This is a genomic window from Nitratireductor alexandrii, from assembly GCF_004000215.1.
GTDB lineage: Bacteria > Pseudomonadota > Alphaproteobacteria > Rhizobiales > Rhizobiaceae > Mangrovimarina > Mangrovimarina alexandrii.
Window position 1 is genome coordinate 1 of record NZ_RBVY01000003.1, and the last position, 225522, is coordinate 225522.

A 225522-nucleotide genomic window follows, 5' to 3' on the forward strand; every position below is an offset into this window, starting at 1 on the left:
TACGGCCTCGTCCAAGACCTCTTCACAGCAATCCCAGAGCTTCAGAAAGCGCTCTGAGACCAAAGCGCGCAGCGGCGGCGGCAGGAAAAGGCCGGGGTGGACGAAATCCACCCCGGCTTCTATTTTTCGCGACTGCACAATTTGGGCGCAACCGCTTTCCATGGGTAGAGCAAGATGACAATCCAGACCGTCGGCATCATCGGCGCCGGACAGATGGGAGGCGGCATCGCGCATGTCTGCGCCCTCGCCGGCTACCAGGTGCTTTTGTACGATCTCTCCGAGGAGCAGGTCGAAAACGGCATCGCGACGATCAACGGCCACATGGCGCGGCAGGTCTCGTCCGGAAAATTCGACGACAAGGTGCGCGCCGACGCGCTCGCCCGCATCTCGGGCGCGGCCACGCTTGAGGATCTCGCCGGCGCCGACCTCGTGATCGAGGCGGCGACCGAGGACGAAACCATCAAGCGCAAGATTTTCGCCCAGCTTTGCCCGCTTCTCAACCCCGAGGCGCTGCTGGCCACCAACACCTCTTCGATCTCGATCACCCGCCTGGCCGCCCAGACGGACAGGCCGGAGCGTTTCATCGGCATTCACTTCATGAACCCGGTCCCGGTGATGAAGCTGGTCGAGCTGGTTCGCGGCATCGCCACCGAGGACAGCACCTTCGAGACGGCGAAAGCCTTCGTGAGCAGCCTCGACAAGACGATCACCGTCGCCGAGGATTTTCCCGCCTTCATCGTCAACCGCATTCTGCTGCCGATGATCAACGAGGCGATCTACACGCTTTACGAGGGCGTCGGCTCGGTGGAAGCGATCGACACGGCCATGAAACTCGGCGCCAACCACCCGATGGGTCCGCTGCAGCTCGCCGATTTCATCGGCCTCGACACCTGTCTGTCGATCATGCAGGTGCTTTATGACGGGCTGGCCGATTCGAAATACCGGCCCTGCCCGCTGCTGGTCAAATATGTCGAGGCGGGATGGCTGGGGCGCAAGGCCGGGCGCGGTTTCTACGACTATCGCGGCGACCACCCCGTTCCCACCCGCTGAGGCGGGCGGACCGCGCCGCGCCAACGCCGGGCCGGCGCGCGCCTGCCGGCCGGTGATCAGTGCACGGCCGCCAGGTCGTTGATGCCGTAGGCCTGGATATGGGTGAGTTCGATCCGGTTGCGGCCGCCGTTCTTGGCCTGGTAGAGCCGCCGGTCCGCGATCCGGAACAAGTCCGCGAAGCCGAGCTGATCCTCGAAGCTGACGCCGCCGACGCTGACGGTCAAACGATGCGGCTTGCCCATCGGCCGGAACGACACTTCGCTGATGCTGCGACGAATGCGCTCGGCCACGCCGACCGCGTTCTCCTGTGAGGCGCCCGGCAAGAAAACCCCGAACTCCTCACCGCCGAGCCGGCCCACGAGATCGTCCTTGCGCACCTGGCCGCGGATCGCCGCGGCGATCGTCCTGAGGGCCTCGTCGCCGAGATCGTGGCCGTAACTGTCGTTGATCGACTTGAAATGGTCGGCGTCGATCACCAGCAAGGCGCCTTTGATACGCTGGTTGCCGCGTCCGGCATCGGTCAGGCTTTCGTCGACCCGTGTCGAAAACGCCCCGCGGTTGAGGCAGGCCGTCAGGCTGTCGGTCGAAGCGACCAGACCCAGTTTCCGGTTGGCGCGCCCCAATTCGCGCAGCCTGTAGCCGAGAAACAACAAAACCGGCCCCGCCAGCACGAGCAGCAGCAGCGCCGCGACAGGCAAGCCGCTGCGAAACGCCTCCTCGCCGATCCCGGCCGCCGCGACGGCATTGTAGCCCAGCGAGACGAACAGGCACCACGCCGTGCCCACCAACGTCCACCGCAAGAGACCGGACCGGCCCAACCGGGACACAGCCCGACCAAAATGCCGCCTCAACGCATCAGCCATTGATGACCCCCCCTCATCACGACACGAGAAGGTAGCCCGCGGCTCTTAAAGACCGGGTTAGGAAAATCGGCGGCATTCGCCGCCCAACGCATACCCAACGTTTACGATGATGTCGCAACCGCGTCCGACGGCGCCCGGTCGAACGGCGTCAGTCGCGGCTGTAGATGCGCCAGCCCTTGGCGGATTTCATGTCGGGCAGTTCCGAAAACCGGGTACAGCGATTGCGCCCGTTCGCCTTCGAGACGTAAAGGGCGCGGTCGGCCTTGACGTAGAGATCGTCGGCGCTTTCGGCCTGCGTGGCCATGCAAATTCCCACCGACACGGTGATCGAGCCGCTGGCAAGCCCCGCCCCGTTATTGGTCGCGGCCAGTTTTTCGACCATTTTGCGCACGCTCTCGCCGACCTCGGCCGCCTGGTCCTCGCCCATGCCCTCCACGATCGCGGCGAATTCCTCGCCGCCCGTGCGCGCAACCATGATGCCCTCCGGCACGGCCGAGCGAACCACGCTGGCGATGTGCTGGATGATCTTGTCGCCGACCGGATGGCCGAAACGGTCGTTGATCTGCTTGAACCGGTCGATGTCGACGATCACCAGGCAACTGTAGAGCACCCGTTTCTTGTCGTCGTAGATCTGCGCCATCGCCCTGTCGAAGGCGCGGCGGTTGAAAAGCTGGGTCAGCGGGTCGGTGTCGGCAAGCTTCTTGTATTCTTCGAGCTTCGACTTCACGTCCTCCAGCTCGGCGGACTTGTCCTCGATCGACGAGACGATCTGCTTGCCCTGCTCGATCTTGGTGTCGGTGGCGGCCGACATGATGCTCGAGATACGGTGCAGGATTTCCTGGGTGACCAGATTGCGCTTGTGCAGCCCGTCCGAGGTCTGGTTGAGGATCGAACCGTAGCGCTCGAGCTGCACCCGCTCCTTCTCGAACAGCTTCATCACCTCCTCGACCTTGTCGGAGAGATGGTTGCGAATATCCTCAACGAAAAGCTGATTGTTCGCCTGGGCGAAATATTTGACGCTGAGGCGATCGAGGTCGTCCTGGCGCGGCCGGTTGCCGAGCTTGCCCAGATCCGCGTTGAGTTCGGGGTTGGCGCCGGCGAACACCTCGTAGAAAATTTCGTAGTTGCGCGGCAACCCCACCACCCCCATCGCGCGCATGGCCAAGGCGATCTTGGCGGCGACGTCGCCGGCCGGTCCGGCCGGAGTGTTGCCGCTACCCGTAGTGTTCGAAAGCTGCATGTTCATACGCACCCCCCCGTCGGCCGCGGTCGAACTTTGTGGCCGAAACGCTCCACGACCGGCGCACCGCAATCACCCCTGAACGCTATCGACCCGTCGCCCTTCAATGGAAGTCCCACCCATATCTGAGATCAGCCTGACGTACAGGTAAGCCAATCGCGCTAATTGTCCGTTAAACCCGGACAATTCGTCACAAATTGATGCAAGTTCGGAAACGGGCCTAGACTTTGACCGGCTTGGCAACGCGCCCGGTCTCGCCGAACAGCGTAAGATAGCGCTGGATCTCTTCGGGCGCGCCGGTGGCTTTTTCGGGGTTGTCCGACAGCTTGACTGCTGGCCGGCCATTGGCATGGCTGACCTTGCAGACGATCGAGATCGCGTTGAGACTGTCGATCTCGACCGGCGCGCAGCCCTCGAAATCGTTGGTCAGGTTGGTGCCCCAGCCGAACGCCATGCGCACCCGGCCGTGAAAATGATGATAGGCCTTCTCGATCGTGTCGACGTCGAGGCCGTCGGAAAAGATCAGCAGCTTCTCGCGCGGGTCGCGGCCGCGCGCCTTCCACCACGAAATGATCTTTTCGCCGCCCTCGATCGCCGGCGCGCTGTCCGGTCGGAAACCGGTCCAGTCCGCCACCCAGTCCGGCGCGCCGCGCAGGAAGGATTCGGTTCCGAACGTGTCGGGCAGCACGATCAGCAGGTTGCCGCCATAATACTGGTTCCAGTCGCGCAGCACCTGATAGGGCGCCTCCAAAAGGGCCTCGTCGTCGGGCGCCAGCGCGGCCAGCACCATCGGCAGCTCGTGCGCGTTGGTGCCGAGCGCCTCCAGATCGGTATCCATGGCCAGCTTGACGTTGCTGGTGCCCGTCAGCGCATCGCCCAGCCCCTCCTTCAGCGCCTCGACGCACCAGCGCTGCCACAGGAAGGAATGCCGGCGCCGGGTTCCGAAGTCGGAGATGCGCAGATCCGGCAGCTTGCGCAGCCGCTCGACCTTGGACCACACCTTGGCCTTCGCCCGCGCATACAGAACGTCGAGCGAAAACGGTCCCATCGACCGCATCGTGGCGCGCGAGCGTAATTCGTTGATGATCGCCAGCGCGGGGATTTCCCACATGCTGGTTTCCGTCCAGCGGCCGTGAAAGCGCAGCTCGAAGCGTCCGTCGCGGCGCGCCAGCTCGTATTCGGGCAATTGAAACGTGCTCAGCCATGCCAGAAAGTCGGGCCTGAATATCTGCTTGCTGCCATAGAAGGTGTTGCCGGCAAGCCAGATCATCTCCTTCTTGGAAAACCGCAGGCTGCGCGCATGGTCGAGCTGGTCGCGCAATTCGGCGATGTCGATTTCGTCGGCGAGCCGCACCGCCTTGGTCCGGTTGATCAGCGAAAAGGTGGCGTCGACCTGCGGATAGAGCCCCCAGATCATCTGCAGCATCAACAGCTTGTAGAAATCCGTGTCGAGCAGGCTGCGGATGACGGGATCGAGCTTCCACGTATGATCGTAGACGCGCTTGGCAATGTCGGTCTTGGTCATCGTGCCCTTCCCGTTTCGCCCCGGCCGTCGCCGGCAACGGCGCGGTGGTCTAGGATGAAATTATCGCGCGCGGCAAGCAAACCGCCGGGTCGGCCTGAAACCGGTCCGCCGCGCTCAGCCGAGATGCTCGCGCACCTTCTCGCGGATCTGGGACAGCGTGAACGGCTTCTGCACCACGTCGACGATCACCTTGTCCAGGCCCGCCGCCCGTTCGCGCTGGTCCGCGTAGCCCGTCACGAGCATGATCTTGAGCCCGGGATAGTCCTGCACCGCGGCTTGGGCCATGGCGATCCCGTCCATGCCCGGCATGCGGATGTCGGACACGACCAGGTCGAAACCGCCGCCAGCTTCGCGGATCAGCGCCAGGCCCGCCTCGCCGTCCTCGGCCGTCTCCACGCTGTGGCCATCGCGCGCCAGCGCCCGCGCCGCCAGGGCGCGCACCGGTTCGTCATCTTCGACAATCAGGATTCTAGCCATTCGCCCGATAATGCCCGGTCTCGTTCCGGTTTTCTGCAAAACCGCCTCAACCGGCCGCATCCCCTTTCACAACGCCCACGAAAGGCAGCTCACGGAAGGCGTGCGCGACATCCATGCCGTATCCGACGACGAAATAGTCCGGACATTCGAACCCGACATAGTCGGCGTTGAGCTCGGTCTGCCGGCGGGTGTGCTTGTCCAGAAGAACCGCGATCGAGACGCTGCGCGCGCCGCGCGAGACCATCAGGTCGCGCGTGAATTTCAGCGTCTTGCCCGATTCCAGAATGTCGTCGATCAGCAGGATGTCGCGGCCGCTAACATCGTTGTCGATATCGCGCAGCACCTTGACCTCGCCGCTGACGGTGCCGGCACCGTAGCTGGAGATGAAGATGAACTCGACCTCGGGCGAACTGCCCGCGTCATGCATCGCCCGAATGAGATCGGCGGCGAAGATGAAGGAGCCCTTCAGGATCGAGATGACCAAAAGGTCTTTATAATCGCGCCCCGCGATCTCTTTGGCCAGTTCGAGATTGCGCCGCGCGATCGTCGATGCGCTGAACAGAACCTCGATTTCCTTGCCGCGTACAACCGGCATCAGCCGCCATCCCCCTTGATCATGCTCACCGACACGCCGGCAACGCCGCCCTGGGGCGCGTTGACGCGGCTGGAAAAGGGAAACCGTGTCCCGGGTCCGATCCGGGCCTGTCCCGGATCGAGTATGTAGCGGGTGAGGGCGCCGCCGTCACCCCTGACCTCGATGGCCAGGCGCGGAACCTGTTCGACAGAGGCGCCGTTATTGGCAACGGCGCCGTCGACATGCACGATCCCGCGCACGCCGCTTGTGTCGACATGCGAGCGCAGCGCCACCAACCGCATGGCCTCGACCGCGTTCACCGGCGTGGCGGGAAGCAGGGCACCGCGCAGCGCATGTCCGCCCGAGATCCAGAACGCCGCCAGCGCGGCCACGGATCCGAGCACCCAAAACAACGGGCCGGCGCGTTGGCCTTTCGGACCGGACGGGCGCGGGCCATTGCTCTTGAGCATATCCATGCCCGACATCGCCGCCGAGCCGGGCGCGGCCCTCGGCGTGGGACGAGAGAGATCGGATGACGTGGACGCACGGCCGAGCGTGATATAGTCGGCATCAACGATCTCGCCACCGAAATCGGTCCGTGCCGCCTTGGAGCGCCCGCCCGCCATGATTTCGCCCGAGACCGGGCGGACGTTCGCTGCATCGACCATGGAAGGGCGCCGTCCTTTTGCAAAACCCTGACACGGGGTAAAGGGAATTGGTTAATGATTTGCTGCCGGATGGCACAGAGGCGGCGTGACAGGGTCGGAAGTTTACCGTCCGTTAACCATGGAAAACCAAGGTCCGCCGCAATCGACGGATATCGAAGCAGCCGGGGCCGCTTAGGACAGTGATTCATTTCGAAAATGTTGGCTTGCGTTATGGGATGGGGCCGGAAATCCTGCGCGACATCTCCTTTCAGATCCCCAAGCGCTCGTTCCAGTTTCTCAGCGGACCGTCGGGGGCCGGCAAGACCACCTTGTTGCGCCTGCTTTTCTTGTCGCTGGCGCCGACCCGCGGCCTGATCAAGGTGTTCGGCAAGGATCGGGCACTGATTCGGCGCGACGAGCTGCCGCATATCCGCCGCAAGATCGGCGTCGTCTTCCAGGATTTTCGCCTTCTGGAGCACATGACGACCTATGAGAACGTCGCCCTGCCGCTGCGCGTGCGCGGCCGTGAGGAGGCGAGCTATCGCGGCGACGTGACCGAACTGCTCAAATGGGTCGGTCTGGGCGAGCGCCTGAATGCGCACCCGCCGATCCTGTCGGGCGGCGAAAAGCAGCGCGCCGCGATCGCCCGTGCGCTGATCGAGCAGCCCGACATCCTGCTCGCCGACGAGCCGACCGGCAATGTCGACCCGCCACTCGCCCGGCGGCTGCTGCGCCTGTTCATCGAGCTCAACCGGTCCGGAACCGCCGTCCTCATCGCCACGCACGACCTGTCCTTGATGGACCAGGTCGACGCGCGCCGCCTGGTGCTCGCCGACGGCAGGCTGGCGGTCCATGACTGACTCCACGCTCAAATCCCTGGTCCGCCCGGGCAGCGGCAGGCGCCGCCGCATGGCGCCGATCGTGCCCGCCCAGACCGTTGCCGGGCACGCCCTGATCGCCGTGATCGCAATCATGACCTTTTTGGCCTGCCTCACCGTGGGCGCGGTCACGCTGGTGCGCGACACGGCCAGCGTCTGGCAAAGCCAGATCGCCCGCGAGGCGACGATCCAGATCCGTCCCCGCGACGATCTCGACATGGAGGCCGCACTCGATGCCGCCAGGACGATCGCAGAAACCTTCGCCGGCGTGCGCGCGGCAACCGTCGTCGACAGCGCCGCCACCGCGCGCCTGCTCGAACCCTGGCTCGGCACCGGGCTCGACCTCGACGAACTGCCGGTACCGCGCCTGGTCATTGTGACGATCGACGAGGCCGCGCCGCCCGATTTCGTCGCCATGCGCGAGGCGATCCGCAAACAGGTGCCCAACGCCAGCCTCGACGACCATCGCAATTGGGTCGACCGCCTGGTCTCGATGGCCAGAACCACCGTGACGATCGGTTTCACGGTCCTGATCCTGATGTTGTCGGCAACGGTCCTGACCGTGATTTTCGCCACCCGCGGCGCGATGGCCGGCAACGGACACGTCATCGAGGTGCTGCATTATGTCGGCGCCGAGGCCCGCTTCATCGCCTCCCAGTTCCGTCGGCATTTCCTGTTGACCGGCATCAAGGGTGCCGCCGCCGGCGGCCTCGCCGCGATCGTCGTCTTCATCCTGTTCGGCTGGTGGTCGGGACGCAACATGGCCACGCCCGAGGCCGACCAGGCGACTGCGCTGTTCGGGAATTTTGCCATCGGCATGACCGGCTATCTCGGAGTTGGGGTGGTGGTTATCCTGGTCGCCGCGTTGACGGCGGCAACCTCCCACGCGACCGTGGTCGCCCATCTCAACGGGGTAGACGTTGGCACCACCGACCATTTGTGAGCGCAAGACCCACTGGCGGCCGGGTCCCGGCACGCGACGGCGCGGAATGAAAAGTGTCGCAGCACCGGCGCCGCATCTACCGCCTGCCGCAATTCGGCGCTAAGCAACCATAATGGCAGATGCGCCCCGCGAAACCGAACCGCATTCCGCGCGCGACAGGCACACGGAAGGGCGTGGCCGCGCCGGCCGCGCCGGCATGGCCGCGGGCGTGCTCGTCGCGCTGGTCTTCATCGGCGGTTTCGCCTGGTTCGCCAATCAGGTGAGCCTGATGACGACGCCGGCCGATCCGCCGGACGCCGACGCGATCGTCGTCCTGACCGGCGGCCATTTCCGCCTCAACGCGGCGGTCGACCTTCTCAAGGCGGGCAAGGGACAACGCCTGTTGATCTCCGGCGTCAACCCGGTCGCGCGCGCCGGCGATCTGCGACGTGCCACCGGCGCCGAGGAAGCGCTGTTTTCGTGCTGCGTCGATATCGACCGGCTGGCGCTCGACACCGTCGGCAATGCCGCCGAGAGCGCCAAGTGGATCCGCGCCCACGCCTATAAGACGGTCATCGTGGTCACCAACAATTACCACATGCCCCGCAGCCTGCTGGAAATGCGCCGCCTGCTGGCCGAAACGGCGCTGCTTCCCTATCCGGTGATCGCCGGCAACGCCAAGGACGGCGTTCTGCTGACCAAGCCGGACGCCTTGCGGGTGCTTTTTACCGAATATGTCAAATATCTCGGCGCTCTGGCCCGCGGCGCCTGGCCGTATGGCAATGGCGGCGACGCAGCGACGTCACCAAGCGACCTCGCCCGGCGCTGAGCAAACGGCCGCCACGGCGTTCGGACGCGCAATCCGCGGTTTTCCTGTGCGATGGCCGATGATACCTAGAAGGCAAGACCCACAACCGGGATCGCCACGGGACGCCGGACACGCTTCATGACAGTGATTCGCTCGCTGACGTTCAACGTCGCCTTTTATGCCAATCTGATCGTCCAGATGATCGTCTGGACCCCGTTTTACTTTCTGGCGCCGCGCCATCTGGCCTGGTTCGTGCCGAAATTCTGGTCGCGCACCAGCCTGTGGCTCTACAACGCCATCGCCGGCACGCGCAGCGAGATCGCCGGGGTGGAGAACCTGCCCGAGGGCTCCTTCATCCTGGCGCCGAAACACCAGTCCTTCTGGGACACGATCGCCTTCTTTCCCTATCTGCGCGATCCGCTCTACATTCTGAAGCGCGAGCTGACCTGGATCCCGTTCTTCGGCTGGTACATCCTGAAGATGCGCATGATCCCGGTCGACCGGGGCAGCCGCTCCAAGGCGCTCAAATCGGTGATCCGGCTGACCAAGGCCGAACTGGCACGCAATCCGCGCCAATTGATCATCTATCCCGAAGGCACCCGCCGCGCGCCCGGTGACGACCCGGCCTACAAATGGGGCATCGTCGAGCTTTATACCGAACTGGGCCTGCCGGTCGTCCCGGTCGCCCATGTCGCCGGCCTTTATTGGCCGCGGCGCAAGTTCCTGCGCTATCCCGGCACGATCAAGGCGCGCTTCCTCGAGCCGATCCCCACCGGCCTGAGCAAGGAGGAGTTCATGCGGCGCCTGGTTTCGGCGACCGAGCAGGCCGTCGACGACTTGCTGGTGGAGGCCGCCAGCGCGCCCGACGCGCCACCCTTGCCCGAGACCGCCCGCAAGCGGCTGGAGCGGCTGGGGGTCGAGCTGCCCTCCTCCGTGCCGGCCTGACGGCGCCGCCATCGTCGCCGAAATCGGCTGATCCACCTGGGAGCCCGGCAGAACCCGCGCCGGCTTCACCGGATCCGCCGCGCGACCTCCTCCAGCCAATGATCGCGAATGCCGAGCGCTTCCAGATGCTCGACCGTGTTGAGGACGTAATCCTCGTTCGGGCCCGACTGGCCGACGGCGCCGCACACCGCCGCGGCCGCGTGCGCGGCGTCGAGCCGCCCGGCATATTGATCGTGCGCGCGGTCGACGACGTAACACAGCGCCTCGCCGCGCGCGCCGGAGGCAAAAGTGACCGGCAGCACGCGCTCCAGATAGACATGGGTGACGAGTTCGCGAGCGCGCAAATAGTCGAGCACCTCCTGGCGCAGGTCGCCCGGCACCCGAAAGGCGAGCCCGATACACGATCCGCCGCGGTCGAGCCCCAGCACCAGCCCCGGCCGCGCCGGCGTGCCGCGATGCACGAAAGACCGCACGCACAGCGCCCGACGGTAGCCGTGCAGGCGCGCGCGCTGGGTTTCCACATGGGCAAATCCGGGCCGCCACATCAGCGAACCGTAGCCAAACACCCAAAAATCGCCCATATCGCCAAGCCAATCTGAAGAAATGCGCCGGGAACGACCGGCGGCACGATGGGTAGCGAGGCCGAAGGCGTGACGTCAAGTAAACGCAAAGGCGGGAGCAGTCGCCGGTTCGTCTGGCTCGCAACGGCGATCGTCGCCGCGCTCGCGCTCTACACGGGCGGCTGGTATTACGCCGCCGGCACGCTGGAGCAGGCAACCGACACCTGGCTTGAGCGCATGAGCGCGCGCGGCGCGGAAGCGAGCTGCGAACGGCGCCAGGCACGCGGCTATCCGTTCCGCATCGGGCTGTTCTGCACCGAAGCCGCCATCGCGGACGCCGAGGGCCGTTTCGCCGTCAGCGCCGCCGGGCTGCGCTCGGCCGCGCAGGTCTACGATCCCGCCCAGGTCGTCGGCGAACTGGACACGGTCCGCCTCGATCTTTTCGGCGCGCCCAATCCCCTCGGCGCCAGCGCCCGCGATATCCGTTTCAGCGCGAGGCTTGCCGAGCCCGTGCCGGCGCGCGCCTCGGTGACCGCCCGCCAGGTCGAACTCGACGCGACGCCGGAAAACCGCATCGCCTCGATCCTGTTCGAGGCCGCCCGCGCCGAGGCCCATACGCGCCGCAATGGCGCCGATCTGGATCTTGCAGTCAGCGCCGAGACGATCTCGGCCTTTCCGCCGCAACTCGGCCGCGAGATACGCGCGGATCGGTTCCAGGCCGATTTCACCATCGCCGACGGCGTGCGGCTCGCCATGGAGCGGCCGCAAAGCCTGCGCGGCATCAGCCTCGTCATTCGCGATCTCGCCATTACCCTGGCAGATCAGGCCGGTTTCGCGCTTTCCGGCCCATTTTCTGTCGATATGGACGGATTTATTGACGCAAAATTGCAGCTTTCAGCGCAAAATCCGCAAAAAATTGCCACGCTTTTGGCAGAAATCATGCCGGAAAACGGCAATCAGATCCGCTCGGTGGCGGCCGGGCTCGCCGCTCTCGGCGACAATCCCAGCCTGCCGCTGACCGTCACGAAGGGACAGGCGCGGATCGCCTTCATCACGCTCGGCCGGGTGCCGCCGCTCAACTAGAGCCCGAGTTTTCCGGCTCCTTGGCATCGCGGGTCGGATGGGCGACGACGTGGCGGCCGAAATCGGGCACGTCGATGTCCTGGCCGGCCTCGATGATCGAGCGCCGCACCGCCCGCGTATGGGTGAACAGGTCGAACAGCTTGTCGCCGTCGCCCCAACGGATCGCCCGCTGCAATGCCGACAGATCTTCGGAAAACCGCGCCAGCATCTCCAAAATGGCCTCGCGATTGTGCAGGCACACGTCGCGCCACATGGTCGGGTCGGACGCGGCCAGGCGGGTGAAATCGCGAAAACCGGACGCCGAATATTTGATCACCTCCGACTTGGTCACCGCTTCCAGGTCGTCGGCGGTGCCGACGATGTTGTAGGCGATGATATGCGGCAGGTGCGAGACGATGGCGAGCACCATGTCGTGATGGGCGGGGTCCATCACGTCCACCTTCGAGCCGCACGCCTCCCAGAAACCGGATAGCCGCGCGAGCGCGTCGGGATCGGTGTTTGGCAGTGGCGTGAGGATGCACCAGCGCCCGTCGAACAGGTCGGCGAAACCGGCATCCGGCCCCGACCGTTCCGTGCCGGCGATCGGATGGCCGGGGATGAAATGGACCGAGGACGGCAATTCCGGCGCCATCTGGCTGACGACCGACCCCTTGGTCGAGCCGACATCGGTGACGATCGCCCCGGCCTTGAGCGCGGGCGCGATCGCGCCCGCCACCGCGCCGGACGCGCCGACCGGCACCGACACGATGACGAGATCGGCATTTTCGACCGCCTTTGCCGGGTCGCCTTCATAGGCGTCCCCCAGGCCGAGTTCCTCGGCCCGTTCGAGGGTCGCCGCAGAGCGTGTCGAGACCACGACCGTGCCCGCAAGCCCTTCGCGGCGGATCACATGGGCAAGCGACGAGCCAATCAGGCCGATGCCCACCAGGGCAACGCGATCGAACATCGGATCGGACATGGTTCAGTCTTTCAGGAAATCCGAGAGCGCGGCGACCACACCCCGGTTGGCTTCTTCCGTGCCGATCGTCATTCTGAGCGCATTCGGGAATCCATAACCGGCGACACGGCGCAATATATAACCGCGCGCCGTCAGATACTCGTCGGCCAACGCCGCCGAGCGGCGCTCGTCGGGGAAATGGATCAGGATGAAATTGCCGATGCTCGGCGTGACCCTGAGGCCGAGCCCTGTCAGTTCCTCCGTCAGCCAAGGCAGCCACCGGTCGTTATGCGCGACCGATTTTTCGACATGGTCGCGGTCGCGGATCGCCGCCACGCCGGCCTCGATCGCCACCGCGTTGACGTTGAACGGGCCGCGAATGCGGTTGAGCGCGGCAATCACATGCGCTGGCGCGTAGAGCCAGCCGATACGCGCCCCGCCGAGCCCGTACGCCTTGGAGAAGGTGCGGGTCATGACCACGTTGTCGCACGAGGACACGAGTTCGATGCCGGTCTCGTAGTCGTTGCGGCGCACATATTCGGCATAGGCCGCGTCGAGCACCAGAAGCACGTTTTTCGGCAGCCCCGCATGCAGGCGCCGTACCTCCTCGAACGGCACATAGGTGCCGGTCGGATTGTTGGGATTGGCCAGAAAGACGATCCGGGTCCTGTCGGTCACCGCGGCCAGGATCGCATCGACATCGGCCGCCTCGTCGGTTTCCTTCACCACCACCGGCACGGCACCGGCCGCCTGGATGTAGATCCGGTAGACGAGAAAGCCATGCTCGGTGAAAATACCTTCGTCGCCCGGCTGCAGATAGGCCTGCGCCAACAGGCCGAGCGCCTCGTCGGAGCCGTTGGTGCACAGGATGTTGTCCGGGTTGAGCCCGTGCACCTCCGCGATCGCCTCGCGCAGCCTGCTCGCCGCGCCGTCAGGATAGAACTCGAGCGAGGCGGCGACCGAGCGCACGGCCTCGACCGCCCTGGGCGATGCGCCGAGCGGGTTTTCGTTCGACGACAGCTTGTGCACCTTCGCTACCCCGGCCGGCGCCGCGCTTTTGCCGGGCACATAGGCGGCGATATCCATGATGCCGGGCTTCGGCTCTGGGCGGACGGGCAGGCTCATGGCGGGATTCCTTCGCGGATGATCGCCTTCCGACTAGCAAAGCTTTGCCGTTGACGCAAAGGCTAGCGCAAGATTATAACCGGCTTCCCGTGGTGATTTGGCCGGTCGGCTTGCAGCCACGTAAAACAAGTCGCTAAAGGGCCGTTTGCATCAGGTAACCGGCTTTGCGAGCGCGCAATGCCGGTTTTTTTGTGCTTCCCAGCCAGGCCGGCCGCATGAGGTGATGTGGATGGCGGCACGGCGTGCCCGAAAGCTGAAGGCAACCAACGAGGCGACCGACCCGTCGAGCCGCGTGGTCCGCTTCGGCCCCGACAGGCCGTTGTCGCTCGATTCAGGCAAGATATTATCGCCGTTCCAGATCGCCTACGAGACCTACGGCGCGCTCAACCCGGCCCGCAGCAACGCCATCCTGATCTGCCACGCGCTGACCGGCGACCAGTACGTGGCCAGCCGCAATCCCATCACCGGCAAGCCGGGCTGGTGGGAAAGCCTGGTCGGCCCGGGCAAGGTGATCGACACCGACCGCTTCTTCGTGATCTGCTCCAACGTCATCGGCGGCTGCCTGGGCTCCACCGGTCCCGCCTCGCTCAACCCCGAAACCGGCCGCGCCTACGGCCTCGACCTGCCGATCATCACCATCGGCGACATGGTGCGCGCCCAGACGATGCTGGTCGACGAACTCGGCATCGACCGGCTGTTCTCCGTCATCGGCGGCTCGATGGGAGGCATGCAGGTTCTGGAATGGGCGGCGAGCTATCCCGAGCGGGTGTTCACCGCGCTGCCGATCGCGGCCGGCGCGCGCCATTCCGCCCAGAACATCGCCTTTCACGAGGTCGGCCGCCAGGCGGTCATGGCCGATCCCGAATGGTGCGGCGGACGGTATATCGAAGAGGGGCGCCGGCCGGAAAAGGGCCTCGCCGTGGCGCGCATGGCCGCCCACATCACCTATCTGTCGGAAGCCGCCCTGCACCGCAAATTCGGCCGCAACCTGCAGGACCGCGAGACCCTGACCTTCGGCTTCGACGCCGACTTCCAGATCGAGAGCTATCTGCGCCACCAGGGCATGACCTTCGTCGACCGCTTCGACGCCAATTCCTATCTCTACATGACCCGGGCGATGGACTATTTCGATCTCGCCGCCGATCGCGGCGGTCGGCTGGCCGACGCCTTCCGCAAGACCGAAACCCGTTTCTGCCTGGTTTCCTTCACCTCGGATTGGCTGTTTCCGACCGCGGAAAGCCGTGCCGTCGTGCGCGCGCTCAACGCCGCCGGCGCCTCGGTCTCCTTCGTCGAGATCGAGACCGATCGCGGCCACGACGCATTCCTGCTCGAGGAGCCGGAGTTTTTCGCAGCGGTCGGCGGCTTCCTGGATTCGGCCGCGCGCGCACGCGGGCTGGAGAACGCATCGTGAGCGTGAACCACGACGCACGGGTCGATTTTGCAATGGTCGCCGGCCTGATCGAACCGCGCGCCCGCGTGCTCGACATTGGATGCGGCGACGGCGCGCTGCTCGACCTTTTGATCACCGACAAGCAGATCGACGGTCGCGGCATCGAGATATCACAGCGCGGCGTCAACGAATGCGTCGCCCGCGGCCTTTCGGTCATCCAGGGCGATGCCGATACCGACCTGAGCTACTATCCCGACCAGGGTTTCGACTACGTCATCCTGTCGCAGACCCTGCAGGCCACGCGCAATCCCAAGGAGGTGCTGGAGCAGTTGCTGCGGATCGGACGGCGTGCCATCGTCTCGTTTCCCAATTTCGGCCATTGGCGCGTGCGCCTGTCGCTGCTCTTGCGCGGACGCATGCCGGTCACCCGCGACCTGGCCTATAGCTGGTACGACACGCCCAACATCCATTTCTGCACGATCCGCGACTTCGTCAATCTGTGCGAGGAGATCGGTGCCACCGTGGAGAGCGCCACCGCGCTCAACGACAACGGCCAGAAGATCGGCGTCTCGATGCCATGGTGGTTCTGGAATTTCTTCGGTCAGCAGGCGGTCTTCCTGCTGAGGAAATAACGCTCACACCAGCAAGGCGGTCGCGTACATGACCAGCAGGCCGGCGGCGACGCCGCCGGCATAATTCAAGCCGCCCAGCGCGACGAAGCCGCTCTTTCTCACCGTCAGCGCCGTCACCTCGACCATTACCTGGAAGATCGCGCCGGCCCCGACGCCGAAACACAAAGCCAGCCAATAGGGACTTGGGGCCTGCGTTCCGGCCCAAACGCCGGCGACCGCGGGCAGGCCGGCGAGCCCGGCAAGCAGGACGAACAACGACAAGGGCGGCGTTGCGCGCACGAGCGGAGCCGCGATGCCGATGCCCTCAGTCACGTTGTGAATGATGAAGCCGACGACGAGGAAGGTCGCCAAGGCGCCGGCGCCGGCCGAAAGCGCGCCGCCCACCGCCAGGCCTTCGCCCAGATTGTGCAGCCCGATGCCCAGCGCGATGAAACCGGCGAGCGCGGCGCCCTGCGGCGCGGCGCCGCGCCAGCGCCCGGCCACGAACAGGCCCAGCGCCGTCAACGCCGCCGCCACCCACACCGCCGTCTGGCCGCGCAGACGCTCCAGCGAGGCCGAACCGGCCTCCAGCCCCTCGCCCAGCGTGTCGAGGAAAAGATAGGCCAACAGCCCGACGGTCAGCGCCAGCAGGAAATCGAACGTGCCGGCGGACAATCCGCGCATGGCGGGAAAGGCCAGCATGCCGGTTGCCACCGGCGCCACACCGAGCAGGAGCCCGATCACGGCAAGCTGCCACAGCGAGCCGGCATCGAGCTCCGGCGTGGCCTGGGCGACCTCGACCGTGTGCTCGAACGTCGCCCCGGTCGAGGTCACCAGCACGACATGATGCGCCTCGCCCCCGATCCATGGATAGGGAATCGTGACCCGGGCGCCGTCAAGACGTCCGACAGGTCCGGCCGGCTTGATGTCGAAGGCGCGATAGGCCCTGTCGACCTGGACCTGGGCGATGACGATCGGCTGCGACCCGTCGGCGCGAATGCCGAGTTCGATCACGCCAGGGCGCAGGCGCGTGCCTTCCACCACGACCTGTTCGACAGGCGGCGCGGCGGCGCCGATCCGGTCGAGCGGACGCGCGCCCAGCACATAGGCAACGATCGCGGCAAGGATCAGAAGCGGAAGCGCCAGCCAGACGAAACGGACCATCACACCACCTCGAAATGGCTCATCCAGCCGAGCTCCGCAAACTCGGTCTGATGGGCATGGAACATGTAGAGGCCGGGTTCGTGATTGGCGAAGCTGAGCTCGACGATACCGCGCTGCGCCTGGCACTGCATGACGGTATCGATCCGGCGATGGGTCGGCGTCAGCGTGGTGCCGTGATCGTAATAGTCGAAAAAATTCGCATGCACGTGCAGCGAATTGATCGGATCGAATTCGGTGATGTTGATCAGATAGATGCGGATCGGTCTCGATCTGTCGATCCGGATCGGCCTGTCGAAATAGGCAAACGGAATGGTGTTGACGGCGTAGAATTCGTTCTCGTCGTCGAAATTGGTGTCGAAGCCGTTCATCACCATCACCAGCTCCTGCCAGGATGCGTTCTGTGGCGTGCCCAGCCTTCGCGACGCGGCGTCCTCGCGCGCTAGCGGGTGCCGGTCCGGGTCGGGATCGACGATGAAGGCGCCGTAAAGCCCCTTGTGGATGTGGCGTTTGAGCGGGATCGAGTGGCAGTGGTAGAGATGGCAGCCGAACGGTTCGGCCGCGAATTCATAGGTGAACGCCTCGCCCGGCCTGATCTCGCCCGCACCGGGCACGCCGTCCATGCGCGCCGAATGGATGCCATGGAAATGCATGGTGTGCGGGTGCGAGCCGGCGTTGAGGAAGCGGATGCGCAGACGCTCGCCCTCCGTGCAGCGAAGGGTCGGCCCCGGGATCCGGCCATTATAGGTCCATGCGGGAAAGAACACGCCGGGCGCGATCTCCACCTCGCGGTCGACGGCGGTGATCGTCCACTCGCGCACCTGCCGCCCGTCAGGCTCGGTGGTGATGATACCGGTATCGAACTCGGTCAGGAAATCCATCGGATCGAAGCCGTTGCGGTCGGCGTCCACCGTTCCGACGACGCGATTGCGACCATGCCGGCCGGCCATGTCGTGCCCCGCGGCGGACGCATCATCGCCGCCGCGGCCGCCCGCCGCCGAACGCTCGACCCCGAAGGCCATCCCCGCCAGCATGGCCCCGCCCCGCAGCAGGCCTCGTCTGGGAATGCGTGCGAACGGCCCCAAACCCATGCCTGATCCTTTTTGCAAATGCTTCGCATTACTGATAACACGCGCCGTGCGAGGGCGCAAGCGGATCGGACGCGCGGCTGGCGGGGACGCGCCGCGGGGCCGCAACGCGTCGCGCCCGTATCGTCCCGCGGTCGAAAACATGCATGAAGAAAGCGGCCCGGTACGGCAGGCCCGGCGGCCGGTCAGCGCGCGCGGGCGCCTTGCGCCAGGAGCGCCTGCGCCGCAGCGCCAAGCCACCGGGTCAGCTCGCCGGCCGGCATGACCCGGCCGAGTGCTGCGGCCTGGCCGGCCCACAAAGGCGAGAAGTCGCGCGAACCGGCCTTTTCCGCCCGCGCCCGCAACGGCCCGACGGCCGCGCTCGCCAGCGGAAAGGCGGGCGCCTCGGCGCTGAGCGGCCCGACCTCGCGCACGATCCGGTTGACCAGCCCGCGCGCCGGCCGGCCGGTGAACACGTTGGTCAGCACGGTCTCATCGTCGCGCGCCGCCGCGAGCGCGGCCCGATGGCCCGGCGCCGTCAACGCCTCGGGGCATTGCAGGTAGCCGGTTCCGATCTGCACCGCCGCCGCCCCCAGCATGAAGGCGGCCGCGACGCCGCGCGGATCGGCGATCCCGCCGGCGGCGATCACCGGCACCGCAACGGCATCGACCACCTGCGGCACCAGCGCCATCGTGCCGGGCTGGGCGGCGACGTCGTCGGTTAAGAAAAGGCCGCGATGGCCGCCCGCCTCCGCGCCCTGGGCGATGATCGCGTCGCAGCCACGGCCTTCCAGCCAGCGGGCTTCGGCGACCGTTGTGGCGGAGGCGATGATGCGGGCGCCGGTTTTTTTCACCCGCTCCACGAGCGCCGGCTCGGGCAGGCCGAAATGAAAGCTGACCACCTGCGGACGGCACTCTTCCACGAGCGCGCACCCCGCCTCGTCGAAGGGGACGCGCCCGCCTCCCGGTGGGACCTGGTCGGGATCGAGATCGAGTTCCGCATAATAGGCCGCAAGCCGCGCGCGCCAGCCCGCTTCACGCGCCGCGTCGGGCGCGGGTGTGGCATGGCAGAAGAAATTGAGGTTCACTGGCCGATCGGTTTGCTGCCGGAATGCGCCGTATTCGGCGCGGATCCGTTCGGGCCCGAGCAGGGCGCAGGGCAGCGACCCGAGCCCGCCCGCGGTGCTGACCGCGATGGCGAGTTCGGCGCCGGACGAGCCGGCCATCGGCGCCTGCAGGATCGGCACCTCGATGCCGATAAGCTCAAGAACGCGATTGTCGGACCACATCGGCCTACCCCTCCTCCACTCCCTCGCGCCGGACGCCGCGCATCCTTGTCTGCGCCATGGTGCGGGTGGCGCCCTGCGGGGACAGCACCGGCACGAAGACGCGCCGCGAGCTGCGCTGCGCGACCGGCAGTCCCTGATAGAGACGCTTCTGCGCCTCCACGATCGTCACGCCGGAAAAGATCGGCGACAGCCGCCGCCCGGTCTGCTCGATCAGGCGATGGAACCTGAGCATCCAGCGCCGGCGCGACGGCGGAAAGAACAGCGCCTCGCTCCACTGCCCCGGCGTGAAATTGGTCTCGCGCAACAGGCTGGTCAGCTGGCCGCGCGACCAGGGCCGCCCGGTGCCGAAGGGCGTGTGCTCGAAGCGCGCCCACACCCCGCGCCGATTGGGAACCACGATGACCAGCCGCCCGCCGGGCGCCAATACCCGCCACAGCTCCATCAGCGTCTCGCGCGGGTTTTCCGCATGTTCCAGCGAATGCACCATCAAGACGCGATCGATGGAGGAATCGAACAGCGGCAACTCCTCGTCGAACACCAGCGCCGTCGCGGACGGGCCGTTGGGCGGCCAGGTCACCGCCCCCTGCGTTGCCGGCATGAAGGCGAACACCCGTTCCGCGTCGGCCCCGAACCGCTCCAGCCAGGGCACGGCATAACCGAGACCGACCAGGCGCTCATTGGGGATGTTGGCCCACACGCTCGACAACGCCATGGCGATCGAGCGCTCGGCCAAGCGCCCGAGCACCGATGCGTAGAAAGACCTGAGATCGACGATGTCCGAATACATGGCCGGACGGTATCCGCGCCCGGCCGGCACGGCAAGAAATCCGTGCGACGGGGTGACAGCTCCATGCCGTCCGGCTTATCGTCCGGCCGCAGAAAGCGAGGATGCCCATGGCCCTGGAAATCGAACAGTTCATGTGCCGCAGCGACAATTTCGGCGTGCTCGCGCACGACCCCGCAAGCGGCGAGACCGCCATCATCGATGCGCCCGAGACCGTGCCGATCCTGGAGGCGGTCGACCGCACGGGCTGGACACCGACCGTGCTGCTGGTCACGCATCACCACGGCGATCACGTCGCCGGCAATCTCGATCTCAAGAAGCGTTTCGGCCTGAAGATCGTCGGGCCCCGGTCCGAGGCGGACAGGATTCCGGGCATCGACGAGACCGTGGGGGACGGCGACCGCTTCGCCTTCGGCACGGACGAGGTCGACGTGATCTCGACGCCGGGCCATACCGCCGGCCATGTCTGCTACCACTTCACCCGATCGGGCGTCGTCTTCACCGGCGACACGCTGTTTGCGCTCGGCTGCGGGCGGCTGTTCGAATGCAAGCCGCCCGACATGTTCGCCTCCCTGAAGAAACTCGCGGCCCTGCCGCTGGAAACGGTGATCTACTGCGGCCACGAATATACCGAAGCCAATGCGCGCTTCGCGCTTTCGGTCGATCCGAGCAATTCCGCGCTCAAGGAACGCGCCGCCCTCATCCAGTCCAGGCGCGCCGCCAACCAGGCGACATTACCCACGACCCTGATCGAGGAGATGGCGACCAATCCGTTCCTGCGCGCGCACGATCCCGTCATCCGCCGCAATCTCGGCATGGAGACCGCCAGCGACGAAGCCGTCTTCGCCGAAATCCGCAAGCGCAAAGATATCTTCTGATCGGACGGGTCAGGCGAGCAGCACGCCGAGTACGATCGCGAGCTGGCCTGCATAATAAAGCACCCAGACGGCCGGCCTGCTCCAAAGCCGGTGGGCGGACGCCTCGGCAAGCAGGAAACGTTCCGCCCCCAGGATGGCGTCGGACGCCATGAACAACACCGCGCCGACGATCACCAGCGGCGCGGGCAGAAACAGCGCCGCGACCCCCATCGCCAGGATCGCAAGGACATAGACGGCGACCGGCACCACCAGTGCGGCCGGCAGGACCGGGTGCAGGCGTTTGTAGAACAGACCCGCGAACGCCGCCAGGCCGAGCGCCACCAGCGGCCGCCAGGGCTCTCCGGCGAACAGCGCCGCACTGCCCGCGCCGGCAAACAGCACCGCATAGGCCAGGTGCACGCCCAGAAACGAGGCCAGGCCGGCCATGAAGGCGCCTTCGCCCTCCCGCGCCAGGCAGGCGTCGCCGAGCGCGCTCAGCACCAGGGCGAGCGTGAGAAGCCACGGCCCGCCGACGGCCAGGGACAGCACCGCCAGCAGCGCCACGCCGGCCGTCTTGGCGGCCAGGCGCCGCCAGGACGCCGGCCGCGCCGTCGTCGGCAGATAGAGCGCGGCCGCCGCAACCGACAGGACGAGCGTGCCGTTGGCCGTGCCGACCAATCCACCATCGAACGGCATCATCTTGCGCCGCCTCCCGCGGCAACCGCCCCGTCCATGCGGCGCAAGAAGAGATTTTTGGCCGCAAGCGCCGCACCGGCGGTGATCAGCAGGCAGGCGGCGGCGATACGCCAGGTCGGGTCGGCAAAACAGAACATGATCAACACCAGGGTCGACAAGAGCGGAGCAGCATAACGCGCCGCGCCCAGAACCTGAATATTGCCGCGTTTAACCCCGTGATCCCAGGCGTAGAACGCGCCGCCGACCGGCATCAGGCCGAGACCGGCGACGGCCAGCCACTTTACCGCGCTTTCGGGCCATACCGTCCGCTCGAGCGCCGGCAGCGCCCGCATCACCTCGGCCGAAAATCCGATCAGGGTCGCCCGCCCCATTGCCTGTCTCCTCCCGCACGCCGCGACGCCAGCGCCGCGCCGGCGGGACCGGACCTATCCGTCTCCGCCCGCCAATGGCAAGCCCAGATCGCCATCCTCGCTAGTCCAGGAGCTCGAAGCGCTTCGTTTCCAGCGTGAGTGTGCCGACCTTGGTCTTGGCCGTGACGCCGACGGGCGCGTAGACGCCGGTGGCGCCGATCTGCGCGAAGGCGATGCGGATCTGGCTCTTGTCGCGAATATAGCGCAGCGAGCGGTTGTCGCGGCGATAACCCGAAACCGGGACGAACTGCGCCCGGCACACCACGGTGCCGCCCTCGTAGCCTTGCGCCGACAGCGTGCCCCGCCCGGCAGGCGACAGGCGCAGGTCGGCCCGCAGCGCGCCGTCGAAGACGCTGATGGTGCGGTTGCACACATCGGCCTCGCGGTCCGCCGGCACGAGCGTGGCCGACAGCGGATCGGCGACGTCGACCAGGGCCGTCGCACCGTGCGGAACCCAGTCGTCGCGCTTCGTGTCGACCGGCGGCGCGTTCACCGCCTTGTGGACCCGCCCGTCGGCGAACGAAATCTGGGTGCGTTTCTTCTTCTTGCCGCTTTCATAATCGGCCACGTACCCCTTCGGACGCGCCCTGTCGTTGTCGAAATGCCCCATCGCGGTGACGCTACCCCGGGTGTCGTCGAACACCCGGGCCAGCCCGGCGCTCGACACGCGCCCTTCTACCTTGAAGCTGTCCCGGCTGACCGAGGACGAAAAACTCGAACGCGCGATCACCACGCCGTAGATCGTCACGATCTGCTCGACACGCATCGAATGCGCTTTTTCCGCGCGCGCAGGGGCCGCGCACGAAAGGGCGGCGGCAAGGATCGGCAACAAAAAGATCTTGGGACGCAAATCACACACTCCGCAACTCGACCAAGACGAACGGCCCGCATCCCCCTATATGTCCAAACATCACGAATCGGGCCTATCTGTGAATGGCCGCGTGGGTTTTGGGTAAACGGAGCGGTAATCGCACCACACGCGCGCCAACGCTTGACGATCCGTGCAAATGCCACTATGGGAGGCCGACTTTTCCGAGAGGCCGCCCTGAAACGTCCGCGCGCCATGATGATGGTGCGGTTTGGATTTTGGCCGGTGTCGAACCGAAGGTACGAATTATGTCCCGCGCTTGCGAACTGACCACCAAGTCCGTGCTCTACGGCAACAATGTAAGCCACGCCAACAACAAGACGCGTCGCCGTTTCCTGCCCAATCTCGTCAACGTGACGCTGATGTCGGAAGCGCTGAACCGCAACGTGCGCCTGCGCGTGTCGGCGAGTGCGCTGCGCACAGTCGAGCATCGCGGCGGGCTGGACGCCTTCCTGCTCAAGGCCGACACCACCGAACTGTCGCCCAAGGCGCGCCTGCTGAAGAAGCAGATCGTCAAGAAGCTCGACGAGGCGCCGGCATCGGCCTGAGCTAATTTTTCCAGGCGGGGGACAACCGCCTTACTTGGGCGCCGTGACGCAAGCCGCCACGGCGCCCACTGGTTCCATCACCCAGGCTAAAAAAATGACCCGCATGACCTCCATTGCCCCTTTCGTGCTCGCGATGACCGCTGTCGTCGCCGCCTCCAACTATCTGGTTCAGTTTCCCTTCGCCCATTTCGGGCTCGAGGAGATTCTCACCTGGGGCGCCTTCACCTATCCCGTCGCCTTTCTGGTCAACGATCTGACCAACCGACGCTTCGGCCCGCTCGCCGCCCGCAAGGTGGTGCTTGCGGGCTTCGTGCTCGCCGTCGCGCTGTCGATCTGGCTCGCGACGCCGCGCATCGCGATCGCGTCGGGCAGCGCCTTCCTGGCCGCCCAGTTCTTCGACGTCGCGGTCTTCGACCGGCTGCGCAAGAACGCCTGGTGGCAGGCGCCGTTCGTCTCAACCGTGCTCGGCTCGATGCTCGACACGGTGCTGTTCTTCTCGATCGCCTTTGCCGGGGCTTTCGCAGGCCTCGACGCCCTGTTCGGCATGGAGGACGGGTCGCTTGCCTTTCCCGTCGCCTTTCTGGGCTGGCAGGTGCCGCTATGGGTGTCGCTGGCGGTAGGCGATTTCGCCGTCAAGATCGGCGTCGGGCTTGTCATGCTGGCGCCTTACGGCGCGCTGCTTTCGGTGCTGAAGCCCGTCCCAGCGGCCAGATAGGCCGACACGGGGCACGCGCGCGCGAAACGCGCCGCCCGTCACTCCTCGTGCAGGCGGAATTCCAGGTAGAGATTGCGCTGCAGGATGGAGTGGTTGTCGTCGGAAATCAGCGACACCATGACGGCGCCGTCGGCGCGCCGCCACACGTCGAGCCCTTCCATATTGTCGATCTGGTAGCCCATATCGGCTTCGAGCAGCACGGGGCCGTCGGCCACCTTGCCCTTGCCGATGCTGTCGCCCTCGATGCGTTTCAGCCGGATCGCCACACCTTTGGCGACCGAGTAGCTGCGCTCCAACAGCAACAGATCGCCGTCCGGCAGGAAGGCGCCGTCGGTGATGTCGAAATCGCCGCTGCGCCGGACAGTGAAAATACCCTTGGTCGGTCCTTCGAGGATCGCGCCGAAGATGTCGCCTTTCCTGTCGAGGCTCTTTTCGGAAATGACGATGCGCGCGCCCTCATGCCGCCCCTCGGCCGGCGCATAGAGCACGGTTTCGAAACCGCGATTGCGCCGCAGCTCGTGGGCCGGCACCAGAAAGTCGAGATCGCGCAGCGGGCCCTTCATGTCCTTCGGCGTCAGCCGGAACACCGAGATGCGGTGCGCGCGCTCGAAGCCGACCGTCGCCTCGTCGCCGTTTACGGCCAGCCCCTCGGCGTCGGTGGTCCATTTGCGGCCGATGACATCGCCCTGGTCGTCCACCATCTGCTGCAGGGTGAAATCGGCGAAACCGGAGGGACGGCCCGCCTCATCCCGAACGAGGCGGCCGAAATACCAGAAGCCGGTATCGGTCACACCGACGAAACGCTGGCCCGGGTCGAGGAAACGGATCGCCGACATGGCGCCGAAATTCCAGGAGCCCGAGCCGAGCTCCAGCCCGCCGACGAATTCGAGCGAACCGAAACGGGTTTCGCCGGAACCGAGCTTGAATTGATGGATCGGCCGCGCACTGATCTCGGCCCGCTCCACCGGCGCCGGCTGCGCCCGCACGTCGACGGGAAACGCCAAGCCGACGATCGCGAGACCGGCCGCGAACCGGACCGCCCGAAGCCCGCGCCTGGCCAAGACCGTCAGCCCGCCCGCCGCATCGCGGCCCCGCCACGGCGATCGCCCTGACCGTTTTCCTCCTCGAACAGCGCGGCAAGCTGCTCGGTCATGGCGCCGGCAAGTTCCTCGGCGTCGACGATGGTGACGGCGCGGCGGTAATAGCGCGTCACGTCGTGCCCGATGCCGATCGCGATCAGTTCGACCGGCGAGCGCGTCTCGATCATCTCGATCACGGCGCGCAGGTGCCGTTCGAGATAATTGCCCGGATTGACCGACAAGGTGGAATCGTCGACCGGCGCGCCGTCGGAAATCATCATCAGGATGCGACGCTGCTCGCGCCGGCCGATCAGGCGGTTATGCGCCCACAAGAGCGCCTCGCCGTCGATGTTTTCCTTCAGCAGCCCCTCGCGCATCATCAGGCCGAGATTGCGGCGCGCGCGCCGCCATGGCGCGTCGGCGGATTTGTAGACGATGTGGCGCAGATCGTTGAGCCGGCCCGGATTGGCGGGCTTGCCGTCCTTCAGCCATTTCTCGCGCGCCTGCCCGCCTTTCCAGGCCCGCGTGGTGAAGCCGAGGATTTCGACCGAAACGCCGCACCGCTCGAGCGTGCGCGCGAGAATGTCGGCGCAGGTCGCCGCCACCGTGATCGGGCGCCCGCGCATGGAGCCGGAATTGTCCAGCACCAGCGTGACCACCGTGTCGCGGAAATTGGTGTCGCGCTCCTGCTTGAACGACAGCGGCTGCATCGGATCGATCACCACGCGCATCAGCCGCGCCGTGTCGAGATAGCCTTCCTCCAGGTCGAAATCCCAGGACCGGTTCTGCTGCGCCATCAGCCGGCGCTGCAGGCGGTTGGCGAGCCGGCCGACCACGCCCTGCAGATTGGCGAGTTGCTTGTCGAGGAAGGCGCGCAGCCGCTCAAGCTCCTCCTCCTCGCACAGCTCCTCCGCGCCGATCGTCTCGTCGAAGGACGTGGTGAACACCTTGTAGTCGAAATCCGGCGGAAGCGACGTGTAGGGCAGGTCCGGACGCTTCGCCTCGCCGGGCGTCTCGGCGTCGTCGACATCCTCATCGGACAGGTCTTCGGAGGTGGCGTCGGTCGCTTCGCTTTCGCCCGCCTCCTGGTCCTCGTCTGAGGCCTCGCTGTCGTCGGACTGCGAATCCTCGCTGCCCTGATCCTGGTCGTCGCCTTCCTCGCTCTGGTCCTCGCCCTCGGGCGGTTCCTCGTTGTCCTCGCTCTCCTGGGTTTCCTCCTCGTCGCCCAGTTCCTCGGCCATTTCCATCGACACCAGCATGTCGCGCACCGTGCGGGCGAATGCCGTCTGGTCTTCCAGGTCGCCGGCAAGCCGCTCGATATCGGCGCCGGCCTTGTCCTCGATCCAGTCGCGCCACAGATCGACCAGCCGTTCGCCGCTGCGCGGTGCCGCCCGGCCGGTCAGTTTCTCGCGCACCATCAGCGCGATCGCCTCCTCGATCGGCGCATCGGCCTGCTCGGCCACGGCCCCCAGATTGGCCTTGGAATATTTGTCCTCCAGCATCAGCGCCAGATTGTCGCCGACGCCGGTCATCGCGCGCGCGCCGATCGCCTCGACCCGGGCCTGCTCGACGGCGTCGAACACGGCGCGCGCCTGCTTGCCTTCGGGCGCCAGCCGGGTGTGCACGGCATTGTCGTGGCAGGCGCGCCGAAGCGCCATCGAATCGCCGATACCCCGCGTTACCGACAGCTCGTTCGCCGTCGGTCGCTTGGTCAGGTCGGGCAGGCGCGCCCGGTGGCCGGCGAGCGCCGGCTTGTCCTTTGCGAACGCGACCTCGAGCTCACCGTCCCCCGAAATGGCGCGCATGCACACCGACACGGCGCGCTTGAAGGCTTCCGCCTCGCCCGCCGTCCTGGGTTTGCCGCTGCGCTGATTGTCGCCTGGACCCGCCATGCGTGTTCCGTATCACCCCAAAACCACGTTGGCGGCCGATTCCTTCAGCTCCTCGCCGAAGGCGCGCTGGTAGAACTCGGCCACGAGAGCCCGCTCCAGCTCGTCGCACTTGTTGAGGAAGGTGAGCCGGAAGGCATGGCCGACATCGCCGAAGATCTCGGCGTTTTCGGCCCAGGTGATCACCGTGCGCGGGCTCATCACCGTCGCCAGGTCGCCGTTCATGAAGGCCGAGCGTGTCATGTCGGCCACCCGCACCATCTTGTTGACGATGTCGCGGCCCTTGTCGTTGCGATAGTGCTTGGCCTTGGCCAGCACGATCTCGACCTCGTTGTCGTGCGGCAGATAGTTGAGCGTTGTGACGATCGACCAGCGGTCCATCTGCGCCTGGTTGATCTGCTGCGTGCCGTGATAGAGCCCGGTCGTATCGCCGAGGCCGACCGTGTTGGCGGTCGCGAACAGGCGAAAGGCCGGATGCGGCCGGATGACGCGGCTCTGGTCGAGCAGGGTCAGGCGCCCCGACGATTCCAGCACGCGCTGGATGACGAACATCACGTCCGGGCGGCCGGCGTCGTATTCGTCGAAACACAGGGCGACATTGTGCTGGTAGGCCCAAGGCAGGATGCCGTCGCGGAACTCCGTCACCTGCTTGCCGTCCTTGAGCACGATCGCGTCCTTGCCGACGAGATCGATACGGCTGACATGGCTGTCGAGATTGACGCGCACGCACGGCCAGTTGAGGCGGGCCGCGACCTGCTCGATATGGGTCGACTTGCCGGTGCCGTGATAGCCCGAGATCATGACGCGGCGGTTGAAGGCGAAGCCGGCCAGGATGGCGAGCGTGGTGTCCCGGTCGAAGAGATAGTCGGGATCCACGTCGGGGACGTGCTGATCGGCGGCCGAATAGGCGGGCACGACCATGTCCGAGGAAAAGCCGAACGTGTCCTTCACCGAGATGGTCGTATCGGGAAGATTGGCGATGTCGCGATCGATCTTGTTCATCATGCCTCCAGCGCGCCGCAAGCCTTCGGGCGTCGCCGTTTGTTTCTCACGAATTCGGGGGCAGTGCTTACCAGACCTTGGCTTCAACAGAAACCGGATTGTTTGAGCACCCGGTAGGCCTGGATCACGTCGCGGAACCGGTCTTCCGAACCCCGGTCGCCGCCATTCGCATCCGGATGGTGGCGCTTTACGAGTTCTTTATAGCGCGCCTTGATGTCCGCGCCAGTCGCTTTCTCGTCAAGCCCAAGCGTTTCCAGCGCCTTGGCCTCAAGCGGCTTGGCCTTGCGCACGCGCGGCCGCGACGGCTCGGCATCGCCGAAAAGGTTGAACGGATCGCGCACCCGCCGATAGTAACCGGCCCGACCGGACCGCTTGTCGGCGATATCGGGGCTCGACCGGGAGGCGGATTTCGCGCCCATCGCCCAGGTCGGGCGGTGGCCGGTCAGCGCCTCTTTCTGATAGCGCGCGACTTCGCTGTCGGCGAGGCCGGAGAAATAATTGTAGCCCTTGTTGTACTGGCGCACGTGATCCAGGCAGAAACAGAAATACTCGCCCTCGCGCAGACGCCCGACCGGCGCGCGGTGCAGGCCGGCCTCGCCACAGCCGTCCCACTGACAGCGCGGCGCAGCCGACTTCACCTCCGCCTCGGGATCGGGGCGGACGCGAATGCGGTCAAAGAGTTTCGAATCCAGTTTCATACCTGCCCGATTATGGTGGCTTCGGCCCCGGAAACAAGAATTGACATTTGCGCAAGGTTGCCCCTACCCCGGTGATTTGCGCATTCCGGCCCGAAACCGGCCGCACAGGAGACCCCGCATGAGCCTTCAATCAGCGATCGAGACCAAGCTGCGCGCACGGTTTTCGCCCGAAAGCCTGGACGTCCTCAACGAAAGCCATCTTCATGCCGGCCATCACCATCTCGACGGCGGCCACGAGGCCGTCTTCGACGGCAGCGGCGAAACCCATTTCCGCATCCGCATCGTGTCGGAAGTTTTCGCCGGCATGAGCCGGGTCGAGCGCCACCGCGCCGTCAACGAGGCGCTGGCCGAGGAACTGCGCGCCGGCCTGCACGCGCTCGCCATCGAGCCGACCGCGCCGGGAGAAAAGACCCGGCGCTGACGCAACGAGCGCTATTTCTCGGCCTCGCGCACCCGCAGCTTCACGATCCGGTTCTTGTTGCGCTTCATGACGATGAAGCGTTTGCCGTGGAAGGTGAAGGCCTGTTTTTCCTCAGGGATCGACTGCGCCTCGTGGATCACCAGCCCGGCGATCGTCGTCGCCTCCTCGTCCGGCAGGTTCCAGTCGAGCGCGCGGTTCAGGTCGCGGATCGGCACCGACCCGTCGACCACGACCGAGCCGTCCGCCTCCTGCTTGACGCCCTGAACGTCGACATCGTGCTCGTCGGCGATCTCGCCGACGATCTCCTCGATGATGTCCTCCAGCGTCACCAGCCCCTCGACCTCGCCATATTCGTCGACCACGATCGCCACATGCGCCTTCTTGCGCAGGAAGGCGTTGAGCTGGTCGTGCAGCGTCGTGGTGTCCGGAACGAACCAGGGTTTGCTCGCCACTTTGAGGATGTCGACACGCCGCGGGTCGTTGTCGACATCGTGCAGGGCGCGCAGGAGATCCTTGGCGTGGACCACGCCGACGATGTTGTCGGTCGACTGCCGGTAGACCGGAATGCGCGTGTAGGGGCTTTGCAGGATCTCGCGCACCACCACGTCCGGCGGATCGTCGGCATTGACGAGCCGCATGCCGGTGCGATGGATCATCACGTCGGAGACTTCGAGCTCGGCGAGATCCAGCAGCCCGCCGACCCGGTCGCGCTCCTGCTTGATGAAGGCGCCCTCGCGATGCAGCACCTCGACCGTGCCGCGCAATTCGTCGTGCGCCGACACCATCGGCGCGTCCCGGGCCAGGTTGATGCCGAAAAGCACCAGGATGCCGCGCACGACGACATTGGCCGCGGAGGACACCGGGCCGAACACGAAAACCACGGCGCGCGCGAACGGCGACACCGTCAGCGCGAATTGCTCGGGCCGGAACAGCGCCAGCGATTTCGGCAGGATTTCCGCGAAGATCACCAGCATCGCCGTCATGATCAGCGTGGCGTAGACCACGCCGGCCTCGCCGAACAGCCTGAGAAAAAGGCTGGTCGTCAGCGCCGAGGCCAGGATGTTGACCAGATTGTTGCCGATCAGCAGCGCGCCCACCAGGCGGTCCTTGCGCTCGATCAGCTTTTCGACGATCCCGGCGCGGACATGGCCTCCGGCCGCGAGCGAATGCAGCCGCGCCTTCGAGGCCGCCGTCATGCCGGTTTCGCTGCCCGAAAACAAAAAGGACAGCATGATCAGGAAAAGGATGACGGCACCAGTCACCCACAATTCGGATGTCATCCCGGATGGTTCTCCCTGAGAAAGGACAGCACTTCCGCAGCCGGCACGTCCTTGGCGATGTAGGACTGGCCGATGCCGCGGGTCAGGACGAAGGTCAGCGCGCCGCGCGAGACCTTCTTGTCCTGCATAATATAGGCGAGCAATGTCTCGGCGTCCGGAAGCTGCCCGGAAATATCGGCCATGCGCGTCGGCAGGCCGACGGCCGCCAGATGCGCCTCCACCCTGGCGGCGGCGTCGGCGCTGCACTGGTTGAGCCGTACCGAGAAGCGATGCGCCAGCGTCATGCCGATCGCGACGCCCTCGCCGTGCACCAGTCTTTCGCCGTCATACCCGGTGGCGGCCTCGAGCGCGTGACCGAACGTGTGGCCGAGATTGAGCAGCGCGCGCTCGCCCGCCTCGGTCTCGTCGCGGGCCACGATCGCCGCCTTGGCCCGGCACGATTCCGCGATCGCCTCGGCCCGCGCCGCACCGCCCGAAAACACCGCGCGCCAGTTTTCTTCCAGCCAGTCGAAAAAGCCTGGCCGGTCGATCAGCCCGTATTTGACCATCTCGGCATAGCCGGCACGGAATTCGCGCGCCGGCAGCGTGTCGAGCACGGCCGTGTCGGCAAGCACCAGGCGCGGCTGGTGGAACACGCCGACCAGGTTCTTGCCGCGGGCGGTGTTGATGCCCGTTTTGCCGCCGACGGAGGAATCGACCTGCGCCAGCAGCGAGGTCGGCACCTGGACAAAGCCCATCCCGCGCCGCACGACGCCGGCGGCGAAGCCGGCCAGGTCGCCGATCACGCCGCCGCCGAGCGCGATCACCAGGTCGCCGCGCTCGAGGCGGGCCTCCAGCAAGGCGTCGACGACCTGCTCGAACGGTCCGAAACTCTTGGTTTTCTCGCCTGGATCGAGCGTGATGACGCTCTGGTCTATCCCGGCTCGGGCAAGGCTGTCGGCAAGCGCATCGAGATGGACGGCGGCGACGTTTTTGTCGGTAACCACCGCGCAGCGCACGCCGGCCGTCCGGCGCGCGATCTCGTCACCGGCCCGCGCGACCAGCCCGGGGCCGATCAGAATGTCGTAGGCGCGCGCGCCGAGACCGACCTCGACGCGCGTAACCGGCATGTTCGCGGCGTCCTGCATCATTGCGCGCCCTCCTTGTCCTTTCCGGCTTCCAGATGCCGCAGCAGCGCGACAAGCGCTTCCTGCGCGATCACATCCTTCGGTTCGTCGCGCGACTGGACGGTGACGTCGGCCAAGGCATAGACCGGGTAGCGCTCCGCCATCAGTCGGTCCATCACGGCCCTCGGATCGGCGTTTTTCAGCAGCGGACGGTGCCGGTTTTTCATGACCCGTTCCATCAACACGTCCAGATCCGCCTTGAGCCAGATCGACACCGCGCGCTCCGCGATCGCCTGTCGTGTCTGCGCGTTCATGAAAGCGCCGCCGCCCGTTGACACGACGCGCCCGCCCTCGTCGAGCAGCCGTGCGATCACCCTGCGTTCGAGTGAGCGGAATTCGCTTTCGCCATAAAGCGCGAACAGATCGGCCACCGACAGGCGCGACACGGCCTCGATCTCGTGATCGCTGTCGATGAACGGCAGATCGAGCATCTGCGCGACCTTTCGCCCGATAGCCGTCTTGCCCGCGCCCATCAGCCCTGTGAAAACAATCGTCTTCTTGCCGAGCAGCTCTCGCAGCCTGGTTTCGACGGCATTCGGCGCGGTCGTCATGAAACAGTTCCTTCGCCGCGCGTATGCACATGAAAACCGTGAAGGCGTCAAGCGGTTGTGCGCATCTGCGCCGGGGTTGAATTCGCCCCCTTGCCAAAGCATAAGTAGGCGGGCGGGCACAGTATTGGGGAATTTCTGGGCGAATGCCGACCCTTTTTCGGTTCTTGGTGACCATAGCGGTCCTGGTTGGCATCGCATATGGAGCGATGTTCGCGCTGGCCACATTCGTGGAACCCAGGAAGGGCGAGATGTCGGTCAGGATTCCGCCTGAGAAGCTCAACCCCTAGGGTCAGGCCCCGGCGACCTTCCGGAACGGGACGCGATGAACAGCCAGGCCGCGATCGAAGCCTTTCTGGAAATGATGAGCGCCGAGCGCGGCGCCAGCGCCAACACGCTTGACGCCTATCGGCGCGACCTCCAGGAAGCCCATGGCGACATGACCGGCGGCCTTGCCGATGCCGATGCCGCCGCCATCCACGCCTATCTGGAATCGGTCGCGGCCCGGGGGTTCGCGCCCTCGACCCAGGCCCGTAAACTGTCCGCCCTGCGTCAGTTTTTCCGCTTTCTCTATGGCGAGGGATGGCGCACGGACGACCCGACCGGAACCGCGAGCGCACCGCGCAGGACAGCGGCCTTGCCCAAAATTCTCAGCGAAGCCGAGACCGGGCGGCTGCTCGATCTGGCGGCGGCCGAGGCGGCAAACCCGCCGCCGGGCGTGGCGCCTGTCGCGGCCATCCGCCTGCATGCGCTTGTCGAGACGCTCTACGCGACCGGCCTGCGGGTTTCGGAACTGGTCGCGCTGCCGCTCAGCGTGGCGCTGCGCGACGACCGGTTCTTCGTGGTTCGCGGCAAGGGCGGCAAGCAGCGCATGGTGCCGCTGACGGACGGCGCGCGCCGGGCGATGAAAACATGGCTCGACGCCCGCGCCGCCGGCAAAAGCACCGCCGACAGTGCGTTTTTGTTTCCCGCCGCCTCGGCGAGCGGATATCTGCCCCGGCAGGCATTCGCCCGCGAGTTGAAAGCACTGGCCGCGCGGGCCGGCATCGCATCGTCGAAAATATCACCGCACGTGATCCGTCACGCCTTTGCCAGCCATTTGCTGCAAAACGGTGCCGATCTGCGCGCGGTTCAGCAATTGCTCGGCCACGCCGACATTTCGACGACGCAGATCTACACCCATGTGCTGGAAGAACGCCTGGTGCGGCTGGTCAACGACCATCATCCGCTTGCCGATTAGACCCGCGAACGTTATGTGAGGGCCAGTCCGGCGCCGGAACCGGTCGACAACGACCGGTTGAGCGCCTTTTTCGCGTATCGTGAGCACGGCTGATCCACAGCGAATGTACAATTATCTCGACTTCGAAAAACCCGTCGCGGATCTTGAGGGCAAGATCCTCGAATTGAAGAAGCTCAACGAAAGCGGTGAAGCCGTTGACGTGGCCGACGAGATCGCACGCCTGGAAAAACGCGCCGCCGATGCCTTGAAAGAAGCCTACCGGGCGCTGACGCCCTGGCAAAAGACCCAGGTCGCGCGCCATCCCGACCGGCCGCATTGCCTCGACTACGTCAAGCACCTGTTCACCGATTTCACCGCGCTGGCCGGCGACCGCAGTTTCGGCGAGGACAACGCCATCATCGGCGGGTTCGCCCGCTTCAACGGCCAGCCAGTGGCGGTTCTCGGCCAGGAAAAGGGCGCCGATACCAAAAGCCGGCTGAAACACAATTTCGGCTCGGCCAGGCCCGAGGGCTATCGCAAGGCCGTCCGCATCATGAACCTCGCCGACCGCTTCGACGTGCCCCTGGTGACGCTGGTCGACACGGCCGGCGCCTATCCGGGCGTGGGCGCGGAGGAGCGCGGCCAGGCCGAGGCGATCGCACGCTCGATTTCCGCCTCGCTGGCCCTGCGGGTGCCGGTCGTGTCGGTGGTGATCGGCGAAGGCGGCTCCGGCGGCGCGATCGCGATCGCCACGGCCAACAAGGTCTACATGCTGGAACATTCGATCTATTCGGTGATCTCGCCGGAAGGCGCGGCCTCGATCCTGTGGCATGATTCCACGCGCGCCAAGGACGCCGCCACCTCGATGAAGATCACCGCGCAGAACCTGCTCGAGATGAAGATCATCGACGGCATCATCCAGGAGCCGGTGGGCGGCGCCCATCGCGGCCCCGAAAGCGTGATCGAGGCGGCCGGCAAGCAGATTGCGACCGCCCTGGAGGAACTGGCCGGCGCCGATATGGACTGTCGCGAGCACCGGCGCGAAAAGTTCCTCGCCATCGGCCGATCGATCTGATCCGCCTCGGCCGCGGCGAGTTTGCGCTGTCGACGGGCAGGACAACGGTCGCCGCGAACCGCAAACGACGCGATTTGGCCCCGCTTCGCCACAAAATCGCCAAGTCTTGGCCGTCAATGACAAGCGCGTGAGGCACGCGGGACGGACCTTGTGGTAAGGTTTTTTCAAGGTTAACGACCTTAACGTGCGCCGAATGCGTGGCCGCGCCAGACGCGGCCGCACCCGAAGCGATGCTTGTAGGTAGCCAAACACCGATGATCTTGAGCCTGACACGTGGAGGATTGCTTGTCGCGGCGCTGGCATTGGCGCTAGCCGGGTGCACGGAATCAACCCTGCAATCGGCCAACGGCAAAGCCGAAAGGCCGGTGCCGGCGCGTCTCATTTCGGAGATGAAGGCCAAGGGAATGAACCGCAATTCGCCGGTCATGGCCCGTGTCTTCAAGGAGGAAGGCGAGCTCGAAGTCTGGAAGCAGAAGGCCAACGGCCGCTACGACCTGCTTGCCACCTACGAGATCTGCAAATGGTCCGGCAAGCTGGGGCCCAAATTCACCGAGGGCGACCGGCAGGCGCCGGAAGGGTTCTACACCGTCAAGCCGGCGCAGATGAACCCGCGTTCGAACTACCATCTCGCCTTCAACATCGGGTATCCGAACACCTATGACCGCGCCAATGGCCGCACCGGGTCGCATCTGATGGTGCACGGCGCCTGTTCGTCGGCGGGCTGCTATTCCATGAACGACAAGGAGATGGAGGAGATCTACGCGCTCGCCAGGGACGCCTTTCGCGGCGGGCAGCGCGAGTTTCAGATCCAGGCCTTCCCGTTCCGCATGACGGCGCGCAACATGGCGCGTTATCGCAACGACCCGAATTACACGTTCTGGACGATGCTGAAGGAAGGCTACGACCATTTCGAGATCACCAAGGTGCCGCCCAAGGTCGACGTGTGCGAGAAGCGTTATGTGTTCAATCGCACCACCGAAGGCGGCGCCGCCTTTTCGCCCACCGGCGCATGCCCGCCGAGCGTTCAGCCCGAAGCGCTGATGACGGCCTTTCAAAGCTATCGTTCGAACTACGAGGCGGCCTTCGCCACCCATACCGCTCGGGGCGGCGGCGAGGCGCCGAAAGCTTCGATCGCCGGTCTCAAGGAAGCCGATCTGGTTGCCGACTGGACCCGTCGCCGCGCCCGCGGCGAGCGCGTGCCGGTCGAGCCGCCGTCGCTGTCGCCGGACGGCACCGTGGTCACCACCTCGGTGATGGGACGCATCGATTCGCCCGCCGGCCGCCGCCAGGCCGCAATCGACGCCGAAAAGGCGGCCAAGCGCAAGGCCGAGGAGGAAAAGGCCGCAGCCGTGCGCCGCGCCGCCGAGGCCAAGGCTGCCGCCGAAGCCGCCGAGAAGGAAGAGGCCGAAGCGGCCGAGCGCGCCGCCGCGGCCCCTGCCGAGGCCGCCCCGCAGGACGATCCGGGCATGCTCGGCTCGGTACGCAAGCGCTTTACCAATCTTTTCGGAAGCTGACGCCGCGGCCATGTCCGCTGCCACGGATGTCTACGATCTGAGAGGGCTGCAATGCCCGCTGCCCGTCCTGCGGACCCGCAAACGGCTGGAGGGCATGCAGGCCGGCGCATGGCTGTGGGTGGAAACCACCGATCCGCTCGCGGTGATCGACATTCCCGCCTTTTGCGCCGAGGCCGGGCACCGGCTGATGTCGAGCGAGGCCGCACAAGGCGGCGGCCACCGCTTCCTGATCGAACGGGGCGGGTAGCGCCCTCACCGGCGGCGCACCGCCTCCTTCAGGGCCGGTATCCGCCGATCGCGAGCGGATTGTCCTCCAGCGCGCGGCGATCGGGGGTATCGATCCCCGGCCGCTCCGCGAAGGCGTCGAACAGGCGGCGTACATAATCCTGCGGCACATCCTTGGTGATCAGCACCAGCCGTGTCCCGCGCCTGTCGTCGGGCCAGGCGGCAAGCCGCACCGGCGGATGCAGGAAGCGCCGCACGCCGTGAATGACCAACGGCCGCTCCGGCTCCTCGACCGTCTCGACGATGCCCTTCATGCGCAGCAGGCCTTCGCCATGCGTGGAACGCAGGAGGTCGAGGAAATTGGCCACCGCCGCGAAGGCGATCGGCCGGTCCAGCGTGAGCGAAAACGTCTCGAAACGATGATCGTGCGCATGGTGGTGATCGTGCCCGTCGTCGGCGTGGTCGTGGTGATGATCATCGGCCGCGACCGCGCGCAGCCATCGTTCGACATCGACGCTCTTGGTCGAGGGGTCGTAGAGCCCGCAATCGAACAAGGATCCGACATCCGCCTCGCCGCCGGCCGCATCGAGCACCGGCGCGCCGGGATTGAGCCGCGCCAGCCGCGCGCGCAAGGACGCCACCGCTTCGGCGGAAGCCAGGTCCGACTTGGTCAGCACGATCCGGTCGGCCACCGCGACCTGGCGCACCGCCTCCTCATGCGCGTCGAGCGTGGCCTCACCGTTGAGGGCGTCGGCGACCGCGATCACGCCGTCGAGCCGATAGGCGGCCAACAGCGCCGGATGCGCCATGATCGACTGCAGCACCGGGCAGGGGTCGGCGAGCCCGGTGGTCTCGACGACGACGCGCGCGAGCGGGGCCAGCCGACCGGTCTGCACCCGGTCGGCGAGATCGGCCAGCGTGTCGACCAGTTCCCCGCGCACGGTGCAGCACAGGCAGCCGTCGGACAGTTCGATGATGCCGTCGGAGGCCTGCTCGACCAGGAGATGGTCGATCGGCACGTCGCCGAACTCGTTGATGATGACCGCGGTTCCGGCCATGTCCGGCGCCTTCAGGAGCCGGTTGAGCAACGTCGTCTTGCCCGCACCGAGAAATCCGGTGAGCACGCTGACGGGAACGGGCTGGCGGGGAGCGTTCTGCGGGTCCATGTCCAAGCCGCTATTGCACCGCCGTTTGCGTTGCCGGCTTGTAGTCGGGACGCGGCGTGGGAATGGGCACGTTGGCGTATTCGACCGCCGCCGCCGGCGATTTCGGACCCGTCGCGCCGCCGAGACCGACGGCGACCAGGCGCGGCTCGCGATCAAGATCGCGGATATAGGGCGAGCGGATGATCATGCTGCCGTCCTCGTCGCGGTTTTCGGCTCGCTGCTTGCGCGCTTCCTCGGTGCAGATCACCGGGCGCATGTTCGTCGCCTCGGCGAGCATGCCGCCGCCGACCGGCAGCGCGGCCAGCGACGAGGCGAAGGATTGGTTGCGTTTGAACCCGTCCTCCAGCAACTGCGCCGCCTTCTCGGCCCGTTGCGAGACCGACGCTTCGCCGACCAGCACGGCGATGATCGTGCGCCCCTCGCGAGTCGCCGAGGCCACGAGATTGAAGCCGGCCGGACAGGTAAAGCCGGTCTTCATGCCGTCGGCACCGTCGAACCGGCCGATCAGCGTGTTGTGGTTGGGCAGCTTCACCTTGCCGGCCGCCAGCCCCTCGATCGCGAAATAGCCGACATTTTCGGGAAATTCCCGACGGATCGCCAAGGCCAGCAACGCCATGTCGCGTGCCGTCGTGTATTGTTCGTCGTCGTGCAGCCCGTGCGCATTGACCCAGTGCGAACCGCTCATGCCCAAACGGCGCGATTCCGCATTCATGCGCGTGGCGAAGGCCTTTTCGGACCCGGCGATGCTTTCGGCGATCGCCGTGGCGACGTCATTGGCCGACTTGACCATGATGATCTTGATTGCGTTGTCCAGGGTCAGCACCGAGCCGGGCTTGTAGCCCATCTTGCTCGGCGGTTCCTTGGCCGCGTTCTTGGAGATCGTCACCGGCGATTTCAGCGTCACCTCGCCGGCCTTGATGGCGCGAAAGGCGACATAGGCCGTCATCAGCTTCGACAGCGAGGCCGGATACCAGCGCCGGAACGCCTCCTCCTGGGCCAGTACCTTGCCCGACTTCAAGTCGACGACGATCGAAGGCCCCGCCTGTGCCGGCGATGCCGTCCACACCATGGAAGCCGCCAGCAGCCACGCGGGATTTACGAGACGCCTCGCCCAATTCCGTGTCGATTTCACTATGGCCTCTCCAGGGATTTGCGCTACCTTCGCCCGGTCCCGATAGGCCCGCAAGGCGGAACGGGACGCCTGGCCGAGCGTCGGCGGGTCTTATTTAGCGCATGTGACGCCATGATGGCAAAGCCGGCCGGGACCGGCGCGACGGGGCGGATTTGCGCCTTGATGTGGAGTGGGAGCCTAAGGAATGCCAATACTCAACCGCGCGGCCGAGCTTCAGGAGGAAGTCAGTGGATGGCGGCGCCAGCTGCACCGCAGGCCGGAGCTGAATTTCGACCTGTTCGAAACCTCGACCTTCGTGGCCGACAAGCTGCGCGAGTTCGGGTGCGACGAGGTCGCCACCGGGATCGCCAAGACCGGCGTCGTCGGCCTCATCCGCGGGCGCCTGGGCGACGGGCCGACGATCGGGCTGCGCTCCGACATGGACGCGCTGCCGATCAACGAGGCGAGCGGCGTTCCGCACGCCTCCGAAACCCCCGGCAAGATGCACGCCTGCGGCCATGACGGCCATACCGCCATGTTGCTCGGCGCGGCCAAATACCTGACCGAGACCCGCAATTTCCACGGCACGGTGGCGGTCATCTTCCAGCCGGCGGAGGAAGGCGGCGGCGGCGGCCGCGTCATGGTCAAGGAAGGGCTGATGGAGCGCTTCGGCATCGAGCGCGTCTTCGGCATGCACAATGCGCCGGGCCTGCCCGTCGGCCAGTTCGCCACCCGGCCCGGACCGATCATGGCCTCGACCGCGGAATTCACCATCACCATCAAGGGCAAGGGCGGGCACGCCGCCTTTCCGCACCAGACGGTGGACCCGATCGTCGTCACCAGCCGGATCGTCGGCGCCATGCAGTCGATCGCCTCGCGCAGCGCCGACCCCGTCGACGCGCTGGTCGTCTCGGTGACGAAATTCCACGCCGGCGACGCCTACAACGTCATTCCCGAAACGGCCGAGATCGCCGGCACGGTGCGCACGCTGCGTCGCGAGACCGCCGACCTGGCCGAAGAGCGCATCCGCGCGCTGGTGACCGGCATCGCGGTGGCGAGCGGGGCGGAGGCGAATATCCACTACGACCGCAACTATCCCGTCACCTTCAACCATGCCGAAGAGACCGATTTCGCCGTCGACGTGGCGCGCGACGTCGCCGGCGACGCCAAGGTCGACCCGCAGATGCCCGCGATGATGGGCGGCGAGGATTTTTCCTACATGCTGGAAGCTCGGCCCGGCTCGTTCATCTTCGTCGGCAATGGCGACACCGCCAATCTCCACCACCCCGCCTACGACTTCAACGACGAGGCGATCCCGCACGGTATTTCCTATTGGGTGCGGCTGACGGAAAAGGCGCTCGCGGCCTGAAGCGGGGCCTGCGCCGGTTGGCGCGGGCTGCCGCTGACGCCACAGCGGATGTTCGAGCTCCATCGCAGAACCGGAAGCACGGCGGCGGCGATGCTATGGCCGATACCGGCATGGCCAAAACGCGGTTGGCGAAGCGGCGCGAAACCGCTATGAGGGCGGCGGGGTCCCGTAGCTCAGCAGGATAGAGCATCAGATTCCTAATCTGAGGGTCGCAGGTTCGAATCCTGCCGGGATCACCAGTTTCTCAAGGTCAATTCCGGACGCGGGGCGGCGTCCCGAGCCGCTGGGGACGCGATTACGCGGCGCCGCAGATTTCAGAGAAGGGTCGCGGTCAGTTGATCGTCATGACGACGGCGTCATCGTCGTCATTCCGCGCCGGCGCCACCGGACCGAGCTCCAGATGCCATGCCGCCGGAAGTCGCTTCTCTTCCAAAAAGCGCTTGATCTCGCCCGGGCATTCGCAAGCCGCCTTGGCGGCCAGAAAGGCGCTGTAGGGAATATTCCGGGACTGGGTCTGCATCGCAACCTCCTCCTTGCCCGGCATTGAAGCCGCAGAAATTGGCCGAAATCTGACAGACACTAATTTTTCGTGAACGCGGTGTCCGGCGGCGCGACAGGCGCTTTTCCGGCGCAAACGGTCCGCCGGACCGACTGTGGATTTCATCGCGTTGCAACAAAACCGTAGCCGGACTGTCATGCGCTGCCGATAGGCGATTGGCTGAAAGTGCTGGAACTTTCGCCAACCCAATTCAGGGAGAGCCTCATGAAGCCCTTTGGTATCGCCGCGGGTCTCGCGGCCGGACTGTCGCTCCTTTCCGCCAGTTCCGCCTTTGCCGTCACCGAGATTTCCTGGTGGCACGCGATGGGCGGCGCGCTCGGAGAGACCGTCAACGAGATCGCCACCAATTTCAACGCCTCGCAGGACGAGGTCGTTCTGACCCCCGTGTTCAAGGGCACCTACGAAGAGGCGCTGACCGCCGGCATCGCCGCCTTCCGCGCCGGCGAACAGCCCAACATCCTCCAGGTCTTCGACGCCGGCGCGGCCACCGTCATCGGCGCCAAGGGCGCGGTGAAGCCGGTCCAGGATCTGCTCGAGGGCGCCGGCGCGTCCTTCGATATCGAGGACTACATCTCCGGCGTGCGCTATTTCTACGCCGACAGCGACGGCAAGATGATCGGCATGCCGTTCAATTCGTCCGCGCCGATCATGTATTACAACACCGAGGCCCTGGAAAAGGCCGGCGTCGAGGCCCCCAAGACCTGGGAAGAGTTCGAGCAGATCGCGCCCAAGCTCAAGCAAGCCGGCTACATCCCGCTGGTGCAGTCGCATCTGCCGTGGGAATTCACCGAGAATTTCTTCTCCCGCCACAACCTGCCCTTCGCCACCAACAACAACGGTTATGACGGCGCCGAGGGCACCAAGCTGCTGGTCAACACCGACGGGCTGAAGATGATGTTCGCCAAGCTCGCCGCGTGGAAAGAGGACGGCCATTTCGAATGGTACGGCACCGGCTGGGGCGACAACCAGACCCCCTTCGAGCAGGGCAAGGTCGCGCTGTGGGTCGGTTCGTCGGGTTCCTTCGGCGGCCTGACCAAATCGGCCGCCATGCCGTTCGGCGCCGTGCCGCTGCCCTATTGGGAAGCGATCGCCGGCGAGGAGGGCTACCAGACCTTCATCGGCGGCGCGGCGCTGTTTGCCATGGCCGGCAAATCCGAGGAAGAGAACAAGGCGACCGCCAAGTTCTTCGAATACCTGACCTCTCCCGAGGTGCAGCTGATGTGGCACAAGAGCACCGGCTACGTGCCGATCACCAACGCCGCCTATGAGCGCGCCAAGCAGCAGGGTTATTACGACGAGGTGCCGCAGGCCGAAATCGGCATCCAGCAGCTCAACATGAAGGCCGGCGAGTGGACCAAGGGCTACCGCATGGGTTTCTACGTCCAGATCCGCGACGTGATGAACCGCGAATACGGCAAGCTGTTCACCGGCGAGACCACCGTGGACGAGGCGTTCAAGACGATCGAGGCCGAAGGCAACCAGCTTCTCGAGCGTTTCGCCAAGACCGGTAGCTAAACAACGGCTCCCTTCCCGATAGCGGGGCGCATCCGGCAGCGGCTGCGCCCCTTCCTTTCCCGGCAACGGAGTCCCGCGCCATGGACAAGGTCCGGTTCGGCCATTCGATCGTGCCCTATCTGTTCCTGCTGCCGCAGATGGTCGTCGTTGCGGTGTTTTTCTACCTGCCCGCCGGCGAGGCGGTGCGCTCGTCCTTCTTTCTCGAGGATCCTTTCGGCTTCAGCGCGACCTTCGTCGGCCTCGACAACTATGCCGATGTGCTGTCGAGCGCGGAATATCGCCGCGTGGCGAGCTTCACCGTCTGGTTCACCGCGCTCGTCGCCTTCTTTGCGCTCGCCATCGCGCTGCTGCTCGCCGTCAAGGCCGACGCGGTGCTGCGCGGCGCCAAAACCTACCGCACGCTCCTGATGTGGGTCTACGCCATAGCGCCCCCGGTCGCCGGCCTGCTCGGCATTTTGTTGTTCGACCAGCATGTCGGCCCGTTCGTCGCCATCGCGTCCTGGTTCGGCTGGAACCTGCGCATCGGGGTCAATTACTACGACACCGCCTTTGCCATGATCGCGACCGCGGTCTGGTACCAGGTGGCGGTCAACTTCATCTTCTTTCTGTCCGGCCTGCAGTCGATCCCGCGCGCGGTGCGCGAGGCAGCCCTGATCGACTGTCGGTCTGGCCTGCGGCGGTTTTTCACCGTGACGCTGCCGCTGCTGACCCCGACCGCCTTTTTCCTGCTGGTGATCAACATCACCTACGCGCTGTTCGACACGTTCGGGCTGATCGACCTGATGACCAAGAACGAACCGGGCAACAACCCCGTCACGCTGGTCTACAAGGTTTTCCTCGACGGGTTCCGCGGCAACGATCTCGGCGGCTCCTCGGCGCAGTCGGTCATTTTGATGATCGTCGTCTTCGCACTCACCGTCGTGCAGTTCCGCTTCATGGAACGCCGCGTGCATTATGCGTGAGGCCCAGATGAGCGACGCCGTTTCCACCGCCCGGCCGCTTGCGCCTGCAAGCCACAGGCCGGCCTTCAAATGGGGCCCGGTCTTCGACCACGCCATCCTGATCGCCGGCGCGGCCTTCATGCTCGTGCCGGTCTTCCTCGCCTTCATGACCTCGACCCACGACGCCGTCACGATCCACACCGGCGGCGTTCAGGCGCTGCCCGGCACCAGCCTGGTCGACAATTACGCGACCGTGATGTTCGACGGTCTCGGCTTTTCCGGCGCGGTCAACGGCACCACGATGATGCTCAATTCGATGATCCTCGGCCTGGGTTTCGCCGTCGGCAAGATCGTGCTTTCGATGATGGCCGCCTACGCGATCGTCTATTTCCGCTTTCCCCTGGCCGAATTCGCCTTCTGGGCGATCTTCGTCACCCTGCTCCTGCCGCTCGAGGTGCGTATCCTGCCCTCCTACGAGATCGTGCAGTCGATGGGACTGATCAACACCTATACCGGCCTGATCGTGCCGCTGGTGGCCTCGGCGACAGGAACGTTCTTCTTCCGCCAGTTCTTCAAATCCGTGCCCGACGAGCTGATCGAGGCGGCGCGCATCGACGGCGCGGGGCCGCTGAAATTCTTCCGCGACATTCTGCTTCCGCTCAGCCGCACGATGATCGCCGCCATCTTCATCATCATGTTCGTCTACGGCTGGAACCAATATCTGTGGCCGACCCTGATCACCACCAACGAGGATTATTTCACCCTCGTGCGCGGCATCAAGCAGATCATCCAGGTCTGGGTCGGATCGCAAATTCCCGAATACGGTCAGGCGATGGCGCTCGCCGTCCTCGCCATGCTGCCACCCGTCATCGTCGTGGTGGTGTTCCAGAGCTGGTTCATCAAGGGCCTGACCGAGAGCGACAAATAGGAGCAACATTCATGGCCCGGCTGCATATCGACCAGGTTTCCAAGATCTATACCGGCACCCAGCGTGCCGTCGACACGGTGTCGATCGACATCGACGACGGCGAATTCCTCGTGCTCGTCGGTCCGTCCGGCTGCGGAAAGTCGACGCTTTTGCGCATGATCGCCGGGCTCGAGGCGATTACCGAAGGGGCGATCACCATCGGCGAGCGCGTCGTCAACGATCTCGACCCGGCCGAGCGCGACATCGCCATGGTGTTCCAGAACTATGCGCTCTATCCGCATATGAAGGTCTACGACAACATGGCCTACGGCCTGCGCAACCGCGGCATCGCCAGGGACGAGATCGACAGGCGCGTGCGCGAAGCCGCGACCACGCTCGAACTGGGCCCGCTTCTGGAGCGCAAGCCGCGCGAACTGTCGGGCGGCCAGCGCCAACGCGTGGCCATGGGCCGGGCGATCGTGCGCAACCCGGCCGCCTTCCTGTTCGACGAGCCGCTGTCCAATCTCGACGCCAAGCTGCGCAGCCATATGCGCGTGGAGATCAAGCACCTGCAACGCTCGCTCGGCATCACCTCGGTCTACGTGACCCACGACCAGCTCGAGGCCATGACGCTGGCCGACAAGCTGGTGGTCATGAACGCCGGCAAGGTCGAGCAGATCGGCGCGCCGCTCGACGTCTACGAACGACCGGCAAGCACGTTCGTGGCAAGCTTCATCGGCGCGCCGGCCATGAACCTCATCCCCTTCTCGGCCCTCGGCGACGACGGCCGGCTGGGCCTGCGCGACGCGGCGGTGGCCACGATCGGCTTCAGGCCGCAGGACGTTATCGAGGTCGCCAACGACAATGAGGACGGCGACGGCCTGTCGTTGCGCTTTGTCGTCGATGCCGTCGAGCCGGTCGGCTCCGAAAGCTTTTTGCACGGCAAGGTCGGCGCCGAACGCGTTGTGGTGCGCATCGACGGGCGGGCGCCGCATCGCGAGGGCGACAGGGTCGGCATCGCGGTGCCGTCCGAACGGCTGCATGCCTTCGACGCCGACGGCCGGCGGCTGGACGATTGGCGCGCGCCGATCGGCACCGACACCGCCAAGCCCAAAATCCGCGCGCGCTGATTGGGGGTCGCGGAAGCGGCGCACATGCGGTAGGAAACGGAAGGATCCGTCAGACTCCTTCCGTTTCGAGACCGCCATGCCCAACCCACTCTACGATGCCCTCTTTCGCCCGCATGAGGGCAGCGACCGGCCGTTCCTGATCCTCAAGACCGGAGAGCGGCTGAGCTACGGCGATTTTCTGGCGATGACGGCCCGCTTCGCCCATGCGCTGCGCGCAGCCGGCGTCGAGGTCGGCGACCGCGTCGCGCTGCAGGTGGCGAAATCGCCGCAGGCGCTCGCGATCTATGCCGCCTGCGTGGCTTCCGGCGCGGTGTTCCTGCCGCTCAACACCGCCTACACGGCGGCCGAGGTGGAGTATTTCGTCACCGACGCGCAGGCAAGGCTCCTGATCTGCGACCCGGCGGCCGCGGCAACGCTGGCGCCGGTCGCGGAAGCCGCCGGCGCGGCACTGGCGACGCTCGACGCCGATGGCGGAGGCAGTTTCGCGGCCGCCGCCGACGGCAAGCCCGAGCGCTTCGAGCCGGCGGGGCGCGAGCCCGACGATCTGGCCGCCTTTCTCTATACGTCAGGCACCACCGGTCGCTCCAAGGGCGCGATGCTGACCCAGGACAATTTGCTGTCCAATGCGCGGGTGCTGGTCGACTATTGGCGCTTTTCGGCCGACGACGTGCTGTTGCACGCTTTGCCGATCTTTCACACGCACGGCCTGTTCGTCGCCACCAACGTCATGCTTCTTTCGGGCGGCGCGATGATCTTTTTGCCCCGGCTCGACGTCGACGACCTGATCGCCGGCCTGCCGCAAGCGACGGCGATGATGGGTGTGCCGACATTCTACACCCGCCTGCTCGCCGATCCGCGGCTGACGCGGGATCTGGTCGCCCATATGCGGCTGTTCATCTCCGGCAGCGCGCCACTCCTCGCCGAAACCCACACCGCCTTCGAGGCCCGCACCGGCAAGCGCATCCTCGAACGCTACGGCATGACCGAAATCAATATGGGCACCTCCAACCCGTATGAGGGCGAGCGCCGCGCCGGCACGGTCGGCTTTCCCCTGCCCGGCACGCGACTGCGCATCTGCGATCCGGAAACCGGCAAGGCGCTGGCGCAAGGCGAGATCGGCGTCATCGAGGTGCACGGGCCCAACGTCTTCAAGGGCTATTGGAACATGCCGGAAAAAACCCGCGCGGAGTTCCGCGCCGACGGCTTCTTCATCACCGGCGATCTCGGCACGATCGACGCCGACGGCTACGTCACCATTGTCGGGCGCGCCAAGGACCTGATCATCTCCGGCGGCTACAACATTTATCCCAAGGAGATCGAGCTTGCACTCGACGAACAGGAGGCCGTGGCCGAATCGGCCGTGATCGGCGTGCCGCATCCCGATCTCGGCGAGGGTGTCGTCGGTGTCGTCACCGCCAAGCCGGGTACCGCCGTCGACGCGCAGGCCCTGCTTGACGGCCTGGGCGACAGGCTGGCGCGCTTCAAGAAGCCGCGCCGGATCGTCGTCGTCGACGACCTACCGCGCAACACCATGGGCAAGGTTCAAAAGAACGTGCTGCGCGAGCGTTACGCGACGATTTTCGCGGCCTGATCCGGGTCCGAAACCGCCCGCCCTGCGTCTGCGTCACCGGGCCAGAACGTCGTCCCAGTCGGGATGATGGCGCTTGAATTCGTCGGCAACGAACCAGCAGCGCGGCACGATCGTCCTGCCCGCCGCCCGCGCGTCGGCGACCAGCCGTTCGACCAGCGCCTCGGCGATGCCCTGCGCGCGATAGGGAACCGGGACGAACGTGTGGTCGGCCTCGATCACTCCCTCGCCGAGATGACGCCAGGTCAGGCGCGAATCCTCGCCATTGGGCATGGCGACGACATAGTGCCCGCCGGCCTGCGTTTCCGCCGCGTGGATGGGCAGTTGGGTATGGTCCATCACGTCGCCTTTTTCAAAACATCCGCCCATTCGGGATGCCGGCGGAACTGCGAGGCCGCGAACGGGCACAACGGAATGACCGTCTTGCCTGCGGCGCGCGCGTCCTCGACCGCCCGCGCAACGAGCCGCGCGCCCACGCCCTGGCCGCGAAAACTGTCGGGAACGCCGGTATGATCGATGATGATCTGGCGTGTTCCGATCTTGGAAAAGGTCAGTTCCGCCTCGTCCCCGCTCTCACCGCGCAGAACATAGCGTCCTTTCGAGTCCGTCTCCTGGAGTTCGATGTCTTGCGACGGCTCGGTCATGACCGGGGCTCCCTGGCAACGAATGGGCTGATCAACAGGCTTTCTGATCTCGAACTGCGAAGGATGGATCGTATCCGTCCTCGCGACGATACATGGTGGCATCACCGCGGGCCGTCTGCAAACGGCTTTCCGACCGGTTGATCCGCAACCGGCCGACAGAGCGGGTCGGAACGTCGAAACGGATCGAATCGCCTTGACATGCGTTTGCCGTTCTCTTCTCTGGTTCTAGCGGCATCGGAAGATCATGCGCATAATCGCCCTCTTGAATCGCGGCGGCGGCACGCTCCGCACCACCGACCTCGACGCCCTGGAAGCGCATTTGCGCGAGGCGATGCGGGTGGGCGGCCACACGATCGAGCTTCGCTACATCGAGGGCGAGGAAGTCGGCCGCGAACTCGAGGCGGCCGCCGGGAGCCCGGATCATGACGCTGTGCTGGCAGGCGGCGGGGATGGCACGATCTCGGCCGCGGCCGCGGCGCTGATGGGCTCTGGCAAGACGCTGCTGGTGTTGCCGGCCGGAACGATGAATCTCTTCGCCCGCGCGCTCGGCCTGCCGATGGACCTGCACAAGGCCGTCGACGCGCTGGCAAAAGGCGTCGCGCGCGACGTCGATATCGCCACCGCCGACGGCCGACCGTTCGTGCACCAGTTCTCGGTCGGTCTGCATGCGCGCATGGTGTTGATGCGTTCGCGCTTGGAATATGCCTCGCGACTGGGAAAGATGCTCGCCTCGCTGCGCGCGGCATTCGCCGCCCTCGCCAAACCCTCGACCATAGAGGCCGAACTGGTCATGGGCGAGACGGTGGTCCGCGCCAGAACGCCGGGCATCGGCATTTCCAACAACCTGTTCGGGGACGGTCCGCTGCCGATCGCCGAAAAGCCGGATGGCGGGCTGCTCGGCATCTATATTTTCCGCACCGCGCGGCGTCTGGAGATCGCCCTTCTGTTCGTCGCCATGATGCTCGGTCGCTGGAAGGAGATCGAAACCGTCGACATCCACCAGTCGGAAGAGGTTGTGCTGCGCGTCCGCTCGCGGCGCCGCAATCAGACCTGCTTGATCGACGGCGAACTGGTTCCCGCCAGCAACGAAACCAGGCTGCGCATTCACCCGAAAGCGTTGCGCGTCTTGGTTCCCGCCGACAACGAGCCCTAGCAAACGCAGCCGCGCGCATCAATCGCAGGCGGATCGCTCAAAGCTCAGCCGACATGTTCGACCCGCGCGCCGGTGTCGGCATCGTAGGCCTCGCCCCACCACTCCACGCCGACCCAGGCCACGCTGGCAAGGATCAGAGCGACGATTAGAACGATCAGCACGCGAAGGCCGCGACGGCCTTGACGGGCGTTTTCTGGATCAAGCGGAGTTGGCATGGGTCCTGTCTTTGTCCTCCTGGAACCTTTCGTGGGCGGCAGCGATCGCCGCGGCACGCCACGACTTCGCTCCCGATCCTAGAAACGGTTCGGGCGCGGTATCGTTCCAAGACGGGTCAGGACGGTCTCACCGAACCTCTAAATCTCGTCGTCGGAAAACGGCTCGTCGTCATCGTCATCGATGTTTTCGCGATAGATCGCATAGGCCGCGATCGCGGCAAGCGGAATGGCGACCTGCCCGACGAGACTGCGCGAACGGATTATCGACGGCAGCGCCGCAAGCGCCGCCGTCATGGCGAAGGACTTGATCTGCTCGGCTCGTTTTTCCTCCGCGCGGCGGCGCATCTGCAGGCCGACGATCATGCGGTGCACGATCAGGATCAGGCCGGCGAGCACGATGAAACCGACGCCGAAGCCGGCCGTGGTGTAGAGCGCCCCGTAACGTTCGGACACGAAGATGAAGGCGGCGGCGAGCAAAAAGCCCAAGCCGAGCAGCAGCGCCGCACCGGCAAGCGCAAAATCGATCAAGGCCCGACGGAACCGCCGCGCCGCCCGCTTGGCATCGAGACCGGCGAGCATTTCGATGGCCGATTTGAGCATGGGGTGCAGCCCGAGCCTCAGCGCCGCGCGATCAGGGCAAACAGGAACCCGACACCGGCGGCGATCGCCAGCGAGGTGACCGGCTTGCGACGCACATTGTCCACCAGCTGGGTTTCGATATCCCTGGCACTGGCGCGCAAATCGTCGAGTGCGGCCTCGCCCTGCTCGCGCAGATGGTCGCGCCCGCTGGCCGCCGCCTTGCGCGCCGCTTTCGCCGAACGTTCGCCCGAACCCGCGAGTTGCGCCTTGACGGCCGCCAATTCCTCTTTCAACGCCTCGATCTGCGCTTCGAATTCCGCCTGTGCGTCGGTCTTGCCGGCGGCCGCCGATTTGGCGCTTGCGGTCCGTGCAGCGTTCATGTCTGTCTCCCTGTCTGGTTCATGCGTGGCCTGGACCGAACGCATACAGCCGACGGTCGTTCCCGAAAATCGTCTCGGCCATGAAAATGGGTTTCATCGACCGAGTCCAGCCGCAATCTTATCCCATGCCCGATCGACGCGCGCCCGCGTCATGCGGCCCGAACGGGCCGTCATATTGTGCCGGCGTGAGTGCGCTATTTGACATAGGGCGGAACCGAAGGGCGCTAACATCGTTTTCCAGGCACGAAAGGAACGCGCCATGGAACACATTGCCGCCTTACTTCTCGTTATCGGATGTTCCGGTAACCTCGGCGATTGCCGCGAGATTCCAGTCGACGTCCCGATTTTTGAAACGCGGGAGGAATGCCGTGACGCCTTGCGCGAAGTCCCCGAAACGGGCAATCAGGAAACGCCCCGGATCATGGCGACATGCGTCAATGTCGATCCTGCCCTGGTTTACGATGACGCCGAGCTGGTCTGGCATGTCGATGCCGACGGCCGTCTCGAAGCCGCGCTGGAGCAAACCGACGTCCTAACGGCGTTCAATACCCATCGCGCGAGCGAGGGGCTTGCAATCACGCAGGATTTCTGAAGCTATCACGTTGGCATCACACTGATGCAGGGGCGAGGATCCGAAGGGACATCAGCGTAGAATGGAGAGAATGGAATGAAGAAATTCTTGCTAGTCGCGGCGGCGGTGGTGGCACTAGCCGGCTGCACCACCACTGAGCGCGACGCAGCGCTGGGCGGCGCTGCCGGTGCCGCGATCGGCGGGCTGGCAACGGGCACGGCGTCGGGCGCCGTCATCGGCGGTGTCGCCGGCGCGGCGACGGGCGTCTTGGTTAGCAAGGCGACGCGGCGCGGATGGTGCGTGTACCGTGATCGTCGCGGCCGTCTCTACGAAGCCCGTTGCCGCGGCCTTTAAGGCTTGCCCGGCACGACACTCGCGAATCGGCCGCGTGGTAACGCGCGGCCGGTTTTTTCGTGCATAAACCGCCTTTCGACACCATAGTCCGCCCGGTTCAGGCCACCGCGCTCAGCGCGCCGGGTCCCGGCGTGGCGCCGGCCGGGCATTTTCCCAGAATGATCATGCCCAGCACCTCGTCCTTGGTGACGTCGTCCGTGCTGGCCGTCCCCACCACCTGCCCGTTCTTCATCACGCATACCCGGTCGGCGAGGTCGAACACGTCGTGGATGTCGTGGCTGATCAGAAAGATGCCGATCCCCTCGGATTTGAGCTGCTTGACCAGGTCGGCGACCTGGGCCGTTTCCTGCGGGCCGAGTGCTGCCGTCGGCTCGTCCATGATCAGGATGCGCGCGTTGAACAGGATCGCCCGCGCGATCGCCACCGACTGGCGTTGACCGCCCGAAAGCGCCTTGACCGGATCCTTGAAACGTTCGAAACGCGGATTGAGCCGTCCCATCACCTTGCGCGCCTCCGCCTCCATGGCGACGTCGTCGAGCGTGCCCCAGGGCGTCAGGCGTTCGCGGCCGAGGAACAGGTTGGCGGCGGCGTCGACATTGTCGGCAAGCGCCAGCGTCTGGTAGATCGTTTCGATACCGTAATGCTTTGCGTCGCGCGGGTTGTTGATCGCCACCGGCTTGCCGTCGACGCGGATCTCGCCGGCGTCGCGCTTATAGGCCCCCGACAGAATCTTGATCAGCGTCGACTTGCCCGCGCCATTGTGGCCGAGCAGCGCCATCACCTCGCCCCGATGCAGATCGACGGACGCGTCGTCCACGGCGCGGATGCCGCCGAAGGCGATCGAAATATTGGTCAGTTCGACCAGCGGGGTTTGCGTTGCGCTCATCGTCCCCTCCTACTGAACCCGGCGCCGATAAAGCGTATCGAGCCATACCGCCACCACCAGCACGAGCCCGACCACGATGTTTTGCAACGGCGTGTCGACGCCGAGCAGCACCATGCCGGACTGGAGCGACTGCATCAAAACGGCGCCCAGCATGGCGCCGGCCACGGTACCGGCGCCGCCGGCGAGCGACGTCCCGCCGATCACCGCGGCAGCGATCACCAGAAGTTCGTCGAGCGTGCCCTGGGCGTTGGTGGCGGCATTGAGGCGCGCGGTCGAGATCGCCGATCCGATCGCGGCCAGCGCGCCCATCAGCATGAAGATCTTCATCACCACCCAACGCGTGTTGATGCCGGCCAGCTCCGCGGCCTCGGGATTGCCGCCGATCGCGAAAACGTAGCGGCCGAAGCGGGTCCGCGTGGCGACGAAGGTCATCACCACGCCGGCGCCGAGCGCGATCAGCACCGGAATCGCGATCCCGTGGGCTATGAACACGTCTTCGGGCACCGGCAGGCCCTGGCCCTCGAAATGCCGGCGCACGATGCCGATCGGCCAGGGATAGGAATTGACCACCCAGACGGCGCCGAGGATCAGCGCCGCGCCGACGGCGCCGAGAAAGATTTCGGCCCAGACCGGCCGCAGCGGAAACGCGAAGCGTTTGCGCTGGATACGGCCGTTGACCAGCACCAGCATCAGCGCAACACAACCGGCAAGTCCGATGATCCAGCTCCATGTCGCGCCGATCGAACCGGCCGGACCGCCGCCCATCAGCCGGAACGTTGCATCCATCGGCGCAACGGTGCGCCCGCTCGTGACCCACCAGGCCGCGCCGCGCCAGACAAGCAGACCACCGAGCGTGACGATGAAGGCGGGCACGCCCAGATAGGCGATGACGAAGCCCTGCAGGCCGCCGATCAGCGCGCCGACGCCGATGCCCACCGCGAGCGCGATCACCCAGATCCAGGGATTGCCGAAATCGAGGCTTTGCGGCAGCAGCTCCGCCTGCACGACGCCCATCACCATGCCGACGAAGCCCAGGATCGAACCGACCGAAAGGTCGATATTGCGGGTGACGATCACCAGCACCATCCCGGTCGCCATGACCGCGATCGACGAGGATTGCACCGACAGGTTCCAAAGATTGCGCGGCGTCAGGAACAGGCCGCCCGACAGGAAATGGAAACCGACCCAGATCAGCACCAGCGCACCAATCATGCCGAGCATGCGCGTATCGAGTTCGGTCGCCTTCAAGAAGCCGGCCACGGGACCGGCCTCGGTCGTGCGGGCTCGGTCGGCCGATGCCGCCGAAGTCGCTTCGGACATCGTTTCCTCCCCATTGTCCTCGGGGCCGTCACCGTCTGCGCGGCGTTATGTTGGGAAGACTAGAGCAAAGCCGGATCGGATTGAACCGCTGCGGTCGATCCCGCCCTGCTTCGAGGCGTGCCGCGATGCCCCTCGCATCGCGGCACGCAAGCCAGCCGGCGTATCAGCCGCAGACCTCGAGCTGGCCGGCGGGAACGCCCTGGCAGACCACGTCCTTTTCCACCCAGCCCGCGTCGATGACGACGTCGAGATTGTCTCTGGTGATCGGGATCGGCGCCAGGAAGACGGCGTTCATCTCCACGCCGTTCGGCCCGCCGGACCATTTTTGCGCGTCGGGAATGTCGGCCATCGCCGTGCCTTCCGCCATCATCGAGGCGATTTCGGCCGCAGCCTTGCCGAGTTCGCGCGCATCCTTCCAAACCGAAACGGTCTGCGTGCCCAGGGCCACGCGGTTCAGAGCGGCATGGTCGCCGTCCTGGCCGGAAACGGGTACCGAACCGGCCAGCCCCTGCGCATCGAGCGCGGCGACGACACCGCCGGCCGTCCCGTCATTGGAAGCCACGACCGCGTCGACCGCGTTGTCGTTGGCCGTCAGGATCTGCTCCATGTTCTTCTGCGCGTTGGCCGGCAGCCAGCCATCCGTATAGGCCTCGCCGACATTCTTGATCTTGCCGGCATCGATCGCCTCTTTCAGCACTTCCATCTGGCCGGAAAACAGGAAATCCGCATTCGGGTCGGCCGACGAGCCCTTGATGAAGGCGTAGTTGCCTTCCGGCTTCACTTCGAAGACCGCGCGGGCCTGCATGCGGCCGACTTCCTTGTTGTCGAAGGTCAGGTAAAAGGCCTCCGGATTTTCGATCAGGCGATCATAACCCACCACCGGGATGCCTTCCGCGACCGCCTTTTCGACCGCCGGGCCGATGGCTGAGGCGTCCTGCGCCAAGATGATCAGCGCGTTGGCGCCCTGCGCGATCAGCGCCTCGACATCGGTCAGCTGCTTGGCGGCAGACGATTGCGCGTCGGCCGAGATATAGGTGTCGCCGGCGGCCTCGATCGCCGCCTTCATGGCCGCTTCGTCGGTTTTCCAGCGTTCTTCCTGAAAGTTCGACCAGGACACGCCGATGGTCTTGTCCTTGGCCAAGGCCGCGCCGGAAATCGGCAGGGCGAAGGCGGCGCAGCTCAGCGCCAGAGCCAGTCTGTTCATGTTTTCCTCCCGGGTGCATCGTGCACGTTATTGGCCGGAACGGTGCGAGCGGCCCGGCCGCCACCTCTATTAATTCGAGGCTCGAAAAAAATAGTGACCCACCCGGAAAGCTGTGTCAAGATGATTTTCGGGCGCCTAACGTGTTGCAATGCAACATGGATTTCCTGCAAAGCTGTCGGGACGCCCAAGGGAGGAAGACGCCGCATGACGGCGATCGCACGTTCGGACGATGTGCGCCGGCAGAACCGGCGCCTGGTGCTTTCGGTGCTCCGGCGCAGCGAAAAGCTTTCGCGCACCGAGATCACCGCCCGCACCGGCCTGAGCCCGTCCACCGTTTCCGCCATCACCTCCGACCTGCTGTCGGACGGCATCCTGTGCAAGCTTCGCGACGGCGACGCGACAGCCACGCGGCGAGGCCGTCCCCAGGTCGCCCTCGGCCTCAACCCCGACGCGGCGGCCGTGATCGCCGTCGTCTTGTCGCTCAACGCGCTGTCGGCCGCCCTGATCGACTATGCCGGCGACGTCATCGTCAGCGAACAGGCGCGGCTCGACACGCTGGCGATGTCGGGCGAGGAGATCGTCGCCAGTGTGCGCGCCATGGTCGGCACGCTGGTCGACGAGGCCACCTATCGCGACATGCACGTGCCGCGGATCGCCGTCGCCTTCCAGGGCATCACCGATGCCGGCGCACGCACGCTGCTGTGGTCGCCGATCACGCGCGAGATCGACATCCCGCTCGGCGACGCGCTCGAGAACGCATTCGGCATTCCCGTCACCGTGGAAAACGACTGCAACATGATCGCGGTCGCGCTCAACGCGAAGGACCCCGGGCACTATGGCGACAATTTCATCGCCATCCTGCTGTCGCACGGCCTCGGCATGGGGATGATGGTACGCGGCGAACTGTTCATCGGCACCAAGTCCTCGGGCGGCGAATTCGGTCACATGAACCATGTCCCCGACGGAGCGCTGTGCCGGTGCGGGCGACGCGGATGCATCGAGGCCTATGCCGGCAATTACGCCATCTGGCGCGCGGCCCGCGCTCTGGGCGACGACACGCCGCCGGCCGCCGATATCGCCGACGCCGACATGGCCGCGCTGGCGGCCGCCGCGCGCGCCGCCGACGGACCGGAGCGCCGCGCCTTCGATGCGGCCGGCCGGGCGATCGGCTTCGGCCTCGGCAGCCTGTTCGCCATCCTCGACCCGGCACCGGTGGCAATCGTCGGTCAGGGCGCGCTGGCCTTCGACCTGATCCGCACGCCGATGCTGGAGGCGCTGGCCAAGACGGCCGGCGGCCAGCACCACTCCATTCCGAGCTTCTACACCGACCCCGACGAAATGCCATTGATCCGCGCCGGCTGCGCCATGCGCGCCCTGACCTTCGTCGACCGGGAAATCTTCGCGCGCGGCGCGGCTTCGCCCGCGGCCGGCGTCGGGCGGGCGGTCGCATGACACGCGGCGGCCTCACGCGCCTCGTCTTTGCCGCCCTCGCCGGCCTTCTTGCCGCACGCCCGGCGACCGGGACGGAACCCTGGGCCGAGCGCGTCGTCACCCGTCACGTCGAGCAGGCGTCACTTGCCGGGCGGCTCGAGCGCGACGCGCTTGCCCGCCTGCGCGCGGCGGGCGCGCATCTCTTCACCGGACGCTTCACCGCACTCGACGGCGTCGGCCGCCCGCTCGCCACCCAGGCCATCATTCCCACCAAGCGCAAGCGGCCGCCCGAAACCGCGTTCAGCCGGACGTCGGGCATGGATTCCAATGCCTGTTCGTCTTGCCACAACCAGCCGGTTACGGGCGGCGCCGGCGATTTCGTCGCCAACGTGTTCGTCTCGGAAGGGTTCGAGAGTTTCGATTTCGATTCCACCGATCCGCAGTTTTCCAACGAGCGCGGCACCAATCACCTGTTCGGCGCCGGGCTGATCGAGCTCCTGGCGCGCGAGATCACCGCCGAACTGAAGGCGATCCGCGGGGACGCTCTCGCCGAGGCGCGTGCGACCGGCGCGCCGGCGACCCGTGCGCTTGCCGCCAAGGGCATCGATTACGGCACGATCACCGCGCATCCCGACGGCATGCTCGACCTGACGGGCATCGAGGGCGTCGACGCCGATCTGACGGTCAGGCCGTTCAGCCAGAAGGGCGTCATGACGTCGCTGCGCCAGTTCACCGTCAACGCGCTCAACCATCATCACGGCATGCAGCCGCAAGAGCGTTTCGGCACGCGCTGGACCGGCGAGCGCGACCATGACGGCGACGGTCATGACGACGAGATCAGCGTCGGCGACGTGTCCGCGCTCGTCGCCTGGCAGGCCGGCCTGCCGGCACCGGTGCGCGCCGTGCCCGAAGAGGCCGCCTGGCGCGCGGCCGCCGCCCGCGGCGAAACGACTTTCGCCGCCATCGGCTGCGAGACCTGCCACAAGCCGTTCCTGCCGCTGGCCTCGCTCGATTTCGCCGATCCCGGCCCCGACGACATGGCCGGCACGCTGCGCACCGGCGATGTCGAGAAAGGCGCGATCTACGACCTTGCCCTGCTCGAATGGACCAAACGCCTGCCGCGCAACGACAAGGGCGAGATCATGGTCCCGCTGTTCGGCGACCTGAAGCGCCATCGGATCGCCGACCGCCAGGTCGCCGTGCTCGGCAACGAGCTGCTCGCCCAGCGTTTCGTGGAACGCAACGTCTTCATGACGGCCGAATTATGGGGCGTCGGCTCGACCGATCCCTACGGCCATCGCAACGACCTGCCCTCGCTCGATGTCGTGATCCGCGCCCATGGCGGCGACGCGCGCGCGGCGCGCGACAATTACCTCGCGCTTGGCGAAACCGAGCGCAGCGCCCTGATCGCCTTTTTGAAGACCCTGGTGATCGAGCCGGCGCGGGTCACGCCATGACCGCCCGGTCGCACCCCATTCTGCGTCTCGCGCGCCGGGCCGCGATCGCCGCGGCGTTTTGGCCGGCGCCGCTTTCCGCCGACGAGGCCCTGCGCGACCCGACGGGCGACGTGCCGGTGATGGAGGAGCAGGCACGCGCGGCAGGGCTCGTCCACGCCTATCGCGGTCCGTGGGAATTCTTCGTCGGCGGCGGCGCGGCGGCACTCGACTGCGATGGCGACCGCCTGCCCGATTTGTTCGTGGCCGGCGGCCGCGAACCGGCCCGGCTCTACCGCAACCGCAGCACGGCCGGCGGCGCGCTGCGTTTCGACGAGACCCCGCTCGGCCTCGATCCGGACGACCTCGACAAGGTGCTCGGCGCCTATCCGCTCGATATCGACGATGACGGCCACCAGGACCTCGTCGTCCTGCGGCTCGGCGAAAACCTGATCCTGAAGGGCCGACCGGACTGCGCCTTCGAAAAGGCCAATCGCGCCTTCGCCTTCGACGGCGGGCGGGCCTGGACGACGGCCTTCGCGGCGAGCTGGGAGGAGGGCCGGCGCTTTCCCACGCTCGCCTTCGGCAATTATGTCGACCGCAACGCGCCCGGATCGCCCTGGGGCACCTGTCACGACAACCGGCTCCACCGGCCCGGCGCCGGCCCCCGGCCCGACTATGCCGCCGCCAGCGCGCTCAGGCCCGGCTATTGCGCGCTGTCGATGCTGTTCACCGACTGGAACCGCTCGGGAACGCCGGCGCTGCGCATCACCAATGACCGGCATTATTATCGCGGCGGCCAGGAACAGCTCTGGCGCGTCGAGCCCGACCGACCGCCGCGCGCCTATCGCAAATCGGAAGGCTGGCAGCACCTGACGATCTGGGGCATGGGCATCGCCGAGGGCGACCTCGACGGCGACGGCTTCCCCGAATACGCGCTGACCTCGATGGGCGACACCAAGCTGCAAAAGCTCTCCGAAGAGGCAGACGAGGACGAGCCCGCCTATGTCGACATCGCCTTCGAAAAGGGCGCGACCGCTCACCGCCCCTACGCCAGCGACGATTTGAAACCGTCCACCGGCTGGCATTCCGAATTCGCCGATCTCAACAATGACGGCCTGCTCGACCTCTTTATCGCCAAAGGCAATGTCGAGCGCATGCCCGACTTCGCCGCGGTCGATCCCGACAATTTGCTATTGGGCCAATGGGACGGCACCTTCGTGGAGGCCGGCCACCTGGCCGGCATCGACCGGCCGACCAAGGGGCGCGGCGCGGTCGTGACCGATTTCAACGCAGACGGCATGCTGGACTTGGCCGTCGTCAACCGCGAGCAGAACCTGTCGCTGTTCCGCAATCGCGGCGCCAGGACGGCGTTCGGCACAAGGCCGATGGGCAATTTCCTGGCCGTGGAGCTCAGCCAGCCGGCCCCCAACCGCCACGCCGTCGGCGCGCTCATCTCGGTCAAGGCCGGCAACAACACCTATAGTCGCACGGTACAAGTCGGCGGCGGCCACGCCTCCGGCCATGCCGGCTTCGTCCATGTCGGGCTCGGCACCGCCGAACGGGCCCAGGTGCGCATCAAGTGGCCGGACGGCGAATGGAGCGCGCCCTACCGGGTGTTCGCCAACAATTTCGTGCTGATTGCGCGCGAGGCCGACGCGGCGCGCTACTGGTATCCGCCCGAGGCACCGCACGCCGACACGGCTCGGCGCAAGGACGGCGACAGCTGGAAGGCCGGCAGCGCGCGGTGACACCGCCGCCCGGCGCTAACCATCCTTGATCGCGTAGCCCGCCCCGCGAATGGTGCGGATGACATCGGGAAGCCGGCCGACATTGACAGCCTTGCGCAACCGACCGACATGCACGTCGACGGTGCGCTCGTCGATATAGATCGTCTCGCCCCACACATTGTCGAGCAACTGGCTGCGCGAGAACACGCGGCCTGGATGCTGCATCAGGAATTCCAAAAGCCGGAACTCCGTAGGGCCGAGCCGGATCTCGCTCTTGCCGCGATAGACGCGGTGCGCCTCGCGGTCGAGCACGATGTCGCCGACCTTCAAGACGCTCGACAACACCTCCGGCTTGGCGCGTCGCAGCAGCGCGCGCACGCGCGCGATGAACTCCGGCGTCGAGAACGGCTTGACCAGATAGTCGTCGGCACCGGTCGACAGGCCGCGCACGCGGTCGCTCTCCTCGCCGCGCGCCGTCAGCATGATCACCGGCAGGCGCTCGGTCTCGGGTCGCATGCGCAGCCGCCGGCACAATTCGATCCCAGACACGGCCGGGATCATCCAGTCGAGCACCAGAAGGTCGGGCACGCTTTCCTGCAGGCGGATTTCGGCCTCGTCGCCGCGCGTGATGACCTCGACCTGATAACCCTCGGCCTCGAGGTTGTACTTGAGCAGCACGCAAAGCGGCTCCTCGTCCTCCACGACCATGATCTTTGCCGCATTCATAGCCAAGTCGGCACTCCGTCAGGCTTCGGACGCCGCGCTCGAAACGGCTGTTTCGTCGAGCTTCGGCCGGTTGATGGGGAGTTGTTCGCCGGTCATCACATAATAGGCGTTCTCGGCGATATTGGTCGCGTGATCGCCGATGCGCTCGAGGTTCTTGGCACAGAACAACAGATGCGTGCAGGCGGTGATGTTGCGCGGGTCTTCCATCATATAGGTCAGCAATTCGCGGAAGATGGCGGTGTATTTGATGTCGATCTTCTCGTCGCCGGCACGAAGCGACTTGAGCGCCGCGGCATCGCGCGCGACATAGCGGTCGACGATGCCGGAGGCTTGGGCATGCACCATCTCCGCCATCGATTCGATCGACTGCGACAGGCTTTTGGGCGTGGTCGTCTGGCCGACGGCGCCGACACGCTTGGCGATGTTTTTGGCAAGGTCGCCGATCCGTTCCAGATCGCCCGCCATGCGGATCGCGCCGATCACCGCGCGCAGGTCCTGCGCCATCGGCTGGCGCCGTGCGATCAGCGTGATCGCCCGGTCATCGAGCTCGCGCTGCTTGGCATCCATGATCGCATCGTCAGACACGACGCGCTGCGCCAGCGGATTGTCCGACGACAACAGCGCCCGCGTGGCGTCGGCGACCATCGTCCCCGCCAAATCGCCCATCTCGCGGATCAGGCGGTCGACGCCTTCCAACTCCTCGCCGAAAGAAGTGACGATATGTTCGCCCATCGGTTCATCCTTGCATTCGAAAAAACGCGCAAACGCCCGGTCAGCCGAACCGGCCGGTGATGTAGTCCTGCGTGCGCTTGTCGTCGGGATTCGTGAACATCTTGTCGGTGGCCCCTTCCTCGACCAGATAGCCGAGATGGAACATCGCCGTGCGCTGCGAAACGCGGGCGGCCTGCTGCATGGAGTGGGTCACGATCACGATCGTGTAGTTCTGCCTGAGCTCGTCGATCAGCTCCTCGACCTTGGCCGTGGCGATCGGATCCAGCGCCGAGCACGGCTCGTCCATCAAGATGACTTCCGGCGACACGGCGATCGCCCGCGCAATGCACAGGCGCTGCTGTTGGCCGCCGGAAAGCCCGGTGCCCGGCTCCTGCAGCCTGTCTTTGACCTCGTCCCACAAGGCGGCCTTGCGCAGGCTCGATTCCACCACCGCATCGAGCTCGGCCTTGTTTTTGGTCAGGCCGTGAATGCGCGGACCATAGGCGATGTTCTCGTAGATCGACTTGGGGAACGGGTTCGGCTTCTGGAACACCATGCCGACGCGCGCACGCAGTTCGACGACGTCGATCTTGGGGTCGTAGATGTCTTCGCCGTCCAGTGTGATATCGCCGCCGACGCGGCAGATCGGGATCGTGTCGTTCATGCGGTTGAGACAGCGCAGGAAGGTGGACTTGCCGCAGCCGGACGGGCCGATCAACGCCGTCACCTGCTTTTCGGGCACATCGAGATCGACCCCGAAAAGGGCCTGCTTGTCGCCGTAATGAACGGTCACGCCCTTGCCACGCATCTTGATGGCCGGGGTGTTCCCCTGGTCGGCGAGTTGCTGTTCAACACCGGCTTCGGTCAGCATGTTCATCGTCCTCACTCCGTTACCACCGCCGCTCGAAGCGCTTGCGCAGCACGACGGCGATGGCGTTCATGATCACAAGAAATCCGAGCAGGATCAAAATCGCGGCGGACGTCTTTTGCTGAAAGGCGGGTTCCGGAAAATCGGCCCACATGAAAATCTGCACCGGCAGGACGGTGGCGGCGTCGGTGAAGCCGCCGGGTATATCGACGATGAAGGCGACCATGCCGATCATCAGGAGCGGCGCCGTCTCGCCCAGCGCCTGGGCCATGCCGATGATCGTCCCGGTCATGATGCCGGGCATGGCCAGCGGCAAGACGTGGTGGAAGACGGTCTGGACCTTGGACGCCCCGATGCCCAGCGCGGCCTCGCGGATCGACGGCGGCACCGCCCGCAGCGCCGCGCGCGCGGCGATGATGATCGTGGGCAGCGTCATCAGCGCAAGCACCATGCCGCCGACAAGCGGGGCCGATCGCGGCAGGCTGAACCAGTTGAGAAAGACCGCCAGACCGAGCAGGCCGAAGACGATCGACGGAACGGCGGCAAGGTTGTTGATATTGACCTCGATGAGATTGGTAAGCCGGTTCTTGGTTGCGAACTCCTCGAGATAGATCGCCGCGGCGACCCCGATCGGAAAGGACAGCGCCAAGGTGACGACCATCGTCAGTGCCGAGCCGACCACCGCCCCCCAGATACCGGCGAGTTCCGGTTCGCGGCTGGCGCCGGTGAAGAAAAACAGCGTATTCCAACGGTTCTCGATCTTTCCAGCCCCGGCGAGCCGGTCGAGCCAGACGATCTCGCGATCCGTGATCTTGCGATTGGCTTCCGCGGTCTCGATGGTGCGCAACATAGCGTCGTCCGGCATGTCGGACGCGCTTGCCAAGGGCTCCAGAACCGTCGCCTTGCCAATGGCGCCGCCGGCCTCTCCCGTCGACAATTCGGTGATTTTCAGCGTGCCGCCGGCGATCTCGAGCAAAAGCGATTGCGATCCGCTGGTCAGGCGCAGGCCGCCGTCCTCGCCGTCCACCGCACCCGCGCCGCGCGCCATCGCCAGGATGGCGTCGTCGGGAAAGCCGACCGCGACCTCGTCGCCCGCACCCGAAACCGTGACCCCCGCGATCCGGCACGACGGCCCGGACTTCGCCAGCAGGCCTTTCAGATAAAGATCGGCGAAATCGTCGAGCGGCACGGCGATCCGGCGCGTCCCCCCGAGCATGGTCGGGTCCGCCTCGATCGCTTCGCGCAGCATCACGCCCGCCCCCGTCGAGACCAGGCCGCGCAGGAGCCGGCGTTCCTGCCGCCCGGAGACCTGCGGAAACTCGCCGGCCATCCCGTCATGGACAAGCCCGAGAAAATTCGCCGCGCCCGGATCGGCCGGATCGATCTTGTCCGCCGACAGATCGACCTCGAGCGCGACATAGTTCTGATGGAAGGCGGGCAGCGCCTTGGTCACGATTGTGGAAAGCAACAGCAGCAGGAAGAACCCTGCCAGTGCCACCGCGCCGGCGCCCAGCCATTTGAAGCGTGCCTCGGCGGCGTAGCGCGCGCGCAGGCGTGCCTTCGCGGCATCGCCGGTGTGAAGGCTGTCGGGCGAGGCAGGCCCGGTCGATAGGGTGGTATCAGTCATATTGCTCACGATATTTCTGGACCACACGCAGCGCGATCACATTGAGAGCCAGCGTGATGACGAACAAGAGCAGGCCGAGCGCGAAAGCCGCACGCGTCTTGGCGCTGTCGAATTCCTGGTCGCCGACCAGCAGCGTCACGATCTGAACCGTCACCGTCGTCACCGCCTCCAGCGGATTGAAGGTGAGATTCGCCGCCAGGCCGGCCGCCATCACCACGATCATGGTTTCGCCGACCGCGCGGCTGACGGCCAAAAGCAGGGCCGACACGATGCCCGGCAGCGCCGCCGGCAGCACCACGCGCCGGATCGTCTCCGAGCGGGTCGCGCCCAGCCCGGCCGAGCCGTCGCGCAAGGATTGCGGCACCGCGTTGATGACATCGTCCGACAAGGACGACACGAACGGGATGATCATGATGCCCATGACCACGCCGGCGGCGAGCGCGGATTCGGAGGCGACGTCAAGGCCGATGCTCTCGCCGACGCCGCGAAAGAAGGGGGCGACCGTCAATGCGGCGAAGAAACCGTAGACGACGGTGGGAATGCCGGCGAGGATCTCCAGCACCGGTTTCGCAACCGCCCGCACACGCTGGGTGGCGTAGTCGGACAGGTAGATCGCCGCCATCAGCCCGACCGGGGCCGCGATCAGCATGGCGATGAAAGTGATCAGCAACGTGCCCGCCAGCAGCGGCACGGCGCCGAAGATTTCGGTGTTGACGTCGCCCGCATCGCCGCCGGCGCCGGTAAAGGCGCTTTGCGGCGACCAATGCAGGCCGAACAGGAAATTGAAGATCGGAATTTCCGAGAAAAACAGGATCGATTCGAAGATCAGCGACAACACGATCCCGATCGTCGTCAGGATGGCGATCATCGAGCACAGAATAAGAAACCACTTCACCACGCGTTCGACGACGTGGCGCGCGCGATAGGCCGGCGCGATCCGGGAATAGCCGAAAAAGCTGCCGCCAGCCGCGAGAATGAGCGCGACCGCGGTGATCAGCCAGATGCTGGTCTGGTGGAGCGAACGGAAGACCACGGCCGCGGCTTCCTTGGTTTCGTCGGGGAACGAGACGATGCCGCCGAAGGCGATCGCGCGCGCATCGCGCAGAAAGGCCTGGAGCTGCGGCACGCCGAATTCGGCCAGTTCCGCCGCGAAGCGCGACTGCACGATCGAATCTTCGATACCCGGCGTGGCGATGCGCCAGATCAGGACGGCCAGCAGCGCCGGTCCGGCGGCGATCATGGCCAGAAACAGGCCGTGCTGGCCGGGAAGCGAGTGAAGCCGCGACACCTCGCCACCGACGGATGCGACAGCCCGCGAGCGCCCGACGAAATAGGCCGCGACACCCAGGACAAGCAGCAACAGGACGAGATAACTAACCATCGGCGACGTCCCACCCGGAACAGTGTCTCAAACTCTCAGGCGCTCGAACGCACCGGTCTTGCGGGGATCGCATGGCGCGGCCGGCCGACAGCCGGTCGCGCCATGCTTTATAGTGTCAGGAGCCCATGCCCTTGAGCGCCTTGGCTTCCTCGGCCTGCGTCGCACGGGCGGCCTCCGGCAGCGGGATCAGACCCTTGTCGGCGAGATAACCATCGGGGCCCCAGGCCGCCTCGGACGTGTATTCGGCAATGAACTCTTCCATGCCCGGAATGACGCCGACATGCTCCTTCTTGGCGTAGATGAAGAGCGAGCGGGACACGCCATAGTCGCCCGAGGCGATGTTTTCGAAGGTCGGCTCGACGCCCTCGACCGTCGCGCCCTGCAGCTTGTCGGCGTTCTGGTCCAAGAAGGAGAAACCGAATATGCCGAACGCCTTCGGGTTGGCCTCCAGCTTCTGCACGATCAGATTGTCGTTCTCGCCGGCTTCCACATAGGCGCCGTCCTCGCGGATTTCCGTGCAGGCCTTTTCATTGGCCGCCTCGACCGCTTCCTGGCAGGCCTCTTCCATCACCAGCTCGACGAACGCGTCGCGCGTGCCGGAGGTGGGCGGCGGGCCGAGCACCTCGATCTTATCGGCCGGCAGGGCCGAATCGACATCGGCCCAGGTCATGTACGGGTTGGCGACCACCTTGCCGTCGACTTCGACATTCTTGGCCAGAGCCTTGAAGATCTGCTCCTTGGTCAGCTCCACCGCCGTGCCGGCCTTGGAATTGGCGAGCACGATGCCATCGAAACCGACCTTGATCTGCACCGGTGTTACGCCGGCTTCCTTGCAGCTCGCCAGTTCCGTGTCCTTGATGGCGCGCGAGGCGTTGGTGAAATCGGGCGTGCCTTCACCGACGCCGGCGCAAAACAGCTTCATGCCGCCGCCAGTGCCCGTCGATTCCACGACCGGCGTCTTGAACGCGCCGCTCTGGCCGAGCTTCTCGGCGACGGCGGTGGTGAACGGAAACACCGTCGACGAGCCGACGATCTGGATCTGGTCGCGCGCCGCCGCAACACCGGCGGACGCCGCAACGGCGAGGGCAGCCGCCGACGCCGTGAGGAGAACTTTCTTCATGAGGCCTACTCCTGTTCGGAATTCTTCTTCGCCGCGCTCCAGCGGCGACGGGCCCCGATTAGCCGGCCTGTGTTACAGTTCGATGACGGTTTTGTGTCGCGCCTATTACGCCGTCAACGGGCGCTGCGCGGCCGCAATGCCGGCGAGGCGGCGGCGTCGCCGATAATCCGCACATATCAGGGACTTGGTTTCGCGCCTCTTTCCGGCTCGCACCGGCCAGGCGTCAAGAGATTTTTCCGGCGCGCCCGGTCTTTGAAGGCTTCGGAATAAAAAGCCGGGCAGGTGAGCGTTGCGTGCATCGTCTGGAGCACATGCGGCAGACTTGGTGGGAACCGGATCGGTTGGAGCTTGCGATTGCCGTGTTCGATCCGCCGCCGCTCATCCTGCCCGGAAACGATATCCGGCTGAATATGGGGATGATGGTACCGGTTAACCATAGGGGGTGCGCTATGGCGTGATCGCACCATGGTTTCATTTATCGGCAAAGGAACGCGAAAAGGCGTCAAACGCCCTGATCGCGGCGCGGGGCCGCGGTTTCATGCCACTTGTAGACCTTCGCCAACAGCGCGTTCGGGCTGATCGGCTTGGGCAGATAGTCGTCCATGCCGGCTGCCGTGCAACGCGCGCGATCGCCCTTGAGCGCATGCGCGGTCACGCCGATGATCGGCGTGTGGACCCCACGTCCCGCCTCCACGCGACGGATCGCCTCGGTGGCCTCGAAACCGTTCATGTCCGGCATCGAGACATCCATCAGGATCATGGCCGGCTGCATCTCGGCATGCGCCTCCACGGCGAGTCGGCCGTTGCGAACGATCTCGTAGGTGAACGGCGTTTCGCCCAGGATCTGCGCGAACACGAGCTGGTTGACCTCGTTGTCCTCGGCCACGAGGATATCGAGCCGCGCTGCCCGGCGCGGCGGTCGCGCCTGGGCGCCGTCGTCGTGCGAAACGTTGCCGCCCGAGGGTCCGACCACCGCGTTGGACTGCGAGGAGTCCTGGCTGAAACCGGAGACGGCCGGCGTCGCGCTTTTGTCCGGGTCTTCAGCCGGCGCACTATCGGTCGCGGGCAAGCCACCAAGCCGGCCGCGCCGATGCTGTATCTGTTCGACCACCACATCCAGCAAGGCGCAGGAGCGCACCGGTTTGGTGAGCTGGGCGTCGATACCGTATTCGGCGAATTCCGCGCTTGTCAGGGCGTGGTCGACCGAGGTCAGAAGAACGATCGCGGTCCCGGCGAGACCGGCAGTGTTGCGGATCGCGCCAGCAACCTCGAGCCCGCTCATACCCGGCATCTGGTAGTCCAGCACCACGCACTCGACCTCGAGCCCCAGTGCTGCCGCCGCCTGCAGGACCGCCAGCCCCTCGCCGCCGTTTTCGGCCGCGCATGCGTCGAAATCCCAGGAACGCATCTGTTCGAGCAGGATGGCGCGATTGACCTGGTTGTCGTCCACCACGAGCACCCGCGCGCCGGAGACGTCGACGGCGACAGGGTTGTCGCGCGCGCCCTCCTCCGCGACCGGCAGCTCGACCGTAAACCAGAAGGTCGAGCCCTTGCCCACCGTGCTTTCGGCGCCGATCTTGCCGCCCATAAGCGCGACGAGACGCGCGGTGATCGCCAGGCCCAATCCGGTCCCCTCGTGCCGGCGGGTCGCGCTGGTGTCGGCCTGGCTGAATTTCTCAAAGACCGTCGGCAGCTTTTCCGACGCAATCCCGATGCCGGTATCGGTTATCTCGAAGCGCAGTGAAACCCGTCCCGCGTCGACAGCGCCCGATACGTCGGCCAGCACATGCCCGGAATCCGTGAACTTCACCGCATTGCCGACCAGATTGGTGAGGATCTGGCGCAACCGACCGACATCGCCGGTCACCATGCGCGGCAGATCGGGGTCGACACGCACGACCAGTTCCAGGTCCTTTTCCTTCGCCCTGGTCGACATCAGCGTGGCCACGTCCTCGACGGCCTCGGCCAGATTGAAGGGCACCGGATCAAGAACGAGCTGGCCGGCGTCTATCTTGGAAAAGTCGAGAATGTCGTTGATGATCGTCAGCAGCGCATTGCCCGATTTCAAGATGATCTCGGTGAAGGTTTTCTGCTTCTGATCGAGGTCGCTTTTCGCCAAAAGTTCGGCCATGCCCAGCACGCCGTTCATCGGCGTGCGGATCTCGTGGCTCATATTGGCCAGGAATTCCGACTTTGCGCGGTCGGCGAGCACCGCGCGCTGCTCGGCGGCGCGCAGCTCCTCCTCGCGTTGCTTGAGTTCGGTGACGTCCGTGGTCGAGCCGATCAGATATAAGGACCCGTCGGAGGCGATCATCGTGCTCTTGCGGGCGATCCGATAGTTGGGGGCGCCGTCGGCGTCGGTACCGGTTTCCTCGATGACCCGCATCTCGCCGGTCTTCAGGACCGCGCGGTCGGCCTCCATATAGGCTTCGCCGTCGGCCCCGAACACCTCCACATCGGTACGGCCGATCGCGGTATCCTTGGCGAAACCGGTCAGATCGCACCAGCCCTGATTGACATAGGCAATGCGCAGATCCGGATGCTTGGCGTAGATGGCGACCGGCACATTGTCGATCAGCGTACGGAAGAGCTCGTTCTCACGCGTGGTTTCCTGCAGCGACGCCTCGCGTTGCTTCATGTCGGTAATGTCGACACGAACTCCGACGAAAAGGCCGTCTTCGGTGCGCGTGTCGTAGACCCGGAGCCAGCGGCCGTCCGGATTGCGGCGTTCCGACACCGACTGCCGCACGTGATAGCGCTCGAGCGTCCGCTCGATCCACGCCTCGCGATCTGCGTCGAACAGCGCGTCCAGCTCCGGATCGCCGGAGTGACGGAAATAGCCGGCGTCGTGCGCGGTCTCGATCGCAACGCGCAACGTTTGCCCGGGCTCGGTGAACGGCCTCAGCGCCGGCAACAAATCCTTGATGCGCTGGTTGGAAAGCACCAGCCGGTCTTGTTTGTCGTAGATGATCACGCCGGCCGGCAGCGTCTCGATGACCCGCGCCAGCAGCGTGCGCGCCTCGTCGGCTTCGCGCTCGCGCCGCCTGATGTCGCTGATATCGAAAACGAAGCCGGCGACATAAGCGGTGCCGGTCGCGGTCTCGAGGCGGGTTTTGCGCACCAGATGCGACCGCGCGACGCCGGCATGGTCGAAATCCTCCTCGATCTCGTAGGCCTCGCCGCTGGCCAGCACCGCGCGCTCGCTGTCCTCGAACCGGACGGCGTCGGCGGGCGCCACGATATCGGCGGCGCGCTTGCCCAATATGGCGGCGACGGTTGTGCCGTTCAGCCGCGCGAAGGCTTCGTTGGCGAACACGAACCGCAATTGGCAATCCTTGACGAACACCGCGTCCTCGACGCTGTTGATCGCCGCATCGGCCAGTTGCGACCGCTCGAGCGCCTCGGCGAGCTCCGCCTCGCGTTGCTTCAACGGCGTGATGTCGGTGCAGACGCCCATCCGTCCGCCGTCCGCCGTCGGCAGTTCGCGGTGCATCAGCCAGCGCCCGTCCGAAAGCCGCAGCGTCACCGCGGCGTCCGGCTCCCGCGCGCGCCGTTCGAAATAGGCTTCGCGCCATGCGGCCGCGTCGAGCCCGTCCGTCGACCAGATCCCGCGCTCGAGCCCGGTATCGATGAATTCGCCGACCGGCAGTCCCGGCCGGATCACGTCCTCCATGCCGCGATAAAGCGTAAACAGGGCATCGTTGTACAAAACGATGCGATCCTCGGCATCATAATAGACGAACGCGTCCTGCATGACGTTGAGCGCCGCCATCAGACGTTCCGCGTTGGTCCGGCCGGCTTCGGGCACCGGCTCCGCGACGGCAGCGGCGCTCGGCGCAACTGTTTCGATCAATTTGGTCACGTCGCGCGCGGTGCCGCGATAGCCGGCAAAAGCGCCACCCGCGTCGCGTTTCGGCATGCCCGACAGCGACACCCAGCGGCATGACGCGCCAGGCGCGGGTACACGCTGCAGGAAATCTCGGAAGGGACGCCGCGCCGCAAGCGTTTGGCGATGGCTGGCAGCGGCTTCGGCGGACGCCGCGTCGCGGTCGAGCGTGGCGAGCCGCGAATGGCCGATAATGCCCGATCGCTTGATCCCGGTCAGGGCGGAGCAATCCTCGCCAATATCGGTGTAGCGATGCTCAGCGTCGGTTTCCCAGGTCCAGTCGCAGGTCAGGGCCAGGAGTTCGGCGGTGGCCGACAGATCGGCTCTTGCGGACACGTCGAGCCGCTCCGGGTCGCGCCTGACAGCGCGCGGCTTTGCTTTCTTCCGGCCTTTACCGGGACTGTTGTCGCCTCGCTCCACCCTCGCGGCGTCCTTTCGGCACCTCTTGCCGATCAAGGATGCGCGACAACGCTTAACGTTCCGCTAACCCTGTTGCCCGTCAGGAGCGAGTCCGGTCCGCGCCGGCCTCAGGCGAACGCGCCGTGGCAATGCTTGAACTTCTTGCCGGACCCGCACGGACAGGCCTCGTTGCGGCCCACCTTGCCCCAGGTCGACGGATCCTGCGGATCGCGATCCTCCGGCGCAACCGTGCGCGAGGACTGCAGCAAGGCGAGCGCGCCGTCGCCGTCGTCGAAATCGTCCTCGCCGGTGCTGGCGTCGAGATGATGGCCTTCCGCCTCCGGCGCTTCCGGCATCGGTGCGTCCGCGGCCTCGCGCACCAGCTCAACACGCATGAGTTGTGCCGTCACCGCCTGGCGCAGATTGCCGAGCATGCCCTGGAAGAGTTCGAACGCTTCGGATTTGTATTCGTTGAGCGGATCGCGTTGCGCGTAGCCGCGGAAGCCGATCACCGAACGCAGATGGTCGAGATTGACCAGGTGCTCGCGCCACAGATGGTCGACCGTCTGCAGCAGGATCGATTTTTCGACATAGGTCATGACTTCCGGGCCGAAGCGTTCCGCGCGTTCGGCGGCCGCCTTTTGCGTGGCCTCGGTGAGACGCTCGCGGATGGCCTCCTCGTCGATCCCCTCTTCCATGGCCCACTCCTCGACCGGCAGATCGAGGTTGAGATAGGCCGCAACGCCCTGTTTGAGGCCGTCGACGTCCCACTGCTCGGCATAGGCGTTTTCAGGGATATGCTTGGCGACCAGGTCGTCGATCACGTCCTGGCGCATTTCGGCGACGGTGTCGGACAGGTTCTCCCCGTCCATCAATTCGAGCCGCTGCTCGAACACGACCTTGCGCTGGTCGTTCATCACATCGTCGAACTTCAACAGGTTTTTGCGGATGTCGAAATTGCGCGCCTCGACCTTCTTCTGGGCCTTCTCCAACGCCTTGTTGATCCAAGGATGGATGATCGCCTCGTCTTCCTTCAGGCCAAGCTTCTTGAGCATGCCGTCCATGCGCTCGGACCCGAAGATGCGCATCAGATCGTCTTGCAGCGACAGGAAGAATTTGGAGCGCCCCGGATCGCCCTGACGGCCGGAGCGGCCGCGCAGCTGGTTGTCGATGCGCCGGCTTTCATGGCGCTCGGTGGCCAGCACGTAGAGCCCGCCGGCGGCCAGCGCCTCGCCCTTCAGCCGCAACACGTCCTCGCGGATTGCCTTTTCCCGCGCTTCGCGCTCGGGGCCGTCCGGCATGTCGCCCAGTTCGTCCTGAATCCGCAATTCGGCGTTGCCGCCAAGCTGGATATCGGTGCCGCGACCGGCCATGTTGGTGGCGATCGTGATCGCACCCGGCTTGCCGGCCTGGGCAATGATCTGCGCCTCGCGCTCGTGATGGCGGGCATTCAGGACCTCGAAGCCCGGCAGACCTTCCTTGCGCATCAGCTCGGCCAGATATTCCGATTTCTCGATCGAGGTCGTGCCGACCAGGATCGGCTGGCTGCGCGCGTTGGCGTCGCGGATCTCGCGCACGATGGCGCGGAATTTTTCCTCCGCGGTGCGGTAGACCTCGTCGTCCTCGTCCAGGCGCGCGACCGGCAGATTGGTCGGGATTTCCGAAACGCCCAGGCCGTAAATATTGCCGAATTCCTCGGCCTCGGTCGAGGCCGTACCGGTCATGCCGGCGAGCTTGTCGTACATGCGGAAATAGTTCTGGAAGGTAATGGAGGCCAGCGTCTGGTTTTCGGGTTGGACCTGGACGTGCTCCTTGGCCTCGAGCGCCTGGTGCAGCCCCTCCGAAAAGCGACGGCCCGGCATCATCCGGCCGGTGAATTCGTCGATGATGACGACTTCGCCATCGCGCACGATATAGTCCTTGTCGCGCTGGAACAGGCGATGCGCCTTCAGCGCGTTGTTGATGTGGTGCACGACGGCGACGTTTTCCACGTCGTAGAGCGACTCGCCCTTCAACATGCCCGCGTCGCGCAGCAGGTTTTCGACCTTTTCCGTGCCCTGCTCGGTGAAGGTCGCGGTGCGCTGCTTCTCGTCGATCTCGTAATCGGCCTCGTCCAGGCCCGGAATGAACGTGTCGACCTGGTTGTAGAGTTCGGAGCGGTCGTCGAGCGGGCCGGAGATGATCAGCGGCGTGCGCGCCTCGTCGATCAGAATGGAATCGACCTCGTCGACGATCGCGTAATTGTGACCGCGCTGCACCATCTGGGCGCGCTCATATTTCATATTGTCGCGCAGATAGTCGAAGCCGAGCTCGTTATTGGTGCCGTATGTGACGTCGCAACCATAGGCCTCACGCCGCTCGTCGTCCGAAAGACCGTGCACGATGACGCCGGTGGTCAGGCCGAGGAAGCCGTAGACCTTGCTCATCCACTCCGCGTCGCGGCGGGCGAGATAGTCGTTGACCGTCACCACGTGAACGCCCTTGCCCTCGAGCGCGTTCAGATAGACCGGCAGCGTGGCGACAAGCGTCTTGCCCTCGCCGGTTTTCATCTCCGCGATCGAGCCGTCGTGCAGCACCATGCCGCCGATGAGCTGCACGTCGAAGGGCCGCAGCCCGAGTGCGCGCTTGGCGGCTTCGCGCACGGTGGCGAAGGCCGGCACCAGCAGGTCGTCGAGCGAGGCTCCGGCGGCGACCTTGTCGCGAAACTCAGCCGTCTTGGCCTGGAGCTGAGCGTCCGTCAGCGCCTCCATTTCGGGCTCGAGCGCGTTGATCGCCTCGACACGCGGCCGAAGCCCCTTGATGCGGCGGTCGTTGGACGAACCGAATATCTTGCGGGCGAGGACACCGAGGCTGACCATCAGATGGTCCTTTCGATCAATTATTTTCCGGCTGAACCGGCCGAAACGTGCTTACGATCGCGATTTGAGCGGATCAAGGATATAAAATGCGTCCGGAAAACGGTTCTGGACGCGAAGCCGAAGGACAGATAAGAGGGGGCCACCGTGATGTCAACTTGACGCCGGGGAGCGGTGACACGCGGATTTTCGCCGTATTGACGCCCATATTGGCGCCATTCTGCGCGCTGTTTTCTGGAGACATTTGATGCCCGTGTCCTACGCCTTCCGCCCCCTGCTTGCCTGCGGAGCAGCATTGGCGTTCTCGATCTGCGCCGCCACGGCCGGTTTCGCGGCCGAAACGGACGTGGTCGCGACCGTCAACGGCGCACCGATCACCGAGGGCGACCTCGCCATCGCCGAGAGCGATCTTGATCCGCAATTCAATCAGCTGCCGCCGGAAAAGCGCCGTGCGGCGGCGCTTTCCGCCATCATTGAGATCCGGCTTCTTGCCGCCGCCGCCGAGGCCGGCGGACTGGCCGACGATGACGCGTTCAAGCGCCGCATGGCGTTTTTGCGCGACCGGGCTCTGCACAGTGCCTTCGTCGAGCAAAACGTCGCCGCCAAGGTCGGCGAGGAAGCGGTGCGCGAACGCTACGACCGGGAAATCGCCGACACGCCGCCCGCCAATGAAATCCGCGCCCGCCATATCCTGGTCAAGACCAAGGAAGAAGCCGAGGCGATCATCGCCCAGCTCGAGGCCGGCGAGGATTTCGAGGCGCTCGCCAAGGAGAAATCGACCGATGGAGCTGCCGCGCAGGGCGGCGACCTCGGTTATTTCGGCCCGGGCCAGATGGTTCCCGCCTTCGAAAAGGCTGCCTTCGCGATCGAGGTCGGGGCGTTTTCGAAACAACCGGTCGAAACCCAGTTCGGCTTCCACGTGATCAAGGTCGAGGACAAGCGCGCGCAGCAGCCGCCGGCCTTCGAACAGGTTCAGGAGCAGTTGCGCTCGCTGCTTCTGCGCGAGGCCTATTTCGGCGCGGTCAAGGATCTGCGCGAAAAGGCTGAAATCGAGATTGCCGATCCGGCCCTCAAGGAGACGGTCGACTCGCTCGACCGAAGCGAATAGAGACCGCTTCGTCGAGGCAAGCCAATGTCGACCGCCATTTCTCCGCTGGCCCCGAAAAAGGCCCCTATATTGCCGGCGCTCGACGGGGCGCGGATCGCCACCGCCGCCGCCGGCATCAAGTATAAGGACCGCACCGACCTGATGGTCATGCTGTTCGAGCCGGGCACGCAGGTGGCCGGCGTTTTCACGCGCTCGAAATGCCCGTCGGCGCCGGTCGATTTCTGCCGTGCCAATCTGTCGGCGGGTGCGGCCCGCATCCTGGTTGTCAATTCCGGCAACGCCAACGCCTTCACCGGGCGCAAGGGCGAGGAGGCGACGCGGTTGACCGCCGAGGCGGCCGCGCGCGCGGCCGGCTGCGAAACCGGAGCGGTTTTCCTGGCATCGACAGGCGTCATCGGCGAGCCGCTTGAAACCGGCCGCTTCACCCCTCTGCTCGACCGCCTCGTCGCCGAAGCCGAACCCGATCGCTGGGCCGACGCGGGCAAGGCGATCATGACGACCGACACCTATCCCAAATACGCCACCGCCACGGTGAAGCTCGACGGCGTCGAGGTGACGGTCAACGGCATCGCCAAAGGGGCGGGCATGGTCGCGCCCGACATGGCCACCATGCTGTCCTTCGTCGTTACCGACGCGCCGATCGAGGCGCCAGTCCTGCAGACGCTGCTGCGCCAGGGCGTCGGCCGGTCGTTCAATTCGATCACCGTCGACAGCGACACCTCGACCAGCGATACGCTGATGCTGTTTGCCACCGGCGCCGCCGAACGGCGCGGCGCACCGCGCATAAAGGACGCCGCCGACCGGCGGCTGGTGCCGTTTCGGCGCGCCCTGAACCGGATTTTGAAGTCTCTCGCTCTCCAGGTCGTGCGCGACGGCGAGGGCGCGCGCAAGGAAATCGAAATCACCGTCTCGGGCGCGCGCTCGGCCCGTTCGGCCAAGCGCATCGCGCTGTCGATCGCCAATTCGCCGCTGGTCAAGACCGCCGTCGCCGGCGAGGACGCCAATTGGGGCCGTGTCGTCATGGCCGTCGGCAAGGCCGGCGAGCCGGCCGAGCGCGACCGTCTGGCGATCAGCTTCGGCGAGTACCGGGTCGCCGTCGATGGCGAGCGCGACCCGTCCTACTCGGAGGATGCCGTGTCGCGCTACATGCAGGGCGAGCGCATCGCGATCGGCGTCGACATCGGCATCGGCCGCGGCCGGGCCACCGTGTGGACCTGCGATCTGACGAAGGACTATGTCGCCATCAACGGCGATTACCGCAGCTAGGCGGGGACGAGACGTGCGGACCAACGCCGAAAACAGGATCGACCTGGCCAAGGTCCGGCGCTACGAGGCGGCCGGCTTTCGCGCCTGGCCGGCGAATTTCGTCGTTTACGACGGCACCTGGCTGGTCCGGCTGACGGCCGGCCTGCCGGCGAAACGGCTCAACTCTGTCAACCCGCTCGACCCGCGCGACGACGGCAGGCTCGAGGAGCGACTAGCCCGCGTGCGCCGGCGTTTCGACGGTTATGGCCGCCCTTTGACCTTTCGCATGTCGCCGCTGGCCGGCCAGACCCTTGCCCGTCATCTCGATCGCGAAGGCTGGAGCCGCTTCGGCGAATCGATTGTCATGCACGCGCCCCTGGAAGAGGCGGGGCTCGAGGGCGTCATCGACCAGATCCCGCTGCAGGACGTGGGACGTTTCGTCGGCGCGGCCCTCGACATTCATGCCCTCGATGCGGCCCTGCGCCCGGGCCTGTCGGAGGTGATCGGGTCGATCGAGCCCGAGACCGGCCTGTTCGTCCTCGAGGGCGACAACCAGCCGGTGGCGACCGCGATCTGCGTTCTCGACAGCGACCTGGCCGGCCTGTTCGAAGTCGCCACGCTGTTGCAACAGCGCGGCCGCGGCCACGGCCGGCGCGTCGTGCAGACCGCCTTGAAATGGGCCCACCAGCGCGGCGCGCGCGAGGCCTGGCTGCAGGTCGAGGCCGACAATGTCCACGCGCTCGGCCTTTATCGCGCGCTCGGCTTTCGCGAGGCCTATCGCTACCATTATCGGCGCCCGCCCGGCTCATGACCTCTCGCCAGCCTGCCAAACCGGTTGTTCTGGTCGCCGCCTGCGCGCTGGTCGACGCGGACGGGCGCGTTCTGATCGCGCAACGGCCGGCGGGCAAGGCGCTGGCCGGGCTGTGGGAATTTCCCGGCGGCAAGGTCGAGGCCGGCGAGACGCCGGAAACGGCGTTGATCCGCGAATTGGAGGAAGAGCTCGGCCTCACCACCTGGGCCTCGTGCCTGGCGCCGCTGACCTTCGCCAGCCACGGCTACGAGACCTTCCACCTGCTGATGCCGCTCTTCGTGTGCCGCAGGTTCGACGGCACGGCGGCCGGGCGCGAGGGGCAGGCGATCAAATGGGTGCGCCCGCGCGCGCTGCGCGACTATCCCATGCCGCCGGCCGACGAACCGCTGATTGCCCATCTGATCGACCTGTTGTGATCTGCCGCCCGGCACGCCATTCGCGCAAACAGCGTTAATGGATCGTTTAGCCGCACGTGGCAATTTCAGCCGGAGCGGCCGGCCGATGCCGGCACGGCGAGGCGCCTGCCGGAGATGGACCGATGCGATCAGAACACGAATGGCGAGCAGATGACACGGAGGCTGCCTCCGTCCCGAACGGCACCGGCTTGAGCGCGGTGCGGCTGGCGCTTCTGTTCGGGGCGGGCGCGGTCGTGCTCGGCCTCGTCGTGGCGCCGCTCGCCGAAAAACGCCTTTCCGGCGGCGTGGTTGCCGCCGACGGCTTCTACGGCGTGGACATGACCAGCACCGGCTCGATCGGCTCGGGCAAAACCTACACGGTGCGCAAGAGCGTGCTGCAAACCGTTCCCGGCGCGGCTTGCATCATCAACGGCGACGGCCGCCGGATCGGCGATTGCTGAACGCCGTCCCGGCGCTTCCCCGTCGGGATCGACGCGACCGCCGGCACCGACCGGCCGGCAAGGAGCGGTTAACCGTCCGCGTTAAGCTTTTTTCACCGCTTTGCGACTAGTTTTACAGCAAAGGAAGGGTGCCCGAGCATGCTTGTGCGTTTCTGGAACGACCGATCGGGCGCCACCCTCATCGAATACGGCGTGCTTTTGACCGTGTTGTCGTTGGTGATCGTGGCGGCTATCGCCAATGTCGCCGACAAGATCGAATTCCTGTTCTCCGATCCCGCCAGCAAACTGCAACAAGGGCTCGACTAGGCGATAAGCCTGAAAGCCCAAGACCGGTTTTCAGGGCTCATCGCGGCAACGAGGCAATTTGACCGCACTGATAGATCGCTGGACCACACATCCCGTACGGCAGACTTGGAGAAATATCCCGTAGAACGGCCGGGCGGATGTCCACAAAGAAACCGCGTTTCACCAGATCAGCGCCCATGAACCCGCCGCCGCGAAGACGGTGGCGAAAGTGCCTACCCGGTGGCCCCGCCACCGGATGCAGAGGCGTGAACGACTTTGCCGCCCACCACCGTCAGCTCGGCCTTGATATCGCGTAGATCATCTTCCGGGCAGGTCAGCGGGTCGCTTGACAGCACGGCCAGGTTCGCCAGTTTTTGTGGCTCGAGAGATCCTCTGTTCCGCTCCTCCTGTGCCAGATATGCGCCACCCATTGTCATGCAACGCAACGCTTGGGGCCGGGTGAGCGCCTACTGCGCGCCAATAACGCGGACGGTGCTGCGCTCCCGACGAGCCACGGCATGCCAAAACGAATGAAAAAGGCTGGGCGGCAGGTTGTCGGAACCAAACGATACCGGCACCCCTGCATCCACGAGCGCGCGCAAGGGCACGATTTCATCTTCCCACTCGGGCCCCAACCGCTCGAGCAGCGCAAGGCCGCCTTTGTACAGAAAGCTGCTGGTATGTGTCGTGATCACCAGACCGAGATCGCGAATTGCGGCGATGTCGTCTGCCGTCAGGTTGGCAATGTGGCCGAACACCCAGCGCTGGCCTGAAATCGGCGCTTCAACATCCACGTCGCGGAACAGATCCAGCATAAGGGGGAATATCCCGGTAACGCGGATGCCGTAACGGGCGCATTCGACAAGAAGCGGCTTGAGCTTCTCGTGCGGCAACGACGTATCGAAATTGAAACCCGCCCAGCCGGCCTGAGGCGATCCGGCGGCGCGAAGGGTACGCTCACGCTCGCCGCAACAATTGTCTTCTGGCTATGAGCAAAGAGGCATGAGCCTAGCGTGTGGACAGCGCCTGTCCGCTCCGCAGGAGCCGGTCACGAAGGACTGCCGTCTGATCGTCGGACAGGTCGATCGGCAGCACCAAGCAGATCGTGGCTTCCACCTGATCCTCGGCATTGTAGATTGGCGCCGCAAGGCATTGCGTATACGCGTCGACCAATCCTTTCGTCAGGCAATAGCCGTCTTGCCGGGCCTGTGCGATGGCGTCGATGAAATCGTCGATCATGATCCGGCGCCCGTCGGGGAGCACCAGATCCTCCGGCACGATCAGTGCCTCGATCTCCGCGCGGCTATGTCCGGCAAGCAAAAGCCTTCCCGACGCCGTCCAAGGAATCGGAATTTGCAGGCCGACGGCGGAACTGATGCGGAAGGGCCGGGTGCCCGGGCACATGTGCATAATTGTATAGCGGCCGGTCTGCAGCATGCAGAATTCGCTGGTCTCGCCGGTTTCCTTCGCCAGCCGATCGACTTCCGCGCGCGCGCGCTTGGCGAGCGAATTCTCGCGGATATAGTTCAGACCGTAGAGATACATCCGCTTGCCGAAAAAGATGCGCCCGTCGTCCGAGGATACTTCTAGGAGCCCGGCATCGGTCAGGTCATTGACGACGGTGTAGATCGACGAGCGTGGCGCATCCAAGGCCTTTGCCAGGGCCCCGATACGGATGCCCTCGCCGTGACCATGCAGAAACTCCAGAATCTGCACGATGCGATCGACGCTGCGTTCTCGTCGAGCCGCGGGTTTCGCGCGCGACGCCCGACCTTCGGCATCAATCCCCACGTCCTGCTCCACTTGCGTATTTCTCCGTCAATGCTATTCTGTCTTTAACACAAGACAATTGTCCTGTATATAGGACAAATTTCATCACGAGCGACGCGCAATCCGCCGCCTTCCGACAAGGGGCGAGCGTTGCCGACAAGGGGATTTCGGTGAGGTTGGGATGAGTGGCTTGCCTGGGATCCATGAGCGCATCCGCCAATCGATCGCGACGCTGCCGCGCCTCGATATCGCGCTCAAGAAAACGCCGCTCGAGGAAGCCGGAAACCTTTCCCGCGTGCTCGGCGGTCCGCGCATCTTCGTCAAGCGCGACGATCTGACCGGTGTGGCGCTCGGCGGCAACAAGCTGCGCAACCTCGAGTTCCGGCTCGCCCACGCGATGAAGGACGAGCCCGACACCGTCATCGTCGGTCTCGACCTGCAATCGAATTCGGCACGCCAGACCGTCGGCGCCTGCAACAAGCTGGGCCTGCGAACCGTCCTCGTGCTGGAAGGGCGTCGGCCCGACACGATCCAGGGCAATCTTCTGGTCGACTATCTTTTGGGCGCCGAGGTTCATTTCGCCGCCGACGTCCACGAACAGCGCACGATGCTCGACCGTCTGGCCGCGGCTGTTCGTGCCGGCGGCGGACGCCCGCACATCCTCAACGACAACCCGATGTTCGACGTCGCCTCCGCCGTTGCCTATCTGGAAGTGACGCTGGAGATCGTCGAGCAGCTTGACGCACTCGGAAAGACGCCCGATTGCATTTACATGTCGTCAAGCGGCAAGGGGCAGGCGGGCATGATTCTGGCCCAAAAACTGCTCGACCTGCGCTTCGCCATGCATGGCGTGACCGCCACGGACGAGTTCCACATTCCCTCGCGCACCGCAACCATCGCCAACCAGACCAGCACGGCCATCGGACTGGACGTAACCGTCGACGAAAAGGACGTGGTCAATTTCGACGATTTCGTCGGCGAGGGTTACGGCATCCCGAGCGAGGCCGGCAACGAGGCCGTGCGCCTGTTCGCCCGAACCGAGGGTATCATTCTCGACCCTATCTATACCGGCAAGGCGGCCGCCGGCCTTGTCGCGCATGTGCGCGAGGGCCGCTTCGCAAGCGACGACGTGGTGGTGTTTGTCCATACCGGCGGCACACCGGCGATCTTCACCTGGAACGAATTATGGCTCTGACGCGCGACGCGCAAAGTCCGCACCCGGCAATGTCAACGAAGAAAAGGGGAATAGTCATGCAACGCAGAACACTTCTCACCGGCGCGGCAGGCGCCATGCTCCTGTCGGCACTGCCGGCAACGACGCTCCGGGCTTTCGCCCAAACAAGCCAGGGTGTGATCACCTTCGGCCAAAGCACCGCCGTGCTGACGCTCGATCCGGCGCACGGGGCGTTCACGGGCTATCCCGGCGGCTACGAGGCGGCGCTCGTGCTTTTCGACCGGCTGCTGGACTTCGATGCCGACATGACGATCGTGCCGCAGCTCGCCGAATCCTACCGCATGAGCGACGATCTCAAGTCCTGCGAGTTGAAGCTGCGCAGCGGTGTTACCTTCCATGACGGAACCCCCTGCGACGCGGCAGCCGTCAAGTTCAACATCGAGCGGATGATGAACAAGGAGATCAACACCACCAACAGGCCGCTCTGGGACCCGATCTCGGGTGTCGACATGGTCGATGACACCACGATCGTCATCCGCATGTCGGCGCCTTTTGCACAACTGCCGAACACGCTCGCCCATGGCTCCGGGGCGATCGTCTCGCCGGCGGCGATCGAGAAGTTCGGCGAGGACGGCTTTGCCCAGAACCCGGTCGGTGCGGGCCCCTATAGGCTGGACTCCTTCAACGCCGGACAGGAACTGGTGCTCAAGGCCTATGACGGATACTGGGGCGGCGCGCCGGGCGCGACTGGAATCGTCTTCCGCTTCATCGCCGAACCGGCAACGCGCATCAACGCGTTGACCACCGGAGCGGTCGACGTCATCGACGCCGTACCGGTGCATCTGGTCGGTCAGCTCTCCGGCAATGCCGACATCGAGATCGCACGCCGCCCGGGTCTGCGCCCGATCGGTCTCGCCTTCAATCTCACCCGGCCCGCTTTGCAGGACGTGAAGCTGCGCAAGGCGCTCAATCTCGCCGTTCCCGTGGCGACGATCGCCGAGCGGGTCTTCTTCGGCTTCGCCAAGGCGCCCGATTCGCCGCTGGCCTTCGACGCCATCGGCCACAGGACGGTGGGCGAAACCGTGTTCGATCAGGCCAAGGCCAAAGCCCTGCTCGCCGAGGCCGGCTATAGCGCGGGCGCCGACGGCATCCTGGAAAAGGACGGCGAGAAGCTCAGCCTGTCCTTCTTCGCGCCGGACGGTCTGTTCCCGGGCGACGTCGCAGTGGCGGAAATCGTCGCGGCCTCGCTGCGACAGGTCGGCGTCGACGCCGCGATCAACAAGATCGAGAAGGGCGCCTACTGGGATCACCTGCGCCAGGACAAGGCCAACCTCGCCTGGGACATGGCGATGTTCGGGTTCAATCCTTCCAACGCGTCCGGCACCTATCACCTGGCCTCGCTGTTCAAGTCGAACGCCGACGATAACGGCAAGCCGGATGTCTGGAATATCGCCCGCTACCGCAACGAAAAGGTCGACGCGCTTCTGGAGACGGCCAGCAGCGCGCCCGAGGAATCCGCGCGCCTCGACGCGCTCGGCGAGGCCCAGGCGCTGATTTGGGAAGACGCGCCCTATCTGTGGCTGCAGATCAACGAGAACGTGTCGGCGGCCGGCAAGTCCGTCTCCGGTCTGGGCGTGCTGCCAATCGTCTTTACGACATTGCGCAACGCCTCCAAGGCATAACGACCGGCGGCAGATGTTCAGGTTCCTCGTCAAGCGTTTTGCGATGATTCCCCTGGTGGTGCTGGGAGTCGTGACGATCCTGTTCATCATCTTCAAGTCGGTGCCCGGCGACGAAGCGGCCTTCGTCGCCGGAGCCACCGCAACCCAGGAAGAGATCGAGGCGGTGCGCATCCGGCTCGGCCTCGACCGCCCCCTGGCGGAACAATATCTCAAGCATCTCGCGGGCCTCGCCGTCGGGGATTTCGGCTATTCCACCACCTTCCGCGGCAATCCGCTTCCCCATATCGTCGACAGACTGCCGGCCACGGTCGCCCTGACGGTATCGGCCATCGTGCTGACCATCCTTGCGGGCATACCCGCCGGCATCGTCGCCGCCGCCTTCCGCAATCGATGGCCGGACTACCTGATCTCCTTCACCGTCGTGGGCCTGCTCGCGGTGCCGAATTTCTGGCTCGGCATGCTGCTGATCGCCTTCCTGTCGGTCAATCTCGGACTGCTGCCCAGTTTCGGCGCAGCGGGACCGGCATCGCTGGTCATTCCAACGCTCGCGCTCGCCGCACGGCTGATCGCGTTGGTGGCCAGGATGACGCGGGGCGTCGTGATTGAGGAACTGCGCAAGGACTATGTACGCACCGCGCGCGCCAAGGGTCTTTCCCATGACGGCGTGTTGCGTGGACACGTGTTGCGCAATGTGATGATCCCGACGGTTACCGTGATCGGCCTTCAAACGGGATATCTGCTCGGCGGGTCGGTGGTCATCGAAAGGCTCTGCGCATGGCCGGGCATCGGCGACCTGATGCTGACGGCGGTCTCGGTGCGCGACTACACGCTCGTTCAGGCGATCGCGCTGATCTTCGTCGTATCCTTCCTCGTCATCAACATCGCCGTCGAGATCATCTATCGCTTCGTCAATCCGAGGTTGCGCTATGCATGAGGTCACGCCGGCACGGCCGGCAAGGCGGCGACGAGGCGTCAACGTGTTCCTGTGGCTGGGCGTGAGCCTGCTGGCAGTCTTCGCACTGTTGGCACTTTTCGGCGAGGTCGTGGCGCCACACGATCCCAACGCCCAGGACCTTTTCGCGATGCTCGAGCCGCCCTCGGCGGCCCATCTTCTCGGCACCGACAATGTCGGGCGCGACATCCTTTCGCGCATCATCGTCGGCACGCGTTATACGCTATCGATTGCACTCGCTTCGGTCCTTTTCGCCGGCATTGGCGGGGTCGCGCTGGGCGCCATTGCCGGTTATTTCGGCGGCGTAACCGACCGCGTGGTCACCGGGATCATCGATCTCCTGCTGACCGTGCCCAACATCGTGCTTGCGATCGCCATCGCCTCGGTTGCCGGCTCCAGCGCAACCGGGCTCACCATCGCCATCACGGCGAGCTTCATCCCGCCGCTGGCACGGCTTGTCCGGGGCCGGGTGATCGAACTCGCACAGGAAGATTTCGTCGCCGCCTCAATCACCGTGGGCATGAGCCATACGCGCATCCTCCTGCGCCACATCCTGCCCAACGCGGCGACTGTCATCATCATCGAGCTCAGCCTCAATGCGGGCCAGGCGGTGCTGATCGGCTCGGCGCTGGGTTTCCTCGGGCTCGGTGTCCAGCCACCCGCGCCCGAATGGGGAACCATGCTCGGCGCCAGCCGGGAATATCTGACCATGGCCCCGCACCTCGTGATCGCCCCGGGCATCGCGATCTCCCTCCTCGTTCTCGCCTTCAACGCCTTCGGCGACGGTCTGCGCGACGTGTTCGATCCAGGTTCAAGCTCATGACGGTGTCCACAATGGATTTCGGCATCATCGACTGCCACGCCCACATCTTCCCCCCGGCCGCCGGTGCTGCCGGTTTTCCCGACGTGGAAACGCACCGGCTGCACCAGCAGCGCGCCATGCACATGCATGGAAACCAACCCTACCGCCGAACCCGCGACGGCTCCCTGGTCACCGAGCGCATGCTGTGGAACCAGACCGACCCGTCACCTGCGGGCCGGCGCGACTGCGCCTTCCGGGCCGGGCGGTTCGGCCGCTTCGAATGGACGAGCGGCGGCGAGGATTTTTACGTTCAGTTCCTGCCACCCTGGATGGACGACCTGTCGATGAGCGCCGAAAAGCTGCTGGCGTTCATGGACAATGCCGGTGTTGCGGCCGCGATTCTCCAAAACGACCATATTTACGGCAATCTGGCCAAGGATTTTGCCGCCGCGGCAGGCGCGCATCCGGGCCGCTTGGTCGGCCTTGCCCAGGTCGAGGAGGCCTTCGCCTATACCGACGAGGAACTGCAGCGCCTTGCCGACGAGATCGGTCGTCTGAAGATGGCAGGCGTCTATTTTACCACGACGGGGCTGTTTCGCAGCGGCTATCGGCCAATGCACTCCGACGCCGTCTACGACCCCTTCTGGCGCTTCATCGAGCAGAGCGGCCTGCCGGTGTTCTGGGTCCAGTCGGCAAACTCGCCGGTTGGCACCTATGAAGACGAGATGCGCCATCTGGAACGCATCGTGGAGCGCTTTCCCGGCATTCGCCATGTTCTGGTTCACGGCGTGCCGACATCGCTTTATGCCGACGACCAGGATCGTCTCACGCTTCCCGCCGTGATCGACACACTGCTTTCCCAGGCGCCGGTTTCCGCCGAAATTCTCTACCCGATCGCCTGGGGCGGGCGGCAGGACTACCCCTACCCGCGCGCGCACCTTCATATCCGCCAATTGGTCGAGCGCTTCGGCGCGGAGCGCTTCCTGTGGGGCTCCGACGCGCCCAATGTCGACCGCTACTGCACCTATGGGCAGTCGCTGACCTATTTCACCCACTACGCCGACTATCTTTCGGACCGGGATCGACGCGCCATCCTGCGCGACAACGCGGTCGCGCTCATCCCGGCGCTCGCCGGGCGGGACGGCACCGGATGACGCCGCTTCTCTCGATCCAGGACCTAACCGTGGAACTGTCCGCCCGGGACCGCACATTCGATGCCGTAAGCGATCTGTCCTTCACCGTCGCGCGCGGCGAAGTGCTTGCGCTGGTGGGAGAATCCGGCTCGGGCAAGAGCATGACCGCCCTGGCGATCATGCGACTCTTGCCCGAGCCGGTCGCGCGGATCAGCAAGGGCCGCATCCTGTTCGACGAACTCGACCTTGCCGCGGCGAGCGAGGCCAGCCTGCGCTCGATAAGGGGAAATCGCATCGGCCTGATCTTCCAGGAACCGATGACATCGCTCAATCCGTCGATGCGCGTCGGCCCGCAGGTCGCCGAGGCCCTGCGCCTGCACAAGGGGCTCGACGCCGCCGCCGCCAGACGGCGCGTGGAAGAGATCTTCGAACAGGTGCGCATACCCGATCCGAAGCGGCGTTTCGACGACTATCCGCACCAAATGTCGGGCGGCATGCGCCAACGCGTGGTGATCGCGCTCGCACTGGCCTGCGATCCGGATGTGCTGATCGCCGACGAGCCGACCACGGCGCTGGACGTGACCACCCAGGCCCAGATCCTGGAAACGTTCCGCGACCTGCAGGCCGCCGTCGGCGCCGCGACGATCCTGATCACCCATGATCTGGCCGTCGTCGCCGAAACGGCCGACCGCGTGGCCGTCATGTATGCCGGCAGGATTGTCGAGGAGACGACGACCGAACGATTGTTTGCCGCCCCCCAGCACCCCTACACCCACGGCCTGCTCGGTTCGATCCCGCATATCGCCGAGGCCGGCCGCGCCACCGAACGCGGCCGTCTTGCCGAAATTCCCGGCACCGTGCCCGCACTGTGGGCCCTGCCCCGCGGCTGCGCCTTTGCGCCGCGCTGCCCGCGAGCCCGGCAGCGATGCGAGGACGAACGACCGCCACTGTCCGACATGGCGCCCGGACACCGCGCGGCATGCTGGTATCCGATGAAAGGCGCGGCATGAGCAAGCTGCTTGAGGTCAGCAATCTGGGCAAGCGCTTCACCATTGCCGGCGGGCTCGCCGGTAAGGCGCGAACCGTTCACGCCGTCGACGACGTTTCCTTCTCCATCGCCGCGGGCGAAACGCTCGGCCTGGTTGGCGAATCGGGCTGCGGCAAGTCGACCGTCGGCAAGATGATCGTCAGGCTGCTTGAGCCGAGCGCCGGAAATATCCTTCTCGACGGCATCGACATTTCCCATTTGTCCCATCGCCGCATGCGCCCGTTGCGACGCCGCGTGCAGATGATTTTCCAGGATCCGAACGGTTCGCTCGATCCGCGACAGCGCGCCCAGGATATCGTCGCCGAGCCGCTTCTGGTCAGCGGCATGCGCGGCGCCGCGCGGCGACGCGAGCGGGTCGCCGACCTGTTCGAAAAGGTCGGATTGCGGCCGGACCAGATGCGCAACGTGCCGTCGAAATTCTCCGGCGGCCAGCGCCAGCGGCTGGCGATCGCCCGCGCCCTGGCGCTCAATCCGGCTCTGATCATCGCCGACGAACCGGTATCGGCCCTGGACGTGTCGATCCAGGCACAGGTTGTCAACCTGATGTCGGACATCCAGCGCGAATTCGGTCTCGCCTATCTGTTCGTCGCGCACGATCTCGGCATCGTGCAGCACATCAGCGACCGGGTCGCGGTGATGTATCTGGGCCGCATCGTGGAAATCGGCGACACCGCGCGTGTCTATCAGCAGCCCAGCCACCCCTATACGCGCACGCTGATGGATGCCGTGCCCAAGCCCGATCCGTCGCGCCGCCACCGTCGCCTCAAGGTGCCGCGCGGCGAGGTGCCCAGTCCGCTGGACCCGCCCTCCGGCTGCGCGTTCCATCCGCGTTGCCCGGCCGCGACCGACATCTGCCGCCGCGAGCGGCCGCTTCTGCGCCGTGTTGCGTCCGGCGCCGAGACCGCGTGCCACCATGCTGATTGATCAACCGCCGCGCCGCCGGCGCGGACACGGCCAACGCAAGTCCTGCGTTCGGCAATCATGGAGTCTTCGATGAATCTCGCATGTTCCGGCCCGGCGGCCGGTCGCTCCCCCGAGGAACGGCTTGCCCAAATGGGGGTCGTTCTGCCGCCTCCCCCGCCGCCGATCGGCAACTTCCTGACGCATGTGCGCGAGGGCGAGCTTCTGTTCCTGTCCGGCCAGGGGCCGCGTGAGGCCGACGGACGCCTGCATACCGGCAAAGTGGGCGCCGATGTTTCGGTCGAACAGGCCTACGCGCATGCGCGGCTGACCGGCATGAACCTGCTTTCGGTCATGCGCGCCGCCCTCGGCGAGCTTCACCGCGTCAGGCGCGTGGTCAAGCTCCTGGGCATGGTCAACGCAACCCCGGACTTCGCCCACCATCCCGACGTCATCAACGGCTGTTCCGATCTGCTCGTCATGACATTCGGCGAAAACGGCCAGCATGCGCGCTCAGCCGTCGGACTGGGATCGCTGCCGGGAAACATCACCGTCGAGATAGAACTGGTCGTCGCGGTCGACCCGCACTGACTCAGGGCTCCCTTCGCTCCACAAAACGATCGTAGCGATCGAAAAGCGGATTCCGATGGCCGCTCGTCAATTCGCTCTGATCCTCAAAGTCGAAGAGAGAGCGGGAATACTGCACAATCGGTGCGACCAACGGGATGCGAACCTGTTCGTAAACCTGCAACGCCGCTTCCACGTCGGAACATGAATCAAGAACGGTCCCGAGCGCCTGGATGTCCTCAAGTGCCTGATTGGCGCCTTGCGCCATTCCCGGCAGCATCGGATGTGCCGCGTCTCCTGCCAGGGTAACGCGCCCTTTGGACCAATGCGGCAAGGGCCGCACGAAATCGTGGAGGTCGCTGCGGATGATCGAGGCGGGGTCCGTGGCCGCAATCAGGTCTGGAACCGGACTACCCTTCCAGTCGCTGAAATGCGCCACGACTGCGTTGGTATCCTGGGTGATTCCGTCCGCCGCCGCGAACCAATAGGCGCGTCCGTGTCCGATCGGGAGATAACCGAAATGCCCGTCCTGGCCCCAGACTTCAGCCTCCGAGAGGGGATCGACGTCGACATCGGCGAGATCGAACAGGCCACGCCAGCGCACCAGTCCGTCCGAACTGAACGTGTGATATCCGAAGACGCAATCGCGGACGATCGAGTTGATACCGTCGGCACCCACCAGCAAGTCGCCTTCGGCCACTTCACCGTTGGCGAACCGGCACACGACGCTATCGCCCTGTTCGACGCTGACGACCTGCCGGCCGAGGCGAAGACGATCGCGGCCAAGGGCATCAGCGAGTATTCGGCTCAAATCCCGGCGGAAAACACCGGACAATGACGCACCGTAACGATCTTCCCAGTTCCTCAGATCATCTACGGCGATAACTTCTCCGCTCGACGAAAACGTTCGATAGTAGTTCAGGCTCGACGAAATTTCCGCGTATTGGGTACCCAGGCCCAGGGTCTTCAAGACACGCACGCCGTTCGGCCAGAGATTCAGGCCCGCGCCCGCCGTACGCAATTCGCTGTCCCTCTCGAACACGGTCACGTCCCACCCCAGTTGGGACAGACATATCCCTGCCGAGAGTCCGCTGATACCGGCTCCGCAAACGAGCGCGCGCTTGGTCATAAGATGAATTCTCCCGATCATTTTTCGCGTTGGCGGCACCTATAGGATGCCGAGGAGCTAACCGCGAAGCCGCATATTTCAAATCCGCGCAGGCCATCTGCTAGGCGCTCAACAGCCCGCTGTCGACAACGGCATCGCCGGCTCCTCCCGAACGGCCGCCATCGTCTCGATACGACCATGCGCAGACATTCTGACAAGTTCGATCAACAGGACAATGATGACCGTCGTCATTCGAACGCCCGGAAGACCAAGCTCATGCAAGAGCCGATCTCAGCAAGCGCACTCGGAAGGCCCGCCGACAAATGCCGCAAGCCATCTCGCCGAGACGTGCGAATGGCGCTGGTGACGGAAGCCACCATTGCCAGCATGCCCGAAATCGCAAAGGCTCTGTTCGACCCGAGTGATCGAACACCACCGCAAGGCGAAGAAGGAACTGCCCATGTCCGAGGCGATGATCGACGGCGCGAACGCGTTCGCAGGCTTGCTGCATGCGGGCACCGGCGGAACCTTCATGCGACTGCCTAGCTTGCGCGCTGATGCCGAGATGCTGAGACGACAGGGAATCACGGCTGCGTTCATCGGGTTTCCCTGGGACGCTATGTGCATCAGCCGTACCGGAACCAACTACGGGCCCCGGGCGCTTCGCGAAGCGAGCGACCAGTTCGGGTTTTACAATGCCAATCTCGATCTGGACCTATCCGATCACTACAAGTTTGCCGATTGCGGCGACGTCGCGGTCATCCCCGGCGCTGCGGTGAGGACCATGGAACGGGCCGAGCGGATGATCCTCGAAGTCCTGAACGGCGGTGCGATGCCGGTGACCTTCGGAGGCGACCATTCCATCACCATCGCCTGTGCACGCGCTTTCAAGAAGCGCTACGCCAATCCCGGCCTGATACTCATCGACAGCCATTTCGATACCGCCGTCGATGTCGGCGGCGAAGAGCTCAATCATGCGTGCCCGATCGCACGCGCTGTCGACGCCGGCTTCGACCCTGCCAAGATCGTGATCATCGGCACCAACGGGTGGCTAAACCCGAAGGCGGAGTTCGACTATGCGCGGCAGAAGGGGATCACCCTGATGCCGCTGGAAATGGTGCTGGACAAAGGTCCTCAGACGGTTGCCAAGGAAGCCCGCGCGATCGCCGGCACCGGGACCGACAGCGTCTATCTGACATTCGACATCGACGCAATCGACGGCGCCTACGCTCCCGGCACCGGCGTTCCCGCCGCAGGCGGCCTCACCTCCCGCGAGGCAATTGCGCTGGTGTCGGAATTGAGCAGAGGCGGACTTGGCGGCATGGATATGGTCGAGGTCTCCCCACCCTACGATCACGACGGCATCACAAGCCGACTCGCCGTCAGGATCGTTCTGGAAGCCTTGGCGGGTACGCTCGCATAGGCCCCGATACCGGAAGGCCCGCTATGCTCGCATTGTATCAAGGGCTGCCGGTCGCCGGATCGAAACCGGACAATATCGCTGCGATACAGCGTGCCGCGCGCGCCGCCGCCACGACCGGCGCCAGACTGCTCACGTTCCCCGAACTGTTCCTGACCGGCTATAATATCGGCAAGGCCGCTCTCCACGACCTCGCCGAGGGCGTTGACGGACAATCGGTGTCGGCAATTTGCGAGATAGCGAGGGCGAACCGGATAGGGCTCATATTCGGCATGCCGGAACGTGTCGGCGACAAGGTCTTCAATGCGGCTGTAGCGATCGACGAGACCGGGGGCCGGTGCGGTTCTTATCGGAAAATCCATCTCTTTGACGCCGAGGAGCGGCATACCTTCGCCCCAGGCGACGAGGTTTGCGTGGCGGCGATGGGCGGATGGCGGGTCGGGCTCGCGATCTGCTATGATATTGAGTTTCCCGAAATGGCCAGGGCGCTCGTCAGGGAGGGCGCCGATTTGATCTGCGCACCCACTGCCAACATGATGCCATACACGGAAGTTCCCACGACACTTGTGCGTGCGCGAGCGCTCGAAAACGGCACCGGCATCGTCTATGCCAATCTGGCAGGGACCGAGCGCGATCTCGTCTATACGGGGATGAGTTGCATTGTCGGACCGGATGGATGCGACCTTGCCCGGGCCGGTTCCACTGGAACTGCGCTTCTATGCTGTTCGACGCCGCGCGTCGACGACCGTGACACCCCGCCGCCGAGCACTCAGCTTGCCGACCTTCGTCAGGGGGCATTGCATACGCGCACCTAGAACGCGTTGACGAAAAACGCACGGTTTCACACAACGCATGTCACTACGGGAGGAGAGGTCATGCAACTGATACGACGAAAGCCTAGTCCGGCGCGTGCACGCAACCGTGGCGCACCCGACACCAACGTCTGCGGCACAACTGTTTAACCGTTCCTGCCCAAGAACGCCGCCCGGTTGCGATGGCACCGGCTTCTGAAAACTGTCATGCGCACAAACGCTGCGTTTGTCCGCTTGTGTTGCTCAAGCGGCATTCCAAGGGCAAAACCGCCTGGGTGAATTCAGGAAACCAGCCGATAATGAAAAGCCAGACAGAAAGCCCGCCGCGGCCGAGCAAGCTCACGGATAAACCGGATTTTCTTACCGAACTTGCGCACGTGATTGCCGCGGTGGGAACGGACAGTTTCTACAACAAGGCGTCGCTTCTGCTGAGCAATGTCCTGCGCTGCGGCAAGCGGCTAGTCATGCGCTATTCGGCCTTCGACAGGCCGGCTTTCATCGTCAACCATGCCTTGACCGAGGAAGGTGTGGCCTATTATCTGGCCGGTCTCTATCGCGTCGACCCGCTGCACAAGCTGGCGCGCACGAACAGTGAGCCGACCGTCGTCAGTTTGCGCGCGCTCACCACGGAAACCGATGAAATCTATCTGGCCGAGCTGGTCAAGATGTCGATTTTCGACGAGCTCGCGCTGATTCTGCCAGCGTATGGCGGCGTCACGATCGCATTTTGCTGTGAACGACACCGAGTCCGCTTTGAACCGCGCGACTTCGAAATCGCCAATGCCCTGCTTCCAACCCTGGACGCTCTGCACAAACTTCACATGGATCGCCTGTTCATCGAGGCCAGAACGGTCAATCGCGAAGCGATCGACGAAAGTTTCAATAATCCTCTCTTGGTGCTCGACCGGCGCGGCGAGATCGCCTACGCCAACGAGGCTTGGTCCCAGAATCCCAACGTGACCGCGGTTCTCCCGCAGATCAAAGAGCAGATCGCCACCACAGGCCCGGCGTTTTTCCAGTTGGATAGCCAGCAAGTGGTACATTGGGATCAGTTACCCGACGATTTTTCGCTGGCACCCGGTGGCCAGCTCATCGTGGTGGAACGGAGGTCACCCGGACCACTGCCCATCTCGGGCGAAGCCGTCCTGGATACATTTTGCAACCAGCAGGACCTGACACCGCGCGAAGCCGAGATCGTTCGGTTATCGTTTGTCGGACTACCGAACGCGGCCATCGCCAAGCAGCTCGGCGTTTCGGTCGGCACCGTCAAGAACCATCGATGGCGGCTATACTACAAGCTGGATATCACGAGCGAAAGGGAGCTCTTTCACCTGTTTCTTTCCACCCTGCTTTCCCTGGAGAGTTCGCCTTGCGGCTAGGAAATGGTCGCGAAAGTGGAATACCGGCAATCGAAAACATTCGATCAGAAAAGCTTGTGTCCACAAGCGAGTGCAGCCAAAGTTGAGTCGGTTTCGCAAGCAGTCGCTATCGCTCTAGCTGCAAGGGTCGGTCAGGCCAGTTGCTGAGCGACCGTTTGGCCAAGAAGAATTCTTTCGATCCCGTCAACAAGTGAGTCCGCCATCGCTGTACGCGCCTCCAGCGTAGCACTGCCTATGTGAGGCAGGGCGACCACGCTTGGTAGCGTCAGATAGCGCTCATCCAATGCGGGCTCATTGTTGAAGACATCAAGCCCCGCCCCCGCGACATCGCCCGACTGCAGCGCCGCGACAAGCGCATCGTCGTCGATCAGATCCCCGCGTGAGACGTTCAATACCACAGCTCCCGGCTTGAGCCAGGAGAGGCGTTCGGCGTTCAGGTAGTTGCGCGTTGCCGGCGTGCACGCGGCCGACAGGACCAGCACGTCGCATCCGCCGAGAAATTCCTCGTCGTCCGCGACGAACCTGGCACCACCCTCAATATCGCGCGGAAGCGGGGAGCGATTCTTGTAGGCGACGTTCATGCCGAACGCCTGCGCGCGCGCCGAGATCTCGCGGCCGATATTTCCCATTCCATAGATGCCCAGAACCTGGCCGCGCAGTTCGCGGCCGAGAAGCAAGGTGGGAGACCAGCCCGTCCAGCCGCCGCTGCGCACAAGATCAACGCCGTCGAGCAAACGGCGCATGGTCGCCAGCAAGAGCGCGATTGTCAGGTCTGCAACGGAATCAGCCAACACGTTACCGGGCTTGACAACCGCCACGCCGCGCTCCCGCGCAGCATTGAGATCAACATGGTCGTGGCCGGCGGAATAGAGCGCTACGAGTTGTACGCTGCCCGGAAGAGATTGAAAGAACTTGCTGTCCAGGCGGTATTTCACCGTGGCGACGACGACCCGGGCGTTCTGAGCCGCCTCGATCACGCCATCGACGGTCTGGTGATGCGGCGGCAGAATACTGAGATTCGGAAACATGTTGTGGAACGCCCGAACGGCTTCAGGCGGAAGCTCTTCCGTCAGAAGCACAGGAAACGCCTCCATTCCCGATGACACAAGCGCCTCGTCGAGCATCCTCACGCGCGCCATTGGCTCGTTGCGTTCAAGATCGGTCATTGAATCAGCACCTGTGCGCTTCTGCGATCACACGCTCGGGTTTTCGCTAGAGCTCACGCGGATTTCTTCACCCAGCAACTTCTCCAGCCCGCGAACCACGGCCGTACTGTCCTGGTCCCCAAAGCCAAAGGAACGACTGAGCTGAAAGACCTCCGTCGCGGCATTGGCTATGTTGAGAGGAAGACTGGTCATTTCGCGGCCCAGTTTCACCGCCTGGCTCATGTCCTTGTAGGCAATATCCAACCGCGCTTCGGCCTCGAATTTCCCCGCAAAGACCTTGGGCACCATCCACTGGATGATGGGGCTGTTGGAGTGGGAATTGGTGAGCATGTGGAAGAAGGTCGAAGCATCCAGCTTCAAAGCCTTTGCAAGCGCAAGCCCTTCGGCTACCGCAGCAACTTCGATGAAGCCGATCATGTTCTGAACCAGCTTTGCAGCGTGGCCGGCGCCTATATCTCCAAAATGATAAAGATTGCTGGAGAATGTCGAAAGGAGTGGCCGAATCTTTTCGAATGCCTCGACGTCACCACCTCCCATGATCGACAAAGTCGCGTCACGGGCACCTTCGACGCCACCGGTAACCGGCGCGTCGATCAGGCGTCCTCCCGAGCGCGCGAAGCGTTCGGCCAGACGCCTAGTGTCGGCCGGGTAGCAGGTCCCCATATCGACAGAGAGATAGTTCGGGCCCATGCCGGCCGCGATGCCGTTCTCGCCAAAGAGTACTTTCTCAACCTCACGCGACGTGGGCAGGATCATGAGAGCGAGATCGCTAGCGGCGGCAGCCGCAGCCACGGATTCGACCTCCATCGCGCCCTGCGCGACCAAACGTTGTATCGGCTCACGATTGCGGTGAGCAACGACAAACACCTCGTGCCCGGCGCGCAGAAGGTGTCCCGCCATCGGTTCGCCCATCAGGCCCGCGCCAAGGAATGCGACTTTCATGATGTACCTGCCTCTTCTTCGGGCTCGTCCAGAACGTTGACGCCCATGTATCGATCGATGATTTTTGCTGAAACGACGTCGTCTGCCGTCCCGCGCCATTTGATGATGCCCTTTTCGACGATATGAATGGCGTGAGCGATCTCGAGAATCAGCCCGACATTCTGCTCGACGATGACGACCGCCACCCCCTCGTCCGCCAGCCGCTGCAGGATCGAGCCGACCTGGGTGACCAACCTCGGCATGAGGCCTTCCGTGGGCTCGTCCATCAAGAGCAGCCGGCAGCGCATCGACAGGCTGCGCGCGATGCCAACCAATTGCTGTTGTCCGCCGCTCAGGGTGCCGGCCGGTTGATCCAACTTCGGTCCGATCTCCGGCAGCACCTCCAATATTTCGCTCAGCGGCCGAGGGTTCGACACGGTTCTGGCCGCTACCTGGATGTTTTCGCGAACCGACAGGCGCGCGAAAACTCTGACATCCTGCGGCATGTAGGCAACGCCGAGCCGCGCGATCGCATCCGCCGACAGGCCGGATGTCGACCTTCCCAGAACGGAAATTTCGCCGTCGATCTTCGGCCCCAAACGCATCAGCGATTTCAGGAATGTGGTCTTTCCCGCGCCATTGCGCCCCAATATGGCAGTTATGGCGCCAGCCCCGGCACGAAGGTCCAGACCTTGCAGCACCTGAGCCTTGCCGTAATACGCTCTAAGGTTAGTGACCTGCAGCGCTTCCAAGATACAATTCCTTAACGAGAGGGTCGCGAAGAACCTCTTCCGGTGACCCGGAAGCGGCGACGGCGCCTGCAGCGAGCACCGTGACCCTGTCGCTCGTTTGCGTGACGACGTTCATGTCGTGTTCGATGACGATGACACCGACTTTGCCGCGCAGACGATCGCATATCAGTTGGATCATAGTGTCGGTTTCAGCGACGCTCATCCCTGCCGTCGGTTCGTCGAGCAGCAGTACCTTCGGCTTGGTTGCCAGGGCCATCGCCATTTCAAGGATTCGCTGATCGCCGTGCGAAAGCGTATCGACCGGACGCGCCACACTCCCCGCCAGCCCCATCTGCTCGAGCAGTTCGGCACGCTCGTCGCCGTGCGGGTCGCCGCCCCTGACCGCCAATTGCATATGTTCGGCGACCGTCATGTCGCCGAACAGGCTGGTGATCTGAAACGTACGCGACAAGCCGAGGCGGGTTCGCCGCTGTGGAGAAAAGGCGGTGATGTCGCTTCCCTCCAGAAGAACCCGACCCTTGCTCGGACCGAAGACCCCGCTGACAATGTTGACGAATGTCGTTTTACCGGCACCGTTCGGTCCGATGATCGCCAAGATTTCCCCGTGGCTCACGCCCAGCGAAACATCGTTCAGAGCCTGGAAGGCGCCAAACATCTTGCTGACCCCTTCCACTCTGAAAGCCTGGTTCTGCTTCGCCTGCAAGTTCTCAACCCTGAGTCAGGTCGACATCGGCGTCGTAGATCGTGATGTCTTTAGGCGCGACACCGTACTTCACCAACGAGCCCGCCTGCATCTGCAGGAGATATATGTCCATGAACGCCTGATGATCCTGCGCCCGCATCGTGACGTCACCCAAGGGAAAAAGTGGACCCTTCGGATAGGAGGGAACTGATTCGGCGTGCTTGATCAGCGCGGCGGTGTCCTGCTTGGTTTTCCACCCGCTCTGCTCGACATTGGCCTTCAGAAACCCGAGACTTTGCGCGATGCCAAGCAGCATCGAGCTTCCCACTACCTTGCCGCTGTCGGCGTCGACGCCGTTTCCGTCTATGCCGAGGGCCTGATAGATGTCGGCCATTTCGGGCGAGTTCATGTCGGCAAGTGAGACCGGCGCGGTTTCGATCCCGAAGACACCATCTCCGAACTCGCCGAGTTCCCTGTAGTCGAACAAGGAGAAGCTCTGGCCCGCCAGGACGATCTTCTGATCGTAGCCCGAGTTGCGCAGCAACTGGATGGCCTGTAGTGCGTTCAAGACCGGAATGAAGATACCGTGGGCGCTCCTGTCGATCTGCATGACGAAAGGCAGTAGATCCGGCGCATCGACCGGCAGCGCGATTGCATTGTCGACTTCGCCGCCGGACGCCGCGACGCCCTTAGCCCACCAGTCCCGTTCTGACTGTCCCCATTTGATGTCGGCGAAAAACGTCACCCAGCGCGGGCCGACGGATTCGACATATTTCTGCGCCGCCCCGGCAGCCGTGGCCGCCGAATTGGTCGTCAGGCGAAACTGGTAGGGAACCGCGTTGTCCTTGGAAGTCGTCGCCTCCGACGAGCTCATCGTCAGATACAGTCTCTTGTTCTCGTTCGCGATCTTGTTGCTGGCGATCGCAATCGAGGAGATCTCCGAACCGATGACGAAGTCGACTTCGTCTTCCAAAAGCAGCTTGCGCAACTGGTTGACGCCGACGTCGACATCGGACTTGGTGTCGACGGTAACCAACTTGATCGGCCGGCCGGCAATGCCGCCATTGGCGTTGAGCCAATCGCACAGCCCCGTCGCAACCTTGTTGCGCCAGAAGCCGGTCGCGGCATCCCAGCCCGTCAATTCGCATTGATGGCCGATCACGATCGGGTCGCCCGACGTCCCTGCAGCAAACGATGTTCCGACGATTCTAGGCAACGCGGCCGAGGCCGAGGCGGCCACTGACGTGGCAAGCAGTCCGCGCCTGGTTATTTTTGTGGTCATTCTGCTTTCCCCTTGTTTTAGTTGTTATGTTTCAATGTCGATCCGGACGCTTGAGCAGCCCCATAATTCCCTGCGGAAGCCAGAGAGCGATAAGGACGAGCATGACGCCGATGATCAGGTCGACACGCACTGTCCAGCGCGCAAGGATTTCGGACGCCAGTTGGACGAGAAGGACGCCTATCGGACCGCCATAGACCGACGTCACCCCGCCCACCGCCGCCCAGAGTATCGATTTTAGAGACATGGAAAGGCTGACGACGTCGATGGCGACATGGCGCGAGATCAGCGCATAAAGCGCACCGCCAAGCCCCGCGACGCATCCTGCGACCGTGAAGACGACGACGCGAAAAAGCGCCGCGTTGTATCCGAGCACCTGGGCACGAACCGGATTCTGCTGCACGGCGCGGACAATCCGCCAGGTGCTGGTTCCCGAAACATACCAGAAGCCGATCAGCAGAATGGCGAGCAAGGCCGTGCTCAACACGAGCATGGTGTTGTTGGGGCCGGCGGCGACCACCACGCCGAGAAGGTGGAAGTTGAGCGCCGGCAGCGGCAGACCGTCTGCGCCGCCGGTGACACTTACCGCTGCGTTACCCAGGATCGAGCCCGTGACCGCGAAGATGATCGCGCCGATCGCCGCGCCCGAATGCGACATCCGCAACAACAGCAGGCCGAAGACCGCCGCAACGAGGCCGCCCGCGACGGTGCCTGCCAACAACATCAGGGTCACGTTGCCCTGCAGCGTCGGTGCCAGCCAGATCGCCGCGTAGGCGCCGGCGCCGAATACGGTGGCCTGGGCCACGCTCGGTATGTTGGCGTAGGAATAGGCAAGCGTAAAGCTGATGGCGAGGAACATCCAGGTGACGCAGCGGGCAAAGACACCGCTCCAGAACTCGCCCACGACCGGTGCGGCGACACAAAGTGCAAGCAGGATGGCGAGCGATATCAGGATCCCTGCACGATCTCTCATGCCCGTCCCCCGAAAATGCCGTTTGGCCGCAGAAGAAGCAGGGGAAGGAACATCACGATCGCTCCGACTTCGGCGTAGGTAGGCGGCAGAAAGACCGACAACACGCCACGGGCGACGCCCATCATCACAGCTGCCGCGACGGCGCCTGCCAAGTTGCCAAGGCCACCCACGACGACGACGATGAATGCGGGGCCGAGCACGGCCAGCCCCATCTGGTGGCTGACCATCGTCATCGGGGCGATCAAGACGCCGGCCAGAGCCGCCAGAGCTGCGCTCAAGACGACGATGACCAGGTACACCTTCTCGACCGGCACTCCCGAAGCCATCGCCAGCGTCGGGGACTGAGCCACGCATCGAATCCAAAGTCCGATCGCGGTCAGCCGGAGGAAGGCCCAAAAAGTCGCCAGTACGGCGATCGCCATTGCCGCCGCGACCAGGCGGTAGGTCGGATAGTAGAACCCCATTATGCCGACCGCCCCCGACACCGGTGGCGGCACGAGGCGCGGCGAGCCGCCGAATGTAGCGAGCAACAGATCGCTGATGATAAAGAGCAGACCGGAGGTGGCTACCAGCCCCACCATCATGTCCTTGCCGATCGTCGGGCGTAATATGAACCGGTACACGGGCACGCTGATTGCTGCTGCGAACAGCGGTGCAATCACGAGCGCAAACCAGAAATTCCCAAGCTCGCTCACGGTGTACCAGGCAATCACGGCGCCCACGGCGTAGACGGCTCCATGGGCCATGTTCAACAGCCCGAGCAGGCCGAAGATCGCGTTGAGCCCCAATGCGATCAGTCCAAGGAACATGGCCCAAACGACACCGTTGACGATCTGGAAGCTAAGCGTTTGCCAATCGATCAAGCTCGCCTCCCTTGGGCGGGAAGGTTTTGCACCGCTGAAGCAAAAGCCCCGCACCGCCGCGACCGCGACACGGCAGTGGCAGCGCAGCGCGGCGCCTGCTTTCGGGGTCGTGGTATGAACGTTCGCTCGGTCAAGGAAGGCCTCGAACTGGGTACGGATCGATCTTTGGGTACGCTAGGGCACGATATTGGCCGCCACAATTGTGACTTCTGTCACCTGAAGCCTGCCTTCGGGTTGCCTGGAGGTTGTCGATGCCGCTTGTTCAATCCGTCTTCACCCTTGTGCGTTTGATGCGGACGGGAACGGCTCGTTGTCCGGCGACATCGCGCCGTGCCGTACCGCGAGGCACGGCAGGAAATGACAATGGTCATCATTGATGCAGCGCGATCAAGGTCACACTAGTTAAAGATGATAGAGGCTCAACGCCCCAATCGCCGGGTCTGGGAGGACCGCCCTATGCATAAATCGCTTGCCCCTACCGAACGAGACGGATTCATCACCGCCAACCTGTTCGTGGAGAGCGCCCTAGCCCTCTTGAAACGCTTGCGGCTGGGCCTTTCCCGGGACAGTCGACATCCCTGTGGCGCCGAAAACCACTACCGGCCCGGCAACACGCCGCCCGAGCCTCCGGTCTTCCATTGGGACGTTCGCGTAAGGTGATCTGACCAATGCTGGCCCGCGCGCTCGCCATCGGTGAAAGGCTCGCAGCAAGTCTGCCCGAACGGCAGCTAAACGCATCCCGGTTCGTGGAATGGCCAGGTTTGAAACACGCCTGGCGAAGCCGTGTGTGTAGCGACACCATCGCCAACGGGCTCACACCTACGACGCCGGACGGCGCCGTGCACCGCCAAACTTCCCAACATCCAAATGTTGGCGCTCGCGTCCAACAAGAATCGGAGAGAGATGACGATGTCTGCAGCTGACCTTCTCAGAACAAGGCAGCAAGCCGCCGTTGCGCCGGGCGTAGGCTCGCGCGCCATTTTCGCCGATCGAGCCGAAAACGCGGAGCTCTGGGATGTCGATGGCAAGCGCTACATCGACTTCGCTGCCGGGATCGCGGTCAACAACACCGGTCATCGTCATCCAAGAATTATGCAGGCGGTGGGCGAACAGGCGTCCCGGTTTACCCACACCTGCTTTCACGTTGCGCCCTATGAGAGTTATATCGGCCTGGCCGAGCGGCTGAACGCCGTCGCGCCGACCGGATCCGACAATCGAACCATGCTGGTCACGACTGGGGCGGAAGCGGTGGAAAATGCCGTCAAGATTGCCCGCGCCTACACGAAACGCTCGGGCATTGTGGCCTTCGGCGGCGCATTTCACGGCCGAACGCTTCTGGGCATGGCCCTCACCGGTAAAGTCGCTCCCTACAAGAAGAATTTCGGCCCCTTTCCGGCCGAGATCTTCCATGCGCCGTTTCCCAATGACTATCTGGGCGTGTCTGTCGAGGGCGCCTTGCGCGCCCTCGATGCATTGTTCGCCGCTGACGTGGACCCGGAGCGGATAGCCGCGATCATTGTCGAGCCCGTTCAGGGCGAAGGTGGCTTCAACGTCGCACCGCCCGATTTTCTGAAAGCGCTGCGCGCACTCGCTGACCGACACGGCATCGTGCTCATTGCCGACGAGGTACAAAGCGGCATGGCACGGACCGGACGCATGTTCGGTATCGAGCATGCCGGCATCGCAGCCGACATCGTCACCATGGCGAAGGGCCTTGCAGGAGGGTTCCCCTTGTCGGCCGTGGTCGGCAAGACCGAGATCATGTCCGCCGCCCACACGGGCGGCCTCGGCGGAACCTATGCCGGCAATCCCCTGGCCGTGGCCGCGGCCAACGCCGTTCTCGACGTGATCGAGGATGAGCGCCTGTGCGATCGCGCCACCGTCATCGGGTCAACTCTTAAGAAACGGTTGAAGAATCTTGCCGCTCGACAGGGCATGGAGCGGATCGGCGATGTTCGAGGGTTGGGGGCGATGGTCGCTTTTGAACTCGTCACGAATCGTGCTTCGAGGCAGGCAGACGTACAACTGACCTCGGACATCGTTGCCGCCGCCGAACAGCACGGCTTGATTCTTCTGTCTTGCGGAACGCGGCAAAACGTCATCAGGTTGCTGCCACCGCTGACAATCGACGATGCCACCTTGGAGGAAGGGCTGGACCTGCTCGAACGATCCGTAGAAACCGCCTGTTCAGCGATCGGATAGGCCGGCTCGATCACCCTTTCGCTCCGACAGCCGCCAACCACAGCACACCAGGATGTTTCAACGATGGACAAGTCCGCACTCGAATTGTTGTCCGCGCTGGAGCGCAAGGTCCGCTGGCTCGCGACCTGGACCATACACAACGCCAACCACCTTCGCGACGATGACGACAGTCTGAAAGTCGGCGGGCATCAGGCATCGTCGGCATCGCTGTCGACGATCATGACCGCGCTCTACTTCGCGGCGCTGCGGCCGCAGGACCGGGTCGCGGTGAAGCCCCATGCGAGCCCTGTCTTTCATGCCATTCAATATCTGCTTGGCAATCAGACGCTTGAGAAACTGAAGAACTTTCGCGGCTATGGAGGTGCGCAGTCCTACCCCTCGCGCACCAAGGACATCGACGATGTCGATTTCTCCACAGGCTCGGTTGGGCTGGGCGTCGCACAGACGCTCTTTTCCTCCCTTGCCCAGGATTATATCGCCGCGCACGCGTTCGGCGCCGGGAAGGCCGAGGGCAAGATGGTCGCGCTCGTCGGCGACGCGGAGATGGACGAAGGCAACATTTTTGAGGCTCTGCTTGAAGGATGGAAGCACGGTTTGCGGAACACCTGGTGGGTGGTCGACTACAACCGTCAGAGCCTGGACGCGGTCGTGCGCGAGGGACTTTGGGCACGTTTCGAATCGATCTTCCGCAATTTCGGCTGGGATGTCGTCATCCTGAAGCACGGAATGCTTCAACAGGCCGCCTTCGCTGAACCGGGCGGCGACAAGCTGCGCGAATGGATCGACGCCTGTCCAAACCAGCTCTACTCGGCGCTCGTCTTCCAGGGCGGCGAGGCGTGGCGCAAACGCCTGCTCGACGAACTCGGCGATCAGGGCCCGGTCTCGCGCCTGATCGAGAAACGCAGCGACGCGGAACTTGCCGATCTGATGAGCAATCTCGGCGGCCACGACCTGCCGTCCCTGCTCGAAGCTTTTGAGCAGGCGCGCCGACACGACCGGCCAACCTGCTTTATCGCCTATACGATCAAGGGCTTCGGGCTGCCCCTGGCTGGGCACAAGGACAACCATGCAGGGCTTATGACGCCGGCCCAGACCGAAGTCCTGCGTGATAAAATGTGCATTCGTGCCGGTCGCGAATGGGAACCGTTCGAAGGGCTCGACCTCCCCGAGACGGCTTTGAAGGATTTTATCGCCGCCGTCCCGTTCGCCCGTGACGGCAGACGAAACCATCCTGCACCCGTGATTGCGGTTCCCGATAGGCTGGAGATTGCGCTGCAACCGTCGATGTCGACGCAGCAAGGTTTCGGCATCCTGATGCACGGGATCTCGAAGGGCGACGGTCCGTTCTCCGATCGGGTCGTGACGACATCGCCCGACGTCACCGTTTCCACCAATCTCGGCGCGTGGGTGAACCGCCGCGGACTCTTCGCCCGTGAAGAGCTGGCCGATACGTTCAAGACGGAGCAAATCCCCTCGACCTTCAACTGGACATTCTCGCCGCGCGGCCAGCACATCGAGCTCGGTATCGCCGAAATGAACCTCTTCATCATGCTGTCCGCGCTCGGCCTGTCGCACTCCATCTTCGGCGAGCGGTTGCTACCGGTTGGCACGCTCTACGACCCATTCATCGAGCGCGGCCTCGATGCGTTGAACTACGCCTGCTACCAGGACGCACGCTTCATTCTGGCCGCCACTCCCTCCGGCGTGACGCTCGCCCCGGAAGGCGGCGCCCACCAGTCGATCGCCACGCCGCTGATCGGCTTGGCCCAGGACGGTCTGGCCAGCTTCGAGCCAGCCTTCGTCGATGAGCTTGCCACAATCCTGCGTTGGTCGTTTGAATATATTCAGCGCTCGGAAATGGCCCCTCCCGACGAAACGAACTGGCTGCGCGACCTGACCGGCGGATCGGTCTATCTGCGTTTGTCGACGCGCTCCATCGAACAGCCCCGCCGGGAAATCGACGACGAACTCGCCCGCGACATGATCAACGGGGCCTACTGGATGCGCAAGCCGGGTCCCAACGCACAGGTGATCGTCGCCTATACCGGCGCGGTCGCACCGGAGGCGATCGAGGCCGTTGGCATGATGAGCGAGGACCGCCGCGACATCGGTCTGCTGGCGATCACCTCCGCCGACCGTCTGAACGCCGGCTGGACAGCGGCACAACGCGCCCGCGAAGCGGGGTTGAGCCACGCCAGAAGCCATGTGGAGCACCTGCTGGCCACAGTCCCTTCCCATTGCGGCATCGTCACGGTGATCGACGGCCACCCTGCGACGCTGGCATGGCTCGGCTCCATCCACGGCCATCGCACCCGCTCTCTAGGCGTCGAGCATTTCGGCCAGACGGGCACGATCGCCGATCTGTACAAGCATTTCGGCATTGACGCCGGCGGCATCATGCGCGCGGCCCAGGCCGTCGTTGCTGGACGCCCGCTGCGGCATTTGCGGGCCGTGTAAGACAGCGCGCTGCCCGCGGACGGGTACAAGCCGACTGCAGGCTCGAATCTGCGTCGCAGGACAGGCAACGTCTCGGCCGGGCACGCCGGTCACAGGTTCGGCATCAACGAGCTCGACGACGGTATCTGGAAGATCCGCTTCAGGCATCGCGGTCCGGGATATATCGACCTGGAACAGAGGACCCTGCAGACCCATCGACAACCCGTTCGGCTCGAGTTTGTCACCCATGTCTTAGGGACATTCTGTTACCCATGTCTCCGGGTCGTACAGTCAGATAATGGCGGAGAGGGGGGGATTCGAACCCCCGATACCCTTGCGAGTATGCCGCATTTCGAGTGCGGTGCATTCGACCACTCTGCCACCTCTCCGCGGGTCATGGTCAGCCGTTGCCGGCGCGGCGCACAGATAGCGAAGGTCGCGCGCCGAAACAAGGCCCGTCGCGCCGAAAAACGCCGCCCTTGCTTGACTTGACGCACCCGTTCGGCTAACGACGCGAGGCTTCCGGCGTGGAAACCCTCCGCGCCGTTTGTCATTTGAACCCGAAACAGACTGAAAAGAAGACGGCCGGGCGGCACATCTCCGCTCAACGAGCCGGTCCGAACAGCGAAAGGCAAGAAATGTTCGCAGTCATCAAAACCGGCGGCAAGCAGTACCGCGTTGCCGCGGACGACCTTCTGCAGGTCGAAAAGGTCGCGGGCGAAGCCGGCGACATCATCGAATTTCCGCACGTGCTCGTCGTCGGCGAGGGCGAGGACGTGACGCTCGGCGCGCCCTTCATCGACGGCGCCTCGGTGGCGGCCGAAGTGGTCGAGCAGGGCCGCGGCAAGAAGGTGATCGCCTTCAAGAAGCGCCGTCGCCAGAATTCGCGCCGCACGCGCGGCCACCGGCAGCTTCTGACCACGGTGCGCATCTCCGAGATCCTGACCGCAGGCGCCAAGCCGTCGAAGAAGCCGGCCGCCAAGAAGGACGCCGCGCCGAAGAAGGCCGACGACAAGCCCGCCGCCAAGAAAGAGGCGGCGCCGAAAAAGACGGACGCCAAGGCCGACGCCGCAGCCGCTCCGCTTTTCACCGCCCCGGCGGGCGACAAGGACGATCTGACCACGATCAAGGGCATCGGCCCGGTCGCGGCCGGTCAGTTGAACGAGCAGGGCATCACCACCTTCGCGCAGATCGCCGCGCTGTCCGACAAGGACGTGGCGCGCATCGACGAGGCGATGCCGTTCAGCGCCGACCAGATCAAGGACTGGCGCGACCAGGCCAAGGAACTGGCCAAGGGCTGAGCCGAAGGTTTGAAAAGCGGCGCGAACGCGCCCATAAAGGTTGAAGGCGCCCCTGCGGCGCGAAGGAGCAGAAAATGGCACACAAGAAAGCTGGCGGTTCGTCGCGCAACGGTCGCGATTCGGAATCCAAGCGCCTTGGCGTGAAGAAGTTCGGCGGCGAGAAGGTTCTCGCCGGCAACATCATCGTGCGTCAGCGCGGCACCAAATGGCACCCGGGCGAGCGTGTGGGCATGGGCAAGGACCATACTCTTTTTGCGCTCGAGGCCGGTGCGGTGTCTTTCCGCAAGAAAGCCAATGGCCGCACCTACGTATCGGTCAATCCGATTATGGAAGCCGCGGAATAGCCGGATCCGCTTCACGATACCGGCGCCCCTCTCGGGAACCGGTGTCTGGACACTCCAGCGATAGGATCAGGGGAGATGGGGCGCCATCTCCCCTTTTTCATTGCCGGAGGACAGGACATGGTTGCCGAAAAGGAAGACGTCGAGGACGAAAGTCTGCGGATTGATTGCCCGGTGCTGGTCACCGGCCGGCTGGTGCTGCGGCCGCCGCACCGCGACGACCTGCCGGAGCTGATCGAGCTGGCCGACAATCGCCGCATCGCCGAGATGCTCGGACGCATGCCGCACCCTTATGGCGAGCTGGAGGCGATGGCCTTCATCGCCACGGCCGACGATCGCGGTCCCGGCTGCACCTACGCCATCACCAACTCCGAAAACGGCGCCTTCATCGGCTGCGCGGGCTTGAACGTCACGCCGCGCGGCCTGGAGGTCGGCTACTGGATCGGCGAGCCCTATTGGGGGCGCGGCTACGCCACCGAGGCCGCGCACGCGCTGGTGGACCTCGCCTTCCGCGCGACCGCGATCGACACGCTGCACGCCTCCTGCCGCGTCATCAACGACGGCTCGCGCCGCGTGATCCACAAATGCGGGTTTCAGTATGCCGGCCAGGGCATGTTGAACTCGCTTACCGCCGGACAGGTGCCGGTGGAGCGTTACCGGCTCGACCGCAGGACCTGGGTAAGCCTGCGCACCTGGGCGCAGAGCTGAGACGTCCGCTCCGACCGCCGCCCCGTCGCCCGTCGCCTGGACGGGCGGCGTCGCCCCTCAACCCAGCTCCATCCAGACCGGGCGGTGGTCGGAGCCGAGCGCCTGGGTGTCGACCCAGCAACGCTTCACCCTGGCCGCCAGCCCGGCATAGACGAAACAATAGTCGAGGCAGCGTTGCGCATTCGCGTCGTCGATCCGTTTCGGATCGAGCCAGGTCACGCGCGCCGCGTGGTCGGGATCGGCCAACACCGCGGCGTCGACCGGCAGCCGGCTGCGCCGCGTCACCCCGAACTCGACGTCGGGATGGCCGGTCATGGCGATATATTCGGGCGAGCCGGGCACGAGGTTGAAATCGCCCATCAGCGCGAAGGCCTCGGGATGCGGCGGCTCGGGAAAACCGCGTTCGGACGTGCCGGTCAGCGCGCCGCCCTCGATGCCATAGGCCAGGGCCTTGTCGACCAGATAGCCGATCTGGTCGATGCGTTCGGCCGGGCTGGTATGATCGAGATGGACCGAATAGAAGCGCACCGGCCCGAACGGCGTTTCGACCATCGCCTCCAGCGCGCCGCGCTGCAGGTTGAGCCGATCGAAAGTACGCTGACGCGGCAACAAAAGATTGCGCGACGACAGGATCGGCTTTTTCGACAGAACCATATTGCCGAACTCGAACATGCGGGTGACCGCGCGCCCGCTTTCCACGGCCGAGCCCATATCGGCCTGGTAGGGCGCGCCGAAGACGGAAAAATAATCGGGCAGTAGTTCGCCCAGTTCGGCCACCATGTCGCGGCCGGCATTGTCGGGATTATTGCGCGAGACTTCCTGCAGCGCGATCAGATCGGCCCCGCGCACGGCATCCGCGATGCGGGCCAGGTCGTAACGACCGTCGAGGCCGATCCCGTACTGGATATTATAGGTGACGCATTTCATGGTCTCGAGCCCGCCCCTGCCGTAGCGCCTACCGCCGCAAAGATTGCGGTAAACCCTCATTTCCGTTATCGCTCTCGCGCCCGCTCGCGCGGACGAAGCGCCTGAAGCAGATAGAACGGCAAGTTGTCAATCCGATGAAATTCCTCGACCAGACCAAGGTCTATATTCGTTCGGGCGACGGCGGGGCCGGGTCGGTTTCCTTCCGGCGCGAGAAATATCTCGAATTCGGCGGACCGGACGGCGGCGACGGCGGCCGTGGCGGCGATGTGTGGGTCGAGGCGGTCGACGGGCTCAACACGCTGATCGACTACCGCTACCAGCAGCATTTCAAGGCCAAGACCGGCACGCACGGCATGGGCCGCAACCGCACCGGCGGCAAAGGCGCGGACGCCGTGTTGAAGGTGCCGGTCGGCACCCAGGTCTTCGAGGAAGACAACGAGACCTTGATCTGCGACCTGACCGAGGTCGGTCAGCGCGTGCGGCTCGCCGCCGGCGGCAATGGCGGTTTCGGCAACACCCATTTCAAGAGCTCCACCAACCAGGCGCCGCGCCGGGCCAATCCCGGCCTGCCGGGCCAGGAACGCACGATCTGGCTGCGACTGAAACTGATCGCCGACGCCGGACTGGTCGGCCTGCCCAATGCCGGCAAGTCGACCTTCCTGTCGACCGTTACGGCCGCCAAGCCGAAGATCGCCGACTATCCCTTCACCACGCTTCACCCGGGCCTCGGCGTGGCACGGGTCGACGCCCGCGAATTTGTCATCGCCGATATTCCCGGCCTGATCGAGGGCGCGCATCAGGGGGCGGGGATCGGCGACCGTTTCCTCGGTCATGTCGAGCGCACCCGCGTCATCCTGCATCTGGTTTCCGCGCGGGAAAACGATCCCGCCGCCGCCTACCGCACCGTGCGCGGCGAGCTCGAGGCCTACGGCCACGGCCTCGGCGAAAAACCCGAGATCGTCGCGCTGGCGCAGGTCGACACGCTCGACGCGGACGAACGCGCCGAAAAGGCCGCCGCCCTTGAGGCGGCCGCCGGACGCGCGCCGCTGCTTTTGTCTTCGGCCACGCGCGAAGGCGTCGACCCGGTGCTGCGGGCGCTGATCGCCGTGATCGAAGACGCTCGCGCGAGCGAGGCGCAAACCGATGCCGCCCCCGATCCGCGCTGGCAGCGCCCGGAGGGATGATGGCTGCGAACGCGCTTTCGGCCTATCGCCGCGTCACCGTCAAGGTCGGCTCCGCCCTGCTCGTCGACCGCGAACGGGGCCTCAAGCGCGACTGGCTCGCCTCGCTGTGCGCGGATGTCGCCGGCCTGTCCGCCGCCGGGGCCGAGATCTGCGTCGTCTCCTCCGGCGCCATCGCGCTCGGCCGAAACCTGCTCGGCCTCGGCCGCCGGACGCTGAAGCTTGAAGAAAGCCAGGCCGCCGCCGCCGTCGGTCAGATCGCGCTCGCCGGCGCCTGGTCGGAGGAGCTCGACCGTCTGGGACTGGTCTCCGGACAGGTGCTGGTGACCCTCGGCGACACCGAGGAACGCCGCCGCTACCTCAACGCCCGGGCGACCATCTCGACCCTGTTCAAGCTCGGGGCGGTGCCGGTCATCAATGAAAACGACACCGTCGCCACCACCGAGATCCGCTATGGCGACAACGACCGGCTGGCCGCGCGCGTGGCGACCATGATGCAGTCGGATCTTTTGGTCTTGCTGTCGGACATTGACGGTCTCTACACCGCCCCGCCGGCGCGCGATCCCGCCGCCCGTTTCGTGCCCGTGGTCGACGCAATCACGCCGCAGATCGAGGCGATGGCCGGCGATGCCGCCTCCGAGCTCTCGCGCGGCGGCATGCGCACCAAGCTCGACGCCGGCAAGATCGCCACCCGGGCCGGCACCGCCATGATCATCGCCTCCGGCACCAGGTTATCGCCTCTGGCCGCGATCGACCGCGGCGAGCCCTCGACCTTCTTCGCGCCCAGCCCGACGCCGGTCCGCGGCTACAAGACATGGATCGCCGGTCAGCTCGAACCGGCAGGCCGGCTGGTGATCGACGACGGCGCGGTCGGCGCGCTGCGCTCCGGCAAATCGCTGCTGCCGGCCGGCGTGCGTGCGGTCGAAGGCGGCTTTGCGCGCGGCGACACGGTGGCCGTGCTCGCGCCGGACGGCAGCGAGATCGCACGCGGCCTGGTTGCCTACGATGCCGCCGATGCCGTAAGGATTGCGGGGCTGAAGAGCGCCGACATCGCCAGGGAGCTGGGCTATGAGGCGCGCGCCGCCATGATCCACCGCGACGATCTCGTGGTGACGCCGGCTCTCTCGGTCAGGACACAGGCCAGCGGCTGAGCGCTGGGAGGACGACATGCTCAAGACGAACGACGACACCCGGATCGACGTCACAGCGCTCATGAACGAGATGGGCCGCTCCGCCCACGCCGCGGCGCGACCGTTGGCGACCGCGTCGGAAGCCGTCAAGAACGCCGCCCTCCACGCCATGGCCGATGCGCTTGAAGCCAACGAGCGCCAGATTCTGGCCGCCAACGCCATCGATGTCGCCAACGGCGCCGAAAACGGCCTTTCGGCCGCCTTGATGGATCGCCTCGCCCTGACCCCCGAACGTATCGGCGCCATGGCCCAGGGCGTGCGCGCCATCGCCGCGCTGAAAGACCCGGTCGGCGACGTCATCGCCGCGTGGGAACGACCGAATGGGCTCAAGATCGAGCGCGTGCGCACGCCGCTCGGTGTCATCGGGGTGATTTTCGAAAGCCGCCCCAACGTTACCGCGGACGCCGGGGCCTTGTGCCTGAAGGCCGGCAACGCCGTCATTCTGCGCGGCGGGTCGGACTCGGCCAATTCCTCGGCCGCGATCCACGCCTGCCTGATTGAAGGGCTTAGAGCGGCCGGCTTGCCCGAAACCGCCATTCAGCTCGTTCCGATCACCGACCGCGCCGCCGTCGGCGCGATGCTGAGAGGTCTCTCCGGCACGATCAACGTCATCGTGCCGCGCGGCGGCAAGAGCCTGGTCGCCCGGGTGCAGGAGGAGGCCAGGGTGCCGGTCTTCGCCCATCTCGAGGGCCTGTGCCATCTTTACGTGGACGCCTCGGCCGATCCCGACATGGCGCGCGAGATCGCCGTCAACGCCAAGATGCGCCGCACCGGCATTTGCGGCGCCACGGAGACCCTGCTCGTCGACCGCGCCGCGGCCGACACCCATCTCGTGCCGATCCTGACCGCGCTGAGCGAGGCGGGCTGCGAAATTCGTGCCGATAGCGCGGTGCGCAGCTATTATCCCACGGCGGCTCCGGCAAGCGACGACGACTGGACGACCGAATATCTGGACGCCATCATCTCGGCCAAGCTGGTGGACGGCATCCAGGGGGCGATCGACCATATCGAGACCCATTCGTCGCATCACACCGAGGCGATCGTGGCTGAGGATCCGCTGGCGGTCGAGCGTTTCTTCAACGAGATCGATTCGGCCATCTTGCTTCACAACGCCTCGACCCAATTCGCCGATGGCGGCGAGTTCGGCATGGGCGCGGAGATCGGTATCGCGACCGGCAAGATGCATGCGCGCGGGCCGGTCGGCGTCGAGCAGTTGACATCGTTCAAGTACCGCGTCCGCGGTTCCGGCCAGCTCCGGCCTTGACCGGCGCCAGCCAGCGCCTTGCGGGCATTCCGGCCCACTACCTGCGCATGCCCCATGTCGAGCATGGCATGGCGGTCGGCATTTTCGGCGGCTCCTTCAACCCGCCGCATGCCGGCCACGCCTTGGTTGCCGAGATTTCGCTGCGCCGCCTGCGCCTCGACCAGCTCTGGTGGCTGGTCACGCCCGGCAACCCCCTCAAGGACGTCAACGAGCTCGCGCCGCTGGCCCGGCGTCTGGCACAATCCGAGGCGATCACGCCGGATCCGCGCATCAAGGTGACCGCCTTCGAGGCCGCTCACCGTATCCGCTACACCGCCGACACGCTGGAACTGGTCAGGCGCCGCAATCCCGGCGTCGATTTTGTCTGGATCATGGGCGCCGACAGCCTGGCCAGCTTTCACCGCTGGCAGCGCTGGCGCGACATCATGGCGATTATGCCGATCGCCGTCATCGACCGGCCGGGCGCGACATTGTCTTTCCTGTCGTCGGTGACGGCCAAGGCATTCAGCCGCGCGCGCATCGACGAGGACGAGGCCTCGCGGCTTGCCCGCACGCCGGCGCCGGCGTGGACGTTCATCCACGGGCCGCGCTCCTCCCTGTCCTCGACCGCGATCCGAAACGCCGGCTGAAGCCGCCTCCCGCAGACCGATCCTCTCTTCGCCATCGGCGCGCCGCGGCCGCCGCCCGTCCAGTTCAAGACAGTTCGTGCCGCTTTCGTCGTGTTCCGCCGCGCGCGAAAGGAACATCATCGGCGCGATGAGCCTCGTTTCGAGCACAGATGCGGCCACTGCGCCGCCGACCGACCCGGCCCAGTCCGCGCCGGCGATCGCGATCGCCAGCGTGGTCCTGTCGACGGCGCTGGTGGCGATCGGCAACGGGCTGATGTTCGCCTTCGTGCCGGTCCGTCTGGCCGCCGAAGGTCTCCCGCCCACCTGGGCGGGCCTGATCCTGACCGGCATGTCGGCCGGCGGCATGGCTGGCTGCTTCCTGACCGGGCGCATGGTCAATCGCGTCGGCCACGCCCGCGCCTTCATGATCTTTTCGGCGCTGATCATCCTGTCGAGCGTGGCGGTCAGCGTAAAGGTCGACCCGACGCTTTGGGTTCCGGCACGCGCGCTCTACGGCTTTTCCATAGCCGGGCTCTTCATCGTCACCCAAAGCTGGCTCAACGACGTCGTCGAAAATCAGGTGCGCGGCCGCGTGATCGCGTTTTTCTATGTCAGCTACATCGTTGGGCTGGGCATCGGCTCCTACCTGTTGACCTTTGTCGACATCATGACCAACGCCGCGCCGGTGGTGGCGATCGCGTTTGGCGCGCTGTCGATAATCCCTGTCGGCCTGACGCGGCTGCGCACGCCGCCGCCCCCGCCGATCGCCTCGATCGCGCTGAGACGCGCCTGGCAGATCTCGCCCGTTGGGCTGGCCGGCATGCTCGCCGTGGGCGGGCTCTCGATGATGGTTGCCGGCTTCGCCCCCATCCACGCCACCGCGACCGGTTTTTCCAAGGATCAGGTCGCCCTGCTGCTGCTGGCGATGCCGCTCGGCACCATGCTGGTTCAGCTGCCCTTCGGCTGGCTGTCAGACCGCACCGACCGACGCTATGTCCTCGTCGCCGCCTCCGTGATCGTGGTCGGCGCCGGCGCGCTGGCAACCGGCGCCGACCGGTCGGAGCTGGCATGGATGATCCTGATCTACATGGTATGGAGCGGCGCGATCGAATCGATCTATTCGATCTCCTCGGCGCATTCCAACGACCGCGCGGAAAAAGGCGACCTCGTGCTGCTGTCGAGCACCATGCTGTTCGCTTGGTCGCTGTCGGGTTTCGTGATGCCGGGAATTGCCACCGCCCTGACCGCCTTTGCCGGCACCGGCGCCTTCATTGTCATGGCGATCGCGATCGCCGCCGTGTTCTGCGCCTTCGTGATCTGGCGCCTGACGCAGGCCGAAGCCGTGCCGCCTGCCGAAAGCGTGGACTTCGCACCCCTGTCGGCGCAGGCGCCGCCAGCCGCGGAATTCGCTTATGCCAGCGACGAGTCCGGTTCGGATGCGGTCGACGAAGCGCCCGCCCAGTCTTGAAACTGTTAAGGGTCCGTGCCTATGTTTTGCATGTCACGTGAATCACGCGTGGCGGAGTTGTTCTTGTCGTGAAAGGAAAGACACTGAGAACAGCACTGGGCAAGAAGGCTGAGATCATGCCTTCTGCGGCCGGGATGACCCGCCAGGGTGAGTCCCAGGCCTTGAAGATCGTCCTTGAATCTCTGGAAGACTCAAAGGCGGAAAACATTGTCTCCATCGACATCCGGGGAAAATCCAGCCTTGGCGACCATATGGTGATCGCCTCGGGCCGGTCGAACCGCCATGTCGGTGCGGTGTCGGACCATCTGATCAAGGCGCTCAAGGAGGCTGGACTGGGCAACGCCCGGGTCGAAGGCCTGTCGAGCGCCGATTGGGTTTTGATCGACGCCGGCGATATCATCGTCCATGTTTTCCGGCCCGAGGTCCGCGAGTTCTACAACATCGAAAAGATGTGGCAGGCTCCCGATCTCGAGGACGAAACGGTTCACTGAACCGAAGGCGATGCGGATTGCCGTTCATGCCGTGGGCCGGATGAAGGCCGGCCCCGAGGCGGAGCTTGCCGACCGTTTTTTCGATCGCCTGGCCAAGACCGGCCCGTCCGTCGGCCTGGAATGGGCGGGGCTTTGCGAAACCGCCGAAAGTCGGGCTGGCACGGCAAGCGCGAGAAAGCGCGAGGAAGCCGCACGCCTGACCGCGCTGCTCGAGCCCGGATCGGCGTTGCTGCTTCTCGACGAGCGCGGCAAGGCGCAGGGATCGCAAGACCTGGCGCGCTGGGTCGCAACGACCCGCGACGACGGCTGCCGCCGGCTCGTGGTGGCGATCGGCGGCCCCGACGGCCACGATGCGGCGTTGCGCGACGCCGCCGACCTCGTCCTGTGCATGGGCAAGCTCACCTGGCCGCATCAACTGGCGCGCGTCATGATCGCCGAACAGCTCTATCGTTGCGCGACCATCCTGGCCGGCCACCCCTATCATCGCGCCTGACGGCGTGATCGCACGGGCTTGGCCGCCCGCCGCCACAATTTCCGACAAAAGCGAGCCGACCTTGCGCGCGCGTCCACGCGATGCGGTATGGTTGATGCTTCCTTAACCGGCCGCTCCTAGGGTCGCGACCCGAGAAGCGCCGGCAGGATCAGGGCGAGGTCATGACGAAAAACCGCAGCGACACAAACGGCAGACGCGGGCTTGTCCTGCTTGCCGCTCTCGCCGTTGCGGTTGCCGGCGCCGCCCCGCTCCTTGCCCAGGACATGGCGACCCTGGAGGAAAAGCGGACCGATACCGCCTCCGAATACGAGACCGTCTTGCGTCAGATGTCCCTGTCGAAAGAGCGTCTCGATTCGCTTGCGGGCGAGGTCGCGGCGATGCGCAAGGACAATACCGCGATCACCAGCGCTCTGATCCAGGCGGCGAAGACCGAAAAGAAGCTCTCCAACGACATCGCCGCCATCGAGGTGCGTCTGGAGACGCTGAAGCAGCAGGAAGACGCGCTGAAAGCCTCGCTTCATGCCCGCCGCGGTGTCCTGGCCGAGGTTTTGGGCGCGCTCCAGCGCATGGGGCTCAATCCGCCGCCCGCCATTCTGGTCAGGCCCGAGGACGCGCTGTCGTCGGTACGCAGCGCGATCATCCTGGGCGCGGTGGTGCCCGAGTTGAGGGCCGAAACGGAGATCCTGCTCGGCGACCTCAAGGAACTGGCCGCGCTGCGCAGCGCGATTGCAGGCGAACGCGAGACGCTTTTTGCCACCGTCCAGGATCAGGCTGCGGAGAAAAAGCGGCTGGCGCTTCTTTTGGAGGAAAAGAGCCGGCTCTTGCGGGCCAGCGAATCAACCCTCGACGAAGAGCGCGAAAAGGCGGCCGCCCTTGCCGCCAAGGCCGGCACTCTCAAAGAATTGATCGCCTCGATCGAGGCCGAAATCACCGGTGTCCAGGAAGCCGCGCGGGCGGCCCGTCTGGCGGAGGAGGAGCGCAAGCGCCGCGAGGCGGAGGCTGCGGGCCGCCCGGTGCCCGAGGCCAACCGGCTGGTGACGGGTCTACCCTTTGAGAGTCTTGAGGGAACGGTCGCGCTGCCGGTGTCGGGCACCTTCGTGCGGCGCTTCGGCGAGAGCGACGGTCTTGGCGGCCATATGGCCGGCGACACGCTTCAAACACAATCCGGCTCTATCGTCACCGCACCTGCCGATGGCAGTATTTTGTATGCGGGCCCGTTTCGTTCATACGGCCAACTCTTGATAGTCGATGTCGGCGACGGTTATCATGTCGTGCTGGCGGGTATGGCGACCACGAACGTTTCCCTGGGCCAGACAGTGTTGTCGGGAGAACCGATCGGCGCCATGGGTGAAGCAAGGGTCGCCAGCGCGGTGACACTGGGAAGTGCGAATAGCAGTCCGGAACTTTATGTGGAGTTCCGCAAGGATGGCAAACCCGTCGACCCGGCCCCATGGTGGGCCGACCGGGATTCTGGAAGGACGAAAGATGATTCGTAAGTTGTCGCTTCTTCTTGCCGGCGCCTTGATGGGCGCCTCCGCGATGAGCGTCGTTTACGGCCCAACGGGCTCTTCCGCGATCGCGGCCAGTTCGGAAACCTATCGCCATCTTGCGGTTTTCGGCGACATTTTCGAGCGCGTGCGCGCCCAATACGTGACGCCGCCTGAGGACAAGAATCTGGTCGAGAGCGCCATCAACGGCATGCTCACCTCGCTCGATCCGCATTCTTCCTATCTCAATCCGGACGCCGCCAAGGACATGCGGGTCCAGACCAAGGGCGAGTTCGGCGGCCTCGGCATCGAGGTCACCATGGAAAACGAACTGGTCAAGGTGATCACGCCGATCGACGACACCCCGGCGGCCCGCGCTGGCGTGCTTGCCGGCGACCTGATCGCCGAGATCGATGGCGAGGACGTGCGCGGCCTCAACCTGTCGGACGCTGTCGAGCGCATGCGCGGCGCCGTCGACACGCCGATCGAGCTGACGATCCTGCGCGAGGGCGCGGTCGAGCCGATCAAGATCACGATCGTGCGTGCCATCATCAAGGTCAGGGCCGTCAAATACCGCGTCGAGGGCGACGTCGGCTATGTGAAGATCGCCTCCTTCACCGAAAAGACCTTCGACGATCTGCAGGCGGCCATCGCCGACATCGAAAGCGAGGTCCCGGCCGACAAGCTGAAAGGGTTCGTGCTCGACCTGCGGCTCAATCCGGGTGGTCTGCTCGACCAGGCGGTGAGCGTCTCGGACGCGTTCCTCGATCGCGGCGAGATCGTCTCCACCCGCGGCCGCGATCCCAAGGACGTTGTTCGCTTCGATGCGCGTGCCGGCGATCTGACCGGCGGCAAGCCGCTGATCGTGATGGTCAATGGCGGCTCGGCGAGCGCCTCGGAGATTGTCGCCGGCGCCCTTCAGGACCATCGCCGTGCAACCGTGCTCGGCACGCGCTCCTTCGGCAAAGGATCGGTTCAGACCATCATCCCGCTGGCCGAGAATGGCGCCCTGCGCTTGACCACCGCGCTCTATTACACGCCGGCCGGCAAATCGATCCAGGGCAAGGGCATCACCCCCGACATCCGTGTCGAACAACCGCTTCCGGACGAATTGCTCGGACGTGACGTGACCCGCGGCGAATCGGATCTGCGCGGCCATATCAAGGGCGACGAGGAAAACGAGGAAGGCTCGGGCTCGGCAGCCTATGTGCCGCCGGAAGCCAAGGACGACGTCCAGCTTACCCACGCGCTCGAGCTGTTGCGCGGCGAGAAGACCGATCCGGCCTTTCCGCCCAATCCAGACCAGGCGGTCCTCAACCAGTAACCATCCGGCGCCGGCGGCTCGACCCTCCGGCGCCGTTCGCCCGATATCTCGACACCTGCGGATCATTCCCGCCTGAAAGGCTCCCGGCTTGCCGCTCGACAAGCAGATCGAACGCCCTCTCGGTCAGCACGGCGCGCGACCGGCCAGGCGGCCGTGGTCGGCGCCCAGCGTGGCCCAGATCGCCGGCGCTGCGAGCCTGTGTCTCGTCGCGGCGGCCGGGTTATGGGTTGCCTTGCTGCCCGATCCATGGCGCCAGCCCGCCGAGATCGTGTCGATGGAGACCGCGCAGCAATCCGCTCCGCAACCACCCGCCGAAACGACCGTCGCGCCGGCCAAGGAAACGACCGCGCCATCCCCCTCCATCATACGCGCCCCCGAACGACCGGCAGACACGTCCGGCCCGAACGTGATCGTCATCCGCGACCCCTCGGCTATCGGCCAGGATCTGCGGGTCGCCCACCTGCCCGACCGGGCTCTCCTGGAACAGTCAGAACATGGACCGCTGCCGGTCCGGGCCGATGACGGGCGCCGCCCGTTCGACGTCTATGCGCGACCGTGGTCGGGCGCGCGCGGCGCGCGCGTGGCGATCGTGATCGGCGGCATGGCCCTGTCGCAGACCGGCACCCAGGCCGCGATCGCCAAGCTGCCGCCCGAAATCACCCTCGCCTTCGCCCCGCAGGGCAACTCGATCGGCCGCTGGATGCAGGCCGCGCGGCGCGAGGGGCACGAGATCCTGATGCAATTGCCACTCGAGCCGTTCGATTATCCGCGCGTCAATCCCGGCCGCGACACACTGACGACCGAGGCCTCGACCGAGCAGAACATCGACACCCTGCACAATGTTCTGGGCCGCACGACGAACTATGTCGGTGTGATGAACTATATGGGCGCGCGCTTCACGGGCGAGGAAACAGCCTTCGCGCCCGTCATGCGCGATCTCGGCGCCCGCGGGCTGCTTTATCTCGACGACGGTTCGTCCGCGCGCAGCCTTGCCGGTGAGCTGGCGGCCAAGAACCGGGTTCCTTATGCCGAGGGCGACACGACGATCGACCAGCGCCGCGATCGGGCCGCCATCCTGGAAAAGCTCGACGAACTGGAACGGACCGCCCGCGCCCGCGGCTTCGCGCTCGGCACCGGTTCGGCCTTCGACGTCACGGTCGAAACCGTGGCCTCGTGGGTGGCGGAGGCCAGGAAACGCGGCATCGAGATCGTGCCGGTCTCCGCGCTCGCCGCCGATCCAGAAAAAAGGTAATACCGCAGAATGGCAAAAGACAAGACTGCGGCGCGCCCTGAAGCGCTGCCCTACCGGCGCTGTGTCGGCATCGTGGTGTTGAACCGGGACGGCCATGCATGGGTGGGCCGGCGCATCCATGTTGCCGATGGCGAGATGACCGGCGCGGACAAGCTCTGGCAAATGCCGCAAGGCGGGATCGACAAGGGCGAGGAGCCGCTTTTGGCCGCGCGGCGCGAACTGTTCGAGGAGACCGGCATGAAGACGGTCAGCCTGCTCGCCGAGGCGCCGCAATGGATCGACTACGATCTGCCCGATCATCTCGTCGGCGTCGCGTTGAAGGGCAAGTATCGCGGCCAGACCCAAAAATGGTTCGCCTTCCGTTTCGAGGGCGCCGACAGCGAAATCCGCATCAACCCGCCGCCCGGCGGACACGAGGCTGAATTCGACGCCTGGGCCTGGAAACCGCTTAGCGACCTGCCCGACCTGATCGTGCCGTTCAAGCGCGGGGTCTACGACGCGGTGATCGCCGCTTTCCGGCACCTCGCTGCCTGAACGGCGCTCCCGGCCGACGGCCGGGAGCGGCTACCACACACCGCGTGTCAGCCCCGTCCACAGATAGGACCAGATGGTGGGATGATACCATTGTCGCGACGGGCCCTCGGGCGCGCGCGGCGCGAGCCTTCCCGCGAGCGCATCCGCCACCGCATCCGCGCACATCTCGCGCGACAGCGCCGCCAACCGGTGCGCATAGGTCATGATCGTGTCGCCCGGTTCGGGCGATCCGCGCACCTGGCGCACGATCATGCCGGTGTCGACGCCGGCATCGACCAGCTGCACGGTGGCGCCGAAATTCTCCCGGTCGCCCTCGGCCAGCGCCCAATAGCCGCCATTCATGCCGCGATAGGCCGGCGTGATGCCGGCATGATAGTTGAGCACCGGACAGGACAGCCGCGCCAGCACCCACGGCCTGACGATGCGGCAGCCGGCCAGAAGCACGACACGCGGCTCCAGCCGGTCGATTTCCCGCACGAATGCATCGCTGTTGACCGACTCGACTTTTATGATCCTTTGTTCGGATGCCGGCTCGGGCTCGAGTTTCGCCGCCGCCACGATTCCGGCGATCCGACGCGCCGACAGGCGTTTGCCGAGCCGGATCAAAACCATCGTGCCGAATTGGCCGGCGAGAGAGATCCAGCCGGTCATCCGCGCCCGACGGCGCAGAAAGGCAAGCTGCGGCTCGCCTTCCTCCTCGATCACATCGATCGCTCCGAACCGCCGTGCGAGCGCATTGACGATGATCCAGGGATAGGGTCCGCCAGCCGTCACCACGCAAACGCCGGAGCGCGCGTGATCGTCGGGGCTCGTGGGATCGCCTCCCTCAGGCACGCAGGCGGGCCGTGTCGACGGGCCTTCTCCACGCCGCGTGGCGGTGACGGGCGAGCAAGCGGGCCACGGTGTTCGTCATGAGCCCGGCTGCGCTCCGGCCAGTTCGTCGATGATCGGGCAATCCGGCCGGTGATCGCCGTGGCAATGCGCCACCAGGTGGCTGAGTACGTCGCGCAAGCCTTTGAGTTCTGCGATCTTGCGGTCGATCTCGACCAGTTTCGCCGTCGCGATCGACTTGACGTCGGCGCTCTCGCGGCCGGTATCGTCGTACAACGACAGCAATTGCCGGCATTCCGAAACGGTGAAACCCAATCCCCGCGCGCGCTGCACGAAACGCAGCCGGTGCACGTCGGAGGTCGAATAATCGCGATAGCCATTGTCGCCGCGGTCCGGCTTCAAAAGCCCGATATCCTCGTAGTAGCGGATCGTCTTGGCCGGCAGGCCGGACCGTTCGGAAGCGATGCCGATATTCATCTCATCAGTTCCCGTTCAACAGCACAAACCTTCCCAAAACAGGAAGCCTCATCAATCTGGCCCATCGACCGTCCTATTTCAAGTCGAGACTGCGCAACCGCAGCGCGTTGCCGATGACGGAAACCGATGACAGGCTCATCGCCGCCGCCGCGATCATCGGCGACAACAACATGCCGAACAGCGGATAAAGGATGCCGGCGGCCACCGGAACGCCGAGCGCATTGTAGACGAAGGCGAAGAACAGGTTCTCGCGAATATTGCGGATTGTCGCCCTGGCCAGCGTGCGGGCGCGCACAATGCCGTTGAGGTCGCCCTTGACCAGCGTGATGCCGGCGCTTTCCACCGCAACGTCGGCGCCGGTGCCCATGGCGATGCCGACGTCGGCGGCGGCCAGCGCCGGCGCATCGTTGACGCCGTCGCCGGCCATGGCGACCTTTGCGCCACCGGCGCGCAACTCCTCGATCAGCGCCTGCTTCTGCTCCGGCAGCAATCCGGCCCGGATATCGTCGATGCCCAACGTCCTGGCGACGGCGCTGGCGGTTCGCTCATTGTCGCCCGTCGCCATGATCACGGTGAGGCCACTTTCGTGCAGTGCCCGGATCGCGGCGGGCGTGGTTTCCTTGATCGGGTCGGCCACCGCCACGATCCCGCCAAGACGCTCGTCCACGGCGACGAACATCGCCGTCTTGCCGTCGGCGCGCAGGTCGTCGGCCCTGGCCTCGAGCGCCGCGGTGTCGATTCCCAGATCCTCCATCATCGCCCGGTTGCCGAGCGCCACTTTGCGACCTTTTACATGGCCGTGCACGCCCTTGCCTGTCACGGCATCGAAATCCTCGGCATCGGCAAGGGAAAGGTCGCGCTGGCGCGCGCCCTCAACGATCGCCTCGGCGAGCGGATGCTCGGAACCTTTTTCCACGCTCGCGGCCAGACCCAATATGTCGTCCTCGTCGAAGCCGTCGGCCGCGATCACGTCGGTGAGTTTCGGCCGGCCCTCGGTCAGCGTGCCGGTCTTGTCGACGATCAGCGTATCGACGGCGGCGAACCGTTCCAGCGCCTCGGCATCCTTGATCAGCACGCCGGCCTGCGCGCCGCGCCCGGTCGCCGTCATGATCGACATCGGCGTGGCCAGCCCGAGCGCGCACGGACAGGCGATGATCAGCACCGACACGGCGGCGAGAATGGCGTAGACCATGCTGGGCGCTGGACCGAACAGCGCCCACACCCCAAACGCCATCACCGCGACCAGCACCACGGCGGGAACGAAGTAGAAGGACACCCGGTCGGCCAGGCCCTGGATCGGCGCGCGTGAGCGTTGCGCCTTGGCGACCATGTCCACGATCTGCGACAACACCGTGTCGGCGCCGACCCTGTGCGCCTCGATCACCAGCGTGCCGCTGCGGTTGAGCGTGCCGGCGGTGACCTGATCGCCCTCGACCTTTTCGACCGGCACGGCTTCGCCGGTGATCATCGATTCGTCGATCGACGTGCGCCCTTCCAGCACCGCGCCGTCGACGGGTACGCTGCCGCCGGGCCGCACCCGGAGCCTGTCGCCCTCCACGATCGATTGGAGCGGCACGTCTTCCTCGTTGCCGTCGGCGTCGATCCGGCGCGCCGTCTTCGGCGCCAGATCAAGCAAAGCGCGGATCGCCGAGCCGGTGCGCTCGCGCGCCCTCAATTCCAGAACCTGGCCGACGAAGATCAAGGCGACGATCACTGCGGCCGCCTCGAAATAGACCGGCACGGCGCCGCCATGGTTGCGGAACTGCTGCGGAAACAGTTCCGGAAACAGCGTCGCCACGACGCTGTAGAGATAGGCCGTGCCGACGCCGATCGAAATCAGGGTCCACATATTCGGGCTGCGGTTGACGATCGACTGATAGCCGCGCACGAAGAACGGCGCCGCCGCCCACAGCACGACCGGGGTCGCCAGAACCAGCTCGATCCACACCGCAAGGCGGTTTCCGAGCCAGTCTCGAACCGGCAGGCCGACCATCGGCCCCATGGCGATGATCAAAAGCGGCACCGAAAGCACGCCGCTCACCCAAAGCCGGCGGGTGAAGTCGACCAGTTCGGGATTGGGACCCTCCTCGCCCGACGGCACACCCATCGGCTCGAGCGCCATGCCGCATTTCGGGCACGCGCCCGGCCCCTCGCGCACGATTTCGGGATGCATCGGGCAGGTATAGAGCGTGCCCTTGGGCATCGGCTCGGGTTCGGCGCGCCCGTCGAGATAGGTTTGCGGCTCAGCCCGGAATTTTTCCAGACAGCGGGCCGAGCAGAAATAATATCCCGTGCCGTCGTGGCGGTAAAAATGCGCCGCGCTGGCACGATCCACATCCATGCCGCAGACCGGATCGGTCGCGCCGATATGATCCGCCGGCGCGCCCTTGAAAGCGTCTCGACAGCTTTGCGAACAGAAATAATAGACGTGACCGGCATGCTCGAGACTTCGCGTCTCGTTGCCCGGATCGACCAGCATGCCGCACACAGGGTCGCGCACGACGCCGTCGTCCGCGTCCGAAACCCCTTTATGGCCACCGCAACATGCGGCCGGCTTCGCGCCTGGGGAATTTTTCTCCTGTCGGCTCATGATGATGGCTCCCGGTCTGCTGACTGTTCCGCCAGCCGCTTCTGAAGCTTCCAGAGACAGGAAGGTCAAGCGGCAATTTGCGGACGACGAGCCCCGCGCCGGCAAGTCCGGCCGAACCCGCAGCCAAGACGAAAACCAACGCCGGCGGCCGGCAAAGGTTCCCGCAGACCGTCCTGCCCGGTCTTCGCCGGAGGCCGAACGCCGCGCCGTCGCCCGCACTCGGTCGCGAGACCCGGCGGCCATCCGTCACGCACGTGGAAAGCAAAACGGCCGCCGGAGAACCGACGGCCGTTCACATGTCTTTATATCGCGCCCGGCGCGTTCCGTGCCGCTTAAGCCGGCAGGATGGCACGCTCCAGCGTGGTGAGCTGGGCCAGATAGGCCTCGGCCTTGGTGCGGGCTTCCTCGTCCTTGGCGTCGGACACGTCCTCGCGCGCATTCTGGATGCGGCGCGCTAGCCCGTCGCGGTCGATATCGTCGACATGGGTCGCCGATTCGGCCAGCAAGGTGCAGCCTTCCGGGAGGATATCGGCAAACCCGCCGAATACGACGTAGCGGTCGGCCTTGCCGGCCGCCGTCTTGACCGTCACCACGCCTGGCTGGACGGTTGTCATGACCGGCGCATGTTTGGCCATCACCGTCATTTCGCCTTCGGCGCCTGGAACGACGACGGATTCGACGTCCTCCGACACCAGAAGCCGCTCGGGAGAGACGAGTTCGAACTTGAAGCTCTCGGCCATCAGTGACCTGCCTGTTTCATCGTGCCTTTAGGGCTCCGCGGCGCGGGGCCGCGAAGCAGTCTCGTCGAGAGGGGCTCAGGCCGCTTCCGCAGCGAGCTTCTTACCCTGTTCGACCGCCTCTTCGATCGTGCCGACCATGTAGAAGGCCGCCTCGGGAAGGTGATCGTACTCGCCTTCGCACAGTCCCTTGAAGCTCTTGATCGTATCCGCCAGGTCGACGAACTTGCCCGACTTGCCGGTGAAGACCTCGGCGACGAAGAACGGCTGCGACAGGAAGCGCTCGATCTTACGTGCGCGCGCAACCGTCAGCTTGTCCTCTTCCGACAGCTCGTCCATGCCCAGAATGGCGATGATGTCCTGCAGCGACTTGTAGCGCTGAAGGATTTCCTGCACCTGACGGGCGACCTCGTAGTGCTCGTCGCCGACGATGCGCGGGTCGAGCATACGCGAGGTCGAATCGAGCGGATCGACGGCCGGGTAGATGCCCTTTTCCGAGATCGAACGCGAAAGAACGGTCGTGGCGTCCAAGTGCGCGAACGAGGTCGCCGGCGCCGGGTCGGTCAGGTCGTCGGCCGGCACGTAGATTGCCTGAACTGAGGTGATCGAGCCCTTCTGGGTGGTGGTGATGCGCTCCTGCAGGGCACCCATGTCGGTGGCCAGCGTCGGCTGATAGCCCACCGCCGAGGGGATGCGGCCGAGAAGCGCCGACACTTCCGAACCCGCCTGGGTGAAACGGAAGATGTTGTCGACGAAGAACAGCACGTCCTGACCCTGGTCTCGGAAATGCTCGGCGACCGTCAGACCGGTCAGGCCGACGCGCGCGCGCGCACCGGGCGGCTCGTTCATCTGGCCGAACACCAGGGCGCATTTGGAGCCCTCGGTCGAGCCGTTATTCTTGTGCGGGTCCTTGTTGACGCCCGATTCGATCATCTCGTGATAGAGATCGTTGCCCTCGCGGGTGCGCTCGCCGACGCCGGCGAAGACCGAATAACCGCCATGCGCCTTGGCGACGTTGTTGATCAGTTCCTGGATCAGAACCGTCTTGCCGACGCCGGCACCGCCGAACAGGCCGATCTTGCCGCCCTTGGCGTAGGGCGCGAGCAGGTCGACGACCTTGATGCCGGTGATCAGGATCTCGGCTTCCGTTGACTGGTCGATATATTCGGGCGCGGGCTGGTGGATGGCGCGCGTGCCGTCACCCTTGACCGGGCCGGCCTCGTCGATCGCCTCGCCGACCACGTTCATGATGCGGCCGAGCGTCGCGTCGCCCACCGGAACCGCGATCGGAATGCCGGTATCCTGCACCGCCTGCCCGCGTACCAGACCCTCGGTGGAGTCCATGGCGATGCAGCGCACGGTGTTTTCGCCCAGGTGCTGCGCAACTTCCAGCACGATCCGGTTGCCCTGGTTGTCGGCCTCGAGCGCGTTGAGGATCGCCGGCAGGTCGCCGTCGAAGGACACGTCGACAACCGCGCCGATGACCTGGTGGATACGGCCGGTCGCGCCGGATGCGGCCTTCTTGGTGGCAGCCGCCTTGGTGCTGGCCGACTTGGCCGCCGGCTTCCGTGCCGCGGCAGGCTTCGCCGCAGCCTTGGAGGCGGATGCGGCCGTCGTCTTCTTGGGGGTCGCTGCTTTCGCCATCTTCTGTGCCTCTTCGGTCCTTAATGTTCGAGACGCCGCGCCGCCGCGATCGGGCGGCGCTCCGCGTCTAGAGCGCTTCCGCGCCCGAAATGATCTCGATCAGTTCCTTGGTGATCTGCGCCTGACGCTGACGGTTGTAGGTGATCGTCAGCTTGTTGATCATGTCGCCGGCATTGCGCGTGGCATTGTCCATCGCGCTCATCTTGGCGCCCATTTCGCCGGCCGCGTTCTCCAACAGAGCGGAAAAGACCTGGACGGCGATGTTGCGCGGAATGAGATCGCTGAGCAGCTCTCCCGCATCCGGCTCATAGTCGTAGACCCCGCCGCCATTGGACACCGTCTCGGCCTCTGCATCGGTCGCGGGCTTGGCGGGAATGAGCTGCTGCGCGGTCGGGATCTGGCTGATCACCGACTTGAACTGCGAATAAAACAGCGTGCAGACGTCGAATTCGCCCGCGTCGAACAGCCCGATCACCTTCTTGGCGATGCCGTCGGCATGGGTGAAGCCGATCTGCTTGGCCTCGCGCAGATCGACGCGCTCGACGATCAGATTGGCGTAGTCTCGGCGAAGGATGTCATAGCCCTTCTTGCCCACGCAGATGATCTTGACGGTCTTGCCCGCGCTCAACAGCTTGCGCGTGTGATCGCGCGCCAACCGTGCGATCTGCGAGTTGAAGGAGCCGCACAGGCCGCGTTCGGCCGTGCACACGACGAGCAGGTGCACGTCGTCCTTGCCGGTTCCCGTCATCAGCGGCGGAGCGTCGGTGCCGGACACCGCATCGGCGATGTTGGCAAGCACGACGGCCATGCGCTCGGAATAGGGGCGGGCGGCTTCCGCCGCCTCCTGGGCACGCCGCAGCTTCGCCGCGGCGACCATCTGCATCGCCTTGGTGATTTTCTGCGTCGCCTTCACGGAGGCGATGCGGTTGCGGAGGTCCTTGAGTGACGCCATAACGCGGGTTCCGTCAGCCTCAGGCGAAGTTTTTCGCGAAGGCGTCGATCTGCGCCTTGAGCTTGTCGCGCAGATCGTCCGAAAGCGCCTTTTCCTTGCGGATGGCGTCCAGAACGCTCTTGCCCTCGGTGCGCAGATGGGTCAGCAGCCCCTGCTCGAACCGACCGACATCGGCAATGGCGAGCTTGTCGAGATAGCCCTGCGTACCGGCGAAGATCACCGCAACCTGCTCTTCGGTCTTGAGCGGCGAGAACTGCGGCTGCTTCAAGAGCTCGGTCAGGCGTGCGCCGCGGTTGAGAAGGCGCTGCGTCGCGGCGTCGAGGTCGGAGCCGAACTGGGCGAACGCGGCCATCTCGCGATACTGGGCGAGTTCGCCCTTGATCGAGCCGGCGACCTGCTTCATCGCCTTGATCTGCGCCGAGGAGCCCACGCGCGACACCGAGAGACCGACGTTCACGGCCGGACGCACGCCCTGGAAGAACAGATTGGTCTCCAGGAAGATCTGGCCGTCGGTGATCGAGATCACGTTGGTCGGGATGTAGGCCGAAACGTCGTTGGCCTGGGTTTCGATGATCGGCAGCGCGGTCAGCGAACCGGCGCCGTTGTCGTCGTTCATCTTCGCCGCACGCTCGAGCAGGCGCGAATGCAGGTAGAAGACGTCGCCCGGATAGGCTTCGCGGCCGGGCGGACGGCGCAGCAGCAGCGACATCTGACGGTAGGCGACCGCCTGCTTGGACAGATCGTCATAGGCGATCACGGCGTGCTTGCCGTTGTCGCGGAAATACTCGCCCATCGCGCAGCCGGAGAACGGCGCCAGGAACTGCATCGGCGCGGGATCGGAGGCGGTGGCCGCGATCACGATCGAATATTCGAGCGCCCCGCGCTCTTCCAGAACCTTGACGAACTGGGCGACGGTCGACCGCTTCTGACCGACGGCGACATAGACGCAATAGAGCTTCTGGCTCTCGTCGTCGCCGTCATTGAGCGGCTTCTGGTTGAGGAATGTGTCGAGGACGATGGCGGTCTTGCCGGTCTGGCGGTCGCCGATGATCAGCTCGCGCTGGCCGCGGCCGACCGGGATCAGCGCGTCGATGGCCTTCAGGCCGGTCGACATCGGCTCGTGCACCGACTTGCGCGGAATGATGCCGGGCGCCTTGACGTCGACGCGGCGACGTTCGGCCGCCTTGATCGGGCCCTTGCCGTCGATCGGATTGCCGAGCGCGTCGACCACGCGTCCGAGCAGCCCCGGCCCCACCGGAACGTCGACGATGGCGCCGGTCCGCTTGACGGTGTCACCTTCCTTGATGTCGCGGTCGGCACCGAAGATGACGACGCCGACATTGTCGCTTTCAAGATTCAGCGCCATGCCGCGGATGCCGCCCGGGAACTCGACCATCTCGCCGGCCTGCACATTGTCGAGACCGTAGACGCGAGCGATACCGTCACCAACGGACAGAACCTGACCGACCTCCGATACTTCGGCTTCCTTGCCGAAATTCTTGATCTGGTCCTTGAGAATTGCGGAGATTTCCGCGGCCCGGATATCCATCAGCCGACCTCTTTCAGTGCAAGCTTGAGCGAATTGAGTTTGGTTTTGAGCGACGTGTCGATCTGCCGCGAGCCGATCCTCACGACAAGTCCGCCGAGCAGCGAGGGATCGACGGTCAGGTTGACCGCCACATCCTTGCCGGCAACGCCTTTCAGCGTCGTTTCCAGCTCCTTGCGCTGCGCGGCCGTCAAATCGTGCGCCGAGGTGACATCGGCGGCCACCTCGCCACGATTCTCGGCGGCGATGCGCCGGAACGCCTCGATCATGCCGGGAACGGCGAAAAGCCGGCGATTCCTGGCGACGACCCGAAGGAAATTGGCGAAAAGTCCGCTGATTTTAGCCTTTTCGACCAGGGCGGACACCGCTTTGAACTGATCATCGGCCGAAAATACCGGGCTTGTGATCAGGCGCCGCAGGTCCGCGCTGCCGGCAAGAAGCGCCTCGAATTCGCCCAACTCCTTTTCGACGAGCGAAACCGAATCGGCCTCGAGCGCCAGATCGAAAAGCGAGCCCGCATAGCGCTCGGCGACGTTGGAAACGGGTGAGTTAGACTGTGCCACGAACGGTCTTCTCTTCCTGGGAAGGCCGCAAGTTTTCTGCGCAAGCGTGAGAAGCCGGCTAAACCTTTGACCTTATTGATAAATCTCAACCGTCACGGCATCCGTGCCGTATCCCCCGGTCGAAAGTCGCTTGCCGTCTAGCACACGCTTCCATGACTCGCAACAACCCGAAACATCGCCGTTCCGGCACTATTGTCGCATCCGCGCGCGCGGCCACGGCATCGGTGCGCAGTCAAGGCACAAAACCGAAGACGAAAGCGAGCGGCAGCGCCGCCAGCGCGCACGCCACCAAAAGGCTCGCCCAATTGTAGATCGTGCCGCCCCTGTCCGACAGCATCGAGATGATACGGCCGAAGGCGGTCAGCAGCCAGCACACACCCAGTGTCATATAGATGAAGGGCTGGGCCAGCAGAATCGCGCACAGCCCGACCCCGAGATAGAAGCCGGCGATGGTGGCACGGGCCTCCGAGACGGCCTCGGGGTGGCCGGCGGCGGTTTCGAGTCGCAGCACCCGAAACGACAGCCGCGGCGCGAACAAGAGCACCAGGCCGAAAAAAACCGTGATCGCCGCGGCACTCCAGGCAAGCCACTCGCCGTCGCTGGTCGGCATCGGAAAAGCGAAATCCATCAAGTCCCTCCGTGCTGTCGCGGCAGGGCATATCCCGCCGCCCGCATCGTTGCCCGCCGTGGGCTCATACCCCGCAATCGCCCTGGAAGGCGACCGTTTCGGACCCGTACGGCCCCTCGACGGCGATCGTGCCGCTATAGCCGGTCGATTCGACCCCCGCCTCGCCGGCGGTCATGGTGACGACAACATCGTGTGGCGATGGCCCAAGGCTGCGATAAAGCCTTTCCTCGCCAGTCTCCAGCTCCGCGGCCGACACCAGTTCGAGCTGCCGCAACTGATGGCCGAGCGCGATAAAACCCGTTTCCGGATAAGGCTCGTGCAGACTGTCCTTCTGGGTGAAGAAGACGAAGCGCCAGCTTTCGGGGTCGTTGAAATTGAAACTGTGGTCCTTGCGCCAAAACGTGCAATAGCTGTCGATGTAGGGCCAATGGATATCGGTCACGACCGGCTGGTTCGCGGCTGCCGGCGCGACGGCCAGCAAGGCAGATCCGGCAAGGACCCGTGCCAGGAACTTCATCGATGTCCTCCCCGTTTCCAGCGCGACTTTGACAGAAGCGATCGCCAATGCAAACCGCCGACGGACACCGGTGCCGCGCATTACCCGGTCAATCACGGCTCCGCGTCCCGCACCCGGCCTGCTGCGACGGCGGCAGATGCTCGATCACCTCGACCACGTCGTCGAGCCCGATGTCGGGATAGTGCTCGCGCATGCCGGCGAGCATGACCGGGTCGGGCCATTCGTCCTTTCTGCCGACGAAGGCTGCGGCGGCGCGCAGCGGCATTCTGGTCACCCGGGTCACCTCGACCACCAAGGTGCGTTCCGGGGCTTCCTGGCAGACATAGATCATCGGACCGGGCCTGATCGGGGTTTCGCGCCAGCGGATCGTCGAGCATTTCGCGCCGCTTTCGATCTGCGGTAACAACCGCGCCACGACTTCGAGCTTCTGCATGCCGGGTCTTCTCCCCTCCGATCGCGACAGGTTATGCCAGTCGGCAAGGTTTCGCAGGCCCAATGGCCGACCGTCACTACAAAAAACTCTGCGGGTCGATGTCGATCTGCACCCGGACCGACCCGCGCGGCGACGGCGCCGATTTGACCATCGCCCGCAGGAAGGCCTGCAGATCGGCACGCAAACCGCCTTGCACCATGAGCCGGAACCGATAGCGCCCCGCCACGAGCGACAGCGGCGCCTCGGCCGGACCAAGCACGACGATCCCCGCATCGCCGGGCGCGGCGCGGCGCAGCGCGCGCGCGTGTCCTTCGGCTTCCGCGCGCGTCGCCGCGCTGACGATAATGCCGGCCAGCCGGCCGAACGGGGGCAGGCCGGCGCGCTCGCGCTCAGCCGTCTCGCGTTCATAAAAAGCCTCCCAGTCCCCCGACACGATCGCCCGCATCACCGGATGGTCGGGCTGGTAGGTCTGCAAGAGGCCGCGGCTCTTCTTGCCGGTGCGCCCGGCCCGGCCCGTGACCTGGGACAGGAGCTGGAACGTGCGCTCGGCCGCGCGCGGGTCGCCGTTGGCCAGGCCCAGATCGGCGTCGACGACGCCGACCAGCGTCAAATTCGGGAAATTGTGCCCCTTGGCAACGAGTTGGGTGCCAATCACGATATCGGCCTCTCCCTTTTCGATCGCCTCCAGTTCCAGCCTCAGCCGCCGCACACCGCCGGCCATGTCGGACGACAGCACGATCGAACGCGCCTCGGGAAAATGCGACACCACCTCCTCCGCGATCCGTTCCACCCCCGGTCCGCAGGCGACCAGATGGTCGAGCGCGCCACAGGAGGGGCAGGCTTCCGGGCGCGGCTCGGCATAGCCGCACTGGTGGCACAAAAGCTGGCCGCGAAACCGGTGCTCGACCAGCCAGCTCGAACAATCCGGGCACTGGAAGCGGTGGCCGCACACCCGGCACAGCGTCAGCGGTGCATAACCGCGCCGATTGAGGAACAGCAGCGATTGTTCGCCGCGCCGCCAGGTCTTGGCGATCTCGTCGATCAGCACCGGCGACAGGAAGCCGCCGCGCGCCGGCGGTTTGCGACGCAGGTCGACCGTATCGAGCACGGGAAGCGCGGCCTCGGCGAAGCGGGCCGAAAGCGCCACGCGCCGGTATCGGCCCTGCTGGGCGTTGTAGCGGCTTTCGATCGACGGCGTGGCGGAGGCCAGCACCACCGGGTGCCCACCGAGATGGCCGCGCACCACCGCCATGTCGCGGGCACTGTAGAAGACCCGGTCCTCCTGCTTGTAGGACGGGTCGTGCTCCTCGTCGACGACGATCAGGCCGAGATCGCGGAAGGGCAGAAAAAGCGCCGAGCGCGCGCCGGCCACCACGCGGACCTGGTTTTCGGCCACCTGCCGCCAAACCCGTTCGCGCATGCGCGGCGGCAGATCGGAATGCCATTCGGCCGGCTTGGCGCCGAAGCGATCCTGGAACCGCTCCAGGAAGGCGTGGGTAAGCGCGATCTCCGGCAACAGGATCAACACCTGACGGCCTTGTCGAATAGCCGCCGCGACCGCCTCGAAATAGACCTCTGTCTTGCCCGATCCCGTCACGCCGTCGAGCAGGCAGACACCGAAACCGCCCTGCTCTGCCATGCAGCGCAGGACCCGACCGGCCTCGACCTGATCGCCGGTCAGGTCCGGCTGCGTGAAGGCGGGATCCGGGTCGGCCACCACCGGCCGCGGCGGCAAGACGATATCCTCGAAAACGCCCTGGGCCCGGAGCCCGTCGATCACGCTTGAAGACACACCCGCGGCCCGCGCCAGTCCGGGCCGGGTCCACCCGGCACCCGTCTCGGCGATCTCCAGCACGCGGCCGCGCGCCGCGGTCATGCGATCGGGCATACATTCGGTGCGCGCGATGCCGTCGACCGGCGGCTCCGGATCGAGGGCTGCGGGCGCGCGCAAAAACATGCGTGCCACCATGCCGGGCGGCGTCATCGTGTAATGCGCGATCCAGGCGATGAACCGCAGGCTTTCGCCGGAGAGCGGCGGACAGTCGAACACCGCCGAGATCGGCCGCAGCTTCCTGGCGTCCACTTTGCCGGCCGGCTGATCCGAGACGATCGCCGCGATCTCGCGCGGCCCGAGCGGCACGCGAACGATCGAGCCCGCAACGACGCTCATGTCGTCGGGCACCGCATAGGAATAGGGCGTCTCAGTCGGGACCGGGACAAGCACCGGCACGACCGCCTGGTGGGGCGAATCTTGTTTCATGGCGCGTGACCTTGCCCCGACTTTCGTCTAGATCAAAGCCCGACACGACGGTCGGCGCCAAGCCGCCGCAGAAAATTCGCCAAGGAGACGGTTATGAAGTTTTTTGTCGACACCGCCGACGTGAAGGACATCCGCGAGCTGAACGAGCTGGGTCTCCTCGACGGCGTCACCACCAATCCCTCGCTGATCATGAAGGCCGGCCGCGACATCAAGGAAGTCACCAAGGAAATCTGCGACATCGTCGACGGCCCGGTGTCGGCCGAGGTCACCGCGACGGAATTCGCCGCGATGATGAAGGAAGCCGACATTCTGTCGAAGATCGCCGACAATATCTGCATCAAGGTACCGCTGACCTTCGACGGGCTGAAGGCCTGCAAGGCGATCACCTCCGACGGCCGCAAGGTCAATGTCACCTTGTGTTTTTCGGCCAATCAGGCGCTGCTGGCCGCCAAGGCCGGTGCGACCTTCATCTCGCCCTTCATCGGCCGCATCGACGATATCGGCATCGACGGAATGGAGCTGATTTCGGAAATCCGCACCATCTACGACAATTACGATTTCAAGACCGAAATCCTTGCCGCCTCGGTGCGCACCGTCAACCATGTCAAGCAGGCCGCCCTGATCGGCGCCGACGTCGCCACGGTGCCGCCGGCGACGCTGCGCGCCCTGGTCAAGCACCCGCTGACCGACAAGGGCCTGGAGGCCTTTCTGGCCGACTGGGCCAAGACCGGCCAGAAGATCGGATAATCCGGCGCCGGCACCGCCGGTCCGCCATCGCCTCAAACGACAGCGGGCAAACGGTGCCGGCCACCATGATTTCGCGTGAATTGGCGCGGCTTTCCGGCCGACACGAAACGGCTTATGCGGAAACCGGGGCCTCAAAGGCTGCGTGGGGATCGACCGCGAGCCGGTGCACCGCATGCGCCTGGAGACCGGCTGTCAGCGCGGTCTGATCGCCATCGAGCACGTCTGCCGGAACCGGTTTTCCGAAGGTGATCGAGAAGTGAAACCGCTTCTTGTTCAACAGCTCGTGGAACAGCGTCATGTCGCGCAGTTCCGTCGAATATTTGCCGAGAAAATAAAACAGTCCCGAATTGCGCGCGGTGATGTGGACCGGCACGATCGGCGTGTCGAAACGGCGCGCCAACGCGACCGCCGAGGTCTGCCAGGGGCGTTCGGTGAGATGGCCCTCGTGCCAATAGGCGATGCGACCGGCGGGAAACAGCACCACCGCCCTTTCGGCCGCGAAGGCACGCGCCGTCATTTCCAGCGTGTCCCGGCTCTTTGCGTGCGATTTTTCGCCAGCACGCCATTCGACCGGAATGATCATGTCGCGAAAGCCCTGGGCGACACGCAAGGCATCCCGGTTGGCAAAGAAGACGAGATCGCCACGAAGGCGCTTCAGCGCGTCGTACATGGCGACGCCGTCGGCGATGCCGGTCGGATGATTCGGCGCGATGATGACGGAGCCTTCACGCGGCAGGTTCTCGAGGCCGGCGACGTCGATCTCCAGCGACAGCAATCCGCTGATATGTTCGAACGCCTCACGGCCGCCCATCGCCGCGATCCGGTCGGCCATGCGCACGGCCTCGCGATAGTGAAACGCGCGATAGAGAAACGGCTTGAACACCGGCCACAGCGGATTGCGCGACAGGTTGACCGTGCGCTCCTCGATCAGTTGGTCGATAATATGGGCGTCGCCGTCAGACATGGAACCGTAGAGGGCCCGCCCTCCGATGAGCTTGGCGATAGAGGACGGCGACGTCGGCATATCCATGGTCATCCACTCCGGTCGACCTTGTTTGGCCAAACTCTGTGACGCAAGAATGACGCCCGCCCGCACCGGGCGCCTGAACGCGCTTAACGCTCAATTCGCCGGAAGGTTCTCCAAATCCTGAGCGAGCGCGACCCGCAGCATTTCCGCAAGTTCCCGCGCGGCGCGGTTTTCGGCGTCGCGCTCGGCGCGTACCACGGCAAACTCCTGCCGCGGCTTGTCGAAGGAAGCGTTGACCGAGCGATTTCCGTTGGCGACGGCCTTGCCGGTCTCCGCGTCGATCAGCCGGTAGCGCGACGACATCACCACTGCGCCGGCCGTCGGTTCGTTCTCCAGCGCCACCTCGACGGAGGCCGCGCTCCGGAAGGTCGAGGTGACGTTGAGATCGAGCAGATAGCGCGGGTTCGCCGGCTGGCCGGCACCGCCGTTGAGGCCGAAAATCAGATGATTGCGAACCTCCTGTGCATAACGGCTTTTGACCGGGTTGACCGCGATCGTCCCGAGGCCACCGGCGCCGCCGATCGATCCGGACGCTTCGCCGTGAAGCGGTCGCACGGTGCAGGCCGACGCGACCACAAGCAGCACCAGCAGCGGCACCAGGAACAGAAGCCGCAGCACCGACCTGTCACGGGAAGCCATGGGCTCAAACGACGACATTGACGATTCTCCGCAGCACCACAATCACCTTGCGCGGCGCCTTGCCGTCAAGCGCCTTCTTCACGACGTCCAGATCGAGGACCGCCCGCTCGACGGCAGCTTGATCCGCGTCGCGTGCAATTGTCAAATCGCCGCGCTTCTTGCCGTTGATCTGCACGGGATAGGTGAACTGGTCGTCGACGACCAGTGCCGGGTCATAGGCCGGCCAGGCGCGTTCGCCGACCAGTCCGGCCTCGGACCCGGCGAGCGCGGCCCAACACTCCTCGGCCAGATGCGGCATCATCGGCGCGATCATGACGATCAGGAAGTCCAAAGCCTCTCGGACGGCGCCGGCGAGCGCCGGCTCGGCCTTGCCCCCGCCAAGCGCCGACAGCGGCGCCTGCAGGGCATTGGTCAGTTCGTAGAGACGGGCAACCGCCTTGTTGAAGGCGAGCTTTTCGATGTCCTCGCCGACCGCCTTGACCGTCTTGTGCGCCGTTTTGGACACTGCGGCCGCCTCACCCGCACTCGCCGTCGCCGGCCGCACATCGCCAAGCAGTGGCGCGGCACCCGACACCAGCCGCCACAGGCGCTGCACGAAGCGGTGCGCGCCCTCCACGCCGGCCTCCGTCCAGATCACGTCGCGGTCGGGCGGCGAGTCGGACAGCATGAACCAGCGTGCCGTGTCGGCGCCATAGCTGGCGATGATGTCGTCGGGATCGACGACATTCTTCTTCGACTTCGACATTTTCTCGATCGGGCCGATGACCAGCTTCTCGCCGGTGGCGATCAGCGTCGCCTGGCGTATGCCGCCATGGTCGTCGATCCTGGTTTCGGCCGGGGTCACGAAGCCGCTCGGCCCCTTGTAGGTCTCGTGGACCACCATGCCTTGCGTGAACAGGCCCTCGAACGGCTCCTCGACCGCATTCAGATGGCCGGTCGCCTTCATCGCGCGAGCGAAGAAGCGCGAATAAAGCAAATGCAGGATCGCGTGCTCGACGCCGCCAATATACTGGTTGACCGGCAGCCAGCCGTCCTTGCCGTCGACATAGGCCAGCGTCGTTGGCCGCTCCGTGTTCCACGGATCGGTGAAACGGGCGAAATACCAGGACGAATCGACAAACGTGTCCATCGTGTCGGTGTCGCGCTCGGCCGCACCGCCGCACTGCGGACAGGCGACATGTTTCCAGTCCGGATGATGGTCGAGCGGATTGCCGGGCTTGTCGAAACTGACGTCGGTCGGCAATTCGATCGGCAGCTGCGCGTCCGAAACCGGCAGCGAACCGCAGGCGGCGCAGTGGATGACCGGGATCGGGCAGCCCCAGTAGCGCTGGCGCGAGATCAGCCAGTCGCGCAGCCGGAACTGTACCTTGCGCTCCGCCATCGGCCGGTTGCCCGACGGAACCTTTTCCAGCCGTTGCGCGACCGCGTCGAAAGCGGCCTCGGGCTTCATACCGTCGAGGAAGCGCGAATTGATCATTACCCCGTCGTCGACATAGGCCTCGTCGATGATCTGGAAGGTCGCGGCGTCCTCACCCTCGGGCATCACCACCGGCACCACCGGCAATCCGTATTTGTTGGCGAAGTCGAGATCGCGCTGGTCGCCCGACGGACAGCCGAAAATAGCGCCCGTGCCGTAATCCATCAAAACGAAATTGGCGACATAGACCGGCAGCGTCCAGCTCGCGTCGAAAGGGTGGACGACGCGAATGCCGGTGTCGAAGCCCTTTTTCTCGGCGGTCTCCAGGGTGGCGACCGACGTGCCCATGCGCCGGCACTCCTCGCAGAACGCGTCCAGCTCGGAATTCTGTGACGCCGCCTTTCTGGCCAGCGGGTGGTCGGCCGCGATCGCCATGAAAGAGGCGCCGAAAATCGTGTCCGGCCGCGTCGTGTAGACCTCAAGCTCGCTTTCGCCTTCCGGCGCGGTTTCCGCCACAAGCTGCCAGCGGATCAGCAGGCCTTCCGATCGGCCGATCCAGTTCTGCTGCATCAGCCGGACCTTGTCGGGCCAGCGTTCGAGCGTGTCGAGCCCGTCGAGCAGGTCCTGGCTCATCGACGAGATCTTGAAGAACCATTGCGTCAGGTCGCGCTGCTCGACCGGCGCGCCCGAGCGCCAGCCGCGCCCCTCGATCACCTGCTCGTTGGCCAGCACCGTCATGTCGACCGGATCCCAGTTGACCTTGGCCGACTTGCGCTCGACGAGACCCGCCTTCCAGAAGTCGAGGAACATCTTTTGCTGATGCTTGTAGTAGGACGGGTCGCAGGTGGCGAACTCGCGCGCCCAGTCGAGCGACAGACCCATCGTCTTCAACTGGCCCTTCATCGTCTCGATATTGGCGTAGGTCCAGTCGCGCGGATTGATCTTGTTGTCGCGCGCCGCGTTCTCGGCCGGCAGGCCGAATGCGTCCCAGCCCATGGGATGCAGCACGTTGTGGCCGGTCGCCCGCTTGTAGCGTGCCACCACGTCGCCCATCGTGTAGTTGCGCACATGCCCCATATGGATGCGCCCCGACGGATAGGGAAACATCTCCAGCACGTAATATTTCGGGCGTGGATCGTCGTTTTTCGTCTCGAACAGCTTTCGCTCGGACCAGACCTTCTGCCAGCGTGGTTCTGAGACGCGGGGATTGTATCGCTCGGTTGCCATGACCGGTATTTCACTTAAGAGAGGATGCTAGAATATGTCGGGGCGGACCTTCACCACGGTTTGGTGAAGGCGTCAACTCCGGCGCGGCGTTGCATGCTGCAACGCCGAGGGTCGCGACCACGAATTCAAGGGCATGTCATGGACAACGTCATCACCCGGCTTACCGCCGTCAGGGCCGAAATCGCCAGCGCGGAAGAGGAAAACCAGCGCCCGGCCGGCTCGGTGACGCTGGTGGCGGTTTCAAAGACCTTCGATGCAGACGCGATCCGCCCGGCCATCGACGCCGGACAGCGCGTGTTCGGCGAAAACCGGGTCCAGGAGGCGCAGGCCAAATGGCCGGCGCTGAAGGCCGAGTTCGCCGATATCGAGTTGCGCCTGATCGGCCCGCTGCAATCCAACAAGGCCCGGGACGCGGTCGCCCTGTTCGACGTGATCGAGACCGTCGACCGCGACAAGATCGCCGCCGAACTGGCCAAGGAAAGCGCCAAGCAGGACCGGCGGCCACGGTTCTACGTTCAGGTCAATACCGGGTCCGAGCCGCAAAAGGCCGGCCTCGACCCGCGCGAGACCGTCGCTTTCGTGCGCCGCTGTCAAGACACGCACGGGCTCGCTATCGAAGGCCTGATGTGCATCCCGCCGGCCGAAGACAATCCCGGTCCGCATTTCGCGCTTTTGCACAAGCTTGCCGGCGAGGCCGGGCTCGATCGCCTGTCGATGGGCATGTCGGCCGATTTCCGGCTGGCGATCGCCTTCGGCGCCACCAGCGTGCGCGTCGGGTCCGCGATCTTCGGCACGCGCGGCTAAAGGCCGAGGCCAAGGCGGGGGCCGTCGATCCGGCACCCGCGCCGCACGGCATCAGTGCAGCACGAACTCGCCCTCGACGCTGCGCCACTCGCTTGGTGCGATCAAACGCTTGTGCGTATAGGCGACCGAATGCAGCGGTCCCTCGAGCTTTTGCGCCCAGAAATCGAGAAACGCCCCGAGCACGGGAAAGCGCGGCGCGAGGTCGTAGTCCTGCCAGACATAGGTCTGCAGAAGATGCGGATGGTCGGGCATGTGATAAAGGATGCGGGCGGTGGTCAGTCCATATCCGTCCAGCATCAGTTTCAGGTCGGTTCTGTCATCCATGGTGCGTCCCCGGTGTACCGGTTCTCCTCCGCCAGGATATCGTGCGCCGCGTTGGTTAACGATTTCTCTACATCCCGACCGGGTCAAGTTTTATATTAATAAAAATCAGGGCTTTAGCAGCGGATTTGACCGAGTGCTGACGATCGCGGGTGTCTCGGCCAGACGTGGACGCATATGTTTGGCGAAACGAATCCAATGTCTAATGTTGTGCCCGACGGACGAATGGTAATAATGCCGCCAACGCGCCCGCACGGCACGATCGCGGCAACCCGATGCGTTGCCGGTTCCGGTTTGGAGGAATGAGGAAGTAATGTCCGAGGTTCATGTTCACCGCGTTCAGCCCGCATGGAAGAAAAACGCGCTTATCGACAACGACACCTATCTCAAATGGTACCGCGACTCGATCAAGAATCCGGACAAATTCTGGGCCAAGCACGGCAAGCGCATCGATTGGATGAAGCCCTACACCAAGGTCAAGAACACCTCGTTTTCCGGCAAGGTCGCCATCAAATGGTTCGAAGACGGCCGGCTTAATGTCTCGGCCAATTGCATCGACCGCCATCTGAAAAAGCGCGGTGACCAGGTCGCCATCATCTGGGAAGGCGACAATCCTTACGACGACCGGAAAATCACCTATCGCGAGCTCTATGGGCACGTATGCCGGCTCGCCAACGTGATGAAGAAGCACGGCGTCAAGAAGGGCGACCGCGTCACCATCTATATGCCGATGATTCCCGAGGCCGCCTATGCGATGCTGGCCTGCACCCGCATCGGCGCGGTTCATTCCGTGGTTTTCGGCGGCTTTTCGCCTGACGCGCTTGCCGGACGCATCGTCGATTGCGAATCCACCTTCGTCATCACCGCCGACGAGGGGCTGCGCGGCGGCCGCACGATTCCTCTGAAGGAAAACACCGACAAGGCGATCGCGATCGCGGCCAAGAAGAATGTCGACGTCGAGACCGTGCTGGTGGTGCGCCGCACCGGCGGCAAGACCGGCTGGCAGGACGGCCGCGACCTCTGGTATCATGACGAAGTCCGCACCGTGAAGGCCGAGTGCAAGCCGGAGAAGATGAAGGCGGAGGATCCGCTGTTCATCCTCTACACTTCCGGCTCGACCGGCCAGCCCAAGGGCGTGCTGCACACGTCGGGCGGCTATCTCGTCTATGCCGCCATGACGCATGAATATGTCTTCGACTATCAGGATGGCGACATCTACTGGTGCACGGCCGATGTCGGCTGGGTAACCGGTCATTCCTACATCGTCTACGGACCGCTCGCCAACGGTGCCACCACGCTGATGTTCGAGGGCGTGCCGAACTACCCCAGCGCCTCGCGTTTCTGGGAGGTGGTCGACAAGCACCAGGTCAACATCTTCTATACCGCCCCCACGGCGATCCGTGCCCTGATGGGCGCCGGCGACGACTTGGTCGAAAAGACCTCGCGCAAATCGCTGCGCGTGCTGGGGTCCGTCGGCGAACCGATCAACCCGGAAGCCTGGGAGTGGTATTACAAGGTCGTCGGCAAGGAAAAATGTCCGATCGTCGACACCTGGTGGCAGACCGAGACCGGCGGCATCATGATCACGCCGCTGCCCGGCGCGACCGAACTCAAGGCCGGCTCGGCAACCCGGCCGTTCTTCGGCGTCCAGCCGCAGCTCGTCGACAATGACGGCAACGTGCTGGAGGGCGCGGCTGACGGCAATCTGTGCATCGTCGATTCCTGGCCGGGCCAGATGCGCACGGTCTATGGCGACCACGAGCGTTTCGTGCAGACCTATTTCTCCAGCTACAAGGGAAAATATTTCACCGGCGACGGCTGCCGCCGCGACGCGGACGGTTATTACTGGATCACCGGGCGCGTCGACGACGTCATCAACGTGTCGGGCCATCGCATGGGCACGGCCGAGGTGGAGTCGGCGCTGGTCGCGCACGACAAGGTGTCGGAAGCCGCCGTGGTCGGCTATCCGCACGACGTCAAGGGTCAGGGCATCTACTGCTACGTGACGCTGATGTCGGGCGAGGCGCCGGACGACGCGTTGAAAAAGGAGCTGCGCGACTGGGTCCGCTCGGAGATCGGCCCGATCGCCTCGCCCGACTTGATCCAGTTCGCGCCCGGCCTGCCGAAGACGCGCTCGGGCAAGATCATGCGCCGCATCCTGCGCAAGATCGCCGAGGACGATTTCGGCGCGCTGGGCGACACCTCGACGCTGGCCGATCCGGCGGTCGTCGACGATCTGGTCGAGAACCGGCAAAACCGCAAGTGACATGCCGCGTGCACGGCTGGTTTGCCGGCCGTCTGCACGGGGTGCTTGAAACGTGGCGTCGAATCTCCCACCTTGGGGTCGTGTTCAACGAAACGAAAGGAGGTGATCCGATGTCGAGTGATTTCGTTTTCCGTAGTGTGGTCTCGGCGGATTGCCGTGTCGGGGAGCAGCCTTCCTGAACAGGGCATGACGCGCGGCCGGTGATTGCGATCACCTCCAGCGGCCGCGCTACGAACGGAAACACGTTGGGCCGCCTTTCGGGGCGGCCCTTTCCGTTTCAAACGCGCTATTTGATAATCGCCAGCCGCTCGATATTGCCGGCGATCTCCTGAAAGGCGGCGTCGAGTTCCTCGCCGCTCGCCGCCTCGAAATAATGCCGGATCGAGCCACGGTCGGGCGAGGCACAGGCCTGCATGACCTGCTTTGCGTTGCGTTCGCGCAGTTGAAAGCCGACGGTGAAGATCTCGATGCCCGCCTTTTTCATTTCCTGGCAGAGCCGTTCGGCCTGGTTGCGGGAACGGCCGGCCTGACCGCCTTTTGTCGTTGCGCGACGGGGCACGCCGGCAAAGGCGGTGTTGAACTCGCCATCGGTCATCAGGATCGCGAATTTGCCGACCTTCTTGGTGTTGGGCGCCAGCGGCTGCGAGCCGGCAGGCAGCACCTCCGCCCATTTGCGCGACAGCAGGTACCAGCTCCACTGAATGCCGATATGGCCGGCGGTATGTCCGTTCGCACGGAACGCGCCGATGGTCGCCTTCAACCGCGAGACGTCGTCGGTCAGCGGTTGCAGCGCTGCGGAGGGGCAGAAGGCCAGCCGATAGTCGCGGTTGACCATGGCCGTGCGCGGCGAGGCATCGCTGAATTGCTGCATGCCCTTGCGCTCGGTGGCACAGGAATCGGGACGGCGCGAACCGTCCGGCAGGCGGGGGGAACTGCGCAGGCCGGCCGAGACCGGCCTCAGATCCTCCAGTGCCGGTGGCTCGCCTGTGGCGAACTCCGTTTCCACATGCACCATCGGCGCCAGCACGCCGGTGTTGACGGCGTCGGCGTAAGGCACGATAGCAAGGCGCACACGCGGGTCGGTTGCGTTCTGTCCGGCCAGGAAGGTGTCGACGACATTGCCGGCGGCGGCCTGCAGATCGCGCAGTTTTCTGCCGCGCATCGAACCGGTAATGTCGAGCATCATCGCCACTTCGATCTTGCGGTCCGAATAAAGCGCTTGCGATTCGACCCGGATCATGCGCGATGCCGCCGCGTTGAAGACCGGAAAGGCGAGATCGATCTCGGCGCTGGCCACCGCCGAAACGGTGCGCGCCTGCCTGTCGATAGTCACCCGATCCAGCGTGACACGGTCCTTGCTGGCAAAGCCGGTCGACCCGTTCGCTTTCAGGAAGGCCGAGACAAGCGCATCGACATCGTCGGGCGCGATCTTGCCGGTCGTCAGGTCGCGCGCAGTGGACGTCACCGCCGCGTCGAGCGCATTCGACAGGTTCGAGCGCGTCAGCGTCACCTGGGCAAGGTTGAGCGCGAACCCGCCGCCCGCGACCAGAGCGGACATCACCGCGGCCGTCGCCAGGGCGAAATTGCCCGCACGGTCGGAGCCGAATGTCCGCAACCGGCTGCGAAGTCTCGTTTTGGCGCGCATGCTTGTCTTCCTCTTCGACGATAGGGGCGTCGTGAGGAGCGATGCAACTTTCCTGCCAGGGCCAGACCAAAACCGGGACGGCGCCGGATAGAGGCTGGCAAGTTTTTGATTTTATTGAGGACAGGTGAAAGCCTAGGTTACCGTGAGGTTAACGCAGACGCCCGCTCGAGACCGGGCGGCACGCCGCGTTGCCTCGACTGCCGGTCAAGGCGGACCGGGCCGTGCGGCTGTCCCCAAAAGACACAAACGGCCTCTCGCGTTCAGCACCATGTGTCCCGCCATCTGCCGCGGTGAGGCGACACGACAGCAAGCCCGAGCGGGGCCGGACTTGACCGCAGGTCCGTCAGCTCAGAAATCCGTGGCGATGCCCTTGACCTCCCAGTCGCCGTAGCGGCCGGGTTCGAGCCCGCCGCGCCCGCCGAGCTCTGACGGACGCTCGGCTTCGCGCTTCCGATATTCGGCGCGTCGCGCCTCCGCCTCGGCCAGCGCGCGACGGGCCTGCGGCGGCAGCGGCCTGGAAGCGTCTTCCGCCTCCATCCGGCGCTGCTGCGCGTCGTATCGCCCGGTGCTGTCCGTCATGCGCGCCTCCGCGGAAAATATTGAAGTTGGCCGGCGACCCACCCATCATATAGATCGGTTCGAATCCGTTTTCGAGTATCGGGAACGGCTTGTCAGTCAGGAGCGTCCGATGAACATGATCCGCACGGCGATGCTGCTTGCCGCGATGACGGCGCTCTTCATGGGCGTAGGTTATCTGATCGGCGGCTCGGGCGGCATGATGATCGCCTTCGTTTTGGCCGCCGGCATGAACCTGTTCAGCTATTGGAACGCCGACAAGATGGTGCTGCGCATGCACCACGCCGTCGAGGTCGACGAGGCCGGCGCGCCCGAATTTTACGAGATCGTGCGCGGGCTGTCGCATAATGCCGACCTGCCGATGCCGAAGGTCTATCTGATCAAGAGCGATCAGCCCAACGCCTTCGCCACCGGCCGCAATCCGCAAAACGCGGCAGTGGCCGCGACCACCGGCCTGCTGGAGCGGCTGTCCTACGAAGAGGTCGCCGGCGTGATGGCGCACGAACTCGCCCATGTGAAGAATCGCGACACGCTGATCATGACGATTACCGCCACGCTCGCCGGCGCGATATCGATGCTGGGCAATTTCGCCTTCTTTTTCGGCGGCAACCGCGACAACAACAATCCGCTCGGTTTCGTCGGCGTGCTGGCAGCAATGATCGTGGCACCGCTGGCGGCCATGCTGGTGCAGATGGCGATCAGCCGCACCCGCGAATATTCCGCCGACCGGCTCGGCGCCGAGATCTGCGGCGCGCCGCTTTGGCTTGCCTCGGCCCTCGACAAGATCGCCCGCGCAGCCGGCCGCATTCCCAATCAGGACGCCGAGCGCAACCCGGCGACCGCGCATATGTTCATCATCAACCCGCTGTCGGGCGAACGCATGGACAATCTGTTTTCAACCCACCCCGACACCGCGAATCGTATCGCGGCGCTGCAAGCGATGGCCGACGAGTTCGCCGCCGATCCGGACCCGCGCGCGGCTTCGCAAGGGCAATCGGCGCCAAGGCAGGCGCCACCGGCACCCGAGACGTCTGCCGGGCCCTGGGATCGCGCCGGCGAAAAAGCGCCGTCGCCCAAGGTCGACAAACCAAAGAGCCGACCCAACCCCTGGGGCCGCAACCCGACCGGCCCCAAGGGGCCGTGGTCGTGACCGAACGCGTGGCGACCGAGCGGCGGCGCAAGACCAGACCGAAGGCGAAACCGGGCACGGGAGCGGAGCCGGCGGCGGAGATGCCGGGCCTTGCCGCACGGCGCGCGGCGGCACGCCTGCTGGCCGCCGTGGTCGATGCCAGGACCCCACTCGACGGTCTGACCGATTCCGAGCATGGCAACCCGCAATTTACCGCACTCGATCCGCGCGACCGCGCGCTCGTGCGCGCGATTTTGGCCGCCGCGCTGCGACACAGGCTGTCGATCGGCGCCCTGATCGACAGCCGCCTCGACCGCCCGCTGCCCGCCAGGGCCGGCACGCTGCTCCACATCCTGCACGTGGCGGCGGCACAAATCCTATTTCTGGACGTGCCCGACAGCGCCGCCGTCAATCTCGCCGTCGCCCATGCCAGCGCCGACCCGCGCACCCGCCGCTTTACCGGACTGGTCAACGCGGTGCTGCGGGCGTTGGCCACGCGCAAGGAGCGGGCACTGCCGAAAGTGCTGGCCACGACCCGCGACGCGCCGGACTGGTTTGCCGAACGCCTGATTGCCGCCTACGGCCCCGAAACCGCCGACGCGATCATGGCCGCCCACCGGATCGAGGCGCCGCTCGACCTCACCGTGCGCACCGACCCCGGCGGCTGGGCGCAAAGACTGGGCGGCCGCCTGATGCCCAACGGCACCGTGCGCCTTGTGCAGCCGGGCACGCCGGTGCCCGAGCTTGCCGGCTATGCCGAGGGCGCGTGGTGGGTGCAGGACGCCGCCGCCGGCCTCCCGGCGCGGCTGCTGGGCGCGGTCGACGGCTGCGACGTCGCCGATCTCTGCGCCGCTCCCGGCGGCAAGACCGCGCAACTTGCCAATGCCGGCGCACGCGTGACCGCCGTCGACGGCTCTGCCAACCGGTTGCGACGGCTCGCCGTAAACCTCGAACGACTCGGCCTGAGCGCCGAGATCGTGCGTGCCGATCTGGCAAGCTGGCGGCCCGGGCGTCTGTTCGACGCCGTGCTGCTCGACGCCCCCTGTTCGGCGACCGGTACGCTGCGGCGCCACCCGGACGTCGCCTGGACCAAGTCGCCCGCAGACATCGCCAAACTCGCCGCCGCGCAACGCCGCCTGCTCGACGCGGCCTCGGGCCTGGTCCGGCCCGGCGGACGTCTGGTCTTTTCCAATTGCTCTTTAGACCCCGAAGAAGGCGAACGACTGGTCGCCGGTTTTCTCGACGAGCGGCCCGATTTTTGCCGCGACCCGATCGCACCGACGGAATTCGACGGCCTGGACGGCCTCGTCGATGCTTGTGGCGACCTGCGCACCACGCCGGCGGACTGGCCCATCGACGACCCGCGATGGTCGGGCATGGACGGGTTTTTCGCCGCCCGGCTGCGAAGGACCGGTTGACAGCCGGATTTTAGCTGTCGCACGGGTTTTTGAATCGGATACACTCGCAAAGGGGTGGAAACGTCGAGGGATAGGGATTCGTTGGTGACGGCGGCAGGTCAATCACCGCGCCTGTGGGGGCTTGTTGCGCAGGAGGTCTGGCGTCGAACGCGCCAGCGGCTGCGCACGGCGCCAACCTATCGCTGGCGTTATGCCGGGCGCACGCCCGAGCGGGTTCTGATCGCTCCGCCCGACCTGCGACTGGCCGATCCCCAGATCGCCTCGGAAATCTATCACGGGCGTTTCGCCCTCGGCGGCAAGGTCGTGGAGACCGGCGGCCGCTCGCCGTTCGCCATCGACAATGCCAGCCCGATATGGCGCGAGGCGCTGCACGAATTTCGCTGGCTGCGCCATCTGCGCGAGGCCGGCACCGACCTGGCCGCAGCGAACGGGCGCGCGCTGGTCTCCGACTGGATAGACACGCACGGCGCCCATATCGCCGGCACCGCCTGGGAGCCGGCCATCACCGCCAAGCGGGTGATCGCCTGGCTGCAGCATTCCACTGTCGTGCTGCAGGGCGCGGAGTTCCAATTCTACCGCAACTTCCTCAAATCGCTGACCACCCAGATCCGCTATCTGCGCGCCATCGCGCCTTATATGCGCGGCGGCGAGGACCGGCTGCGCGCGCGCATCGCCCTGGCCTTTGCCGCCTTGTCGCTGCCGACCTCGCCGGCCACGCTGCGCGTCGCCACCCGCAATCTGGCCCGCGAACTCGACCGGCAGATCCTGCCCGACGGCGGACATATCTCCCGCCAGCCGGCCGCGGTGATGGAACTGCTCGCCGACCTTCTGCCGCTGCGCCAGACCTATGCCAACCAAGCCGAGGCGCCTCCGCAGGCGCTGATGGGCGCTGTCGACCGCATGCTGCCGGCCTTGCGCTTCTTCCGCCACCGCGACGGCAGCCTTGCGCGCTTCAACGGCATGGGCGCGACGATCCCCGACCGGATCGCCGCTATCCTGCGCCATGACGACACTGCCGGGCAGCCGCTGCTGCATGCGCCGCATTCGGGCTTCGAGCGGCTGTCGATGAACGAGACGACGGTGATCGCCGACACCGGCAAGCCGGACGCGCCCGAAGCCGCCATTCCCGCCCATGCCGGCTGCCTGTCCTTCGAACTGTCTTCGGGCCGGCGCATGTTCATCGTCAATGCAGGCGTCGACCGGCACGGGCCCGACGCGTTTCGGCCGCTGTCGCGCGCCACCGCCGCCCATTCGACCGCGACGCTCAACGACACCTCCTCGTGCCGCTTCACCACCTCACCGCGGCTGACCCGGTTGATCGGCGCCTCCGTGATCAGCGGTCCGAGCAGCGTCACCTCCAAGCGCACGGATGCGACGGGACGGCAGGGTTTCGTCGCCGTGCATGACGGTTACGTGCCCACATTCGGGCTTCTTCACGAGCGTGCGCTCGAACTTACCCAGGACGGCGACGTGCTCGACGGCACCGACCGGTTCTACCGCCCCGACGGAGCCGCGCCGGGCGAGGGCGACACCGTGGCGATCCGCTTTCACGTCCATCCCGACATCGATCTATTGCGCGACGAGGCCGGGCGGCTGGTGCTTGCGGCTCGCGACGGCCTGTCCTGGGTGTTTTCGTGCGACGGCGTCGAGCCGGTCGTGGAGGAATCGATCTTCTTTGCCGGCATCAGCGGCCCGCGCCGCAACCTCCAGATCGTGCTCGCCTTCCAGGCCGGCGCGCTTCCGGAAGTCGCCTGGCGGCTGACCCGCACCACGCTCGAGCGCCTGTAACGATTTTGCGCGTCCTGGCCATGCGTCAGGCGCATTTGTTTTGCGTCCCGCTTGTGATAGGTCGCGCACGCCCCTTCCCTTAGACACAGGAGACCGCCGGTCGATGGCCGTGACGTCGAAAAACATACCCGCTCCCGATCTGGTGCCGGTGCGCCGGGCGCTGATCTCGGTCTCCGACAAGACCGGACTGGCCGAATTCGCGGGCAGGCTGGCCGCGGGCGGTATCGAGCTGGTCTCCACCGGCGGTACGGCGGCCGCGATCGCCGCGGCCGGGCTCGCCGTCACCGACATCTCCGACGTCACCGGCTTCCCCGAGATCATGGATGGGCGGGTGAAGACGCTACACCCGCTCGTCCATGGCGGACTGCTCGCCATACGCGACGACCCGCAGCACACTGCCGCGATGGAAGCTCACGACATCCGTCCCTTCGACCTCGTGGTGATCAATCTTTATCCGTTCGAAGAGGTCCGCAACGCCGGCAGCGACTATGCCACCACGGTGGAAAACGTCGATATTGGCGGGCCCGCGATGGTGCGTGCGGCAGCCAAGAATCACGCCTATGTCGCAGTTCTGACCGAGCCTGCCGATTACGGCCGGGTTGCCGATGCGCTGGCCGGAAACGACAACTGCCTGCCCTATCGCCTCCGTCAGGAACTCGCCGCCAAGGCATTCGCGCGCACTGCCGCCTACGACGCCGCGATCTCGGGCTGGTTCGCCGAAACGCTCGAACTCGACGACCCGGACTGGCGTGCCTTCGGCGGCCGGCTCGGCGAGGCGATGCGTTATGGCGAAAACCCGCATCAAAAGGCCGGCTTCTACCGCACCGGCGAAAAGCGCGCCGGCGTTGCCACCGCCCGCCAGGTCCAGGGCAAGCAATTGTCCTACAACAATCTCAACGACACCGACGCCGCTTTCGAACTGGTTGGCGAATTCGACCCGGCCGAAAGCGCGGCCGTGGCAATCATCAAGCACGCCAACCCGTGCGGCGTGGCCCGGGCGGCAACGCTCAGCCAGGCCTACCGCAAGGCTCTGGCCTGCGATCCGGTCTCCGCCTTCGGCGGCATCGTCGCGCTCAACCGCATCCTCGATGCCGAGGCGGCGGCCGAGATCGTCAAGACCTTCACCGAAGTCATCATCGCGCCCGGCGCCGACGCCGACGCATGCGCCCTGATCGCGGAGAAGAAGAATTTGCGGCTGCTCCTGACGGACGGACTGCCCGACCCGCGTGCTGCCGGTTTGATGGTGAAATCGGTCGCCGGCGGCCTGCTCGTCCAGTCGCGCGACGATGCGGTGGTCGAGGATCTCGACCTGAAAGCCGTGACAAAGCGGGCGCCCGACGCGCGCGAGCTCGCCGACCTGAAATTCGCCTTCAAGGTGGCCAAGCACGTCAAGTCGAATGCGATCGTCTATGCCCGCGACGGCGCCACGGTCGGCATCGGCGCCGGACAGATGAGCCGGGTCGATTCGGCCCGCATCGCCGCACGCAAGGCCGAGGACGCTGCGGCGGCGGCCGGCGCGGCCGAACCGCTCACCCGTGGCGCGGTGGTCGCCTCGGATGCCTTCTTTCCCTTCGCCGACGGCTTGCTGACGGCAGTCGAGGCCGGTGCGACGGCAGTGATCCAGCCGGGCGGCTCGATGCGCGACGAGGAGGTGATCGCCGCCGCCGACGCGCATGGCATTGCTATGGTGTTCACCGGCACGCGCCACTTCCGCCACTGAAGCAGCAAGGCGGCGAGCGCCGCCTCACGCCTTGGCGGCTTCGGTCTGGTGCCGGCTCTTGACCATCGGCAGGAGAAACAGCCCGAGCAGGAACAGCGCGATCACAGGCGTGACGCCGAGCCGCTGCGCATCCTGGCTCGACAGGTCGAGCGCTTCGGACGCGAAGAAGCCGGTTGCCAGCGCGATGGTCAGCGGGCCGATAAAGGTCGTCGCCTTGCCAGACAGCGCGTAAAGCCCGAACGCCTCCGTCACCCGCTCGCGCTCGACCTGGTCGACCAGCAAAGTGCGCGAGGCGGCCTGGATGGCGCCGCCCGCGGCCCCGATCAGCCCGCCGGCGCAGTAGAAGATGATGTCGGGCAGAGAGCTGCCGCCATCGGCCGCCACGGTGACGAACAACACCTCGGTCTGTGTCGTGGAGATCACCAGGATGCAGCACGCCGTCAGGATCACCGCCGCGATCGCGACCACGAAGCGCGGACCGAAACGCTGGTCGAGGCGGCCACCGAACCAGGCGCCCACCGCTCCGGTCAGATTGGCGAGAATACCGAATATGCCGATCTGTATGATCGACCAGCCGAGCACGCCGGCCGCATAGATGCCGCCGAAGGTATAAAGCGCATTGAGCGCGTCGCGATAAAACATGCTCGACAGGAGAAAGCTGAAATAGCTGCGTTGCGAGGGCAGGCTGCGCAGCGTGCGCCCGAGCTGCGACAGGCCGCGCCGCACCGCGCCGCGCGCCGAGGTACGTCGCGCGATGTCGGGCGTGAACAGGAACATCGGCAGGACGAAGACCATGTACCACAGCGCGGTGAAGGGGCCGGCCGCGCGATCGCCCTCGCGCATCGCCGGGTCGAGGCCGAAAAGCGGCTCGAGCCCGAGCAAGGTGCGCCCGCTCTCCGGCGAGGCCGACATGAAACCGAGCACCAGCACCAGCGTGATCAAACCGCCGAGGTACCCCAGGCCCCAGGCCGAGCCGGACAGGCGCCCCAGCTCCGCGCGCGGCACAAGGTCGGGCATCATCGCATTGTTGAACACGGCAGCAAATTCCATGCCGAACACGGCCAGCGCAACAAAGAACAGGATCGGCCCGATGGCCTCCATGCCCGGCACGGCCCGCCACAGCATGAAACAGCCGATCACACCCAAGACGGAGAAAAACAGGATCCAAGGCTTGCGCGGGCCGGTCGCATCCGCGATCGCGCCCAGGATCGGCGACGACAGCGCGATCAGCAGCCCGCCGATGCCGGTCGCGTAGCCCCAAAGCTCTTGTCCGCGTGCCGCGTCACTGGCCACGCTCGAGGCGAAATAAGGTGCGAAGACGAAGGTGATGATCAGCGTATGGAACGGTTGCTGCGCCCAGTCGAACAGCATCCAGCCCCATATGCCGCGGCGCGGCGCGCGGCGCTCCTGTGTGTCGGCCATGTCCCCTCCGTCGCCCCCTTGGCGACATGTTGCCTCAAAGCCCGGATAGATCGGCCATCATACCGGCCGCGACCGTCAGTCGCGACAAGGAGATGTCGCCGGCTTCCGTCAATGCCTGCAGCCTCTCGCGGGCGCGCGCGACCCGCGGACCGCCCGCTTCGATCCAGGCCGCCACTGGATCCACAGCCGACCCGTGCCCGGCGAGCACGGCGACGGCCATGCCCCGGCGCGCCGCGCCGATCATGTCGGTGGCGCGCGACAGGGCGAGCCCGTCATAATAGTCGACTGGTGCCACGGCGCGCGCCGCATCCTCGATCCGCGCGATACGGAACGTCTCGGTGAGCCCCAGATAGGCGCGCGCGGCCGTATCGAAATCGGCGCCCGCCCTTTGGGCGACCAGATCGATGTCGGGGACGATCTCGGCGATGCCGAAATAGGCCAGACGTTCGGCCAGCGCGTCGGGCGCGCCGGCGATGCGGAAATCGTGGCACCGCTCCTCGAGCCGGTTTCGCATGAAATCGGGCAGCAGGCCGGCCAATCTCGGCTCCAGCGTCTGGCGCGCCTTTTTCAGTTCGGCGATGCGCGCGCCCACGCTCTGGCTGCCGTCGCCGTTTTTCAGCATCCACGCAGTCGCGGTGTGGATCAGCCGGCCGACGGCCTGGTAGAAACGCAGTTGCTGCTGACCGTCCACCTTTGTGTCGAGCGCATCGATCTCGGCGAAGGTCGCGCCGAGGTCGAACCCGTCGCGGACGACGGCGAAGGCGCCGACGGCCTCGGCGGGCGAACAGGCCGTCACGTCCTGCAGCCGGCTGATAAAGGACGGACCGCCCCGGTTGATCGCGTCATTGGCCAACTGCGTAGCCACGATCTCCCGCCGCAGTCGATGGGCCAGGATCTCATCCTTGTATTTCTTGGCCATCCGCTCGGGAAAATAACCAAGCAGATCGGCCGCGAAATGCGGATCGTCGGGAAGACCGCTCTCCGTCAGGTCGGCAAACAGCACGATCTTGGCATAGGCAAGCAGAACGCCGAGCTCGGCCCGGGTCAGCGGCTCGCCACGCGCCGTGCGCTCGGCAAGCGCCTGTTCGCCCGGCAGGGTTTCCACCGCCCGGTCGAGCAGGCCGCGTGCCTCGAGCGCGGTCATGAACCGCGCCTGGTGGCCGAGATCGGAAATCCCGCGCCGCGCCGCCAGCGAAAGCGCCAGCGTCTGGTGGTAATTGTTGGTCAGAACCAGCTCGGCGACCTCGTCGGTCATGGCGGCGAGCAATGTGTTGCGCGTGTCGCGCGTCAGGCTGTCGGAGCGCATGGCCGCGGCCAGCGCGATCTTGATGTTGACCTCGACGTCGGACGAGTTGACGCCGGCCGAATTGTCGATCGCGTCGGAATTGCACCGCCCGCCGGCAAGCCCGTATTCGATGCGCGCGCGCTGGGTCATGCCGAGATTGGCGCCCTCGCCGACAACCTTGGCACCGACCTCGCGCCCGGTGACGCGAATGCCGTCATTCGCCCGGTCGCCCACATCCTGGTTCGATTCGTCGGCCGCCCGCACATAGGTGCCGATCCCGCCGAACCACAGCAGGTCGACGGGGGCCTTCAGGATCGCGGTCATGATTTCGGCCGGCGAGGCCTTGGTCTTGCCCAGGCCGATCGCGTCGGCGGCCGCCTGCGACAGCGTGATCGACTTTTGCGAGCGCGGGAAAACGCCGCCGTCCTTGGAAATCTTGCTCGCGTCGTAATCCTGCCAGCTCGACCGGCCGAGTTCGAAGACGCGCTTGCGCTCGGCAAACGAGGCCGCCGGGTCCGGATCGGGATCGATGAAGATGTCGCGATGGTCGAAGGCTGCGACCAGCTTGATATGTTCCGACAACAACATGCCGTTGCCGAACACGTCGCCCGACATGTCGCCCACGCCCACGACGGTGAACGGCTCGGACTGGATATCGCGATTCATTTCGCGGAAATGGCGTTTCACCGCCTCCCAGGCGCCGCGCGCGGTAATGCCCATCTTCTTATGGTCGTACCCGGCCGAACCGCCCGAGGCGAAGGCGTCGTCGAGCCAGAAATCGTGCGCCTGGCTGATCGCGTTGGCGGTGTCGGAGAAAGTGGCTGTGCCCTTGTCGGCGGCGACGACGAAATAGGGGTCGTCGCCATCATGGCGCACGACATGTTGCGGCGGCACAACCGTGTCGCCGTCAAGATTGTCGGTGATCGACAGCAGGCTGGAGATGAAATTGACATAGGCGCGCTTGCCGGCCTCGAAGACCGCGTCGCGCGTGCCGCCCTGCGGCAGTTTCTTGGGATAAAACCCGCCCTTGGCGCCGACCGGTACGATGACCGCGTTCTTGACCTGCTGCGCCTTGACCAGCCCGAGCACCTCGGTGCGATAGTCCTGTGCCCGGTCCGACCAGCGCAGACCGCCGCGCGCCACCGGGCCGAAGCGCAGATGCACGCCCTCGACCTCGGGCCCGTAGACGAAGATCTCGCGCCAGGGGCGCGGTTCGGGCAGCCCCGTCAGCATGTGCGGATCAAGCTTGAAGGCCAGCGAGCGGGTTTCGCCGTCGGCTTCCGGCTTGAACTTGCTGGTCCGCAGGGTCGACTGGATCAGGTTCAGGAAGCGCCGCACGATCGTGTCGTCGTCGAGCACCGGAACGTCTTCCAATGCCCGCATCACCGCCTCGACGCGTTCTTCCTGCAGCCGCGCCGCGTCTTGCGCGCCGAGACTGGGATCGAACCGGGCCAGGAACAGGCCGTAGAGATCGGCGGCAATCGTGGGATAGCGGTTCAGCACCGATGCGATGAAATCCTGGCTTTGCGGGATGCCGGCCTGTTGCAGGTAACGCCCGTAGGCGCGCAGGATGGTGATTTCGCTCGACGCCAGCCCCGCCGTCTGGACGAGGCCGTTATAGCCGTCATTGTCGGCGAGCCCGCGCCAGACCGAGAGGAAAACGGTCTCGAACCGGGCGGCGTCCTGTTCGAGCGCCGGCGCCCTGCCGAAGGCGCTTTCCAGTTCCATGTCGTGGACGAACACGGCCGCGCCATTGTCGAGATCGACCTCGAAGGTCCGTTCGGAAATGACCCGGAAGCCCATATTCTCCAGAAGCGGCACCCGCCGCGACAGGGCGACGGCCTCACCGTGATGATAGATCTTGAGCGCGACCTGCTGCGGCGTCTGATCAGCATGGCGGTAGAAATCGATCGCGATCGGATTGTCGACGTCCAGAGACGCGATGCGGCCCGCGTCGCGCAGCGCCTCGGCCGGCTTGAAGCTGGTGCGATAGGCTTCGGGAAAGCGGGTTGCGATCGCGGTATGGGCGCCTTCGATGCCTGCCTGCGCGGCCGCCTCGCGCAGGGCGTCGTCCCAGGTGCGCACGATGGCGCGGATTTCCGCTTCGATCGACTGGGCGTTCACCTTGGGTGTCTTGCCGCCCGAACGGCCGATGATGAAGTGGACCCGCGCCAGCCCGCCTTCCGGAAAGGCCGGGTAATAGGCCGACAGCCGGCCGTCGAACACGGTTTTCAGATAATCGCCGATGCGCACCCGGGCGCGCGAATCGTAGCGGTCGCGCGGAACGTAGACGAGCACGGAAACGAAGCGGTCGAACTGGTCGACGCGCACCAGCGCGCGCACCCGCGGCCGCTCGCCCAGTGCCAGCACCGCCATCGCGTGTTTGCGCAAGATGGTCGTGTCGATCTGGAACAGTTCGTCGCGCGGGTAGGATTCCAGCACGTTGATAAGCGCCTTGCCGGAATGATCGCCCTTGTCGAAGCCGGATTTGGCCAGCACCCGGTCCGCCTTCGAGCGCAGATAGGGAATGCGGAACACCGAACGGGTATAGGCGGTCGAGGTGAACAGGCCGACCATGCGCAGTTCGCCGGTCAGCTTGCCGTCCGCGTCGAAGGTCTTGACCCCGATATAGTCGAGATAGGCGCGGCGATGGACGATCGAGCGCGCATTGGCCTTGGTGACGATGAGCGGTTCCGGCCCGAGCAGAAACTCGCGGATCTCCGGCGTGGTGATCGAGGTCGAACTGCTGCCGCGCAAAATCTTCAGATCGGGATCGGACAGGATGCCCAGCCCCCGATTGTCGGTGCGTTCCAGAATACCGGACTTGCCCTCTCCGGTGTAGCTATATTCGCGCATGCCCAGGAAGGTGAAATTATCGTCGCGCAGCCATTCCAGGAAAGCGATCGCTTCGCCGACCGCACCCTTGTCAAGCGGGATCGGCATGTAGCGATAATCAGAGATCGTGTGCTCGAGCCGGGCAAGCATCGGCTTCCAGTCGACCACCGCCGCCCTGACCTGCTTCAGCACCTCCTTCAGCCGGGTTTCGAGCTGCTCGGCTTCCTGCTGCGGGATCGGCGGAACGTGAACGTGGATGACGCTGACGCGATCGCCCTCCGCCTTGCCGCCGGTATCGCCGCGGATCTCGCAGACGCCCTTGCCGTCGTGATCGACCAGAAAAACGGGATGGGCGACCAGCAGCGGCTCCACGCCGCCGGCGCCGATCTCGCCCATCACCGAATCGAACAGGAACGGCATGTTGTCGTTGATGACGGTGATTGCCGTCACCGGGCGACCGGCCCGCTCGATGCCGCTGTCGCGCGCGATCGCGATCACGCTCTCGCCCTTGCGATGCCGGGTGAGGGCCTGCCGCACGAGATCCGTCGCCTTCGACAGCATGGCCGGCTCGTAGGCCTCCACGTCCTCGGCTGGCGAGCGCGACAGCAACAATTGTTTGAAATCCGAAATCTGAGGCTCTTTCGGACGGGCGTCGCCCTTGCCGCTTGCGGGCTTGGCCTTGCCCTTGCTTGCCGTCATGCTTTCCTCCGGCGGGAATTTCCAGCTATCGTATCAGACGTTATCGCGAATGCGAGCCCGGCAGGACACCAACTCCCAGCAAGATGTTGAAAGGCGGTAAAAAGAAGATGACAGAAAGCGACAAAGGGCCGACGGCGCTCGATATTCCTCCCGCGACCGACCTCAGTCCCGAGACCAAGGCCTATTTCGACAAGTGCCGCGAGAAGCTCGGTCTCGTTCCCAACGTGCTGTTGTCCTACGCCTTCGACGAAAAGAAGCTGCGCGCCTTCACCGACATGTACAACGACCTCATGCTCGCCGACTCCGCCCTGTCGAAGCTCGAGCGCGAGATGATCGCCGTCGCCGTTTCCTCGGTGAACCAATGCTATTATTGCCTGACCGCCCACGGCGCCGCGGTGCGTCAGCTCTCGGGCGATCCCGAGCTCGGCGAGATGATGGTGATGAACTATCGCGTCGCCGATCTCGATACGCGCCAAAAGGCGATGCTCGACTTCGCCGTCAAGCTGACCGAAACGCCCGACAAGATCGAGGAGACCGACCGCCAGGCCCTGCGCGACGCCGGCTTCGCGGACCGCGACATTTGGGACATCGCCTCCGTCGCCGCCTTCTTCAACATGTCGAACCGGGTCGCCGCCGCCGTCGATATGCGCCCCAATCGCGAATATCATGCCATGGCCCGCTGACGGCGGGCCGCCGCTCGCGAAAATGTCATTTTATATTTTTGTTAAACGATGCGACAACCATCCCCGCGCCGGCAACCGGCCCTTGGGCACGGCGCGGGGAGAGGATCGATGCCAAAATTTCTTTACGTCTATCACGGCGGCAGCGTGCCGGAGACCGAGGAGGAGGGCAGAAAGGTCATGCAGGCCTGGACGGACTGGATGGGCTCGCTGGGCGACGCCATCGTCGACGGCGGCAATCCTGTCGGCCTGTCGAAGACCGTGATGCCCGGCGGCGGCATCGCCGACAATGGCGGCGCCAACCCGGCCAGTGGCTACAGCCTGATCGACGCCGCCGACATGGACGATGCGCTCGCCAAGGCCAAAGGCTGCCCGATCCTGGATGCCGGCGGCAGCATCGAGGTCGCCGAAACGATCGACATGTAGCGGCCGAACGGCCCTAGCGCGCGGCGATCGCCGCCGCCGCGCCGGCCATCGTCGTGGCGCTCACCCGGTTCGCGATCCGCATCGCCCGCTCGCTCCGCATGAGCCGGCGCGCCTGCGCGGCCGCCAGTACCCAGGCGCAATCGATGGCAATCAGGACAAGCGCCATCGTCGCCGTCAGCTCGATCCAACCGACGAGGCCCACCGAGCCCAGGTCGACGATGGTTGGCAGCAGCGCCAGATAAAACATCATGATCTTCGGATTGCCGAGCGTGACCGCCATGCCGGCGAAGAACAGGCGCCAAGGCGCATCCTCGCGCGGCAGTTCCGCGGCGCGGAAAACGGCCGGGGCGTTCCACATCTTCCAGGCCAGCCAGCACAGATAGGCGATGCCGGCATATTTGATCGCCGCGAAGACGAGATGGAAGCTCTGCGCCACCACCGCCAGACCGAAAACCGCCAGCGACAGCCAGATCGCCTCGCCGATCCACATGGCGAGCACGAACGGGAAGACGTCGCGAAATCCCTTGGCGATCACCCGCGCCACCAGGGCGGCGATGCTCGGTCCGGGCGACCCCGCCGCCACCAGCAACGCCCCGGCGAAGATCGACAGCGAGGTAAAATCCATGTCCGCGTCCAATCGCTTCGGATTTGCGAAGATGGAATTTCGCCATGAAACGACCGCCGCGGCAAGCCCGCCCCCGTAAGGCGCGTCGCCGGGTCAGGCCCCGTCCTCGTCGGACGCCCTCGCCAGGATGCGGCCGAGCGCCAGAACCATGTGGGCTTCGATGTCGTCGCGCAGGCGCCTGCGAATATCGGCGCGTTCCTCGACCAGATAGAGATCGACGAGCGTACCGAGCAGGGCGTTGAGGAAAGCCAGCGCGTGCGGGTCGGGCGTTCGCATCCCGGGCGCGAACCGTGCCAGAAACGGCCCCAGAAGCCCGCCGACGATACGGTCCTCGGCCTGACCCTGGTCATGTTCGACCGGCCGCAGGCGGCGCATGACGCGCAACAGGCCGACATGCGCGGGCACGGCGTCGGACGCCTCCAGATACTGGTCGAGCATCACCCGCGCCGCCTTGTCCGCCGGCAGTGTCGGGTCGAGCTTATCGAGCGCGGCCGCGCAGGTCGCCACGATCCGCGCCACCGTGTCGTCATAGGCGGCCAGAAGCAGCGCATCGCGATCGGCGAAATAGCGATAGACCGAGCCGACCGACACGCCGCACACAGCCGCCACGCGCGAGGTCGTCACCGCCGCCTCGCCGCCGCGCGCCACCAGCATTTCCGTCGCCTCGATCAGGGCCGCGCGGGTTTTTTGCGCGCGCGGCTGGCGCGGCGTCGGAGCGCTTTCGGCCAAACCGGAAAATCTGCCGTGCTCCATACCCACCATCCGGCACCGCAAAAGTGAAACATTTTCATTTTTATTGACAGCACACGGTTTCGGACGCATCGTCAAGCGCGTTTTGGGGAGGACGAGCATGCGACATTCCGCCTGGAAGATCTTTGCCGGCGCCGCGCTGGCCCTGGCCCTGCCGGTCGTCGCCATCGCGGCCGAGATCCGCGTCGAACCCGGCACGGACGCCAACGAAAAGCTCATCGAGGCGCTGATTCTGGCCGAACCGGGCGACACGGTCACCATCGCGGCCGGGCGCTATGCGCTTACCGACGGGCTGTCGCTGGATGTCGACGACGTGGTGGTCAGGGGCGAAGGCCCAGACCGCACCGTTCTGTCCTTCAGGGGCCAGACCGGATCGGGCGAAGGCCTGCTGGTCACCTCCGACCGCGTTGTTCTGGAAGATTTCGCCGTCGAGGACGCAAAGGGTGACGGGGTGAAATCCAAGGGGTCGGACCAGATCACCTTCCGCAATCTGCGCGTTGAATGGACGGACGGACCGAAGGCCGAAAACGGCGCCTACGGCGTCTACCCGGTTTCGTCGAAAAACGTGCTCGTCGACGGGGTGCTGGTACGCGGCGCCTCCGACGCCGGCATCTATGTCGGTCAGAGCGAAGACATCATCGTGCGCAACAGCCGCGCCGAATACAATGTCGCCGGCATCGAGATCGAGAATTCCTATCGCGCCGACGTCTACAAGAACGTCGCCGCCCACAATACCGGCGGCATCCTGATCTTCGACCTGCCCAATCTGCCGGTTCAGGGCGGACACGACATCCGGGTCTTCGACAATGACGTCGTCGACAACGACACGCCGAATTTCGCGCCGGAAGGCAATATCGTCGCGATCGTGCCCAAGGGCATGGGCATCATGGTGATGGCCAACCGCAACGTGCACGTCTTCAAAAACCGGCTTTCCGGCAATGCGACCGCCCATGTGCTGATCGCCGCCTATCCGGAAGACTATGACGACGACGCCTATATGTTCGTGCCGCGCGGCGTCTACGTGCACGGCAACGAGTACGGCGAGGGCGGCGGCGCGCCGGACGGCGAGGTCGGCAAGATCATCTCCGACGTCTCGGGCACGCCGGTTCCCGACATCGTGTGGGACGGCGTTACCACCATCCCGGAATATTTTTCCTGGGTCGCGGCCGAAAACCGGATCTATGTCGACGAGGCCGAGGGCACGACCTTCGCCAATCTGAAGATGATCTCGCAGCTTCTTCTGCCCTGGTCGACCGCGCCCGATACCGATATTTCCGCCTATAAGGGCGCCCTGCCCGAGCCGGAACCGGTCAAGCTGCCGCAGGATCAGGCAAGCTGAGCGGCCGGGCGATGCGGTATCGACTGCGTCTCCCGTCTCCCGGCCGACGCCTTGTCGCCGCACAGCGCGCGGCGGGGGCGGCTTGTCTCATGCTTGCCGCCGCCTTGGCCGGCCCGGCGGCGGCCGTCGACGACGTGGCCCTTGCCGCCAAGCGGCCGCCGAAGCTCCTGTCGCAGACCGGGCTCTTCGCCGATCCAGCGACCCAGAAGCCGGCGGCGGGCGTGATCCCGTTCGCGATCACCACGCCGCTGTTTTCCGATTATGCGCTCAAGACGCGCTTCGTCTACATCCCCGAAGGCAAGGCGGCCCGCTACCACGACACGGAGGCGTTTGCCTTTCCGGTCGGCTCCGTCCTGGTCAAGAGCTTCGCCTTTCCCGCCGATATGCGCCGGCCCGACGAGGCCGTCCGCCTGATCGAAACCCGGCTGCTCATCCGCCGGGACGACGGCTGGCAGGCCTGGGCCTATCTGTGGAACGACGAGCAGACCGACGCGACCTTGAACATTGCCGGCGCCAAGGTCGAGATCGCGCTCGCCGGCATCGGCGAGACGCCCGACAAGCCGCTGCGCTTCGCCTATTCCGTGCCCAACAAGAACCAGTGCAAGGCCTGTCACGCACTCGGCGGAACGATCGCCCCGATCGGCCCCAAGGCACGCAATCTCAACGACATTTTTTCCTATGCCGAGGGTCCGCGCAACCAGCTCGCGCATTGGAGCGACAAAGGGATTTTGGCCGGCGCGCCGCACCCGTCGGCGGCGCCGGCGGTGCCGGACTGGCGCGACCAGAGCGCACCGCTCGAGACGCGCGCGCGCGCCTGGCTCGACGTCAATTGCGCGCATTGCCACCGTCGGCAGGGCCCGGCGAGCAATTCGGGACTGTTTTTGACCTATGGCGAAACCGACCCGGTGGCGCTGGGAATCGGCAAGCGGCCGGTCGCCGCGGGTCGTGGCTCGGGCGGCCGCGACTTCGACATCAGCCCCGGCGATCCGGACGGATCGATCCTGATCTACCGCGTCGAAAGCACCGAGCCCGGCATCATGATGCCGGAGCTGGGCCGCTCCCGCTACGACCATGCGGCGGTCGAACTTCTACGCGACTGGATCGCGAATTTGCGTTAACTCTTTGTCGACAAAAGCCTATCGACAGATTTGACCGCCAATATTCAGTTACATTTTCTCACATAATGTGATTCCCTTGCCCATCACGCCTGTGGCAAACGGAGGCTGGGGCGCGAATTCATTCGAGGTGGGGACTTCGACGACATGTCGAGACGTTATTTCGGTACCGACGGTATCCGCGGCAAAGCCAATTCCTTTCCGATGACCGCCGATGTCGCCATGAAGGTCGGCATGGCGGCGGGCTTGTCTTTCCAGCGCGGCAACCATCGCCACCGAGTGGTGATCGGCAAGGACACGCGTCTGTCCGGTTACATGATCGAAAACGCCCTCGTGGCCGGCTTCTGCGCCGCCGGCATGGACGTCTTCCTGCTCGGACCGGTGCCGACGCCGGCCGTTGCCATGCTCACACGCTCGCTGCGCGCCGACCTTGGCGTAATGATCTCGGCCTCCCACAACGCCTTTCAGGACAACGGCATCAAGCTCTTCGGACCGGACGGCTACAAGCTTTCCGACGAAATCGAAATGCGCATCGAAAACATGCTTGACCGCGACCTGGCCGGCGAACTGGCCCGCTCCGACGGTCTCGGCCGGGCCAAACGCATCGACGGCGTCCACGATCGCTACATCGAATTCGCCAAACGCACGCTGCCGCGCTCGGTCTCGCTGGCCGGCATGCGCGTGGTCATCGACAGCGCCAACGGCGCCGCCTACAAGGTCGCGCCGGCCGCGCTTTGGGAACTCGGCGCGGAAGTGTTTGCCATTCACGACGAGCCCAACGGCGTCAACATCAATGCCGGCTGCGGATCGACCCATCCCGAAAGCCTTTGCGAAAAGGTCCGCGAGCTCAAGGCCGATATCGGTATTGCACTCGACGGCGACGCCGACCGGGTCCTGATCGTCGACGAAACCGGGGCCATTGTCGACGGCGATCAGATCATGGCCGTGGTCGCCGAATCCTGGCATCAGGCCGGCCGGCTGGCCGGCGGCGGACTGGTGGCAACCGTGATGTCCAATCTCGGCCTCGAGCGCCATCTCGCCGACCAGGGGCTCACACTGCACCGCACCAAGGTCGGGGACCGCTACGTCGTCGAACACATGCGCGCGCACGGTTTCAATGTCGGCGGCGAACAGTCGGGGCACATCGTCCTGTCCGACTTTTCCACCACCGGCGACGGGCTGGTTTCAGCCCTTCAGGTTCTGTCCTGCATCAAGCGCTCGGACCGCCCGGCCAGCGAAGTGTGCCGCAGGTTCGAACCCGTGCCGCAGATCCTCAAGAATGTCCGCTTCAACGGCGGCAAGCCACTTGAAACCGACCAGGTCCGCGCGGTGATCCGGGACGCGGAGAGCAGGCTCGGCGCGACCGGCCGCTTGGTCATCCGGCCGTCGGGAACCGAGCCGCTGATCCGCGTGATGGCCGAGGGGGACGATCCCTCGCTGGTCGAGACCGTTGTCGACGACATTGTCGGCGTGATCGGCGAGACCAAGACCGCGGCTTAGATCCGCGCCCGCGCGCCTGCCTGTCCCTGTTGCCGGCCGGCCGTTTCGGCCGGCGCCGCCCATGCGCTTGCAAAGCGCGTCGCCGCAGCCGCGCCCGTCGCGACGCCACGGCTCGTCTTTGCCGATACATCGCCAATGATCGACGATGCTTCGAATGCCATGGTTTCATGGTAAAGAAGCAGGGTTAAGCCCGCCTTAACTTTTCCGATTCATTATCTCGGTCGAGTTCAATCGAACCCGGCCTCACGCTGTCGGGAAATGCTAAGGGTGATCCTCATGACAAAGCCTGCCAGGCTAACGCTCTTCGGCGCGCTTCTTCTCGGCAGCGCCACCGCCGTATCCGCGGCCGATTTCTACGATCCGCCGGTGGTGGAGGCTCCCCCGCCCCCCGTCGTCTACGAGGAGGTCGATTCCGGCGGCTGGTACATTCGCGGCGACATCGGCTATCACTGGTCGAGCTTCAAGGATGCCGACTACGTCACCTACAGCCCGCCCGGCTATGGCAGTTTCGATTTCGGCGACCTGCGCGGCGCATGGTCCTTCGGCGCCGGCGTCGGCTACCAGGCCAACAAATATTTCCGCACCGACCTGACCCTCGATTACTGGGCAAAGTCCGAATTTACGGGCCAGACATCGGGCATTTGCGGCGGCCTGCCCTGCCAGTCGGTGGATGAAACCTCCTATTCCGCGCTGGTGCTTCTGGCCAATGCCTATGCCGAGTTCGGCTCCTGGAAAGGCATCACGCCCTATGTCGGTGCCGGTATCGGCGGAGCGCGCATCAAGTGGGACGATCTGCGCAACACGGTCGGCGGCGTCACCACGGTGCACGAAGGCACCGACGAATGGCGCTTTGCCTGGGCGCTCATGGCCGGTGCGTCCTACTGCCTGACCGACAACGTCCTTCTCGACGCCGGCTATCGCTTCACGCGTGTGAATGGCGGGCGGATGTTCGAATACGCTCCCATTGCCGGACCCGGCTTCGACGAAGGGATCGACGTCCACGAGGTCCGCGGCGGCCTGCGCTACCAGTTCGGCGGATCGAGCCGCTGCGCGCCGCCGCCGCAGGTCTACGAGCCGATCCCGGTTGAGCCGCCGGTCTACAAATAGACCGCCTGAAGACCGACCTTCCAGACCGCCCGGCCCCCGCCGGGCGGTTTTTTTCGTGCGGGCAGGCGGCGTGGAAAAGCCCGGCCGACGGATGCGCGATGCGTTTTATGCTTAACCGGCATTTAACCACTATAGTTAACAATGCCTCACGAACCGGCGGCCGCATCTGGACGGTGTCGACCCCGCGCAACCGGAGTGAGGTCCATGAAACTGCTTACACCCATCCTGCTGGCCGGCGCAGCGACCACGCTGGTCGCGCTTGCGCCAGCGGTCCACGCCGCCGACTACGATCCGCCGATCTTCGTCGAGGAAGCGCCCGAATACGTGCCCGTCGAGGTCGGGTCGGGCTGGTATCTGCGCGGCGACATCGGCTATGCCGTGTCCACCAGCTCACCGGGAGCCTTCGACTACCGCACGTTCAACGCGATCACCGGCACGTATGGCCAGTCGACATTCGCCACGGGCGCCGTCGACACCAGCTTTTCCTATGGCGGCGGTGTCGGCTACCGGTTCAACGAATGGTTCCGCGCGGAAGGCGTGATCGAGGGGTTCCAGGGCAAGTTCGAGGGCACCACGGTCGCCCCGGTACCTTGCGTCGATCCGGTTGCCAACCCGGCCTATGCAGGCACTACCTGCCGGTCTGAGGACAGCGCGCGCTACAACGGCATGTCTCTGATGGCCAACGGCTACGTCGATCTGGGCACCTATGCCGGCTTCACGCCCTATGCGGGTGCCGGCGTCGGCTATACCTATCTGCGCTGGGCCGATCTCGACAACGACACCTATTGCGTCGACGGCGCCGCGGCCTGTCCGCCGCCGCAGGCCTATCTGTCGAGCACCACTCACCCCGGAGAGAAGAGCTGGCGCTTCACCTACGCGCTGATGGCCGGCATGGCCTACGATATTTCCGACGTGCTGAAACTGGATGTCGGCTATCGCTATTCCAAGATCGAGGGCGGCCCGATGTTCGGCTTCGACGCGGCAACCGCAACCGCCGGGGCGGTCGGTGTGCAGGGCACGGATGACGGGCTCGAAACCCACGAGATCCGGGTGGGCGTGCGCTACGAGCTCTGGTAGTCCCGGACGCCAAATTCAGTCCTCAGGAACGGCGGGGTCACCCGCCGTTTTTCGTTCTGGCGACGCGGGGCATGCAAAAAAACAAGGCATGCGCACCACGCTTTTGTGTTGACGTCGCCGTCTCGTGGCTCTATCGCCGTCCGTGGGCTACCCCTCCCCACCGAGGGGCGAGCTATCTGGAAGGATAGGAACACGATGACGACTTACCCCACGCCCGGACTCCGTCCGGCGAACCCCAATTTTTCCTCCGGTCCCTGCGCGAAACGTCCCGGCTGGTCGCCAGCCGCCCTCGATGTTTCCACTTTGGGACGTTCCCACAGATCGAAACCCGGCAAGGCGGCGCTGCAACAGGCGATCGCGCTGACGCGCGACGTGCTTCAAGTACCGGCCAGCCATGTGATCGGCATCGTACCGGCCTCCGATACCGGCGCTGTCGAGATGGCGTTGTGGTCGCTGCTCGGCGCGCGCGGCGTCGACATGGTCGCCTGGGAATCCTTCGGTTCCGGCTGGATCACCGACGTGGTCAAGCAGCTCAGGCTCGACGATGTGCGCCGCATCGAGGCCGATTACGGCGAGTTGCCCGAGCTCTCGCGGATCGATTTCGATCGCGATGTGGTCTTCACCTGGAACGGCACCACGTCGGGCGTGCGCGTGCCGAACGGCGACTTCATTCCCGCCGACCGCAAGGGCCTGACCATCTGCGACGCGACCTCGGCCGCTTTTGCCCAGCGTCTCGATTTCGAAAAGCTCGATGTCGTCACCTTCTCCTGGCAAAAAGCGCTCGGCGGCGAGGCGGCCCACGGCGTGCTGATCCTGTCGCCGCGCGCCGTCGAACGCCTGGAGAGCTACACGCCGGCCTGGCCGATGCCGAAAATCTTCCGCCTGACCAAGGGCGGCAAGTTGATCGAAGGCATTTTCAAGGGCGAGACCATCAACACGCCGTCGATGCTGTGCGTGGCCGACTATCTCGACGCACTCGGCTGGGCGAAATCGCTCGGCGGGCTCGACGGCCTGATCGCCCGCGCCGACGCCAATTTCGCCGTCATCGACGCGTTCGTGGAAGGTTCGGCCTGGGCCGCGCATCTGGCCCTCGTGCCGGAGACACGGTCGAACACCTCCGTGTGCTTGTCGATCGTCGACCCGGAGGTGATCGCGCTCGACACCGACAAGCAGGCCGCGTTCGCCAAGGCCATGGTCGCGCTGCTCGACGCGGAAGGCGTCGCCTACGACATCGGCGCCTATCGCGACGCCCCTCCGGGTTTGAGGATCTGGACGGGCGCAACCGTCGAGACCGCCGATCTCGAGGCGCTGATGCCCTGGCTCGACTGGGCCTTCGCCACCCAGAAGGCCGCGCTCAAGGCTGCCGCCTGACCGCACGAGCGCCGCGCCGGCCCAGCCGGCGCGAGCGCCACTCCCCACATCGACCAAAGTTCCCGCGCCGCAGGGTCGCCACGCGATCCCTCTTCGCCAGGAAGAGCCGGCCAACCGGAAGGAAAACCCATGCCTAAAGTGCTCGTTTCCGACAAGCTGTCCCCGACCGCCGTCCAGATTTTCAAGGATCGCGGCGTCGAGGTCGACTACATGCCCGATATCGGCAAGGACAAGGACAGGCTTCTCGACATCATCGCCGACTATGACGGCCTCGCCATCCGTTCGGCGACCAAGGTTACGGCCAAGCTGATCGCGGCCGCCACGAACCTCAAAGTTGTCGGCCGCGCCGGCATCGGCGTCGACAATGTCGACATCCCCGCCGCCTCGCGCCGCGGCATCATCGTCATGAACACGCCCTTCGGCAATTCCATCACCACGGCCGAGCATGCGATTTCGCTGATGCTGGCCGTCGCCCGCCAGATTCCAGAGGCCAACGCCTCCACCCAGGCCGGCAAGTGGGAAAAGAACCGGTTCATGGGCGTGGAGATCACCGGCAAGACGCTCGGCGTCGTCGGCTGCGGCAATATCGGCTCGATCGTGGCGACACGCGGCGTCGGCCTGAAAATGCACGTGATCGCGTTCGACCCCTTCCTGTCGGAAAAGCGCGCCGTCGAACTCGGCATCGAGAAGGTGGAACTCGACGAACTGCTTGCCCGCTCCGACTTCATCACCCTGCACACGCCGCTGACCGACAAGACCCGCAACATCGTCAACGCCCAATCGATCGCCAAGATGAAGGATGGCGTGCGCATCATCAACTGCGCCCGCGGCGGTCTGATCGTCGAGGCCGACCTGGTCGCGGCCTTGAAATCCGGCAAGGTCGCCGGCGCCGGCATCGACGTCTTCGAGGTCGAGCCGGCCACCGAGAACGCGCTGTTCGGGCTCGACAACGTCGTCTGCACCCCGCATCTGGGCGCCGCCACCACCGAGGCGCAGGAAAACGTCGCCCTGCAGGTCGCCGAACAGATGTCTGACTACCTGGTCAAGGGCGCCGTCACCAACGCCATCAACATGCCCTCTATAACTGCGGAGGAAGCGCCGCGGCTGAAGCCGTTCATCAAGCTCGCCGAAGTGCTCGGAACCTTTGTCGGCCAGGTCACCGAGGACCCGATCAAGGAAGTCGAGATCCTGTTCGACGGCCAGACCGCTTCCATGAACACCCGCGCCCTGGTCAGCGCGGCGCTGGCCGGCCTGATCCGGCCGCAGGTCTCCGACGTCAACATGGTCTCGGCCCCGATCATGGCCAAGGAGCGGGGCGTCATCCTGTCAGAGATCAAGCGCGACAAATCCGGCGTTTTCGACGGTTACATCAAGCTCACCGTCAAGACGCCGACCAAGACCCGCACGATCGCCGGCACCTGCTTTTCCGACGGCAAGCCGCGCTTCATCCAGATCAAGGGCATCAATCTGGAGGCCGAGGTCGGCGAGCACATGCTCTACACGACCAATCAGGACACGCCCGGCATTATCGGCCTGCTCGGCTCGGTGCTGGGCAAGGGCGAGGTCAACATCGCCAACTTCCAGCTTGGCCGCAACAGGGCCGGCGGCGACGCGATCGCCCTGCTTTATCTGGACGCGCAGATTCCCGACGCCGTACTGGCCGAACTGCGCACCAATCCCAAGATCGACTCGGCCAAGCCGCTGCATTTCGACATCAACGGCAACTGACCCGCAATACCGCTCAGCGTCCGGCCGGATCGCCGGCCAGACGCCGCCCCGCGCGCTCGGCGACGAAGATGCCGCCGAGCGTCATCGCCAGCGCCAAGGCGTGATAGGGGCGCAAATCCTCGCCCAGCACGAGGATCGACAGTACCGTTCCGAAGATGGGCACCAGATTGACGAACAGGCCGGCGCGGTTCGCGCCGATCAGTTCGACCCCGCGCACATAAAATACCTGCGCAAGCAGCGACGGAAACAGCGCGATGAAGGCGACCAGCGCCCAGCCGCGCCCGTCCGGCCAGGCCAGCGCCCCGAAAGCGTATTCGGCGGCCACGAACGGCACAGTTCCCAGAAAGGCGGCTGCCGACAGCACCATCAGGAAGCTCTGCCAATGGATAGCCGGCTTGAACCGCAGCGCGACCGTGTAGCCGGCATAGACCAGCACCGCCCCCAGCATCAGCGCATCGCCGAGATTGAGTTCGAGCGCCAGCAGCCGTGCCGGCGCGCCGTGGCTCGCCACGAGAACGACGCCGGTCACCGACACCACGAAGCCGACCATCTGCCCCGGCGCCACCCGCACGCGAAACAGCAGGAAGTTCAGCAGGAAAATGAACATCGGAATGCCGCCCTGTTCGATGCTGACATTGATCGCGCTCGTATGGGCAAGGGCGGTGTAAAGCGCAACATTGAACAAGGTGAACCCGAAAAAGCCGAGCAGGAAAAGCAGACCGAGATGCGACCGCACCAGCGCCCAGTCGGCGCGCAACCGACGATGGCCGACGCAAAACAGCACCAAAAAGGCGACCGCCCAGCGCAGCGCCGTCAGCACCATCGGCGACACGTGGCCCACCGCCAGCTTGCCGGCGACGGCATTGGCGCCCCAGAAAAGGGTTGTCGCCAAAAGCAGGATATAGGCGTTGCGCTGCATGGGCCAAGTCCGCTGGAGGGCAGGCCTTGGCCTACGCAGTTCGCGTTGCGATGTAAATCCATCCCCGCGGCGCTTCTATCGGCGGCCAAGATGGAGTAGGCTTGCGACGAACAAGGAAGCAGGACGCTTGTCGCATGCTTCAGACCTCGCCAGCCGGCCTTCGCCGCCACGCGTTAGCGTTTGTGCTCGCCATCGTCGTCGGGCTCGTTCTCGTGTTCTGGCACAGTTCGACGGCCACCGCCCGCGACGGGGCGCTGCTCGTCAATCCCCGGCAGCAGGCGACGCCGGAACCGAAGCCGAAAAAAGTCGAAACCAGAAAAGCCCCGGCAGCCGCCCAACCGGCAAAAACCACGCGCAAGAAGGCGACGACGCCGCGCAGCGCCACGCGCAAGCCGACGCGGCGCAAGACCCGGGCACGTGTACCCAGCGAAACCGCGCCAAGCGGTAGCCCGCCCACAGGCGAAACCCGCTTCGTCGCCGACGAAGTAATCGTGCGTTACCGGCTTGCCGCCGCGCAACCGGCGATGGACGCTCTGGTGCGGCGCCTCAATCTGCGCCATATCGAGGGTCGAACCTTCGCGCTTGCCGGCATCACCGTTCATCGCTACGCCATTGTCGGCGGCTCGCCGGTCACAACGGTGATCGCCGCCCTGGAGGCCGATCCAACGGTGGTCTACGCCCAGCCCAACTATCTCTACGAGCTGGCCCAGGCTGCTGCCGCCGCGTCCGGCGGCCCGCAATACGCGCTCACCAAGATGGCGATCGAGGCCGCCCAGGCCGTCACGACCGGCAAGGATGTGCCGGTTGCCGTGATCGATTCGGCCATCGACGTCGCCCATCCCGAACTGGAGGCGGCCTCGGTGGAAACCGCCGACGTTACCGGCAATGCCCCGGAGCCGCACCAGCACGGCAGCACCATCGCCGCACTGATCGCCTCGCGCGGCACGTTGCGCGGCATCGCACCGGACGTGAGGATGCTCGGCATTGCCGCCTTCGACGTCGACAGGGCTTCCGGCACGGTCAACAGCAGTTCGTGGCGGGTCGCCGCGGCCATTGACCATGCTTATGAATGGGGTGCCCGCCTGGTCAATATGAGCTTCGCCGGCCCAAAGGACCCGCTGATCGCGCGCAGCGTCGCCGGCATGGGGCGACGCGGCATGATCGCGGTCGCGGCCGCCGGCAATGCCGGCCCCGAGGCGCCGCCGCTCTACCCGGCCGCCTATGCCGGGGTGATCGCGGTAACCGCGACCGACCGCGACGACGCCGTGTTCGCGAAGGCCAATCGGGGCGACTATGTCGCGCTCGCCGCACCCGGTGTCGAGATTCTCGGCATCGCGCCAGGCGGACGCTATGTCGTGTCGTCCGGCACCTCTCTGGCGGCGGCCCATGTCAGCGGACTGGCCGCGCTGCTGCTCGGCCGCGCCAAGAGCCTGTCAGCCAAAGCGCTTCTCGACGCGCTGGCGGCGTCCTCGCACGACCTCGGCGACCCCGGCGTCGATCCGGTCTACGGCGCCGGCCTGCCCGATGCCGGCAGCGCCATAAGCCAGTTCGGGTCCTGAGGCACAACGCACGCGCGCATCGACCCCGCACAAGAAAAAATATTCTTAGAAAATTCAATGGCTTGAAGAAGAAGGCGGCTTTTTCTCCGCGGTTTGTGAACCTTTTGCCACCCCGTCGCGACCAACGGACATGGCTTTCGGGCCTGGCAAGAAGAAACCCTGGAGGACACCATGCTGACCAAACTGCTCACCACCGCGATCGTATCCGGTCTTATCGCCACCGCTGTCGCACCCGCCGCAGCCTATGCCCGCGACGGCGCCGGGCTTCCGTTTGCCCGCATGCACAACCCCGACGGCTCGAGCGTCACCTCGCGCGGCCGCCGCGACGGTTCGCGTCTTGAGACCCACCGCAACAAGCGCGGCAAGATCGTGAAGCGGATCCCGCACCGCAAACCCATGCTGCGCAAGGGCAAGCGCCGCAGCGTGCCCTGGGCGAGCTCCTACGACCGGCGCACTGGCACCAGCATCACCGCGATCGGCAACGGCAATGGCACCCGCACCGTCATCACCTTCGGCATCGGCGGTTTCGGTATCCATATTTCGCGCTGAACACGGTGAAAACCGGCATCAGGCTCGCCGTTCCCGGCGGGCCTGACGTCGCGATAGATCGGAGACCGGCCATGAAGGCGCCGCATGTTTCACCTGGACCAAAACATCGGCTAGGCTGCACCGATACGCTCATGCGGTCGCGGCAGCCGCCGACCGCCGGGAGGGCCAGCCACGCCGATGCAGGGTGCGCAGGAAACGGATACGGTCTTGTTGAGCCGGATCGGCACGGGCGACCGTGCGGCCATGCAGACGCTTTACGCGCGCCATTCCAAGCGGCTCTATCACTATCTGCTGCGTTTGACCCGCGACGGCGCCGTGGCCGAGGATCTGGTCAACGACGTCTTCGTCGATTTGTGGAAGGGCGGCAGCACGTTCGAGGGCCGCGCCCAGGTTTCGACCTGGCTGCTGGCGATCGCCCGCTACAAAGCGCTCTCGGCGCTGCGGCGCCAAAAACCGACCGTCCAGTCCGACGCGGCGCTGGAAAACTGGGAGGAACCGGGCGACACGCCGGAAGTGGCCGCGCAGAAAGCGGACAAGGGCAAGAGATTGCGCGCCTGCATCGAGCAGCTCTCCGTCGAGCACCGCGAGGTGATCGATCTGGTCTACTACCAGGAAAAGTCGGTCCGCGAGATCAGCGACATCGTCGGGATCCCCGAGGCGACCGTCAAGACGCGCATGTTTTACGCCCGCAAGAGCCTTTCGGCGCTGATGGCGCGGGCGGGACTTGATAGAGGTTGGCCATGACCCTGACCCATGACGAACGCGAGGCGCTGGAACTGCTGTTGCCATGGTACGCGGCCGGCACCCTCGAGGAAGAGGAGCGTCGGCGCGTCGAGGCCGCGCTCGAATCCGATGCTGGACTGGCCGACAGCCTCGCCCTGGTACGCCAGGATCGCGAGGCCGCGCTCGAGTTGATCGCCGAGGAGCCGGTTCCCACCTCGATGGCGGCGCGCTTCGAGGCCGCGCTCAATGCCACGCCGCACCCTGCCGAAACCCACCAGGCAAGGCCCGCCCGGTCTTTACAGGAAGGCCCTCTGGCCCGATTCGGCGCCTGGCTGTCGCAGCTTCTGTCGCCGCCGCGGCTGGCCGTTGCCGCTCTCGCCGCCGCCCTCCTGATCGCCGTTCAGGCCGGGCTGCTCGTCTCGCTGATCGGCACGGGCGAAGACGGGAACGGTTTCACGGTCGCCAGCGAAGAGGACGAGGGCGCGCAGGCCGGGGGGCTGGCGGTACTCGTCCAGTTCGCGCCCGATCTCGACATGGCCGCGCTCGCCGCCTTTCTCGACCGCGCGGGCGGGCGCATCGTCGACGGCCCGCTTCCGGGCGGCCTGTTCAAGCTGCGCTTCGCCGAGGCCGCCGATCAGGATACGCTGGCGGCGCGGCTGCGCGCCGAGCCGGCCTTGTTCGCCCTGGTATTGCCGAGCGAATAAGTATGGCGGTCGCCCGCGCGAGAGCGCGACGCCGATAGCCGAATCGTGAAACGAAAAATGGCACTCCCAAGGGGACTCGAACCCCTGTTTCCGCCGTGAGAGGGCGGCGTCCTAGACCACTAGACGATGGGAGCCCGGGAACCGCGCCGATATAGGCCTTCGCGCGAACAAATGCAACATCGCGCCGCGCCCAATCGACATTTCGCCGCGAGGAGCGGCACGCAGCGGTTTGCCGCTTGCGGGGTCAGCCTTGCCGGGGATCGACCGGGTCCCACAGATTGCCGCAGCGACTGTGTAACACGGCCGTCATGCGACACCTCTCACGCCGGGGCGCTTCGCGAAAGCACGAGACGGCGACGGTCGCGGTCCGGCGACGGGAATTCACTGAGCGCGGATGTCGTAGCGGCCCAGAAGCCGGCGCCCGCGCACATCGTAAATGTAGATCGCCGCCTGCCCGTCCGGCAGCGCGACATGCAGCGCGACCCGATCGCCCGACAGCGACTGCGACAGGATCTGCGCACCGGCAGGCAAGACGATCTCGGCTTCGACGAACGGCGTGTCGGCAGGTGCGGGAACCGGGCTGTCGCCGGCGGTTTCGGGCGCGTCGCCGGAAAAGCTCACCTTGTAGACAACCGCCCCGAGCACGGCCATAACGGCCACGAACAGGATTCCCAGATTGATCGCGATGAACCGGACCAGCTTGCGGCGCACTTTTTCGGCAGCCGGATCGAGCGGCTTGTCTTCGGCTTCGTCGGAGGCAAATTGTGGTCGTTCCATGGACGGTACTTCCATAGCGGACGGGCGATCATGACGAGCGCTCCTGATAGCCGAGGCACCACGCGATGGAAAGAGGCGTCGACATGAGGCAAAGTCACGCGGACATGCGCGCCGGCGACCAACGTCGCCTGATCGTCGCCGAAGGGGCCGCCGGCAGCCGGCTCGACCAGTGGCTCGCCGGCAGCCTGGACGGCGCGCTGTCGCGCAGTCGCATCCAGGGCCTGGTCAAGGCCGGCGCCGTCACGGTCGGCGACCAAGTGGTGCGTGAGCCCAAGCACAAGCTCGCCGCCGGCGATCGCGTCGCGCTGGTCCTGCCCGAGCCGGAACCGGCCGATCCGCAAGCCGAGGCGATCGCGCTCGACATCCTGTTCGAGGACGACCATCTGATCGTCATCAACAAGCCGGCCGGCATGGTCGTTCATCCCGCCGCCGGCAATTGGACCGGGACGCTGGTCAACGCACTGCTTCACCATTGCGGTCCATCCCTTTCGGGTGTCGGCGGGGTGCGTCGCCCCGGCATCGTGCATCGGCTCGACAAGGACACCAGCGGTGTGATGGTGGTGGCCAAATCCGACGCCGCCCATCGCGGCCTGGCCGCAGCCTTTGCCGATCACGGCCGCGACGGCACGCTCGAGCGTGCCTATGCGGCCTTCGCCTGGGGGGCGCCCGAGCGCGACACCGGCACGATCGAGGCTGCGCTCGGCCGGTCGTCGAAGGACCGCACCCGCCGCGCGGTGGTCGCGCCCGACCGTCCCGACGCCCGTCAGGCCGTCACCCACTACAAGGTGATCGAGCGCTATCGCGCCGCCGACGGCACGGCCGATGCGGCCGCCTTGCTCGACTGCCGCCTGGAAACCGGGCGCACCCACCAGATTCGGGTTCATCTCGCCCATATCGGCCACCCGTTGATCGGCGACCCGGATTATGGCCGCGCCCTGCGGACCAAGGCCAACCGCCTGCGCGAACCGGCACGCGATCTGGCGCTCGCCTTTCCGCGCCAGGCGCTGCATGCCCGCCTGCTCGGCTTCCGGCATCCGCTCAGTGGCGAAGCCATGCGCTTCGAAACCGCCTTGCCGGACGACCTCGCGCGCCTGGCGGCCTGCTTGCGTGCGCCATAAAAAGTTGATATTTTAAGTTCACTTTTGCGTGAAGGTGATTTTCGGCGGCAAAAACCGTGAAATCGCCCGAATCCTACCTATATTTCCTATATGGCTGCGGTGCGTCTTTTATGCGGCCGCGCCTCACAGGCCCGCCGGTCTCCGGGGGCAAAATCCATTGGAGGGAGGGTGCTTTATGGCCCAGACATTACCCAGTATCGTATCGGGAGAAGGCGGCCTCAGCCGCTATCTTGAGGAAATCCGCCGATTTCCCATGCTGCAGCCCGAAGAAGAATACATGCTCGCCAAACGGTATCACGAACATGGCGACACCGACGCCGCACATCGGCTCGTCACCAGCCATCTGCGGCTCGTGGCCAAGATCGGCATGGGCTACCGTGGTTACGGCCTGCCGATCGGCGAAGTCATCTCGGAAGGCAATGTCGGCCTTATGCAGGCCGTGAAGAAATTCGAGCCCGAGCGCGGCTTTCGCCTCGCCACCTATGCGATGTGGTGGATCAAGGCGGCGATCCAGGAGTATATTCTGCGCTCCTGGAGCCTGGTCAAGATGGGCACCACGGCCAATCAGAAGCGGTTGTTCTTCAACCTGCGCAAGGTCAAGAGCAAGATTCAGGCGCTCGACGACGGCGATCTTAATCCCGAACAGGTGAGCGAGATCGCCACCCGGCTCAACGTCAGCGAGGAAGAAGTCATCTCGATGAACCGCCGGCTTTCCGGTGACGCCTCGCTCAACGCGCCGATCCGCGCGACGGAAGGCGAATCGGGCGAATGGCAGGACTGGCTGGTCGATACCAGCCGTTCGCAGGAAGAAATCCTGGTCGAGCAGGACGAGCTGGAAAACCGGCGCGGCATGCTCGGCGAGGCGCTCGACGTGCTCAACGAGCGTGAAAGGCGAATCTTCGAAGCCCGCCGCCTGTCGGAAGACCCGCTCACGCTCGAAGAGCTTTCGGGCGAATTCGACATCTCGCGCGAGCGCGTGCGCCAGATCGAGGTCCGCGCCTTCGAAAAGGTCCAGGAAGCCGTCAAGGCGGCGGCCAAGCGCAAGGATCAGGCCGTTCGCACCATTGATGCCGGCGCTGCCGCCTGATTGCAGCGGCGCGGGCGGCGGCCTTGTCCGTGCGGGTCGCGTTCCCGCGAGCCGCGTCGCCGTTTGCATAGGTTTTTGAAGGCCTGACGGCTCTCCGAAGCTCATTGTGACATCGAACGGCTTGAGCGCCGGGACTTGGGCGCGCGGCTGGGGCACGCCGCGATACGGATTCGACAGGTAAAGCCGGCGCTGCCTATCAGGACCGCGACACTCACAGGCCGGCCGTTGCCGTCGCGCTCGACGATGAGAGAGCTATCCGCTGGAGGCGGCCTCCCACGCCTTCAACGCTTCGTCGAAGACCTTTTCCCCCGGTAGACCCTTTTCCATCGTCACCAATGCACGCCGGCCCGATTTGTAGACGATCGGCAGATCGATCCAGTTCTGGTCGCGCAGCATGCGCATGTTCTGCGCGATGTCGGTTTCGGCGTCGTTGAGCGCGACGAGGAAAAACCCGTCGGCGATCTTGGCGGGAATGCCGCGCAGCGGATTGCCGGCCGCCTGCTCGGTATCCTTCATCGTCATCCGGAGCACATTGTCGATCGGCCCGCTGGCGAAATTTTCCGGCGTCAGGAAGATCAGTTCCACGATATGGCTGGCCGGAAGGGTCTGGTCGGCGTTGCGGCGAATCGTCAAACGCAACTTCAGATCCTTGTCGGGAATGCTCGCCTCTGCGCGGATCGCAGGTTCCGGCGGCAGGTCGTTTCCGGGCGATTCCTGCGCCAGCGACCACACGACGGCCCCCGAATCGGCTGTGCCTTCCGCGACGGCCGTGCGTTCCTCGTAAAAGATCGCCTTCTGCGCCACCGGTACGCCGGCCTCGGCGGCGGCGCCGGGCGTGCCGGCAGTGTCGCCCGCACCCGCCTCGCCCGTGCCCGGCAACGGTTCGCTGTCGGGCGGCGTAGCCGCGGCCATTGAGGTACCCTCGCCAACCGTCGCTTCCCCACCGGCCGGACCTTCGTCGGTCTCGCTGCCATCCGTGTTGAGGCGCTGGGTGAATTTCTGCGGCTCCTCGGCAGCCGTCTCGTCAGGCGCGACCGGATCCGGCGCCGCGGCCGTCTCCGCCTCCGGTTCAGGCTCGGGCGCCGGCGTTTCGGCGGCGGCCGTCTCCTCGGCCGCATCCTGTGCCGCGATTTCGGTTTCCCCAGATCCGAACAGGCCGGCGAACCCGTCCCTGTTGAGCCACATCGCGTAGGAGGCGCCACCGACAAGCACCACCACCGCGGCGGCAGCGACCCACCGGCCGACGGGCCGCTTGGCGCGATTGTCCGGCGGCGGGGGCGGCACGTCTTGCGGTACGAATTCGGCATCGCCCAGCGGCGGCACCTCTCCCTCCTCCGAGGGACCGTCCGCGTCGACCTCCGGTCCTTGAACCGGGTTGCCCGCAGGCGGCGAAGCGAGAACGGGGGCAGGTGCGGCCTCGGTGGCCGGCTTGACGGCCTCCGGCAACGGATCGGTCTTCGGCACCGCCGGCGCCGCGCTCGCCGCCGGCATGGCGGCGGCCACGGGTTCGGTCTTCTCCGGCTTCGGTTTGGAAAGGTCGGCAAAAAGCGCGTCCAGTTCCGCGAGCGGATCGGAGGAATCGGCCGGCGCCTTCGCTTGGAATTCGCGCTCGATTTCGCGAATGGCGTTTTCGAGCTGCTGGCGTTGACGTTCGGCAACGGCCTCAGGCGGCGGCGGATTCATGGCCGCCAGCTTGGCGCCAATCGTCGCACGGGCCTTCTGATAGACCTTTTCACGAATTTCGGGCGTGGTTTCGCCGAGATTCCCGATCGTTTTTTTCAGAACCGCTACGAAATCTGCCATTCGTCGCCGACCTGTCCTTTCCTGTCCGTGCGGCGAACCGGCCCTGCCCCCGCCCCGCGCCGGTGCGCCAAACTAGTCCTGAAACGGGTCCGTCACAAGTATGGTGTCGTCACGCTCGGGACTGGTCGAAAGCAACGCCACCGGCGCGCCGATCAGTTCTTCCACATGGCGCACATATTTGACGGCCTGGGCCGGCAGGTCGTTCCAGCTCTTGGCACCTCTGGTGCTGTCTTTCCACCCTTCGAGCGTCTCATAGATCGGCTCGACCCGCGCCTGCGCGCCCTGGCTGGCGGGCAGATAGTCGATCTCGCGCCCGTCGAGGCGATAGCCGGTGCAGACCTTGATCTCGTCGAGACCGTCGAGCACGTCGAGTTTGGTCAGCGCGATCCCGTCCATACCGTTAACGGCCACAGACTGCCGCACCAACACCGCGTCGAACCAGCCGCAGCGCCGCTTGCGCCCGGTCACGGTGCCGAACTCGTGTCCCTGCTGGCCGAGGAAATCGCCGATCTCGTTGTCCTGCTCGCTGGGGAACGGTCCCTCGCCCACCCGCGTCGTATAGGCCTTGGTGATGCCCAGCACATAGCCGATCGATCCGGGGCCCGTGCCGGCACCGGTAGCGGCCTGACCGGCCACGGTATTGGAGGAGGTCACGAACGGATAGGTGCCGTGATCGATGTCGAGCAGGCTGCCCTGCGCGCCCTCGAACAAAATGCGCTGGCCGGCCCGGCGCGCGTCGTCGAGGATTTTCCACACCCGATCCATATAGGGCAAAACCTTGTCGGCAACGTCCTGAAGCTCGGCCAGGATGACGCCCGGGTCGGCTTCCGGATGGCCCAGACCGCGTCTGAGCGCATTGTGGTGGGTCAGCAATCGATCAACCTTGCGTGCGAGCGTCGTCGGGTCGGCGAGATCCATAACCCGGATGGCGCGGCGGCCGACCTTGTCTTCGTAGGCCGGTCCGATGCCCCTGCGGGTCGTTCCGATTTTCGTACCGGAATCCGAGGCGGCATCTTCGCGATAGCCGTCGAGTTCCCTATGCAGCGACAAGATAAGCGCGGTGTTTTCGGCAATTTTCAGGCGCGATGGGCCAATATCGACGCCTTGCTCGCGCAAACGCTCGATTTCGGCGACGAAAGCGTGAGGATCGAACACGACCCCATTGCCGATGACCGACAGCTTGCCCGGCCGCACGACGCCGGAGGGCAACAGCGACAGCTTGTAGACCTCGCCATCGACGACGAGCGTATGACCGGCATTGTGCCCGCCCTGGAAACGCACGACGAGGTCGGCCCGCTCCGAAAGCCAGTCGACGATCTTGCCCTTGCCTTCGTCGCCCCATTGCGAGCCGACGACTACCACGTTGGCCATGAAAAACCCTCTCTCGAACTTACCCCGCGCACCCGCCGGACGGGCGCGCTTCTAGCCGCTTTCACGCCCGAATGGAATGGCTCTCACGCGCCGGCCGGCAAAACAGCCTCGCGAAACGGCCGCACCGAGATTCGGTACGGCCGCTGCCTGTTCAGGCGTAGTCGATCAAGAGACGCCGCGCATGGGGCCCTGTCGGGCAGGATTCAGCCCTGAGGCTGCGGTTCCATGCCCCCTTCGGGTTCGTCGCCGCCCGACTTCTTGCCTTCGCTGCGATGGCCCGCCTTCGGCACCGCCGACCCGCGCGAGGGCGGCGTATCGTCGCCCTGGTCGCGCGAAGGCTTTTGACCGGCGATCAGTTGCTTGATCTCGTCGCCGGACAGCGTCTCGTATTCCAGAAGCCCTTCGGCGATCGCGATCCAGGCCTTCTTCTTCTTGGTCAGGATGCTGCGTGCGGTATCGTAGGCCTCGTCGATCAGGCGCCGCACCTCGGCGTCGATGAGCTGCTGGGTTTCCTCCGACATGTTTTGCTGGCGCGCCACGGAGTGGCCGAGGAAGACTTCCTCCTGATTGTCGCCATAGGCAACCTGGCCGAGCTTGTCGGAAAAGCCCCAGCGCGTGACCATGGCGCGCGCCAGCTTGGTCGCCTGGTCGATGTCGGACGCGGCTCCGGAGGTGATGTTTTCCTTGCCGAACTTGATTTCCTCCGCCACGCGGCCGCCCATCATGATCGCCAGCCGCGAGATCATGTATTTGTAGCTCATCGAGTAGCGGTCGCCCTCGGGCAACTGCATGACCATGCCCAGCGCGCGGCCGCGCGGAATGATCGTTGCCTTGTGCAGCGGGTCTGACGACGGCACGTTGAGCGCCACGATCGCATGCCCGGCCTCGTGGAAGGCGGTGAGTTCCTTTTCCTCCTGGGTCATGGCATGCGAGCGCCGCTCCGCGCCCATCATCACCTTGTCCTTGGCGTCCTCGAACTCGGCCATGGTGACGAGCCGCTTGTTGCGCCGCGCGGCCAGCAAGGCGGCCTCGTTGACCAGATTGGCGAGATCGGCACCCGAGAAGCCGGGCGTGCCACGCGCCAGGACCTTCAGGTCGACATTCGGCGCCAGCGGCACGTTGCGCACATGCACCTTCAGGATCTTCTCGCGGCCGGATACATCCGGGTTGGGCACCACCACCTGCCGGTCGAAACGGCCCGGGCGCAGCAACGCAGGGTCGAGCACGTCGGGCCGGTTGGTCGCCGCGATCAGGATGATGCCCTCATTGGTCTCGAAGCCATCCATCTCGACCAGCAGCTGATTGAGCGTCTGCTCGCGCTCGTCATTGCCGCCGCCGAGGCCGGCACCGCGATGGCGGCCGACCGCATCGATTTCGTCGATGAAGATGATGCAAGGCGCGTTCTTCTTGGCCTGCTCGAACATGTCGCGCACGCGGCTTGCACCCACACCGACGAACATTTCGACGAAATCCGAGCCCGAAATGGTGAAGAAGGGCACGTTGGCCTCGCCGGCGACCGAGCGCGCCAACAGCGTCTTGCCGGTTCCGGGCGGGCCGACGAGCAGCACGCCGCGCGGGATTTTACCGCCCAGGCGCTGGAATTTCTGCGGATCGCGCAGGAACTCCACGATCTCCTCGAGGTCCTCCTTGGCCTCGTCGACGCCGGCCACGTCGGCAAACGTCACGCGACCGTGCGCTTCCGTCAAAAGCTTGGCTTTCGACTTGCCGAACCCCATGGCGCGGCCGGAGCCGGACTGCATCTGGCGCATGAAGAATATCCACACGCCGAGGATCAGGATCATCGGCAGCCAGGAGATCAGATAGCCGAACAGCGTGTTGGTGCCGTCGGATTCGGGACGTGCATTGATGGTCACGCCGCGCTCTTCGAGGCGCGTCACCAAAGACGAATCGCCGGGAGAATAGGTCTGGAAGCTGCCGCCGCCGTCATTATAGGTACCGGTGATACGCTCGCCCGATATCGTGACCGATTTCACGCGGCCGGACGATACTTCCTGGATGAACTCGGAATAGGCGATCTCGCGCGAACTGCCGCGCTGTTGCGGCGTTTGAAACAGATTGAACAGCGCGATCAGCAACACGGCGATGATCGCCCAAAGCGCGAGATTGCGGTAATTTGGATTCATACGTTACGTCCCGTACGCGTCAGATGCGGCGACGCGTGTGCCTGGCCCAGTGTTGGACCTAACATAGGGTTGGGCAACGCCGTTGCCAAGCGATTGGCTCCGGCGCGGTTAAGGAGTTTATGCGGCATTGTGACCGCGCAATGGCGATGCCGGCGGGGCCGGGCAGCCAAACACCGCGCCGAGCGCGGCGGCCAACTCGAAATCGAACGCCGGCAGATAGCAGGCGAAGGGCGCCACGACAGGCGCGAAACCGCCCGCGTCGTCCGCAATGGCGCGGCCCTTTTCGTTGACGAATACCGGTTCTCCCGCCAGCCCCGCGCGCCGCAAGGCGGCCGGGCAGTCGGCGTCGGCGCCCAGCGCTTCGCCGGAGCGCCCGCGTCCGCGCGCCTCCACCGCGACCGCGCTGGCAGGGGTGGCAACGATCCGGTAGCGTCGGTCCCACAGCGTCCCGGCGCGGGCCGGCACGGTGCCGGTCCAGCCGGCACGCAGCTCGCGATAAAGGAAGATGCCGGCCTTGCGCACATCGACGACCGCTCCCGCCAGCGTCGTGCGCACCGAAGCTTGGGCGAGCCGGGCCAACAATTTTTCCGCCCGGCCGTCCTCGACGAGCCGCGCACGCCCCCCCACCGCCGCGACCAGGGCGGATATGGCAAGACCGGCTGCGGCCGTGTCGTCGGTATCGACAAGATCGCGGCCGAGGCGAACCAGGCCGGGCGCCGGCATCCGCGCGCACGCACGCACGATCGCCGCCGCGCGCAAGCCGAGCGCGACGCGCTTTTCGCGCGCCGCGCGGCCCGCGGCCACCAGCGCGCCCGTCAGACCGGGGTCGGCCGCGAGACACGCGCGCGCCCGCACCCGCTCATAAGTGCAATCCTGATTGCTGGGATCCTCGACCCAGGCGAGGCCGCGCATACGCAAGACATCGCGCAGGGCCGCGCGCGACATGTCGAGCAGTGGACGCACCGTCCATACCCGGCCGCGCACCAGGGTCGCCGGCGCGATGCCGGCAAGGCCGCGACCCGCACCGCGTGCACGGCGCATGAAAACCGTCTCCGCCTGGTCGTCGCGTGTGTGGGCGGTCATGATCATCGCCGCGCCACTTTCCTGCGCGGCCCGAAAGAGCAGGTCGTAGCGCGCCTGGCGCGCCGCCGCCATCAGCCCGGTGTCGGGCTTGGCGCCCTGCCAGGAGAGAATGCGATGGGCGATGCCGAGCTGCGCGCACACGGCGCCGACATGGCGCGCCTCGCGCGCGGCGTCGGGACGCAGGCCGTGATCGACGGTGACGGCGAGGATTGTCCGCTCGCGCGCATACCGGCTGAAATGATCGTTGAGAAGAACAAGCAGGGCGAGCGAATCGCCGCCGCCCGATACCGCGACGATGACCGGTCCGGTCGCGGGAAGGACGAGATCGGAAAAAAGGGGGGGCGGGTCGGCTGCGGGCGTGCTCAGCAACCGGCGAGCGCCTGTTCGGCCTTCACCCGTTCCTTCAGCGCCGGCGAAATATCGCGGTAGCGTTTGCCGATCTCCAGATAGGTGGCGCAGGCGACGTCGCGCTGGTTCAGCGCGGCGAGCGACACGCCAAGCTTCAGCAGCATGTCCGGCGCCTTGCGCGAATCGGCATAGTCGCGGCTGGCGTTCAAAAACACCTCCGCCGCGCTGCGATACTGTTCCATGCCGAGCAGCGCCTCGCCGAGCCAGTAGTGGGCATCGGGCGCCTTTGCATCGTTGGGGAAGCGCGCGATATGCTCGCGAAAGCCAGCCTCCGCCGTCGGGTAGTCGCCCGAAAGGATGAAGGAATAGGCATTGCGGTAGAGCTCCTCGGGATCGTTGGTGTCCGGCAGGGCCGCCACCACCGTTCCGTCTGTATCGCCGCCATCGGGCTTGGCGATCTCCACCCCCGGCAGGGTTCCCTCATCCGTGGCCGCGACGCCGCCGGTCGGATTGCCGTCGGCGTCGAAATCGATGGTGCCCAGCGTGCGTGGCGGGTCGCCACGCGCCGGCGGCCCGGCCTCCGCCGTGCGGCGCTCGGCAGCGGTCGTGCCGGCGTCCGAACGCTTTTCCTCGAGCTGCTGGAAGCGGAACTCGTTGTCTTCCTGCATCTTGCGCACCTGATCCTGCATCTGCAGGATCATGAAGGTCAGTTCCTCGACCTTGCCGGTCAGCTGGCGTACCTGCTCTTCAAGCTGGCCGACGCGCGGGTCGGTCGCCTGGACCCGGTGCAGGAGGCTGCCTCCCAAGCCGTTCGGCTGGGCCGCGGCAGAGGCAATATCGGCCCGCGCCAAGGCCGCCGGGGAACCGGCACTGGCGGGACCGCCCAGCAGGAGCGGCAGCATGGCCACCGCCCAGATAAGTCTATTCGGTTTCATCCAATGTCTCGCTTCGGGGACAGAATTGCCGGGCATGTAAAAACCCGTCTCAATACTATCAGTGCCCGCGAGTTCGGCCAAATTTTGGTGATCGATCCCGAACGCCGGCGGCATCGCGATCGATCACGCAAATCGGCCCCGACCGGGTCAGCTTCCCGCGCCGCTCAGCACCGTGACGGCACGGCGGTTCTGCGACCAGCAGGAAATGTCGTCGCACACCGCCACCGGCCGTTCCTTGCCGTAGGTGATCGTCTTGATGCGGTTGGCCGCGACGCCGCGCGCCACCAGGAAGTCGCGGGTCGCCGCCGCCCGCCGCGCACCGAGCGCGAGGTTGTATTCGCGCGTGCCGCGCTCGTCGGCATGGCCCTCGACCGTGATGGCGTAGGAACCGTACTGGTTCAGCCATTGCGCCTGCTTGGCCAGCGTCGCCTGGGCGTCGGCCCGGATCAGCGTGGAATCGGTATCGAAGAAGATACGGTCGCCGACATTGACGGTGAAATCCTGGGTCGAGCCGGGTGTGGCCGAGCCCAGGCCGAGATCGGCCGGGTTGTTGGGAACCTTCTTCGACGCGCATCCCGTCACGGCAAGCGCCATGAAAAGCGCGATGGCCGCCGGATTCCGTGTAAGCGCTGCGATACGGCGCATGACCGCCACTCCTTCGCAAATGTATGGGTTTCTTTGACGCTCCAGTAACCACATCGGGGTTAAGCGGCAGCCAAGAAACGCGGTTAATTCTTCGTTACCCGATGGGCATGGCCGTCCGTCCAACAGCCTCTGGCTGCGCAGATGATGGCGAAATACGGCGGAAACACGACCCATCCGCCGGAATTTGCCGCATCCGCGACGAAATGCGCGCGGCCGGCCTTATTCCAGCAAGGGCGACCAGGCCGGGTCGGACGCAAAATTGGGGCTGGCGATCGGCTGTTCGTTCCGTCCGGTCAGATCGATGGAGAACAGCCGCGGGCCCGCCGAGCCGGCAGGCTGGCGGAAGAACATGATCACCCGGCCGTTCGGGGCCCAGGTCGGCCCTTCCTGGCTGAAACCACTCGACAGGATTCGTTCGCCGGAGCCATCGGTGCGCATGACGCCGATCTGGAACTCGCCGCCCGACTGTTTGGTGAAGGCGATCAGATCGCCGCGCGGCGACCAGACCGGGGTGGAGTAGGAGCCGTCGCCGAACGAGATGCGGCGCTGGTTGGAGCCGTCGGCGTTCATGACGTAGATCTGCGCCCGTCCGCCGCGATCCGAGGTGAACACGATCTGCGTGCCGTCGGGCGAATAGGACGGCGAGGTGTCGATCGCGCTCGAATCGGTCAACCGGGTGGTCGTTCGGCTGCGCAGGTCCAGCGTGTAGATGTTGGAATTGCCGTCGTCGCGCAGCAGGCTCATGATCACCTTCTGTCCGTCGGGCGAGAAGCGCGGCGCAAACGTCATGCCCGGGAAATTGCCGACCAGTTCGCGCTGTCCCGTCTCGATCTGCAGAAGATAGACCTGCGGCTGGCCGCTTTCGTACGACATATAGGTGATTTCCTGCCTGTTGGGCGAAAAGCGCGGCGTCAGCGCGATCGCCCGACCATCGGACAGGTAGCGTGCATTGGCACCGTCCTGGTCCATGATCGCCAGCCTCTTCTTGCGCTGGTTCTTCGGACCGGATTCGTCGATGAAGACGATGCGGGTATCGAAATAGCCCTTTTCGCCGGTCAGGCGCTCGTAGATCGCGTCGGCGATGATATGGGCGACGCGGCGCGTATTGGCCTTGGAGGCGAAGAACTGTTCGCCGATCAGTTGCTGGCCGGCAAACGTGTCCCAAAGCCGGAATTCGGCCCGCACGCGCCCGTCGCTTTCCTGGGTGACGCGGCCGGTGACGAGGGCCTGGGCGTTGATCACCTTCCAATCCTCGAACCGCGGTGCGGCGTCGGGGTTGGAGATCTTCTCGATAAAGGCGCCGCGGTCGATCGGCGCGAACAGCCCGGAGCGTTGCAGGTCGGCCGCGACGATGTCGGAAATCTCCTTGCCGAGCGTGTCGCCGGACAGGAATTCGGTGATGGCGATCGGCAGCGGCTCGATCACGCCCTTGTTGACGTCGATCTCCACCAGCGCGCGCGCCGGTTGCGTCGTCATAACGCCGACGAGCGCCAGCGTCACGGCAAGCATCACGGATCTGAAAATAGATGTCATGTCGGTCCCTTCATCAGGATCGGTGGCCTGGCGGTATCGGTCGCGCCAGCCGAGAATCTAGAACATATCGGTTGGATCGAAGTGAACAATGACCTCGGACCATGTCTCGTATTTGTCGCCAGGCAGGTTGAACGGCGCGCATTTCTGCACCGCCCGCAGAGCCGATTCGGCAGCGGTGCGGCCAGGTCCGGAACTGGCACCGCCCTTGATCAGTTCCGGCGGCCCGTCGAGATTTCCGGCCCGGTCGAGCCGGAAGCGCACCGACACCTTGAGCAGTTCATAGTCGACGATACCGGCCGGGAGCGACCAGCATCCGCCCAGCCGCTGGCGCAGCGCGTCCATTTCGCTGCGCGACAGTTTTTCGGCCGGGCGCTTGGTTTCCGCGCCGAGCGAGGCTTCGCGGTTCGAGCGCTTGGCGCCGCCGCCGGAGGGCTTTTCCTTGTTGAGCAGCGCCGCCACGTCGTCGAGCAGGTTTTCCGTGCTCTCCGATTGCGGCTTGCGCGCCTGTTCGGTCTTCGGCTTGTCGGCGTCCTTGCGCTCGGGCGCTTTGGCCGTCTGCGCCTCGGGCGGGGTCGGCCGCGCCTGCGGTGCGGGCGCGGAGTCCGGCAGGTCCGCAGCGTCCGCATCCGGGCTTTCCGTCGCCACGGCTTCGGGTGCGGGATCGGGCTTGACGTCCTGTTTCGGCTGCGGCTCGGGTCGGATTTCGGTTGCCGGAACCGGGGCGGGTGCGGCCTCGTCGGGCTGGGCCTCGGCCGGGTCCGGCGTCGGGTCGGGGGCGGGCACGGGTTCGGGCTGCGCTTCCGGCAAGGCGGCGGTCTCAACCGGTTTCGGCTTCGGATCGGGCACCGGCGGCGCGTCGGTGTCGACGGCATTCTCTCCGACCCGTTCGGCATCGTCGACCAAGTCGGGCCGTTCCGTCGGCAAGGGCGCCGGCTGATCGGCGGCCGGCGCGTCCTTGTCACCGGTCTGCAGGCGGGTCCATTCCTCCACCGGGATGGTGTCGACCATCACCGCCTGTTCCTCGGCGGCTTCATAGGCGCGCGGCGCCGACAGCGTCACCAAGCCGAAACTCAGCACCGCGGCATGCAGCACCGTCGAGGTGACGAGGCCCGCTTTCATGATCTGCCAGAACCCGCAGCCGCACGCATGGGCTAGCTGTCCTGTTCCTGCAGCGTCACCAGGCCGAGATTGCGGAAGCCGGCCGCCGAAATGCGGGCCATCACCCGCATGACCGTGCCGTAATCGGCCGCTTTGTCGCCGCGCACATAGATACGCTCGTCATAGCCGGTGCGCGCGATCGCCTCGAGCTTGGCAACCACCTCGTCGATCGGCACCTCGGTTTCCTGGAGAAAGATCTGGCCCTTGTCGTTGACAGAGACCGTGATCGGCTGCGTATCGGCATTGAGCGCGTTGGCCTCGGTTTCCGGCAGATCGATCGGCACGCCCACGGTCAACAGCGGCGCCGCGACCATGAAGATGATCAACAGCACCAGCATGACGTCGACGAACGGCGTGACGTTGATTTCCGACATCAAGGCGTGGTGACGACCGCGGCGCCGGTGACCGCGCCCGCCGCGTCCACCCGATTGCACTACCGACATGGCCATGGTGCTGCTCCTGCCGTTCAGGCTTTCTGCGGAATTCTTTCATCGATTTGGCGCGAGAGTATGGCGGAGAACTCGTCCGCAAACCCTTCCATGCGCATGCCAAGCTTGCCCGCGTCGGAGGTCAGCTTGTTGTAGGCGACAACGGCGGGAATGGCGGCGAGAAGGCCGATGGCGGTGGCCAGCAGCGCTTCGGCGATGCCCGGCGCGACCACGGCCAGGCTGGTCGATTTCGACCCGGCGATCGCCTGGAAGGAGGTCATGATGCCGATCACCGTGCCGAACAGGCCGATAAACGGCGCCGACGAACCGATCGTGGCCAAAAAACCGAGGCGCCCCTCCAGCCCTTCCATCTCGCGTGTCAGCGCCAGGTCCATCGCCTTGTCGATCCGCGTCTGCAGGCCGATCGGCGAGCGCGCGCCCTTCTCGAAGCTCTTTTTCCACTCCGCCATGGCCGCCACGAAGATCGCGCCCATGCCGGCGGTCGTGCGCTCCGACAAGGCGCGATAGAGTTCCTCGAGCGACTGCCCCGACCAGAAATTCTCCTCGAAACGATCGAGCGTGGCGCGCATGCGGCGATAGGCGATTATTTTGTCGATGATGATCGCCCAGGTCCAGATCGACGCCAACAGCAGGCCGATCATCACCAGCTTGACGATCCAGCCCGCCTGCCAGAAGAGCGACCACACAGAAAGGCTGGTGGCAAGCTCGGGAAGAGCTGAAGATTCCATGGATATCCTGTCCTTAAGAATGGGGCGCCGGACGCCGCCGGCCCGCGCCTGTCTCCCGCCGGTCCGGTCGAACGCAGTCTCCCGGACATCACCCCACGCGCAATTGCGGCCTTTTCCGTAGGAATCTTGGTAAAACCAAGGCGCGCGGAAAAGTGACGATCCGATCCGTTCGATTCATGAAGGGTTAAGGTTAAGGAGGCGTTAGGATTCGTCCGTTCTGCAATCGAAGCCGAGGCCGGTTCAACCGCCACGCCGGGGCATGAAGGCGGCGATCCATTCTTTTGGAAAGCGGCGCGGCCGCCCCCCTTCGCCGACGATCGCGGCCTCGACCCTGGCCGTCACCAGCACGTCGTCGCCGCGCTTAAGCTCCTGCTCCATGAAGATCCGCGCGCCGGAAATCTCGGCCGTGCGGGTGTCGATGGTCAGAATATCATCGATCTTGGCCGGCGCCTTGAACTCGATCGCCATCTTGCGCACCACCCAGACCAGTTTTTCGCCATGTTTGCCGTCGGCGAGCTCGGTATGGTGGACACCGGCGAGTCGCAGGAAATCGGACCGCCCGCGCTCGAAGAACTCCAGATAGCGCGCGTGGTAGACCACGCCGGAAAAGTCGGTGTCGGCGTAGTAGACCCGCGCCTGCAACCGGTGGCCGAAATCCGTCATCTCCCCGGCGATGCCCGCCGGCTGTTCACCATGATCCGCCATCCCGCTTTCCTTCGTCCGATCCGTCTGGCAAGGAGCCCGCATGGGGCGCGTGCGCAAATCGATGGCATTCCTGGCCGCATTGTTCAAGCACGGCCTCGCCGGTCTGGTTCTTCTGCTGGCTGCGGCGGGCTGGGCGAACGCGGCGACCTTTTCGGCCCAGCGCGGCCTCAATCTCGACATCTGGGTAAGCTGGCCCGACGAAAGCCGCTGGGACGAGGAAGACGTGCTGTTGCCCTTTCCCGAGTGGCGCCGCACGGTCGACCAGGCCGCCCTGAAACGCCTCAGGGAGGCCGGCTTCGACTTCGTGCGCATGCCGGTCGATCCCTCGCCCTTCCTGTCCGACAAGGCGGCCCGTTTCCACGACCGGCTCTATGGCGAAGTGTCGGATGCCGTGCGCGTCGTCACGGCGGCCGGGCTGAAGGTCGTCGTCGACATGCATCTGTTTCCCGCCGGCGGCAACCGCGCCATCGGCATGAGCCAGGTGATGGACGATGCGGCGCTGTTCGAACGTTACGTCGAGACGGTCCGGCGCATGGCGCGCACGCTCGCGCGCGAGGACCCGACCATGGTCGCCTTCGAGCTGATGAACGAGCCGATCGTGGACTGCGCGCCCGGTACGACGGCCTGGCCCGACCGGCTCGGGCGGCTGTTTGCCGCCGCGCGCGCCTCCGCGACGCGGCTGACGCTGGTGCTTTCGGGCGGCTGCTGGGGCTCGGCTGACGGTCTGGCCGCCCTCGACCCAGCCACGATCCCCGACGACAATGTGCTGTGGTCGTTTCATTCCTACACGCCCTTCCTGCTCACCCATCAGGGCGCGGGCTGGGCCGGCGACTTCATCCGCTATGTCGCCGGGCTACCCTACCCGCCGCACGCCGTGCCGCGCGCCGAACTCGACGCCGCGCTTGAAAGGATACGCGAGCGCATCCGCGCCGACGCGCCCTGGACACGCCGGGCCGGCATGCTGGCCTATCTCGACGAGGAGATCGCCAAGCTGGACACGGCCGACGAACTGGCCGCCGTGATGGCCGCCCCCTTCGTCGAGGTCGCCGGGTGGGCGCGTCGCCATGACATCGCCCCGCAGCGCATCCTGCTGGGAGAGTTCGGCATGATCCGCCAGGAATACGGCACCCAGGCCGTGATGCCGGCCGAATGGCGGGCCGCCTATGTCGCCGACATGATCGATCTCGCCGAACGAAACGGCTTCGCCTGGTCGATCTGGGGCTATGGCGGCGCCTTCGGCGTGGTCGAGGCCTTCGAGGGAGAGCCGACGGAGGGCGCGATACTTAGGACCGTGGAGGGTCTGCCAAGACGCTAGGCCTGACGACCGCCGGCGGCCGTCACTCCTCCTCGAACAGCCGTCCCTGCATCTCGGCCAGGTTTCGCGGCGCCTCGAGGCCGAGATGGCGCCAGGCATTGCCCGTCAAAAGCCGCCCGCGCGGCGTGCGCTGGATAAAGCCCTGCTGGATCAGGAACGGCTCGATGATGTCCTCGATGGCGTCGCGCGGCTCCGACAGCCCCGCGGCGATGGTCTCGATCCCCACCGGGCCGCCGCCGAAATTCCGCGCGATCATGGACAGATAACGCCGGTCGAGCTGGTCGAGACCCAGCGCGTCGACCTCCAGCCGCGACAGCGCCTCGTCGGCGATCTTGCGGTCGACCACCTCCACGCTGGCAACGGAAGCGAAATCGCGCACCCGGCGCAGCAAACGCCCGGCGATTCGTGGCGTGCCGCGCGCCCGGCGGGCGATTTCCGTCGCGCCCTCCTCGGCCATCGGCAGATTGAGGATGCGCGCGCCGCGGCGCACGATCTTCTCCAACTCCTCGACTTCGTAGAAATTGAGTCGCACCGGGATGCCAAAGCGGTCGCGCAGAGGATTGGTGATCAGCCCGAGACGCGTGGTCGCGGCGACCAGGGTAAAGCGCGAAAGCTCGATCTTGACCGAGCGCGCCGCCGGTCCCTCGCCGATGATCAGGTCGAGCTGAAAATCCTCCATCGCCGGGTAGAGGATCTCCTCGACCGCCGGCGTCAGCCGGTGGATTTCGTCGATGAACAGGACATCGCGATCCTCGAGATTGGTGAGGAGCGCCGCCAGATCGCCCGCCTTGGCGATCACCGGACCGGAAGTGGAGCGGAAATTCACGCCCAGTTCCTTGGCCATGATCTGGGCGAGCGTGGTCTTGCCGAGCCCGGGCGGGCCGACGAACAGCACATGGTCGAGCGCCTCGCCGCGCGCCTTGGCGGCTTCGACAAACACTTTCAGATTGGCGCGCGCGGCCGCCTGGCCGACAAAGTCGTCCAGCGATTGCGGCCGCAGCGAGACGTCGACGTCCTCGCCGGTTTTTTCGGAGGAAATCAGCCGGGGCGCGGTGTTCATGACGTCCTCATCGCATGCCCGCCGGACCCCGGCAAGCCGACGATCATCGTGCCAGCTCCTTCAGCCCGAGCCGGATCAGGCGGGCCGAATCGGCGCCCTCACCGGCTTCCTTCATCGCCGCGGCGACGGCATTGGCGGCCACGTCGCGACCGTAGCCGAGATTGGTCAGCGCCGAGACGGCGTCGGCGACCGGCGCCGGCGCCACGCCTTCGCCGAGTTCCTGCTTCAGCCCGATCGTGCCCGACGCCGCGCCGGCATGGGCCGGCGCCTTGTCGCGCAGTTCGGTGACGATGCGTTCGGCGACCTTCTTGCCCACACCCGGCGCCCGACTGACCATGGCGATGTCGCGCAGCGCCACCGCATTGGCCAGGTCCGCCGCCGACAGGGTGGACAGCACCGCGAGCGCCACCTTGGCGCCGACGCCCTGGACATTGTTCTGCAACAGCCGGAACCATTCGCGCTCGAGCGCGGAGGTGAAGCCGTAGAGCCTGATCATGTCCTCGCGCACATAGGTTTCTATATAAAGCGTGACCGCCTCGCCCGGCCCGGGCAGGCCAGCAAGCACGCGAGCGGGGCAAAAGGCGACGTAACCGACGCCGTGCACGTCGACCACGCAATAGTCCTCGCCGATCTCGTCGAGGGTTCCCTTGAGCTTGCCGATCATGCCCGCCCCCCCGCATGAGCGGCGGCCAGCCGTGCCGGCACGCTTTGCCTGTGATGGGCATGGCAGATCGCGATCGCAAGCGCGTCGGCGGCGTCCTCGCTGTCGAAAACCGCCTTGGGCATCAAAACCTTGACCATCATGTGGATCTGCTTCTTGTCGCCGTGACCGACCCCGATCACCGTCTTCTTGACCGCGTTCGGCGCATATTCGGCGACCGCGAGGCCCGAAAGCGCCGGCACCAGCATGGCCACGCCCCGCGCCTGGCCGAGCTTCAGCGTCGCGGTGGCATCGCGGTTGACGAAAGTCTGCTCCACCGCCGCCTCGTCCGGCTCCAGCGCACGCATGACCTCCGCCAGCCCGTCATGCAGCTGACGCAGGCGAACCGCGAGCGCGGCCGAGGCATCGGAGCGCACGGTGCCCGCCGCCACGAAGCGCAACGCATTGCCCGTCGCCTCGACCAGTCCCCAGCCGGTGCGGCGCAGCCCCGGATCGATACCGATGATACGAATCGTGCTAGCCATGGTCCCACCTTAATCTGACGCAGGACCATTGCCAGCCGAATGTGAACAAACGAGAAACGAAATCGCTGCCTTCACCCGCCCGCCTCACCCCTCCACAGCACCGGAACACCCTTTGCCCCTTCCCGACTTCGACCTGTCGCTCGCCATTCTGCTCGGCACCGTGCTCGTCGGCGGCATCGCCCGCGGCATGTCGGGATTCGGCACCGGCATGATCGTGGTGCCGGTGGCGGCCGCGCTTTACGGGCCGAAGGCGGCGCTGGTCATCGTTGTGCTGATCGACACGCTGCCGATCATTCCGGTAACGATCCCCGCGCTCAAGGTCGCCCGCTGGCGCGAGGTGTTGCCGGTTCTGGCCGGGCTCAGCCTGCTATTGCCGGTCGGCATTCAGATCCTCAAATGGGGCGATCCCACAATGCTGCGCTGGCTGATCTGCGTGGCGATCCTGCTGTGTGCGACGGCCCTGGTGAAGGGCTGGCGCTATGCCGGCCCGCGCACTGCCGGCACGTCTCTGCTGGTGGGCGCGGTGGCCGGGCTGTTGTCGGGCATCGCCTCGATTCCCGGGCCGCCGGTCATCATCTACTGGCTCGCCTCGCACCTGCCGCGCCTGATCGTGCGGGCCAATCTGATGACCTTGTTTTTCCTGACCGAGGCGCTGTCGATCACCAATATCTGGTTGGCGGGTCTGTTCGAGCGTCAAGCGGTGCTGCTGAGCATCGCCGCCGCCGGCCCCTATTTCGTCGGCCTGACGATCGGCTCGCGCCTATTCGGTCTGGCGAGCGAGAAAACCTACCGCCGGGTGACCTTCGTGCTGATCGCGGCCGCCGCCCTGTTGGCGCTGCCGATCGCCGACCCGCTGTTTGCAGCCCTAGGCAGGCCGGACGCGAACTGAACGCGTCAGCCGCGGGCGAAGGCGGTGTTGAGGAGCGTGATCTGGTCGGAAACCGGATTGACCCGGCCGACGCTGGCCAGCGGCTCGGCGCCACTGCCGTAGATTTCGTCATCGAGCCGGCGCACCCGCCCCTGAAGATTGAGCGAATGCGACACCAGCGCGCGAAAATCCTCCGGCAGCTCGGACCAGCCCTCCGCCCGGTCATGGGCGGAAGCCGTGTCGAGCCGAACCTTCGATTTTTCCGCCGCGACCTGCTCGCGTGTCATCTCTCCGGAATTGGCCGCCCGCTGCAGCAGCAGCCAGGAGGCGACCTGCATCAGCCGGGTGGTCAGCCGCATCGATTCGGCGGCATAAAGCGTGGCCGCCAGTCGTGACAGTTTCTTGGCCTCGGCCCGGCCCGGCCCGTCGAGATATTCCGCGGTCTTTTCGACCAGCCCCATGCCTTCGTCGTAGAGCGGCTTGAACGACGGCGAAAACAGCCGGCGCTCGGCAAGGTTGATGGTATTCTCGTCGCCTCTTACCGCATTACTCATGGACGTCACCCCGCACGCTCGACTGCTTCCGACCAGTGGTCCATGCATATAGCCCGATCCGGCCGGCGACCTAACGGTCCCGGAGGCAGAAATTGCGCGTTCTCCCCGGCCAACGCAAGCCGATGTTTAACAAAGGGTTAATGCCGCGGCCCGGAGCCGTCCCGAATCCGGACAAAAAAAGAGCCGCGCAAAGCGGCTCTCAGGAGTTTAACAGGGAGGCGTCAAACAGAGCAGACCCAGCCGCTCGGTAAGAATCCAGAAAAACTGGATGAAAATAGTAAACACCCATAAAGCTTAACGTCCGGTTAACAGAAAGACGAAACTGCGACCCGTCGCGCGCGAACGCGAAGGCGGCGTTTTACCTGCGATCACAAGGACTTCGCCATCTCGCGCAGGCGGAATTTCTGGATCTTGCCGGTCGAGGTTTTCGGAATTTCGGCGAAAACCACCATTTTGGGACATTTGAAACGCGCAAGCAGCGTCCGGCAATGCGCCAGGATATCCGCCTCGTCCGCCGTCTTGCCCGGCTTCAACTCGACATAGGCTACGGGCGTCTCGCCCCATTTCTCGTCCGCTCTGGCCACGACGCCGCAAGCCGCCACCGCGGCGTGCTTGTAGAGCGCGTCCTCGACCTCGATGGAGGAAATGTTTTCGCCGCCGGAAATGATGATGTCCTTCGAGCGGTCCTTGAGCTGGATATAGCCGTCGGGATGCATGACGCCGAGATCGCCGGAATGGAACCACCCCCCGGCCAGCGCCTCGTCGGTCGCCGGCCTGTTCTTCAAATAGCCCTTCATGACGATATTGCCGCGAAACATCACCTCACCGATCGTTTCGCCGTCGGCCGGGGTTTTCTCCATCGTCTGCGGATCCATGACGGTCAGGTTTTCAAGCGCCGCGTAGCGCACGCCCTGCCGGGCCTTTTTCGACGTACGCTCGCCCTTGTCCAGCGCGTCCCACTCCCCTTTCCATTCGTTGACGACCGCCGGACCGTAGGTTTCTGTCAGCCCGTAGAGATGGTTCACCATGAAACCCGCATCGGCCATGCCCGACAGCACCGCCTCGGGCGGCGGCGCGGCGGCGGTATTGAAGGTGACGGTTTGCGAAAACGTGCGTTTTTCGGCATCGGGCGCGTTGAGCAGGCTCGACATCACCACCGGCGCGCCGCACAGATGGGTGACGCCGTGATCGGCGATCGCGTCGTACATCGCCCCGGCGCGCACCCAGCGCAGGCACACATGCGCTCCCGCCTGGATGGCCAGCGTCCAGGGAAAACACCAGCCGTTGCAGTGAAACATCGGCAACGTCCACAGATAGACCGGATGCCGCGCCATGCCGGCATGGATGGTGTTGGCGTAGGCCATCAGCGCCGCGCCGCGATGATGATAGACCACACCCTTGGGGTTGCCGGTCGTGCCGGACGTGTAGTTGAGCGAGATCGCATCCCATTCATCGTCCGGCATCGACCAGGCAAAATCTGGGTCGCCCGACGCCACGAACGTCTCGTAGTCGAGTTGGCCGATGCGCTCGCCCTTGGGATAGGGCGCGTCGCTGCCATGTTCGGGATCGTCGTAGTCGATGACCAGGGGGCTTGCGTCGGTCCGCGCGAGCGCCTCCTTCACCACCGGCGAGAATTCCCGATCGACGATCAGCACCTTTGTCTCGGCATGGTCGAGCTGGAAGGCGATGATGGCCGCGTCGAGACGTGTGTTGAGCGAATGCAGCACCGCCTTGACCATCGGCACGCCGAAATGGGCCTCCAGCATCGCCGGCGTGTTCGACAGCATCACCGACACCGTATCGCCCTTGCCGATGCCGCGCGCGGCAAGTGCCGAGGCCAATCGGCGCGAACGGGCAAAGAATTCGCGATAGGTCGTGCGCGCGGCGCCGTGGATGATCGCGGTCTGGTCGGGAAAGGTCTTGGCCGCGCGTTCGAGATAGGACAGTGGCGTCAACGGCTGGAAATTGGCCGCATTGCGGTCGAGGCCGGTTTCGAAAATGCCTGGCACGTGTGCCTCCCCATCTGCTGTTTGCCGAGAGAGTAGCGAGCCGTGGCGAGCGCGTCATCCGCCAATATGGCTGCCGAGAAAGGCAGGCCCGGCAGCGGCCGAGGCACCGGCACGCATCAGCCGGAAAAGGCCGAGATCCCGTCCCAAACGAGTTTTAGCGCGACCACGAAAACGGTCGCGTAGGCGAGCGGATAGAAGATCTCCGCGCGCATGCGTTTGACCACATAGGCGCCGGCCAGCGTCGCCAGCGGCGCGAACGGCAGCAGCGCGAGCGACGTGCCGAGATTGACGGCGTCGAACTGGCCGAGCGCGAAATAGGGGATGAGCTTGACCGCATTGACGACCGAGAAATAGATGACGCTGGTTCCGGTATAAAGCTTCGGATCGAAGCGCAGCGGCAGGGTATAGACCTGATAGGGCGGTCCGCCGGCATGGGCGACGAAGCTGGTGAAGCCGCTGACCGCGCCCCAGAACACGCCGGCGGGTGGATTGTGGGCGCTCGCCCGCCCCGTGCCGGCGACCATCGAATAAAGCCAGCGCGCGACGAACAGCAACGTGACCACGCCCAGCACCAGCCTGACCACGTCGCCCGTCACCAGCGTCGCCGTCAGCCAACCGATGCCGATGCCCAAAAGCGCGCCCGGCAGCACGATGGCCAGGGTGCGTGTGTCGTAATAGCCACGCCAGGACCACAGCGAAACCACGTCCATCAGCACCAGGATCGGCAGCAGGATCGCGGCCGCCTGCACCGGCGAAATCACCAGCGCCATCAGCGGCACGCCGAGAAACCCCATCGCGCCGCCCAGCCCGCCCTTGGCCAGGCCGACGAGAACGACCGCCGGAATCGCGACGGCATAGAAGGACGGATCGGTGATCAGTGACGGCATCGGCGAGCGCAACTTTCAAGGCGCAGCCATAAAGGTTGCGGCGCGCGAAGGCGAGCGGCAATCGGATACCGGGCGCGTCCCGACCCACGCGGAACGCTGGTCATTCGGCGCGGGCTCGGTTATGCCCCATTCCCACCAAGATCGCACGCCATGAGCGGGCCGGAGAGCATGACCATGACCGAAAAACCGCCCAATCGCTGCCGCCTCGTGCTGATCGCGCCGCAGTCGCGCGATCTCGATACGCTGGCCGCGCGGATCGAGAAGGCCTGTGCCGGCGGTGACGTGGCCTCCCTCATTCTGCCGCAGTTCGACATGCTTGAAGGCGAATTCCAGCACCTCGCCGAACGGATCGTCCCGCTCACCCAGGCGCGCGGCATCGCAGTGGTGATCGCCGGAGCGCCGCGCATTGCCGCACGCACCAAGGCCGACGGCATTCACGTCGACGGCGCCACTGCCGATCTCGCCGACGCCATCGGCCGCTATCAGCCGGCGATGATGGTCGGTGCCGGCGGCGCGCGCGATCGCGACCGTGCGCTGGAACTGGGCGAATTGCGTCCGGACTATCTGTTCTTCGGCCGCTTCGGCTACGATTCCAAGCCGGATCCGCATCCCCGCAATCTGGCGCTCGGCCGCTGGTGGTCGGAGATGGTAGAGATTCCGTGCCTCGTGCTTGCCGGTAGCCGCATCGACTCGGTTGTCGAGGTCGCGCGGACCGGTGCGGAATTCGTCGCCGCAAGCGCGGCCGTGTTTGCCGACGGCCCCGATCCGCAGGCAGCCGTTGCCGAAATCAACCGCATGCTCGACGAAACCGCTTTCGCCCACGAGACGCCCCGATGAGAAGCCGGCATCCCCTCGCCGCGTTGCTTTTCGCCGCGCTGCCGCTCGTTGCCTCGCCGGCGGCCGGCGCCGATGGCGACCGCGCGGGCGAAGCCGACAAACCGTCCGTCGACCTACAGCGCTTCGGCGAAAAACAAAGCGACCCGGCCTTCGGCGCCTACCAGCGCGGTCTCTACATCACCGCCTACAATCTCGCCCTGCCGCGCGCAAAGGACGGAGACGCCGCCGCCCAAGCGCTGGTCGCCGAAATCCTGTCGCGCGGGCTTGGCCTGCCACGCGACCCGGCCGAGGCGGCCAAATGGTACGGCAAGGCGGCGGAGGCCGGCATCGCCGAGGCGCAGTTCCAATACGCATTGGTCCTTTCCGACGGCAAATATGCCGGGCCCGATCCAGACCGCGCCTTCGAGTTGATGCAGGCGGCGGCCGACGCCGGCAACCGGCTGGCAATGTTCAATTTCGCGCAGATGCTGATCAATCGAGAAGCCGGCGGAACGGGCCTCGCCAAGGCGGTACCCTATTATGAAAAGGCCGCGGAAGCCGGCCTGCCAGACGCCCAGTACGCCATGGCCCAGCTCTACGCGAACGGCGCCGCCGGCCGCCCGCGCGACGAGGCGCGTGCCCGCGAATATCTGATCCTGGCCGCGCGCCAGAACTACGACACCGCGCAGCTCGATCTCGGCACCTGGCTGGTGGAGGGCCGTGGCGGCGAGCGCGACTACGAAGCCGGTTTCGGCTGGATGAAGCGCGCGGCCGAAAGCGGCAATGTCGCGGCCCGCAACCGCCTCGCCAAGCTTTATGTGCACGGCCTGGGCACCGAGCCCGACCCGATCGAGGCGGCGGCCTGGTACATCACCGCCCGCCGGGCCGGCCTGCGCGATCGCGACATGGACGACTTTCTCCAGGGCCTGACCACCGACGAGCAAAAAAAGGCGATCGAGCGGGCCAACCGCCTGCGCTGAACCGCCCGTCGCACCGCTTCGTCTTGCCTCTCCGGCGGAATTGTGTTCTTGGAAGCCGCGAAAAGGCGCCGCCTGCGCCACAAGGCATTTTCTGGATTTGAACGCATGAAGATCAACGGCAACGAAATCCGCCCCGGCAACGTGATCGAGCACAATGGCGGGCTGTGGGTCGCGGTGAAGACCAACGCCGTCAAGCCCGGCAAAGGCGGCGCCTACAACCAGGTCGAGCTGAAGAACCTGATCGACGGGACCAAACTCAACGAACGCTTTCGCGCCGCCGAGACGGTTGAACGGGTCCGGCTCGAGCAGAAGGATTTCACCTATCTCTACCAGCAGGACGAATCGCTGGTGTTCATGGATGCCGAAACCTACGAACAGCTCGAACTGCAGAAGGATTTCGTCGGCGACCGTTCCTCCTTCCTGCAGGACGGCATGACGGTGACGGTCGAGCTCTATCAGGAAAAGCCGATCGGCGTTTCGCTGCCCGACCAGGTGACGCTGACGATCGCGGAGGCCGACCCGGTGGTCAAGGGCCAGACCGCGGCATCGTCCTACAAACCTGCCATGCTCGAAAACGGCGTTCGCGTCATGGTGCCGCCCTTCATCGAGTCGGGCGAACGCATCGTGGTCGACACCAACGAGATCACCTATATCCGCCGCGCCGACTGACGGCGTCCGCGAAGAAAGTCCAGTCCAATGGCGCGTTCCGCGATCATCAACGTCATGGTGCAGGCCGCGGTCAAGGCCGGCCGCTCGCTCGCGCGCGACTTCGGCGAGGTGCAGAACCTGCAGGTTTCGCTGAAAGGGCCCGGCGACTATGTCAGCCAGGCCGACCGCCGCGCCGAGGAAATCGTGCATACCGAACTCGCGCGCGCCCGGCCCGGCTATGCCTTCCTGATGGAGGAGCGGGGCGCGATCGACGGCGACGACAACCAGCATCGCTGGATCGTCGATCCGCTCGACGGCACGACCAATTTCCTGCACGGCATTCCGCTGTTCGCGGTCTCTATCGCGCTCGAACGCCAGGGCCAGCTCGTCGCCGGCCTGGTCTACAATCCGGCCATGGACGAACTCTACACCGCCGAACGCGGCGGCGGCGCCTTCATGAACGACCGCCGGTTGCGCGTCGCCGGCCGTTCGAAGCTCACAGACTGCGTGATCGGCACCGGCATCCCGCATCTCGGTCGCGGCCATCACGGCACCGCGCTGATCGAGCTGCGCAATGTCATGGGCGAAAGCGCCGGCATCCGGCGCATGGGCGCGGCGGCGCTCGACCTTGCCTATGTGGCGGCCGGCCGCCTCGACGGCTTCTGGGAACACGGTCTGTCGGCCTGGGACATGGCCGCCGGGGCGCTCATGATCCGCGAGGCCGGCGGCTTCGTCACCGATTTCGACGGTGGCGGGGATTTTCTCGACACCGGCTCGATCGTGGCCGGCAACGAGACGATCCACCGTGCCCTGTCAAAACAACTCAAGAAAACCCTGCCCGCGCGCTGAACAGCCGGGGTGGGTCGCGCTTGGCCGGCGGGACCGGAAAAATTTCCCTGGCCGCGACATTCGCTCTACAGTCTCGTCACATCCGCCAGATAGTGTAACGGCATGGACGAGATGCAAAACGGCGAAGAGGCAGGGCTTCCCTTCCGCGGACGATTTCATCACAGCACCGCCGAACGCTGGGCGGACGGCATCGTGCACGCCCTCGGCATCGTGCTGGCGATCGCCGCGGGCTCGACCCTGCTTGCCCTGTCGGCGTTCAGCACCGCACCGGCCGAATATGTCGCGGTGATCTTCTATGTCGCGTCGCTGCTGACTGTGTTTTCGGTCTCGTGCGCCTACAATCTGTGGCCGCTATCGCCGACCAAATGGGTTCTGCGTCGCTTCGACCACGCCGCTATCTTTCTCTTGATCGCCGGCACCTACACACCGTTCCTGGCGCAACTCGCCGCCGGCACGGCAACCACGATGCTCGTCCTTGTGTGGACGGCCACGGCGCTGGGGGTTTCGGTCAAGCTTTTCCTGCCCGGTCGCTACGATCGTCTCGCCGTCGCCGTTTATCTGGCGATCGGCTGGAGCGGCATCGTCGTGGTCGGCGAAATCGTCGACGTTCTGCCCTATTCGACCCTTTGGCTGGTCATCGCCGGCGGCGTGGCCTATTCGTCCGGCGTGCTGTTTTTCGCGTGGCAGAAATTGCGCTTCCAGTCCGCGGTCTGGCACGGTTTCGTGGTTTCGGGCGCCGGGCTACACCTGGCCGCGATGCTTGATCTGATGGTGATCAGCCGTTCGTGACGCTTGGCGGCACCCGCCGCTGCAACTTTCAATTTCGTCACAATTCCGCTTAGGATCGCGCACACGATTTGGGCGGGATCGGATTCGAGGCTTGGCAATGGCGTGGTTACGAAATCTTGCGGAAGACGGGCTGTCGGGACAGGCCGACTATGACCCGCATAAATTGTCGAGTCCGCAGATCTTTCTGCTGTCCATGCTTATCTTCCTGGCGATCGCCGGTTTCGTCGCGGCCATTCTTTACCGGCAGATTTCCTCCGCCTTCGCCACGAATCCGGGCCTGAACGGCCTGATCCTGGGCGTTCTCGCCGTCGGCATCCTTTTGGTGTTCAGCCATGTGGTACGGCTTTTCCGCGAGGTGCGCTGGGTGAACTCGTTCCGCCTCGGCACCGAGACCGGCAACCCGGTGCTGCTGGCGCCGATGAAGGTGATGCTGAGCCGGTCCTCCGCGACGGCGCTGACCACCTTGTCGATGCGCTCGATTCTCGATTCGATCGCTACCCGGCTCGACGAGAGCCGTGACATTTCGCGTTATCTGATCGGCCTGCTGGTCTTTCTGGGTCTTCTCGGCACGTTTTGGGGCCTGTTGCAGACGATCGGCGCGATCGGCGACACCATCCAGTCGCTCGACCCCGCCTCCGGCGACACCAACGACGTGCTCGACGCGCTGAAATCGGGCCTGGCCGCACCGCTGGCCGGCATGGGCACGGCGTTTTCCTCGTCGCTGTTCGGCCTGGCCGGCTCGCTGGTTCTCGGCTTTCTCGATTTGCAGGCCGGCCGCGCGCAAAATCGCTTCTACACCGAGCTTGAAAACTGGCTGTCCTCGGTCACCGATCTCGATTCCGACACGGCGGTAGCCGCCGAAACCGCCACGGCCGGTTCCGCCGAGGAGATCCGCATGGTCGCCGAGCGGCTCCGCTCGCTGCAGGAGGCCGGCGGCTCGAGCCAACGCGTGGCGACCTCGATGGCGAGTCTGGCCGAAGGCATCTCCGGACTGGTCAAGAACATGCGCAACGAGCAGCAATTGATGCGCGACTGGGTCGAGGCGCAGTCGGAAGAGCAAAAGGCGACGCGCGCCGCCCTCGAAAAGATCGCCGACGCCCTCGATCACGACAAGCAGGGAGCCGGCTGAGATGGCCCTGGCGCGCGGCCGGCAGCGCAATCGCGGCGTCGACTACTGGCCGGGCTTCGTCGACGCGCTGTCGACGCTGCTGCTTGCCATCATGTTCCTGTTGTCGGTCTTCGTGCTGGCGCAGTTCCTGCTCAGCCGCGAAATCACCGGCAAGGACGCGGTCTTGAACCGCCTCAATTCGCAGATCAACGAACTGACCCAACTTCTCGCCCTCGAACGCTCCAACAATCAGGATTCGGAAGACCAGCTTGCCAATCTGCGCGCCTCGCTGGAGGCCACCCAGGCGGAACGCTCGCGGCTGGAGGAACTTTTGGCCGCCGGCACCGGCGCCGACCAGGCCGCCGAGGAGCGCATCGGCGCGCTGTCGGGCGCGCTCGACCAGGAGCGCCGCATCTCGCAGCGCGCGCTGTCGCAGGTCGAGTTGCTCAACCAGCAGATATCGGCCCTGCGCAAGCAGATCGCCGCGCTCGAGGACGCGCTCGAAGTGTCGGAGAAACGCGACCGCGAATCCAACGTCAAGATCGCCGATCTCGGGCGCCGCCTCAACGTCGCGCTGGCACAGCGCGTGCAGGAACTCAACCGCTACCGCTCCGATTTCTTCGGCCGGCTGCGCGAGATCCTGTCCGACCGCGAGAATATCCGCATTGTCGGCGACCGCTTCGTCTTCCAGTCGGAGGTGCTGTTCGCCTCCGGCGCCGACGTCATCAACGAGGCCGGACGCGTGGAAATGAAAAAGCTCGCCGATGCCGTCCTCGATCTGCAAAGGGAAATCCCGCCGGAGATCAACTGGGTCCTGCGCGTCGACGGCCACACCGACAACGTGCCGCTGTCGGGCACGGGGCGCTATCGCGACAATTGGGAATTGTCGTCGGCGCGCGCGACCTCGGTGGTCAAGTTCCTGATCGAGAACGGCGTCCCGGCCAACCGCCTGGTCGCGGCCGGCTTCGGCGAGTTCCAGCCGCTGGAGGAAGGCGACACACCGGAGGTGCGCGCCCGCAACCGGCGCATCGAACTCAAACTGACCGAGCGGTAGCGCCCTACCAGCCGGCGAGAAGAGCAAGCAGCGCCAAGGCGCCGGGGAGAGCCTGCATCAACAGGATCTTGCGCGACACCGTCGCCGCGCCGACCAGACCGGCGACCACCACGCAGCCGAGGAAGAACGCCTTGATGGCAAATCCCTCCGCGCCCAGCCACACGCCCCAGGCGAGACCGGCGGCCAGAAAGCCGTTGTAAAGGCCCTGATTGATCGCCAGCGCCTTAGACTGGGCGGAAAATTCGGCCGTGGTGCCGAACAGCTTGCGGCCGGCGGGCGTGTCCCACACGACCATCTCGAGATAGAGGAAATAGAGGTGAAGCAGGGCCACCAGGCCGCTCAGCACGGTCGCAATCATCGTCGACATCCGTTTTCCGCGAAAACGCCAGACCAAGCTTAGGCCGTTCGGGAACGAATGGAACCCGTTGCGCCAGAATGGCGGCAGGACGATTGTCAGCCGGCCCAAATCGCCTACGATGACGGCAATGGGCGGCTCGACGCCGCGGCACGGAAAGGCAGCGACATGGCGACAGACGCGGATGCGATCATCGTCGGCGGCGGACTGGCGGGGCTGGTGGCCGCCGCGGAGATCGCCGATGCCGGCAAACGCGTCATCATCCTCGACCAGGAGGGCGAGAATTCGCTCGGCGGCCAGGCCTTCTGGTCGCTCGGCGGTCTTTTTTTCGTCGACAGCCCCGAGCAGCGCCGGCTGCGCATCAAGGACAGCCGCGACCTCGCGCTGCAGGACTGGCTCGGCTCGGCCGGGTTCGACCGGCAGGAAGATCACTGGCCGCGGCGATGGGCCGAAGCCTATATCGATTTCGCCGCCGGCGAGATGCGCCCCTGGCTGCACGCCATGGGCATGCGCTGGTTTCCGGTCGTCGGCTGGGCCGAACGGGGCGGCGGCTTCGCCGACGGCCACGGCAATTCGGTGCCACGTTTCCACATCACCTGGGGAACCGGGCCCGGCGCCGTCGAACCGTTCGAGCGCCGCGTTCGCGCGCATGCCGCCGAAGGCCGCATCGTGCTGAAATTCCGCCACCGAGTCAGCCGTCTGGTCAGGACCAACGGCAGGGTCACCGGTGCCGCCGGCGAAATCCTCGAACCGTCCACGGTGGAGCGCGGCGAACGATCGAGCCGCACGGCCGTCGGCGATTTCGAGGTCACGGCCGGCGCGGTGGTCGTGGCCAGCGGCGGCATCGGCGGCGATTTCGACCTCGTGCGCAAGAACTGGCCGGTGGAACGGCTTGGCCTGCCGCCGGTCACCATGGTCGCCGGCGTGCCGCATCACGTCGACGGCCGCATGCTGGCGATCGCCAAGCAGGCCGGCGGCGCCGTCATCAACGCCGACCGGATGTGGCACTATACCGAGGGGGTGAAGAACTGGGCACCGATCTGGCCCAATCACGGCATCCGCATTCTGCCCGGCCCGTCTTCGCTGTGGCTCGACGCCACCGGCAACCGCCTGCCCGCGCCCTGCATGCCCGGCTTCGACACGCTCGCAACCTTGAAACACATCCTTTCGACCGGACACGACTATTCCTGGTTCATCCTGACCCAGAAAATCATCAAGAAGGAGTTCGCGCTTTCCGGTTCTGAGCAGAACCCCGATTTCACCGCCAAGAGCTGGCGCGCGGTGTTGAAAAGCCGGCGCGGCGCCGGCGCGCCACCGCCGGTCGAGGCCTTCAAGCAAAAAGGCGAGGATTTCGTCGTCCGAGACACGCTCGCCGAGCTGGTCGAAGCCATGAACGCGCTTACCGACGAAAAACTGCTCGATCCCGAGCGCATCAAGGCCCAGATCGAGGCCCGCGACCGCGAGATCGACAACCCGTTTTCCAAGGATGCCCAGATCACCGCCATTCGCGGCGCCCGCGCCTATCTCGGCGACAAGCTGATCCGCACGGCCGCGCCGCACAAGATGCTTGATCCGAAAAACGGTCCGCTGATCGCGGTTCGCCTGCACGTGCTGACCCGCAAATCGCTCGGCGGGCTGCATACCGATCTCGACAGCCGCGTGCTCGACAGCGCCGGGAACCCGGTTCCCGGCCTCTATGCAGCCGGCGAGGTCGCCGGTTTCGGCGGCGGCGGTTATCATGGCTATAACGCGCTCGAAGGCACCTTTCTCGGCGGCTGCATCTTTTCCGGCCGCACCGCCGGGCGCCATATCGCCAGCGCCTGAGTCCAGACGGGAAACACGACGCGCATGACCAGCACCGCCGCCGCCTCGACGGTCGAGCAGATCGCGGCCCACATCACCGCGGCCGTGCGCGCCGGCCAGCTCTCACCCGGCCAACGGCTGACGGAAGCCGAATTTTCCTCCCGTCTCGGCGTGTCGCGATCGTCCGTGCGCGAGGCTTTCCGCCGGCTGACGGCGGACGGATTGCTGGCGCTCGCTCCGCATCGCGGCGTCACCGTTCGCCGGCTGACCCGCGACGAAGTCGACAATCTGTTCGCCGTGCGCGGTGCGCTCGAGGCATTGGCCGTGCGCCTGGCAACGCCCACGCTCAGCGCGGCCCCGGCGCGGCTCGTCGCGCTGCGCCGCGATCTGGACGCCGCCGCCGAGGCCAACGACATGCCCCGCTTTTCCGACCTCAACGCACGGTTTCACGCGCTTTTCACCGAAACCGCCGGCAACCCACTGCTCGCCGATACGCTCGCCAGGCTTTCGAATTCGATCTATTGGCTGCAATTTCGGGTAATGGTCGATCGGCGCGACATCTTCCGCACCAATCACGACCATGCCCGCATCGCCGACGCGGTTGCGGCCGGCGACACGGCCGGCGCGGAGGCTGCGATGCTCGCCCATGTCGAGACCGCGCGCCGGCTGGTGCAATCCTTGGACGATAATCATTTCGCGCACCGGGACGCCCAGGCCGGATCGGCTTGACGTCCCTTTAATTGCCAGACAATATTGTCCGACAATTTATATGACGTGGAGCGTAGCGTGGAAAAAGCCCGGACCAGGCACTACCAACCCGTCCCCTTGCCGGACTATCGCGAACTGCCCGTGGAGGAGATGCGCGCCCGCGCCAGGTCATTCTACGAGGAAGTCCGCACACGCCACACCGTGCGCGATTTCGACACGCGCCCGGTGCCGCGCGACATCATCGAGACCTGCATCCGCGCTGCCGGCACGGCGCCCAACGGCGCCAACCATCAACCCTGGCATTTCGCCGTCATCGGCGATCCGGCGCTCAAGAAGCGTATCCGCGCAGCCGCGGAAGTCGAGGAACGGGCCTTTTATGCCGGCCGCGGCGGCGAGGAATGGCTGGCCGCCCTCGCCCCGCTCGGCACGGACGCCGAAAAACCCTTCCTCGAAGAGGCGCCATGGCTGATCTGCATTTTCGGCGAGCGGCGTAGCCGCTCGGCCGACGGCGTCCGACGCAAGAACTACTATGTGCCGGAATCGGTCTCGATTGCCGCAGGCTTCCTGATCGCGGCCCTGCACCGGGCCGGCCTGGCGACGCTGACCCACACGCCCAATCCGATGAGTTTCCTCAACGAACTGTGCGGCCGCGACCCACACGATAAGCCCTATATCCTGATGGTCGTGGGCTATCCGAAGGAAAACGCGACGATCCCCGCCCATGCCATGGACAAAAAACCGCTCGAGGAGATCGCCACCTTTCTGTAAGCGGCGGCGTCACTCCGCCGCGCGACTGAGCGCGCCCGCGCCGGTTTCGAACTGCAGCCGGGCAAGCCGGGCATAGACGCCGTCCAGCGCCACCAGGCTGGCATGCGTGCCTTCCTCGACAATCCGGCCATTGTCGATCACCAGGATGCGGTCGGCCTTCAGGATCGTCGCCAACCGGTGCGCGATCACGATCGTGGTGCGATCCTGCATCAGCCGTTCCAGCGCCTCCTGCACCAGCGTCTCGCTTTCGGCGTCGAGCGCCGAGGTCGCCTCGTCGAGAAGCAGGATCGGCGCGTCGCGCAGGATGGCGCGCGCGATCGCCACGCGCTGCCGTTGCCCGCCCGACAAGGTCACGCCGCGCTCGCCGACCGGCGTGTCGTAGCCCCTCTCCAGCTTGCCGATGAATTCGTCGGCATGCGCATCGCGCGCCGCAGCCAGGATCTCCGGCTCGGAGGCTCCGGGGCGGCCGAAGGCGATATTGTCGCGCACCGAGGCGGCGAAGATCGTCAGGTCCTGCGGCACCAGCGCGATATGGCGGCGCGCGGCGCGTGGATCGGCGCGGGCAAGGTCGACACCATCGATCAGCACCGCCCCGTGCTGCGGATCGTAGAACCGCAGCAACAACGAGATGATCGTGCTCTTGCCGGCGCCCGATGGCCCGACGATCGCCACCGTCTCGCCCGGGCTGACCTCGAAGGACAGGCCGTGCAGCGCCGACTGGTCGGGCCGCGACGGATAGGCGAAGGCAACACCGTCGAACGTCACCCGGCCGCGCACCCGGTCGGGCAGGGCAAGCGGCGAGGCTGGCGTACGCACAGGCGTTTCCTCGTCCAGCAACTCGCTCAGCCGCTCGGCGGCGCCGGCCGCCTGGCTGAGTTCGCCCCAAACCTCCGACAGCGCCCCGAGCGCACCGGCCGCGAACACCGAATAAAGCAGGAACTGACCGAGCGTGCCCGGCGATATCGTCCCTTCGAGCACGTCGCGCGAGCCCATCCACAACACCGCCACCACCGAGGAAAACACCATGAAGATGGCAAAGAAGGTCAGGAAGGACCGCGCAAAGATCGAGGATTGGGCGGCGCGGAAAGCGTTTTCGACCGCGGTCGCGAATCTGCGCGCCACATAGGTTTCGTTGGTGAAGGCCTGCAGCGTGCGCACCGCGCCGATCTGTTCGCTGGCGAAGGCCGTCGCCTCGGCGAGCATGTCCTGCGCGGCGCGGGACTTTCGCCGCACGGCCCGTCCGAAGGCGACGATCGGCGCCACGATCACCGGGATGGCGCCGATCACCAGCAGCGAGAGTTTCGGACTGGTGACCACCATCATGCCGAGCGCACCGACCCCAAGGATCGTGTTGCGCAGCGCAAGCGATGCCGTCGCCCCCACGGCGGACTTGATCTGCGTGGTGTCGGCCGTCAGTCTGGAGACGATTTCGCCCGACTGCACCGTATCGAAAAAGCCGGGCGACAGCGTGGTGACGTGAGCAAACACGTCGCGGCGCAGATCGGCCACAACGCGCTCGCCGAGCGAGATGACGAAATAATACCGGCACGCCGAAGCGAGCGCGAGCACTGCCGCGATCACGATCAACATGGTGAAATAATTGGCGATGAAGGCGGAATCGGCGCCGGAAAACCCGTGATCGACCATCCGGCGCACCGCCAGCGGCAAGGTCAGCGTCGTCGCTGCGGCCAGCACCAGAAAGACGACCGCGCCGGCGACGAGACCGGGATACCGCTTGAGATAGGGAAACAGCCGCGCCAACGGCCGGAGCGAGCGTCTGCGCTTTTCGGTCTCGTCTGGCGGGTGTGCCATTCACGCGTCTCCTGTAGGCGGTGTCTCGCGACCCGGCGCTACGGTCTTGTGATTCCAGGGCGGCTGATGTATAGGCCGCGCAGGATTTGGCGAAGCCGTAGCCGTGAATGGCCGCGGCTTCAAGTTTTACAGGCTAGGCGCATCGCCGCAGGCGGCCGGCGGCAGCGCCGTTGAAGACCAGGACGAGATCGATGAAAGCGAAAATCCACCCCGACTACCACACCATCAAGGTCGTCATGACCGATGGCACCGAATACACGACCCGGTCGACCTGGGGCAAAGAGGGCGACACGCTCAACCTCGACATCGACCCCAACACCCATCCGGCCTGGACCGGTGGCCAGCAGCATCTCATGGACCGCGGCGGACGCCTGTCGAAGTTCAAGAAGCGCTATGAGGGCCTCGGCCTCTGAGCCGGACCCGACGCATACGGTTTGGAAAGCCCCGCTTCGGCGGGGTTTTCTTTTGGCCGCGTGCCGGTTGAAGGTCGGGTCCCTGAACGGCAGCGTGCTCCGGCTCAGCCGGCGCGATCGGCATGGCCCAGATCGCGCTCCGACCACGCGGCGTCGCGCACGCGCTGCTTTAAAAGCTTGGCATCGGGGAAACCGCCGTCGCGGCTGCGTTCCCAGATCGTCTCGCCGTCGAGCGTGATCTCGAACGTGCCGCCGCTGCCCGGCACCAACGTCACCGCACCCAGATCGGACCCGAAGCTCGACAGCAATTCCTGCGCCATCCAGGCAGCGCGCAGGAGCCAATGGCACTGCGTGCAGTAGACAATGCGGACGGTCGGACGCCCGTCGGCGCTCACGCAGCGCTCAGCTTGGCCAGAGTTTCGTCGTCGACCTCGAAATTGGCGTAGACGTTCTGCACGTCGTCATCGTCCTCGAGCACGCCGATCAGCTTCATCAGCGACTGCGCCCGCTCCTCGTCCACCGGCACGCTGTTTTGCGGCTTCCAGATCGTCTTGACCGATTCCGGCTCGCCCAGCGCCGCTTCGAGCGCCTTGGAAACGTCGCCGATATCCTCGAACGCGCACAGGATGGTGTGGCTGTGCTCGTCGGACTGAATGTCCTCCGCGCCCGCTTCGATCGCGGCCTCCATCACCGTATCGGCATCACCCGCCGAGGCCGGATAGACGATCTCGCCGACCCGGTCCCACATGAAGGCGACCGATCCGGTCTCGCCCAGCGAGCCGCCCGCCTTGGTGAAGGCGGCGCGCACATTGGAAGCGGAGCGGTTGCGGTTGTCGGTCAGTGCCTCGACGATGACCGCCACCCCGCCGGGGCCGTATCCCTCGTAGCGGACTTCCTCGTAATTTTCCGAATCGCCGCCCGACGCCTTGCTGATGGCGCGCTGGATGTTGTCCTTGGGCATCGACTGCGCCTTGGCGTTCTGGATCGCCAGCCTGAGCCGCGGGTTCATGTCCGGATCGGGCATGCCCTGCTTGGCCGCGACGGTGATCTCGCGCGCGAGCTTGGAAAACATCTTGGAGCGGGCAGCGTCCTGCCGCCCCTTGCGGTGCATGATGTTTTTGAACTGTGAATGGCCGGCCATGGCGCCTCTTGTCGTCAAATCATGGGGATTTGGCGCGCTTTATAGATATTTCGCCGCACGAGGTCCAGAAGCGCGACGCCGGACGCTCGCGAAATCGTGACTACGCGGCGGTACGCAGCCATGCGCTAATGCGCATCGAACACGCGGAGGGAAAGGAGATTGGCATGTCCCTTCATCTGCGCATTCTTGCAGCCATACTGGTCATGGCGGCGGTTGTGTACGGCGCCGCCGCACAGGACCGCGCGCCCGTTCCTTCGCAATGCCTCGCCGTTGCCGAAGCCTTGCCCAGAGCGACTTTGGTCAGCGTCACGCCCGCCGGATCGGGCGAAGCCGCCGAACAGGTGACCATCACCTATGCCGGCCATTCCACCTATATTATCGAGACCCCCGGCGGCGTGCGTATCGCCACCGATTTTTCCGGCACTTACGGCGCCGTGCCGCTGCCGCGCGTGGCGACCATGAACAAGGCACACCGGACCCATTTCACGCCCTCGCCCGATCCCGGAATCGAGCATGTCCTGCCCGGCTGGAACCCGGACGGAGACGGTCCCGCCCGGCATGCGCTGGTTGTCGACGATGTCTATATCCGCAACGTGCCGACCGACATCCGCCGCTTCGGTGCCATGGAACGGGACGGCAACTCGATCTTCATCTTCGAGGTCGCCGATTTGTGCATCGGCCATCTCGGTCACCTCCACCACGACCTGACCGACGCCCATTACGCCGCCATCGGCCGGCTCGACATCGTCATGGTGCCGATCGACGGCGGCATGACGCAATCGCTCGTCAATATGAGCGAGATCGCCCGGCGGCTTTATTCCTCGATGATATTGCCCATGCACCGCCATTCCACGCCGATCGGCGAGTTCTTGTCGATGATGGGCGAGAATTTCGCCGTCGATTTTTCGAGCGAGCGCAGCTTTACCGTCTCGCTGGCCAGCCTGCCCCGGCAGCCGACCATCCTGATCCTGGACGGTGTGTGATGCGGGCGCTGGCCACGCTTGTGCTTGCCCTGACGCTTGCGGCCGGCCCGGCCGCCGCGCAGGATCGAAGCGACAACGCCGCCACGCGCGACCGCCTGTTCGCCGAGCTCAAGGCCGCGCCGACGCAAGCCCAGGGTCGGGCAGCCGAGGACGCCATCTGGCGCATGTGGATGGCGCAGGCGCCGAGCGAGGCGATCCGCCGCGCCGTCGCCGACGCCATGGCGGCGCGCGAGAGCTACGCGTTCGACCGCGCGCTGGACCTGCTCAATGGCGTCGTTGACGCCGCGCCCGGCTACGCGGAGGGTTGGAACCAACGTGCCTTCATCCGCTTCCTCAAGGGCAACCACGACGAAGCGCTGGAAGACATCGATCGCGCGCTCGCGCTCGAGCCGAAACATTTCGGCGCCCTGTCGGGCAAGGCGATCATCCTGATGGGCCAGGGCCGTGTGCGACTCGCGCAACAGGCCCTGCGCCAAGCTGTCGAAATCCATCCCTGGCTGAAGGAGCACTCGTTGCTCCTGCCGGAAGATGCCGACGCCCCGCCTCCCGCGGACGGTGAGGATATCTGACCCGGTCAAGCGGTGGGATTACCGGGCTGAGTCCGAGGACCGGCCGTCTTGTCCACCGCCTTATTCGCGCATACCGGCGGCCGCCTTTTCCCGCTGCCGCTTGCGGCGCGCCAGCATGTTGAGCGCCTCGACCAGGGCCGAAAAGCCCATGGCGGCGTAGATGTAGCCCTTCGGCACATGGAAGCCGAAGCCGTCGGCGATCAGCGTCGTGCCGATCATCAACAAGAAGCCGAGCGCCAGCATGACGATGGTCGGGTTCTTGGCGATGAAGCGCGACAGCGGCTCGGCGGCGATCAGCATCACCGCCACCGCGCAGATGACGGCGATATACATGATCGCGATCTCGTCGGTCATGCCGACGGCGGTGATGATCGAATCGATCGAAAACACTAGGTCGAGCAGCAGGATCTGGAAGATCGCCGCGCCGACGCCGAGCGTGGCGGCGCGGCCGACAATATCGTCCTTGGGGTCTTCGGGGTCGACGGAATGATGGATTTCCTTGGTCGCCTTCCAGACCAGGAACAGGCCGCCCGCAATCAGGATGAGGTCACGCCAGGAAAAGCCGTGATCGAAGGCGGTGAAGACAGGCGCGGTGAGTTGGACGATGAAGGAGATCGTCGCCAACAGCAGCAGCCGCAACACCAGGGCCGCGCCGATACCGATCCGGCGTGCGTTTTTCTGATGCTCGACCGGCAGCTTATTGGTCAGGATCGAGATGAAGATCAGATTGTCGATGCCGAGAACGACCTCGAGCACGATCAGCGTGGCGAGCGCGACCCAGCCGGTCGGGTCCCCGAGCCAGACAAAATGCGGCGCCAGAAAATCGATCAGTGCCATACGAGTATCCCTCGGCGGTTCGGTTGAAAATCGTCGGCGTTGCGGCTGGGATCAGATAACGAGCCGATCCACGGCGTCAACCTCCGCTCCAGAAAGCGGGAACCGTCTCTTCCAGGCGCGGCCCAAGCCTGAGCGGTGCAATCTTCTCGGCCAGACCGGTGCGATCGGAGATTTCGACGCCCAGCCCGCAGATCGTCGCCGGCCCGGCCGCAGCCTCGAACCGGCCCTTGGGAACCTTGTAAAGGAACCGGTTGAGCGGCTCCTCCTTGTCCATGCCGAGCGAGGAATCGTAGTCGCCGCACATGCCCGCATCCGACATGAACCCGGTGCCGCCATTGAGGATCTGGTGGTCGGCGGTCGGATGATGGGTGTGGGTGCCCACGACGAGGCTTGCCCGCCCGTCGACGAAATGGGCAAAGCACATCTTTTCGCTGGTCGCCTCGGCGTGAAAGTCGATGACGATCGCGTCCGCCTGCTCGCCCAACGGACAGGCGGCGATCTCGCGCTCGGCCGCATGGAACGGGTCGTCGAGTTCGGGATGCATGAAAACCCGGCCCATGATGTTGGCGACCATCACCCGCGCGCCATTCCTGGCGACGAAAACGCCGGAACCGCGCCCCGGCGTGCCGCCGGGGAAGTTGGCCGGACGCAGGAAGCGTTCCTCGCGCGGCGCGAATTCCAGCGCCTCGCGCTGATCCCACACATGATTGCCGGTGGTCACGACATCGGCGCCGGCCTCGAGCGTCGTCTTGAAGATGTCTTCGGTGATGCCGAAGCCGCCGGCGGCGTTTTCGCCGTTGACGATCACGAAATCGAGCCGGAAATCGGAAATCAGGCCAGGCAGACGCTGCCACACCGCCGTGCGCCCGGTCCGCCCCACCATATCGCCAAGAAAAAGAAGCCTCATTAGGCCGGATACCTGCTTGCACCGCACGGTGCCGGCGGTGGTTGAAAACCCGACCGCCGACGATGAACGGCCATCTAGCGAGCAGGACCCATCGTGTGCAAGCCGGTTTCGGTCAGGATGTCGGGGATGACGACATCGTGAGGATCATCCAGTACGGTCTCGACCTTCTGGCAATCGAAGGCGATTGCGACCAGGCGCGGCGCGCCGCCGCGCGCCCGCAACCGGGCGATCGCCCGATCGTAATGGCCCGCGCCATAGCCGATCCGCTGGCCGCGGCGATCGAAGGCGGCAAGCGGTACGAGAATGATGGTGGGTTCCAGAACCGCCGCCTCGGCAGTTGGACCGACCGTACCGCCCGCCGTCTCGACGAGCGGAACGCCGCGCAGCAACTCGCGAAATACGATCGTGGTCGCGTCCACCACCACCGGCAGGCAAAGCCGTGCGTGTCTTTCACGCAAGCCGAACATCAACGGCCGCACGTCGACTTCCGAGCGCATCGGCCAGTAGCCGGCGACGACATCGTCGGCCGAGACCGGGATCTCCCTGCAAAATTCGGCAATGCGCAGCGAGGCCTCGACGCGATAGACCGGATCGAGCGCGTCGCGCCGCGCAAGCGCGGCCGATCGAAGAGCCAGCTTGTGTTCGTGCAGCGAAGTCATGCGCGTCCACCTCCCGCACAGCCAAACCGACTGCACGCCGGCGGTCAAGACCGCACGGGCGTGTCGCAATAGCCGGGACGTGTCGGGAAGGGCCGGCGGATTTTCACCGCAAACCGCCGGACCTTGCCGGCAGGGTTCGGGCATCGCGACGATCCACACACACCGGTGGAGAGGTTGATCCCGGGTGCCTACAAAGTAGGTGGGCGCCGTATGAAAGGACCCACGGGTCCAACCAGGGACAGCTCCCTTGGGATCAATAAGGCCCCGGGGAATGTTACTCCTGCCGCGAGGCGCAGACCGTCACGGGCGAATATAGGCTGCGGTCCCCCGTTCCGCCAGAGCCGTTGCGCGGCATTTCGATCATTGGCGGACCTTGCGCCAAAACCCATGTCTCCGTACGGTTTGCGCCAAAGCTGAACAATCATCCGGGAAGACACTATGCGTTTCGAAGGCACGTCGGCCTATGTCGCCGACAAGGATCTGATGGTGGCCGTCAACGCGGCGATAGCGCTCGAGCGGCCGTTGCTCGTCAAGGGCGAGCCGGGCACCGGCAAGACCGAGCTGGCGCGCCAGATGGCCGCCGCGCTCGGCCTCGACCTGATCGAGTGGCACGTCAAATCGACCACCAAGGCACAGCAGGGCCTTTACGAATACGACGCCGTCTCGCGCCTGCGCGACAGCCAGCTCGGCGATGCGCGCTTCAACGACATCGCCAACTACATCAAGCGCGGCAAGTTGTGGGAGGCCTTCGCCGCCGACAAGAAGGTCGTGCTGTTGATCGACGAAGTCGACAAGGCCGATATCGAGTTTCCGAACGACCTTCTGCAGGAACTCGATCGCATGGAGTTCTTCGTCTACGAGACCGGCGAAACCGTGCGCGCCAGGCATCGGCCGATCGTCGTCATCACCTCCAACAACGAGAAGGAGCTGCCCGACGCCTTTCTGCGCCGCTGCTTTTTCCACTATATCCGCTTCCCCGAGGCCGAGACGCTGGCGCGCATCGTCGACGTGCACTATCCCGGCATCAAGCAGAACCTGGTACGCGCCGCGCTCAATCAGTTCTACGAGATCCGCGACGTGCCCGGCCTGAAGAAAAAACCGTCGACGTCCGAGGCGCTCGACTGGATCCGGCTGCTGGTCGCCGACGACGTCGACCCGGCCGATCTGCGCGCCGATCCGAAAAACGCGCTGCCGAAGCTGCACGGCGCCCTGCTGAAGAACGAGCAGGACGTGCACCTGTTCGAACGCCTGGCCTTCATGGCGCGCCGGCAGGGTTAGGCCCGGGCGCATAGATGCAAGCATCGCCGCGATGGTGGCCCTTTCCCGCCCCGGCCGGTGACGCGAGACTGCCGCGAGACGGGCGGGGGAGAGAATTAGCCGTGACAGACATTGCCATCCGCCCGTTGCAACAATCCGACCACGCCGACTGGCGGCGTCTTTGGACCGCCTATCTCGCCTTCTACGAAACCACGGTGCCAGAGACCGTCTATGCCGCGACCTGGACGCGGCTGTTCGATCCCGGCGCCTTCGAACCCAACGGCCTGCTTGCGCTTTGCGACGGCAAACCGGTCGGGCTGGTCCATTTCATCTTCCACCGCACCTGCTGGTCCGACAGGAACAATTGCTACCTGCAGGATCTCTTCGCCGACCCGAGCATGCGCGGCAAAGGCGTCGGCCGGGCGCTGATCGAGGCGGTCTATGACGAGGCCGACAGGCGCGACGCCGCCATCGTCTACTGGATGACGCAGGATTTCAACGAGACGGCACGCAAACTCTACGATCGCATCGCCAGGCAGACCCCGTTCATAAAATATCAGCGCTGAGACAGACCATGCCGGCACACCGTCGGCCCGCGATCCGCCGACAGTCCACAACGGCGGCAACCGCTTGTTTTTGGCTGACAACCGGGCGAAGGCGAATTAACGTCGGCCCATGTTCATTCCCTTCTTCCTCGAACTGAAAGCCGCGCGCGTGCCGGTCTCGCTGCGCGAATATCTGACCCTTCTGGAAGGGCTGGACGCCGACCTCGTCAGCTATGACGTCGAGGGTTTTTATTATCTCGCCCGCGCCGCGCTGGTGAAGGACGAGCGCCATATCGACCGCTTCGACCAAGTGTTTTCGCATATCTTCAAGGGCGTCGAGGCGGTGTCGGGCGAAGGTGCCGTCGATGACGCCAACATCCCGGAGGAATGGCTGCGCCGGCTTGCCGAAAAGCATTTGAGCGAGGACGAAAAAAAGCTGGTCGAGGCGATGGGCGGTTTCGACAAGCTGATGGAGACGCTGAAAAAGCGACTGGAGGAGCAGAAGGGCCGCCATCAGGGCGGCTCGAAATGGATCGGCACCGCCGGCACCTCGCCCTTCGGCGCCTACGGATACAATCCCGAAGGTGTGAGGATCGGCCAGCACGAATCGCGCCATCGCCGCGCGGTCAAGGTCTGGGACAAGCGCGAGTTCAAGAATTTCGACGACTCCGTCGAGATCGGCACACGCAACATCAAAGTGGCGCTCAAGCGGCTCAGGCGCTGGGTGCGCGAGGGCGCGCACGAGGAACTCGACCTTCCCGGCACGATCCACGCAACCGCCGAGCACGGCTATCTCGACGTCCAGACGAGGCCGCAACGCCGCAACGCGGTCAAGCTGTTGATGTTCTTCGACGCCGGCGGGTCGATGGACGATCACGTCCAGGTGGTCGAGGAGCTATTTTCGGCGGCGCGCGCCGAATTCCGCCAGCTCGAATATTTCTACTTCCACAACTGTCTTTACGAGGGCGTGTGGAAGGATAATCGCCGCCGCCATTCCCAAGTGCTGCCGACCTACGACGTGCTCAACAAATACGGCCACGACTACAAGGTGATCTTCGTCGGCGACGCCTCGATGAGTCCTTATGAAATCGCCTATCCGGGCGGCTCGGTCGAACATTGGAACGAGGAGGCCGGCATCGTGTGGCTGCAGCGCGTGCTCGCCCAGTGGCCGAACGCGGTCTGGATAAACCCTGTCACACAAAAGCACTGGAACTACACGCACTCGATCCAGATGATCCGCGAGATCTTTTCCGAGCGCATGTATCCGCTGACGCTCGCCGGGCTGGAAGCCGCGACGCGGGAACTCTCACGCAAGCATTGAACCCCCGCCCAGCCGAGGCCGCCCCGGCGCTCAAGCTGGTTTCTTGGCGTCGACGCTGCGCGGCATGTCCCCGCGCCCTTCGATGGTGCGGTAGAAATCGGCAAGCTGTTTGCCGCGCTCGGCCTTGAAGGTACGCCCGCTCGCCGTCAGGCTCGCGATCCGATCGATACGAAAAGCCCTGAAATCGCCGCGCATCTCGCACCAGGCGACGAGCGTCCACACCTTGCCCCAGAACCACAGGCCGAGCGGGCGCACGTCGCGCATGGTGCCGCGGCCGGCCTCGTCGCGATAATCGAGCCTCAGCACCGAACGCGCCTCGATCGCGCGCTCGACCGCGTCGATCGACTCGCGATCGCTCTGGCTCACCACGTAAAGCGGAGCGTGAATTTCCGTGCGCGCGATACGTTCGCGCTCGTTGTCGGGCAGCACCGCGCCGATCTTGACCAGCGCCTCCTCGGCCGAACGCGCCATGGCCGCGCCGCCGAAGGCACGCACCATACGCGCGCCGGCGACAAGCGCCACGATCTCGTCGCGCGTGAACATCAGCGGCGGCAGTTCGTAGCCCGACCGCATGATGTAGCCGACGCCGGCTTCGCCATCGATCGGCACCCCGGTCGACTGCAGGTCGGCGATATCGCGGTAGATCGTTCGTTCGGAGACTTCAAGCCACTCTCCCAGCATGCGCGCGGTGACGAGCCGGCCTCCGCGCAAATGTTGAACGATCTGGAACAGGCGGTCGGCACGTCTCATAGGGGCAGGCCCTCTTGGCTACGCCGTCCTCCGGTGCGATCGACCCCTAAGCAGGACCGCCTCGCCGCGAACGGCTTCATCTCGATCACGCGCCACAACGGCGCGACCTCACCGATCGGAGCCCCCCGTTCCGGCGCGGCATGCGCGATCCCGGCAACGGCAAGCCGATGATAGCCGGGATCGGCCGGACCTGTCACCCGCGCGCCGGATGCCGGCACCGTCTGGACGGACATGGTCTCGATCCTCTTTCCCGGCCCGTCGAGACGACCTGCCCGCCGGTACGCCAACTGGCTCTTCTCGATGGCTAGGCGCAGAAAATGCCGATGCTGTTGCCGTCGGGATCGAGACAATAGGCGAACCGGCCGGCCGGAATCTCGATAACCGGCGACACCACCGTACCGCCATTGTCGGTGACACGCTTCAGCGCGTCTTCTAGCGGTGCTGCCACCGCCAGGTGGATCGTGTTTCCGCTGCCCTGGCTGGCCGGCTTGCCGGGATAAAGATGACCGGACACGGCCTCACGCTCCTTACAGGCGAACACCGCCATCGGGTTGGGTCCGTCATTCTGGTAGGCCGGCGCATTATCCAGCACCGCACCGTAAAAGGCCTTAGCGCGCTCCATGTCGCTGACCGGGATTTCGGCCCACACCACGGCGTTTTCGGGAACGAAGCTTGTCATGGACTTTCCTTTCGGTTGGGGAAGAATGCCACGCCCCTCCTGACAACATCCTGTCAGGAGGCGAGGCCGGATGATCGTTGCAGGGCGGAGCGTGTACGCCGCCCGGTTTGGCCTGGCCTCAGGACCGGGACGGCCCCTCGCCGTCGCGGCGAACAAACTCGGCAAGCGGGGTATCCGGCCAGCCGATATCCTTGCGGATATGGGGTGGCAAAGCATCGATCAGGCGTCGGATGCGGGCACTAGCGCGCATGATGCGCCAGCGGTCCGCATAATGGCCGACGCGATCGACGAACAGATGGGAAAAGGACATCGCGGCCTCCGTCGAATCGTCACTGGAGGCATGGTCGCACAGCGCTGCTGACAGCCTCGCGTCAGGAACCCGAGGCGAACGCGGCGACGGCTCAGTCCGGGGCGACCGGCACCGTATAGTTGAGCGGCAGTCGCCCGCCATCGGCGTAGAGCGTCTGGCCGGTGATGTAACTGGCATCGTCGGAGACGAGGAAGGCGGCCACCGAGGCGATCTCGGACGGTTCGCCGATACGGCCGAGAGGCGTGCGCGACAGGATCCTGTTCCTGGCCGCAGGATCGGCGTTCACACTGGAAAGCAGGTCGGTCATGATCGAGCCCGGCCCGATTGCGTTGACACGGATGCCGTAGGGGGCCAGCGACAGCGCCATCACCTTGGTAAGCTGGTTCACACCGCCCTTGGACACCGAATAAGGCACCTGGTTGGCGATCGCGAACACCGCGTTCACCGACGACATGTTGACGATCGCGCCGGGCGTCCCGCCGCTCTTGACCTTGTCGACCATGTAGCGCGCGACGGCCTGTCCGACCAGGAAGGTGCCCTTCAGATTGACGTCGAGGACGCGATCGAAGTCCTCTTCGTTGAGGTCGAGGAAATCGGCGCCGTGGACGATGCCGGCATTGTTGACCAGAATGTCGATATCGCCGAAGCCGTCGATCGCCGCGGCGATCAGATTGTGCACGTCGAGCCGCTTGCCGACATCCGATTTCACGAAACGAACCTCGCCAAGCGGCGACAGGTCCTTTTCCGCCTTCTCGCCCTTTTCGGGATCGATGTCGGCGATGATCACTTTCGCCTTCTCGCGCAGGAAACGCTCGGCGATGGCATAACCGATCCCGCCGGCGGCGCCGGTCACGATCGCGATTTTTCCGTCAAGCGGCATGACGCGCTCCTTGCAACTCACCAGCCGGCCTTATAGCCGTCGGCGCCGGGCCCGGCCAGAGGGCCCGCGCGGCCTGAAACCGTCGATCAGACGCCAATACCGTGCTCGTTGAGCGCGGCGGTGATTTCGTCCAGGATCGCGGGATCGTCGATCGTGGCCGGCATCGCCCAAGCCTGCCTGTCGGCGATTTTCTGCATTGTGCCGCGCAGGATCTTGCCCGAACGCGTCTTCGGCAGCCGCTTGACCACCACCACCGACTTGAACGCGGCGACCGGACCGATCCTGTCGCGCACCAGGCTGACGACCTCGCTTTCGACATCGCCCGCACCGCGCGCGGCACCGGCGTTGAGCACCACGAAACCGCACGGCACCTGGCCCTTCATCGCATCCGCGATGCCGATCACCGCGCATTCGGCAACGTCGGGATGCTCCGCCACCACCTCCTCCATGCCGCCTGTCGACAGCCGATGACCGGCGACATTGATGATGTCGTCGGTGCGCGCCATGATGAACAGATAGCCGTCCTCGTCGATATAACCGGCATCGGCCGTCTTGTAGTAGCCGGGAAACTCGTCGAGATAGGCACTGCGGAACCGGTCGTCCGCGTTCCACAGCGTCGGCAGGCAACCGGGCGGCAGCGGCAGCTTGACCACCACATTGCCGAGCGTGCCGGTTTCCACCTCGTGGCCGGCATCGTCGAGCACGCGCATATCGTAGCCCGGCATCGGCACGGCCGGCGAGCCGTACTTGACCGGCAATTGCCCCAGACCGACCGGATTGTTGGAGATCGGCGCCCCGGTCTCCGTCTGCCACCAATGATCGATCACCGGAACGCCAAGCTTCTGCTCGGCCCATTTGATTGTTTCGGGATCGGCCCGTTCGCCGGCCAGGAACAGGGTGCGGAATCGGGACAGGTCGTATTTGCCGACATGTTCGCCCTTCGGATCCTGCCCCTTGATCGCCCTGAAGGCCGTCGGCGCGGTAAACAGCGCCACGACGCCGTGCTCGGCGATCACGCGCCAGAACGTTCCCGCATCCGGCGTGCCGACGGGCTTGCCCTCGAACAGGACCGTGGTGCAGCCATGCAGGAGCGGCGCGTAGACGATGTAGGAATGTCCGACCACCCAGCCGACATCCGAGGCCGCCCAGAACACTTCCCCCGGTTCGATTCCGTATTCATGGCCCATCGACCATTCCAGCATGACCATGTGGCCGCCATTGTCGCGCACCACCCCCTTGGGCTGCCCGGTCGTGCCGGACGTGTAGAGCACGTAAAGCGGGTCGGTGGCCGCCAGTTCGACGCAGGGCACCGTTCGTCCCGCTGCCTTGGCCGCGGCAACCGCGTCGGCGAAATCGACATCGCGCCCTTCGACAAGCTCGCAACCCCGCTCGGGTCGCTGCAGCACGATACAGCGCTCGACCTTGTGGCGCGCCATCGCGATCGCGCCGTCGAGCAGCGGCTTGTAGGCGACGATGCGCCCCGGCTCGATGCCGCACGAAGCCGAAACGATCAGTCTCGGCTTCGAATCCTCGATGCGGGTCGCCAGTTCCTTGGCCGCGAAGCCGCCGAACACCACGGAATGGACGGCGCCCAGCCGCGCGCAGGCGAGCATGGCGAAAACCGCCTCGGGGACCATCGGCATGTAGATGATGACTCGATCGCCCTTGCCCACGCCCTGGTCGGCGATGACGGCGGCAAGCGCCTCCACCTCGGTCTTCAGTTCGCCATAGGTGAAGGTTTTTTTCCGGCCCGTGATCGGGCTGTCGTAGATCAGCGCCGCCTGGGCGGCGCGCCCGCCCGCGACATGTCGGTCGACGGCGTTGTAGCACGTGTTGCAGGTGGCGTCCGGGAACCACTGGCCGTAGACGCCGGCCTCGGCGTCGAAAATTCTGTCCGGCGGCGAAAACCAGTCGATCGCCGCGGCCGCCGCCGCCCAGAACCCCTCAGGGTCCCGTTGCCACGAGTTGTAGACCGCGTGATAGCGCGATGCCATTGTTCACCTCCCGATCGAGCCACGCCCGTTTGCCGTCTTTTAGCCGCCCCTCGCCGCGCGCGTCCATTTGACTATGATCTAACAACGTACGGTAGCGCCACGATGGCGCGGGCTTTGACATGCTGCCTTGATGCTGGTCAAAGGTCGAGACGCGCGCCGCACCGCCAGCGCGTCGCGGAGGTCCGATGACGAAAATCCTGTCGCTGATGATCGTCTTGATGATGGTGGTTCAGCTCATCAAGCCGCTGGGCTTGCCCGGCCTACGCCATCGCCGCGATTTCTGGAAACTGGCGCTACTGGCGTTGGCCGCGATCTCGCTCACCGTCGCTCTGAGCCATGGCCGCTGAGGCCGCGGCTCCGGCCTCGTCGAGCGCGATCAGGGGCAGGAGATGGTCGGCCCAGGCCTGATATCCGGCCACGGAGGCATGAAACCCGTCATGGGAGAATCCGGCGGCCGGATCGACGACCGGCAACCGCGCGGCCGGCAGCGCGCCGCGCTCCAGGCAAAGCCTCGTTCCCATGCGGTTGATCGCGGCCGCGCGGACTTCCAGGATACGCCCGAGCAAGGCCGGCAAGGCGGGCACCCGCGTCATGTCGATTACCGGCGACCAGACGATCCGCGCCCGCGGCCATTTCGCCCTGACGGCGTAGAGAAGTCCGCCGAACTCTTTCTTGAAGCGCGAGACGGAATGAAAATTCTTGGTATCGTTGGTGCCCACCGAGAGCACGATATGGGTCCACGGCTCGGCCGCCATATTGGGCACGACATGGTCGCGCAACTGGCCCGATGTGGCGGAATTGAAGCCGGCCGCGCGCCAGGCGACCGGTCGGCCGGTGTCGCGGTTGAGCGCGTGGGCCAGTCGCGCCGCCAGCCCCTTTTCGCTGTCGACGATGCCGACCGAGGCGGCCGAGGAATCCCCCAGCACCAGAAGCCGTACCGGCTCGCCGTGCCCGGTCAAGGTATGCAGCACGGGCCCCTCGGGCGGCAGAAGGCGGGGCGTGCGCCGCCTCACCGCCAGCCCCTGCCAGACATAGACCGGGAAGGCGAGCCAGGACAGAAGCGGAAGAAGATTTGACATGGCGCGGGCCCGATGGATCTCGCACCCCGAATAGTGCGCCGCGGCCAAAAGAAAAAGCCCGCACATCGCCGTCCGGGCTTTTGGGGCCTTTGCCCTGGGTGTCGGGAGCCTGAGACGGTTGCCCGTCGCGCCGACGGGCAAATGCCGTCGTCGAACGTCAGGCGCTGCGCGACGCCTCGAAGATACTGTCGATCGCCGAAGCCAAGGCGGCGTCGAATTCGGCGTCGCTCTGGCGCGCGGAAAGCCCCTCGGTCAGGGCGCGCGAGAAACTGGCGATCATGCCGGTATTCTGCGCCAGCTTTTCATTCGCCTCCTCGCGCGAATACCCGCCGGACAGCGCCACCACGCGCATGACGCGCGGGTCGTCAATCAGCGGCTTGTAGAGGTTCGCCTTCGTCGGCAGCGTCAGCTTGAGCATGACCTGCTTGCCCGCCGGCACGCCGTCGAGATGCTTTTGGATTTCCGACAGCAAAATCTCTTCCGCTTGCGCCTTGTCCGAGATCGAGATTGTGACCTCAGGCTCGATGATCGGCACCAGCCCGTGGTCGAGGGTCTGCCTGGCGATCTCGAACTGCTGGGCGACGATCGCCGCGATACCCTTGGCGTTGGCCGCGTCGATCACCGACCGCATCTTGGTGCCGAAGACGCCCTTGGCGACAGCGCGTTCCAAAAGCGCGTCGAGATCCGGCATCGGCTTCATCAGCTTGACGCCGTCCTGCGTGTCGGCAAGGCCCTTGTCGACCTTCAGGAACGGCACGACGCCGCGCTTTTCCCAGAGATATTGAGCGGTCGGCGTGCCGTCGATGTCGCGGTCCATCGTCTGTTCGAACAGGATCGCGCCCATCACCTTGTCGCCGGTGAAGGCGGGCGACTTGATGATTCTGGCGCGCATCTGGTGAATGAGGTCGAACATTTCCGCCTCGTTCGACCAAGCCCCCTCATCGATGCCGTAGAGCTTGAGCGCCTTCGGCGTGGAGCCGCCCGACTGATCAAGCGCCGCGATGAAGCCGTCCTTGTTCTCGGCCTGCGCGGCCATCGCCTTCACGTTGTCTTGGGGACGCTCACTCATTATCCGGCCTCATCCTGTCTCTTCAACTGGATTGGCGCTCTATCAGAGCGGGCGCGGAAACGGAACTGCGGCGCCAGCGCTTTGAATCGATTGAAAGAATTTCAATCGGTTTAGCCCACCGGCATTTTGCCTCAGCCTTAACGCGCCGTCGAACCGGCCGCCGCGCCCGCCCTGGCGGTGGGGTCAACCGCTCTTCTTGAGCGCGTCCACCCCCGGCAGTGCTTTGCCTTCCATCCATTCCAGGAAAGCCCCGCCGGCGGTCGACACATAGGTGAAGGCGTCGGTCACGCCGGCATGGTTGAGGGCCGCGACCGTATCGCCGCCACCGGCCACCGAGATCAGCCGACCGTCGACGGTCTGTGCCGCGGCAAACTTGGCGGCCGCCACCGTGGCGGCATCGAACGGCGCGATCTCGAACGCGCCCAGCGGCCCGTTCCAGACCAGCGTCGCGGCGCGGTCGATGCGTTCGGTCACGGTCTTGACGGTCTTCGGGCCGACATCGAGGATCATCGCGTCGGCCGGAACCGCATCGACATTGACGGTCTCGTTGTCCGCGCCCGCCTTGAACTCGCGCGCCACGACCGCGTCGACCGGCAGCACGATCGCACAGCCCGCCGAAGCCGCTTCGGTCATGATCTGCTTGGCCGTATGGGCAAGGTCGTGTTCGCACAAGGATTTGCCGACCTGCGTGCCGCGCGCGGCCAAAAACGTGTTGGCCATGCCGCCGCCGATCACCAGCACGTCGACCTTGCCGACCAGATTCATCAACAGGTCGATCTTGGTCGAGACCTTGGCCCCGCCGACGATCGCCACCACCGGCCGGGCGGGATCGCCGAGGCCCTTTTCCAGCGCCACCAGTTCGGCCTGCATGGTTCGCCCGGCATAGGCCGGCAGCATATGCGCGAGCCCTTCCGTGGAAGCGTGGGCGCGGTGCGCGGCGGAAAAGGCATCGTTGACGAAAAGATCGCCGTTTTCGGCCAACGCCGCGACAAAACCGGCCTCGTTGGCCTCCTCGCCCTTGTGGAAGCGGGTGTTCTCCAGAACCAGGATGTCGCCGGCAGCCATCGCCTTCACCGCGTCCGCGGCGAGCGGACCGATGCAGTCGGCGGCGAAATGGACCCGTCGGTCCAGCACCGCCTCGGTGGCGGCCGCGATCGGGGCGAGCGACAGGGCCGGGTCCGGACCATGTTTGGGCCGGCCGAAATGCGCCAGCAAAATCACTTTCGCGCCCCGGTCCGACAGTTCCACGATCGTCGGCGCGACGCGTTCGATGCGCGTAACGTCGCCAACCTTGCCGTCCTTCATCGGTACGTTGAGGTCGACGCGCACAAGCACCCGCTTGCCTGAAAAGTCGCCGATATCATCGAGTGTCCTGAAAGCCGGCATCGCCGCAAATCTCCCGTACAGAAATCGCGCCGGACCATAACGATTGCCGGCCCGCGCGCAAGCCGCCCCCCGCCTTATTGCGGCAAAACCATTTGCGGCGGATCGTCATCCTTGTCGGACTTGTCCTGCAGCGGCTTGTCGGCGGCCCGCAGCCGCCTTTCGCGTCGCCGTTCACGCCACGAGCGCAGCGCCTCCAGCACGCGGTCGCGAATCTCGCCCGCGCTCAGGAAGACCGGGATTTTCGGCGCCTCCAGATGCGGCTCGAAGGAAAGCCCGACCTCGGCGATCCGTCCCTTGTCGTCGACATCGCGCACGATCAGTTCGACCGGACCGATCGTGACCCGGTCGGCATATTCGGCCTTGCCGCCGAGGCGTTCCGTCATCAGCTCCACGATCGGCTTTGCCGCGTCGGCTTCCGACAGGCCGAGCCCGTAGGCGGCGTCGAGATCGGCGGCGGGCCGCGTCGCGTCGATGGCGAAGGCACCGAAGAAGTCCGCATCCTCCGGATCGAGTTCGGCCCGGCTCGCAAACAGCCTGTCGAGCAGCCGCGGATAACGGTCGGAGACGAAGATGTAGACGTGATCCTCGGCCTCCAGCCTGCCGGCATATTGATAGGTCATCGAGCGCCCGTCGCGCACCACCAGCGACGGCCGCGCCCAGCGCGGTATGCGCACCCCGGTCGCCACCGGGCTGCCGGCGACGACGCGATAGGCGAGCAGTTCGTGATGGGCCGCGCCCGGCAGCTCGAGCTCGACCTTGTCGAGCGGCCCGATACGCGGCGGCACCACGAGGCCGAGCCGGCGCGCCAGGGGCCCGATCGTCCAGCCCTGCACGATCAGCGACACCAACACGATGATGAAGGCGGCATTGAAGATCATGCCGCCGACAGCGAGATTCTGCAGCAGCGGCGTCAGCGCGAGCAGGATCGAGACCGCGCCGCGCAGGCCCACCCAGGACACAAAGGCCGTCTCCGCGCGGGTGAAACGGAACGGCACCAGGCACAGCCAGACCGCGATCGGGCGTGCCACGAAGATCAGGAACAGGCCGAGCGCGACCGCAGGCAGAGCGATGGCGGGGAACTGCGACGGCGTCGCGAACAGCCCGAGCACCAAAAACATGATGATCTGCGCCAGCCAGGTCAGCCCGTCCTGGAATTGCTTGAGATGCGCGGCCGAACGCACGCCGGAATTGCCGGCGATCAACCCGGCGACATAGACCGCCAGGAACCCCGAACCGCCGATCGCGCCGGCAAGACCGAACAGAAGCAGCGACAAGGTGATGGTGAAGATCGGCAGCAGGCCGCGATCAAGTTTCAGCCACTCCACCAGCCGCGCGATCAAAAAACCGCCGCTGACGCCGGCAGCAAGGCCGAGCCCCATCTGGACGGCGAACCCGGTCAAAATGTCGACCAACAGCACCTCGGCCTTCGGATCGCTGCCGGTGGCAACCAGCGAGACGAAGGTGATGGTCAAGAAAATGGCGATCGGGTCGTTCGAGCCCGATTCGACCTCCAGCGTCGAGCGGACCCGGTCGCGGATGTTGAGGTTGCCGGCCCTGAGCAGGAAGAACACGGCGGCCGCGTCGGTCGAGGCCACGGCCGCGCCGAGCAGGAAGGATTCCATCCAGCCGAGCCCGGTGAGATAGCGCGCCGCGACGCCGAAAAGCGCCATCGTCAGCGCCACGCCGAGCGTGGCCAGCGACAGGGCCGGGCCGGCGGCTTGGCGAAACGAAGCCAGCCGGGTGCCGAAACCCGAATCGAACAGGATCACCGCCAGCGCCAGCGAGCCGACGAAATAGGCGACCGGAGCGTTGTTGAAGGCGATTCCGAGACCGTCAACGCCGGCGACGAGACCGATGCCCAGGAACAAAAGCAGCAGCGGGGCACCGAAACGGAAGGCGATGAGGCTGGAAAAGGCGGCGGCGAGGATCAGCGCCGTACCGACCAGAACCACCAGATAAACGCCTTCCATACGCCCGCTCCGCTCGACCTCCCGGATAGCCTCGACGCACAGAGTGCGGCGAAGGCGGACAAGGACGCAAGCCGCAAGTCGTTTTTTTAGAGGCGCACAAACGAATTACGCAAAAAAAACGCCCGGGCAAGCCCGGGCGCCGATCGGAATGTCCGGTGCGACGATCCGCGCTCAGGCCATCGTTTTGGCCAGTGCCACGGTGGTGTCCGCCATGCGGTTGGAGAAGCCCCATTCATTGTCGTACCACGACATCACCCGCACCAGATTGCCCTCGATGACCTTGGTCTGATCGAGCGCGAAGGTGGAAGACGCCGGATCGTGGTTGAGGTCGACCGAGACCAGCGGCTCCTTGGTGTAGGCGAGAATGCCCTTCAGCGGACCGTCGGCGGCCGCGACCAGCGCCTGATTGACCTCGTCGACGGTGACATCGCGCTTGGGAACGAACTTGAAGTCGATCACCGACACATTAGGCGTCGGCACGCGGATCGACACACCGTCGAGCTTGCCCTTGAGCTCGGGCAGCACCAGACCCACCGCCTTGGCCGCACCGGTCGATGTCGGAATCATCGACACTGCCGCGGCGCGCGCGCGATAGAGATCCTTGTGCATCGTGTCGAGCGTCGGCTGATCGCCGGTATAGGCGTGCACCGTGGTCATGAAGCCCTTTTCGATGCCGAAGGCGTCGTTGAGCACCTTGGCCACCGGTGCCAGACAGTTGGTCGTGCACGAGGCATTGGAGATGACGATGTGGTCCTTGGTCAGCTTGTCGTGGTTGACGCCGTAGACCACGGTCAGGTCGGCGCCATCGGCGGGCGCCGAGACCACGACCCGTTTGGCACCGGCCGTCAGATGCGCCGAAGCCTTCTCCTTTGTCGCGAAAATACCGGTGCATTCGAGCACGATGTCGACACCGAGTTCCTTCCACGGCAGTTTCGAGGGATCGCGTTCCGACGTCACCTTGAAGCTGTCGCTGCCGACCGAGATCGTGTCGCCGGACACCGTCACCTCGGAGGGAAAACGTCCGTGCACGCTGTCGTAGCGCAAAAGATGGGCATTGGTCTCCACCGGACCGAGGTCGTTCACGGCCACGACGTCAATGTCCTTGCGGCCCGATTCGTAGATGGCCCGGACGATGTTCCGGCCGATGCGGCCAAATCCGTTGATGGCGACTTTTGCGGTCATCGATATTTCCTTCAGGAGCTCTTGCGCGGAGGCACGCCGGTGATCGTTCGAACGCCGCCGGCCCGGCCTGCTGGCAGCGATCGCACCCAAGGCCCGCGGACGAGGCGCTTCATAGCGGCGGTAGGGCAAAGAATCCAGCCGCAACCACGCCTGGACCGGTGGATTCGTCGATCCTGACGCGCCGACGCGGCCATCTCCGCCGCCTGCGGCTCAGTTCCGGTCGGCCAATCGCGCTTCCACGGCCTGCACCACCGCTTCGGCGGTGATGCCGAAATGGCTGTAGAGCTCCTCGTAGGGAGCGCTGGCACCGAAACCGTCCATGCCGATGAAGATGCCGTCGGGGCCGATCATCCGGTCCCAGCTCTGGCGCACGCCGGCCTCGATCGCCACCTTCACCGCCGCCGATCCGACGATCGCGGCGTGATATTCCGCGCTCTGCATGGCGAAACGCTCCATCGACGGCACCGACACGACCCGCGCGGGATACCCCTTCGCCTCCAGCAGGCGCCGCGCCGCCAGCGCGATCTCGACTTCCGATCCGGTGGCGAACAATGTCACGACCTCGTCGTCGCTGGCCGGTGCGAGATCGTACGCACCGAAGCGGCATAGATTTTCTTCCGTGTGGTCGGTGCGCACCGCCGGCAGGTTCTGGCGCGTCAGTGCCAGAACGGAAGGCGCCTTGCCATCCTCGAGCGCCAATTGCCAGCATTCGGCGGTTTCGATAGCGTCGGCCGGCCGATAGACGCGCAGATTGGGGATCGCCCTCAAGGCCGACAGGTGCTCGACGGGCTGATGGGTCGGCCCGTCTTCACCCAGACCGATCGAATCGTGCGTCATCACGTAGATGACGCGCTGGCCCATCAGCGCCGACAGCCGGATCGAAGGCCGGCAATAATCGGTGAACACGAGGAAGGTGCCGCCATAGGGAATGATGCCGCCATGCAGCGCCATGCCGTTCATCGCCGCCGCCATGCCATGTTCGCGGATGCCGTAATAGATATAGCGGCCCGTATAATCGCCGGGC

216 protein-coding genes, 3 tRNA genes, 1 other RNA gene, 3 pseudogenes and 1 riboswitch (1 of these 224 only partly in view) are annotated in these 225522 nt (G+C 65.3%); of the genes and pseudogenes, 105 read left to right on the forward strand and 118 right to left on the reverse strand.

Annotated features, from left to right (window positions below):
- Positions 1-174: 174 nt before the first annotated feature.
- Positions 175-1050: a 3-hydroxybutyryl-CoA dehydrogenase gene (locus EP380_RS06605; RefSeq protein ID WP_106573648.1), complete on the forward strand. Its 876-nt coding sequence runs from the start codon at positions 175-177 to the stop codon at positions 1048-1050.
- Positions 1051-1106: 56 nt separating this feature from the next.
- Here EP380_RS06605 and EP380_RS06610 read toward each other — a convergent pair whose 3' ends face one another.
- From EP380_RS06610 to EP380_RS06635, 6 genes are all read right to left on the reverse strand, one after another.
- Entirely contained in the window at positions 1107-1835 is a 729-nt protein-coding gene (locus EP380_RS06610; protein WP_158264450.1) for a GGDEF domain-containing protein, read from the reverse strand.
- A gap of 226 nt (positions 1836-2061) precedes the next feature.
- Positions 2062-3159, reverse strand: a complete 1098-nt coding sequence (locus tag EP380_RS06615) for a GGDEF domain-containing protein (protein WP_238719763.1) — start codon at positions 3157-3159, stop codon at positions 2062-2064.
- Between the two features lie 214 nt (positions 3160-3373).
- Positions 3374-4678, reverse strand: coding sequence for a nicotinate phosphoribosyltransferase (pncB, locus tag EP380_RS06620; protein ID WP_127597578.1), 1305 nt, complete (start codon positions 4676-4678; stop codon positions 3374-3376).
- Between the two features lie 114 nt (positions 4679-4792).
- Positions 4793-5155 (reverse strand): response regulator, encoded by a 363-nt coding sequence (locus EP380_RS06625; protein WP_106573645.1) that lies wholly within the window; start codon positions 5153-5155, stop codon positions 4793-4795.
- Positions 5156-5201: 46 nt separating this feature from the next.
- Positions 5202-5750 carry a hypoxanthine phosphoribosyltransferase gene (hpt, locus tag EP380_RS06630; RefSeq protein WP_106573644.1) on the reverse strand — a complete coding sequence of 183 codons (549 nt, stop codon included), beginning with the start codon at positions 5748-5750 and terminating at the stop codon, positions 5202-5204.
- A complete protein-coding gene (locus EP380_RS06635; protein WP_127597580.1) occupies positions 5750-6397 on the reverse strand; it encodes a hypothetical protein in 648 nt (215 codons plus the stop codon). Before EP380_RS06635 ends, hpt begins: the two co-directional genes overlap by 1 nt.
- A gap of 179 nt (positions 6398-6576) precedes the next feature.
- Between EP380_RS06635 and ftsE the strand changes: the two genes are divergently transcribed.
- The 4 genes from ftsE (at position 6577) to EP380_RS06655 (ending at position 9929) form a co-directional block, all read left to right on the forward strand.
- Positions 6577-7236 (forward strand): cell division ATP-binding protein FtsE, encoded by a 660-nt coding sequence (gene ftsE, locus EP380_RS06640; RefSeq protein ID WP_106573642.1) that lies wholly within the window; start codon positions 6577-6579, stop codon positions 7234-7236.
- Positions 7229-8197 (forward strand): cell division protein FtsX, encoded by a 969-nt coding sequence (locus tag EP380_RS06645; protein WP_106573641.1) that lies wholly within the window; start codon positions 7229-7231, stop codon positions 8195-8197. Before ftsE ends, EP380_RS06645 begins: the two co-directional genes overlap by 8 nt.
- Before the next feature lie 112 nt (positions 8198-8309).
- Entirely contained in the window at positions 8310-9005 is a 696-nt protein-coding gene (locus EP380_RS06650; RefSeq protein ID WP_106573640.1) for a YdcF family protein, read from the forward strand.
- Positions 9006-9122: 117 nt separating this feature from the next.
- The gene (locus EP380_RS06655) at positions 9123-9929 is read left to right on the forward strand and encodes a lysophospholipid acyltransferase family protein (protein ID WP_127597582.1); all 807 of its coding nucleotides are present in this window, start codon (positions 9123-9125) and stop codon (positions 9927-9929) included.
- 65 nt (positions 9930-9994) lie between these two features.
- On the opposite strand, the gene EP380_RS06660 is transcribed toward EP380_RS06655, so the two are convergent.
- Complete coding sequence (locus EP380_RS06660; protein WP_106573638.1) at positions 9995-10510, reverse strand: gamma-glutamylcyclotransferase; 516 nt, start codon at positions 10508-10510, stop codon at positions 9995-9997.
- A gap of 69 nt (positions 10511-10579) precedes the next feature.
- Between EP380_RS06660 and EP380_RS06665 the strand changes: the two genes are divergently transcribed.
- Positions 10580-11572: a DUF2125 domain-containing protein gene (locus EP380_RS06665; protein WP_164749784.1), complete on the forward strand. Its 993-nt coding sequence runs from the start codon at positions 10580-10582 to the stop codon at positions 11570-11572.
- On the opposite strand, the gene EP380_RS06670 is transcribed toward EP380_RS06665, so the two are convergent.
- Both EP380_RS06670 and hisC read right to left on the reverse strand, forming a co-directional pair.
- A complete protein-coding gene (locus EP380_RS06670; protein ID WP_199190560.1) occupies positions 11565-12530 on the reverse strand; it encodes a prephenate/arogenate dehydrogenase family protein in 966 nt (321 codons plus the stop codon). The genes EP380_RS06665 and EP380_RS06670 overlap by 8 nt on opposite strands.
- 3 nt (positions 12531-12533) lie before the next feature.
- Positions 12534-13634, reverse strand: a complete 1101-nt coding sequence (gene hisC, locus EP380_RS06675) for a histidinol-phosphate transaminase (RefSeq protein WP_106573636.1) — start codon at positions 13632-13634, stop codon at positions 12534-12536.
- A 79-nt stretch (positions 13635-13713) separates the two neighbouring features.
- Positions 13714-13791: riboswitch (SAM riboswitch) on the forward strand.
- A gap of 72 nt (positions 13792-13863) precedes the next feature.
- Between hisC and metX the strand changes: the two genes are divergently transcribed.
- Both metX and metW read left to right on the forward strand, forming a co-directional pair.
- Complete coding sequence (gene metX, locus EP380_RS06680) at positions 13864-15045, forward strand: homoserine O-acetyltransferase MetX (protein ID WP_127597586.1); 1182 nt, start codon at positions 13864-13866, stop codon at positions 15043-15045.
- The gene (gene metW, locus EP380_RS06685; protein ID WP_127597588.1) at positions 15042-15656 is read left to right on the forward strand and encodes a methionine biosynthesis protein MetW; all 615 of its coding nucleotides are present in this window, start codon (positions 15042-15044) and stop codon (positions 15654-15656) included. The genes metX and metW overlap by 4 nt, the downstream gene beginning before the upstream one ends.
- 3 nt (positions 15657-15659) lie before the next feature.
- Here metW and EP380_RS06690 read toward each other — a convergent pair whose 3' ends face one another.
- The 4 genes from EP380_RS06690 to EP380_RS06705 form a co-directional block, all read right to left on the reverse strand.
- Positions 15660-16799 (reverse strand): ZIP family metal transporter, encoded by a 1140-nt coding sequence (locus tag EP380_RS06690; RefSeq protein WP_127597591.1) that lies wholly within the window; start codon positions 16797-16799, stop codon positions 15660-15662.
- Positions 16799-17887: a multicopper oxidase domain-containing protein gene (locus tag EP380_RS06695; RefSeq protein WP_127597593.1), complete on the reverse strand. Its 1089-nt coding sequence runs from the start codon at positions 17885-17887 to the stop codon at positions 16799-16801. The genes EP380_RS06690 and EP380_RS06695 overlap by 1 nt, the downstream gene beginning before the upstream one ends.
- 182 nt (positions 17888-18069) lie before the next feature.
- On the reverse strand, positions 18070-19152 hold the full coding sequence (locus EP380_RS06700; RefSeq protein ID WP_106573631.1) for an NAD(P)H-dependent flavin oxidoreductase: 1083 nt from the start codon (positions 19150-19152) through the stop codon (positions 18070-18072).
- Positions 19153-19156: 4 nt separating this feature from the next.
- Positions 19157-19939, reverse strand: coding sequence for a class I SAM-dependent methyltransferase (locus EP380_RS06705; RefSeq protein ID WP_127597595.1), 783 nt, complete (start codon positions 19937-19939; stop codon positions 19157-19159).
- 107 nt (positions 19940-20046) lie between these two features.
- On the opposite strand from EP380_RS06705, the gene gloB reads away from it, so the two are divergent.
- Positions 20047-20814, forward strand: a complete 768-nt coding sequence (gene gloB, locus EP380_RS06710) for a hydroxyacylglutathione hydrolase (protein ID WP_127597597.1) — start codon at positions 20047-20049, stop codon at positions 20812-20814.
- Positions 20815-20823: 9 nt separating this feature from the next.
- Here the strand turns inward: gloB and EP380_RS06715 are convergent, their stop codons facing one another.
- The 3 genes and pseudogenes from EP380_RS06715 to EP380_RS06725 all read right to left on the reverse strand — a co-directional run bounded on the left by EP380_RS06715 (position 20824) and on the right by EP380_RS06725 (position 22665).
- Positions 20824-21492 (reverse strand): lysoplasmalogenase family protein, encoded by a 669-nt coding sequence (locus EP380_RS06715; protein WP_127597599.1) that lies wholly within the window; start codon positions 21490-21492, stop codon positions 20824-20826.
- Positions 21489-21803: pseudogene (locus EP380_RS06720) on the reverse strand (EamA family transporter); the annotation flags it as partial. The gene EP380_RS06715 and the pseudogene EP380_RS06720, both read right to left, overlap by 4 nt.
- A gap of 157 nt (positions 21804-21960) precedes the next feature.
- Positions 21961-22665: a DUF3108 domain-containing protein gene (locus tag EP380_RS06725; protein WP_127597603.1), complete on the reverse strand. Its 705-nt coding sequence runs from the start codon at positions 22663-22665 to the stop codon at positions 21961-21963.
- A gap of 350 nt (positions 22666-23015) precedes the next feature.
- Here EP380_RS06725 and rpmB point away from each other — a divergent pair, with 350 nt between their 5' ends.
- Both rpmB and EP380_RS06735 read left to right on the forward strand, forming a co-directional pair.
- A complete protein-coding gene (gene rpmB / locus EP380_RS06730; protein ID WP_106573252.1) occupies positions 23016-23315 on the forward strand; it encodes a 50S ribosomal protein L28 in 300 nt (99 codons plus the stop codon).
- 94 nt (positions 23316-23409) lie between these two features.
- Positions 23410-24030, forward strand: coding sequence for a queuosine precursor transporter (locus EP380_RS06735; protein WP_127597605.1), 621 nt, complete (start codon positions 23410-23412; stop codon positions 24028-24030).
- A 38-nt stretch (positions 24031-24068) separates the two neighbouring features.
- Here the strand turns inward: EP380_RS06735 and EP380_RS06740 are convergent, their stop codons facing one another.
- From EP380_RS06740 to EP380_RS06755, 4 genes are all read right to left on the reverse strand, one after another.
- Positions 24069-25034 (reverse strand): esterase-like activity of phytase family protein, encoded by a 966-nt coding sequence (locus tag EP380_RS06740; protein ID WP_238719764.1) that lies wholly within the window; start codon positions 25032-25034, stop codon positions 24069-24071.
- Positions 25035-25096: 62 nt separating this feature from the next.
- Complete coding sequence (gene cobT / locus EP380_RS06745) at positions 25097-27001, reverse strand: cobaltochelatase subunit CobT (RefSeq protein ID WP_127597607.1); 1905 nt, start codon at positions 26999-27001, stop codon at positions 25097-25099.
- A 12-nt stretch (positions 27002-27013) separates the two neighbouring features.
- The gene (gene cobS, locus EP380_RS06750) at positions 27014-28000 is read right to left on the reverse strand and encodes a cobaltochelatase subunit CobS (protein ID WP_106573322.1); all 987 of its coding nucleotides are present in this window, start codon (positions 27998-28000) and stop codon (positions 27014-27016) included.
- A gap of 83 nt (positions 28001-28083) precedes the next feature.
- A complete protein-coding gene (locus tag EP380_RS06755; RefSeq protein ID WP_106573256.1) occupies positions 28084-28698 on the reverse strand; it encodes a J domain-containing protein in 615 nt (204 codons plus the stop codon).
- 118 nt (positions 28699-28816) lie between these two features.
- Between EP380_RS06755 and EP380_RS06760 the strand changes: the two genes are divergently transcribed.
- Entirely contained in the window at positions 28817-29119 is a 303-nt protein-coding gene (locus EP380_RS06760) for a BolA family protein (RefSeq protein ID WP_106573257.1), read from the forward strand.
- Between the two features lie 11 nt (positions 29120-29130).
- Here EP380_RS06760 and EP380_RS06765 read toward each other — a convergent pair whose 3' ends face one another.
- The 3 genes from EP380_RS06765 to EP380_RS06775 are packed head-to-tail and all read right to left on the reverse strand — an operon-like array spanning position 29131 to position 32116.
- Positions 29131-30399, reverse strand: a complete 1269-nt coding sequence (locus EP380_RS06765; protein ID WP_106573258.1) for an HlyC/CorC family transporter — start codon at positions 30397-30399, stop codon at positions 29131-29133.
- Positions 30396-31529, reverse strand: coding sequence for a 3-dehydroquinate synthase (gene aroB / locus EP380_RS06770; protein ID WP_238719765.1), 1134 nt, complete (start codon positions 31527-31529; stop codon positions 30396-30398). Before aroB ends, EP380_RS06765 begins: the two co-directional genes overlap by 4 nt.
- A complete protein-coding gene (locus EP380_RS06775; protein WP_106573259.1) occupies positions 31526-32116 on the reverse strand; it encodes a shikimate kinase in 591 nt (196 codons plus the stop codon). Before EP380_RS06775 ends, aroB begins: the two co-directional genes overlap by 4 nt.
- A 143-nt stretch (positions 32117-32259) precedes the next feature.
- On the opposite strand from EP380_RS06775, the gene EP380_RS06780 reads away from it, so the two are divergent.
- The 5 genes from EP380_RS06780 (at position 32260) to EP380_RS06800 (ending at position 36168) form a co-directional block, all read left to right on the forward strand.
- Entirely contained in the window at positions 32260-32403 is a 144-nt protein-coding gene (locus EP380_RS06780; protein WP_106573260.1) for a histidine kinase, read from the forward strand.
- A 35-nt stretch (positions 32404-32438) separates the two neighbouring features.
- On the forward strand, positions 32439-33353 hold the full coding sequence (locus EP380_RS06785; RefSeq protein WP_127597610.1) for a site-specific tyrosine recombinase XerD: 915 nt from the start codon (positions 32439-32441) through the stop codon (positions 33351-33353).
- A 103-nt stretch (positions 33354-33456) separates the two neighbouring features.
- Positions 33457-34407 (forward strand): acetyl-CoA carboxylase carboxyltransferase subunit alpha, encoded by a 951-nt coding sequence (locus EP380_RS06790; RefSeq protein WP_106573262.1) that lies wholly within the window; start codon positions 33457-33459, stop codon positions 34405-34407.
- A gap of 254 nt (positions 34408-34661) precedes the next feature.
- Positions 34662-35921: a L,D-transpeptidase family protein gene (locus EP380_RS06795; protein WP_127597612.1), complete on the forward strand. Its 1260-nt coding sequence runs from the start codon at positions 34662-34664 to the stop codon at positions 35919-35921.
- Between the two features lie 10 nt (positions 35922-35931).
- On the forward strand, positions 35932-36168 hold the full coding sequence (locus EP380_RS06800; protein ID WP_106573264.1) for a sulfurtransferase TusA family protein: 237 nt from the start codon (positions 35932-35934) through the stop codon (positions 36166-36168).
- Positions 36169-36196: 28 nt separating this feature from the next.
- Here EP380_RS06800 and EP380_RS06805 read toward each other — a convergent pair whose 3' ends face one another.
- Positions 36197-37312 (reverse strand): CobW family GTP-binding protein, encoded by a 1116-nt coding sequence (locus tag EP380_RS06805; RefSeq protein ID WP_127597614.1) that lies wholly within the window; start codon positions 37310-37312, stop codon positions 36197-36199.
- A 10-nt stretch (positions 37313-37322) separates the two neighbouring features.
- Positions 37323-38381: a D-alanyl-D-alanine carboxypeptidase family protein gene (locus EP380_RS06810; RefSeq protein ID WP_127597616.1), complete on the reverse strand. Its 1059-nt coding sequence runs from the start codon at positions 38379-38381 to the stop codon at positions 37323-37325.
- Between the two features lie 247 nt (positions 38382-38628).
- On the opposite strand from EP380_RS06810, the gene EP380_RS06815 reads away from it, so the two are divergent.
- Both EP380_RS06815 and EP380_RS06820 read left to right on the forward strand, forming a co-directional pair.
- Complete coding sequence (locus EP380_RS06815; RefSeq protein WP_106573267.1) at positions 38629-39792, forward strand: M20 aminoacylase family protein; 1164 nt, start codon at positions 38629-38631, stop codon at positions 39790-39792.
- A gap of 162 nt (positions 39793-39954) precedes the next feature.
- Positions 39955-40031 (forward strand) — tRNA-Arg (locus tag EP380_RS06820).
- 92 nt (positions 40032-40123) lie between these two features.
- Here EP380_RS06820 and EP380_RS06825 read toward each other — a convergent pair.
- Positions 40124-40336, reverse strand: a complete 213-nt coding sequence (locus EP380_RS06825) for a hypothetical protein (protein ID WP_106573268.1) — start codon at positions 40334-40336, stop codon at positions 40124-40126.
- A gap of 219 nt (positions 40337-40555) precedes the next feature.
- Here EP380_RS06825 and EP380_RS06830 point away from each other — a divergent pair, with 219 nt between their 5' ends.
- From EP380_RS06830 to EP380_RS06850, 5 genes are all read left to right on the forward strand, one after another.
- Positions 40556-41866, forward strand: a complete 1311-nt coding sequence (locus EP380_RS06830) for an extracellular solute-binding protein (RefSeq protein ID WP_127597618.1) — start codon at positions 40556-40558, stop codon at positions 41864-41866.
- An 80-nt stretch (positions 41867-41946) separates the two neighbouring features.
- Positions 41947-42828 carry an ABC transporter permease subunit gene (locus EP380_RS06835; RefSeq protein ID WP_127597620.1) on the forward strand — a complete coding sequence of 294 codons (882 nt, stop codon included), beginning with the start codon at positions 41947-41949 and terminating at the stop codon, positions 42826-42828.
- A gap of 7 nt (positions 42829-42835) precedes the next feature.
- Entirely contained in the window at positions 42836-43735 is a 900-nt protein-coding gene (gene ugpE / locus EP380_RS06840) for a sn-glycerol-3-phosphate ABC transporter permease UgpE (RefSeq protein WP_106573324.1), read from the forward strand.
- Between the two features lie 11 nt (positions 43736-43746).
- Positions 43747-44844, forward strand: a complete 1098-nt coding sequence (gene ugpC, locus EP380_RS06845; protein ID WP_127597622.1) for a sn-glycerol-3-phosphate ABC transporter ATP-binding protein UgpC — start codon at positions 43747-43749, stop codon at positions 44842-44844.
- 76 nt (positions 44845-44920) lie between these two features.
- The gene (locus tag EP380_RS06850) at positions 44921-46435 is read left to right on the forward strand and encodes a malonate--CoA ligase (protein ID WP_127597624.1); all 1515 of its coding nucleotides are present in this window, start codon (positions 44921-44923) and stop codon (positions 46433-46435) included.
- 33 nt (positions 46436-46468) lie between these two features.
- Here EP380_RS06850 and EP380_RS06855 read toward each other — a convergent pair whose 3' ends face one another.
- Both EP380_RS06855 and EP380_RS06860 read right to left on the reverse strand, forming a co-directional pair.
- Complete coding sequence (locus EP380_RS06855) at positions 46469-46771, reverse strand: GNAT family N-acetyltransferase (RefSeq protein ID WP_106573273.1); 303 nt, start codon at positions 46769-46771, stop codon at positions 46469-46471.
- A complete protein-coding gene (locus tag EP380_RS06860; RefSeq protein WP_106573274.1) occupies positions 46771-47076 on the reverse strand; it encodes a GNAT family N-acetyltransferase in 306 nt (101 codons plus the stop codon). The genes EP380_RS06855 and EP380_RS06860 overlap by 1 nt, the downstream gene beginning before the upstream one ends.
- A 244-nt stretch (positions 47077-47320) precedes the next feature.
- Between EP380_RS06860 and EP380_RS06865 the strand changes: the two genes are divergently transcribed.
- Positions 47321-48229: a diacylglycerol/lipid kinase family protein gene (locus EP380_RS06865; RefSeq protein WP_127597626.1), complete on the forward strand. Its 909-nt coding sequence runs from the start codon at positions 47321-47323 to the stop codon at positions 48227-48229.
- 44 nt (positions 48230-48273) lie between these two features.
- Here the strand turns inward: EP380_RS06865 and EP380_RS23520 are convergent, their stop codons facing one another.
- The 3 genes from EP380_RS23520 to EP380_RS06875 all read right to left on the reverse strand — a co-directional run bounded on the left by EP380_RS23520 (position 48274) and on the right by EP380_RS06875 (position 49403).
- Positions 48274-48444 (reverse strand): hypothetical protein, encoded by a 171-nt coding sequence (locus tag EP380_RS23520; protein WP_164749786.1) that lies wholly within the window; start codon positions 48442-48444, stop codon positions 48274-48276.
- A gap of 138 nt (positions 48445-48582) precedes the next feature.
- Positions 48583-49044, reverse strand: coding sequence for a hypothetical protein (locus EP380_RS06870; RefSeq protein ID WP_127597628.1), 462 nt, complete (start codon positions 49042-49044; stop codon positions 48583-48585).
- 17 nt (positions 49045-49061) lie between these two features.
- Positions 49062-49403 (reverse strand): ElaB/YgaM/YqjD family protein, encoded by a 342-nt coding sequence (locus EP380_RS06875; protein WP_106573278.1) that lies wholly within the window; start codon positions 49401-49403, stop codon positions 49062-49064.
- 259 nt (positions 49404-49662) lie between these two features.
- On the opposite strand from EP380_RS06875, the gene EP380_RS06880 reads away from it, so the two are divergent.
- Positions 49663-49995, forward strand: coding sequence for a hypothetical protein (locus tag EP380_RS06880; RefSeq protein WP_238719766.1), 333 nt, complete (start codon positions 49663-49665; stop codon positions 49993-49995).
- A 75-nt stretch (positions 49996-50070) separates the two neighbouring features.
- Entirely contained in the window at positions 50071-50328 is a 258-nt protein-coding gene (locus EP380_RS06885; RefSeq protein WP_127597631.1) for a glycine zipper domain-containing protein, read from the forward strand.
- A 97-nt stretch (positions 50329-50425) separates the two neighbouring features.
- Here EP380_RS06885 and EP380_RS06890 read toward each other — a convergent pair whose 3' ends face one another.
- The 3 genes from EP380_RS06890 to xylF all read right to left on the reverse strand — a co-directional run bounded on the left by EP380_RS06890 (position 50426) and on the right by xylF (position 53738).
- Positions 50426-51214, reverse strand: coding sequence for an ATP-binding cassette domain-containing protein (locus tag EP380_RS06890; protein ID WP_106573280.1), 789 nt, complete (start codon positions 51212-51214; stop codon positions 50426-50428).
- Positions 51215-51223: 9 nt separating this feature from the next.
- Positions 51224-52534 carry a sugar ABC transporter permease gene (locus EP380_RS06895; protein WP_127597633.1) on the reverse strand — a complete coding sequence of 437 codons (1311 nt, stop codon included), beginning with the start codon at positions 52532-52534 and terminating at the stop codon, positions 51224-51226.
- A 163-nt stretch (positions 52535-52697) separates the two neighbouring features.
- Positions 52698-53738 carry a D-xylose ABC transporter substrate-binding protein gene (gene xylF / locus EP380_RS06900; RefSeq protein WP_106573282.1) on the reverse strand — a complete coding sequence of 347 codons (1041 nt, stop codon included), beginning with the start codon at positions 53736-53738 and terminating at the stop codon, positions 52698-52700.
- Between the two features lie 204 nt (positions 53739-53942).
- On the opposite strand from xylF, the gene EP380_RS06905 reads away from it, so the two are divergent.
- Genes EP380_RS06905 through EP380_RS06915 form a run of 3 tightly spaced genes read left to right on the forward strand, consistent with a single transcriptional unit; the run spans position 53943 to position 58353 of the window.
- A complete protein-coding gene (locus EP380_RS06905) occupies positions 53943-55190 on the forward strand; it encodes an ROK family transcriptional regulator (protein WP_127597635.1) in 1248 nt (415 codons plus the stop codon).
- Positions 55187-56626 (forward strand): cytochrome c family protein, encoded by a 1440-nt coding sequence (locus EP380_RS06910; RefSeq protein WP_127597637.1) that lies wholly within the window; start codon positions 55187-55189, stop codon positions 56624-56626. The genes EP380_RS06905 and EP380_RS06910 overlap by 4 nt, the downstream gene beginning before the upstream one ends.
- Complete coding sequence (locus tag EP380_RS06915) at positions 56623-58353, forward strand: FG-GAP-like repeat-containing protein (protein WP_127597639.1); 1731 nt, start codon at positions 56623-56625, stop codon at positions 58351-58353. Before EP380_RS06910 ends, EP380_RS06915 begins: the two co-directional genes overlap by 4 nt.
- Positions 58354-58368: 15 nt before the next feature.
- Here the strand turns inward: EP380_RS06915 and phoB are convergent, their stop codons facing one another.
- The 8 genes from phoB to secA all read right to left on the reverse strand — a co-directional run bounded on the left by phoB (position 58369) and on the right by secA (position 71908).
- Positions 58369-59058, reverse strand: coding sequence for a phosphate regulon transcriptional regulator PhoB (phoB, locus tag EP380_RS06920; RefSeq protein WP_106573286.1), 690 nt, complete (start codon positions 59056-59058; stop codon positions 58369-58371).
- Positions 59059-59076: 18 nt separating this feature from the next.
- A complete protein-coding gene (phoU, locus tag EP380_RS06925; protein ID WP_106573287.1) occupies positions 59077-59790 on the reverse strand; it encodes a phosphate signaling complex protein PhoU in 714 nt (237 codons plus the stop codon).
- A 40-nt stretch (positions 59791-59830) separates the two neighbouring features.
- Complete coding sequence (gene pstB, locus EP380_RS06930; protein ID WP_106573288.1) at positions 59831-60646, reverse strand: phosphate ABC transporter ATP-binding protein PstB; 816 nt, start codon at positions 60644-60646, stop codon at positions 59831-59833.
- Positions 60647-60659: 13 nt separating this feature from the next.
- Positions 60660-62264 (reverse strand): phosphate ABC transporter permease PstA, encoded by a 1605-nt coding sequence (gene pstA / locus EP380_RS06935; protein ID WP_127597641.1) that lies wholly within the window; start codon positions 62262-62264, stop codon positions 60660-60662.
- The gene (gene pstC / locus EP380_RS06940) at positions 62257-63645 is read right to left on the reverse strand and encodes a phosphate ABC transporter permease subunit PstC (RefSeq protein ID WP_106573290.1); all 1389 of its coding nucleotides are present in this window, start codon (positions 63643-63645) and stop codon (positions 62257-62259) included. Before pstC ends, pstA begins: the two co-directional genes overlap by 8 nt.
- A gap of 115 nt (positions 63646-63760) precedes the next feature.
- A complete protein-coding gene (locus EP380_RS06945) occupies positions 63761-64765 on the reverse strand; it encodes a substrate-binding domain-containing protein (RefSeq protein WP_106573291.1) in 1005 nt (334 codons plus the stop codon).
- A gap of 502 nt (positions 64766-65267) precedes the next feature.
- Positions 65268-68987 (reverse strand): PAS domain-containing hybrid sensor histidine kinase/response regulator, encoded by a 3720-nt coding sequence (locus tag EP380_RS06950; protein WP_238719767.1) that lies wholly within the window; start codon positions 68985-68987, stop codon positions 65268-65270.
- A 191-nt stretch (positions 68988-69178) separates the two neighbouring features.
- Positions 69179-71908, reverse strand: a complete 2730-nt coding sequence (gene secA, locus EP380_RS06955) for a preprotein translocase subunit SecA (RefSeq protein WP_127597646.1) — start codon at positions 71906-71908, stop codon at positions 69179-69181.
- 244 nt (positions 71909-72152) lie between these two features.
- On the opposite strand from secA, the gene EP380_RS06960 reads away from it, so the two are divergent.
- From EP380_RS06960 to EP380_RS06985, 6 genes are all read left to right on the forward strand, one after another.
- Positions 72153-73013 (forward strand): peptidylprolyl isomerase, encoded by an 861-nt coding sequence (locus tag EP380_RS06960; RefSeq protein WP_127597648.1) that lies wholly within the window; start codon positions 72153-72155, stop codon positions 73011-73013.
- A gap of 24 nt (positions 73014-73037) precedes the next feature.
- Complete coding sequence (gene argJ, locus EP380_RS06965; protein WP_127597650.1) at positions 73038-74279, forward strand: bifunctional glutamate N-acetyltransferase/amino-acid acetyltransferase ArgJ; 1242 nt, start codon at positions 73038-73040, stop codon at positions 74277-74279.
- A 13-nt stretch (positions 74280-74292) separates the two neighbouring features.
- Positions 74293-75069, forward strand: coding sequence for a GNAT family N-acetyltransferase (locus EP380_RS06970; RefSeq protein ID WP_238719768.1), 777 nt, complete (start codon positions 74293-74295; stop codon positions 75067-75069).
- Positions 75066-75485 (forward strand): (deoxy)nucleoside triphosphate pyrophosphohydrolase, encoded by a 420-nt coding sequence (locus EP380_RS06975; protein WP_106573297.1) that lies wholly within the window; start codon positions 75066-75068, stop codon positions 75483-75485. The genes EP380_RS06970 and EP380_RS06975 overlap by 4 nt, the downstream gene beginning before the upstream one ends.
- Before the next feature lie 122 nt (positions 75486-75607).
- Positions 75608-75925: a hypothetical protein gene (locus EP380_RS06980; protein WP_238719769.1), complete on the forward strand. Its 318-nt coding sequence runs from the start codon at positions 75608-75610 to the stop codon at positions 75923-75925.
- A 138-nt stretch (positions 75926-76063) separates the two neighbouring features.
- Positions 76064-76231 carry a Flp family type IVb pilin gene (locus EP380_RS06985; protein WP_106573299.1) on the forward strand — a complete coding sequence of 56 codons (168 nt, stop codon included), beginning with the start codon at positions 76064-76066 and terminating at the stop codon, positions 76229-76231.
- 212 nt (positions 76232-76443) lie between these two features.
- On the opposite strand, the pseudogene EP380_RS23975 reads toward EP380_RS06985, so the two are convergent.
- The 3 genes and pseudogenes from EP380_RS23975 to EP380_RS07000 form a co-directional block, all read right to left on the reverse strand.
- Positions 76444-76662, reverse strand: a pseudogene (locus EP380_RS23975) (amidohydrolase family protein); the annotation flags it as partial.
- A 15-nt stretch (positions 76663-76677) separates the two neighbouring features.
- Positions 76678-77103, reverse strand: coding sequence for an amidohydrolase family protein (locus EP380_RS06995; protein ID WP_127597656.1), 426 nt, complete (start codon positions 77101-77103; stop codon positions 76678-76680).
- Positions 77104-77218: 115 nt separating this feature from the next.
- Entirely contained in the window at positions 77219-78013 is a 795-nt protein-coding gene (locus EP380_RS07000; protein WP_238719770.1) for an IclR family transcriptional regulator, read from the reverse strand.
- Between the two features lie 157 nt (positions 78014-78170).
- Here EP380_RS07000 and EP380_RS07005 point away from each other — a divergent pair, with 157 nt between their 5' ends.
- The 8 genes from EP380_RS07005 (at position 78171) to EP380_RS07040 (ending at position 86262) form a co-directional block, all read left to right on the forward strand.
- Positions 78171-79175: a pyridoxal-phosphate dependent enzyme gene (locus EP380_RS07005; RefSeq protein ID WP_164749787.1), complete on the forward strand. Its 1005-nt coding sequence runs from the start codon at positions 78171-78173 to the stop codon at positions 79173-79175.
- A 56-nt stretch (positions 79176-79231) separates the two neighbouring features.
- Positions 79232-80836 carry an ABC transporter substrate-binding protein gene (locus tag EP380_RS07010; protein WP_164749788.1) on the forward strand — a complete coding sequence of 535 codons (1605 nt, stop codon included), beginning with the start codon at positions 79232-79234 and terminating at the stop codon, positions 80834-80836.
- Between the two features lie 13 nt (positions 80837-80849).
- A complete protein-coding gene (locus EP380_RS07015; RefSeq protein ID WP_127597662.1) occupies positions 80850-81770 on the forward strand; it encodes an ABC transporter permease in 921 nt (306 codons plus the stop codon).
- Complete coding sequence (locus EP380_RS07020) at positions 81763-82611, forward strand: ABC transporter permease (RefSeq protein ID WP_127597664.1); 849 nt, start codon at positions 81763-81765, stop codon at positions 82609-82611. Before EP380_RS07015 ends, EP380_RS07020 begins: the two co-directional genes overlap by 8 nt.
- Positions 82608-83744 (forward strand): amidohydrolase family protein, encoded by a 1137-nt coding sequence (locus tag EP380_RS07025; protein ID WP_127597666.1) that lies wholly within the window; start codon positions 82608-82610, stop codon positions 83742-83744. Before EP380_RS07020 ends, EP380_RS07025 begins: the two co-directional genes overlap by 4 nt.
- Positions 83741-84733 carry an ABC transporter ATP-binding protein gene (locus EP380_RS07030; RefSeq protein WP_106573306.1) on the forward strand — a complete coding sequence of 331 codons (993 nt, stop codon included), beginning with the start codon at positions 83741-83743 and terminating at the stop codon, positions 84731-84733. The genes EP380_RS07025 and EP380_RS07030 overlap by 4 nt, the downstream gene beginning before the upstream one ends.
- The gene (locus EP380_RS07035) at positions 84730-85695 is read left to right on the forward strand and encodes an ABC transporter ATP-binding protein (protein WP_127597668.1); all 966 of its coding nucleotides are present in this window, start codon (positions 84730-84732) and stop codon (positions 85693-85695) included. The genes EP380_RS07030 and EP380_RS07035 overlap by 4 nt, the downstream gene beginning before the upstream one ends.
- Positions 85696-85764: 69 nt before the next feature.
- Positions 85765-86262 (forward strand): RidA family protein, encoded by a 498-nt coding sequence (locus EP380_RS07040; RefSeq protein WP_127597670.1) that lies wholly within the window; start codon positions 85765-85767, stop codon positions 86260-86262.
- A gap of 1 nt (position 86263) precedes the next feature.
- Here EP380_RS07040 and EP380_RS07045 read toward each other — a convergent pair whose 3' ends face one another.
- The gene (locus tag EP380_RS07045) at positions 86264-87367 is read right to left on the reverse strand and encodes an FAD-dependent oxidoreductase (RefSeq protein ID WP_164749789.1); all 1104 of its coding nucleotides are present in this window, start codon (positions 87365-87367) and stop codon (positions 86264-86266) included.
- A gap of 439 nt (positions 87368-87806) precedes the next feature.
- On the opposite strand from EP380_RS07045, the gene speB reads away from it, so the two are divergent.
- The 3 genes from speB to EP380_RS07060 all read left to right on the forward strand — a co-directional run bounded on the left by speB (position 87807) and on the right by EP380_RS07060 (position 90957).
- Positions 87807-88769 (forward strand): agmatinase, encoded by a 963-nt coding sequence (gene speB, locus EP380_RS07050; protein ID WP_127597674.1) that lies wholly within the window; start codon positions 87807-87809, stop codon positions 88767-88769.
- Between the two features lie 23 nt (positions 88770-88792).
- The gene (locus EP380_RS07055) at positions 88793-89581 is read left to right on the forward strand and encodes a carbon-nitrogen hydrolase family protein (RefSeq protein ID WP_127597676.1); all 789 of its coding nucleotides are present in this window, start codon (positions 88793-88795) and stop codon (positions 89579-89581) included.
- Positions 89582-89877: 296 nt separating this feature from the next.
- Positions 89878-90957 (forward strand): helix-turn-helix domain-containing protein, encoded by a 1080-nt coding sequence (locus EP380_RS07060; RefSeq protein ID WP_238719771.1) that lies wholly within the window; start codon positions 89878-89880, stop codon positions 90955-90957.
- Between the two features lie 131 nt (positions 90958-91088).
- Here EP380_RS07060 and EP380_RS07065 read toward each other — a convergent pair whose 3' ends face one another.
- The 7 genes from EP380_RS07065 to EP380_RS07095 all read right to left on the reverse strand — a co-directional run bounded on the left by EP380_RS07065 (position 91089) and on the right by EP380_RS07095 (position 97593).
- Positions 91089-92123 (reverse strand): 2-hydroxyacid dehydrogenase, encoded by a 1035-nt coding sequence (locus tag EP380_RS07065; RefSeq protein ID WP_127597678.1) that lies wholly within the window; start codon positions 92121-92123, stop codon positions 91089-91091.
- A 27-nt stretch (positions 92124-92150) separates the two neighbouring features.
- Complete coding sequence (locus EP380_RS07070; protein ID WP_164749791.1) at positions 92151-93065, reverse strand: NAD(P)-dependent oxidoreductase; 915 nt, start codon at positions 93063-93065, stop codon at positions 92151-92153.
- Positions 93062-93796 (reverse strand): ABC transporter ATP-binding protein, encoded by a 735-nt coding sequence (locus tag EP380_RS07075; RefSeq protein ID WP_164749792.1) that lies wholly within the window; start codon positions 93794-93796, stop codon positions 93062-93064. Before EP380_RS07075 ends, EP380_RS07070 begins: the two co-directional genes overlap by 4 nt.
- Positions 93774-94499 carry an ABC transporter ATP-binding protein gene (locus tag EP380_RS07080; RefSeq protein ID WP_238719772.1) on the reverse strand — a complete coding sequence of 242 codons (726 nt, stop codon included), beginning with the start codon at positions 94497-94499 and terminating at the stop codon, positions 93774-93776. Before EP380_RS07080 ends, EP380_RS07075 begins: the two co-directional genes overlap by 23 nt.
- Positions 94500-94503: 4 nt before the next feature.
- Entirely contained in the window at positions 94504-95718 is a 1215-nt protein-coding gene (locus tag EP380_RS07085; RefSeq protein ID WP_164749793.1) for an ABC transporter substrate-binding protein, read from the reverse strand.
- Positions 95719-95791: 73 nt separating this feature from the next.
- Positions 95792-96661 carry a branched-chain amino acid ABC transporter permease gene (locus EP380_RS07090; protein WP_164749794.1) on the reverse strand — a complete coding sequence of 290 codons (870 nt, stop codon included), beginning with the start codon at positions 96659-96661 and terminating at the stop codon, positions 95792-95794.
- 65 nt (positions 96662-96726) lie between these two features.
- Positions 96727-97593, reverse strand: coding sequence for a branched-chain amino acid ABC transporter permease (locus tag EP380_RS07095; RefSeq protein ID WP_127597688.1), 867 nt, complete (start codon positions 97591-97593; stop codon positions 96727-96729).
- A 909-nt stretch (positions 97594-98502) separates the two neighbouring features.
- Between EP380_RS07095 and gabT the strand changes: the two genes are divergently transcribed.
- From gabT to EP380_RS23980, 3 genes and pseudogenes are all read left to right on the forward strand, one after another.
- Positions 98503-99795, forward strand: coding sequence for a 4-aminobutyrate--2-oxoglutarate transaminase (gene gabT / locus EP380_RS07100; RefSeq protein WP_127598200.1), 1293 nt, complete (start codon positions 98503-98505; stop codon positions 99793-99795).
- 63 nt (positions 99796-99858) lie between these two features.
- The gene (locus EP380_RS07105) at positions 99859-102252 is read left to right on the forward strand and encodes a transketolase-like TK C-terminal-containing protein (RefSeq protein ID WP_127597690.1); all 2394 of its coding nucleotides are present in this window, start codon (positions 99859-99861) and stop codon (positions 102250-102252) included.
- Positions 102253-102306: 54 nt separating this feature from the next.
- Positions 102307-102487: pseudogene (locus EP380_RS23980) on the forward strand (IS481 family transposase); the annotation flags it as partial.
- Between the two features lie 43 nt (positions 102488-102530).
- Here EP380_RS23980 and EP380_RS07115 read toward each other — a convergent pair.
- Positions 102531-102620: transfer RNA gene (locus EP380_RS07115), tRNA-Ser, on the reverse strand.
- Positions 102621-102869: 249 nt separating this feature from the next.
- Here EP380_RS07115 and EP380_RS07120 point away from each other — a divergent pair.
- The 3 genes from EP380_RS07120 (at position 102870) to EP380_RS07130 (ending at position 104581) form a co-directional block, all read left to right on the forward strand.
- Positions 102870-103532, forward strand: a complete 663-nt coding sequence (locus tag EP380_RS07120; RefSeq protein ID WP_127597692.1) for a 50S ribosomal protein L21 — start codon at positions 102870-102872, stop codon at positions 103530-103532.
- Between the two features lie 74 nt (positions 103533-103606).
- Complete coding sequence (rpmA, locus tag EP380_RS07125) at positions 103607-103876, forward strand: 50S ribosomal protein L27 (protein ID WP_106570012.1); 270 nt, start codon at positions 103607-103609, stop codon at positions 103874-103876.
- Positions 103877-103993: 117 nt separating this feature from the next.
- Positions 103994-104581 carry a GNAT family N-acetyltransferase gene (locus tag EP380_RS07130; RefSeq protein ID WP_106570476.1) on the forward strand — a complete coding sequence of 196 codons (588 nt, stop codon included), beginning with the start codon at positions 103994-103996 and terminating at the stop codon, positions 104579-104581.
- A gap of 57 nt (positions 104582-104638) precedes the next feature.
- On the opposite strand, the gene EP380_RS07135 is transcribed toward EP380_RS07130, so the two are convergent.
- Entirely contained in the window at positions 104639-105508 is an 870-nt protein-coding gene (locus tag EP380_RS07135; RefSeq protein ID WP_127598202.1) for an endonuclease/exonuclease/phosphatase family protein, read from the reverse strand.
- Positions 105509-105642: 134 nt separating this feature from the next.
- Here EP380_RS07135 and obgE point away from each other — a divergent pair, with 134 nt between their 5' ends.
- From obgE to EP380_RS07190, 11 genes are all read left to right on the forward strand, one after another.
- Positions 105643-106692 carry a GTPase ObgE gene (gene obgE, locus EP380_RS07140; RefSeq protein ID WP_127597694.1) on the forward strand — a complete coding sequence of 350 codons (1050 nt, stop codon included), beginning with the start codon at positions 105643-105645 and terminating at the stop codon, positions 106690-106692.
- Positions 106692-107840, forward strand: a complete 1149-nt coding sequence (gene proB / locus EP380_RS07145; RefSeq protein WP_127598204.1) for a glutamate 5-kinase — start codon at positions 106692-106694, stop codon at positions 107838-107840. The genes obgE and proB overlap by 1 nt, the downstream gene beginning before the upstream one ends.
- 16 nt (positions 107841-107856) lie before the next feature.
- The gene (locus tag EP380_RS07150; protein WP_127597697.1) at positions 107857-109143 is read left to right on the forward strand and encodes a glutamate-5-semialdehyde dehydrogenase; all 1287 of its coding nucleotides are present in this window, start codon (positions 107857-107859) and stop codon (positions 109141-109143) included.
- 47 nt (positions 109144-109190) lie between these two features.
- Positions 109191-109772: a nicotinate-nucleotide adenylyltransferase gene (locus EP380_RS07155; RefSeq protein ID WP_127598206.1), complete on the forward strand. Its 582-nt coding sequence runs from the start codon at positions 109191-109193 to the stop codon at positions 109770-109772.
- A 127-nt stretch (positions 109773-109899) separates the two neighbouring features.
- Entirely contained in the window at positions 109900-111219 is a 1320-nt protein-coding gene (locus EP380_RS07160) for an MFS transporter (RefSeq protein WP_127597699.1), read from the forward strand.
- 116 nt (positions 111220-111335) lie between these two features.
- Positions 111336-111710, forward strand: coding sequence for a ribosome silencing factor (gene rsfS / locus EP380_RS07165; RefSeq protein WP_106570017.1), 375 nt, complete (start codon positions 111336-111338; stop codon positions 111708-111710).
- Positions 111711-111720: 10 nt separating this feature from the next.
- On the forward strand, positions 111721-112203 hold the full coding sequence (rlmH, locus tag EP380_RS07170; RefSeq protein WP_106570018.1) for a 23S rRNA (pseudouridine(1915)-N(3))-methyltransferase RlmH: 483 nt from the start codon (positions 111721-111723) through the stop codon (positions 112201-112203).
- A gap of 161 nt (positions 112204-112364) precedes the next feature.
- Positions 112365-113699 (forward strand): murein hydrolase activator EnvC family protein, encoded by a 1335-nt coding sequence (locus EP380_RS07175; RefSeq protein WP_127597701.1) that lies wholly within the window; start codon positions 112365-112367, stop codon positions 113697-113699.
- The gene (locus EP380_RS07180; RefSeq protein WP_106570020.1) at positions 113689-115014 is read left to right on the forward strand and encodes a S41 family peptidase; all 1326 of its coding nucleotides are present in this window, start codon (positions 113689-113691) and stop codon (positions 115012-115014) included. The genes EP380_RS07175 and EP380_RS07180 overlap by 11 nt, the downstream gene beginning before the upstream one ends.
- Before the next feature lie 169 nt (positions 115015-115183).
- On the forward strand, positions 115184-116266 hold the full coding sequence (locus EP380_RS07185; RefSeq protein WP_238719773.1) for a divergent polysaccharide deacetylase family protein: 1083 nt from the start codon (positions 115184-115186) through the stop codon (positions 116264-116266).
- A gap of 9 nt (positions 116267-116275) precedes the next feature.
- The gene (locus EP380_RS07190; protein ID WP_106570021.1) at positions 116276-116800 is read left to right on the forward strand and encodes an RNA pyrophosphohydrolase; all 525 of its coding nucleotides are present in this window, start codon (positions 116276-116278) and stop codon (positions 116798-116800) included.
- 30 nt (positions 116801-116830) lie between these two features.
- On the opposite strand, the gene EP380_RS07195 is transcribed toward EP380_RS07190, so the two are convergent.
- The 12 genes from EP380_RS07195 to EP380_RS07250 form a co-directional block, all read right to left on the reverse strand.
- Complete coding sequence (locus EP380_RS07195) at positions 116831-117634, reverse strand: formyl transferase (RefSeq protein WP_127597703.1); 804 nt, start codon at positions 117632-117634, stop codon at positions 116831-116833.
- Positions 117635-117709: 75 nt separating this feature from the next.
- Positions 117710-118108: a Cu(I)-responsive transcriptional regulator gene (cueR, locus tag EP380_RS07200; protein WP_106570023.1), complete on the reverse strand. Its 399-nt coding sequence runs from the start codon at positions 118106-118108 to the stop codon at positions 117710-117712.
- A 73-nt stretch (positions 118109-118181) separates the two neighbouring features.
- A complete protein-coding gene (locus EP380_RS07205) occupies positions 118182-120698 on the reverse strand; it encodes a heavy metal translocating P-type ATPase (protein WP_127597705.1) in 2517 nt (838 codons plus the stop codon).
- 332 nt (positions 120699-121030) lie between these two features.
- Positions 121031-121438 carry a F0F1 ATP synthase subunit epsilon gene (locus tag EP380_RS07210; RefSeq protein ID WP_106570025.1) on the reverse strand — a complete coding sequence of 136 codons (408 nt, stop codon included), beginning with the start codon at positions 121436-121438 and terminating at the stop codon, positions 121031-121033.
- A gap of 75 nt (positions 121439-121513) precedes the next feature.
- Positions 121514-123079 carry a F0F1 ATP synthase subunit beta gene (atpD, locus tag EP380_RS07215; RefSeq protein WP_106570026.1) on the reverse strand — a complete coding sequence of 522 codons (1566 nt, stop codon included), beginning with the start codon at positions 123077-123079 and terminating at the stop codon, positions 121514-121516.
- Between the two features lie 67 nt (positions 123080-123146).
- Positions 123147-124031 carry a F0F1 ATP synthase subunit gamma gene (locus EP380_RS07220; RefSeq protein WP_106570027.1) on the reverse strand — a complete coding sequence of 295 codons (885 nt, stop codon included), beginning with the start codon at positions 124029-124031 and terminating at the stop codon, positions 123147-123149.
- A 19-nt stretch (positions 124032-124050) separates the two neighbouring features.
- Entirely contained in the window at positions 124051-125580 is a 1530-nt protein-coding gene (atpA, locus tag EP380_RS07225) for a F0F1 ATP synthase subunit alpha (RefSeq protein ID WP_106570028.1), read from the reverse strand.
- Positions 125580-126140: a F0F1 ATP synthase subunit delta gene (locus tag EP380_RS07230; RefSeq protein WP_106570029.1), complete on the reverse strand. Its 561-nt coding sequence runs from the start codon at positions 126138-126140 to the stop codon at positions 125580-125582. The genes atpA and EP380_RS07230 overlap by 1 nt, the downstream gene beginning before the upstream one ends.
- A gap of 232 nt (positions 126141-126372) precedes the next feature.
- A complete protein-coding gene (locus EP380_RS07235; protein WP_106570030.1) occupies positions 126373-126768 on the reverse strand; it encodes an AGROH133_08824 family phage infection protein in 396 nt (131 codons plus the stop codon).
- Positions 126769-126832: 64 nt separating this feature from the next.
- Positions 126833-127285: a hypothetical protein gene (locus EP380_RS07240; protein WP_127597707.1), complete on the reverse strand. Its 453-nt coding sequence runs from the start codon at positions 127283-127285 to the stop codon at positions 126833-126835.
- An 88-nt stretch (positions 127286-127373) separates the two neighbouring features.
- The gene (locus EP380_RS07245) at positions 127374-127718 is read right to left on the reverse strand and encodes an ASCH domain-containing protein (protein ID WP_127597709.1); all 345 of its coding nucleotides are present in this window, start codon (positions 127716-127718) and stop codon (positions 127374-127376) included.
- A gap of 76 nt (positions 127719-127794) precedes the next feature.
- Positions 127795-129978, reverse strand: coding sequence for a primosomal protein N' (locus EP380_RS07250; protein ID WP_127597711.1), 2184 nt, complete (start codon positions 129976-129978; stop codon positions 127795-127797).
- Positions 129979-130071: 93 nt separating this feature from the next.
- On the opposite strand from EP380_RS07250, the gene fsa reads away from it, so the two are divergent.
- Positions 130072-130725 carry a fructose-6-phosphate aldolase gene (fsa, locus tag EP380_RS07255; protein WP_106570033.1) on the forward strand — a complete coding sequence of 218 codons (654 nt, stop codon included), beginning with the start codon at positions 130072-130074 and terminating at the stop codon, positions 130723-130725.
- Between the two features lie 112 nt (positions 130726-130837).
- On the opposite strand, the gene EP380_RS07260 is transcribed toward fsa, so the two are convergent.
- The 3 genes from EP380_RS07260 to leuS all read right to left on the reverse strand — a co-directional run bounded on the left by EP380_RS07260 (position 130838) and on the right by leuS (position 135035).
- Complete coding sequence (locus EP380_RS07260) at positions 130838-131755, reverse strand: 1-acyl-sn-glycerol-3-phosphate acyltransferase (RefSeq protein ID WP_127597713.1); 918 nt, start codon at positions 131753-131755, stop codon at positions 130838-130840.
- 90 nt (positions 131756-131845) lie between these two features.
- A complete protein-coding gene (gene lptE, locus EP380_RS07265; protein WP_127597715.1) occupies positions 131846-132409 on the reverse strand; it encodes an LPS assembly lipoprotein LptE in 564 nt (187 codons plus the stop codon).
- Positions 132396-135035 (reverse strand): leucine--tRNA ligase, encoded by a 2640-nt coding sequence (gene leuS / locus EP380_RS07270; RefSeq protein ID WP_127597717.1) that lies wholly within the window; start codon positions 135033-135035, stop codon positions 132396-132398. The genes lptE and leuS overlap by 14 nt, the downstream gene beginning before the upstream one ends.
- 138 nt (positions 135036-135173) lie before the next feature.
- On the opposite strand from leuS, the gene EP380_RS07275 reads away from it, so the two are divergent.
- Entirely contained in the window at positions 135174-135839 is a 666-nt protein-coding gene (locus EP380_RS07275) for a YggS family pyridoxal phosphate-dependent enzyme (protein ID WP_106570036.1), read from the forward strand.
- 51 nt (positions 135840-135890) lie between these two features.
- Here the strand turns inward: EP380_RS07275 and EP380_RS07280 are convergent, their stop codons facing one another.
- Positions 135891-136163: an usg protein gene (locus tag EP380_RS07280; protein ID WP_106570037.1), complete on the reverse strand. Its 273-nt coding sequence runs from the start codon at positions 136161-136163 to the stop codon at positions 135891-135893.
- A gap of 310 nt (positions 136164-136473) precedes the next feature.
- On the opposite strand from EP380_RS07280, the gene acs reads away from it, so the two are divergent.
- Positions 136474-138426, forward strand: a complete 1953-nt coding sequence (acs, locus tag EP380_RS07285) for an acetate--CoA ligase (protein ID WP_127597719.1) — start codon at positions 136474-136476, stop codon at positions 138424-138426.
- Between the two features lie 286 nt (positions 138427-138712).
- Here the strand turns inward: acs and EP380_RS07290 are convergent, their stop codons facing one another.
- Positions 138713-140071 (reverse strand): vWA domain-containing protein, encoded by a 1359-nt coding sequence (locus EP380_RS07290; RefSeq protein WP_106570039.1) that lies wholly within the window; start codon positions 140069-140071, stop codon positions 138713-138715.
- 348 nt (positions 140072-140419) lie between these two features.
- Positions 140420-140650, reverse strand: a complete 231-nt coding sequence (locus EP380_RS07295; protein WP_127597721.1) for a DUF1674 domain-containing protein — start codon at positions 140648-140650, stop codon at positions 140420-140422.
- A gap of 109 nt (positions 140651-140759) precedes the next feature.
- Between EP380_RS07295 and htpX the strand changes: the two genes are divergently transcribed.
- The 4 genes from htpX to purH all read left to right on the forward strand — a co-directional run bounded on the left by htpX (position 140760) and on the right by purH (position 146702).
- A complete protein-coding gene (gene htpX, locus EP380_RS07300; RefSeq protein WP_106570041.1) occupies positions 140760-141797 on the forward strand; it encodes a zinc metalloprotease HtpX in 1038 nt (345 codons plus the stop codon).
- Positions 141788-143194, forward strand: a complete 1407-nt coding sequence (locus tag EP380_RS07305) for an RsmB/NOP family class I SAM-dependent RNA methyltransferase (protein ID WP_238719774.1) — start codon at positions 141788-141790, stop codon at positions 143192-143194. Before htpX ends, EP380_RS07305 begins: the two co-directional genes overlap by 10 nt.
- Positions 143195-143248: 54 nt before the next feature.
- Entirely contained in the window at positions 143249-144982 is a 1734-nt protein-coding gene (locus tag EP380_RS07310) for a heparinase II/III family protein (protein WP_420845846.1), read from the forward strand.
- Between the two features lie 103 nt (positions 144983-145085).
- The gene (gene purH / locus EP380_RS07315) at positions 145086-146702 is read left to right on the forward strand and encodes a bifunctional phosphoribosylaminoimidazolecarboxamide formyltransferase/IMP cyclohydrolase (protein WP_127597723.1); all 1617 of its coding nucleotides are present in this window, start codon (positions 145086-145088) and stop codon (positions 146700-146702) included.
- A gap of 24 nt (positions 146703-146726) precedes the next feature.
- Here the strand turns inward: purH and EP380_RS07320 are convergent, their stop codons facing one another.
- The gene (locus EP380_RS07320; RefSeq protein WP_127597725.1) at positions 146727-148124 is read right to left on the reverse strand and encodes an MFS transporter; all 1398 of its coding nucleotides are present in this window, start codon (positions 148122-148124) and stop codon (positions 146727-146729) included.
- Positions 148125-148158: 34 nt separating this feature from the next.
- Entirely contained in the window at positions 148159-152943 is a 4785-nt protein-coding gene (locus tag EP380_RS07325; protein WP_127597727.1) for an NAD-glutamate dehydrogenase, read from the reverse strand.
- 107 nt (positions 152944-153050) lie between these two features.
- On the opposite strand from EP380_RS07325, the gene EP380_RS07330 reads away from it, so the two are divergent.
- Both EP380_RS07330 and EP380_RS07335 read left to right on the forward strand, forming a co-directional pair.
- The gene (locus EP380_RS07330; RefSeq protein WP_106570482.1) at positions 153051-153626 is read left to right on the forward strand and encodes a peroxidase-related enzyme; all 576 of its coding nucleotides are present in this window, start codon (positions 153051-153053) and stop codon (positions 153624-153626) included.
- A gap of 108 nt (positions 153627-153734) precedes the next feature.
- Positions 153735-154049: a hypothetical protein gene (locus EP380_RS07335; RefSeq protein WP_106570046.1), complete on the forward strand. Its 315-nt coding sequence runs from the start codon at positions 153735-153737 to the stop codon at positions 154047-154049.
- Positions 154050-154062: 13 nt separating this feature from the next.
- Here the strand turns inward: EP380_RS07335 and EP380_RS07340 are convergent, their stop codons facing one another.
- The gene (locus tag EP380_RS07340) at positions 154063-154674 is read right to left on the reverse strand and encodes a LysE family translocator (protein ID WP_127597729.1); all 612 of its coding nucleotides are present in this window, start codon (positions 154672-154674) and stop codon (positions 154063-154065) included.
- Between the two features lie 93 nt (positions 154675-154767).
- Positions 154768-155427, reverse strand: coding sequence for a TetR/AcrR family transcriptional regulator (locus EP380_RS07345; RefSeq protein ID WP_164749795.1), 660 nt, complete (start codon positions 155425-155427; stop codon positions 154768-154770).
- Between the two features lie 97 nt (positions 155428-155524).
- Here EP380_RS07345 and EP380_RS07350 point away from each other — a divergent pair, with 97 nt between their 5' ends.
- From EP380_RS07350 to glmM, 3 genes are all read left to right on the forward strand, one after another.
- On the forward strand, positions 155525-156763 hold the full coding sequence (locus EP380_RS07350) for a parallel beta-helix domain-containing protein (protein ID WP_127597733.1): 1239 nt from the start codon (positions 155525-155527) through the stop codon (positions 156761-156763).
- Positions 156764-156852: 89 nt separating this feature from the next.
- Positions 156853-157881 (forward strand): SO2930 family diheme c-type cytochrome, encoded by a 1029-nt coding sequence (locus tag EP380_RS07355; protein ID WP_127597735.1) that lies wholly within the window; start codon positions 156853-156855, stop codon positions 157879-157881.
- A 144-nt stretch (positions 157882-158025) separates the two neighbouring features.
- A complete protein-coding gene (gene glmM / locus EP380_RS07360; RefSeq protein ID WP_106570051.1) occupies positions 158026-159378 on the forward strand; it encodes a phosphoglucosamine mutase in 1353 nt (450 codons plus the stop codon).
- Here the strand turns inward: glmM and EP380_RS23525 are convergent.
- The gene (locus tag EP380_RS23525; protein ID WP_164749796.1) at positions 159375-159539 is read right to left on the reverse strand and encodes a hypothetical protein; all 165 of its coding nucleotides are present in this window, start codon (positions 159537-159539) and stop codon (positions 159375-159377) included. The two genes, glmM and EP380_RS23525, sit on opposite strands and share 4 nt — an antisense overlap.
- A 115-nt stretch (positions 159540-159654) precedes the next feature.
- Here EP380_RS23525 and EP380_RS07365 point away from each other — a divergent pair, with 115 nt between their 5' ends.
- The 4 genes from EP380_RS07365 to serA all read left to right on the forward strand — a co-directional run bounded on the left by EP380_RS07365 (position 159655) and on the right by serA (position 164661).
- Positions 159655-160485 carry an outer membrane protein gene (locus EP380_RS07365; protein WP_106570052.1) on the forward strand — a complete coding sequence of 277 codons (831 nt, stop codon included), beginning with the start codon at positions 159655-159657 and terminating at the stop codon, positions 160483-160485.
- A gap of 204 nt (positions 160486-160689) precedes the next feature.
- Positions 160690-161562, forward strand: a complete 873-nt coding sequence (locus EP380_RS07370; RefSeq protein ID WP_106570053.1) for an outer membrane protein — start codon at positions 160690-160692, stop codon at positions 161560-161562.
- A 195-nt stretch (positions 161563-161757) separates the two neighbouring features.
- A complete protein-coding gene (locus EP380_RS07375) occupies positions 161758-162933 on the forward strand; it encodes a phosphoserine transaminase (protein ID WP_127597737.1) in 1176 nt (391 codons plus the stop codon).
- A 129-nt stretch (positions 162934-163062) separates the two neighbouring features.
- The gene (serA, locus tag EP380_RS07380; protein ID WP_106570055.1) at positions 163063-164661 is read left to right on the forward strand and encodes a phosphoglycerate dehydrogenase; all 1599 of its coding nucleotides are present in this window, start codon (positions 163063-163065) and stop codon (positions 164659-164661) included.
- A 13-nt stretch (positions 164662-164674) separates the two neighbouring features.
- Here the strand turns inward: serA and EP380_RS07385 are convergent, their stop codons facing one another.
- A complete protein-coding gene (locus EP380_RS07385; RefSeq protein ID WP_127597739.1) occupies positions 164675-165580 on the reverse strand; it encodes a DMT family transporter in 906 nt (301 codons plus the stop codon).
- 134 nt (positions 165581-165714) lie between these two features.
- Between EP380_RS07385 and EP380_RS07390 the strand changes: the two genes are divergently transcribed.
- The 4 genes from EP380_RS07390 (at position 165715) to EP380_RS07405 (ending at position 169115) form a co-directional block, all read left to right on the forward strand.
- On the forward strand, positions 165715-167139 hold the full coding sequence (locus EP380_RS07390) for a S8 family serine peptidase (protein ID WP_127597741.1): 1425 nt from the start codon (positions 165715-165717) through the stop codon (positions 167137-167139).
- A 171-nt stretch (positions 167140-167310) separates the two neighbouring features.
- On the forward strand, positions 167311-167688 hold the full coding sequence (locus EP380_RS07395) for a hypothetical protein (protein ID WP_127597743.1): 378 nt from the start codon (positions 167311-167313) through the stop codon (positions 167686-167688).
- Between the two features lie 177 nt (positions 167689-167865).
- Complete coding sequence (locus EP380_RS07400; RefSeq protein ID WP_127597745.1) at positions 167866-168432, forward strand: sigma-70 family RNA polymerase sigma factor; 567 nt, start codon at positions 167866-167868, stop codon at positions 168430-168432.
- A complete protein-coding gene (locus tag EP380_RS07405) occupies positions 168429-169115 on the forward strand; it encodes a hypothetical protein (protein WP_127597747.1) in 687 nt (228 codons plus the stop codon). Before EP380_RS07400 ends, EP380_RS07405 begins: the two co-directional genes overlap by 4 nt.
- A 58-nt stretch (positions 169116-169173) precedes the next feature.
- On the opposite strand, the gene EP380_RS07410 is transcribed toward EP380_RS07405, so the two are convergent.
- A tRNA-Glu gene (locus EP380_RS07410) sits at positions 169174-169249 on the reverse strand.
- A 247-nt stretch (positions 169250-169496) separates the two neighbouring features.
- Positions 169497-169892, reverse strand: coding sequence for a fimbrial protein (locus EP380_RS07415; protein ID WP_106570061.1), 396 nt, complete (start codon positions 169890-169892; stop codon positions 169497-169499).
- A gap of 83 nt (positions 169893-169975) precedes the next feature.
- Here EP380_RS07415 and EP380_RS07420 point away from each other — a divergent pair, with 83 nt between their 5' ends.
- Entirely contained in the window at positions 169976-171010 is a 1035-nt protein-coding gene (locus tag EP380_RS07420) for an RluA family pseudouridine synthase (RefSeq protein WP_420845847.1), read from the forward strand.
- Between the two features lie 175 nt (positions 171011-171185).
- Positions 171186-172097: an RNA polymerase sigma factor RpoH gene (gene rpoH / locus EP380_RS07425; protein ID WP_106570063.1), complete on the forward strand. Its 912-nt coding sequence runs from the start codon at positions 171186-171188 to the stop codon at positions 172095-172097.
- 252 nt (positions 172098-172349) lie between these two features.
- On the opposite strand, the gene EP380_RS07430 is transcribed toward rpoH, so the two are convergent.
- The 11 genes from EP380_RS07430 to ybgC all read right to left on the reverse strand — a co-directional run bounded on the left by EP380_RS07430 (position 172350) and on the right by ybgC (position 184999).
- Complete coding sequence (locus tag EP380_RS07430; protein ID WP_127597749.1) at positions 172350-173900, reverse strand: hypothetical protein; 1551 nt, start codon at positions 173898-173900, stop codon at positions 172350-172352.
- Positions 173901-173972: 72 nt separating this feature from the next.
- A complete protein-coding gene (locus EP380_RS07435; RefSeq protein ID WP_127597751.1) occupies positions 173973-175271 on the reverse strand; it encodes an adenylosuccinate synthase in 1299 nt (432 codons plus the stop codon).
- 203 nt (positions 175272-175474) lie between these two features.
- Positions 175475-177415, reverse strand: a complete 1941-nt coding sequence (gene ftsH / locus EP380_RS07440) for an ATP-dependent zinc metalloprotease FtsH (protein ID WP_127597753.1) — start codon at positions 177413-177415, stop codon at positions 175475-175477.
- 117 nt (positions 177416-177532) lie between these two features.
- Positions 177533-178867, reverse strand: a complete 1335-nt coding sequence (tilS, locus tag EP380_RS07445) for a tRNA lysidine(34) synthetase TilS (RefSeq protein ID WP_127597755.1) — start codon at positions 178865-178867, stop codon at positions 177533-177535.
- The gene (ybgF, locus tag EP380_RS07450) at positions 178861-179781 is read right to left on the reverse strand and encodes a tol-pal system protein YbgF (protein WP_199190415.1); all 921 of its coding nucleotides are present in this window, start codon (positions 179779-179781) and stop codon (positions 178861-178863) included. The genes tilS and ybgF overlap by 7 nt, the downstream gene beginning before the upstream one ends.
- 147 nt (positions 179782-179928) lie before the next feature.
- Entirely contained in the window at positions 179929-180426 is a 498-nt protein-coding gene (gene pal, locus EP380_RS07455; RefSeq protein ID WP_106570068.1) for a peptidoglycan-associated lipoprotein Pal, read from the reverse strand.
- Between the two features lie 219 nt (positions 180427-180645).
- On the reverse strand, positions 180646-181935 hold the full coding sequence (gene tolB / locus EP380_RS07460) for a Tol-Pal system beta propeller repeat protein TolB (protein ID WP_238719801.1): 1290 nt from the start codon (positions 181933-181935) through the stop codon (positions 180646-180648).
- Between the two features lie 81 nt (positions 181936-182016).
- The gene (locus EP380_RS07465) at positions 182017-183078 is read right to left on the reverse strand and encodes a hypothetical protein (protein ID WP_127597757.1); all 1062 of its coding nucleotides are present in this window, start codon (positions 183076-183078) and stop codon (positions 182017-182019) included.
- Between the two features lie 32 nt (positions 183079-183110).
- Positions 183111-183566: a protein TolR gene (tolR, locus tag EP380_RS07470; RefSeq protein ID WP_106570071.1), complete on the reverse strand. Its 456-nt coding sequence runs from the start codon at positions 183564-183566 to the stop codon at positions 183111-183113.
- 17 nt (positions 183567-183583) lie between these two features.
- Complete coding sequence (tolQ, locus tag EP380_RS07475) at positions 183584-184294, reverse strand: protein TolQ (RefSeq protein ID WP_127597759.1); 711 nt, start codon at positions 184292-184294, stop codon at positions 183584-183586.
- Positions 184295-184534: 240 nt separating this feature from the next.
- Positions 184535-184999, reverse strand: a complete 465-nt coding sequence (ybgC, locus tag EP380_RS07480; protein WP_127597761.1) for a tol-pal system-associated acyl-CoA thioesterase — start codon at positions 184997-184999, stop codon at positions 184535-184537.
- A gap of 61 nt (positions 185000-185060) precedes the next feature.
- Here ybgC and EP380_RS07485 point away from each other — a divergent pair, with 61 nt between their 5' ends.
- Entirely contained in the window at positions 185061-186314 is a 1254-nt protein-coding gene (locus EP380_RS07485) for a glycoside hydrolase family 5 protein (protein WP_127598212.1), read from the forward strand.
- Positions 186315-186336: 22 nt separating this feature from the next.
- Here the strand turns inward: EP380_RS07485 and ruvB are convergent, their stop codons facing one another.
- The 3 genes from ruvB to ruvC are packed head-to-tail and all read right to left on the reverse strand — an operon-like array spanning position 186337 to position 188559.
- Entirely contained in the window at positions 186337-187374 is a 1038-nt protein-coding gene (ruvB, locus tag EP380_RS07490; RefSeq protein WP_127597764.1) for a Holliday junction branch migration DNA helicase RuvB, read from the reverse strand.
- Between the two features lie 43 nt (positions 187375-187417).
- The gene (gene ruvA / locus EP380_RS07495) at positions 187418-188038 is read right to left on the reverse strand and encodes a Holliday junction branch migration protein RuvA (protein ID WP_106570075.1); all 621 of its coding nucleotides are present in this window, start codon (positions 188036-188038) and stop codon (positions 187418-187420) included.
- On the reverse strand, positions 188035-188559 hold the full coding sequence (ruvC, locus tag EP380_RS07500) for a crossover junction endodeoxyribonuclease RuvC (RefSeq protein WP_127597766.1): 525 nt from the start codon (positions 188557-188559) through the stop codon (positions 188035-188037). The genes ruvA and ruvC overlap by 4 nt, the downstream gene beginning before the upstream one ends.
- A 112-nt stretch (positions 188560-188671) precedes the next feature.
- Between ruvC and EP380_RS07505 the strand changes: the two genes are divergently transcribed.
- Complete coding sequence (locus tag EP380_RS07505; RefSeq protein WP_238719775.1) at positions 188672-189448, forward strand: sulfite exporter TauE/SafE family protein; 777 nt, start codon at positions 188672-188674, stop codon at positions 189446-189448.
- A 5-nt stretch (positions 189449-189453) separates the two neighbouring features.
- Here EP380_RS07505 and rcdA read toward each other — a convergent pair whose 3' ends face one another.
- From rcdA to EP380_RS07520, 3 genes are all read right to left on the reverse strand, one after another.
- Entirely contained in the window at positions 189454-189981 is a 528-nt protein-coding gene (rcdA, locus tag EP380_RS07510; protein ID WP_127597768.1) for a protease adaptor protein RcdA, read from the reverse strand.
- A 368-nt stretch (positions 189982-190349) separates the two neighbouring features.
- Positions 190350-191990 carry an acyl-CoA synthetase gene (locus EP380_RS07515; protein WP_127597770.1) on the reverse strand — a complete coding sequence of 547 codons (1641 nt, stop codon included), beginning with the start codon at positions 191988-191990 and terminating at the stop codon, positions 190350-190352.
- 116 nt (positions 191991-192106) lie between these two features.
- Complete coding sequence (locus tag EP380_RS07520) at positions 192107-192877, reverse strand: sulfite exporter TauE/SafE family protein (protein WP_106570079.1); 771 nt, start codon at positions 192875-192877, stop codon at positions 192107-192109.
- Positions 192878-193051: 174 nt separating this feature from the next.
- Here EP380_RS07520 and EP380_RS07525 point away from each other — a divergent pair, with 174 nt between their 5' ends.
- The 7 genes from EP380_RS07525 to EP380_RS07555 all read left to right on the forward strand — a co-directional run bounded on the left by EP380_RS07525 (position 193052) and on the right by EP380_RS07555 (position 199121).
- Complete coding sequence (locus EP380_RS07525; RefSeq protein ID WP_127597772.1) at positions 193052-193714, forward strand: thiamine phosphate synthase; 663 nt, start codon at positions 193052-193054, stop codon at positions 193712-193714.
- Complete coding sequence (locus EP380_RS07530) at positions 193711-194673, forward strand: tetratricopeptide repeat protein (protein ID WP_106570080.1); 963 nt, start codon at positions 193711-193713, stop codon at positions 194671-194673. The genes EP380_RS07525 and EP380_RS07530 overlap by 4 nt, the downstream gene beginning before the upstream one ends.
- Before the next feature lie 105 nt (positions 194674-194778).
- Complete coding sequence (gene efp, locus EP380_RS07535; RefSeq protein WP_106570487.1) at positions 194779-195342, forward strand: elongation factor P; 564 nt, start codon at positions 194779-194781, stop codon at positions 195340-195342.
- Positions 195343-195369: 27 nt separating this feature from the next.
- On the forward strand, positions 195370-196170 hold the full coding sequence (locus EP380_RS07540; protein WP_106570081.1) for an inositol monophosphatase family protein: 801 nt from the start codon (positions 195370-195372) through the stop codon (positions 196168-196170).
- 102 nt (positions 196171-196272) lie between these two features.
- Positions 196273-196959 carry a PAQR family membrane homeostasis protein TrhA gene (gene trhA, locus EP380_RS07545; RefSeq protein WP_164749797.1) on the forward strand — a complete coding sequence of 229 codons (687 nt, stop codon included), beginning with the start codon at positions 196273-196275 and terminating at the stop codon, positions 196957-196959.
- Between the two features lie 97 nt (positions 196960-197056).
- Positions 197057-198088, forward strand: a complete 1032-nt coding sequence (locus EP380_RS07550; protein ID WP_106570082.1) for a MotA/TolQ/ExbB proton channel family protein — start codon at positions 197057-197059, stop codon at positions 198086-198088.
- Position 198089: 1 nt separating this feature from the next.
- Positions 198090-199121: a peptidoglycan -binding protein gene (locus tag EP380_RS07555; RefSeq protein ID WP_106570083.1), complete on the forward strand. Its 1032-nt coding sequence runs from the start codon at positions 198090-198092 to the stop codon at positions 199119-199121.
- A 4-nt stretch (positions 199122-199125) separates the two neighbouring features.
- On the opposite strand, the gene EP380_RS07560 is transcribed toward EP380_RS07555, so the two are convergent.
- On the reverse strand, positions 199126-199479 hold the full coding sequence (locus EP380_RS07560; protein ID WP_106570489.1) for a DUF1304 domain-containing protein: 354 nt from the start codon (positions 199477-199479) through the stop codon (positions 199126-199128).
- A 165-nt stretch (positions 199480-199644) separates the two neighbouring features.
- On the opposite strand from EP380_RS07560, the gene EP380_RS07565 reads away from it, so the two are divergent.
- From EP380_RS07565 to EP380_RS07575, 3 genes are all read left to right on the forward strand, one after another.
- On the forward strand, positions 199645-201300 hold the full coding sequence (locus EP380_RS07565; protein ID WP_127597774.1) for an FAD-binding dehydrogenase: 1656 nt from the start codon (positions 199645-199647) through the stop codon (positions 201298-201300).
- Positions 201301-201324: 24 nt separating this feature from the next.
- Entirely contained in the window at positions 201325-202008 is a 684-nt protein-coding gene (locus EP380_RS07570; protein WP_127597776.1) for a GntR family transcriptional regulator, read from the forward strand.
- Positions 202009-202137: 129 nt separating this feature from the next.
- Entirely contained in the window at positions 202138-202755 is a 618-nt protein-coding gene (locus EP380_RS07575) for a nitroreductase family protein (protein ID WP_106570491.1), read from the forward strand.
- Between the two features lie 9 nt (positions 202756-202764).
- Here EP380_RS07575 and EP380_RS07580 read toward each other — a convergent pair whose 3' ends face one another.
- The gene (locus EP380_RS07580; RefSeq protein WP_127597778.1) at positions 202765-204567 is read right to left on the reverse strand and encodes an ABC transporter transmembrane domain-containing protein; all 1803 of its coding nucleotides are present in this window, start codon (positions 204565-204567) and stop codon (positions 202765-202767) included.
- 191 nt (positions 204568-204758) lie between these two features.
- Between EP380_RS07580 and rpmE the strand changes: the two genes are divergently transcribed.
- Positions 204759-204980, forward strand: coding sequence for a 50S ribosomal protein L31 (gene rpmE / locus EP380_RS07585; protein WP_106570086.1), 222 nt, complete (start codon positions 204759-204761; stop codon positions 204978-204980).
- 104 nt (positions 204981-205084) lie between these two features.
- On the opposite strand, the gene EP380_RS07590 is transcribed toward rpmE, so the two are convergent.
- On the reverse strand, positions 205085-205375 hold the full coding sequence (locus tag EP380_RS07590) for an Rdx family protein (protein WP_127597780.1): 291 nt from the start codon (positions 205373-205375) through the stop codon (positions 205085-205087).
- On the reverse strand, positions 205372-206121 hold the full coding sequence (locus EP380_RS07595) for a YebC/PmpR family DNA-binding transcriptional regulator (RefSeq protein ID WP_106570088.1): 750 nt from the start codon (positions 206119-206121) through the stop codon (positions 205372-205374). The genes EP380_RS07590 and EP380_RS07595 overlap by 4 nt, the downstream gene beginning before the upstream one ends.
- Before the next feature lie 164 nt (positions 206122-206285).
- Between EP380_RS07595 and EP380_RS07600 the strand changes: the two genes are divergently transcribed.
- Together EP380_RS07600 and EP380_RS07605 are read left to right on the forward strand one after the other, a co-directional pair.
- Positions 206286-207104: an MBL fold metallo-hydrolase gene (locus EP380_RS07600; protein ID WP_106570492.1), complete on the forward strand. Its 819-nt coding sequence runs from the start codon at positions 206286-206288 to the stop codon at positions 207102-207104.
- On the forward strand, positions 207104-207673 hold the full coding sequence (locus tag EP380_RS07605; protein WP_127597782.1) for a tetratricopeptide repeat protein: 570 nt from the start codon (positions 207104-207106) through the stop codon (positions 207671-207673). Before EP380_RS07600 ends, EP380_RS07605 begins: the two co-directional genes overlap by 1 nt.
- Before the next feature lie 60 nt (positions 207674-207733).
- Here the strand turns inward: EP380_RS07605 and EP380_RS07610 are convergent, their stop codons facing one another.
- The 4 genes from EP380_RS07610 to ssrS all read right to left on the reverse strand — a co-directional run bounded on the left by EP380_RS07610 (position 207734) and on the right by ssrS (position 210378).
- A complete protein-coding gene (locus EP380_RS07610) occupies positions 207734-208510 on the reverse strand; it encodes a TerC family protein (RefSeq protein ID WP_106570090.1) in 777 nt (258 codons plus the stop codon).
- A gap of 76 nt (positions 208511-208586) precedes the next feature.
- Positions 208587-209417 (reverse strand): TIGR00282 family metallophosphoesterase, encoded by an 831-nt coding sequence (locus tag EP380_RS07615; protein ID WP_106570091.1) that lies wholly within the window; start codon positions 209415-209417, stop codon positions 208587-208589.
- A gap of 74 nt (positions 209418-209491) precedes the next feature.
- Positions 209492-210076, reverse strand: coding sequence for a 5-formyltetrahydrofolate cyclo-ligase (locus tag EP380_RS07620; protein ID WP_127597784.1), 585 nt, complete (start codon positions 210074-210076; stop codon positions 209492-209494).
- Between the two features lie 146 nt (positions 210077-210222).
- Positions 210223-210378: non-coding RNA, 6S RNA (gene ssrS / locus EP380_RS07625), on the reverse strand.
- 136 nt (positions 210379-210514) lie between these two features.
- Between ssrS and EP380_RS07630 the strand changes: the two genes are divergently transcribed.
- From EP380_RS07630 to EP380_RS07640, 3 genes are all read left to right on the forward strand, one after another.
- Positions 210515-211354, forward strand: coding sequence for an AAA family ATPase (locus tag EP380_RS07630; protein WP_106570093.1), 840 nt, complete (start codon positions 210515-210517; stop codon positions 211352-211354).
- Positions 211355-211455: 101 nt separating this feature from the next.
- The gene (locus EP380_RS07635) at positions 211456-211899 is read left to right on the forward strand and encodes a GNAT family N-acetyltransferase (protein ID WP_127597786.1); all 444 of its coding nucleotides are present in this window, start codon (positions 211456-211458) and stop codon (positions 211897-211899) included.
- Between the two features lie 109 nt (positions 211900-212008).
- Positions 212009-213199 (forward strand): vWA domain-containing protein, encoded by a 1191-nt coding sequence (locus EP380_RS07640; protein WP_127597788.1) that lies wholly within the window; start codon positions 212009-212011, stop codon positions 213197-213199.
- 30 nt (positions 213200-213229) lie between these two features.
- Here EP380_RS07640 and EP380_RS07645 read toward each other — a convergent pair whose 3' ends face one another.
- From EP380_RS07645 to EP380_RS07670, 6 genes are all read right to left on the reverse strand, one after another.
- On the reverse strand, positions 213230-213949 hold the full coding sequence (locus EP380_RS07645; protein ID WP_127597790.1) for a helix-turn-helix transcriptional regulator: 720 nt from the start codon (positions 213947-213949) through the stop codon (positions 213230-213232).
- Positions 213946-214182, reverse strand: coding sequence for a hypothetical protein (locus EP380_RS07650; RefSeq protein WP_127597792.1), 237 nt, complete (start codon positions 214180-214182; stop codon positions 213946-213948). The genes EP380_RS07645 and EP380_RS07650 overlap by 4 nt, the downstream gene beginning before the upstream one ends.
- A gap of 71 nt (positions 214183-214253) precedes the next feature.
- Entirely contained in the window at positions 214254-214628 is a 375-nt protein-coding gene (locus EP380_RS07655; protein ID WP_127597794.1) for a VOC family protein, read from the reverse strand.
- Positions 214629-214746: 118 nt separating this feature from the next.
- Positions 214747-214938, reverse strand: a complete 192-nt coding sequence (locus EP380_RS07660; RefSeq protein WP_127597796.1) for a hypothetical protein — start codon at positions 214936-214938, stop codon at positions 214747-214749.
- 91 nt (positions 214939-215029) lie between these two features.
- A complete protein-coding gene (locus tag EP380_RS07665; protein ID WP_106570101.1) occupies positions 215030-215818 on the reverse strand; it encodes an SDR family NAD(P)-dependent oxidoreductase in 789 nt (262 codons plus the stop codon).
- Between the two features lie 86 nt (positions 215819-215904).
- Entirely contained in the window at positions 215905-217812 is a 1908-nt protein-coding gene (locus tag EP380_RS07670; protein ID WP_127597798.1) for a propionyl-CoA synthetase, read from the reverse strand.
- A gap of 185 nt (positions 217813-217997) precedes the next feature.
- Here EP380_RS07670 and EP380_RS23530 point away from each other — a divergent pair, with 185 nt between their 5' ends.
- Positions 217998-218159, forward strand: coding sequence for a hypothetical protein (locus tag EP380_RS23530; RefSeq protein ID WP_164749798.1), 162 nt, complete (start codon positions 217998-218000; stop codon positions 218157-218159).
- Here EP380_RS23530 and EP380_RS07675 read toward each other — a convergent pair.
- The 6 genes from EP380_RS07675 to tkt all read right to left on the reverse strand — a co-directional run.
- Complete coding sequence (locus tag EP380_RS07675) at positions 218106-218891, reverse strand: SGNH/GDSL hydrolase family protein (RefSeq protein WP_127597800.1); 786 nt, start codon at positions 218889-218891, stop codon at positions 218106-218108. The two genes, EP380_RS23530 and EP380_RS07675, sit on opposite strands and share 54 nt — an antisense overlap.
- Positions 218892-219048: 157 nt before the next feature.
- Positions 219049-219960: a fructose bisphosphate aldolase gene (locus EP380_RS07680; protein WP_127597803.1), complete on the reverse strand. Its 912-nt coding sequence runs from the start codon at positions 219958-219960 to the stop codon at positions 219049-219051.
- Positions 219961-220143: 183 nt separating this feature from the next.
- A complete protein-coding gene (locus EP380_RS07685; protein ID WP_127597805.1) occupies positions 220144-221346 on the reverse strand; it encodes a phosphoglycerate kinase in 1203 nt (400 codons plus the stop codon).
- 74 nt (positions 221347-221420) lie between these two features.
- The gene (locus EP380_RS07690) at positions 221421-223316 is read right to left on the reverse strand and encodes a potassium/proton antiporter (RefSeq protein WP_127597807.1); all 1896 of its coding nucleotides are present in this window, start codon (positions 223314-223316) and stop codon (positions 221421-221423) included.
- A 171-nt stretch (positions 223317-223487) separates the two neighbouring features.
- The gene (gene gap / locus EP380_RS07695; protein WP_106570106.1) at positions 223488-224498 is read right to left on the reverse strand and encodes a type I glyceraldehyde-3-phosphate dehydrogenase; all 1011 of its coding nucleotides are present in this window, start codon (positions 224496-224498) and stop codon (positions 223488-223490) included.
- 210 nt (positions 224499-224708) lie between these two features.
- Positions 224709-225522 carry the 3' end of a transketolase gene (gene tkt, locus EP380_RS07700; protein WP_127597809.1) on the reverse strand. 1181 nt of this gene lie beyond the right edge of the window, so the window shows 814 of its 1995 coding nt (coding positions 1182-1995); its start codon lies off the right edge, out of view — the gene reads right to left on this strand; the stop codon is at positions 224709-224711.

Coding starts and splice junctions, on each gene's coding strand:
- EP380_RS06605 (WP_106573648.1), top strand. CDS start 175: ATGACAATCCAGACCGTCGGCATCATCGGCGCCGGACAGATGGGAGGC.
- EP380_RS06615 (WP_238719763.1), bottom strand. CDS start 3,159: ATGAACATGCAGCTTTCGAACACTACGGGTAGCGGCAACACTCCGGCC.
- pncB (WP_127597578.1), bottom strand. CDS start 4,678: ATGACCAAGACCGACATTGCCAAGCGCGTCTACGATCATACGTGGAAG.
- EP380_RS06625 (WP_106573645.1), bottom strand. CDS start 5,155: ATGGCTAGAATCCTGATTGTCGAAGATGACGAACCGGTGCGCGCCCTG.
- hpt (WP_106573644.1), bottom strand. CDS start 5,750: ATGCCGGTTGTACGCGGCAAGGAAATCGAGGTTCTGTTCAGCGCATCG.
- EP380_RS06635 (WP_127597580.1), bottom strand. CDS start 6,397: ATGGTCGATGCAGCGAACGTCCGCCCGGTCTCGGGCGAAATCATGGCG.
- EP380_RS06645 (WP_106573641.1), top strand. CDS start 7,229: ATGACTGACTCCACGCTCAAATCCCTGGTCCGCCCGGGCAGCGGCAGG.
- EP380_RS06650 (WP_106573640.1), top strand. CDS start 8,310: ATGGCAGATGCGCCCCGCGAAACCGAACCGCATTCCGCGCGCGACAGG.
- EP380_RS06655 (WP_127597582.1), top strand. CDS start 9,123: ATGACAGTGATTCGCTCGCTGACGTTCAACGTCGCCTTTTATGCCAAT.
- EP380_RS06660 (WP_106573638.1), bottom strand. CDS start 10,510: ATGGGCGATTTTTGGGTGTTTGGCTACGGTTCGCTGATGTGGCGGCCC.
- EP380_RS06670 (WP_199190560.1), bottom strand. CDS start 12,530: ATGTCCGATCCGATGTTCGATCGCGTTGCCCTGGTGGGCATCGGCCTG.
- hisC (WP_106573636.1), bottom strand. CDS start 13,634: ATGAGCCTGCCCGTCCGCCCAGAGCCGAAGCCCGGCATCATGGATATC.
- metX (WP_127597586.1), top strand. CDS start 13,864: ATGGCGGCACGGCGTGCCCGAAAGCTGAAGGCAACCAACGAGGCGACC.
- EP380_RS06690 (WP_127597591.1), bottom strand. CDS start 16,799: ATGGTCCGTTTCGTCTGGCTGGCGCTTCCGCTTCTGATCCTTGCCGCG.
- EP380_RS06695 (WP_127597593.1), bottom strand. CDS start 17,887: ATGGGTTTGGGGCCGTTCGCACGCATTCCCAGACGAGGCCTGCTGCGG.
- EP380_RS06700 (WP_106573631.1), bottom strand. CDS start 19,152: ATGTGGTCCGACAATCGCGTTCTTGAGCTTATCGGCATCGAGGTGCCG.
- EP380_RS06705 (WP_127597595.1), bottom strand. CDS start 19,939: ATGTATTCGGACATCGTCGATCTCAGGTCTTTCTACGCATCGGTGCTC.
- gloB (WP_127597597.1), top strand. CDS start 20,047: ATGGCCCTGGAAATCGAACAGTTCATGTGCCGCAGCGACAATTTCGGC.
- EP380_RS06715 (WP_127597599.1), bottom strand. CDS start 21,492: ATGATGCCGTTCGATGGTGGATTGGTCGGCACGGCCAACGGCACGCTC.
- EP380_RS06725 (WP_127597603.1), bottom strand. CDS start 22,665: ATGCGTGTCGAGCAGATCGTGACGATCTACGGCGTGGTGATCGCGCGT.
- rpmB (WP_106573252.1), top strand. CDS start 23,016: ATGTCCCGCGCTTGCGAACTGACCACCAAGTCCGTGCTCTACGGCAAC.
- EP380_RS06735 (WP_127597605.1), top strand. CDS start 23,410: ATGACCCGCATGACCTCCATTGCCCCTTTCGTGCTCGCGATGACCGCT.
- cobT (WP_127597607.1), bottom strand. CDS start 27,001: ATGGCGGGTCCAGGCGACAATCAGCGCAGCGGCAAACCCAGGACGGCG.
- cobS (WP_106573322.1), bottom strand. CDS start 28,000: ATGAACAAGATCGATCGCGACATCGCCAATCTTCCCGATACGACCATC.
- EP380_RS06755 (WP_106573256.1), bottom strand. CDS start 28,698: ATGAAACTGGATTCGAAACTCTTTGACCGCATTCGCGTCCGCCCCGAT.
- EP380_RS06760 (WP_106573257.1), top strand. CDS start 28,817: ATGAGCCTTCAATCAGCGATCGAGACCAAGCTGCGCGCACGGTTTTCG.
- EP380_RS06765 (WP_106573258.1), bottom strand. CDS start 30,399: ATGACATCCGAATTGTGGGTGACTGGTGCCGTCATCCTTTTCCTGATC.
- aroB (WP_238719765.1), bottom strand. CDS start 31,529: ATGATGCAGGACGCCGCGAACATGCCGGTTACGCGCGTCGAGGTCGGT.
- EP380_RS06775 (WP_106573259.1), bottom strand. CDS start 32,116: ATGACGACCGCGCCGAATGCCGTCGAAACCAGGCTGCGAGAGCTGCTC.
- EP380_RS06780 (WP_106573260.1), top strand. CDS start 32,260: ATGCCGACCCTTTTTCGGTTCTTGGTGACCATAGCGGTCCTGGTTGGC.
- EP380_RS06785 (WP_127597610.1), top strand. CDS start 32,439: ATGAACAGCCAGGCCGCGATCGAAGCCTTTCTGGAAATGATGAGCGCC.
- EP380_RS06790 (WP_106573262.1), top strand. CDS start 33,457: ATGTACAATTATCTCGACTTCGAAAAACCCGTCGCGGATCTTGAGGGC.
- EP380_RS06795 (WP_127597612.1), top strand. CDS start 34,662: ATGATCTTGAGCCTGACACGTGGAGGATTGCTTGTCGCGGCGCTGGCA.
- EP380_RS06800 (WP_106573264.1), top strand. CDS start 35,932: ATGTCCGCTGCCACGGATGTCTACGATCTGAGAGGGCTGCAATGCCCG.
- EP380_RS06805 (WP_127597614.1), bottom strand. CDS start 37,312: ATGGACCCGCAGAACGCTCCCCGCCAGCCCGTTCCCGTCAGCGTGCTC.
- EP380_RS06810 (WP_127597616.1), bottom strand. CDS start 38,381: ATGGTGTGGACGGCATCGCCGGCACAGGCGGGGCCTTCGATCGTCGTC.
- EP380_RS06815 (WP_106573267.1), top strand. CDS start 38,629: ATGCCAATACTCAACCGCGCGGCCGAGCTTCAGGAGGAAGTCAGTGGA.
- EP380_RS06825 (WP_106573268.1), bottom strand. CDS start 40,336: ATGCCGGGCAAGGAGGAGGTTGCGATGCAGACCCAGTCCCGGAATATT.
- EP380_RS06830 (WP_127597618.1), top strand. CDS start 40,556: ATGAAGCCCTTTGGTATCGCCGCGGGTCTCGCGGCCGGACTGTCGCTC.
- EP380_RS06835 (WP_127597620.1), top strand. CDS start 41,947: ATGGACAAGGTCCGGTTCGGCCATTCGATCGTGCCCTATCTGTTCCTG.
- ugpE (WP_106573324.1), top strand. CDS start 42,836: ATGAGCGACGCCGTTTCCACCGCCCGGCCGCTTGCGCCTGCAAGCCAC.
- ugpC (WP_127597622.1), top strand. CDS start 43,747: ATGGCCCGGCTGCATATCGACCAGGTTTCCAAGATCTATACCGGCACC.
- EP380_RS06850 (WP_127597624.1), top strand. CDS start 44,921: ATGCCCAACCCACTCTACGATGCCCTCTTTCGCCCGCATGAGGGCAGC.
- EP380_RS06855 (WP_106573273.1), bottom strand. CDS start 46,771: ATGGACCATACCCAACTGCCCATCCACGCGGCGGAAACGCAGGCCGGC.
- EP380_RS06860 (WP_106573274.1), bottom strand. CDS start 47,076: ATGACCGAGCCGTCGCAAGACATCGAACTCCAGGAGACGGACTCGAAA.
- EP380_RS06865 (WP_127597626.1), top strand. CDS start 47,321: ATGCGCATAATCGCCCTCTTGAATCGCGGCGGCGGCACGCTCCGCACC.
- EP380_RS23520 (WP_164749786.1), bottom strand. CDS start 48,444: ATGCCAACTCCGCTTGATCCAGAAAACGCCCGTCAAGGCCGTCGCGGC.
- EP380_RS06870 (WP_127597628.1), bottom strand. CDS start 49,044: ATGCTCAAATCGGCCATCGAAATGCTCGCCGGTCTCGATGCCAAGCGG.
- EP380_RS06875 (WP_106573278.1), bottom strand. CDS start 49,403: ATGAACGCTGCACGGACCGCAAGCGCCAAATCGGCGGCCGCCGGCAAG.
- EP380_RS06880 (WP_238719766.1), top strand. CDS start 49,663: ATGGAACACATTGCCGCCTTACTTCTCGTTATCGGATGTTCCGGTAAC.
- EP380_RS06885 (WP_127597631.1), top strand. CDS start 50,071: ATGAAGAAATTCTTGCTAGTCGCGGCGGCGGTGGTGGCACTAGCCGGC.
- EP380_RS06890 (WP_106573280.1), bottom strand. CDS start 51,214: ATGAGCGCAACGCAAACCCCGCTGGTCGAACTGACCAATATTTCGATC.
- EP380_RS06895 (WP_127597633.1), bottom strand. CDS start 52,534: ATGTCCGAAGCGACTTCGGCGGCATCGGCCGACCGAGCCCGCACGACC.
- xylF (WP_106573282.1), bottom strand. CDS start 53,738: ATGAACAGACTGGCTCTGGCGCTGAGCTGCGCCGCCTTCGCCCTGCCG.
- EP380_RS06905 (WP_127597635.1), top strand. CDS start 53,943: ATGACGGCGATCGCACGTTCGGACGATGTGCGCCGGCAGAACCGGCGC.
- EP380_RS06910 (WP_127597637.1), top strand. CDS start 55,187: ATGACACGCGGCGGCCTCACGCGCCTCGTCTTTGCCGCCCTCGCCGGC.
- EP380_RS06915 (WP_127597639.1), top strand. CDS start 56,623: ATGACCGCCCGGTCGCACCCCATTCTGCGTCTCGCGCGCCGGGCCGCG.
- phoB (WP_106573286.1), bottom strand. CDS start 59,058: ATGAATGCGGCAAAGATCATGGTCGTGGAGGACGAGGAGCCGCTTTGC.
- phoU (WP_106573287.1), bottom strand. CDS start 59,790: ATGGGCGAACATATCGTCACTTCTTTCGGCGAGGAGTTGGAAGGCGTC.
- pstB (WP_106573288.1), bottom strand. CDS start 60,646: ATGAACATGCTGACCGAAGCCGGTGTTGAACAGCAACTCGCCGACCAG.
- pstA (WP_127597641.1), bottom strand. CDS start 62,264: ATGACTGATACCACCCTATCGACCGGGCCTGCCTCGCCCGACAGCCTT.
- pstC (WP_106573290.1), bottom strand. CDS start 63,645: ATGGTTAGTTATCTCGTCCTGTTGCTGCTTGTCCTGGGTGTCGCGGCC.
- EP380_RS06945 (WP_106573291.1), bottom strand. CDS start 64,765: ATGAAGAAAGTTCTCCTCACGGCGTCGGCGGCTGCCCTCGCCGTTGCG.
- secA (WP_127597646.1), bottom strand. CDS start 71,908: ATGGTCAGCCTCGGTGTCCTCGCCCGCAAGATATTCGGTTCGTCCAAC.
- EP380_RS06960 (WP_127597648.1), top strand. CDS start 72,153: ATGCCCGTGTCCTACGCCTTCCGCCCCCTGCTTGCCTGCGGAGCAGCA.
- argJ (WP_127597650.1), top strand. CDS start 73,038: ATGTCGACCGCCATTTCTCCGCTGGCCCCGAAAAAGGCCCCTATATTG.
- EP380_RS06975 (WP_106573297.1), top strand. CDS start 75,066: ATGACCTCTCGCCAGCCTGCCAAACCGGTTGTTCTGGTCGCCGCCTGC.
- EP380_RS06980 (WP_238719769.1), top strand. CDS start 75,608: ATGCGATCAGAACACGAATGGCGAGCAGATGACACGGAGGCTGCCTCC.
- EP380_RS06985 (WP_106573299.1), top strand. CDS start 76,064: ATGCTTGTGCGTTTCTGGAACGACCGATCGGGCGCCACCCTCATCGAA.
- EP380_RS07010 (WP_164749788.1), top strand. CDS start 79,232: ATGCAACGCAGAACACTTCTCACCGGCGCGGCAGGCGCCATGCTCCTG.
- EP380_RS07015 (WP_127597662.1), top strand. CDS start 80,850: ATGTTCAGGTTCCTCGTCAAGCGTTTTGCGATGATTCCCCTGGTGGTG.
- EP380_RS07020 (WP_127597664.1), top strand. CDS start 81,763: ATGCATGAGGTCACGCCGGCACGGCCGGCAAGGCGGCGACGAGGCGTC.
- EP380_RS07025 (WP_127597666.1), top strand. CDS start 82,608: ATGACGGTGTCCACAATGGATTTCGGCATCATCGACTGCCACGCCCAC.
- EP380_RS07030 (WP_106573306.1), top strand. CDS start 83,741: ATGACGCCGCTTCTCTCGATCCAGGACCTAACCGTGGAACTGTCCGCC.
- EP380_RS07035 (WP_127597668.1), top strand. CDS start 84,730: ATGAGCAAGCTGCTTGAGGTCAGCAATCTGGGCAAGCGCTTCACCATT.
- EP380_RS07040 (WP_127597670.1), top strand. CDS start 85,765: ATGAATCTCGCATGTTCCGGCCCGGCGGCCGGTCGCTCCCCCGAGGAA.
- EP380_RS07045 (WP_164749789.1), bottom strand. CDS start 87,367: ATGACCAAGCGCGCGCTCGTTTGCGGAGCCGGTATCAGCGGACTCTCG.
- speB (WP_127597674.1), top strand. CDS start 87,807: ATGTCCGAGGCGATGATCGACGGCGCGAACGCGTTCGCAGGCTTGCTG.
- EP380_RS07055 (WP_127597676.1), top strand. CDS start 88,793: ATGCTCGCATTGTATCAAGGGCTGCCGGTCGCCGGATCGAAACCGGAC.
- EP380_RS07060 (WP_238719771.1), top strand. CDS start 89,878: ATGAAAAGCCAGACAGAAAGCCCGCCGCGGCCGAGCAAGCTCACGGAT.
- EP380_RS07065 (WP_127597678.1), bottom strand. CDS start 92,123: ATGACCGATCTTGAACGCAACGAGCCAATGGCGCGCGTGAGGATGCTC.
- EP380_RS07070 (WP_164749791.1), bottom strand. CDS start 93,065: ATGAAAGTCGCATTCCTTGGCGCGGGCCTGATGGGCGAACCGATGGCG.
- gabT (WP_127598200.1), top strand. CDS start 98,503: ATGTCTGCAGCTGACCTTCTCAGAACAAGGCAGCAAGCCGCCGTTGCG.
- EP380_RS07105 (WP_127597690.1), top strand. CDS start 99,859: ATGGACAAGTCCGCACTCGAATTGTTGTCCGCGCTGGAGCGCAAGGTC.
- EP380_RS07120 (WP_127597692.1), top strand. CDS start 102,870: ATGTTCGCAGTCATCAAAACCGGCGGCAAGCAGTACCGCGTTGCCGCG.
- rpmA (WP_106570012.1), top strand. CDS start 103,607: ATGGCACACAAGAAAGCTGGCGGTTCGTCGCGCAACGGTCGCGATTCG.
- EP380_RS07130 (WP_106570476.1), top strand. CDS start 103,994: ATGGTTGCCGAAAAGGAAGACGTCGAGGACGAAAGTCTGCGGATTGAT.
- EP380_RS07135 (WP_127598202.1), bottom strand. CDS start 105,508: ATGAAATGCGTCACCTATAATATCCAGTACGGGATCGGCCTCGACGGT.
- obgE (WP_127597694.1), top strand. CDS start 105,643: ATGAAATTCCTCGACCAGACCAAGGTCTATATTCGTTCGGGCGACGGC.
- proB (WP_127598204.1), top strand. CDS start 106,692: ATGGCTGCGAACGCGCTTTCGGCCTATCGCCGCGTCACCGTCAAGGTC.
- EP380_RS07150 (WP_127597697.1), top strand. CDS start 107,857: ATGCTCAAGACGAACGACGACACCCGGATCGACGTCACAGCGCTCATG.
- EP380_RS07155 (WP_127598206.1), top strand. CDS start 109,191: ATGCCCCATGTCGAGCATGGCATGGCGGTCGGCATTTTCGGCGGCTCC.
- EP380_RS07160 (WP_127597699.1), top strand. CDS start 109,900: ATGAGCCTCGTTTCGAGCACAGATGCGGCCACTGCGCCGCCGACCGAC.
- rsfS (WP_106570017.1), top strand. CDS start 111,336: ATGCCTTCTGCGGCCGGGATGACCCGCCAGGGTGAGTCCCAGGCCTTG.
- rlmH (WP_106570018.1), top strand. CDS start 111,721: ATGCGGATTGCCGTTCATGCCGTGGGCCGGATGAAGGCCGGCCCCGAG.
- EP380_RS07175 (WP_127597701.1), top strand. CDS start 112,365: ATGACGAAAAACCGCAGCGACACAAACGGCAGACGCGGGCTTGTCCTG.
- EP380_RS07180 (WP_106570020.1), top strand. CDS start 113,689: ATGATTCGTAAGTTGTCGCTTCTTCTTGCCGGCGCCTTGATGGGCGCC.
- EP380_RS07190 (WP_106570021.1), top strand. CDS start 116,276: ATGGCAAAAGACAAGACTGCGGCGCGCCCTGAAGCGCTGCCCTACCGG.
- cueR (WP_106570023.1), bottom strand. CDS start 118,108: ATGAATATCGGCATCGCTTCCGAACGGTCCGGCCTGCCGGCCAAGACG.
- EP380_RS07205 (WP_127597705.1), bottom strand. CDS start 120,698: ATGAGCCGACAGGAGAAAAATTCCCCAGGCGCGAAGCCGGCCGCATGT.
- EP380_RS07210 (WP_106570025.1), bottom strand. CDS start 121,438: ATGGCCGAGAGCTTCAAGTTCGAACTCGTCTCTCCCGAGCGGCTTCTG.
- atpD (WP_106570026.1), bottom strand. CDS start 123,079: ATGGCGAAAGCAGCGACCCCCAAGAAGACGACGGCCGCATCCGCCTCC.
- EP380_RS07220 (WP_106570027.1), bottom strand. CDS start 124,031: ATGGCGTCACTCAAGGACCTCCGCAACCGCATCGCCTCCGTGAAGGCG.
- atpA (WP_106570028.1), bottom strand. CDS start 125,580: ATGGATATCCGGGCCGCGGAAATCTCCGCAATTCTCAAGGACCAGATC.
- EP380_RS07235 (WP_106570030.1), bottom strand. CDS start 126,768: ATGGATTTCGCTTTTCCGATGCCGACCAGCGACGGCGAGTGGCTTGCC.
- EP380_RS07240 (WP_127597707.1), bottom strand. CDS start 127,285: ATGAAGTTCCTGGCACGGGTCCTTGCCGGATCTGCCTTGCTGGCCGTC.
- EP380_RS07245 (WP_127597709.1), bottom strand. CDS start 127,718: ATGCAGAAGCTCGAAGTCGTGGCGCGGTTGTTACCGCAGATCGAAAGC.
- EP380_RS07250 (WP_127597711.1), bottom strand. CDS start 129,978: ATGAAACAAGATTCGCCCCACCAGGCGGTCGTGCCGGTGCTTGTCCCG.
- fsa (WP_106570033.1), top strand. CDS start 130,072: ATGAAGTTTTTTGTCGACACCGCCGACGTGAAGGACATCCGCGAGCTG.
- EP380_RS07260 (WP_127597713.1), bottom strand. CDS start 131,755: ATGGATATGCCGACGTCGCCGTCCTCTATCGCCAAGCTCATCGGAGGG.
- lptE (WP_127597715.1), bottom strand. CDS start 132,409: ATGTCGTCGTTTGAGCCCATGGCTTCCCGTGACAGGTCGGTGCTGCGG.
- leuS (WP_127597717.1), bottom strand. CDS start 135,035: ATGGCAACCGAGCGATACAATCCCCGCGTCTCAGAACCACGCTGGCAG.
- EP380_RS07275 (WP_106570036.1), top strand. CDS start 135,174: ATGGACAACGTCATCACCCGGCTTACCGCCGTCAGGGCCGAAATCGCC.
- EP380_RS07280 (WP_106570037.1), bottom strand. CDS start 136,163: ATGGATGACAGAACCGACCTGAAACTGATGCTGGACGGATATGGACTG.
- acs (WP_127597719.1), top strand. CDS start 136,474: ATGTCCGAGGTTCATGTTCACCGCGTTCAGCCCGCATGGAAGAAAAAC.
- EP380_RS07290 (WP_106570039.1), bottom strand. CDS start 140,071: ATGCGCGCCAAAACGAGACTTCGCAGCCGGTTGCGGACATTCGGCTCC.
- EP380_RS07295 (WP_127597721.1), bottom strand. CDS start 140,650: ATGACGGACAGCACCGGGCGATACGACGCGCAGCAGCGCCGGATGGAG.
- htpX (WP_106570041.1), top strand. CDS start 140,760: ATGAACATGATCCGCACGGCGATGCTGCTTGCCGCGATGACGGCGCTC.
- purH (WP_127597723.1), top strand. CDS start 145,086: ATGGCCGTGACGTCGAAAAACATACCCGCTCCCGATCTGGTGCCGGTG.
- EP380_RS07320 (WP_127597725.1), bottom strand. CDS start 148,124: ATGGCCGACACACAGGAGCGCCGCGCGCCGCGCCGCGGCATATGGGGC.
- EP380_RS07325 (WP_127597727.1), bottom strand. CDS start 152,943: ATGACGGCAAGCAAGGGCAAGGCCAAGCCCGCAAGCGGCAAGGGCGAC.
- EP380_RS07330 (WP_106570482.1), top strand. CDS start 153,051: ATGACAGAAAGCGACAAAGGGCCGACGGCGCTCGATATTCCTCCCGCG.
- EP380_RS07335 (WP_106570046.1), top strand. CDS start 153,735: ATGCCAAAATTTCTTTACGTCTATCACGGCGGCAGCGTGCCGGAGACC.
- EP380_RS07340 (WP_127597729.1), bottom strand. CDS start 154,674: ATGGATTTTACCTCGCTGTCGATCTTCGCCGGGGCGTTGCTGGTGGCG.
- EP380_RS07345 (WP_164749795.1), bottom strand. CDS start 155,427: ATGGAGCACGGCAGATTTTCCGGTTTGGCCGAAAGCGCTCCGACGCCG.
- EP380_RS07350 (WP_127597733.1), top strand. CDS start 155,525: ATGCGACATTCCGCCTGGAAGATCTTTGCCGGCGCCGCGCTGGCCCTG.
- EP380_RS07355 (WP_127597735.1), top strand. CDS start 156,853: ATGCTTGCCGCCGCCTTGGCCGGCCCGGCGGCGGCCGTCGACGACGTG.
- glmM (WP_106570051.1), top strand. CDS start 158,026: ATGTCGAGACGTTATTTCGGTACCGACGGTATCCGCGGCAAAGCCAAT.
- EP380_RS23525 (WP_164749796.1), bottom strand. CDS start 159,539: ATGGCATTCGAAGCATCGTCGATCATTGGCGATGTATCGGCAAAGACG.
- EP380_RS07365 (WP_106570052.1), top strand. CDS start 159,655: ATGACAAAGCCTGCCAGGCTAACGCTCTTCGGCGCGCTTCTTCTCGGC.
- EP380_RS07370 (WP_106570053.1), top strand. CDS start 160,690: ATGAAACTGCTTACACCCATCCTGCTGGCCGGCGCAGCGACCACGCTG.
- EP380_RS07375 (WP_127597737.1), top strand. CDS start 161,758: ATGACGACTTACCCCACGCCCGGACTCCGTCCGGCGAACCCCAATTTT.
- serA (WP_106570055.1), top strand. CDS start 163,063: ATGCCTAAAGTGCTCGTTTCCGACAAGCTGTCCCCGACCGCCGTCCAG.
- EP380_RS07385 (WP_127597739.1), bottom strand. CDS start 165,580: ATGCAGCGCAACGCCTATATCCTGCTTTTGGCGACAACCCTTTTCTGG.
- EP380_RS07390 (WP_127597741.1), top strand. CDS start 165,715: ATGCTTCAGACCTCGCCAGCCGGCCTTCGCCGCCACGCGTTAGCGTTT.
- EP380_RS07395 (WP_127597743.1), top strand. CDS start 167,311: ATGCTGACCAAACTGCTCACCACCGCGATCGTATCCGGTCTTATCGCC.
- EP380_RS07400 (WP_127597745.1), top strand. CDS start 167,866: ATGCAGGGTGCGCAGGAAACGGATACGGTCTTGTTGAGCCGGATCGGC.
- EP380_RS07405 (WP_127597747.1), top strand. CDS start 168,429: ATGACCCTGACCCATGACGAACGCGAGGCGCTGGAACTGCTGTTGCCA.
- EP380_RS07415 (WP_106570061.1), bottom strand. CDS start 169,892: ATGGAACGACCACAATTTGCCTCCGACGAAGCCGAAGACAAGCCGCTC.
- EP380_RS07420 (WP_420845847.1), top strand. CDS start 169,976: ATGAGGCAAAGTCACGCGGACATGCGCGCCGGCGACCAACGTCGCCTG.
- rpoH (WP_106570063.1), top strand. CDS start 171,186: ATGGCCCAGACATTACCCAGTATCGTATCGGGAGAAGGCGGCCTCAGC.
- EP380_RS07430 (WP_127597749.1), bottom strand. CDS start 173,900: ATGGCAGATTTCGTAGCGGTTCTGAAAAAAACGATCGGGAATCTCGGC.
- EP380_RS07435 (WP_127597751.1), bottom strand. CDS start 175,271: ATGGCCAACGTGGTAGTCGTCGGCTCGCAATGGGGCGACGAAGGCAAG.
- ftsH (WP_127597753.1), bottom strand. CDS start 177,415: ATGAATCCAAATTACCGCAATCTCGCGCTTTGGGCGATCATCGCCGTG.
- ybgF (WP_199190415.1), bottom strand. CDS start 179,781: ATGAAACCGAATAGACTTATCTGGGCGGTGGCCATGCTGCCGCTCCTG.
- pal (WP_106570068.1), bottom strand. CDS start 180,426: ATGCGCCGTATCGCAGCGCTTACACGGAATCCGGCGGCCATCGCGCTT.
- tolB (WP_238719801.1), bottom strand. CDS start 181,935: ATGCTTGCCGTGACGCTGGCGCTCGTCGGCGTTATGACGACGCAACCG.
- EP380_RS07465 (WP_127597757.1), bottom strand. CDS start 183,078: ATGAAAGCGGGCCTCGTCACCTCGACGGTGCTGCATGCCGCGGTGCTG.
- tolR (WP_106570071.1), bottom strand. CDS start 183,566: ATGGCCATGTCGGTAGTGCAATCGGGTGGACGCGGCGGGCGCGGTCAC.
- tolQ (WP_127597759.1), bottom strand. CDS start 184,294: ATGGAATCTTCAGCTCTTCCCGAGCTTGCCACCAGCCTTTCTGTGTGG.
- ybgC (WP_127597761.1), bottom strand. CDS start 184,999: ATGGCGGATCATGGTGAACAGCCGGCGGGCATCGCCGGGGAGATGACG.
- EP380_RS07485 (WP_127598212.1), top strand. CDS start 185,061: ATGGCATTCCTGGCCGCATTGTTCAAGCACGGCCTCGCCGGTCTGGTT.
- ruvB (WP_127597764.1), bottom strand. CDS start 187,374: ATGAACACCGCGCCCCGGCTGATTTCCTCCGAAAAAACCGGCGAGGAC.
- ruvA (WP_106570075.1), bottom strand. CDS start 188,038: ATGATCGGCAAGCTCAAGGGAACCCTCGACGAGATCGGCGAGGACTAT.
- ruvC (WP_127597766.1), bottom strand. CDS start 188,559: ATGGCTAGCACGATTCGTATCATCGGTATCGATCCGGGGCTGCGCCGC.
- rcdA (WP_127597768.1), bottom strand. CDS start 189,981: ATGAGTAATGCGGTAAGAGGCGACGAGAATACCATCAACCTTGCCGAG.
- EP380_RS07520 (WP_106570079.1), bottom strand. CDS start 192,877: ATGCCGTCACTGATCACCGATCCGTCCTTCTATGCCGTCGCGATTCCG.
- EP380_RS07525 (WP_127597772.1), top strand. CDS start 193,052: ATGACCGAAAAACCGCCCAATCGCTGCCGCCTCGTGCTGATCGCGCCG.
- EP380_RS07530 (WP_106570080.1), top strand. CDS start 193,711: ATGAGAAGCCGGCATCCCCTCGCCGCGTTGCTTTTCGCCGCGCTGCCG.
- efp (WP_106570487.1), top strand. CDS start 194,779: ATGAAGATCAACGGCAACGAAATCCGCCCCGGCAACGTGATCGAGCAC.
- EP380_RS07540 (WP_106570081.1), top strand. CDS start 195,370: ATGGCGCGTTCCGCGATCATCAACGTCATGGTGCAGGCCGCGGTCAAG.
- trhA (WP_164749797.1), top strand. CDS start 196,273: ATGGACGAGATGCAAAACGGCGAAGAGGCAGGGCTTCCCTTCCGCGGA.
- EP380_RS07550 (WP_106570082.1), top strand. CDS start 197,057: ATGGCGTGGTTACGAAATCTTGCGGAAGACGGGCTGTCGGGACAGGCC.
- EP380_RS07555 (WP_106570083.1), top strand. CDS start 198,090: ATGGCCCTGGCGCGCGGCCGGCAGCGCAATCGCGGCGTCGACTACTGG.
- EP380_RS07560 (WP_106570489.1), bottom strand. CDS start 199,479: ATGATTGCGACCGTGCTGAGCGGCCTGGTGGCCCTGCTTCACCTCTAT.
- EP380_RS07565 (WP_127597774.1), top strand. CDS start 199,645: ATGGCGACAGACGCGGATGCGATCATCGTCGGCGGCGGACTGGCGGGG.
- EP380_RS07570 (WP_127597776.1), top strand. CDS start 201,325: ATGACCAGCACCGCCGCCGCCTCGACGGTCGAGCAGATCGCGGCCCAC.
- EP380_RS07575 (WP_106570491.1), top strand. CDS start 202,138: ATGCGCGCCCGCGCCAGGTCATTCTACGAGGAAGTCCGCACACGCCAC.
- EP380_RS07580 (WP_127597778.1), bottom strand. CDS start 204,567: ATGGCACACCCGCCAGACGAGACCGAAAAGCGCAGACGCTCGCTCCGG.
- rpmE (WP_106570086.1), top strand. CDS start 204,759: ATGAAAGCGAAAATCCACCCCGACTACCACACCATCAAGGTCGTCATG.
- EP380_RS07595 (WP_106570088.1), bottom strand. CDS start 206,121: ATGGCCGGCCATTCACAGTTCAAAAACATCATGCACCGCAAGGGGCGG.
- EP380_RS07600 (WP_106570492.1), top strand. CDS start 206,286: ATGTCCCTTCATCTGCGCATTCTTGCAGCCATACTGGTCATGGCGGCG.
- EP380_RS07605 (WP_127597782.1), top strand. CDS start 207,104: ATGCGGGCGCTGGCCACGCTTGTGCTTGCCCTGACGCTTGCGGCCGGC.
- EP380_RS07610 (WP_106570090.1), bottom strand. CDS start 208,510: ATGGCACTGATCGATTTTCTGGCGCCGCATTTTGTCTGGCTCGGGGAC.
- EP380_RS07615 (WP_106570091.1), bottom strand. CDS start 209,417: ATGAGGCTTCTTTTTCTTGGCGATATGGTGGGGCGGACCGGGCGCACG.
- EP380_RS07620 (WP_127597784.1), bottom strand. CDS start 210,076: ATGACTTCGCTGCACGAACACAAGCTGGCTCTTCGATCGGCCGCGCTT.
- EP380_RS07630 (WP_106570093.1), top strand. CDS start 210,515: ATGCGTTTCGAAGGCACGTCGGCCTATGTCGCCGACAAGGATCTGATG.
- EP380_RS07640 (WP_127597788.1), top strand. CDS start 212,009: ATGTTCATTCCCTTCTTCCTCGAACTGAAAGCCGCGCGCGTGCCGGTC.
- EP380_RS07645 (WP_127597790.1), bottom strand. CDS start 213,949: ATGAGACGTGCCGACCGCCTGTTCCAGATCGTTCAACATTTGCGCGGA.
- EP380_RS07650 (WP_127597792.1), bottom strand. CDS start 214,182: ATGTCCGTCCAGACGGTGCCGGCATCCGGCGCGCGGGTGACAGGTCCG.
- EP380_RS07655 (WP_127597794.1), bottom strand. CDS start 214,628: ATGACAAGCTTCGTTCCCGAAAACGCCGTGGTGTGGGCCGAAATCCCG.
- EP380_RS07660 (WP_127597796.1), bottom strand. CDS start 214,938: ATGTCCTTTTCCCATCTGTTCGTCGATCGCGTCGGCCATTATGCGGAC.
- EP380_RS07665 (WP_106570101.1), bottom strand. CDS start 215,818: ATGCCGCTTGACGGAAAAATCGCGATCGTGACCGGCGCCGCCGGCGGG.
- EP380_RS07670 (WP_127597798.1), bottom strand. CDS start 217,812: ATGGCATCGCGCTATCACGCGGTCTACAACTCGTGGCAACGGGACCCT.
- EP380_RS23530 (WP_164749798.1), top strand. CDS start 217,998: ATGACGAAAATCCTGTCGCTGATGATCGTCTTGATGATGGTGGTTCAG.
- EP380_RS07675 (WP_127597800.1), bottom strand. CDS start 218,891: ATGTCAAATCTTCTTCCGCTTCTGTCCTGGCTCGCCTTCCCGGTCTAT.
- EP380_RS07680 (WP_127597803.1), bottom strand. CDS start 219,960: ATGAGTGAGCGTCCCCAAGACAACGTGAAGGCGATGGCCGCGCAGGCC.
- EP380_RS07685 (WP_127597805.1), bottom strand. CDS start 221,346: ATGCCGGCTTTCAGGACACTCGATGATATCGGCGACTTTTCAGGCAAG.
- EP380_RS07690 (WP_127597807.1), bottom strand. CDS start 223,316: ATGGAAGGCGTTTATCTGGTGGTTCTGGTCGGTACGGCGCTGATCCTC.
- gap (WP_106570106.1), bottom strand. CDS start 224,498: ATGACCGCAAAAGTCGCCATCAACGGATTTGGCCGCATCGGCCGGAAC.